Origin of the sequence: Corynebacterium sp. 74A, assembly GCF_008930665.1 — a bacterium.
In the GTDB taxonomy this organism is placed as follows: Bacteria; Actinomycetota; Actinomycetes; order Mycobacteriales; family Mycobacteriaceae; genus Corynebacterium; species Corynebacterium megadyptis.
Genome location: NZ_PQMG01000002.1, coordinates 286,417 through 459,144, shown reverse-complemented (window position 1 = coordinate 459,144; position 172,728 = coordinate 286,417). Strand labels below are relative to the sequence as shown.

Genomic DNA, 172,728 nt, shown 5'->3' with positions numbered 1-172,728 from the left:
CAGCGAAGCCCTTGAGCGCGGCGTTGATGGTCTCGGAAGAGGTGCAGTTGATGGCCGGGTAGGCGAAGCCGCCCTCCTTGGCCTTGGTCAGCATCTCGTTGTAGACCTCGGGGGTTGCAATTGGCATAAAACTCTCCTTATAAGACTGGAACGGGGTTAGAACTTATCCTCTTTTATTATGCCAAATTCTGGCATAATTTCCGTGGTGGCAATACTAAAATACACCACCGGATTGAAGATGATTTTCAAAAACCGCTGGCTAGGGGCATATCCTCACGGGAATAAAAAATTCGTGAAATTTGTCACGCCATTGGCTTTATTTATATAGCCGGCTAGCAGATGGTAGTTGTTACGGGTCCAAAGCGTCTGCTACCTGCATGGTTTCGCGCAGATCCAACAGTAAAACGGAGCGTCTCATTCGATTTTGGTCGAGGAAGCAAACCGTCGGTGGTTGTCGCGTGGTTGAATCGCAAAATAATCTGCAACGCTCTGGTGTGTATTACGCGCTTGAGGTCGGAGATTCTTTTTAGTTCGTATAGCATTTTCGATAGTGTGCTTGATCTGAAAATGTATCGACGGGCGGGACCGCGGTCCTCGCCATCATCTTCTAATTGATCAAGGTGCCACTCAAGTTTGCAGGACACCAAAGGGGTCAACAGCCTGAAGCCGTTGACCCCTAGTATCTTCTGGGCAAAGCATGCCCAGTTTAGTCACAGACAGATGGCCGTTTCGGAGTTCCCCCAGCTATTGAGCTCCTGGGTTGAGTCCAAGGATCACTTTGTCTTCTGGGGAGTGTCAGTTTGGCTGTGGAACCCCGCAGGCCTAGCTGTTAATTGAGGTAGAAGATGCGGTCGCGATTTTCTTCCATGTGCTTCGCGTTCCATTCGGCGCCGCCGTCGAGGTTAGCAGCTAGAAACACCGGTGCTTCGATACCGCGCTCGATGAGATGCTCAATAATGGCAGCGGAGAGTGAGTGAAGGATAGCCGTCGACGTCACGCCGGATGCGGGCGTAAACTTTTGTGGCACACCTTCGAGCGAGAGGACAGCGTCACCCGCATCCACCTGGTTGTCCAGCAAGATATCGGCGTGATCCTTCAACTTCGTACCGTCAGGCACACGAGAGGTAACTGCATCGGTGTATTTGGAAGAAGTTAAACCTACAACGTAAATGCCACGAGCTCGAGCCTCGCGGGCAATTTCGACAGGAACTGCGTTACGGCCAGATACAGAGACCACAATGAGGACGTCACCTTCGCGCAGCGGCGAATTGTTTAGGAGGACCTCACCGTAGCCGGGCATCTGCTCCATTTGCGACCCCAGCGTGGTCGGTCGCGTGGTGAGAGCTTCGATTCCGGGGCCGTACAGCGGGTTGATAAGCATCAGGCCGCCGGCGCGATAAACAATATCCTGTACTGGGAGGCTGGAGTGAGAAGCACCGAAGGCAAAGATGCGTCCACCGGAGGCTACCTTGTCAGCAATGACATGTGCTGCTTCATCAATGCTCTCGAGTTGGGTCGACCGAACTTTCTCAAGCAGGCTGGTTATCTGGTCGAAATAGTTGTTCGTCAGCTTAGACATAACGATGTAGTTTCCTTTCTAGAAACAATGTTCCGTGCTTAAGCGGCGCCGAAGAGCATGCCGATAAAGTGGATGATGATTGCGGGCACGATTGCGTCTGGCACGGTGAAGCCAAGGCCTTCCGCGCCGAGACCAGCGAGGTCTCCAAAGACCTGTGCCTGGTAGGCGAACGAGATGAGGATCCAGCCAAGGAAGCCCCACAGGAAGCCACCTAGCCATGCGGCAACTCGGCCACCGGTCGAGTTGGCGAAGATAGCTGCGGTACCGGAAGCGAAGAACGCCACGATCATTGACGGGATAGGCACGGGCCACCCCATTGCTCCACAGAGAGCCATACCGGCAATCTGGCCGATGAGGCCCGAAATCAGGCCGACGAGTAGGGCGTTAGGAGCGAAAGCGAAGAGAACGGGGGCGTCGAGCGCCGGAATAGCGTCAGGGATGACCTTCTTGGAAATACCCTCGAAAGCGGGCACAATCTCGCCGATCAGCATACGAACGCCGTAGAGCAGGACCAACATGCCAGCCGTGAAGGTCAGGGCCATCACGAGAGAGAAGACGATCCAGTTTTGGCCATCGGAGATGCCTCCATTGTCAGCCGGCGCCTCAAAAGCAGACACACCTGCAGTCGCAACGGCCAGGCTTGCGGAGACGAAAGATACGATCGTCATCACAATGGTCGTAGACACTGCGACGTCACGGAAGAACGATAGTTTTTCAGGTAGTTTCGTTTCTTCTGTGGACTTTTCCTTGTTGCCGATGACCATACCGAGGTAACCAGCGAGGACGTTGAGCAGGGTCTGTCCATGCGCGAAGCCAACGTCATTACCGCCAGTAACACGGCGGACGAAAGGTTGGGCTAGGGCAGGAGCCAAGGTGTAGTAGAAGCCGACCAAGATGGACGAGATCAGTACTGTTAGCCACGGGCTCCAGCCGAACTGGTAAATAGCTATGGTGAAGGCGCCCGCGTGAACCCAAATCATGTGCCCGGTGAGATACACATAGTGCCATGGGGTGATTCGGGCGAGTAGCAGGTGGAACATATAGCCAAACAGCATGGTCAGGCCGATTTCGGAGCCCAACGCCGTTACTGGCCCAGTTTGAACAGCTGACACCACCGCTTCGTCGAAGGTGACGAAGGTCTGGACATTCCCGGCTGGGAACGCCATCTCGAACATTGATTGGATGGGCGACAAACCGTTGACCAAGATGGTGGCTCCGCCACCAATGATCAGCAAGGACAATGCTGTCTTCACAGTTCCGGTGACGACCTCGCCAGCAGGCTTCCTCTGGACCAAGAGGCCGATCAAGGCGATTGATCCGACGATAATCGCTGGAATCTGGAACAGCTGCACCATGAAATCAACAAAGGTGCTCATGAGTACTCCTCATTTTCGAGAGCGGGAAGCTGCTTACTTATTCTGGAATTCCTCGACCGCAGCCATGACCTTGGTCTTGACCTCGTTCTTGTCGATGAGGTTGTCGATGAGGACGACGATTGCTTTCGTGCCTTCAACATTGCTGCGCATGCCCGTTGTCGTGACGACGATGTCAGAAGGTTGGGACTTGAAAGACCCTAGGTCGATGGCTTGTACCTTGGCATCGACGTTGGCCTCTTGGAGCATTGTTCGAACTTGGCCGGCGAGCATCATAGAAGTGCCGAGGCCCATGCCGCAGACGGTTGCGATGTTGATCATTGTGGATCTCCTTGTGGTTGTGGTGATTGAGCGTGAGGGTTACGTGTGGGTTTCCCTACTCGAATACTCGAGCTAATTCTTCGTCGGTCTCCGCTGCACGTGCTGCAGCGAGTAAGTCTTGATCCCCTAAGACAGCTGCCAAGGACTGGATCATTGCCATGTGCCCTTTCTTGTCCCCAGCCGCGAAGGAGATGAGCACGTCCACTGGATCGTTAGCTGGGCTGCCGAAATTAACCGGCTCAGCCAAGGTGACAACCGCAGTGCCTTTTTTGAGAACGCCACGGGCGCTCTTCGCATGAGGCATGGCTACCCCAGGCGTCAAAACCATGTATGGCCCAAACTCCTTGACGCCATCGATCATGGCTTGGGCATATTCTGCTGTAGCTATGCCGCTATCCTCGTAGAGTTTGCCGACCTCTCGGATGGCTTCCTCCCAGTCGGCGGCAGTCTTTCGTGCTGCCACTACGTCAGGAACGAATCCCATTGAGGCCCCTTTCCCAGCGCTGTATGCACTGTTGCTTGGATAACACTGAAATTATTGGAGTGAGCATAGCAACTCTCTCTCCGCTCAGCTTAGCCCCCAAAACGATCATGGTCAAGCATTTTCAATCATCTTGAATATGCTTTTCGATCATTTCCCTTGGGTGGGGGCACTGCTGGTGTGAATCCGCTGGTGATCGGGAAATTATGGCGCCTACAAGGGGGTATTGGCTTCTCGGGCGGCTGGGGTCCGGCGCATGATGTGGCTGCAGGGCGGGGGTTCGCCCTAGCGCTAAGCGGGGAATGAGCACGTCTGAGTGATTCGCGATGATTCTCTAGACAGGAAAACAATCATGTGCAATCATGAAGGTGTGTTTATTCGACACGCGGCCCGCCTCGCGTAGAGGCTGCGGTGCGGCGTGAACCCCGAAGGAAGGATCATGCAGTGAGTACTGTTCCCGGTTTCCACATGGAAGAGGAGCTGGTTAGCCAACCACAGTGTTGGCGTCGAGCCTTGGAGTTGGAGAACTCATTCCTGCCGAGCAATGGAGAACGCGCGGTCGTAATTGGCTGTGGCACCAGTTGGTTCATGGCCCAGGCCTATGCTGCTCTTCGCGAAAGCGCTGGTAAAGGGATTACCGACGCGTATACGGCTACGGAGGTGCGGACGAATCGTCCCTACGATGTGGCAATCGTTATTACCCGTTCGGGCACTACCAGCGAGGTCATTGAGTTCCTGAAGCACAATAAAGCTGCAGAGAACCCTATGCGAACGATCGCCTTGCTCGGCGCCCAAGATACTCCCGTAGCGGAGCTAGCTGACCACGTTGTCAACTTGTCCTTTGCTGATGAGCAGTCGGTTGTTCAAACCCGCTTCGCCACCACTGTGCTCGCTTTCCTGCGGGCCAGCATTCAGGGAAGCAGCGTTGTGAACAAGGCCGCCGATCAGGCGGAGAACTATCTCGCGACCGACCTGGAAGATGAGCTCGTAGATGCCGAGCAATACACATTCCTTGGAGCGGACTGGGCTTTGGGTGTGGCCACCGAGGCTGGTTTGAAAATGCGGGAATCCTGCCAAGCGTGGACTGAATCCTACAACTCGATGGAATACCGTCACGGACCTATTGCCATCGCTGGTCCAGGTCGCATCACGTGGCAGTTCGGTGAACGTCCCGAAGGCCTAGCGGACCAGGTTGCTGCGACTGGGGCAACGTACATCCACACCGGCAATGACCCTATGGCGGATTTGGTCCGTATTCACCAAATCGCGCTAGCAACGTCCCGCGTTCGTGGGCTCGATGCCGACCATCCGCGCAACCTCACTCGCTCCGTCATTCTCAAGTAGGACGGCTCGTTATGCATACCTCTCCCGCGGTGGTTGCCTTAACCCCGAATCCGGCCCTCGATGTAACTCTCACACTTCCTCGTTTGAAGAGCGGTTGCACTCATCGCGTAAGTCAGGGCAAGTATCAACTAGCGGGTAAAGGAGTCAATGTCGCAACGGTTGCGTCGGAGCAGGGGTATGACGCTGTAGCGCTGGGCCCATTATCCGACCGAGACCGTGATTATGCCGCCGCCCGGGGCTGGTTACAGCACTTAGACGCCGCAGGCGTTCAGCAACATTGGACAGATACGTCTGTTGCTATGCGGAGCACTTTTGCGGTGGTCGAAACAGAGGTAGGCGACGTTTCCATGGTGAATGAAGTAGGTGATTCCCATTCAGAGGAAACGTGGCACGGGCTGTGCGCCGCAGTCAAAGAGGAGCTTTCCGTGCGCCGCGGTAGCGTGCTTACGATCTCTGGATCGTGGCCGCCGTCAACGCCCGAGAGCCTTTTGCCTGCTCTGATCCGCATTGCCCATGAAGCCGATAGCACTGTGGTGGTGGATTGTGGTGGGCCCCAGCTTCTCAGTGCCGCTAAGGCGGGGGCGGACATTCTCAAACCCAACCTGGCCGAGTTGATCGAGGCCCTAGGTGGTGCTGCAGCCGACAACCCATTTGCGAGTGCCCAGCAATTACAAGAGCTGGGTGCAGGAGCGGTGGTGATATCGATGGGCGCAGAAGGTTTGGCCTACCGCGGGCGCGGCAGCTTCCGTGCTCGCACGGATCGTCCGCTTCGGGGAAACCCTACGGGGGCTGGCGATGCATTAGTGGCAGCACTCGCCACTGGCGTGCTCGATTCTTTGGATGTGAGAGAGCTGCTTGAGCGAGCAGTGCGCTATTCGGCTGCGGCGGTCCTCAATCCCGCTGCCGGGACAATCGGCGACCGCTGGAAGGAGATTGTCCCAATTATTACAGAACTGTAACAGCACTGCCGCATATCTATTCATTCTCACCCCCAACGCTCAGAGGAGTTATTCTCATGTCCCTAGTTTCTACTCTTGATTTGGTATCGCAAGCTGCGCAGCGCGGTACAGGAATTGGCGCTTTCAATGTGATTCATCTGGAAACAGCTGAAGGTCTTGTCAGTGCTGCTGAACGCGCTGACCTGCCAGTCATCCTCCAGTTTTCTCACAATTGCATCAAGTATCACAATGGAGATATCACGCCCCTTGGATCGGCGATGCTTGCTCTTGCTAAGGGATCCACGGCACAAGTTGCTGTCCATCTTGACCACTGTGAATCGGTCGATCTTGCTAAGCGAGCTGTAGATTTGGGCTTCACCTCAGTGATGTACGACGGCTCCACTCTTCCGATCGAGGAAAATATCGCATCGACCCAAGATGTCGTGTCATATGCGCATGCCCGAGGGGCAACTGTAGAGGCTGAGCTCGGCGAAATCGGAGGTAAGAAAGGCGCGCATACGCCAGGTGTGCGTACTGATCCTGCCGAGGCCAAGCAGTTTGTGTCAGACACAGGCGTTGATCTGCTCGCCGTTGCGGTGGGCAGTGAGCACGCTATGCAGGAGCGCACCGCGCGTCTTGATCACGACCTTATCGCTAAATTGAAAGATGCTGCGGGAGTCCCTCTTGTCCTGCACGGCTCGTCCGGGGTGGCGGATGAAGAGATCCAGAAGGGTATCCGCCATGGTATGACCAAGATCAACGTCTCAACTCACCTTAACGGGCACTTTACGCGTGCTATTCGCAGCTACCTGGATGCCTCGCCCGAAGTCACAGACTCGCGCAAGTACGTATCCGCTGGACGAGATGCTCTTTCCACCGAGGCCGCACGTCTGCTCGAGGTATTTCATTACGTTCATGACTCGCAACGTAGCTAACGCCTGCTGGTCTGCAAGAAGGTTCAGGCTTGTCCCTCCTGCTCATGACGAGATTGACGGAAGAAGCTCTATGTTTGATATCGGTACAGTCTTGTTCTTGAAGGCCTAATAGATCAGTACGCAATGGGTAGCGTAGCGCGTCAACTAGTTTTGTCTAAAACTAATTCCTGCTGATGGCAGGCACGGTTGGCGTGCTTCGCTGCTCCTTCCCCTTCTTGGTTGTTGTGGAGCGAGATAGCCACTTCGCTGGCTGAAGAGAGCTGGGAGCTACGTCAAATCTGAGTTGTGGCTTCTATGATGTGCCTCACTGCGTGACTGAGACGGGATGCCTTCAGGCCTACAGGCTGAGCCTCCTGTCGCTTCTTCGTTTTCTCGCATTGGGGGGTCCCTCGGCATGATGGTTCTGGCGCCGCTAATGAAGCGATCTCGCTCGTATTTCGACGTCGGTAGCCGAGGTTCTGTACAGCAACGTTGTAAGCGACGTGCAAGAATACCGCGGTTTCCGCATGAAACGCACAGCTAAGGTGGGGTGCCTCATCTCATGGGGCGCAATGTGGCCCACTTGGTAACCACACAACTAGAACATCTACGAAGCGATAGTTTTTACTTCTGAAAGAGAGATGAGATACGTGGCTTCAACTATTATTGTTAACGCTCAACTCTATACCGGCGTTATTGGGGGGCACCTTCGCGGCGGCGCAGTGCGGTTCGAGAATGACCGCATCACAAACGTCGCATTGGATCCTTCAGGTTGGGAGGCGGACAGAGTTATCGATGCGGACGGGGCGCCGGTGGTCCCTGGATATATTGATATCCACCACCATGGTGCCGGTGGCGCAGCATACGACAAGGGTTTAGATGCGGGACGTATTGCGGTAGCTGAGCACCGCAAGCATGGCACGACCCGTTGTGTGGCTTCTTTCGTCACGGCATCTTTGGACGATCTTACCGCCCGTATGGATGCTCTCATGCCCTTAGTGGAGGATTGCAGCGGTCACGTTCTCGGTTTCCACGCCGAGGGCCCATTCCTATCGCCCGCCCACAAGGGGGCCCATCCTGAAAATCGGCTTGTTGATCCTCTATCTGACAGGGTGCAGAAAGTAATCGACTCCGCTCATGGGCGTCTGTTACAGGTCACACTAGCCCCAGAGCGGGAGAATGGGATTAATGCTGTAAAGCAAATTGTCGCCTCTGGCGCGAGGGCGGCAGTTGGTCACACTGCGTGTGACTTCAATACAGCCCGTGCTGCTTTTGATGCCGGTGCTACGATCTTGACCCACACGTTCAACGGTATGGAAGGGATACATCACCGTAGTCCTGGTCCAGTTGTTGCTGCTCTCCGAGATGAACGTGTGTGGCTGGAGGTCATCAATGATGGCATTCACGTGGACCCAAATGTGGTGAAATCCTTGTTCTTGGAAGCGCCGAATCGCACCGTTTTAGTGACCGATGCTATGAGCGCTACATGCAATCCTGACGGCCACTATATGCTCGGTGAGCTTGAGGTAGTGGTCACTGATGGTGTGGCGCGGCTGGCCAATGGCGGATCCCTTGCGGGATCCACATTGACTATGGATCGCGCCGTAGCCAACGCGGTGCATAACGTGGATGTACCCCTTGACGTAGCAGTTGCTGCTGCTACGAGCCACGCTGCTCAGGCTATTGGTTTGGGGGACTGCTTTGGGCAGATTAGTCCTGGCTTCCCCGCAGATATTGTGTTGCTCGACCCAATGAGTTTGCTGCCTCAGAGGGTATTTGAAGGGGGCGTTGAACACTCTAGGGCGTAGCGTCTCCAAAGCTCCTGTATTTCCTATGCGTTGTGGGCTTGTGCAGTTGTGCTGGCGTTGAACCTCGCGCACAGCGGCGCTAGTACTAGGCCTGACAAAAGGAAAGCTGTATTCCCGATGGGCCGTTTTCCTCCCTTCGCGCCCCGCCTAGCGGCCCTATAAACGCAGGCTGCACTGCGTGAGCAGCTTCACCCTACGGAACCGTAGCCTATTGGGTGGGGAGGACTACACTGGGGCTCATGAGTAAGTATGGCAAGAAAAACGTTGGTGAAGAAGACCGCAAGGTTCGTTATGGGGTCGCTGGCGCCCTAGCTCTCGCCGGCCTCGCTGTGAAGGGAAAGGGGGCCAAGGCAGGCCTGCTCGGTGCCGCAGCTGGCATCGGCGCCACGGCCTATGTGGGTAGCTGCCCGCTCTACAGTTTCCTCGGCGTCAACTCCGCTGCCTAGCCCGCGGTAGTGTCGCCGCACACCCTGCGCGGCCCCACCTGCTCTGTACGGGGATCCCTACAGATCCATGAGAGAGCGAATCTCTTCGGGGAGTTCTTCCTGAGAGGTGATGGTGGGGCCGTCGTAGTTACGTAGAATCTCATACACCCGCCCCCGGGCGGCGCTATCGAGCAGCGGTAGCTCCTCGGCCATGAGGCGAGTCATGAACCCATCCAGCGGCAGCTGCGTATGCTCCGCCGCGATATAGGTTTCCTTCTTCGGATCGACGGGCTTCTTCTTTTTAAACAGATCAAATAGCGCCATGCCCCCATCGTAGAGGCTGGCGCCAAACGACCAGCACCGGACGTTAGTCGGCGTCTTCGTCGTTGTCCTTATCTGCTGCGCTTCGTTCCTGCGCGGCTTTGGCTGCCTGCAGCACCTTGGTGACGGCATCGGTGTCTATCTCGCCATCTTCCACTTTGATGAGCCCAATGAGTTCACGTGCCATGTCAGTGTCTCCTCGTCCCTGAACACGGGGAGGTCCCCATGTGGCTGCGTAGCTTATGTCCTGCCCTTCGCCCCGACAAGGGTTCATACCCGCGGGCGTGGGTGGCGACTAAGCTAAACGGCTATGACATCTCCCCAGCCCCACGACACCCCCGTGCTCACCTACACCCTCGACGACACCCTCGTGGGTCGACTCGCCCCCGCCGTAGCCACCGCCGTGTCCGTGGCCCTGCCCGAGTATGTGCCCTGTCGCCTCGCCCGCGGCGTGCTCACGACCGCGCTGTTCACCAGCGCTTTTGGGGTGAGTGTCTGGGCCACCACCCAGGACGATAACCCCGATAATGACCCCGAGGTAGCTCTCGCCAAGATCCGCGCTACCCTCGACGCCGACGATCAACGCCCCGTCGACAGCCCCCGCGGTTTTTGGACCAAGGCCGCGCTCGCTGGCGCCGGCCTCTGGGCGGGATTCAAGGCCCAGAGCGCGCTTATCGACGCCTCCTCCGCGGCCCTGCGCGCCGCTGGCGTCTCCAAACCCCGCACCTATATTGGCCTTGGCCTCGGCGCTGCTGTCTACGCCCTCGGCGAGGCCACGCAGCGCGCCGAGCTCGCCGCACGGGAAGGAAAGTAAGCGCCATGCTTGCAGTGACCGACCGCCCCGATGAGCAGCACCACGTGATCTGGCACGTGGACGATGACTTCGACACCGCCACCGGCGTGACCGCGGGCGCCTGGATTCTCGGCGGTGACTATCCCGTGGGCCGCGAGCGCGAGAAAGATCTGCTGCAGGTTGATGCTGTGCTGGATTCCCGCGAGGCGATTAGCGCCCTCGTCGAGCGCATGCGCACCGCCGCCGAGGAGCTCAAAGCCTCCACCAAGAACCTGCGTCTGCCGGCGATCACGGATCCCGACTGGCAATCCTATGAGGACGCCTTCAGCGGCGAACCCATCGCCCGCGAGTGTTGGGTGCGGGTGCGCGCCGTGGTGGATCTCATCGAGGTCTGGCACGGCATGGAGCGGGCGAGGTTGCGTCGTAAAGCATTAAAGGACGCCGACCCCAACTACCGCCCGCTGCCTGCGGGCTAGGCGCTCGCCCTGCGAGGCTGCCAGGCTTGGTTTAGATTGGCCCGTGTGAACCAGTCCCATCCCAGCTTCGAGGTCGACGATTACGACTACGCGCTGCTCTACCACGTGGAAGAACCCGCCTCTGGGGCGTGGCGGCGCATCCGTGTTCCCGCCGGCATCCCCATGGATCGCTTCGCCCGCATCATGCGCGTGGTACTGGACCAGCAAGAAGCCGGCGACTACTGCTTTTTCACCCCCACCGCCACCATCAAACCGGGCGCAAAAACCAGCACTGAGCTGGATCAGTGGGCGGCTGAGGCCATCACCTTGGGCTCCCTCGGCGAGGAGAGCTTCCGCTTCCGCTTCAATGATCACCTATCGGTGAATCTGCGGCTCATCACTACCCTCAGCGGCATCTGCGGCTCCGATACGCACTGCATTGACGGCGAAGGACGGCTGGACGAGCCGGAGTTTTCCGTGGACGTGATCAACCGTGAACTGGACTCCGAACGCTGGGTGGAGGCCACGCTCAGCCGCGCGAAAAGCTCGCTGAAGGATGTGATCAACCGCGCCGGGCTCTGGGAGGCCACCCAGCTGGTGGCGCTCGGCATGGACACGCGGCAGCGCGCCACCACAGCGGAGCGGCACAGCCTGCTCGAACCGCTGGTGCACTATATCCACGACCGTCACGACACCATCCCCGGCGATCCCTTGCTGCGGGCGCTGGGTCTAGCCGATGGCGAGGGCGGGCTCACCGCCGTGGGCCGGCACGCACTCAGCGACCCCGCGGCCCTGTGGGTGCAGCTGACCCGCACCTTGCCCGTCGAGCGGGAAGTGGTGAGCAACGACGCCGCCTGGCTGCTGCTGCTCAGCTATATTGCCGGAATGCCGCGCGGCACCACCGAGGCCTTCGTGATGCAAGGCATGGTGTGGGCCGGCCATCGCGGGACCGGCTCCACCGTGTTAGTCACCGATGACATCCGCTCCCTAGCCTCGCGCACGCTTTCGGTACTGGAGATGCTCGGGATCATCGCCAACGATCTGCTCGTGGTGGGTGGGCCGCTACACAATGCACGCATCGATCTACTGCGCGCAATCATCACCGACTAAAGCGCTCGTGGGGCAGAATGTAGGCCCAGGGGTGCTAGTATCCCCCACGTGGATGCGAACTCGACCAAGCCCGAATACACCGGACCGCTGCCCTCCGTGGAGGGCCTCGACGCCGGCGCGATGGCGTCCAAGGATAAGTCGCTGCACGTGCAGGCCTTCAAGTTCATCGTCTCCGGTGGCCTCTCGGCCGTGGTGGACCTCGGCCTGACCTATCTGCTGCACATCGTCTTTGGCGTGGATAAGAACCTCGGGCGTCTCGTGGGCTTCATCTTTGGCACGCTCACCGCCTACATGATCAACCGCCGCTGGACCTTCCAAGCTGAGCCCTCGGCCAAGCGCTTTAGCGCCGTGGCGATTCTCTACACCATCACCGCAGTGGTGAACCTCGGCTTCTTCGCCGTGGGCTACAACATCTTCTATGGCTGGGGTTGGGGCGAGCGGCTGTCTACTGTGGCGGCCTTCGTGATCGCCCAAGGCACTGCCACCGTGATCAACTTCATCGTGCAGCGCCTCTGGATCTTCAAAGTGCGCTAGGGGCTGGTTAGGGGCGCTCGAAGCGCTCCCGGCGGCCCTGCTGGTGCAGCTTGAACCACTCGAGGAAACCACGCGGATCCTTGCGCTGCACCAAAAAGAACCAGCCAAAGCGGGCATACTCCTGCGGTAGCAGCTTGCGCATGCCGGGCTGATTCATCAGATAGCCGCGATTGCGATAGGTGAAAAAGCGCTTGCCCTCATTATCCGGGTATTGGGTGTGCATGCGCCCGCCTAGGATCGGCTTAAACTCCTCCGAACCATCAGGGTGCAGATAGGCCGTCTGCAAACAGGTGCCGAAGCGCAGTCCCGAGCGCGCCAGACGGCGATGATATTCCACCTCGTCGCCGCGGATGAACAGCCGCAGATCCGGCACGCCGATGCGCTCGGTGGCGGTCCGCGAAATCAGCGCCCCATTAAACAGCGAGGCGATGCCCTCGAGGAGCTCCTCCTCGCCCAGCTCCGAGCGGTAGCGCCGCCACTCCACCCCGCGGCGAAGCGGGAAGGCGAGCTTATCGGGCTGCTGCAGGTTGCACACCACAGGGGAGACCTCGTCGAGCCCGTGGGCCTCGGCGCAGCGCACCAAGGTGGCGAGCACCTCGGTATCCTCCGGGCGGCCATCATCATCCGCGCACCAGATAGCATCCGCGCCGAGCGCCAGAGCCGTGAGGAAGCCATAGGCAAAACCACCCGCACCGCCTAGGTTGGTGCGGCTCGGCAGATAGACGCCACGCTCCCCGGCAACCTCCTCTACCAGCTGCCGCACCGCGTCTTCGGCGCCATTATCCACCACGATGATGTGCTCGACCGGGTGGGTCTGGGTGGCCACGATCTCGAGCGAGTGGCGCAGCAACTCGGCGCGGTGGTGGGTGACGATAACAGCGGCAATGGAATCCGTAGTGTGCAGCGGCATAGCTTTTATCTTCTCATACCGCAGCAAGGGCGGCGGCTGCGCTCAAGGCGAGCGCGGCTGCTAGTTCTGCTCCTCGGGTTCATCGATATGGGCAAGCAGGCGGCGCACATGATCGGCCGCGCCCTTGCCCTCATAGGCCTCCACCACATCCGGCACCGTGCCGGCCTGCTTGATCGTGCCATGATCAATCCACAGCGCCGTATCGCAGAGCTGGGCCAAAAAGTCATTCGAGTGAGAGGCAAACACCAGGATGCCGGAGCGCTGCACCAACTCCTGGAGGCGCTTGCGTGCCTTCGCCATAAACTCCGCGTCCACCGCGCCGATGCCCTCATCCAGCAGCAGGATTTCCGGCTCGATAGAGGTGACCACACCCAGCGCGAGGCGGATGCGCATACCGGTGGAGTAGGTGCGCAGCGGCATGGCCAAATAATCGCCAAGATCGGTGAAATCGGCGATCTCATCCATCTTCTTTTTCATCTGCTGGCGCGTCTGGCCCAAGAACAAGCCGCGAATGATGATGTTCTCGTAGCCGGAGATCTCCGGATCCATGCCCACACCCAAATCAAAGACGGGCGCCACCCGGCCACGCACATGCGCCGAGCCACGGGTGGGCTCATAGATCCCAGAGAGCAGCCGCAGCAGCGTGGACTTACCCGCGCCATTGTGGCCCACTAGGCCGACGCGGTCGCCCTCCTGCAGATGCAGGTTAATATCGCGCAGCGCCTCCACGACCACCACATTGGAGTCATTCTTGCCAATGATGCCGCCGGCAGCGCCCAGGGCCGCCTTCTTGAGCGAGCGGGTTTTGGCGTCGAAGATCGGGAAATCAACGCAAGCATTGTAGGTATCGATAGAGACCATGGGATCGTTGTGCACCTTTATGTGGAAGTGAAAGTGGAGGGAGGCGTCGATAAGCGAAAAAGCACTACACCCAATAGCTGACGCGATAGCGCCACGTGCGCATCGCCAGCAGCGCCAGAATCAAACCGGCAGCGGTGAAGCCCAGCACCACCCACCAGTGATAAACCGGCAGCGGCGCGCCGATCAAGGGAGCGCGAATAACCTCCATGTAGTGATACAGCGGATTCAACTCCGCCAGCCGGGCGCGGCCCTCAACCTGGCCGCCCTGATCCTTCAGAGTTTGGGTGGTCCACACAATCGGCGTCACATAAAACAGCAGCTGGGTCAAAGCTTCCAGCAGCGGGGAAATATCGCGGAAACGGGTGGAGACAATGCCGAAGAACATAGCCACCCACACGCCATTGAGCAGCAAAAGCACCATCGCGGGAATAGCCAGCAGCAGCTCCCAGCCCAAACTGCGCGGGAAAATCAGAATCAGAATCACCCAAATAACCAAGTTATGGGCCAAAAACAGAGTCTGCTTCCACACCAAGCGATACACATGCACCGATAGCGCCGAGGGCAGCTGCTTAATCAAACCCTCGTTGGCGATGAACACCTCCGAGCCCTCGCGGATGCAGCCCGAGATGAAGTTCCACATGATCAACCCCACCGTCACATGCGGCAAGAACTCCGCCAAAGGAATGCGGAAGAGAACCGAATAGAGCAGACCCAAAGCGAGGGCCATCACGCCCGTAGCGATCGTGATCCACAGCGGGCCCAGCACCGAGCGGCGATAGCGCTGCTTAATGTCCTGCCAGCCGAGCTGCAGCCACAGCTCGTTCTGCTGTGCGCCCCGCACTAAATCCGACCACGCCGCCGCGAATGTCTGTGAACGCGAAGGCGGCGCCGTGGTCTCATCCGTGCGGGTAATCCGCTCGATCGTGGCCTCTAAGTTGCGTGATTGGCTGTCTGACACAGTAAATAACCCTATAGGGTTAGCCGCTAAAAGTGGACTAGACCGGCGGTGGGATGGTGCGAATGTAGCGCGCTCGCTGGGGCGCGGCACGCCGGCGAGCACGGTGTCGCGCGGGGTTGCATTGGGGCATCCAAGGTGTGACGCACGTGGTCCCTGCGACGCAGGAGACAGGCGAGCGAAGCACTGCGGTGGGGTTAGAGTGAGCATTCTGTGAGCTAGATGCTTGCCTTGCAGGAAACCTTAGGGCGGTGGGTAAGCTGTGTACTACCGTTGGTAAGGCTGTACGCAGCGACACCAGCGGCCGGCGTGCCGTGCAATCCGGCGGGGTACCACGAGAAGTAAAGGAGCGTTCAACACACGATGGTCTTCGATGCCCCACGTGTACGTGGACTCTACGTCTCGCTGAGTGATGGTTGGATCTACCTCAACGCCCCGCAGACCCAAATACCGGAAAAGGTCTACGCCGGCCTCTCCAATGCTTTCCGCACCAGCCGCAGCATGATGCGCCCCGAGCCAACCACGGGGCACCATTCGCGTAGCTATAGCGTGGGGCGCACCGGGGCGCAGGATACCGAGGATGCGGCACGTCGAGCCGTTGCTGATCTTTTGGGTACCCGCGCCGACTGCGTGGTTCTAGGCCCCAACCGCCAAGACCTCCTCATCGCGCTGGCGCGCTCTATTTCCTCGCGGCTGCGTCGCTCCGATGTAGTGCTCAGCCCAGACCCGATCTTCGAGCCCTTTGCTCGCGAGGCCAATAACACCATCTACGCCCAATACGATCTCACGCTCGGCTCCATTCCCGCCGAACAGTTCAGTGAGCTCGTCACGGGAGCCACCCGCCTGGTGGCGCTGCCCGCGGCCGATGGCCTGCTGGGCGTGGTGCACGATATCACCAGCATCGCCGAGGCCACCCGCAGCCGTGCCCGCGCCTGGGTGCTGGCCGATCTCAGTGACGTGGTGCCCTATCGCTTGAGCTCTATGGATGAGCTCGGCATCGACATCGCGGTACTGGACATTTCCGGCATGGGTGGCCCCGATGTCTCCGCCCTCGTGTTCCGCTCCGCAAGCATGCTGGGCCGGTTGCAGCGGCCGCTGGAATTTCCCGCCGTCTCTCCGGGGCTGCTCGGCGGTGTGCCGCCGATCATCGACCACTACGCAGACCTCAACGAAAACGCCTCCGGTAACCGCCGGCGTCGCCTTGAGATGGCCTTCGAGGACATGTCCAGCCACCTGAGCAAGGTGTATCACCACCTGCTCGAATCACTCACCCTGCACGGGGTGCACATCGTGGGCGTCTCCGGTGATGCCACCGACCTCGGGGCCCTGGACTTAGATCGTATTCCGCGGATCTCCGTGGTGCTGCCGGATGTTCCCGCCGCCACCGTGCAAGAGCGGCTCGCCTCAAATGGCATTGCCACCGTGCTTCCGCCCGCCTCGCCGCTGCTGGACGAGATGGGCGTCACCGACGCCGGCGGTGCGGTGACCATCGGGTTGGCGCCCTATAACTCCGAATACGATATCGACCAGCTCGCTCGGGTGCTGGCCTCGCTGGCATAACCGCCGCTGTTGTCACCAGCCTCGCTGGCGTCATATAAAAAGCCTTCCGAGCAGAACTAACCGCCGCGCAGCCGAGTTTCTTTTCCTCGCTGTGCGGCGGTGCTGTGTATATACGGCGGCAGCCGTACCCGCCGCGGCGCGCTCAGGATAGGGCTTTGGCTGCGCCGGCGGGGGAGGGGCGCTTAGGAGATCTCGAGGATGATCTTGCCGGTCATCTCGCCCTTGGCCATGATCCGGTGCGCCTCCGCGGCCTCAGTAATCGGCAGCACGGTGGAGATCTGGTGGCTGATCTCGCCGGATTCCAGCAGCGGCCACACACCCTGCTGGGTCTGGCGCACGATCTCTGCCTTGTCCTCGATGGAACGATTACGCAGGGTGGTGGCGGCGAGAGTGCCGCGCTTCGAGAGCAGCCGGCCCACATTGAGCTCGCCCTTGGGGCCACCGATCAAACCAATGATGGTCACCGTGCCATCCATGGCCAGCGCCTTCACATTGGAATCCAGGTAGGAACCGCCGACCACATCGAGGATCACATTGCACTTATTGCGCATGACCTCGGCGAAATCCTGCTCCTTATAGTTAATAGCCACATCAGCGCCCAGTTGGGTCATCAGCTCTACCTTCTCGGCGGAACCGGCCGTGCCCGCCACCGTGCAGCCCAAGGCTTTGCCGAGCTGAATAGCGAAGGTGCCGATGCCGCCGCCACCGCCATGTACTAGCAGCGTCTGGCCCTTCTCTAGGTGGGCGGTCATCACAATATTGGACCACACCGTGGTGGCTACCTCCACGATGGACGCGGCCTCGGCGAAGCTCCAGCCCTCGGGGACGGGCAGCAGCTGGCCCGCCGGCACCGCGGCGTATTCGGCATAGCCGCCGCCCGCGAGCAGGGCGCACACCTTATCGCCCACTGCGTAGTCGCTATCGCCCGGATCTGCCACCACGCCCGCAATTTCTAGGCCGAGGATCTCGGAGGCACCCTCCGGCGGCGGATAGGCGCCAGCGCGCTGTGCCAGATCGGCACGATTAACGCCCGCGGCCTTGACCTCCACCAATACCTCGCCCGCGGCGAGGCTGGGACGCTCTACCTCATCCCACACCAGATCCGGGCGCTTGGGATTATCGGATTCAACGAGAGTGATAGCTTTCATTGTGTCGTTCTTTGTGTGTTCAGTCATAGCCTCCACAGTAGGTGAACGCGGGGCGAATCGGCTAGGATGACTGGAGTCTGTGGCCCACCCGCCCCTGCGAGTGCGGTCCACGCAGGCAGGGAGGCGTGGCAGAGCGGCCGAATGCACTCGCCTTGAAAGCGAGCGACCCGTGAAACGGTCCGGGGGTTCAAATCCCTCCGCCTCCGCATATACAGATGTAGCGCGACACTGGTTATTTTCAGTGCCGCGCTACATTTTTTTGCTGGTACAGGCTGCGCCATGGGGGCTGGCGCAGCAGCCTAAGCGGCCGAAGCAGCTAGAGCCCCAGCTCCTGCCACACGCTCAGCAGGCGATCCATTTCCGCGGCGGTGGTCACGGTCACGCGCAGCCCTTCTGGGAAGGCGCGCACCAGCACATCTTTGTCTGCCAGTGCCGACGCCACCTCGAGCGCATCATCGCGCGGAATCCACACAAAGTTCGCCTCGGAGGGCACAGCCTGCAGCTCTTCGCACACCCGCTGCCGCTGCTCCACCACCTCATCGGTGCACTGCAGCAGCTGCGCGGACTCAGCCAACGAGGCGCTGGCGGCGGCCTGGGCCACGGCATTCACGCCGAAGGGGATGGCCACCTTGTTCAGCGCCTCGATGATCTCGGGGGCGCCGAAGGCATAACCAATGCGCATGGCGGCCAAGCCATAGGCCTTCGAGAAGGTGCGCAGGGCGACGAGGTTCGGGTACTCGTGGATCGCCGTGTGCCCGATGGGGGTGTCTGTGGCGCGCATGTACTCGAAGTAGGCCTCATCGAGGGCCACGATCACATCGCGCGGCACAGCCTGCATGAAATCAGCAAACTCGGCGGCGGTGATGGTGGTGCCGGTGGGGTTATTCGGGTTGCACACGAATACGAGGCGGGTGGCGTCGGTGATTGCCGCAGCCATGGCGGGCAGGTCGAGGCGGTGATCCTCAGTCAGCGGCACTGGCACGCCGGCGGCGTTGGCCACCTGGGCGAAGATGGGATAGGCCTCGAAGGAGCGCCACGGGAACACCACCTCTTCGCCACGATCGCAGGCGATCTGCACCAGTTGCTGGCACAGCGCGGAGGAGCCGCAGCCCACGGCCACCTGATCTACCGTCAGGTCGAGGTGGGCGGCGAGCTGCTCTCGGATATCCAGTGCTGCCATGTCTGGATAGCGGTTCGCGTGGGAGGTTGCCTGCTCCATGGCGGTGAGCACGGCCGGCAGCGGTCCACTCGCCACTTCATTACTGGATAGCTTGAGGGCACGCGGGTTGCGCTTGCCCGGAACATAGGCCGGCAAAGAAGCAAGATCAGGGCGAATCATGGTGCCTAACACTAGCACTCGTCGCCTCTCACCCACGGTTTTTGCGCCCCCACAAATGATTGCTATTATGGCCTGAGCGCATTGCGTATGCGCGTGGAGACGTGCCAGAGCGGCCGAATGGGGCTCACTGCTAATGAGTTGCCCTCTTAACGGAGGGCCGGAGGTTCAAATCCTCTCGTCTCCGCTCTCACCTCTCTTCGGAGAGTGTGAGAATGCGCCCGTAGCTCAACGGATAGAGCATCTGACTACGGATCAGAAGGTTAGGGGTTCGAATCCCTTCGGGCGCACCACAGACAACCCCAGTTCATCGCCATGATGAGCTGGGGTTGTCGCATGTGTGGGCTCTGTCCCCACCGCCATGGATTCCGCGCCCCACAGCGGGCGATGTCCATGGAACACCTGCCCGTTATGCTCACCGCCGTCGAGGTTGAGTGCCTGGCTCCAGGCGTCGATAAGCTCCCCGAACTCGCCCCCACAACGGCCAGTTATGTAATACAGTTCACAATTATGAAGGATAAGCAGTGGCTTCGGGTCGCGCTTCCCGTGTTCGGGGTGGCGTGGGGAGGAAATGGCTTCACGCCGATGCTGGTGTACTACCGCGGGCAGGGTGCGCTGGCCGCCGTGGTCGTGGACCTCATGCTGGTGTATTACGCCATCGGCGTGGCGAGCGGGCTATTGGTCACCGGCCCACTCTCGGATCGCTATGGTCGGCGGGCGCTGATGCTGCCCGCCCCCATCGTGGCGCTGCTGGGGTCTGTGCTCATTGCCAGCGGTGAACACACCGCCTGGCTCATGGGCCTGGGACGTTTGTGCGCTGGTACTGCCGTGGGCATGGCCATGACCGCGGGCGGCAGCTGGATCAAGGAGCTTTCCGCCCCGCGCTTCGATCCCAGCGCCACGCCCTCCTCGGGAGCGATGCGCGTGGCGATGTCCCTTAGCGCCGGCTTCGGTCTGGGAGCGGGGGCCTCGGGGCTGATCGGGCAGTGGGCGCCGCTGCCGGGGCAGCTGCCCTTCGTCTTTCATATTCTGCTCACCCTCGCCTTCCAGCCGCTGCTCTTCGGGGTGCAGGAAACCCGCCAGTCCCCGCGTCGCGGCCCCAGCCATTATGGCTGCAGCGGGATATTTCCCCTGCGTGCCATGTTCAGCTTTCGCTTCATCTTCCTCGCCGCCTCCGTGGCGCCCTGGGTATTCGGCACCGCCTTTGTGGGCAACGCCATTTTGCCGCAGCGCTTCCAGCCCGAGATGGAGCATCCCATTGCGCTGACCGGCATGTTCATCACTATCGTGCTCATCACTGGCTTCGTGGTGCAGCGTGGCATGCCGCTGGTGCCGGCACACCTGCGCCCCGCGCTCAGCCTGGGCGCCGTGGTGCTAGCGATGAGCACCGCGGTGTACGTGGTGGAGCACCTGAGCCTGGTGCGGGTCGCCTGTGCCTGTGTGCTGCTGGGGATTTCCTATGGTTCCTGCATGTACACCGGGCTGTCTGAGACGATCGAGGTCGCCGCACCCAATGAGCTGGGAAGTCTCTCCGGCGTGTACTACTCGCTCACCTATACCGGCATGATTTTCCCCGCGGTGCTGACAGCGCTCTCGGGCCGTTTCGGGTATCCGCAGATGCTTGGCTTCGGTGCCTCGGTGGCGGTGGTGCTGCTCCTGTTCGCCGTGTGGGCCTCACGCCGGGTCTATGGCGCTGGGCGGGGGTAGCGAGCGTGGGTACGTAATCGTAAGTTAGCGCGCGGAGGGGAACATCTCCGCCTTAGAGTGGGCGGTGAGTGCGGGGTAGTGCTGCGCTTATCGACGCCTCCCTCCAGCCAGGTCCCGCCTGATCGTGAGTGAACAACCTCTAAGGAGATGAGATGACACTGCGCCAGAGTCTCTGCGTGCTTGCCGCCGGATCGCTGCTACTTGCTGGATGCTCCTCCGGCTCCTCGGGCCGCTCCGGCTCCGAATCCACCGCCGATACCACCCCTTCCGAGACCGCCACGGTGGATGCCGCCGGCCTCGATGTGCAGGCGCATCGCGGCGGTAGGGGAGAACACACCGAGGAATCCCTCACGGCGTTTTCCCACGCCCTTGATCTCGGGGTGGATACCCTCGAGCTGGACATCGTGATGAGCGCCGACGGGGTGCCTATGGTGTGGCACGATCCGCGCATCGAGGACACAAAGTGCGCCGATACCGAGCCCGCTACCGAGGGCGATGAGCAATACCCCTATGTGGGCGCGCTCGTCCACGAGCTCAGCTACGCCCAGCTCGAGACGCTACGCTGCGATAAGACGCTGGAGGATTTCCCGGACGCCACCCCGGCCACGGACAATAGGATCGCCCAGCTCTCCGAGGTATTCGCGCTAGCCAAGGAGAAGAACCCCGAGGTCAGCTACAATATCGAGACCAAGATCGAGGCCGAGAACCCCGCTGAGTCCGCTCCGCCGCGGGAGTTCGTGGACGCCATTCTCGCCGCCGCCGATGAGGCGGGGCTGCGAGAGAAGATCACCATTCAAAGTTTCGACTGGTCCAGCCTCGAGATCGTGCAGGACATCGCCCCTGAGGTGCCCACAGTGGCGCTCTACGATGAGACCACCTGGACCGAGAACTCCCCCTGGCTGGGATCGGTGAGCTACGAGGACACGGACGGCGATGTGCTGGCTGCGGTACAGCAGCTCGGCACCGATGTGGTGAGCCCGGGCTATGCGGTGCCCTATGGGGCCACGGCGGGGGATGAGGACTACCATCCCGTGGCCACCGCCGAGTATGTGAAGCGCGCCCATGACCTGGGCCTGAAGGTGATCCCGTGGACGGTCAACGATGAGCCCACGATGCGCGATCAAATCGAGGCTGGGGTAGATGGGATCATCACCGACTATCCCACGCTATTGGTGCAGGTGGCTCAAGATTATGGCTGGAAGCCGCAGCACAACTAAGGGCCCGCATCTTTTCCCACGCCCCTGTTGCCGCTGGTGCGCAGGGGTTTCCTTATCGCTACCCCCACATGTGCGGATGCCTCGTTGTGTCTTTGTCCACATTCCATACTCATCTGACGTTATAACCAGATACACTTTGGGATGTATCACAGCCCTCGGGTGTCACTGATTCGATCAGGCATCACCGCGCACTGGATACTCCCATAGTGACGATCACCGCCGACCAGCCACTGCTGCTGGATCGGTGAGGTTCACGACGTGGGAGTTGATCCCCTTGACACACCGGAGGTGAGCAGGCATGACAGAGCTTCGTATAGCTCGTGTGCTGAGCAATAACGCCGTGGTGGTGCGCGATTCCGAGGGCCCAGCCCCCCAGTCCAAAGTGATTGTGGGGAAAGGACTTGGCTTCGGCGCATCCATCGGAGACATCATGTCTCGCGCTGAGGTCACTGCCGCAGAAAATCGGCAAGAATATGTGGAGCTCACCGCGGAGCAGGAAGAAATCCTCACCAGCCTCGGCCGTATCAACGCCGCCCAGCTGGCCGTGATTAGTGCCGCCATAGACTTAGCCGTGGATGTGCTGGGGGAATTGCATCCCTCAATTTATGTGATTCTCACCGAGCATCTCTCGGCAGCAGTTGAGCGCGTCGATCGCGGCGAGCTCATCGAAAACACCCTCGTCAACGAGATCAAAGCGGTATTCCCCGAGGCCTTTTCCGCCGCGGAAGTGGTGGTGCACTACCTCAACGCCAACCTCGACACCCGCGATCTGCCGCTTGATGAGGCCGCGTTTATCACCCTCCACCTCACCGCCGCCCGCACTGGCGACACCGTGAAAAAACCCTTGGCCACGGCCAATGCCATTTCTCGGGCGGAGCAGCTCATTCACCGGCGGCTCCACATTGCCGAGGCGGGCGCGGGCGATGCGGTGAGCGTCGATAAGCGCGACGCAGCAGATGATTCCTTGCCTATTCGGCTCCGTTATCTCCTCACACGACTGCGGGAGCAGAACTATCGCAGCAATGCCCTCGCCAGCACTATTTCTCGGCAATTACCGGAGGAATGGGAACTGGCCGAGGACGTGATACGGGACCTAGCGGGCACGGACACCTTAGATAAAAAACTTCGCGGAGAGACCGCTTTTCTCGCGGTGTATCTGCACGGATACACACAATAAAACACAACTATTTCCATACAAGAAGGGGTGAGTGCAGGTCATGAATAAAGTAATGACTTCACTACAGCGTCTGGGCAAGGCCCTCATGGGCGCTGTGGCCGTCCTGCCAGTGGCGGCAATTCTCATGGGTATCGGTTATTGGATCGATCCCACCGGATGGGGCGCTGATAACGCCTTCGCCTCCATCCTCATCTCCTCCGGTAGTGCCATTCTGGACAACCTGGGCCTGATCTTCGCCATCGCTATTGCTTTTGGCTTGGCCAAGGACTCCAATGGTGCTGCGGCGCTCTCCGGCTTCATCGGCTTTGCTACGCTCACGAAGCTGCTGGGCGAGGACGCCGTGGCCGGCTACCGTGGCATCGGCGATCCCGAGGAACTCACCGGCCAGGCCGCCCGCGACTGGGCTGCTGAGGGCTGGGCTGCCGTGGGCAGCAAGAACGTGCTCTTCGGCATCGTCATCGGTGTGCTCGCCGCCTGGGTGTACAACCGATTCAGCGGGGTGAAGCTGCCCGACTTCCTGGCCTTCTTCTCTGGCCGTCGCCTGGTGCCGATTCTCACCTCCTTCTTCTCGATCATTCTCTCCGGCATCTTCTACTTCGTGTGGCCGGTGATCTACGGAGTGCTCTTCAACTTCGGTACCTGGATTCAGGGCCTCGGCGCCGGTGGCGCGGGCGTGTACGGCTTCTTCAACCGTCTGCTCATTCCCACCGGTCTGCACCACGCGCTGAACTCCATCTTCTGGTTCGATGTGATCGGCATTAATGACATCGGCAAGTTCCAGGGTGGCGCATCCACCATCGCGGACGCTTCTGCAGCCACCGACGCCGCCACCTGCCCCGGTATCTGGGACGGCAGCACCTGTGAGGTCGTGGGCGTGATCGGTCAATACCAGGCCGGCTTCTTCCCGATCATGATGTTCGGTCTGCCCGGTGCCGCACTGGCCATCTACCTGCGCGCCGAGGGCAAGCGCCGCAAGGTTGTCGGCTCGCTGATGCTGGCTGGCGCCCTGGCCGCCTTCTTCACCGGTGTGACCGAGCCCCTCGAGTTCTCCTTCATGTTCGTCGCCCCGGTGCTCTACGTGGTGCACGCCCTGCTCACCGGTATCTCCCTGGCGATTGCCGCTACCTTCCACTGGACCGCAGGCTTCGGCTTCTCCGCCGGTTTCGTGGACATGGTGCTCTCCGCACGCAACCCGCTGGCAAACCAGTGGTGGATGCTGCTGCTACTCGGCGTGGTCTACTTCGCCCTGTACTTCGTGATCTTCTACTTCTTGATCGGCGCCTTCAACATGTCCACCCCGGGCCGCGGTAAGGACGCCGAGGTAGACAGCGAGGAAGACGAGGACTCCGGCGATGATGACACCCGTGCCACCGCCGCGAAGATCATCACCGCTCTCGGTGGGGCTGAGAACATCGACTCCCTCGATTACTGCGCCACCCGCCTGCGCGTGGTGGTCAAAGATGGCAGCAAGTTCGACGAGCCCAAGCTGCCGCAGAACAAGGTGCTCGGTGTGATCAAGCCCTCCAAGAACTCGGTGCAGATCATCATCGGCCCCCAGGTGCAGTTCGTCTATGACGAAGTAGTGCGCCAAACCCCGAGCAGCGTCAGCGCTACCGGGGAAGCTGAGGAATAACCTGTCCATGCCACCTGCGCAGCAGGTCATGGGATGAGTGAGGCCGCGGTGTGTGCCGTGGCCTCACCACGGGATTAGACTCGCTCGTGACGTGCAGGGCCGCGTTCCCGCACAAGACGAGTAGAAGAATAAAAGGAGAAACAATGTTCGGATTCGGAAAGAAAACCAAGGTCCACGCTCCCTGCGAGGGTGAGGTATGCGCCATGTCCGAGGTGGATGACCCCGTATTCGCTGATGGCATGATGGGCCAAGGTTTCGCGCTCAAGCCCGTCGGCGGAGTACTCGAGGTAACCGCGCCTATCGACGGTACCCTCGTGACGGTCTTTCCCACCGGCCACGCCTTCGCTCTCAAGAGCGATAAGGGCCTCGAAGTGCTCGTGCACGTGGGCATTGACACCGTGAACATGAAGGGCCGCGGCTTCGAGCGCCTCGTAGAAAAGGGCCAGAGCGTGAGCCAAGGAACCCCGATCGTGCGGGTGGACTTTAGCGAGATCGAGAAGGAAGGCCTCTCCACGATCATCCCCGTGGTGTTCACTAACAAGAAGCAAGTCAAGGACGCAGAGGTACACACGGCACAGGCCGCCACCCCGGCCGATGTGGCCTGTGAGGTGTCCATGAACTAGGGCATGGTCCCCGCGCACCCGCGCCACCTCCAGTGGAGGACGGGGCCGGACGTCGTCTGCGCACTGCAGCAGCGGCGGCCGGCCCCTTTTCTTTAATGAACCGTCTGACATTAACGGCAGGTGACATACGGACAGTCCCCATCCATTTAGGGGTAATCTTCTCAGGTTCTGTGAGCATTTCGGGCGAAATGACTTATAACAACCCTCTTGAGAACTACTCTAAGTAGGGTAAGCATTTCCTTTCGCAGTAAGTGCTTCACGGAAGCTGCCTTGCGCCGCCCCCGACCCCATTGACGTGGGGAAATGCGGGATCGGACATCACCGCAGAGAGCCCATGAGGTGTTGGCGAGCGGCTTCACACCCGTTTTTCTTCACTCACACATGGAAAGCTGGTACCGCTGTGTCTACCCCAGTTACTCACGAGTCGAGCGCCCACGCACCGGCAGCCGACGCTGAGGCTCCCCCCGCCTCAGCATGGCGCCGCCAGGCCTTCGGCCTCATTTTGGGCGTCGTGCTTGCGCTGATCGTTTACTATCTCTTCCCGGAATCCGCGGCCGACACCGTGAACAAGGCCTATCCGGATACCGAGGAGCCCTATACCTATCAGGCGCTCCGCACCACCGCCGCTGGTGCCGTGCTCATGGGCGCATGGTGGATGACGGAAGCCATCCCGCTGGCCGCCACCGCCTTGGTGCCGCTCGCGCTGTTCCCCCTAGCGCAGCTGGTGGATTTCGGTGATGTCTCCGGCCAATACGGCAACCCCACCATCTTCCTGTTTATGGGTGGATTCATCCTGGCGCTCGGCATGCAGCGCTGGAATTTGCACCGGCGCCTCGCGCTCAGCGTGGTGCTGCTGGTGGGCACCAAGCCCAAGCAGCTCATCGCCGGCTTCATGATCGCCACCGGCTTCCTCTCCATGTGGGTGTCCAATACCGCCACCGCCGTGGTGATGTTGCCCATCGGTGTATCCGTACTGGCGCTTACCGCCGAACAGGTCGGCGGCCAAGACAAGCAGAAGAAGTTCGCGACGGCGCTGATGCTCGCCATCGCCTACTCGGCCTCGATTGGTTCCTTGGGCACTATCATCGGCACCCCGCCGAACGCCCTGCTGGTCGGCTACATGTCCGATAACCACGACGTGCACATCGGCTTCGGGCAGTGGATGATGGTCGGCGTGCCGCTGGCCGCCGTGTTCCTGGCCATCGCCTGGTTCGTGCTTATCAGCGTGTTCAAGCCGGAGATCAAGGAGATCCCCGGTGGACGTGAGCTGATCCGTAACGAGATCAAGGCCATGGGCCCGATGTGCCGCGGCGAAAAGTATGTGGGCCTGATTTTCCTGCTGACCGCCCTGTCTTGGATCTTCATTCCCATCATCATCCGCATCAGCGGCTCCGCACTGAACATTGCCGACGCCGCCATCGGCATGACCGCAGCGCTTCTGCTGTTCATTCTCCCTGCCAATGCAAAAACCGGCGTGCGCCTCATCGACTGGGAGACCGCCAAGGAACTCCCCTGGGATGTGCTGCTGCTCTTCGGCGGTGGCCTCGCACTGTCCAAGATGTTCTCCGTCTCCGGACTGTCGCTGTGGATTGGTGAGCTCGCCCGCGGCCTCGATGTGCTGCCCACCATCCTGTTCATCTTCGTCATTGCCGCCGTGGTGCTCATCCTCACCGAGTTCACCTCGAACACCGCTACGGCTGCGGCCTTCCTGCCCATCCTGGGCGGCGTGGCCGTGGGTATTGGCCTCACCAGCCTCGGCGGCGAAGAGAACGTCCTGCTGCTCACCATCCCGGTGGCACTGGCCGCCACCTGTGCCTTCATGCTGCCGGTCGCGACTCCGCCGAACGCCATCGCCTTCGGTTCCGGCTATGTCCGTATCGGCGAAATGGTCAAGGGTGGTATCGGGCTAAACATCATTGGTCTCTTCCTGATCACCGCCACCGTGTATCTCCTCGCGGTGCCCGTGTTCAACCTCGTGCTGCCCTAGCTAGGGGGATAGTCCACGGCTGCGGCTGCACGGCGTTTGATGCCCCGTGCAGCGTGCCCAGTAGCCAGAAAGAAACCGGCAAAAAGCCTCATGAGCAGGCAACTTGCCGGTTTCTTTGCTGGGGGTGTAATGTATTTTCTCGTTGCACAGCACCGAGAGAAATCTCAGTGACGTGGACTGCGCCCGTAGCTCAACGGATAGAGCATCTGACTACGGATCAGAAGGTTAGGGGTTCGAATCCCTTCGGGCGCACCAACGGAAACCCAGTTCATCCACTTGATGGACTGGGTTTTCTGGCGTTTCAGGGCGGTCTCGGGTGAGCGCATCGCGGGCCCCCAGCGTTCTGCGGGCCCGCGATATGACTACCGCGGCCGCTCATCCTCGCTCGGCAGCGGTGCGGGGGCCTCGAGCAGCTCGATGCGGGCACCGAGGTTTTCGGCATGAATGAGCTGCTGTACCCAGGCGGCGCTACCCGGCTGGATGCGCAGCACCGGGCGGGAACTAATCTGCGTGGAGTTATTCGGGGTGGAATTACTCCGCGCCTCAAAGCGGACGCGGGAGCGATAACCGAAATCCACCAGCTCGCCAATATTCGGCGCGGAGGTGGTGAGATGCGTGCGGGCGTCGTTAAGCAACTCCAGTGCCTCATCCAAGGCGGTGAGTACCGCCTCGTGGTTGGTCTCGCACATGGCGCGCACCAGCGAGGGCGCCGAGCTGGCCACACGGGTGCCATCGCGGAAGGAACCGGCGGCCAGCGATAGGGCGAGCGGGCCGCCATTATCGCCGACCACGGCGAGGGCCTCGGCGAGCAGGTGGGGCACATGCGAGATGCGCGCCACCGCGGAATCGTGGTGATCGCTGCGGGCCGGGATGACCTCCGCCCCCACCTTGCTGGCCATGCGCACGCAATCCACCCACAGCCGCAGCCAGTCCTCATCCACAGCCTCGGGGTGCTCTGCTGCATAGTCGAAGGTAATCACCCACGCGGCGCCCTTGAAGAGGTCATCGTGGGCGGCCGACCAGCCGGAATCGGCGGTTCCAGCCATGGGGTGCCCGCCCACATAGCGGCCTTCCATGCCGCGGGCGCGCACCTCGGCGAGCACCGCCGATTTCACACTCACCACATCGGTGATGCCGCAGGACGGGGCGTAGCTGGCGATGGCATCGAGCATGGTGCCGATCGCCGGCATCGGCACCGCCAACACAATCAAGGCGCCTTCCTGTTCAGCGCGCTCGAGGGTGGGCTCGAGCTGCGAGGAGACGTCATAGCCCTCATCTTGGGCCGTAGACACGGCGGAGGGGGAGCGGTTAAAGCCAAAGCAGGCGTGGCCGGCGTGGTGCAGATCGCGCAGCAAGGAGCCGCCGATCAGCCCGAGCCCGAGGATGCAGACGGGACGAGAAATGTTATGCGGGATCATCCGACAAGTGTGGCACAAAACGACTACGGTTACGTGGTATGAGTGCCGATCGCGTCGACTTTTCTGTGGTGGTTACCCTCAACAACGGCCAATGGCAGGTGCAGCGCTACAAAGATGACTTTGAAAGCCTAGACACCTCCATCGCCGCCGTGCGCAGCCTCCGCGCGGAAGGCCCAGCCTTCGCCCTGCTGTGCAGCGAGGATGATTATTTCATCATCGTCCGGCCCACTCCGTCGCGAGTGTTCGCCCTGCTGTCCGACGCCACTTACGCCCTCGACGATGACCTTGCCGAGGACGTGCTCAATGAGCTCGGCATCGACCTGCCTGATCTGGACGAGGACGAGCTCGATGACGTCGACCCATGGGCCGAAGGCGACTTCACCATTTTGGAGGACGTCGGCCTGTCCGAGCAGGTGATGGACGTGATCCTCGACGATGATGAGCTCTGGCCCTCCGAAGCGGTGATGAAGATCGCAGAAGAGCTCGGTTTCGAGGAACAACTCGCCGATGCCACCGGCCTCGAGCTCTCCTAAGGGCGTGCTGCCCGAGCCGCAGTACCTTAAGCAGGCCCGCGCGCTCATGCGCCGCGCCCTCGAAGTGGCAGCGGATACACCCGCCGGGGATGTTCCCGTGGGCGCGGTGATTGTGGACCCGTGGGGCCAAGAGGTGGCGCGGGCAACGAATCGTCGAGAAGCCGATGCCGATCCCACCGCCCACGCCGAGGTGCTCGCTATCCGCGCAGCCGTACAGCAGCTCGGCGATGGCTGGCGGCTCGAGGACTGCACTCTCGTCGTCACTCTCGAGCCCTGCGCCATGTGCGCCGGCGCGGCCATCGGCGCTAGGGTGGGGCGCATTATCTTCGGAGCGTACGAGCCCAAAACTGGGGCCTGCGGATCCGTCTATGACATCCCTTTAGATCCGCTCACGGTGCACCATCCTGAACTTATTGGGGGCATATTGCGAGAAGAATGCGAGCGGCTTATGCAGGGGTTTTTCCGTAACCTACGCAATGGTGGGTAACAATTGGGTCTCAAAAGCAACCCGACGTGGCGCGAGAGGGATTTCACACCTATTGTCGGTGATTGATAAACGTTCACCAACGGAAGGAGACTCTATGTCTGACTTTGAAAACGCAAAGGACGATCTCGTAGGCAAGGCCAAGGAAGGCTTCGGCGAGGCTACCGGCAACGACGACGTCAAGAACGAGGGCAAGGCCGATCAGGTTAAGTCCGAGGTCAAGGACAAGGTCGAGGAAGCCGGCGAAGCCATCAAGGACAAGGCCAACGAGGTTTTCGGTAAGTTCAAGAACTAAAAAGATCGCTCCGGCGCCACTGAATCATTAGCGCCAAGTTGATGAGCCTGATCCGCTGCGCGCGGCCACTGGACAACGGTGCTGCGCCAGCGGATTTGGTGTATCTACGCACCCGCCCGTAACCTATTACGCGGTGGCGTGTCCGAGCGGCCGAAGGTGCTCGCCTCGAAAGCGAGTGTAGGGTAATCCCCTACCGAGGGTTCAAATCCCTCCGCCACCGCGCGATAAAGCTCCCGAGAGATCCTGTGCAGGATAGCTCGGGAGCTTTTCTCTGTCTGCCGTGCATTCGCCCGAGATCAGGCTCTAGGGTTGGGCCTAGGGCGGGATTATGCCAGCTCACACGGGGTAGTGCTGCAGGGATAATGGGGTGACCGGTGGCAGCTGGGAGAGCGGGGTGGATCGCTGAACGCCCGTGTGTGGGTGATATTGGCCCCACTCGGCCCTAACTGGTTATAAACACTATCCCCACGGGCTATATCCAGGTAGGCTGGAAGGTGACATTAAGCCACGTGATTGGGAAGGCGATACACGATGAGCAAAGAGCAAATTATTGTTGCTGCCGTAGATGGCTCGGAGGCCTCCAAGACCGCCGTGCGCTGGGCCGCTAACACCGCTATGAAGCGCGGCGAGCCCCTTCGTCTGGCCGCAAGCTATGCCATGCCCCAGTTCCTCTATGCAGAGGGCATGGTGCCGCCGCAGGAGCTTTTCGACGACCTGCAAAAGGAAACTCTCGAGAAGATTGAAGAAGCCCGTGCGATCGCGCACGAGGTGGCGCCCGATATCAAGATCGGCCACACCATCGCTGAGGGCTCGCCCATTGACATGCTGCTGGAGATGTCCAAGGACGTCACCATGATCGTCATGGGCTCCCGCGGCTTGGGTGGGCTGTCCGGCATGGTGATGGGTTCGGTCTCTGCCGCAGTGGTCAGCCACTCCTATAACCCGGTCGTGGTGGTCCGCGAGGACAGCCAAGTGCTGGATTCCACCAAGTACGGCCCCGTGGTCGTCGGCGTGGATGGCTCGGGAGTCTCGGAAAAGGCCACCGCCTATGCTTTCGCTGAGGCGGATGCCCGCGGCGCTGAGTTGAACGCGGTGCACACTTGGATGGATATGCAGGTGCAAACCTCCCTCGCTGGCCTTGCCGCTGCCCAGCAGCAGTGGGCAAGCGTGGAGCGGGAGCAGGCAGAAATGCTGGACGAGCGTCTGGCTCCCTTCATCGAGCGCTACCCGAACGTGAAGGTGAACAAGATTGTCACCCGCGATCGCCCGGTGCGCGCCCTAGTGGATGCCGCCGAAGGTGCCCAGCTGCTCGTGGTGGGCTCCCATGGACGCGGCGGCTTCAAGGGCATGCTGCTGGGTTCCACCTCGCGGGCCCTGCTGCAGTCCGCCCCGTGCCCGATGATGGTGGTCCGCCCAGATTCCGATCCTGATTAAAGCCAAACCTAATATTAAGGTTTGGACACGATTTGAGTGCGGAATGTCCTGAGGGTAGCTTTTAGAGTTTCTGCTCTGTAAAACGGGTAGGAGCACCATACAGCACATGTATGACTAAAAGTTAGTGGTGCCCGCACTAGGCGGGCACCACAGAGAAAGGACAGAACATGCTCGGACTTGGATTCTTTGGATGGATCATTATCGGCGGCCTCGCAGGCTGGATTGCCTCTAAGATCATGGGCACCGATGCTCAGATGGGCATCGGCATGAACATCCTCGTCGGTGTTGCCGGCGGCCTCATCGGTGGCCTGATCCTCGGCCTTGCCCTGGACGTAGAGTCCGGTGGCTGGTGGTTCAGCTTCTTCACCTGCTTGCTGGGCGCTGTGCTCCTCCTGTGGGTTGTGGGCAAGATCAAGAAGAACTAGTTGATCCCTCGCACAGCCTCCTTTCAGAGGAGGTGACAGCGAGATCACGTTTTAAGCCGTCGGGATGAACCCGGCGGCTTTTCTCATGCGCTGAAGGTTGAAGATACGCGTCGTAGAGCGCGCCCAGCGCTGGGTAGATTCACACTGTCGCCGATTCGCTACCACGGCCCGCCACAAACACGATATGCTGCTAGGAGAGACATAAAACAGACCGGTGCGTCTATATCGCGCAGGGGGTGGCGCTCGACGCGCGCATAGCCCTCGTGTGGCACACAGTAAGGAAGGGTGAGCGGAGAAAGCGATGGCAGCAGCAAAGGGTGCAGGAACCAAGAAGCCTGGTCGGGCACGGCGCAAGAATCGCCCGAGCCCACGGGAGCGGCTCCTCGCCAGCGCCACCGCGCTGTTCACCACCGAGGGCATCCGCGTCATCGGCATTGATCGCGTGCTCCGCGAAGCCGATGTGGCCAAGGCAAGTCTTTATTCACTTTTCGGCTCTAAAGACGCCCTCGTGATCGCTTATCTCGAGGCCCTGGACCAGGACTGGCGGAATGATTGGGAAGAGCGCGTCGCCGATTACGAGGACCCCGAGAAGAAAATCCTCGCGTTTTTTACGAAGGTCATCGAGGACGAACCAGGCAAAGACTTCCGCGGTTCCCACTTTCAAAATGCCGCTAGCGAGTATCCCCGACCCGAAAACGAATCCGAGCAGGGCATCATCAACGCCGCTCTAACCCATCGGAAATGGTTGCAGGAGACCATGACTGCGCTATTGACCGAGAAAAACGGCTACCCCAGCGAGTCCCTAGCCAACCAATTGCTCATCTTCCTCGACGGCGGCCTCGCCGGGGCGAAGCTCACCCACGATATTGCGCCGCTGCTCACCGCCCGCGATCTGGCGAAGCAATTGCTCGGCGCACCACCCGCCGACTACGCCATTTAGCGCTTATCGACGCCTAACTCTGCCGCGGTTTCCGCGGCTTATTCACGTCAGCCATACGGTGCCGCCCGTGATGGGGCTTCAGGTGCCGCATCACGCGCTGCTTGGGGCCGGTGGCCGTATCCTTCCGCCGCAGCACATGCGAGGAGGGCTCTGTGCGCCGCGTGGGGCGCTGCGCGGGGGTGCTCGCGCTCCGCTTCTGCTGCGGCGACCGTGCTGGCTGTGTCGGCTGAGGTGCAGCGGACTGTGCGGGCGTATCCGCGGCGCGGGCGATCTCCGCCATGGCGGGTACTGTGCGCGGCGCCTGCCGGCGCGTGCTGGCAGTGGGGGCGCCCATCGTCTTCTCGTCGAGCCGCAGCGTGATCATCCGGGGCTTCGGCTTCTGGGTGGGTGCCGGCTTCTGCTCCTGCTGCTCGGGATCTGGGGCGGCGGGTGCTGGCTGGGGTAGCGGCTCGCCGCGCTTGAGGGCCCGTTTGTGTTCTTTTTTGGCGGTGCGCAGTGCCTTGGAGGCCTGCTTGGCTTGGGCCTTGGCTTTGGCTACCGCCTCGTCATAGGCTTTGCCCCGCTCTTCGATCATGGCGATCTCTTTGCGGAGCTGCTCCCGCTTGGATGCACCGGCGGTGATGCACTGCAGGCGTCGTCGTCGCACGCCCCATTTCCGCTGCCGGAAGAAGGCTTTCTTCTTGCGATAGTTCTCGCGTCCCTGGTCGCGGTGGGCGATGAACTCCTCGCTCAGCGGGTAGCGGTAGTGCATGATCGCCATGGTGGTCATGGACTGGGTGAGCGTCCACAGGTTATTGCCGAACCAGTAGATGGCGATGGCCACGGGGAAGGGGCCGAGCAGGCCGAAGTAGATGGGGAAGATGGCCGCCATAAACATGAAGGGCAGCATGAACTTCTGCATCTTCACCGCGCTCGGGGAGTTGAAGTCCAAGGTGAAGTAGTTGCGGATCGAGGCGGTGACCATGTTGATCGTGGTGAACACGGAGGCGCAGATCACCAGCGGCAGCACGAAGCGAAACACTTGGTCGTGGCTGGTGTTGAGCAGGGCAAACTGCTCATCAGACATGGCTACGTAGGAGGCAATGGGCACATCGCGGATGCGCACCTGCAAAAAACTCGCCATCTCCTCGGAGCTGAGCATGCCGATAGGCGGGTGGTGGGCGGATTCGATGCCATCGGAGGGCCGCGCCATGCGCAGCATGAGCCGGTAGAGACCAATGAATACGGGGATCTGGATGAGCGCCGGCACGCAACCGGCCGTGGCCGAGTACTGATTCTCCTTGTAGAGCTGCTTGCGTTTGCGCTTCTGCTCTTTGAGTATGACGGGATCGGTTACCAGCCCGTATTCCTTGCGCAGCGCCGCGAGCTGAGGGCGCAGCTTATAGGACATGCGGCTGTTCTTCTGTTGTTTCCAGAAGAAGGGGAAGATGGAGAGTCGGACGGTGATAATCAGGCCGAAGATGGTGAATAGCCAGGCGCGGGATTCGTTCAACCCGAGCCCATCATGAAGCAGGATATGCCAGAGCTTCATTACCCCAGACACGGGGAATACGAGAGCATCAACCATCGAATTCTCCTACTGATAATAAGTAAAAAATCTCCCCCATAACTCTATAGGTTTCCCAGCGCGTTCCCACCCCTGGGCTGCGGCCGAGGCCGATGAGTTGTCTGAAAACACATCCCATGTCTGCTGCTCAGTCGGCCTCTACCACTCAGAGGGCGCGGTATGAATAGTGCTCTCCTTGACACTCTGGCTTAAAATGTCCATCTATGAGCGCCCCTGTCCCTAAATCTGGAAGGCCGGTGCGGGCTTCCCGCCGACCCCGCCCTGGTTGTCACCGTGCCCCGAGCTCTCATGGCCCCGGTGTCGTGCAGATCCTCGGTGAGCTGCTACTGACCATCGGTGTCCTGATCCTGCTCTTTGCCTACTACGAGGCCTATTGGACGAATCTCGAGGCGGGCAAGAAGCAGGCCGCCGCTAATGAAGAGCTCGATCACCAGTGGTCGAATCCGCGTCAGAAGAAGGTCCCCGAGCTGGGCGATGCCTTCGCGCGCATGTATGTGCCGAGTTTCGGCTCGGACTATCATTTCGCCATTCTGGAAGGCACCGACGATCACACGCTGCTCTCGGGCCCAGGCCGCTATACCGAGACCGAAATGCCCGGTGAGGCCGGTAACTTCGCCATCGCGGGCCACCGCGTGGGCAAGGGCGCGCCCTTTAATGATCTCGGCAAGCTCAATACCTGTGATGCCGTGGTGGTGGAGACCCAGGACACCTGGGAGGTCTATCGGGTGCTGCCGATGGATGACGGCGATCAGCGCACCGACTGCTTCACCCCAGAGCAGCGTCAGCGCATCGCCTCGGGCGACTATCACTCGGTCTATGGCCGCACCATCACCACGCCGACGAACGTGTCCGTTCTGGAGACCATCCCCGGGGTGACGGATGATGACCCAGCTGCCCTCAACGCCGAGGCGCTCATGACCATGACCACCTGCCACCCGCAATTCTCTAATGCGGAGCGCATGATTATTCACGCCATGCAGGTGGCCCATTACGATAAACAGGGCGGATTCACCCCGCCGGAGCTGGAGGAACGCTAAATGTATGGATGGATCTGGCGCTTGCTGCCCGGCCCGTGGCCGGTGAAGCTCATTTTGCTCATCGCGCTTTTGGTCGGCGTGTTCTTCCTCTTGATGGACCTAGTGTTCCCGATGATCTCGCCGCTGCTGCCCTATAACGACGTATCCGTCTAGGCCCTAGAGCCCGAGATCGGAGATGACTTGCTCCGCAATCGACTCGGGCTTGATGGTTTGTTCCTGATCGCTGAACACCACCACGCTGGTGGTGCCCTTCGCTACCGCGTACACCGAGTAGCCCTCCAGCCCGGATGAGCCGAGGCTGCCGCGCCCGCCCTGAAAACCGGCGGGCCGCTCGGCTGGCTCGGTGGAGCCCACTGGCGCCGCCCAATCCACCACCTGGCGGGCGATGGCCTCATTTTCGTTATGGCGCACACTCACCAGCACCTGCGGATTATCCCCATAGGACCAAAAAACGCAGGCAGGGGGATCAAAACGGGTATCCAGGCCCTGATCGAGCACGCGCTGGCCATTGGTATTGGCCACAAATTGCGCATCCAGATACGGGCATAGCTCGCCAGTGCCACGGGGTGCCTCGGGGATGGTGTCCACTGCTAGGGCGGGCTGCACATCGCTTGTCGACGCCTCCTCGCTACTATCTTCCGCCGCGTCGGTTTCTGGGCTCGGGGTGGGGGAGGGGTCGGTGCATCCTGCCAGACCAAGGGCCACAACGGTGCCGAAAAGTAGCGGGAGCTGGCGGAGGCGGCGAATAGTCACGGGGTCCATCCTTCGACTAGAGAGTGCGAATAAAAAAACTCAGCCCTCCACATTACTGGGATCAGTACGGTGAGGGGGCTGAGTTGGGCTCAGAGAGGAAAATCCACCTTAAACTCTACTTGGCGTGGGCCTCATAGTAGGCGTCGTAGACCTCTTGGGGGATTTTTCCGCGCGCGGCGACCTTGTAACCATTGTCTTGCGCCCACTTGCGGATCTCGCGGGACTGGTTATTCCGCCCGGTCGCAGCAGCGGCCTTGCGGCGGCCTCGACCTGCGGTGCTCACGGCGCGGCCGGCAGTCATGTACGGCTGCATGTCCTGGCGGAACTTGGCGGCGTTTTCTGCCGACAAATCCAGCACGTACTCACGACCCTCGACGGCGAAGTGGACGATATGGACGGCGTCCTCTTCCAGCGGGGTCTGATCGAGATCATCAAAATACTGGGTGACTTCTCTACGGGCCATGATGTTTCTACCTCTCCTCAAACGATTCTTCGTTCGCTGTCTTTGTTGCAGCTGTGTGCGGTGCACTATGTATAGGGCATATCTGACACCGCGTGCTACCTAAAGACAATAATACAAGAAGAATTGCTTTTTGCAATTAATTTCGATGGGAAAACACTTTGCGTATATATTTTATATGAGAACGCTATCCATAATTACTGAGTAAAACCTAAAGACCCTGCAATTGTCCGAGCGAAAAAAATCGCCCACGCTGACACTCCTCGGTGTGAGGGAGGCAGAGTGGGCGGTCTACGGGGCGGTGAGGTGCCGCAAGACGGGCGGTTAAGACTTCAGCTTGGAATTGATCTCGTGCATGATCTGGTCGAGATCGCGATTAATGGAGGAGTGGGAGCGACGGCGCTGCTCGACGGTCATAAATTCCGCGTTATCCACGGCGGCGTCCAGCTCCTTCAGCCGATCCTCGACATCCATCACAAAACCACGGGGCAACGAGGACTTCTCCACGTTGGCGCTGATGCCCGCGATACGGGCCTTGACGGCTGCGCCGTGGCCGTTGAACTGTGCCAGCTGATCCGGCGCGACTCCGAGCTTGCGGGAGCGCCGCTGAATGCGCTGTTCCTTGACCCAGGTGATGCCGCGATAGACCAGCGGCAGCAGAAGCGGCGCCAAGGTGCGGGCGAAACCAGCATAACGCTTCGCGTTCTTTTTGTTGAACTTGCCGGCCTTGATCTTATCCAGCTCTTGCTGGGCGCGCTTACGCTCGTGCTTGCGCTTGTTCTTCATGCCCTTATGATCCGCCTTGAGCAGGTTTTTTTCCTGCTTAGCGAGGAGCTTATTGCGCTTGTACTCCAGCTTTGCGGCCTCCTTGGCTTCCTTCTTGGCGCGCGCCTTAGCGGCCTTGATTTCGGCCTTGGACTTTAAGCGTGCCTTTCGGATTGTGCGGAACAAACCCATGCTGCACTCCTTGTTGCATTGAGCCTCACAGGTGTGGGGCGTTGTCTTCTGCCGGTTGAGAATACCGTGTCTCTTTATTCTGCGCCCAAGTCTACAGTGTGGATTCTCAGATTCCTCGAACGGTGCGGGCGGCAGGTGGGCGCGGATGCGCCCCTGCTTAGCGATCGCTGACGATAATGCGCCCCTTGGCGCCGCGCTCTGCGTCGATGAACTGGTGATTCACAAATGTATAGGTTCCGGCCTCTGGGAAGCGGGCCTCCACAAATCCACCTTGGGCGGCCAAGAGCCCGAGCGCCTGGCCGCCGCCACTGTCCGCGGCCTCGCGCAGCTGGTAGGCGCCTTCCTTATACATCGTGTGAAACTGGGTGCCCACAATATGGAAGCTACTGGCGATATTTGGCCCCGCATTAACCACCCAGAAGCGCGCAGTCTGGCCGGGGCGCATGGTCAGGGGCGCGGCCATATATCCGAACTCGAGGCCATTAAACACCGTGGCGTCGGGCCGCAGGGCGCGGAGTGCGGCCTCGTCTACCGGATGCTCCGCGGTGGTGTCGAGGCCATAGACCTCGGACTGGACCAGAATGTATTCGTGATCCACGGGCGCTAGATCGGGTGGGTCGATGATGACGGCGCCGAACATGCCGGCCGCAAGATGCAGCGACATCGGCGCGGTACCGCAGTGATAGAGCCATGCCCCTGCGTGTTCGGCGCGGAAACGGTAGAGCAGCTGCTCTCCTGGGGCGATATCGCGCATCACCTCATTGGGGCTGACCATGCCGGCATGAAAATCCACAGAGTGGCTCATTGAGCCGTTGTTGATCAGGGTGATCTCAAAGATGTCGCCGACACGGCCGCGCAGAGTCGGCCCGCTCAGTCCGCCATTGAAAGTCCAGCGCCCGCGAGTGCGGTCATTAATGCGGAACTCTGTTTCGCTGACCTCGATGGTGTGGCGGTGCACCGTGGATGACGGCGCAGGGGCGAGTTCTGGGTCGGCGGCCATGGCGGGGTCGATCTTCTCCGGAGGGGTGACCGCCGCAGCCGACGGGGCAGCCTGGGGTGTGGGAGCGTCGTGGGGGAGCGCATCGCCATCGACGGTGATCTGCAGGGTCATGCCCTGCAACCTATGCCCAGCGATCGAGCACCAGCCCTCCACCGGCCCCGTGATCACCCCAGCGTCCAGCTGTACCGATTCGCCCGCCGGGATGCGGCCGGTGGCCTGCCCGGTGGCGAGCACCAGATCGTGGACCTGGGAGCTATCGGTGTTGTGCACCGTCAGGAGCAGGCGGTGCCCACGCGGTACCGCGAGTGTCGCTGGGCTAAAGCGCATATCGTGTGCCTCCACGGTGAGCTCAGTGGTGCCGCTCTGCTCGGTGGTGCCCATACCGGGCGCCGGTGCGGGCGTGGTGGCGGAGGAGAGTGCGAAGAGGCTGCACAGCAGCGCCAGCACGGCGATCCCCGCCGTGATCTGATGCGCCGGGGTGTGGGTGCGTGGGGCGGGGCCCTCGCGGGTGCCGGCCAGCACCGCCCGTTGGGCGCGCCGGGAACTCAGTAGCAGCGGCAAAAAGGCCGCGAGGGCACCGGTGGCCAGGATCGAGGCCGCCACCTTCAACCAGCTAGAGCCCAGCGGCAGCAGCCAGATCAGCAGGCCGCCATTGAGCATGGTCCACCGCAGCAGCCCCGCGGTCTGGAGGCGATACAGTCCAGCGCGGACCGCGGCCGGGCCGCCGCCCAGCATGCTGGGGAGCAGGAAGGAGAGGGTGCCGATCAGCAACTGGGCGGCGAAGCCCACGAGGAGCGCTAGGACGGGCAGGTCGGGAGACTGGCCGCGCAGCAGAGTGGCGCTGAGGATCCCAGTGGAGCCGATGAGCCAGAGGGGTGCGGTGGCCAGTGCCAGTGAGGAGAAGGTGATGCGATCGCGCGGGACGGCGAGGACTGCGCGCATCACGGGAATCCAGCTGAGCCAGCGCCCCAGCCAGCCGAGAGTGTAAAGGGCCAGGCCCACCCCGACGAGCGGCAGATGCTGCAGGCGCAGCCCGCAGAGGGCAACCACGATCCCGCCGCCGAGAACCCCGGCGATAGGCCCATCGAAACGAAAGGAGCCCTGGGCGCGCCAGATGGTGGGGAAAAGCAGCGCGGCCGCGCCGGCCGCAGTCAGGCCGACGAAGCCGAAGACATTGGTGATCACGTGCCCGAGGATCGCGGTGGAGCCGGTTTTGGCGCTGATCGTGCTGACCTGCGCCAGGGCGGTATCGAGCACGTCATAGACAAAGACGCCCTGGGCCAGAACAAATAGCCACAGGGAGGGGCCGAAGCGCTGTGGGCGGCGGGTGCTGCGGCGCAGCAGGATGAGGTGGAGGGCATTGGCCAGCACGCTGAGGGCGACGATCGTGGCGCCAAGACTTAAGACGGGGGCGTCCCAGTCCAGTGCCGGGGTGAGCAGCTGGCCGAGCAGCACGCCCACGATGCCGAGGTTTAACCCACCGATGATCCACGCTCGGGTGCGGAAGGTGGCCGGTGTGGGGCGCAGGTGCAGCAGCTGGTCGCTGAGCTGGCAGGACCAGATGAGAATGGAGTTGCTCAGAACGCCCAGAGTGAAGGTGTGGGTGAGCACCCACTGGTTATGGGGGATGAAGGGGTGCGCCACGGAGATTAAGACAAGCGCGATTAGCCACACCGTGGCGGGCAGCGCCCGCTGCCGGCCGCGGCGGCTTCGAGTATCGGCGCGGGTCGACGGAGTGGGCAGGGGGAGCACACCAGCATTCATAGCCACGAGTTTATCCGTGGAAAATGCGGCCTCCAATTAGGGGAGGGCGGAGGGCTCGGAGCGTCGTGAAGCGACAAAGAGCACTCCGCCAATGCCGAGGGTGAGTGTGCTCACCGCGGCCAAGCCAAGGATCAGCCCCGTCCAGCTGGTGGCGTCGAAAAGCAATCCAGACAGCCAGCCGAACACGGAAGAACCCAAGTAGTAGCAGGCCACGTACGTGCTGGAGGCCTCCGCGCGGTTCTCCACGGCGGTGTGGCCCACCCAAGCCGAGGCCGTGGAGTGGACGACGAAGAAGGCGGCAGTAAAGACCAAAATCGCCGCGAGAAGCACGCCCAATTGTGGGGCGAGGCACACCAGCAGCGCGATTAGGGACGTGCCGGCGCCGCACACCAGGGTGATGCCGGAGCCATATTTGCTGCTCCACACCCCGGCCCGGGCCGAGGACCAAGTGCCCGCCAAGTAGAGGAGGAAGACCACGCCGACCAGCGCCTCGCTGAGGCCGAAATCATTGATGAGGACGAAGCCCACATAGTTATAGAGCGAGACGAATACCCCCATGGCCAGCCCGGCGATGAGGAAGAGCCCCGCAAGCCGCGGGTTTTTCCAGTGTCCGGCCATGGCCTGCAGCTCGCCGCGGAAGCGGAGCCTTTTGGGCTGGAAGCGGCGCTGCGGGGGCAGGACGATGATCGCAATGATCGCGCAGATGCCGGCGAAGAGCAGATTGGCCCCGAGCGCCCAGCGCCACGTGGACAGTTCCAGGACGCCGGCGGGGATGAGGCGGCCGGAGAGTCCGCCGAGGGAGGTGCCGGCGATATAGACCCCAATGGCCTTCGCTAGCGCGGCGGGGGCGAGTTCCTCCGAGAGCAGCGCCATGGCCACTGCGGGCACGCCGGCGATCATCGCCCCTTGGAGGCCGCGGCCAATAATCAGCCAGGTGGCCGTCGGGGAGAAGGGGAGGAGCAGTCCGATGAGGATGCTGGCGATCAGCGAGATCGTCATGATCCGCCCCCGCCCAAAGCGCTCCGAGAGGATTGAGGCCGGTACGACGCACAGTGCCAGCGCGCCGGTGGTCGCGGAGACCGTGAGCGCGCTGATCGTTGGGGTGATCTCGAAGGCGGTGGTCAGCCGTGGCAGCATCGCCTGCGTGCAGTAGAGCGTGTTGAAGGCCGCGAGACCCGCCGCGAGGGTCGCTCCCAGGACGCGGCGATAGTCGGGGTCGGTGCGCTCGAGGCCAGGCGGCAGCGTGGCGGCGTCGGCGCTGCTGGTGCCGTCCGCAGATGCGGGGCGGCTCGGGGGTGTGACGGACATGCACACCATGGTGCGCTAACAGCGATGATTAGTAAAATGTAGAAAAAAGAGAAGTTCCATGCATTTTCGGTATATAGCCTCGGGGAGGGCATATGAGCTCTGTGAGTATCGAGGACCTGCGGGTATTTGTGGCCATCGCCCGCAATCAGCACATCACCGCCACCGCTGATGAACTCGGCATGGCCCAACCCACCGTGACGCGGGTGCTGCAGCGCGTCGAACGCGAGGTGGGAGCCGAACTCTTCGAGCGCCGCGGCCGCACCCTCGTGATTAATACCCGCGGCGAGACGCTGCGCCGCGCCGGGGAGAGCATCATCGCCCGCTTCGATGCCGCCCAGCTGGATATTTCGCGGCTGCTTGATCCCGAACATGGCACCATCCGCCTCGACTTCATGCATTCACTGGGCACGTGGATGGTGCCGGATCTCATCCGCGATTATCGCCGCGCCCACCCAGGGGTGCACTTCGCCCTGCACCAGGGCCCCGCCTCGGGGCTGATCGAGCGGGTGCACGCCGATGAGGCCGATCTGGCCCTGGTCGGGCCGCATCCCCGCGGGGTTGCCGCCGACGCCCTGCACTGGCGTCAGCTCTACCGGCAGCCCTTGGCGGTGGCCTGCCCCATCGGCCATCGCTTGGCCGCGGCTGGTTCGGCGCCGATCAGCATGGAGGAGGTGGACGGTCAGCCCTTTATCGCCACCAAGGTGGGCTATGGCACCCGGCAATTGCTCGATGATCTCGTGGCCGCCTCTGGGATCACCGCGCCGGTGGCCTTCGACTCCATGGAGCTGTCCACCGTCGCCGGGCTGGTGAGCGCGGGGCTGGGAGTGGCGCTGCTGCCGATGAACGATCCGTATCTGACCGGCGGGACAGCCCAGCAGGGATTCGTGCTACGCCCGCTGCGCCCGGCCTGCTACCGCGAGCTCGGCCTCGTGTGGCGCGCCACGGGGGAACTCACCCCCGCAGCGGAGCAGTTTCGACGCTGGGTGCTGGAGAAGATTCCGCCCGCTGGCCAGCCCGAGTAGGCCACCGCCGCGGCGGGATGTGAGATTTCACCCGAATAACGGGCCCTTCATTGGTCCTTAGCCAGGGCGCGCGTAGCATAAGTAGCCACTGTATGTCCTCTACCGTCTTCAGAAAGGGCGGCTGATTCCCCATGACGACTGTCGCAGTAGTTGGCGCCACCGGCCAGGTCGGTCGCGTGATGCGCACCCTGCTCGAAGAGCGCAACTTCCCGCTCGACGCTATCCGCTTCTTCGCCTCCAAGCGCTCCGCCGGCACTACCCTCACCTACGACGGTAAGGACGTGGAGGTCGAGGATCTCGCCGAGGCCACCGTGGACTCGCTGCAGGGCATCGACATCGCCTTGTTCTCTGCGGGCGGCTCCACCTCCAAGCAGTACGCCCCGCTCTTCGCCGAGGCCGGTGCCACCGTGGTGGATAACTCCTCCGCATGGCGCAAGGACGATGAGGTGCCGCTGATCGTCTCCGAGGTGAACCCGGAGGCCAAGAACGAGGTGCCCAAGGGCATCATCGCCAACCCGAACTGCACCACCATGGCCGCGATGCCGGTGCTCAAGCCGCTGCACGACAAGGCTGGGCTGAAGGTGCTGCACGTCTCCTCCTACCAGGCTGTGTCCGGCTCCGGCTTGGCTGGGGTGCAGGCACTGGCCGAGCAAAGCCGAGCAGTGGAGGCCTCCGCCGAGCAGCTCGCCCTCGACGGCTCCGTGCTCAACCCCACCGACCTCGGCCCCTATGTGGCCCCGATCGCCTTCAACGCCGTGCCGCTGGCCGGCAACATGGTCGACGATGGTTCCCTCGAAACCGATGAGGAGCAGAAGCTGCGCAACGAGTCCCGCAAGATCCTCGGCATCCCCGAGCTGCGCGTCTCCGGCACCTGCGTGCGCATCCCCGTCTTTACTGGCCACACCCTGACCATCCACGCCCAGTTTGAGAACTCTCTCAGTGTGGAGGAGGCCAAGCAGCTGCTGGCCGATGCCCCCGGTGTGGAGCTGGTAGACGTGCCCACCCCGCTGGCCGCCGCCGGCACCGACCCCTCGCTCGTGGGTCGTATCCGCCAGGACCAGACCGTGGACGATAACAAGGGCCTGATCCTCGTGGTCTCCGGCGATAACCTGCGCAAGGGCGCGGCGCTGAACACCATCCAGATCGCCGAACTGTTGGTCTAAACGCCCACACAGCCGCGCATAGCTCAGCCACCGATTCGCCACTAGGGCAGTCGGTGGCTGTGGTGTATCAGCGGGTAGGAAAGCCGGGCTAGCTCACCTTCACCGTCATGCCGATGGCGGCCCAATCCTCCGGCCCCACCGAATGCCCCGCCGAGTCTGGCCCCAGCAGCGCCGGCTCCACGCACACAAAGCGCTTCCAATCGCCCTGCTGCAGATCCCCGATGTTCTCATCGGCGGCCGCCCCCGGATTCCACACCACCACGTGATCGGTGCCCTGGGAGGTGATGGTCAGCGTGCGCGCACCATCGCTGATGGTGAAGGGAGAATACTGCTCGGTGGCGACGCGCTCGTCCGTGGCGGTGCCGTCGAAAAGCCAGCGGCGCTGCGCGCCTAGGACCTCCGTGCCGGTGACATCATCGACCAAAAAATAGGGGTGAAACGCCAGTTGGATGAGGCGGCGATACTCCGTGAGATTGTGCGCCCGCAGCATCAGCGCGAAACCCTGCTCGGTGTGCTGCGCGGAAAACCGCAGATCCCAGCCATCGTGGGTGCAGCGGGCGTCGATGCCGCCGGTGGTGTCCTGCACCTCCCACTGGATGCGCCGCGCCCAGCCGTGCTGCAGCTCATCGTGGCCCAGATCCTTCGAAAACCACGGCGCGATCACCGGAACCCCGCCCCGAATCGAACTATTCTCGCTGAAATCCGCCAGCTCTGACATGAACAGCAGTTCCCCGCTGGAGTGACGCGCGGACTCAAGATGGCCGCGCCCGGCCGGCATGGACAGACTCGTCTGAAGGCTCATAACCCCTCAGTTTAGCCCCCATCCCAGCATGGCGATGCGTGCCGACGCCCACTGCCGCCGCAGCGGCTGAGCTGCCCCGCGCCGGGTGCTCGGCGAGTAGCCACACAGCGGGGGAGAGAAGAAGGTGAACGGGTAGACTTCCGTACCGTGGCTCTCTATCGCAAGTACCGTCCCGCGTCCTTCGCAGAAGTTGTCGGCCAAGAGCACGTCACCCAACCGCTGTCGGTGGCGCTCGACTCTGGCCGCATTAACCATGCCTATTTGTTCTCGGGGCCGCGGGGCTGCGGTAAAACCTCCTCCGCGCGCATCATGGCGCGCTCCTTAAACTGCGTAAACGGCCCCACCTCCACTCCCTGCGGGGTGTGCCCTTCATGCGTGTCCCTGGCCCCGGGTGGGCCCGGCAACCTCGATGTCACCGAACTCGACGCCGCCAGCCACCGCGGCGTGGACGATATGCGTGAGCTGCGCGATCGCGCCTACTACGCACCGGCGGAGTCCCGCTATCGGGTGTTCATCATCGACGAGGCGCACATGATCACCACCGAGGGCTCCAATGCGCTGCTGAAAATCGTGGAGGAGCCGCCGGAGCACCTCATTTTCATCTTCGCCACCACCGAGCCGGAAAAGGTGATCAGCACCATCCGCTCGCGTACCCACCACTATCCTTTCCGCCTGCTCACCCCCATGGCGATGCGCGGGCTGCTGGAACGCACCGTGGCGGCCGAGAACGCCCAGGTAGATGATGCCGTGTACCCGCTGGTGATCCGCTCGGGCGGCGGCTCCCCGCGCGACTCGCTGTCCATTCTGGACCAGCTGCTCGCCGGCGCCGGGCCGGAGGGACTGAGCTATGAGCAGGCCGTGCTGCTGCTAGGAGTGACCAATGATTCGCTTCTCGACGCCGCCGTGGAGGCCTTAGCCAGCGAAGATTATTCCGCCATGTTTGCCACCGTCGACGACGTGATCGAGGGTGGCTTCGAGCCCCGCCAATTCGCCCTCGACCTGCTCAACCGCCTGCGTGATCTCATGGTGGTGCGCACCGTGCACGACGCCATGAACCACGGGCTGGTGGATGTGCCCACTGGGCGCGAAGAGGTGCTGGCCGAGCAGGCCGGACGCTTCAGCCCAGAACAGCTGGCTCGCATGGCCGCGCTGACCAACGAGGGGCTCAGCGATATGCGCGGCGCCACCTCCGCCCGGCTCCTGCTGGAGGTCATGTGCGCCAAGCTCATGCTGCCCGCCGCCACCGCAGGAAGCGCCGGCAGTGCCCTCGGCACCGCCGGCGGAGCCACAGCTGCGGCTGGGGCTGCTGCCGTGCCGCGCGGCAGCCGGGGCGAGAGCGAGGAGAAAAAGCCATCTCGGCGCTTTGAACGGAAATCTGTGCGCGAGCAGCGGGAACAACGGGAACGCGAGCAGCGGGAGCAGCAAGAGCAGCAGAAAGCAGAACAGAAGAAAGCCGCTCCCGCTGCAACCCCACGGGCTGCGGCCCCGCAGCAGCCCGAACCCACGCCTGTTGCACCGGAGCCCGCCGCTGAAGCCACCGCAGAGTCCACTGCCACGCCGGAGCGGGAAGAGCGCAGCGAGGAGGCGTCGACAAGCGCTGCGGGCACACAGCAGAGCATTGCCCAGCAGTGGCCGGAGATTCGCAGCGCGATCTTCAGCGCCAATGCGCGTACGGGCGTGATGATCGCCGAGGCCCAAGTACTGAAGGAGACCCCGGAGACGCTGCAGCTCGGCCACCACACGGGGGCGCTGGCGGCGCGGCTCTCCGCGCCCGAGCACGCCGCGGTGATTGCCCAGGCCGTCGAGCAGGTGACGGGCGCGACGGTGACAGTCAGCTGCGTGATCGGGACGCGCGCGCCGGCCCCTGCAGCCACGCCCACCGAGTCCGAGGACAGCGACGCAGACGAGGAGGAACCGGCCCGCCCCGCCCGACGTGCGCCCGGTGGCTGGGTGCCCCCGCAGCTACCTCCCGAGCCCGGCACCGCCGCGCCGGTGCGCGAACCGGAACCGGAAAAGAAGAAGGAGGCCCCGCCGCGGCGACGCTGGCAGGAAAGGGCAGCCCGCGGCAATCCCCATGCTCGGCCTGGGCAGCAACCTCCGCCGCCCGAGCCGGAGGCGCCGAGCGACTATAGCGACCGCGACCCCTACGCGGGCATGGCGGACTCAGTGCCGCTGCCTCCAGAGCCCGAGCCGGAGGATGCGGCCCCCGAACCGGCCGCTCCGCCGCGCCCGCCTGCACCCGCCCCGCCCCAGCCGGTAGAGGAAAGCCCGGAGGATGTGGAAGAGTCCTTCGCCCGCGAGGCCGCGGAGGGCGAGGGCAGCGCCGATAGGCGTGACCAGCGCACCGTGGCGATCGAGCTTTTGCAGGAGCAGCTGGGAGCGAAGCTGGTATAAAACGTCTACACTCGTTGGGGCGATAAAGATACCCCCTAAGAAAGGCAACAACCATGACTCAGCCCGATATGCAGCAGATTCTCGCTCAGGCCCAGCAGATGCAGGAGCAGCTGCAGCAGGCCCAGCAGGAAATTATGGCCACCGAGGTCGTTGGCGAGGCCGGCAATGGTTTGGTCAAGGCCACCATGAACGGTGCCGGCCACATCACCGGCGTCGAGATCGACCCGAAGGTTGTCGATCCGGAGGATGTTGACACCCTGCAGGATCTCGTGCTGGGCGCCCTCGAGGACGCCCACAAGCGCATCTCCGATGTAGCCGAGGAAAAGATGGGCCCGCTGCAAAATGCTGGCTTCGGTGGCGACCTGGACGGCATGCTCGGCTAAAACCTGACCGAGACGTCTGGTCACATTCAGCGCCCCGCCCCGTGCGGGGTGTTTGTGTGTACACTCCCAGCAGCGATAGCGGCCTGTGGCGTCCCCGCCACACCGATGAGCACCCCACCCCACGACCGAGGTTGACCCGCGCAATGGCGGGAATAGACCGGCACACGAAGGACACCCACCCCGCATGTTCGAAGGCCCGCTCCAAGATCTCATCGACGAGCTCTCTCGGCTCCCAGGAGTGGGGCCGAAGTCCGCACAGCGGATCGCCTTTCACCTGCTCAACACCGATTCCGAGGATGTCGAGCGGCTCCAAAATGCGCTCGGCGCGGTGCGCGGCGGGGTCACCTTCTGCCGTATTTGCTGCAATGTTTCCCGCGATGAGCTGTGCCGCATCTGCGCAGACTCCCAGCGCGACCCCAGCGTGATCTGCGTAGTGGAAGAACCCAAAGACATTCAGGTGATCGAACGCACCGGGGAGTATGAGGGCCGCTATCACGTGCTCGGCGGGGCACTGGATCCGCTGAATAATGTGGGCCCGAAGGACCTCACCGTCTCACAGCTGCTGCAGCGCATTGGTGGGGTTCTCGAGGACCGCGAGGGCGAGCCCGCCCCCGATATCAGCGAGGTGATCCTCGCTACCGACCCCAATACCGAGGGCGAAGCCACCGCCTCGTATCTGGCGCGGCTCCTGCGTGATTTTCCGGACCTGGTGATCTCGCGGCTTGCCTCCGGCATGCCGCTGGGCGGCGATCTGGAGTTCGTTGATGAACTCACGCTCTCCCGCGCACTCACCGGCCGCCACCGGCTTTAGGCGCGACCTAGGGGCGATCACTAGCGCGAGCGCCGCCCTTTCGCGCCATGCCCTCGGCCGCAGCCAGCTAGCTGTCGAGGCGCTCCTCGCGCAGCTGCGAGACCTCATCGAGCACCAGCGGCTCGAGATCAGTGAACTCCACCCCCATGGCGCGGGCCAAGAGAAGATCCGCGATATGCGGGTTACGGGCCAAGAAGGGCCCGTGCATATAGGTGGCGATCACGGTGCCCTGGATAGCGCCATCGCAGCCGGCCCCATGGCCGGAATCGGTGTTGCCGATCCCGCGAGTAATCGAGCAGAGCGGCTGGGCATCCGGTCCCAGCACGGTAGAACCCATGTGGTTTTCGAAGCCGCTCAGGCGCAGGCTCACGGTGCCGCTAATGCGCTGCGCATCGGAGATCTGCTCGGTGAGCACCGTGGAGGGCGTGGCCTCCACTTCACCGATGGCGCGGGTGCGTAGTTGCGCGGTGGTGGCGTCGATAAGCCCCAAGCCCTCGTGTACCCCGCCGGAGGCGTGGAAAGACTCGCCGAGTACCTGAAAACCGGCGCAGATGCTCAGGATCGGGGTCTTCTTCTCTGCGGCGCGGATAAGGCCGCCGTGGGCACGCAGATGCTCCGCCGCCAACACCTGGGCTGCGTCCTCGCCGCCGCCCATGCAGTAGAGATCGCAGGAATCCGGGATGGCGTCCTGCAAGGTGATCCGATGAATATCGGCATCAATGCCGCGCAGCCGGGCGCGCTGGCGCAGCACGAGGGCATTGCCATCGTCGCCATAGGTGCCGAGCACATCAGGCAGCAGCAGTCCGATAGTGAGAGTCATTTACTCGTTTCCTTCCTTAGCTGCCTGGAGCGAACGTTCGAGAGCCTTCTTCAGATCACGGAAAGCCGTGTAATTGGCCAGCACCTCCACCCGGCCGGGCGGGCAGGCACGAATGGCCTCCACGGGATCGTGGATGAGGTCATGATCAATCGAGGCATACTTCAACCTGACCGCAAGGTCAGTACCGCGTTCGCCGGCGGCGTGCACGTGGAGGTTCTCGAAGTTCTCAAACACCACATCCCACAGCCACGATAGGTCCTCGCCATCGGCCACCTGGCCGTTGACGGCGATCACATGGCCCTCGGCCTCGCGATCGAGCATGGACAGCGCCTCTTGCCAGCCCGCCGGGTTCTTGGCCAGCAGCATGTGCACCTCACGGCCCTCGAATTCGATAGTGGAGTAGCGGCCGGCCACATTATCCACCTCCTCCACCGCGTCACGGGCGCCATCGAGGCTGATATCGAAGCAGCTCACCGCCGCCGCAATGGCCTGGGCGGCGTTACCGCGATTGGCCTTGCCCGGCAGCTTCAAATCCAGTGGCGTATCACCCAGCGGGGAGCGCAGCGCCTCATCATCGATCACCCAGCTGGGCTCGGGGCGGCGGAACTCGCGGCCATCGGCCAGCGGCTTGGTGGCGTACCAATCATCGCCGTTGTGCACCACATGGGAGCCGGTGCGCGGGCAGGACACCGAATCGCCGATCCAGCCGGCGCCGGCAGAGACCCACACCACGTTCTCGGCGTCGAAGGCAACGGAGGTGACCAGCACGTCATCGCAATTGGCGATCACGGTCATCTCGGGATGGGCCTCGACACAGGCGCGCAGCGCGCGCTCGAGCTTATTGATCTCGCCGACCCGGTCCAGCTGGTCTCGGGTGAGGTTGAGCAGGATGAGCGCCGTGGGGTGAAGCCGGTCGGCCACCTTAGGCACGTGCAGCTCATCGCACTCCAGCACCACGTGGCTGGCATCCTTGCCGGCCATGAGCGCGGAGATAATGCCCGCGTCCATGTTGTCGCCGCCATCATTGGTGGCCACGGTGTAGCGGCTGCGCAGCGCGTTCGCGGTCATGCGGGTCGTGGTGGACTTGCCATTGGTGCCGGTGATCAGCACGGTGGGGCGGTTCTTCGCCACGGTGGTCATGATCGTGGGGTCGATCGCATTGGCCACCAGGCCGCCGATCATGCCGCCGGCACCGCGGCCGGTCGCACGCGAGGCCGCAGTGGCTGCTGAAGCTGCCGTCGTGGCAAGGGTGGCGCGCAGACGGCGGAGAGGCCGAGGAAGGTTGATGCTCATGGTTAAGAAATTGTAGCCTCAACCGCCGCTGGGAGGGGCACGCCTGCTCACAGGCGCGCCTTGGCGCCGCGGGGCTGAGCCGGCTGCCTAGTTGTCCGTTTCTTTGGCGGCCTGACGGGCCAGCTCGACGAAAGCGGTATCGGCCATGAGCGGAATATTCTTCCGCTGCGCGTGCATCGCCTTGCCCTTGAGATCCTGGGTGTGATTGCAGATCACCAGCGAGGAGCCACGGCCCAGCTTCTCGCTGTAGCTCAACCCAGCATCGAGCGCGGCCTGAATGATCTCGGTATCGGGCAGCTCGATCTGCGGGGTGAGCACCACCTCCATGCCGGGTTGCAGCGAGCCTCCCGGCTGATACGTTCCGGGGTTCTCCGCGGCGGCGTCGGCCTGGGCGGCATCCACGCGCAGCACCGTGCGCTGCAGGCCGCAGCGATCCGCCTTCAACTCCTCGGCCTGGTAGCTCACAGGATTCTCTATGGCCGCATAGAGATCCCAGGTGAGCTGGGTGGCCTCGAAGGAAAACTCCGCTTCAGGGACGCTGGCGCGTTCGCGGGTTGCCTGCGGGGAGCCGTCGAATAGCCCCCACTGGCGCGCCACGCCGCGCAGTCGCTCGTCCTCGATCGTGGTGCCGGTGCGGCGCACGGTGGTGAGCAGGTCGATGAGGGCCACCGGCTTGGGCACATGCCCGAAATTCGAGCGATTGCGCTTGCCGCCGCGCCGCCGCCGCTGCTTCGGGGCGTGGGCGCGCCGGTTATGGGCGATGGCCCGCTTCGATTCCGAGACGATGAAACCCCAGGTGAGGGCCATGTCGAAGGTGATGAGGGTACGGCCGTCGATCATACGGCAGATACTTTTCGCCACTCCGGCGAAGGTGGGGGCCGCCGCCACCTCCTCCTTGCTCAGCCCGTGCAGATGCGGCGGTCCCGGATCCGCCTTGGGATTGAGCACGTGGTGCACGTGCTCATCGAGCTCACCGCTCGGGGTGAACGTGGCCAAATCGATGGCAACCATCCGCGCCGACGCGGGGTGAATACCCGAGGTCTGGACCGTGGCAACCACAAAGGGGGCCCGCTCGAGCTCGGCTTGTCGACGCGCCCTGCGCTCTTCGCGGCTCAGATGATGGTTACCGTTGCTCATAGATTCCTATGCTAAACCACAACCGCGCCGATCCCGCGGACTAGGTGCAGGGCGCGGGGCGGTGGTCTTTAGAAGTAGCTCATGATCTGGTTCACGCAGATAGCCACGAAGGCCAGCGAGATGATGGCCATCATTGTGTTGGCGAACCAGCCGTTGCGCCATTGCTTCGGGGTGGCATCGGTATTGAGCAGGATGAGCAACGTAAAGCCCAAAAAAGGCATGAAGAACGCACCGAGCACACCGTAGAGCAGCACTAGGACCACCGGGCGGCCGAGGAAGAGCAGCAGCATGGGCGGGAAGGTCAGCCACAGGGTGTAGAGCTTGTAGTACTTGCCGCCGGTGGTGGTGGAGGGGTGGTTCTCTGGGAGCTTGCGCAGGTGGCCGATGTAGTCGGCGAACATCAGGGACACGCCATTCCACACGCCCAGCACCGAGGAGAAGCTGGCCGCCCAGAAGCCGATGAGAAAGATCGTGCCGATGGTCGGGTTGTAGCGATCCGCCAGCACATCGGAGAGCCCCAGCAAGGCCTTGTCGCCGTTTTCGACGGCGATATTGGCGGAGTAGAGCAGGTCGGCGCCGAGGATCAGCATGGCGATCACGAAGATGCCGGTGACCACATAGGCCACGGTGTTATCGATCCGCATCACTTTCATCCAGCCGGGAGTGCGCCAGCCTTTTTCACGGCACCAATAGCCATAGGCGGCCAGGGTGATGGTGCCGCCGACGCCACCGGCGAGGGAGAGCACGTAGACCCCCGAGCCCTCAGGGATGCGGGGTATGAGCCCGGTGAGGATCTCGGGCAGGTGTTGCAGGGAGAGCGTGGCAATACCGACCACGGTGAGGAACATGAGTCCCACCAGCACGGCGATGATTTTTTCGAAGAACTCGTAGCGGCCTATCCAGGTGAGGATGAATCCGAGAATGCCCGTGCCGATCGCCCACCAGGTGAGAGTGGTGCCGGGAAAGAGCGCGGCCAGCGGCAGCGCCGTGGAGCTCATGGCCGCAGCACCATAGACGAACCCCCACACCACGATGTAGGGGGCGAAATACCAGCTGGTCCAGCGGCCAATGCGCCGCCAGCCGGTATAGATCGTGTGGCCGGTGGATAGAGAATAACGGCCCACGCCTTCGACGAGCACAATCTTCATGATCGCGCCCACCACGGCTGCCCAGAGGAGGGTGTAGCCGAATTTTTGCCCAGCAATCATGGTGGCGACAAGATCGCCGGCACCGACACCGGTGGCGGCAGCCACGAGGCCAGGGCCGATCACACGCCACCTGGCGTCGGGGTTGGGGCCATCTGCGGATGGCTCGGTGGTGGGTGGGGAAGCGTCAGCGCGGGACATGTGATCCTCCTTTGCTCGATATCGAGAGTGGTTTAGATCACAATCCTAGCAAGGGGTAAGAAGTAGCGAGAGTGCGTCGCGGCAGGTGAGCTACCCCCAGTGCAGGTGGCACGGCGGAATCCGCTGGGGTGCAGAGAATGCAGCTGCCAGCAGGGTGGCGTCGATAAGCGCGCAGCACAAACTCCCGAGGCTCGCAGGGAGCGCTCGGGAGTCAGTGAGCGAGAGGCTAGGCCATGGCGCGGTTGATCGCGGAGGTCACGGCCTTCAGCGAGGCGTAGGTGATAGAGCCGGCCACGCCGACACCCCACACCTGCTGGCCATTGACGTCGGCGTAGACGAAGGCGGCGGCCTCGGCGTCATCGCCGGCGGTACGGGCGTGCTGGGAGTAATCCAGCACCTCGACGTTGATGTCCAGCTGCTCGAGAGCATTGGCATAGGCGGACACAGGGCCGTTGCCGTGGCCGGAGACGGTCTTTTCCTCGCCGTTGATCTCCAGCTTGGCGGTCACCTGCGAGAGCTCGCCATCGGACTGGGCGTTATCCACGCGCAGCGAGATCTGCTCCACCGGGCTCACCCGATCCAGGTACTCGCTCGCGAAAATATCCCACATGGACTTCGAGTTCACCTCGCCGCCCTCGGAATCGGTCACGGCCTGCACCACGGAGGAGAATTCCACCTGCATCGGCCGCGGCAGGTTGATGCCGTGGTCGGTCTTCATGATGTAGGCGACGCCGCCCTTGCCGGACTGTGAGTTCACGCGGATCACGGCCTCGTAGTTGCGGCCCACATCCTTCGGGTCGATCGGCAGATAGGGCACCTCCCACGTGATATCGCGCAGTTCCTCCCAGGCCACATCGGTGTGGGTCGCGCCGGGGCGGTGCTTGGCGGCCATGGCGTCCAGGCCCTTGTTCACGGCGTCCTGGTGGGAGCCGGAGAAGGCGGTGAACACCAGATCGCCGCCATAGGGGTGGCGCTCCGGCACGCGCAGCTGGTTGCAATACTCCACCGTGCGACGAATGTGGGCGATATCGGAGAAGTCGATCTGCGGGTCGACGCCCTGGGTCATCAGGTTCAGGCCCAGGGTCACCAGGCAGACATTGCCGGTGCGCTCGCCATTGCCGAAGAGGCAGCCCTCGATGCGGTCGGCGCCCGCCATGAAGCCCAGCTCGGCGGTGGCGACACCGGTGCCGCGGTCATTGTGCGGGTGCAGCGACAAGATGATGGAATCGCGACGGTTCAGGTTGCGGTCCATCCACTCGATGGAGTCGGCGTAGACATTGGGGGTGATCATCTCCACCGTGGAGGGCAGGTTAATGATCATGGGGTTCTCTGGGGTGGGCTGCATGACGTCGGTGACGGCGTCGATGACTTCCTTGGCATAGGCCACCTCGGTGCCGGTATAGGACTCCGGCGAGTACTCCCAGCGCCAGTTGGTGTCTGGGTAGTCCTTGGCGATGGTCTGGATCAGCTCAGCGGCGTCGGTGGCCAGCTTCTTGATCTGCTCCTTATCCTTCCGGAACACCACATCGCGCTGCAGGATGGACGTGGAGTTGTAGAAGTGCACGATCACGTTCTTCGCGCCCTCGCAGGCCTCGAAGGTGCGGCGGATCAGGTGCTCGCGGGCCTGCACCAGCACCTGGATGGTCACATCATCGGGGATCTTGTCTTCCTTGATGATCTCCTGCACAAAGTTGAAATCGGTTTGGGAGGCCGAGGGGAAGCCCACCTCGATCTCCTTGTAGCCCATGCGCACCAGCAGGTCGAACATGCGGCGCTTGCGTTCTGGGCTCATCGGATCGATCAGGGCCTGGTTGCCGTCGCGCAGGTCCACGGCACACCACTGCGGGGCCACCGTCATCTTCTTGTCCGGCCAGGTGCGGTCCGGCAGCGAGAAGTCTTCGACTTCCACGTGATAGGGCTGGTAGCGCTTACTCGGCATGGTGGAGTTGCGCTGCTTATTCCATGCCGGCTGCCCCTCGCGACGCGGGCCGTTCGGGGTGGTGATTTCAGTGGGGGCGGAGATGAAAGTGTCGTTCATCGACATAACTATGGGTGCTTTCTTGGCTCAGTGTTCGGGAATGTTGGCCGCGCCTGAAACTCCGCGACGGGGCGGCCAACGAACAATTAAGCGCTAACACCCGCCGCGGCGACTAAGGAGGAGGAATCCCTGACTACCGCGAATCATGTGAGGCACATTACCGCATCCGTCAGTATTTTCGGGCACCGACGTTCCATCCTTTGGGAAAAACCAGTTCAGTGTTCCCCCTATCGGGGGCCTATGCACGCTTATCGACGCCTACTCGCGTGTGCGCCGGCCCGCTGGCACGGGCGATGCGCACTAGTCGATTCCGAGCCGCGATAGCTGGAAGGTGGAGCCAATCATGGCCAGCAGAGCGAGGGCCATCCACGCCCATTGCCATCCGCTGGCTTGGAAGGATTCGCTTAACACTGCATAGCCCAAGATGAAGGCTACGATGGGCTCGGCGACCTTCATGGCCGGCAGGGAGTTTTTGAGTGCGCCGGCATTAAAGGAGACCTGCTGCACCAAGGTGCCGATGGTGGCGCAGGCGATCAGCGCATAGAGCTCCCAAGAGGTGAGGATGCCGAAGAACCCGCCTTTGTGGACGAAGATATCGGCGATGGCCTTAGATAGCACCGCCACATAGCCGAAAACAGCGCCGGTGACGATGCCGAGCAGCAGGGCCTTCTCGCGGCGGATCTGGCGTTGCGCCCAACGGTCGAGGCCGACGAGAACGACCACGCCGATGCCGAGGGCCAGCAGCCAGCGGTGCAGCGATGGATCAGGGGTGCCCGAGGCGGGGCGGCCCAGCAGCACCAGCACCGATACGGAGACGGTGAGCACGCCCGCCCACAGCATTTCGGCGAAGGTGAGCCGGTGCTTGTCGTAGTAGGCCGACAGCGGCAGGGTGAACATGAGGGAGAGCACCAGGATGGGCTGCACTACGAGCAGGGTGCCGAAGCCGAGGGCCACAACCTGCAGGCCATAGGCGCCGAGCGCAGAAAAAGAGCCCGCCCACCATAAGGGGCGGCGCATGGCCGTGGCGATGGACCGGCCCTCGGGTGCCTCGAGTGCGATATTGTGCCGCACGACCGTGCCCCATGCGATCGTCAGCGCAGAGGCAGTGGCAAAAAGAATGGCAAGCAGGGTATTAGGCACAGCACTTAGAGTATCGCTAGGGGTGGCGTGGAACCGTCGCGGCGCGCGGGGTGGCGGTGCTGGCGTGGTGCGATCCTCACCCTGGGGGTGAATGTGAACTCGATAGTGTCCTGCAATGGGCGCCATGTACGATGAGTGCGGAAAAACCAATACTTCGGCAGAAATTGCCTCGCAGACCCGCGGCAAAGACGGTGCGGGGCCTCATGCCAAGGAAAGGACGGCACCTGTGGCACTTATTGTGCAGAAATACGGTGGATCATCTCTGGAGAGTGCGGAGCGTATCCGCAGCGTTGCTGAACGTATTGTGGCCACCAAGAAGCAGGGCCACGATGTGGTGGTGGTGTGCTCCGCCATGGGTGATACCACCGATGAGTTCCTCGATTTGGCGGCGCAGGTCAATCCCGTTCCGCCGGCCCGCGAGATGGACATGCTACTCACCGCCGGGGAGCGTATCTCCAATGCGCTGGTGGCCATGGCGATTGAGAGCTTCGGTGCGAAGGCCCAGTCCTTCACCGGCTCCCAGGCGGGCGTGCTCACCACGGAGCGGCACGGCAATGCCCGCATCATCGAGGTCACCCCGGGGCGTGTGCAGGAGGCCCTCAGCCAGGGCAAGATCTGCCTGGTTGCCGGCTTCCAGGGTGTGAATAAGGAAACCCGCGATGTCACCACCTTGGGCCGTGGCGGTTCCGATACCACTGCGGTGGCGCTCGCCGCGGCGCTCGAGGCCGATGTGTGCGAAATCTACTCGGATGTGGACGGCGTCTACACCGCCGATCCGCGCATCGTGCCCAATGCCCGCAAACTAGACAAGATCTCCTTCGAGGAGATGCTCGAATTGGCTGCTGTGGGATCGAAGATCTTGGTGCTGCGCAGCGTCGAATACGCCCGCGCATTCAACGTGCCCTTGCGTGTGCGTTCGTCCTACAGTAATGACATTGGCACCCTCGTCGACGGATCAATGGAGGATATTCCCGTGGAAGAAGCAATACTCACTGGCGTGGCAACCGATAGCTCGGAAGCCAAGATCACTGTTTTGGGAATCTCGGATCTGCCGGGCGAGTCCGCCCGCATCTTCCGTGTCATCGCGGATGCAGAGATCAACATCGATATGGTGCTGCAGAATGTCTCCTCCCTCGAGGACGGCAAGACCGACATCACCTTCACCTGCCCTCGCGCCGATGGCCCTCGCGCCATGGAGCTGCTGAAGAAGATGCAGGCCGGTGCCGGCTACGAGAACGTGCTCTACGACGACCAAGTGGGCAAGGTCTCCCTAGTGGGCGCAGGCATGAAGTCTCACCCCGGAGTCACCGCCGACTTCTGTGAGGCGCTGCGCGATGTGGGAGTAAATATCGAGCTCATCTCCACCTCCGAGATCCGCATCTCGGTGCTCGTCCGCGAGGCCGACCTCCCCGAGGCTGCCCGCGCTCTGCACGAGCGCTTCGAGCTCGGCGGCGACGAAGAAGCCATCGTTTACGCAGGTACTGGCCGCTAAACAGGATCTGCGGCACGCTCGCTGTCCGACCGCCCCTGGCACCCGCTGCCAGGGGCGGTTTTTCTGTGAGCTGGGTTAAAAGTTTTTGGGGCTATCTGGTGCTCAGGTTATTCTCATGCAGAATGCACCTAACTAGGGTGAGCCGCATGAAAGGGAAAAATTACCGTGGGATTCACGACAGGTCTGAAGAAAGTTACCGCCGCTATGTTGGGAGTCGCCACCGCCGCGGTGGTGGGCGTGAGCGCTGCCCCAGTGGCTGCCGCCGCCCCGCAGGGCAATATCGCCTACTTTGGTGATTCCTACTCCGCGAACCCGGATCAGATCCTCAACGCCATGCGCGGGATGAACCCGCAGGTGTACAACGGCTATCCCGCCCGCGAGGGCTGCCTGCAGGCCCCGAATAATGCGCCGCGCCTGCTCGGCCAGATTGCCAAGGCACCGATCTCTGACTGGTCCTGTGTCGCCGAGACCTCGCGTGTGGCCACCCAGCGCGTCGCCCGCGCCATCCAGGCCGGCGATATTCACCCCGGCACGCGCGCCGTGGTGTTGGCCGCGGGCATGAATAACTACGGTGGCTTCGGTGTGCGCGATGGCGTGAATATCCTCGATAACCAGGCCGTGCACAACGCCTACCTGAAGGATATTCATGACGCCGTGAATCAGATCCGTCGCGTTTCTCCGCGCATCCAGATCATCATTCCGGGCATGCTGCAGGTCACCGAGCCCACCTCGGGCATGCTTTGCGCACTGAACGTGGTTCCCAACGTCCCGATGGGCGTGCCGGTGCCGCTGCTGCGCGATGTGGAGAACTGGAACCGCGATAACCAGATCGCGGCGGCCCGCCAGACCGGCGCCACCTTCGTGGACATCAAGGCCGGTTCCGCCGCTCACCACACCTGCGTGCCCGATGTGCAGCGCTGGGTCTCTGGCAGCATCGACACCACCACCCCGAACTACAACATGGGCCTGCACCCCAGCGAGGCAGGTTCCCGCTACGTGGCGCAGCGCATCGCCGCCGCCCTGCGCTAGGTTCTCGGCTTCATAGCCACAGCACTGCACGCCTCGACCGGGCGTGCAGTTTTTTATGCCCACACAACGCAGAACGTGGCCCCACCCACTGAGGGCGAGGCCACGAACTAGCAGGCGTGATGGGCCTTAGTTGGCTGCCTTGGCGTAACGCTCGGCAACGTCATCCCAGTTGAAGACGTTCCACACGGCCTCAACGTAGTCAGCCTTGACGTTCTTGTACTGGAGGTAGAAGGCGTGCTCCCACATGTCCAGCATGAGCAGCGGGGTCAGGTTAGCGGAGATGTTGCCCTGCTGATCGGTGATCTGCTCAACCACGAGGCGCTCACCGATGTGGTCATAGCCGAGAACTGCCCAGCCGGAGCCCTGCAGGCCCAGAGCGGCTGCGGAGAAGTGAGACTTGAAGTTCTCGAAGGAACCAAACTCGGCGTTGATGGCCTCTGCTAGTTCACCGGTGGGCTCGCCGCCGCCGTTGGGGGAGAGGTTCTTCCAGAAAATGGAGTGGTTGGTGTGGCCACCCAAGTTGAAAGCGAGGTCCTTGGACAGGGCGGTAACCACGGCAGAGATCTCGCCGTTCTCACGAGCAGTTGCCAGCTTCTCGAGGGCAGTATTAGCGCCCTTGACGTAGTTGGCGTGGTGCTTGGAGTGGTGCAGCTCCATAATCTCGGCGGCGATGTGCGGCTCGAGGGCGTCGTAAGAGTAATCCAGCTCGGGAAGGGTGTAAGTCATGATAAAAGCCTTTCGTGGTTTTTACGTTCACAGCCACGGCGCGGTGCCGTGGCATTGATACCCATGATAGGTGAGAATGTGAATATCGCAACAAAATGGTTGAGAAAACCGGCTCCGGCAGGGGTACCGCAGCAGGAACGCGGCGACGGGACTAGATTGGGTCGAGTGCCCACGTGGCCCTCGAGAGGACATCGCCCTTACCCCCTAGAGAAAGTGCTAGCACTATGGGATTTCTATTTTCACGCACCCCTGAGATGGTGAGCGAGGCCCAGGCGCTGCGCGGCGGTTCTACCCCCGTGCTGGAGTGCCCTCAGTCCCACGCGGTTCTCGGCACTCCGATCACCGGACCGTGGAAGCCGGAGCAGCGGCGCCTCATCATTGGCATGGGATGCTTCTGGGGCGCGGAGAAACTGCTGTGGCAGCTCGACGGGGTGGACTCCACCTCCGTGGGTTATGCCGGAGGGTTCACTCCCAATCCGACCTACCGCGAGGTATGCACGGGCCGGACGGGCCACACCGAGGTGGTGGAGGTGGTCTACGATCCCGCGCGGATCAGCGCTCGGGAGATTATTAGCGCCACCCTTGAGGCCCACGATCCCACCCAGGGTTATCGCCAGGGCAATGATGTGGGCACCCAGTATCGCTCCGCCTATTTTGTGGATTCCGCCGAGGATGAGCAGCTCGTGCGCGAGCTTCTCGCCGCCTATGGGCCGAAGCTGGCCGCGGCCGGGTTTGGTCCCGTCACCACCGAGGTGGCCCAGCTCAGCGATACCCCCGCGGGTGCCTACTATTTGGCCGAGGATTATCACCAGCAGTATCTGCACAAAAACCCCGAGGGCTATTGCCCCGTCCACTCCACGGGGGTGGCCTGCGGCTAGCGCGCCGGGTGGGTCGGAGCCAGCGGCAGGGGCAGCCCGCCGCGGCGACAGCTCAGTACCCCCACCAGCAGGATCGCCACACCGGCGATGGTCGCCCCGATGACCCATCCGGCGAGCACATCGGTGCTCCAATGGTGGGCGAGAAATACTCGGGAGATGCCCATGCACAGCGCATATCCCAGCGCGGCCAGCCAGACGAGGATGCGAACAACGCGCCCGCGCACCGCATGGCCGCCAAAATAGGCGAGCACGAGAGCAAGAACGGTTGCGTTGAGCGTGTGCCCCGAGGGGAAAGAATATGAGGACTCGAAGGGCGGCACTGCGAAGGCGTAATCGGGCCGGGTGCGCCCCACCAGTGTCTTGATGATGGTGGTGGTGCTCGTCGACAGTGCCGCTGCTAGGGCGAGGGTGAGCACGGGAGTCCAGCTGCGCAGCACCGCAGTGAGCAGAAACGCGAGTGCTGTGGCCACGGGCAGGCTCAGGGCGGTCGTGCCGACATTGCTAAAAGCGGTGACCGCCGCGTCGAGCGTCGGGGAGCGGTGATCCAGCCCCCACTGAAGATATGTTGTGTCGATTGAGCTAAGCACCCATAAAGGCTACTACGGGCGCGTTCCGCCGAGAACGTGGGTGCGCAACAGCTCCAGTAGGTCGGCGGGGTCGGCAACATGCACGGCGTCGAGGCCGGCGGCGCGGGCGGCACGCACATCGTTGTTGTAGTTATCGCCGATCATCACCGCGCGTTCTGCCGGTGTCCCAAGCAGCGCCAGCGCCTCCCGATAGGCCTGCGGATCGGGTTTGGCGCAGCTGAGTTCCGCGGTGGGGATGAGGCTTATCGACGCCGACTCGAGGCCGGTGACAGCGAGCTTGCCCGCCTGCATGTCGCGGGCGCCATTCGTAAAAATGGCCACCGTTGCTCCAGTGTTCGCGGCGAGGGCCAAGGCTGCAGCCGCATCGGGGAAAGCGCGCCAGCCTTCACGATAGAAGGAGGCGAATACCTCGAAACGCCGGCGCGACTCCTCTTCACTGAGCGGGGTAGCAAAGAAGCGGGCCATGCGGTTGAGGCGCTGCTGGGCATGGGTGATCTCGCCTCGTTCGAAGCGGGAGAACTCCTCGTTTTCGATCTGGAACCACCGCTCGATGAGGGCGTGTTCTGAGCCTTCCATGGCGTAGTGCTGGATCAGGCGGGTGGCGGCGTGGCGGGCGGCAGAGTCGTGATCGACGAGCGTGCCGTCGAGGTCAAAGAGGATGGCGTCATAGCGGGGCATAGTGTCTCAGTATAGAAGCTGTGGGGTTTCCCACTTTCAGCGGAAAAAGGCTGCCAAATACTGGCAAAAACAAAAACAAACGGGCACAATGGGCAGCTGAAAGCGAAAAACCAAACATCGCAAGGGATGAAACAATGAAGGATATTGTTGGCAACAAGGTTGTGCTCATCGGCGCCGGTGACGTGGGAGTGGCCTATGCCTACGCTCTGGTGAACCAGGGCACGGTGGACCACTTGGCCATCATCGACATCGATGAGAAGAAGCTTGCCGGCAACGTCATGGACCTTAACCACGGCGTCGTCTGGGCCAGCTCCCGCACTCGTGTCAGCAAGGGCACCTACGCCGACTGCGAAGACGCCGCCATGGTGGTCATCTGCGCCGGCGCCGCCCAGAAGCCCGGCGAGACCCGGTTGCAGCTGGTGGACAAGAACATGAAGATCATGAAGTCCATCGTGGACGAAGTGATGGCCAACAACTTCGACGGCATCATGGTGGTCGCCTCCAACCCGGTGGACGTGCTTTCCTATGCCGCATGGAAGTACTCCGGCCTGCCGTGGCAGCGCGTGATCGGCTCCGGCACCGTGCTGGATTCCGCCCGCTTCCGCTACATGCTCGGTGAACTCTACGACTGCTCGCCCACCTCCATCCACGCCTACATTGTGGGCGAGCACGGCGACAGCGAGCTGCCGGTGCTCTCCTCCGCCACCATCGCTGGTGTGTCCATGCGAATGAAGCTGGCCAAGGAGCCAGATCTGGAAGAGCGTCTGGAAAAGATTTTCGAAGACACCCGCGATGCCGCCTATCGCATCATCGACGCCAAGGGCTCCACCTCCTATGGCATCGGCATGGGACTGGCCCGCATCACCCGCGCGGTGCTGCAAAACCAGGATGTGGCCCTGCCTGTCTCCGCCCTGCTCCAAGGCGAGTACGGCCAAGAAGACATCTACATCGGCACCCCTGCGATCGTGAACCGCAACGGCATCAACCGTGTGGTCGAGCTCGAGCTCAACGAGCACGAGATGGAGCGCTTCACCAAGTCCGCTGATGCACTGCGCGAGGTACAGCAGAACTTCTTCTAAATAGAGAGCGCTTGCTCGCCTTATCACCACCGGCCTGTCCCGCACCTGAACTGGGTACACGGGGCACGGCCGGTGCTCTGCGTCTACGCCCCGTATCCTAAAACTGGCGACAAGATCCGCCACTCGGGCACTGGGCGATACTGATACAGGAGGCAGCGAGAAAATGTATGTGATCGCGCACCGAGGCGCATCCGCCGACTATCCGGAGCTCACCGCAACAGCCTTCACCGAGGCGTTTGTGCAGGGCGCGGACGGGGTGGAATGCGATATCCGTCTGGCCCGCTGCGGTGAGCTGGTATGTATCCACGATCCCATCGTGGATCGTGTCTCTGATGGCAGCGGCCGAGTATCCACCCAGACGGTAGAGCAGCTACGCCGGTACAACTTCGGCACTGCGGCGGCCCCCTCCGGGCCCTGTACCCTCAACGAACTGCTTGACATCATGGAGGATTACCCCGGAAAGCACCTCTTTATAGAGAGCAAACACCCCATGCGCTATGGCCGGATGCTGGAGGAAGAATTGGTGAAAACACTCCGCTACCGCCGCCTAGAAGCAGACCCCTATATCCACGTGATCTCCTTTTCCGGATCCGCGATCAACCGCATGCAGCAATTGGCACCGGAGCTTGACCGGATCTACCTGCGCAACGATCCCAACGCCTGGTATCACCGCATTCGCGAGCAGACGATTCACCCCACCTCGGTTGGTCTCGCTATGCGGAAAGCCCGCGAACACATCAACAATGGCACCCTGCCGCCGGCGAGCTATGTGTGGACCGTGGACAACCCCGAGGAGATGGCCGTGTGCCGCGACAATGGCGTGCAGTGGTTGGCCACCAATGTGCCCGCTCTGGCGCGCGAGGTCGTAAACCGCGGGCCGCGGGCCTAACACCCACTGGGGAGCAGACAACTGGCGCGCCGGGGCGAACGGGTATGTTTGTGCCATGGGCAAAAAGAAGAAGAATCGTGAGAATCTGCCTGAGGGCATGAGTCGCAAGCAGGCCAAACTCGCCGCACGTGCCGCTGAGCGCGCCGCGTTGATGGGCGAAACCCGCCCCTTCGAGGGGCTCGCTGCCGAGCCGCAGCTGGTGGCACTGCAGGAGTTCATCCCCTCCGCATACGCCAAGGTGGACGTCGCTGGAACTGACCGCGAGGTCTACATCTGTACCGTGCTGCCGGGAGCCGTCGCTGCTTTGGTGCGCGACGACGAGGCCGGCGGCGAGGCGTTTGTGGCTATGCAAACCCAGCACCGCACCAAGACCCAGGGCAAGGATTTGGCCTATGCCCTTAATTGGGTCATCAACGCCGCCCCCGGCGCTACCTTGGCGCCCGGCAACCAGGATGGTTCCCAGCCGGAGCTGAGCGCACTGCTGAGCGCAGATGCCGAGCTCCACGTGCAGGCCTTCGATACCTTCAACTGGTGGGTACCAGAGGGGCAGACCGGCGATGAACAGACCGCACGCATGCTGCAGATGGCCAATGACACCATCATTCCCTCCCAGGAAGTACACGCAGACGTACCCGGTGCTCTGTGGTGGGTGGATCCCGGCGAGAAGGCCCACATCCGTTGGGTGCGCCAGGATGATGAGGACAAGCTGCTCGCTGCCCTTGCCCGCATCGCGGCGGCCGGCAAACTGCACCTTGGCGAGGACACCAAGTTCGCTGGTGCTTTCCGCACGCACGGTCTCACCGTTCCGGTCTTCGATCTCGATCCCACGATCACTCCGGAGGAGTGCGTGCCGGCCGTGGAGGAGCTCAATTCCTTGATCTCGGCAGAGCTGAGCAATGATGCGCAGCTGAACGCCGAGGAGCGTAAGGCCCTCAACAACATCAAGTCGCGGCAGCTCACTATCCGCTAATTCGCGCGATATTCATGGCTGTACTGGCCAGCTGGGGATCACTCCCAGCTGGCCTTTTCTACTATTCGGGGGCCGGTGGTGAATGTGGCCAGGCTTGGCGGCGTGTTTTCGCGCCCGCCGATTGTGTCGCCGCCGTGGATGTATTGGGTACCGGGTTTACGGGGGCCTCGGCGGTTGCCGAGCCGACCACTCTGGTCTCGGGGTGGCGGGCAGCGTGCTCCTTTATGGGATGTTGCTTGGTGTCATCGTTGTCGCTGTGGTGCTCGGGGCAGCGCAGCGTGAGATTTGATATGTCGGTGGGGCCGCCATCATTCCACGAGGTGATGTGGTGGATATCGCAGCGACTCACCGGCTCCGAGCACCCTGGGTGAGAGCACACGAGCTCGGAGGCGAATAGCGCGAGGCGCTGGTAGATATTCGCCAACCTGGTGGTTCTTCGCAGATCCAGCACCTGGCCGGTGCGGGGATCGTGGACGCACACGAAGCCGTATTTGGCTTGGGCGAGCGAGAGCACGTCGCTGACAGTGAGCTCATTGCCGGTGTTGGTGGGAAAGAGCATCCCGGCGGCGGCGAGATCAGTGTCATCGAAGTCCTTGGCCGATACCGAGAACACCATGCTGGCCGCGCCGATGCCGCCGCGGTCGAGGGCGGCGTCGAGTGCATCCGCGTAGCGTTGCTGCACGGTGCGCGGGTCATCTTTGTCGACGGTGCGCTCGACGAAAGGCTCTAGCCATGCCCGCAGCTTGGCGGTGATGCGCTCGGGCAGATAACCGAAGACGCGGCTGCCGCCGTCGTTATCTGCCTCGGTGATGGTGAAAGCGCGGTTGCGTTCGGCGCGGGCTGGTTCGGGGCTGAGCTCGCTATTGGCGTGGGTAACCAGGTGCTTAACATAGGCCCTAGTGTCATCGCAGCTAGCGTTGTGGGCATAGTCCACGGCTTTCTGGCGCAGTGTTTCGCGTAGTAGCGCGCTGCCGGTGCGCAGCCCGAGCAGGGCTTTATCTATCGCGGTGCGGGTATCGCCGGAGATCCGGTAGTCGCACAGCTGCCTGCGGGTGCGGCCGCGCAGCATCTCCGCGGCGCCGCGGTTGATATCGTTCTGCTCCTCAGTCAGCGTCTCATCCGGCTCATCCTTGAGCTTTCCGTAGAGGCAGCGGGCCTGTCCGATGGTGGAGTTGGCGCGAGAATTAGACCAGCCGAGACGTTCCTTGAGAATACGGCGTGGCTTGGAGGTGCCCGCCACGTCCATGAGGTCTTCCGTGCTGGCGCGGTGTGCGATAAGCACATCGAGGTGCGCCTTGAGCGACATATGCTCCTCGAGTTGTGCCAGCTGTGGGAGAGTAGCCCCCAGAGAGGTGAACCCGCCGGTATCGACGTCGTAGAGTACCACGAGCTGGGCGAGATCCTCGCCGATGCGGTCAACAATCTGCTGCACCTGGTCGCTAGCGATCATGGGGGCCTCCTTCCTGAATGAGCGTGTGCGGCACACACTAAAACAGGACAGACCATGCCCGCTGCGCGGGCTGTGCATAACTCGCGACCGATGAAGGGTTATGCACAGCAGAGCTAGCGAAGGGAACTAAAGAGTTGCTCCGCCTGGGTTTCATCCCACAGCACAACCGAGCCGACATCCACATAGTCGATGCCGCCCACGGGGGCGACCTCGGTGTTGAAACCGCCGGCCATGTGCAGCGCCGCCCACAAAAGATCCCAGGTGTGGTCGCTCGAGTCCACTGTGAGCGAACCCGCTACCCCGTTGACCAGCGGGATAGACCGGAAGGGGTTGAGGAAGGTGGTGGGGGAGGCTACCTTCTTGGCGAGGGCACCGAGGAACTGCCGCTGGCGGGCCGCGCGGTCAATATCTCCCTGTGCAGTGGATCGGGTGCGCACAAAGCTCAACGCCTGGGCACCATCGAATTTCTGGCAGCCGGGTTCCATGTGGAAGTTGATCACGTCATCGTGGATGGGCTCATCCACGCAGAGCTCCACCCCGCCCACGGCGTCGACAGCGTGGGCGAAGCCGCCAAAGCCGACTTCGGCGTAGTGATCGATCTTCAGCCCCGTGCTCTGCTCGACGGTCTCGATGAGCAGCGGCGGACCACCGAAGGAAAAGGCAGCATTGATCTTGTTCATGCCATAGCCCGGAATCTCCACATAGCTATCGCGCGGGAGCGACAGCAGCGTGGGCTTGCCGAAGAGGGGCACGTGCAAGATCATGATCGTGTCGGTGCGGTTGCCTCCCACATCCCCGCCGGTCATCAGCTCGTGGTTCTGCTCTGGAGTGAGCCCCTCGCGGGAATCGGAGCCCACCAGCAGCCAGTTCGAGCCGCTGGTATTACTGATCTGCTGGGCAGGCATGGCCTCGACCCGCTCGAATTTGGTGTCGGCCCACAACATGCCCACCACCGCGATGGTGACGATGATCGCCAGCGCCCAGCGGAACATGGAGAAACAGCCCATGCGGGGCCGGCGCATGCCCCGCCACGGGGCGCGGCGCCGGGGCGCAGCGGCAGGCTGCGGTTGCAGCGGCTGCTGCGGTGCAGGGCGCACCGGCTCCGGCACTGGGGCGTAGTACTGGCGGGGACGCTGCTGTACCGAGCGTGCCGCCTCGGGGTGCTCGCGATAGTAGGCCTGGCGCTGCTCCTCATAGCTGGGCTGGCGGTGCCGTCCCAAGGATTCTTCGCTGCGCCGGTGGCGCTGCGGCCGGTAGTCCGATGCCCGATGCTCGGGCTGGGGCCGGTTGATTGAGCGATCACGGCGCGGTTCGCGCCGCGGCTCTCGGCGGGGCTCCCGCCGAGGCTCACGCCGCGACTGCGGCTCGCGAGAAGACTGAGGATTGCGTCGAGAAACGGGCGAGTCCCCCGCACGGGGCGATTGAGGGCGCCGCCTGACGGGACGACCGTAGTGATCGCGCAGAATACGGCCGTCTTTGTCTCTCGCGAAATCGTCCATGTCTGGATACTCTAATGCCTAAGACAATCCAAGCCTCGATACATCAAGGAATTGGTAGCCCAAAAAAGCCACGGTGTCGATGAAAAAGTGGGCGAACACCAGTGGCCACACCCGCCGGAACTTCCAGTAGAAAGCGGCGAAGACCACGCCCATCACAATATTGCCCGCCCCGGCGCTGAGCCCCTGATACAGGTGATAGGAGCCGCGCAGCACCGCAGAGGCGCTAATGATGGCCACCGGCGCCCAGCGCAGCTGCGCCAGCCGGGTACTCAGCCACCACACCACCACGGTCTCCTCGGCGAAGGCGTTAGCGAAGCCCCATAGCAGCAGGATCAGTCCTGCCCACAGCCCTGAGTCATAGGCGGATACCACCACTTCTTTGGTCCAGCCGGCGTGCAAGGCCAGCACGTACAGCCCGAGCCCCGGAATACCAATCAGTGCGGCCAAGACGGCCCCGCTCAGTCCATCGCGCGGGCGCGGACGCTGCAGAAAGATACGGTCGCGAGCGAGCAGGTACACCACCAGTAAGCCCCAGCCGCAGAGCACGGCGGCCGATATCAGCTGCAGCCCCAGATCCAGCCACGGCACCGAGGACTGTGGGGCGTTGAGCGTGGTGCTTTGTTTATTGAGCGCCTCGGGCGCGAGCAACGCATCGGTCAGTCGCAGGGCGGAGCGTAGCCCCGAGGCACCGAAGGTGATGAGAAGAACCACCAGGATTTCCGCCAGAATCATGCCTCTTTTCCTTTCGGCGCGCCCGCAGCTTCGAGCTGTTCGGCCACCCCGAGCAGCTCGGCGGCACCGGCGTGGATGCAGCCCAGGTGGAGTCCCACTGGCGGGCGCCCGGGCAGGGCCCAGGGCACAGAGATGGCGGCGCGGCCGGTGATATTGAAGAGACTGCCCCACGGGGTCCAGCGTGTCTGTTCGTCGAAATCGTCTTGGGGCTCTAGGGAGCTGAAGGTGCCGATCGGCGGGGGATCATAGGCCAAGGTGGGGGTGAGCAGCAGCTCGCAGGGCCAGGCGTAGCGCACATGTCGGTCGAGAGCAGCGAGGGTACGCAGTGCCTCTTCGAGCGCTCCTGGGGCGAGGCCGCGGCCGCGTTCGCGCATGTACTCCACGATCGGGGAGGCGGGGCCAGGAATGCGGCTCGACTTGTGCCACATCAGGGTTTGGAAGGCGGCGAAGGGCTCCGGGCCGTAGGCGGGGTCCACGGGGATGATCTCGTGCCCATGGGCGCGGAGCGTGGTGGTGGCGTCGGCAAGCGCAGACAGCATGATCGGATCGACCTCCCCGTCGCCGTGCAGCGGGGCGCGGAGCACAGCAATGCGCAGGCGGCGAGAGTGTGGGCGAAAGCCGTGGAGAGCAGCGGCGCGGCGCACACTGGTGGTGAGGAAGCCTTGGGCGGTGAGCCGGCCCTCGCCGGGAGTGTGCGGTGGTTTGAAGCCCACCAGCCCGCACGCCGCGGCGGGCACTCGGATGGAGCCGCCCCCATCGGAGGCGTGGGCGACCTCGACGATGCCGCGCGCCACCAGTGCTGCCGCGCCGCCGGAGGAACCACCGGGAGTGCGCCCAGGCCACAGCGGGTTGCGGATGGGGTCCTGGCCGACGGGCTCGGTATAGGCGGTCATCCCCATCTCCGAGGTAGCGCTCTTGCCGGCGATGGTGGCGCCCTGATTCAGCAGCCACTCATTGACATGATCATGGCTGCGCGGAATATGGCGGCGATGTATCGAACCATAACTCGTGGGCATGCCCGCCACATCGGAGAGATCTTTGACGAAGAGCACCATGCCGTCGAGGCGGCCATGCCCGGTAGGGGCCACGGGCTGGGTGGTGGCATCGTGCACCACCCCGTGCTCGGCGGGGGTGAGCGCCGCCAGCTTGCGGTGAATGCAGGCGAGCTGGGTGTCGATTGACGGGGCGGGATGCGGCATGAATGTTGATGGTAGACCGCTACTGGCGGCGGGGGAAAGGGAGCCCGTGTTTGTGTGCCAGCGAGCCGCTACACTCAAAGATCATGAGTACTACGGTGGCTTTTCTCGGTCCGCGCGGCACGTTCACGGAGATGGCGATGCAGGCATTCGCCGCGCGCGGCTGCTTTGACGCAGACGATGTGACGGGGCTGCCGGTGTCCTCGCCGGCGGAGGCTCTCGATGCGGTCGTCCAGGGCTCGGCTGACTATGCCTGCGTGGCCATCGAAAACTCGGTGGATGGGGCCGTGACTCCCACCTTCGATGCCCTGGCCGCCGCCGAGGGAGTACAGATTTATCACGAGTTCGCTCTCGATATCTCCTTCGCATTCATGCGGGGCGACGCCGCGCCTACGTCCACCCCGCCGCGGTTGAGCACCCACCCCGTGGCGTGGCAGCAGGTGAAACTCTCGGCGCAGCGCCTGCTGGGCGAGGTTGAATTCATTCCCGCCTCCTCCAATGCCGCCGCAGCGGAAGCCGTGGCCCGCGGCGAGGCCGACTACGCAGCCGCCCCGGAAGCCGCCGCCGATCTGTGGGGCTTGCAGGTGATAGCCAGCGATGTGGCCGATGTGCCGGGCGCGCGCACCCAGTTCGTGGTGGTGGGCCCGGCAGGCGTACCGACTCCGCGGACGGGAAATGATCGCACCTCCGTGGTGTTCACCTTGCCAAATGTGCCCGGCAGCCTGGTGGGGGCGCTGACGGAGTTCTCGCTTCGCGGCGTGGACCTCACCCGCATCGAGTCCCGTCCCACCCGCACTGGGCTGGGCACCTACCGCTTCCACGCCGATCTGGTGGGGCATATCGACGACGCCATCGTGGCTGAAGCGCTGCGGGCGTTGCACATGCGCTGCGAGTCCTTGCACTATCTCGGCTCGTGGCCACATAATTCCGCCCCGTCGGAGCAGCCCAGCAACACCCCTGAACGTGACGCCGCCACCGCGTGGGTGGCCCGAATGAAAGAAGGTCAGCGATGAGTGCCACCTCCCGCCAGGGTCGTATTATTTTGGCTCGCCACGGCGAGACCTACGCCAATAAAAACCGTGTGCTCGATACCTTCCCGCCGGGAGCCGAGCTCACCGAGCAAGGCCAGCAGCAGGCCTATGCGCTGGGGGATAAGCTCGTCGAGTTCAGCGGCGAGCACCTCGGGCAGATCTATTGCGGGCTGGCGATCCGCGCCCAGCAAACCGCGATGCGCGCCGCGGAACGCTTCCGCGATAGCAGCGGCCGCGAGCTGGGCCGAGTTGTGGTGCGCGAAGGAGTCCACGAGATCAGTGCCGGCGACCTCGAGGGCAGCACGGATCCCGAGGATGCCGCGCGGTACCTCGATTATTTCTACCGTCGCCTCTGCGGCGAGCAGGCGGCGCTGCTAGGAGGAGAGTCGCTGCGCGCTATCCTCAGCCGCTATCTGCCGGTGCTGGTCGAGATGCTCAACGAGCACGTGGACGCTGGCCGCGATGCGGTGCTGGTCAATCACGGCGCCATCAGCCGCACGGTTGCCAGCCATGCCTGTGGGCTGGAGCCGGAGTTCGCGCGGGATCACCGCCTCGAGAATTGCGGACTGATTGTGCTGGAACCGCGCGGGCAGCTTTTCGGTAGCTGGACCCTGACCCACTGGTCAGATACTCCGGTGGGGGAGCTCGGCGGGGCCTAAAACACCGGCCCCTAGCAGCCCAGGTGGGCTTTAGCCCCAGCCGAGCTCGTGCAGCCGAGCGTCGTCAATGCCGAAATAGTGCGCGATCTCGTGTATCACGGTGATCCGCACCTGTTCGACGAGTTCACTTTCGCTCGCGCAATAATCCTTGAGGGATTCGCGGTAGATGGTGATGGTGTCCGGCAAAAAGCCGCTGAATTCATTGGTGCGCTCGGTCAGGGCCACACCCTCGTAGAGTCCGAGGATGCCTGGGGATCGGGGATTGCGGTCCTCGATCTGGATCACCACGTTGGTGAGATGGTTCAAGAGCTTCTCGGGGACGAGGTCAAGGCCCTCGTCCACGAGTTCTTCGAAGCGTTCATCGCTGATGGCAACCATGGTGCGCGTCCTTAGCGGGGGAGGTCCTCGCGCAGCGGATTGCGCTCCGGCTGCGGCGGCGGGGCCGCGCCATCGATGGTGAAGGGGCCGGTGGCGGTGCCCTTCAGGGTGGAGAAGCCGCCATCCTCGCGGGCCTTGATCAGCGAGCAATTCACAGACTTCGAACCGCCCTGCCAGGCATCAGCGGACAGCGTGGTCCAGAAAGGCTGCAGCGTGGACTGGTAGAGATTCTCCTCGCTGCCCAAGAAATCCTCCGCAGCCTGGGTGCAGACGCGGTTGAGTTCTTGATTTTGCTGGTCCTCGGTGGGCACGGAGTCCGGGAAGAACTCGGTGAGGTTCACAACGCGAGTGACCTCGAGAACGTGGTCGGTATCGCAGCTGACGGTGTGGGGCACATTGGCGGCGTCGATACTCACGCAGGTACCGGCCTCATAGACGCGGGCCTGGTCCTGATCGGCGACCTTGCCGGTGGTCTCCAGCGGCACGCCATTGGGGTCGGTGGATTGCAGGCCGCACAGCATGGTGCGATCCCCGGCCTCCCAAGCGCTGGGCGGGGGGAGCACCGGCGCGATGGAATAACGGCCGCGCGGATCATAGGTGCCGTTGAGATAGCTGATGGTGGGCTGCTGGCAGAGCTCCTCGCGCAGCTGCGCCTGCCGGGTGAGGTCCGGGGCGGGGGCGTCGGGGCCGAACTCGGAGGAGGGATAGGCGGCCAGGTCCTCGCGGGCGGTGACCTCGAAGCGGTGCGGGCTAGCGCAGTCGGTTTGTTCGAAGTCAGCGACCTCACCTGCGGAGGTGAAGGACCATGTCACGCAGGAGCCGGCGTCGGCGGTGGTAAACGGCGCCACCTCTTTGACTGTGGAGGTCGTGGGGGAGGCGTCTGGGGTTTCCTCAGGTGTTTGGGATTCTCTGACCATATCGAAGCTGCCAATCGCCACACCGCCGGCGAGGGCGGCAATTGCGCAGACCCGCAGTGCGGTGGCGCTGCGCCAGGTGGGTGTAGTCGTCGAATTCACGTCCCCCATGCTAGCGACTTAGCTGTGCTGCGGCTGTAAGTGGCGTGCCCTAAAGTCCCGTGCACAGCGGCAGCCGCAGCGTGAGGCGCTGCCGTTGGGGCCTGGGTGCAGCGAAGAGCTAGGCCCGCTGTACGTGTGTTTTCAGGCTAAAACGATCCGGGTGGTACAGCGAGCGGCACCACTCCACGGGCTTATCGTTCGAGCTGGAGACCCGCGTGACGGCGAGGAGCGCGTCGAGGGGGCGAAGCCCCAGCAGCTCGGCGTCATCGGGGCTGGCATTGATGGCGGTGGCCGTCTGCTCCGCATCGGTGATGGCCACCCCGTAGTCGCGATCTAGAATGGCGTAGACCGACTTATACACGTCGGTTTCTAACAGAGTGGGGGCGTAGCGGGAGTTATACCAGCCATCGTCGATGGCATAAGGCTCGCCATTGCCCAGCCGCAGCCGCACCAAGTGGGTGTGCGGGGTGTTGGGATCGGTGCCGAAGAACTTTGCCACCTCCGGCGGGGCGGGCGCCCAAGCAGAGGACAGGATTTTAGAACTGGCGGTGAGCTGCTGGGCTTCCATCTCGGAGGAGAAGGACGCCAAATGCAGGCGATTGATCAGCGGGTTGGGGGCGACGAAGGTGCCTTTGCCCCGAGCTCGTTTAAGCTTGCCACTAGCCACGAGGTCACCAATCGCGCGGCGCACGGTGATGCGAGAAACTCCGAAGGTATCTTCAAGGATGCGCTCGCCAGGCAGCATATCTCCGGGCTTGAGCTCGTGGGTGCAGATGTCCTCGAGGACTTCCCGCAGCTGGGCATGCTTGGGCTTGCCGGTGTCGGCGAGCGGGCGCGCGGGAAAAGACGGGGACATACCTCCATACTAGCGAACTGGTGATAACCGGAGCGGACCAATGGATGTATCCTCTGCCACGCGCTGGGGTGGAGACAGTCCCATTTTTGGCCCGCTGCGCGGTAGGCTGATGAATGTGATTGATCTAAAGTTCTTGCGTGAAAACCCAGATGTCGTTCGCCAGTCCCAGCTGAACCGCGGGGACGATCCTGCGCTTGTCGACGCCCTCCTCGCCGCCGATGAACGCCGCCGTTCCGCCATTGTCGACGCGGATGCTCTGCGCAGCGAGCAGAAGGCCTTTGCTAAAAAGATTGGCCAGGCCGCCCCCGAGGACCGCCCGGCCCTGCTCGAGGGATCTAATGAGCTCAAGGCCAAGGTTAAGGCAGCCGATGCGGAGCAAAAGGCCGCCGAATCTGAGGTGCACGAACTACAAATGAAGCTCTCCAATGTGGTGGAGGGCGCCCCCGCCGGCGGTGAAGAGGACTTCGTCGAGGTGGACTATGTAGGTACCCCGCCCGAGCTGGATTTCGAGCCCAAGGATCACGCCGAACTCGGCGAGAGCCTCGGCCTGCTCGATATGGAGCGCGGCGTGAAGGTCTCGGGCGCCCGCTTCTATTACCTCACCGGCTACGGTGCCCTGCTGGAGCTCGGCCTGATGAACCTCGCCGCCAAGAAGGCGATGGAGCATGGCTTTAAGCTCATGGTGCCGCCGGTGCTGGTGCGCCCCGATGTGATGGCCGGTACTGGCTTCCTCGGCGAGCACTCCGATGAAATCTACTATCTCCCCGCCGATGACCTTTATCTCGTGGGCACCTCGGAGGTGGCATTGGCTGGCTACCACAAGGATGAGATCATCGACCTCAGCGATGGGCCCAAGAAATACGCGGGCTGGTCCAGCTGTTTCCGTCGTGAAGCCGGCTCCTATGGCAAGGACACCCGCGGCATCATCCGCGTACACCAGTTCAACAAGCTGGAGATGTTCGTCTACGCCAAGCCCGAGGACGCGGAGCAGGAGCACCAGAACCTGCTGAATATGGAGCGCGATATGCTCTCCGCCATCGAGGTGCCCTATCGCGTGATCGACATCGCCGGCGGCGATTTGGGTCAGTCCGCGGCCCGCAAGTTCGACACCGAGGCTTGGATTCCCACCCAAAATACCTATCGCGAGCTCACCTCCACCTCCAACTGCACCACCTTCCAAGCCCGTCGCCTGCAGACCCGCTACCGTGATGAGCAGGGCCGCGCCCAGGTGTGCGCCACCCTCAATGGCACCCTTGCTACCACCCGCTGGCTGGCGGCCCTGCTGGAGAATCACCAGCGCAAGGACGGCTCCGTGGTGGTGCCGGAGCAGCTGCGCCCCTACGTGGGCGTGGATGTGCTGGAGCCCCAAAGCTAGCCCCGACCGCCAACGCTCGCCCTAGGCCGATCAGGACCCCATCAGAGGACACCGTCAATGTGGAGAAAAAACAACCAGCGTTTCCGGAAGACCTCCGGATTCCTCGTGCCCACCTCCGAGCCGGTCATCAGCGCAGCACAGCACGCTGAGCTGAAGGAACCGGTGTATCGCATCGGCATCGCCGTGGCACGGCTGGTGATGAAATTCCAAGGGGTCCGCGCCGTGGTGGAGGGCACCGAGAATATTCCCGCCGATGGCGCGGCGGTGATCGCGGTGAATCACACCGGCTACATGGACTTCATCTTTGCCGGCGTCCCCGCCTATCTGCGGGGCCGGCGACTGGTGCGGTTTATGACCAAAAAGGAGATTTTCTCCGCCCCCTTCCCCGTGGGCTGGGTGATGCGAGCGATGAAGCACGTGCCCGTGGACCGCGAGGCCGGCCACGATGCCTTCGAGGCCGCAGTTCAGCACTGCAGCGACGGCCATCTGGTGGGCATTTTCCCGGAGGGCACGATCTCGAGGTCCTTTGATCTCAAGGAATTCAAAACGGGGGCGGCCCGCATCGCGCAGCGCTCCGAGGTGTCCCTCATTCCGCTGGTCGTGTGGGGCTCCCAGCGCTTCTGGACCAAGGATTTGCCCAAAAATCTCGGCCGCAATCACCTGCCGCTGTGGGTGCGCGTCGGCGAGCCGATCTCCACCGAGGGCAGCCCCGAGGAGGTCACCACTCGGCTGCGTGATCGCATGACCGAGATGCTGGCCGAGGTGCGCCGCGACTATGCCGAGGAGTTCGGCCCCTTCGCCGGCGACGAGCCGTGGCTGCCCGCGAGCATCGGCGGCTCTGCACCCACCCAAGAGCGGGCTGACCTATTGGATCAGGCGGAGAAAGAGCGTCGACAAGCGAAACAAGCTCGCAAGGCCGAGCAGGCACAGGCGAAAGCCGCTAAGAAAATGAAAGAGAAAAAACGATGACCTCGTCACCTTCGCCCACGGACGGCGCTTGTGCGCGACCGCTGCTTATTGCCACCGACGTGGACGGTACCCTCATCGACGACGCCGAGCGCATCCCACCCCGCGTGGTGAGTGTGCTGCACCAGGCCGTGCATGAAGGAACGAAGGTGGTGCTCGCCACCGGCCGGCCGCCGCGCTGGATCTTTCCGATCCTCGAGCAGCTGGGGATCAATCCGCTGTGCGTGTGCGCCAATGGCGCCATCGTCTATGACTCTGCCCAAGACAGGATCATTCATAGCGCCACGCTGAAACCGCAGACCCAGCGCACTGTCGCGCGCATCGCCACCGAGGTGCTGGAACCGCTGGGCGGGGTACATTTCGCCGTCGAGCGCGCCGGGCGTTCCGCCTTCGACCCCACCCATGAGCTCTTTGCGGTGGCGCCGGACTATTCCCACGCCTGGGAGTCGCAGGAGTACGGGGTAGAGGAGCACAAGCAGCTCTTCGGCAGCTCCGCGGTGAAGTTACTGGTACGTAGCGAGCACCTCAGCTCCGAGAAAATCGCCGAGCTGCTGCGCGACCGCATCCCCGCCGAGATGGCGCACGTGACCTTTTCCATGTCCGGCGGCCTGGTGGAAGTATGTGCTCCGAACGTGAACAAGGCGGTCGGTTTGGCGAAGGTGGCCAACTACTATGGCGTCGACGCCGCCGACGTGATGAGCTTTGGCGACATGCCTAATGACTGTGAGATGCTCCGCTGGTCGGGCCGCTCCTATGCCATGGGCAACGCCGCCCAGGCTGTGCGTGACGCCGCCGATGAGACGATTGGCGATAACAACGACGGCGCGATCGCCGACGTGCTGGAGCTGCTCTTCCCCGAATCCTAACGCCACCGCGCAGCCCCCACCGCCAGTGCCGGTAGGTGGGGGCTGTGCTGTGTCTGGGGTGCTGTTCTAGGGCTACAGCGCAGAAACCGCCCCGTCCGACGGTGCGGAAAGGGCGGTCAGAGTGCTGGCCAAAGCCAGCGGTTCGCGTTGAGCTGGGCGCCTAGCGGGCGATGATCTCGAGGCTGCCATCCGTGGGGTTGTAGCTGATGTGGCCGCCGATGAAGTCCACTCGGTAGCCGTCATCGGTGGCGTATTGATCGCTGGTCGGCAGGCCCAGGATGCCGGCGTCGAGCCCGGTCGAGGCCCATGCATCCGCGATCTCGCCCCACAGCGCGTGCGTGCCACCATCGGGGGAGGAGATGATCACACCATCGGTGAAGGGCACATAGCGCAGCTCGCCCACGGCGTCCGAGGGCGATGCGTAGTGCACGCCACCGCGCGGGCTGCCCAATACGGGACCGAAGCGGTTGTCGATATCGTTGTATTTCTGCGACTCGACGCTGTCGCCGGTGGTGGTGATCTTCTTCGGCACAAACACCGGCAGATCGGCGATGCTCAGATCATCGATCATCGGGATATTGCCCACCTCATCCAGCGCACCATTCTGCATGCTCGGAGCATTCTCGGAATTGAGCACGAGGGCCAAGATGGAGCCTACGATGTCGAGGATCTCGGAGACATCGACACTGCGGCCTTGGACATGATCGATGATGGCACCGAGGGCGCGAGAGAAGAGCGCGGACGCTTCTTGATCGGCCTGGCCAGTGAGATCCACCTCAGACTCCGGAGTGGGCTCCTTCTCCGCAGGCGTGGTGGTCGAGGTAGCCGGGGTGGGCTCCTTGTCGCTGGTGGTCTCGGAGGTGGTCTCCGCAGTGCTCGGTGACGTGCTAGCAGAAGACGTGCTCGTCGTTGCGGCAGGCGTGGTGCTCGAGGTGGCCGAGGTGGGCTCCTTCTCGCTCGTGGTCTCCGCAGTGGTTTCCGTGGTGCTGGTCTCCGCAGTGCTGCTCTCGCTGATGGTCTCCGAGGTGGATTCCGTGGTGGTCTCCGCAGCTGCCGTCGACGTGCTGCTTTCCGCAGTGGAGGTCTCGGTGTCGCTGCTTGTACCCACCGCGCCAGCGTTGATGGCGTCGTAGGTCTTCTTGGCGATGGTGCGGATCTTCAGCATCTGCGAGTAGCCGGCATCGCCGGGGCAGGTGGTGTTGCCCACGTCGCGGTGCGCGAAAATATTCGGCAGCTTCACCGCGGTACCGGCAGGGTACTTGGTGTAGTGACTGCCTTCGGAGTAGTGGATGCTGGAGCCGGTGGGGTCGAGGCCCTCGACGGCGGTGCGCCAGCCTATGGTTTTGCCCATGGACTCGATGGTGGCGGTGGTGGGGCTCTGGGTGGAGTAGTTGCCGATCATGGAGATGCCCCAGGTGTTCTGGTTGAAGCCACCGGCGTGCGCACCCTGTACGGCCTTGTTGAGGCCTCCAGCGCGGCCTTCGTAGATATTGCCGAACTTGTCTACCAGTGCGTTGTATCCGATGTCGCACCAGCCGAGGGTGGCGGCGTGGTAGTGATAAATGCCGCGCACCTGGGCGGCCGCCTGGGCGGCGGTGTAGTTATTGCTGCCCGCGGTGTGGTGCACGGTGATCCCGGAAACGTGGTCATCGTAGGTGGGGCTCATGCAGCGCTTGGACTCGTCCGCGCCCCAGCCTGCGCGGGAGATCATGCTGGGCATGCCATCGGAATCGGCGGCCAGGTCGATGCCGGCATGCGGGTCGGTGGAGGCGTTGCCGTCGATGAATACCGCATCGAGGTTGGTGGGCCCACCGGAGACCAAGTCCACGTTGGTCACTGAGACCTGCACGGAGTGGGTGGGGGCGAGATAGATCAGCTCGGTGCCGTCTTTCTCGCCGCCGCTGGTCTCGTAGAGGGGCTCTGCTTCATACCAGGGGCCCCAGTTGCCGGCGTCGTCCTTGGCACGGAAGTGGGCGACAAAGTCCTTGGTGCCGTCCCAAGTGAGCGCGAACATGGAGAATTCTTCGTCGCGGGTGAATTGTTTGACGGTGCGTTCACCCCCGTCCTCGCCTTGGCTGTCTACCGCGGGGTCAGCGACTACCACGTTGTCGCCGCTGTCGAAGGAGATGGAGGATTCGCTGACGCTAATCGGGTCGGCTGCGACTGAGTCGGTGGGCCGGATGGTTTCGGAGTTCATGGCTACTACGGAGCCGAGGATCACGCTTGCCGCCGCCACGATGGCAGTGAGCGGCCGCCCCGTTCGGCCGAGGAACCGTCGTCGTTGCTGCACTATGGATTGCCCCCTGAGGGTTGTTGCTGGAGAAACTTAAATGAATCCTTGTAAATCTTAGTATAAAGCTGGGAAAATTGATACGAATGTGGCTCGCGTGCAGGATGCGAGGCCAATCTGGAAGCTGACATGTCCACATATGCTGGGCATTGTGCCTTCCGGTTCTTCCGCGTCGCGGCCCCGCCATCACCCTTTGCTGGGGGCACTTGGTTAAGCTTCGGAGATATGACTGACTATGACCTCATCGTTGTGGGCTCAGGCCTCTTTGGGCTCACGGTTGCGGAGCGTGCTGCTTCGCAACTGGGTAAGCGGGTGCTGATCGTCGAAAAGCGTGGGCATCTCGGTGGCAACGCCTATTCCGAGAAGGAGCCGGAGACTGGCATTGAGGTGCACCGCTATGGCGCGCACCTCTTCCACACCTCCAATAAACGGGTCTGGGAATACGTGAATCAGTTCACCTCCTTCACGGGCTATCAGCACCGTGTTTTTGCGATGCATGATGGCCAGGCCTATCAGTTCCCGATGGGACTGGGGCTGATCGCGCAGTTCTTTGGCAAGTACTACAGCCCCGAGGAGGCCAAGGCTCTCATCGAGGAGCAGGCCGCCGAGGTGGACACCGATGACGCCCAGAATCTCGAGGAAAAGGCCATTTCGCTGGTCGGACGCCCCCTCTATGAGGCGTTTATTCGGGATTACACCGCCAAGCAATGGCAGACCGACCCGAAGGAGCTGCCGGCATCGAATATCACCCGCCTGCCGGTGCGCTACACCTTTGATAACCGCTACTTCAATGACACCTACGAGGGGCTGCCGGTGGACGGTTATGCTGCGTGGCTGGAGAAGATGGCCGAGCATGAGCTCATCGAGGTGCAGCTGAATACCGACTGGTTCGAGGTGCGCGAGCGCTATAGCGGCGTGCCCGTGGTCTATACCGGCCCCATGGATCGCTATTTCGACTACTCCGAGGGCCGCCTTGGCTGGCGCACCCTTGATTTCGAGCTTGAGGTGCTGCCGGTAGGCGACTTCCAGGGCACCTCGGTGATGAACTACAACGATGCGGACGTGCCCTATACCCGCATCCACGAGTTCCGCCACTTCCACCCGGAGCGCGATAGCTATCCGAATGACAAAACCGTGATCATGAAGGAGTACTCCCGCTTCGCCGAGGGCGATGATGAGGTGTACTACCCGATCAACACCCCGGAAGATCGCGATATTCTCGGCCGTTACCGTGCCCTCGCCAAGGAAGAGGAGGAGCGCAATCAGGTGTTCTTCGGTGGCCGCCTGGGCACCTATCAGTACCTAGATATGCACATGGCTATCGCTTCCGCGCTGAGCATGTTCGATAACAAGCTGCGCGATATCCTTTAGCCTTCTTTCGCTTATCGACGCCATCTCGCGCAGGCGTCACCCCCCCCCCCATACACAGGGCCGAGGCCGGTTGCGCCGCCTCGGCCCTGTTTTCTTTATGTCTAAAGAGGTATCGCTAGTGCCCTAACTACCCCTGCACGGGTGGGTTGATGGGGTGATGGCACAGATCCAAGCGGAGACAATCGTCACAACCCGAGGGGTGTCATGGGGGAAGGGGGTGGGGTTAAGCTGCGGAAATCCCGCCACTTAAATAACTCTTACGTAGGCGAAGTAAATGGTGCTCAGAGCGTTCTTCTTAGCCGGCGTTAATCTGAGAAATGGTGTTGCTTGCGCGCCGCGCCCGAAGGGGGGAAGTGGATCCCGCAGAACACTGGTCCTATTCAGATTGTTAAGAGAAAAGGAGCTCGGAAGAGATCATGAGTATGTCATGGCTCGCTGCCCCGCCGGCAGCCCCCCGCAAGAGTTCTGAAGAAATTCACCGCCTCTACCCGCGCCTGCGCCTGCAGGTGTTCATGGGTATCTTCATCGGCTACGCCGGTTTCTATTTGGTGCGCAACAACATCTCGGCGGTGGCGCCGCTGCTGGTGAAAGACAGCGAAATCGATGTAGTCGGCGTTGGCGTGATCGCCAATGCTGTGCTTTTCGCCTATGGGCTGTCCAAGTTCTTCTCGGCCATGGTCTCAGACCGTTCCAATGCCCGCTACTTCATGCCGCTGGGCCTTGCGCTTTCGGCGATCGTGAATCTCTTCATCGCCTTCGTGCCGTGGGTTTCCGCCTCGGTCACGGTGTTCGCCACCGTCATGTTCATCAACGGCTGGGTGCAGGGCATGGGCTGGCCGCCCTGCGGTCGCGTCCTCGTCTACTGGTTCTCCACGAATGAGCGCGGCTTTAAAACCTCGCTGTGGAATACCGCCCACAATGTGGGCGGCGCGGCCCTGCCCGCCCTCATCGCTTTCGGACTGTGGATGTTCCCCGATACCTGGGAGGTCGCCTTCTGGGTGCCGGCCGTGGTTGCCCTCGTAGTGGCCGCCATCGGTTTCCTCTTGGTCCGCGACCGGCCCGAGGCCGAAGGCTTGCCGCCCATCGAGGAATACCGCCACGACCCCGCCAAGGTGGATGCCGTCGAAGACGATGGCACCAGCACGCTGCAGCGAGTGTTGAAGCACGTGCTCACCAACCGCACCATCGTGATGCTGGCCATCGCCAACGTCTTCGTCTACGCCCTGCGCTATGGCGTGCTCAACTGGATCACTGTGTTCTTGCACGATAAGCACCACGCAGAGATCGGCAGTGGCCTGGTGGGCTTCGCCACCTTCGAGCTCGCGGGCATTGTCGGTACCATCCTTTGCGGTGTGATCTCTGACAAGGTGTTCCGCGGCTGGCGTTCCGGCGCCGGCATGCTCTTCAGCGTCGGTGTGGTGGTGTGCATTCTCTTCTACTGGCTGCTTCCGGTGGGCACCCCGATGTGGCTGCTAATTCTGCTCGTGGGCATGATCGGTGGTCTCATCTACGGCCCCGTGATGCTCATTGGGCTGCAGGCCATTGACCTCTCCCCGCACAATGTGGCCGGCACCGCTGCAGGCTTTACTGGCCTATTCGGCTACCTGCTGGGCGCGACGCTCGCCTCTACCGGCGTCGGCGTCGTGGTGAAGAACTACGGCTGGGATATAGCCTTTACTATCTTCATTGTCTTCGGCGTGATCACCGTGCTGCTATTCGCACTGGTCGGCCGCGATGAGCGGCGGCTCATGCAGGCCCACGCGGAAAAGGTGAAGAACTCCTAGTTCTCCTCCATCTCCACCACGGTGGTCGGGCCAATCGCGACGCCCTGCGCCGCGAGGGCCTTGATCACCGCCACGATCGCCGCGTCCATGGACGTGACGGTCTCCATCTGCCGGGATCCGGACCAGAAGCGGATCTCCATGGTGGCCAGTCCTCCCACCACATCGCGGAGCACGGCCACCGGCTCCGGCTCATTGAGCACAGCGGGCTCGGCGTTGAGTGCTTCTATGGCGATCACACGGGCCCGCTCATAGTCTTTGGGATTGCGGATCTCCACGTCGAAGGCGGTCCGCACCCACTCGTTATGGGTCTGCACCGTCATCATCGAGGTGTGCACCGTGCCATTGGGGATGAGCACTTGGCGGCCATTAAAGGTGCGCACCGTGGTGGTGGAGAGGTTAATGTCCGTCACGGTGCCGGAAATATCCTCGATGGCGATCTGATCGCCCACCACCGGTTTTTCCCGCATGAGAATCACCAGCCCGGCAAACATGTTGCCCAGCACGGTTTGGAAGGCAATACCGGCGGCGATGGACACCACGCCCAAGCCGCCAATGATATTGACCGGCTTAATTGAGGGGAAGGTGTAGGTAATGGCCACGCCAAAGGCGATAATGGTGACCGCCCACGCTGCGATCTGCGCGAAGGCCCGCGCCGAGACCGGGGCGCGCCCCACGGTGACGAGCAGCGGCTTCGTCAGCTTGAGCACCACCCAGGCGAGCATGCAGCCGACGAGGAAAATCAGGGCGCCAATGCCCACCTTTTCCCACGTGAGCATGCGCACCGCTTGTTGAACTTGATCGGCGGTGACTCCGCCCTCGTCGGCACTGGACTGCTGCGCCAGAATAGTCGCCAGCATGTTTTATGTCTTTCTCTCGTCGGCAGAAGAATCAGGGTGGTGAGCTGCCCCCGCCGGGCAGGTGCGGATGTCCATTCCGGCTGCCCGGAGGCGGCGCAGCGCGGCCGCACCGCCGCCGGTGGCCGGGGTGAGCACGCCGGCGGTGGCAGGGGAGTCCGCGTCGAGAAGCGACAGCGCAATCTCGCTGATCATCAGCGCGGTGCTGTCATATCCGGGGTCGCGGTCGTGGTGGATCCGCACGCTGTTGCCGCTGGCCAGTTCAGTGGTGGTCACCGTGAAACGCCCTGTGGCCCGCTGCTGCTCGCTGGGGCCTTGTCCCGGAGCGGGGAATAGCCGCTGCAGCACCCGCTGCCCCCAGTCCCGTTGCGCGAGGTAGCTGATCCCGCCCAGCACAGCGGTGAAGGCGAGCGCCCGCGGCCGTGAGCCGAGATCGTGCACCTCGCTATATCGGAAGGACTCGCCATAGTCGAGCAACCAGGCCGAACGGCGCACCAGGCGCACGTTATAGCCGGCCATAAAGAACGGCGCGAGACTCTCCCCGCGTCCTAAACGGGGGCGTGACGACGCCTCCTCGCTGGGCGCCGGACCATAGAGCTCATTATTTAATGCATAGGGGTGGCGGGCCGCGGGGCGCCCGGTGCGCAGCGAGTTGAGCATGGAGGCGATGGTCCCGCCGGAGACCCCGCCGACCAGATCGGAGACCACCATCTGCACCGTGCCGAGTTGCCCGCCACAGTGCTCGGCGAGCAGCCAGCAGGCCAGATCGGAGGGCACAGAGTCGAAACCACAGGAGTGAATGATTTTCGCGCCGCGTGCTGCGGCTAGATCGTCGAGCTCGCGGACACTATCTTGGACGAATTCGGCCTCGCCGGAGAGATCCACATAGTGGGTGCCGGCCTCGGCGCAGGCGCGCACCAGCGCCCAGCCATAGCGGGCATAGGGGCCGACGGTGGTGATAATCACCCGGGCGCTGCGGGCGAGCTCGGCCATAGCCGCCGCGTCGCTGGCATCGGCAACGCGCAGGGGCACCTGTGTCTCGCCATAGAGTTCAGTGAGTGTGTGCTCCGAGCGGCCGGCGAAGCATAGTCGGCGCTCGCCGCCGTGCTCCAGCAGATAGCGGGCGATTATTCGGCCCACAAAGCTCGTGGCGCCAAAGAGCACAATGTCGTAGTCACGGGATGGGTTAGCGCTGCTCATAGTGTCCATAGACTAACAGTCTCCACCTCCTCTAAGGCGCTGGAGCATCCGGGCGCTGCTAAACTGTGCTGTCATGAGCCGACACCGGCGCCGCCATACCCGCCGCACCCCGCTGGCGCTGTCTACTGCAGCGTCCGCCCTGCTTGTTGCCGTTTTCGCCTTCGTGGGCGGCTGGATGCGCCGCTGGATGAGTGATGATGGCCTCATCGTCTTGCGCACGGTGCGCAATCTTCAGGCCGGCCACGGCCCAGTGTTCAACATCGGCGAGCGCGTGGAGGCCAATACCTCCACGCTGTGGCAATACCTTATTTATGTGGGCGGAGTACTCACCCATGCTCGCCTCGAAATGGTGGCCTTGGCACTGGCGTTGCTCTTCACCACGGGCGCTGGGGTAATCGGGGTGCTAGCCTCGGCGCGTTTTTATCGCGGGGCCACAGTGATCCTGCTGCCTGTGGGCATGCTGGTGTATTTCGCCCTGCCCCCCGCACGCGATTTCGCCACCTCTGGGCTGGAGTGGGGGCTGTCTATTTTTTATCTCGCCGTGCTGTGGTGGGTGCTGCTGCGCTGGGGCTTCGATGATATCGCCGCCCCGCTCGTCGGTTTTGTCGCCGGAATGAGCTGGCTGGTGCGCCCTGAGCTGGCGCTCTACGGCGGGGTCGTGATCATCGTGCTGGTGGTGGGGGCGCAGAGCTGGCGCTCGCGCGGCCTCGTGCTCGCGGCGGCGCTGCCTGTACCCCTGGCCTATGAGATCTTCCGCATGGGCTACTACGGGGTGCTGGTGCCGCAGACAGCAGTGGCGAAATCCGCCAGCGGGGCGGAATGGGCCTCGGGCCTGAACTATCTCCGCGACTTCAGCCACCCCTATGTGCTGCCGGTGGCCCTGGCCGTCATCTCGCTCATGGCCGGTACGGCCGCCTTGGGCAGTTCCGCCCAGCGCCGGCCGGTGCTCGTCACCGGGGTGTTCGTGGCCTGCGCCTTGGTGCATGTGCTCTATGTGCTGCGGGTCGGCGGTGACTTCATGCATGGCCGCATGCTCTTGCTGCCGCTATTCGCCCTCCTGCTGCCCGCGGCGGTGCTGCCGCTGCGGCTGGAACGCAGCCCCATCGCCCTGGCGCTGGCGGTACAGGCGGTGTTGATCGCCGGCTGGTCGGGCACGGTCGCCTATCGCGGCCATCCATGGGAGATCCCAGAGAAGGACTCGGATCTGAGCATCGTGGATGAGCGCGGCTTCTACTATGAAACCACCGGCCGCGACCCACAGACCCAGCCGCTGCTTCTGGCCGAGAACTTCCTCACCTTCCCCAATATGCAGGGCTTCCCCGAGGCATTGCAGTTGGCCGAGAATGGGGAGGCGGCCGTCCTCGGTTTGGCCATTAACCCCGAGACCGATGAGCGGCACTGGGTGGCGTATCCCCGCACCATGGGGCAGGGGGATTTTGATCGTTTCGCGCCCACGATTAACTACATCAATCTCGGCATGACCAGCATGAACTCCCCGCTGGAGGTGCGCGTATTGGAACCGGTGGGACTCGCCACCCCCTTGGCGGCCCGATCTCCCCGCTTGGAAAGTGAACGTATCGGCCACGACAAGCTACTCTCTTTGCCCTGGGTGCTGGCCGAATCCTCCACAGACATCAACCGCCTGCCACCAGGAGTGGATCGCAAGGCCGTCGAGGCCGCTCGCCACGCCCTGTCCACCCCTGAGTTTCAGGAGCTGGCCGCCAGCTATCGCGAGCCGATGAGCATGCACCGTTTCCTAGCCAATATCCGCTATGCGTTGAGCGGCAAGGGCATCTTCACGGTGGAGTTCGACCCCCATACCTACAGCGATGTGGCGTCGAGCGGGAAGCCCATCACTTGGAATTAGGGCTCGCCTGTCGCGCCGCGGTGGCGGCGGGATGGCGTCGATAAGCGCAGGAGAGAGGGTTGATGCCCCTCACATTTTTCTCCCCGCCACGAGTGTGTGGCGGCGTATAGGCGGGGCGGCGACTATCGTTGATGCAGATAAAACGTGCCCGAAGAATCGGAAGGCCTAAAAACTTTTTATGAGTGCTGAAACCAAGTTCCTCGCAGTGGAACAGCTGCAGCGTGTGCTGCTGCCGAAGCGCGGCGAGCCGCGTGATGTGCGGATGCTCTATCTGATCGAGTCGGAGCAAAACCCTGCCCGCGCCCGGTGGGATAGCCGCACCGCAGTGACGATTCCCGAGGGTTGTGAGGTCTCCTTCCAGACCTATTTCAATGCCTTCCCCGCCAGCTACTGGCGCCGCTGGTCCCAGCTGGACTCCGTGGTGCTGCGCCTCGAGATGGACGGTGACGCACGCATCGACGTCTACCGATCCAAGATTGATGGCGCCCGGATCGCCGTCGATGGCGGTCTCAGCGAGGGCGGCGTGATCGAGTTCGAATGCTCCCTCGCCCCCTTCGAGGACGGCGGCTGGCTCTGGTTCGATGTCACCAGCGATAGCGAGGTGACCATCACCAAGGCCGGCTGGTACGCCCCCTGCGCCCCGCAACCGCAGGTGATGCCCGATGGCAGCACCGTCGGCCCCTTCGAGCCGCGCGTCACCGTGGGTATTCCCACCTTCAACCGCCCCGCCGATGCCGTGGCCGCCCTCGAGGCCTTGGCCTCTGATCCGGATGTGGATGCGGTGATTGATACCGTCATCATGCCCGATCAGGGGAATAAGCATCCCGCCGATGAGCCCGGCTATGCCGATGCCGTGGCCGCCTTTGGCGATCGTTTCTTCGAGTTCCGCCAAGGCAATCTCGGCGGCTCCGGCGGCTATTCCCGCATCATGTACGAGGCCCTCGGTGGGGCCGATGGCACGGGCGCGGCCGGCGAGAAGCAGTCGCCCTACATCCTCTACATGGATGATGACATCGCCATCGAACCCGACTCGGTGCTGCGCGCTCTGCAGGTGGCCCGCTATGCCACCTCCCCGATCCTCGTCGGCGGGCAGATGCTCAACCTGCAGGAACGCTCCCACCTGCACTCCATGGGCGAGGTGATCGACCGCTCCATCTTCATGTGGACCTCCGCTCCCTTTGTGCACTATGACCACGATTTCGCCAAGAACCCGCTGAGCGATCGCGGAGACTTCGGCGATAAGCCCGGCACACCCCACTCCCGCGACCTGCACCGCCGCATCGATGTGGATTACAACGGCTGGTGGATGTGCATGATTCCGCGCGTGGTGGCCGAGGAGATCGGGCAGCCGCTGCCGCTGTTCATTAAGTGGGACGACGCCGAGTTCGGCCTGCGCGCCGGGGCTCATGGCTATCCCACCGCCACCTGGCCGGGCGTGGCCATCTGGCATATGGCCTGGTCCGATAAGGACGATGCCATTGACTGGCAGGCCTATTTCCACCTGCGCAATCGCCTGATCGTGGCCGCGTTGAATCATGAGGGGCCGGTGGACGGCATCATCAAGTCCATGCGCAAGGCCACTCTCAAGCACCTCATGTGCTTGGAGTATTCCACCGTGGCCATCCAGAACGAGGCCATGAAGGACTTCTTGGCAGGCCCAGAGCGGCTCTTCGATGTCCTCGAGTCCTCGCTGCCGCGCATCCAGCAGATCCGCAAGGACTATCCCGATGCCGTGGTGCTGCCCAGCGCCGCAGAGCTGCCCAAGGCCACCGGCATTCCGGGCGTGCCCACCCACGATATTGGCGGTCGTCTCGCACCGTTGAAGAAGGCCGTGTGGCTCGCCAAGGGCATTAAGCACTCGCTGTCCAAGGAAAACGACACCCATCACGAGGTGCCGCAGGCCAATCTCTCGCCGCTCGAGGCCCGCTGGTTCTCGCTGTCCCGCGTGGACGGCGCCACCGTGACCACCGCCGATGGCAGGGGAGTGGTATACCGCAAGCGCGATCGCGCCAAGGCGAAGGCGCTATGGGAGGAATCCCGCAGTCTGCAGAAGGAAGTGGCCGAGCGCTTCGAGGAACTGCGTACCCTCTACCGGGCGCACCACGAGGTTTTGACCTCGCGCGAGGCCTGGGGGAAGATTTTTGATGAGTAAGGCTGAAGCCGACATCTTGGTGGCCATTCAACAGCGGCTTTTCGACGCCCCCTTGGTGCTTCCTTTCGCCCGCGGCATGTCTTTCTTCGGTGAGCATGCCGCTGGCTGGATGGGCTCGGGGCTGGTGCTCGCCGCCGTTGATCGGCCCCGCCGCGGTCAATGGCTCGGGCTGAGCGCCGCCGCGTTCAGTTCCCATGCCGCGAGCGTCATTATTAAGCGCATCGTTCGGCGGCGACGGCCGCATGATGAGCGAATCCTAATTGGCGTGGGTACGCCCTCGCGCTTAAGCTTCCCTTCGTCGCATTCGACCTCCACCACCGCCGCGCTGGCCTATGCCGCCCATGTCACGGGCTCGCCCGCGCCGCTGGTCGGGGTGCCGCTCATGATGGCCTCGCGACTCGTTCTGGGGGTGCACTATCCCACGGATGTGGCCGCTGGTGCCGCTCTGGGCTGGCTCAGTGCAGAGCTGGTGGACACGCTGCTAGAGGACAAGCTGAAGGAGATAGTATGACGAGCACTGAGGCCCACGATGCTGGTCCCGCGGACCAGGACACCGGCCTGATTGGCTCAGAACCGCACACCCGCGGCTTGGACGTGGGCTCCCAGCATCAGCCGCCCCGGAACCTGCTGGATGGCATGTTCAAGGCCTTGCGCCCGAAGCAGTGGGTGAAAAACGTGCTCGTGGTGGCCGCCCCCTTGGCTGCCGGTGTGGAGGCGTTCACCGTCACCACCTTCCGCGATATCGTGATCGCCTTCGCCGTGTTCTGCATGGCGGCCTCGTCGATCTATCTGGTCAATGACGCCCGCGATGTGGAGGCCGACCGCGAGCATCCCGTCAAGCGTTTCCGGCCCATCGCCGCCGGGGTACTGCCCGTGGGCGTGGCCTATGGCATGGCGCTCGTGCTTATTGCGGGCGCTGTCGGCGTCTCGCTGCTGGCGACCTCGGGGACGAACCTCGCCGTGGTGGTGTCTGTGTACATCGTGCTGCAGCTTGGCTACTGCTTTGGCTGGAAGCACCAACCGGTGATCGATATTGCCTTGGTCTCCTCCGGATTCATGCTGCGCGCCATGGCGGGTGGCGTGGCCGCCAGCATCGCGCTCTCCCAGTGGTTCCTGCTGGTGGCTGCCTTCGGTTCGCTCTTCATGGCCGGCGGCAAGCGCTATGCCGAGTATCTGCTGGCGCAGGAGACCGGCGCAAAGATCCGCAAGTCCCTCCAGGGCTATACCCCCACCTATCTGCGTTTCGTCTGGCAGATGGCGGCCACTGCCGTGATCATCTTCTACGCCCTCTGGGGCTTCCAGATGGCGCAGGCCGCCGATGGCGATGGGGCGGTGTGGTACCAGATCTCTATGGTGCCCTTCACCGTGGCGATCATGCGCTATGCCTCGGATATTGACCGCGGCGAGGGCGGCGCCCCCGATGAGGTGGCCCTGCGGGATCGGCCGCTGCAAACCCTGGCCGTGCTGTGGATCCTGTGCATTGTTTTGGCTGTCTACTTAGCCCCGGGAACCCTCTAATAGGTGAGGTGCGAGACGGGGCCTTAATCCTTAGCGTGAGTTAGGGAAAATATCAGTTAGGCGCAGTATATTCCCGATATCTGCGCCCGTGCGCGCGAGTGTCGCCCACCTAAGGCGGCACTTTTTTCTTGGGTGTTCCCCTTTTTCATGGTGTAGCGTTTAGCTGTGTAACAAATGAGTCACGGTGATCGATTCACACTGTGGACGCGCTACCCCTATGCCCCGAGCAGGGGCAGGGACGTAGAGCGCCTGGCCGTCACGGGATGCGCTGGGTGTACGAATGACAGAGAGTTAAGACTTTTCTAGGAGAACCATGAATTATGCAGCCTCGCTGCGACGCAGTGGACGCACCATCGCCGCTGTGTTGCTGGCCCTCTGCACCGCGCTCGGCGTCATGGTGGCGACCAGCTCGAACGCCCAGGCCGGCAACCGCGACTGGCTGCGGCCGGACAGCACGGGACAGTGCGAGTGGGATAGGAGCATGCACTGGATTCAACGGTGTGATGTCTACTCCCCAGCTATGGGCCGCAACGTTACGGTCCAGATTCAGCCTGCTGGCCGCGGCGGCAATGCAGGCCTATACATGCTCGATGGCATGCGCGCTCTCGACACCGCCAATGCGTGGACCTTTGAGACTGCCGCGCCGAGCCTGTTCCTCAATGACAACATCACCCTCGTGATGCCGGTAGGCGGCGCTGGTTCCTTCTACACCGACTGGCACGGCGATGCCACCGTTGATCCCCGAAACTACGTGAACTACAAGTGGGACACCTTCCTCTCGAAGGAGCTGCCGGACTACCTGGCTACTCATTTCGGTGTGGCGCGCAATAACAACGCTGTGATCGGCCTGTCCATGGGCGGCACCGCTGCCATGAACCTGGCCGCCAATCACCCGGATCGCTTCCGCCAGGTCGCGTCCTTCTCCGGCTACCTCACCCAGACTCTGCCGGGCATGGAGATTCTCCTTGGCCTCGCCCTGCTTGATGTGGGCGGTTACAACATCATGAACATGTATTCCTCCATGGCGGATCCGCGCCGGGTGGCGGAAGACCCCTTCATGAATATGGATAGGCTGCGCGCCAATGGCACGAATGTCTACATCTCTGCTGCCTCCGGTATCCCGGATATCACCCGCAACTTGCCGCCGAACGTGATCGCTGCGGGCGGCTTGTTGGAGGCCAGCGCCCTTGCCTCCACCCGCATGTGGGAGGCTAAGGCCCGCACGGCCGGCCTGAACTTCACCACGAACTTCCCGCTCATCGGTATTCACGATTGGGCACAGTGGAACTTCCAGCTGCACCAGTCCGAGGGCTGGATCTTGGATGGCATGCGCGCCCGCTAAGCCCGCATAGCCACTGCGACAGCACCCGCCTCCCCGCACGAGTCACGCTCGGCAGGGAGGCGGTTTTTATATTCCCGGCGTGCGGTTTTTCGCTGCTGGTGGCGTGTCGCTGAACCTAAAGTCTAAAGTTATACTTAAACTTACATTCCAATGCGCACTCCGCGCGCGCCGGAGGAGGGGAACTTCCGGCTCCGCAGTGTGATGAATCCGAGCAGTTCGGCTCTCCGTTGGCTCCTCGCAGTCACGTGTGCCGCATTGCATGCTCGCGCTGTCGTTCGCGAGCTATCCACTCACTAGCACTAGGTTCCACCACGCCGCTTAAAGGAAAGCACATGTTCAACTCGACTTCTGCTCCTCGCACAGGTTCGTCGCGACGTTCCCTCAAGATTGCGCTCGCAGCCATCCCGACGTCGATCGCTCTTGCCGTCACCGTGCTGCCTCTGCCGCAAGCCCAGGCGCAGACGCCTGGCTCGAGCCTGAGCTCCTCTGGCTTCACTGACTCGCTGCGTCCAGAGGGCACCCCGTCGCGCACCCCGATGCGCACCGAATTTCCCGAAATCAACGGGCTGCCCGAGGGTGTGAGCGTGGCGAAGGTGGAATACCTCAGCGATCGCCACATCAAGATCTATATCAACTCCGCGGCGATGCCGGGCGAGCCGATTCCGGTGCAGGTGCTGCTGGCCCGCGACTGGTACGCCAATCCCGACGCCACCTTCCCCTCGCTCTGGGCGCTCGATGGCATGCGCGCCCGCGATGACGAGTCCGGCTGGACGATCGAAACCGATATCGAGCAGTTCTATGCCGACAAGAACATCAACGTAGTGATGCCGGTAGGCGGCGAGTCCTCCTTCTACTCCGACTGGCTCGAGCCGGACAAGGGCAAGCACTACATGTGGGAGACCTTCCTCACCCAGGAGATGGCTGCGGTGCTCAAGGAGGGCTTCCGGACCAATGATCAGCGCGCCGTGGTGGGCCTGTCGATGGGCGGCACCGGTGCCTTCAACCTGGCACAGCACCGCCCGGATCTCTTCCGCTTCGCCGGATCCTTCTCCGGATACCTGGACACCACCACGACCGGCATGCCGGAGGCTATTACCGCCGCCATGACGGATGCCGGCGGCTATAACGCCGCCAAGATGTGGGGCCCCTTCTATAGCCAGGCGTGGATCGACCACGATCCCAAGCTGGGGATCGAGGCCATGAAGGACATGAAGGTCTATGTCTCCGCCGGGTCGGGACGCGCCAGCAACCCCGCCGACCAGCAGAACTACGCCGGTCAGGGGCTTGAGGTGCTCTCGCGCTTGAGCTCCCAGACCTTCGTGAACAAGGCCAAGCAGGCCGATGTGGGCGTGATCGTCCGCTTCCGTGACTCCGGGGTGCACGCATGGCCCTACTGGCAGTTCGAGATGAAAAACGCCTGGCCGCACATCGCCGAGGCACTCGGCATGGACAAGGAGGATCGCGGCATCGAGTGCATCACCCAGGGCGCCATTGGCGAAGTGACCAAGTCCGGCCGCTGGGGCGACTGCGTCACCAACGAATACCCGGTGGCCGGCGGCGTCGCCCAGGACTTCCGTGATGGCCGCGCCTACTGGTCCGAAAAGACCGGCGCCTGGGTACTCAACGGCCGCATTAGCGCCCGCTACTCCGAGATCGGTGGTCCCAGCTCCTGGCTGGGCTTCCCGAAGACGCACGAGCGCACCACCCCGGACAAGGTGGGCCGCTATAACCACTTCGAGAATGGCTCGATCTACTGGACCCCAGACACCGGGGCGGTGGCCGTGCCCGCCGATATTGTGCGCGAATGGGGCGAGAGCGACTACGAGAGGGGTCGCCTCGGCTACCCGACCGCAGCGCCGGTGGCCGTGGGCGAGGGCCTGATGCAGCAATTCCAGGGCGGCGTTATCGCCCGCACCCCGGATAACCGCACCGTCACCGTGATCGGCGCGATCGCACAGAAGCTCAAGGATTCCGGACTGGGCGATGCCGGCATCGGCACCCCGATCGCCGCTGAGCGCCTCATCCCCGGCGGCGCCCTGCAGGAGTTCGAGGGCGGCGTGATCTACTGGAGCCCCAAGACCGGCGCCAAGATCATCAAGAATGGCCCGATCCGCGACTACTGGACCCAGCAGAAGTGGGAGACCGGCCCGCTCGGCTGGCCTACCAGCGACACCGAGGACATCCCAGCCGGTGGGCAGCGCCAGCAATTCGAGGGTGGCACCCTTGAGGCTGTCAACGGCACCGTTGTGAAGAAATAAGCGATGAAGGAAGGGCGGACCCCCATGCTGAAGCGTGCGGTTCTATGCGTGGCGGCTCTCTGTGTGCTCTCCGGCTGTGGCTCCTCAACCTCGGAGGCACCCGAGGAGCCCAAGGTGGAGTCTCTGCACCGCGAGCAGTCCACACAGGACAAGGATAAGAAGTCCAGTGAGCCGAGCTCGCCCACCGAGGAGGCCCCGGCGGATCAGAGTGCTCGGGAGATCGAGTCGATTCCGGGCGCCGAGCCGGGAGACCCCAAGGAGGTCGAGTTCTTCGAGGAACTCAAGGGCGTCGATGTCAACGGGGTGGAGGACCAACTGGTGGCCACTGCCCAAGAGGTGTGCGAAGAGGGGCGCGATTCCGTGCTGCTCAACGCCGTCGCGGGCCAGCTAGATCAGCAGGGTCGCAGCGAGCTCAACGCTGAGCAGCTGGCGGACCGCATTGCGGATGCCGCCGAGAAGGCGTACTGCTAGAGCTCATGAAAAAGCTCCTCACAATCCTTGCCGTCGTGGTCATGCTCGGCGTCATTCTGGTGGGCGTGGGCGATTGGCTCACGAGTAATCCACACAACTCCGGGCAGCAGGCATCGTCTGATGGTGAGGCCGCGGATCCTGACGGTTGCCCCCGTGTGGAGTTCATCTCTGCCCCGGGCACATGGGAGTCGAGCGCGGATGATGACCCCGCGAATCCCACCGCCAATGACCGGTCCTTCATGCTTGGCATCTCGCGGCCTCTCTCCGAGGCCTATAGCGAGCAGGATGTGAAGGTCTGGACGCTGCCTTATACGGCCCAGTTCCGCAATATCAATGCGCTCACTGAGATGAGCTATGACGATTCCCGTACCGAGGGCATTGACCGGCTCAACGCCGAACTAGTGGCCACTCATCAGCAGTGCCCAAACACCGAGTTCATCCTCGCCGGATTTTCCCAGGGTGCCGTGATCGTGGGCGATATCGTCTCCGATATCGGCAATGGCCGCGGCGTGATCCCTGCCGACCGTATCAAGGGCGCGGCGCTCATCGCCGATGGTCGTCGCGAGCCGGGGGTGGGTGTGGTGCCCGGTACTCAGGTCGGCGGAGTGGGCGCGGAGATCGCCCTGCATCCGCTCAACGCTGTGGTGCAGCCTATTGTGCCGGGGGCTACCATGCGGGGCAGCCGCGCTGGGGGCTTCGGCGAGCTCAACGATCGAGTCATGGATGTCTGTGCCCCCGATGATCCGGTCTGCGACGCGCCACGCGATGTGCGGAATGCTCTCGAGCGGGCACGCGCCATGCTGGAGGTCAATGGGGTGCACGCATGGTATGCCCAGAACGAATATGTGGTGCCCGGAACCACCGCTGATAAGTGGACGGTGCAGTGGGCCAAGGATCTTATCGGCTAGTACAAGCGCGGTGGCTCGCGCAGCGGCGATAGGGACGGTACGACCGCCCCTGTCGCCGCTTTTTGAATTTTTGCGCCACAAAGTAATAGTCTGGTAGCCGTACTTGACAATAGTCACATAAGCACCACGCGGACACAGCGCGTGCATCATCGACAGGGGTAATGCCAATGGATCTCAACGCAGTGTTGGGCAAGTTTTTTGATAGCGAAGGCAATATCGTTCTGCCTCCCATGCTGAGCCTGGCGGGGTTGGCCGAGATGTCCTATCAAGCTGGGGCTGCCCAGGGTGATGGCGACCGCGTGTGCCTGAGCTATTGGGACTATAGCGCCAGCCGCGAGGGCGAGCTGGTCACTTACACGCGTTCTCAGATCAACACCCGCATCAAAGCCGTGGCCGCGCGGCTGCAGCAGGTGAGCGAGCGCGGCGATCGGGTGGCCATCATGGCCAATAACAGCCCCGAGTACATCTTTGGTTTCCTCGGAGCGCTCTACGCGGGCACGGTGCCCGTGCCGCTCTACGATCCCAATGAGCCGGGCCACTCCGAGCACCTGCAGGCCGTCTTCGCTGATTGCGAGCCGCGCATCGTGCTGAGCAATAAGCGCACCGCAGCGGCCGTGCGTGGCTTCTTTGCCGAGCTGCCCGGCAGTGAGCGCCCGCGCGTGCTCACTGTGGACGCGCTGCCAGATTCCACGGCCGCGAAATACGTCAACCCCATGTCCGATCCGCAGGCCATGGCCGCCCGCGCGATGCTGCCGCTGGATATGCCGGCTTTTCTGCAGTACACCTCCGGCTCCACCCGCACTCCGGCGGGTGTGGTGCTGAGCAACCGCTCCATCATCACGAATGTGCTGCAAATCTTCCGCGCCGTGGACATTAAATTCCCGCTGCGCCTGTCCACCTGGCTGCCTCTGCACCACGACATGGGCATCATTTTGGCTATCTTCGTGACCATTCTGGGCCTGCCCCAGGAGCTGATGTCTCCCCGCGATTTCGTGCAGCGCCCCTCCCGCTGGCTCAACCAGCTCAACCGCCGCGAGGGCGATCAGCACGTCTACACGGTAGCCCCCAACTTCGCCTTGGAGCTGGCTGCCCGCTACCCCGAAGGGGCAGAGGATCTGGACCTCTCCGCTGTTGAGGGACTGATCTGTGGCTCCGAGCCGGTCACTGAGGCCGCCGTGGAGGCCTTCCTTGGCGCCTTCGAGGCGCAGGGCTTCCGCCGTTCGGCGCTGCGCCCCTCCTATGGTTTGGCCGAGGCATCACTCATGGTCACCACACCGCAGAGCGGGAATTGCCCAGTGATCAGCCACTTCGATCGTCAAGCCCTGTCTGAGGGGCGCGCAGAGATCCGCGAGAAGTCGGAGACCACCGTGGCATTTGCCTCCAATGGCGAGGCCGTGCCCACTCAGCTCTGCACCATCGTGGACCCCGAGACCCGCACCGAGCTGCCTGATGGTCAGATCGGCGAGATCTGGGCGCACGGTGACAACATGGCCCAAGGCTATTTGGATCGCCCCGATGAGACTGTTGCCACCTTCCGCAATAAGCTGGCCGCGAAACTCGACGATTCCCGCGTGCCCACCGCTCCAGAGGACGGCTACTGGATGGCCACCGGCGACTTGGGCGTGATGTTCGAGGGCGAGCTTTATATCACCGGCCGACTCAAGGACCTCATCGTGATTGCGGGCCGTAACCACTACCCGCAGGACATTGAATACACGGTGGCGTCGGCAAGCGAGCATGTGCGACCCAACTGCGTGGCTGCCTTCGCCATCGAGGGAGATGACGTGGAGAAGCTCGTGATTCTCGCGGAGCGCGATCTCTCGGCCGGGGAAGACGGCGATGAGCAGGCTATCCAGGATATCCGCGCTGCCGTGGTGCAGGGCCATGGCGTGCAGCCGCACGAGGTACGCATCCTGCCGCCGGAGGGCATCGCCCGTTCTTCGAGCGGAAAGATTGCGCGCAAGGTGAGCCAGCGCCAGTATCTAGCAACTATTTAGTAACATAACGGTAACGGCCGCATTCTGGCGGCTTCTCTCCGCGGGTATCGCGGCGAACGCTGTTACTGTGGCCCTCCACCGGGATTCAGTGTGTTCCACCGGATCATGGGTGTGAGGGCCGTTTTCTGTCGTAGTTAGGTGAGTTGTGAACGAGAACCAGGGTCAAGGTCCTACCTCCGTGAACGAGCTGTCGGCGTGGCTGACACGCTGGGTAGCCGAGAACACTGAGCTATCCGTGGACGACGTGGACGTGGATACGCCCATGCAATCGTTCGGGCTCTCCTCCCGCGATGTGGTGATTCTCTCCGGCGAGCTGGAGAATCTCACCGGGGTGCAGCTCGACGCCACGGTCGCGTACCAGCACCCCACTATTCGGGCGCTGGCGGAGTTCGTCTCCGGCGGTGGGGCACACGCCCCGGCCCCGAGCTCCGCCTCGGCCGCGTCGCGCCTGCAGGGTGGCATGCTCACCCCGGGCACGCATGATATCGCCATCGTCGGTGTGGCCGCTCGTATGCCGGGCGCGTCCTCCGCGGCGGAAATGTGGGAGCGGGTAGTCGACGGCGAGGTCATGACCGGCGATCTGCCGCTGGGCCGCTGGTCCGAATACGCCGCCGATGAGGTCACCCAGGCCCGCTTGAGCAAGGTGCCCACCACGGGCGGCTACCTCGATGACATTCAGAGTTTCGACGCCGAGTTCTTTGGTCTGTCTCCCGTGGAGGCCGCCAACATGGACCCGCAGCAGCGCCTGACCCTCGAACTCACGTGGGAGGCGCTGGAGCATGCCGGCATTCCCGCGAACACGCTGCGCGGCACCCGCACCGGCGTGTACATGGGCTCGTCCAATAATGACTACGGCATGCTGGTCTCCGCCGACCCCAATGAGATGCACCCCTATGCACTCACCGGCACGGCCAGCTCCATCGTTCCGAACCGCGTCTCCTATGCCTTCGACTTCCACGGCCCCTCGGTGAGCGTGGACACTGCGTGTTCCTCCTCGTTGGTCGCTGTGCACCAAGCGGTGCGCGATTTGCGCGCCGGGGAGGCCGACACCGCCATCGCGGGCGGCGTGAACGTGCTGGCTGCGCCCTTTGTCTCTATCGCCTTCGGCGAGCTGGGTGTGATCTCGGAAGAGGGGATCAAGGCCTTCTCCGATGATGCCAAGGGCATCGTGCGCTCCGATGGGGCGGGGGTGCTGGTGCTCAAGCGTGTCGACGACGCGCTCGCGGCAGGCGATTCCATCTTGGCCGTGATTAAGGGCTCGGCGGTGAACTCTGATGGCCGCTCGAATGGGCTGACCGCCCCGAACCCGGAAGCCCAGGTGGATGTGCTGCGTCGCGCCTATGCCGATGCCCAGGTGGATCCGGCCGCAGTGGATTATGTGGAGGCCCACGGCACCGGCACGATCCTCGGTGATCCCATCGAGGCCCAGGCACTCGGCGCGGTATTGGGCGCGCAGCGCGGCAACGCCGAACCGCTGCTGCTGGGCTCCGCCAAGACCAACTTTGGCCATACCGAGTCTGCGGCGGGTGCTGCGGGCATGATCAAAGTAGTGCTGAGCATGATGCACGATACGGTGCCGCCGCTGGCGGGCTTTAGCTCGCCCAACCGCTATATCAACTTTGACGCCGATCATCTCGAAGCCGTGGAGGATCCGCGGGAGTGGCCCGAGTACTCCGGCCACAAACTAGCCGGTGTGTCCGGTTTCGGCTTCGGCGGCACCAATGCCCATGTGGTGGTCTCTGAGTTCCTCGCCTCGGATTATGAGCAGCCGCGCCCCGTGCAGGAGCCGCAGCTCGGCGGCGAGGGCGCGCTGGTAACCGTCTCCGGGCTGGTGCCCTCGCGCCGCAAGGCGGCCGCCGCTGCCCTAGTGGAGTGGATGGAGGCCCACCCCGAGGCCACGCCGGTGGAGATCTCTCGCGCCACCGCCAAGCGCAATCACGGCCGCTCCCGGGCCGCCGTGGTGGCGCAGGATCGCGAGGAATTGCAGAAGCGACTGAGCCTGGTCGCGGAAGGCAAGAAAGCGCACGGTATCGCTGTGGCGGATGCCCCCGCCCAGAACGGCCCGGTCTTCGTTTACTCCGGTTTTGGTTCGCAGCATCGCAAGATGGCCAAGGATCTTTTCACCTCCTCCTCGCTATTTGCTGCGCGTATCCGCGAGCTGGATGAGATCATTCGTTTCGAGTCCGGGTGGTCGCTGGAGGAGCTCATCCTCAACGACGAGCTGAACTATGACACCGAGACCGCGCAGGTGGGCATCACCGCCATCCAGATCGCGCTCACCGACTACATGGCTGAGCTGGGGGTGAAACCGGCAGCCGTGATGGGCATGTCCATGGGCGAGATCGCCGCCGCCTATGCGGCCGGTGGCCTCAGCGCCGCCGATGCCATGCTGATCGCCTGCCACCGCTCCCGCCTCATGGGCGAGGGCGAGCGCTCCTTGCCCGAGGACGAGCTCGGCGCCATGGCCCTGGTGGAGACCGCCTCCAATGACCTCCCCGAGGGAATCGAGCCGGCCGTCTATGCCGGCCCCGGCATGACCACCGTCGGTGGGCCGCGCGAGGCCGTCACCGCCTTCGTGGAGCAGCTGGAGTCCGAGGGCAAATTCGCCCGCCTGCTCAACGTCAAGGGGGCGGGTCACACCAGTGCGCTGGACCCGATCTTGGGCGAGCTCTATGCAGAGATCGCCCCCATCGAGCCGCAGCCGATATCCATTCCACTGTTCAGCTCGGTGGAGCGCGGCCGCGTCTACACCCCGGGCGAAGTGGTGCACGGTGCTGACTACTGGGTCACCTGCACCCGCCACTCGGTGTGGTTCCAGGACGCCACCGAGCAGGCTTTTGCGCATGGCTATGAGACCCTCGTGGAGATCTCTCCGAACCCAGTCGCACTCATGCCGATGATGAATACTGCCTTCTCGGTCGCTAAACCGGATGCGCAGCTATTGTTCCTGCTCAAGCGCAAGGTTCCGGCGGAGGATTCGCTGCGCGAGACCCTCGCCAAGCTCTATGTCCAAGGCCAGCCGGTGAACGCTTCTGTGCTCTTCGGCGATGGCCCCTGCGCGGAGCTTCCCACCATGCGCTGGAAGAAGCAGCGCTATTGGACGGCCGCCCGCCCGGCCGGCGGTTCTCCGCAGCTGCCCGGCTCCAAGGTGGTTCTTCCCGACGGGACGGTCGCTTTTTCCACTCAGGCGGATCTCGTCCCCAGCTCCCATGCGCTTATCGACGCCGCCGCCCAGGCCCTTCTGCCCGGTGCCCAGGTCGTGCTCGTTGAGGATCGCAATCCGCTGGCGCCCACCGGCGAGATCACCACCACGGCCTCCGCCTCCCTTGGCGGCGTGGATGTGCGTGTTTACGCCATCTCCGGCAGGGAGAGCACGCTGGTGGCGGAGGGCTTCGCCGCTTCCCCGAGCATCGCCGAGGCCACCACCGCCGGGCCCGCCCCAGCGGCTGCGGCTGCCGGCGCGGCTACAGCCACCCCGCCCCCTGGGGTGGAGGATGCGGAATTCGATGTGCAGGTCTGGGACCCCACCTCCGGGGAAACCGTGGAGGAGCGACTGCGCATGATCGTCTCGGAGTCGATGGGCTATGACCTAGAAGATCTGCCCGCCGAGCTGCCCCTGATCGATCTCGGCCTCGATTCCCTCATGGGTATGCGCATCAAGAATCGCATCGAGCACGATTTCCAGATCCCGCCGCTGCAGGTGCAGGCGCTGCGCGATGCCTCCGTGGCCGATGTGGTGCAGATCGTCACCGAGAAGGTGCACAGCCGCGACACCGCAGCAGAGTCTGCGGCGGCTACGGCAGCACCCGCGGCCGAGCCGGAGACCTCCCAGCCGGAGGCTGCCGCGCCAGAGGGCGACGTCGATAAGCGACCCGGCGAGGAGGGCAACGGCGTGGGCGTGGCCCCGCGTGATGCCTCGGAGCGTCTCGTCTTTGCTACCTGGGCCGCCATCACGGGCCGGGCGGCGCGGGGTGTGACGAGCGCGCTGCCGGAGATCAGCGAGGAGCAGGCGGAACAGATGGCGGCTCGACTCACTGAGCGGTGCGGCGTGGACGTGTCTGCGGATGCGGTGCGCGCGGCCGAGAGCCTCGAAACGCTGGCCAACCTGGTGCGCGAGGGGCTCGAAACCGAGGTGGAGGGCACTATTCGGGTGCTGCGGGAACGCCCCGAGGGCTCCACATCCCCGGCGCTGTTCATGTTCCACCCGGCCGGTGGTTCCTCGGTGGTGTACCAGCCGCTGATGCGGCGCCTGCCGGAGGAGGTTCCGGTCTATGGCGTGGAGCGGCTCGAGGGAAGTTTCGCGGAGCGCGCCGCGGCATACGTGGACGATATCGTTGCCCGGGCGGATGGCCACCCGATTGTGCTGGGCGGCTGGAGCTTCGGCGGGGCACTGGCCATGGAGGTCGCCCGCCAGCTGCAGGGCACGGCGAATGAGCCCAAGCTGGTGGCGCTATTGGACACGGTGCAGCCCTCGGAGAAGGTGCCGGACACCCTGGAGGAGACCAAGGCGCGCTGGGGTCGCTATGCGGCCTTTGCCAAGAAAACCTATGGCATCGACTTCCCCGTGCCCTATGACTTGCTGGAGTCCGCCGGCGAGGAGGCGCTGCTGGGAATGCTCACGGAATTCCTTGCCACCACCGATGCCAGCGAGCATGGTTTGAGCGCCGGGGTGCTGGAGCATCAGCGGGCCAGCTTTGTGGATAACCGCATCCTCGATCAGGTGGATTTCCACACCTGGGCGGAGGTGCAGTGCCCGGTGGTGCTCTTCCGCGCGGAACGGATGCACGATGGCGCAATCGAGTTAGAGCCACGATACGCGTCGATTGACGAAGACGGCGGCTGGTCGAGTATCGTGGATGAGTTAGAAATTGTGCACCTCAAGGGCGATCACCTCGCAGTGGTGGATGAGCCCGAGATTGCAAAGGTGGGCTCGTATCTGAGCCGCCGCATAGTTGAACTCGAGTAGCAAGAGGATAAACGATAGTGAATCCGATGACCACGGCTGAGAAGCTCGCTGATCTGCGCCAACGCTTGGAAAAAGCGCAGGATCCCGGCAGTGAGCGTTCTCGCCGTAAGCGCGACGAGGCAGGTTTGACCACGCCGCGCCAGCGCATCGCTCGGTTGCTGGATGCCGGCTCCTTCGTGGAGGTCGGCGCCTTGGGCCGCACCCCAGACGAGGCGGATGCTCCCTACTCGGACGGCGTGGTCACCGGCTATGGCCGCATTGATGGCCGCACCGTGGCGATCTACGCCCACGATAAGACCGTCTATGGCGGTTCGGTGGGCGTGACCTTCGGGCGCAAGGTGTGCGAGATCATGGACATGGCCATCAAGATTGGCTGCCCAGTGATTGGCATTCAGGATTCCGGCGGCGCCCGCATTCAGGATGCCGTGACCTCGCTGGCCATGTACTCCGAGATTGCCCGCCGTCAAATGCCGCTCTCGGGCCGTTCCCCGCAGATCTCCATCATGATGGGCAAGTGCGCCGGCGGCGCCGTCTATGCCCCCGTCACCACCGACTTCGTGGTGGCGGTGGAGGATCGTGCCGAAATGTATGTCACCGGCCCCGCAGTGATCAAGGAGGTCACCGGCGAGGAGATCACCTCCGCCGAGCTGGGTGGTGCCCGCGAGCAGGAGCTCAACGGCAATGTCTCCTATGTTGCGTCCTCGGAAGACGAGGCCTTCGCCTATGTGCAGGATCTCATGGCGCATCTACCCATGACCTGCTTCGATGAGGCGCCGGAGTTCTGGGCGCCCGCCGATGAGGATGTGGCCCAGGCCAGCGAGCTCGATCTGTTTATGCCGGATGATACGAACGCCGGCTACAACATGCAGGATTTGCTGCCGAAGCTGCTCGATAGCGATGATGTGCTGGAGATTCAGGAGAATTTCGCGCCCAATATCATCACCGCCTTCGGCCGTATCGATGGCAAGTCGGTGGGCATTGTGGCCAATAATCCGCTGCACTATGCGGGCTGTATTGATGCCGATGCCTCCGATAAGGCCACCCGCTTCATCCGCATTTGCGATGCCTACAATGTTCCGCTGCTCTTCGTGGTGGATACCCCCGGCTACCTGCCCGGGGTGCAGCAGGAGAAGGTGGGCTTGATCCACCGTGGCGCCAAGCTGCCTTTCGCATTGGTGGAGGCCAGCGTGCCCAAGGTCTCGCTGATCGTGCGCAAGGCCTATGGCGGCGCCTATGCGGCGATGGGGTCGAAGAACCTTTCCGGCGATATCAACCTTGCCTGGCCCACCGCCCAGATCGCGGTGATGGGTGCGGCCGCCGCGGCCGTGATGATTCAGGGCAAGAAGCTGGCGCAGATGCCGGAGGAGCAGCGCGCCTATATGAAGAAGCTGTTCATGGACTTCTACGACGAGAACATGACCAGCCCCTATGTGGCGGCTGAGCGTGGCTATGTGGATGCCATGATTGAACCTAATACCACCCGCGTGGCGCTGCGCCAGGCTTTCCGCCAGCTCGCTACAAAGCAGGTGGAGGATCTGCCCAAGAAGCACACCATTATTCCGATGTAGCAGGGCGCTTATCGACGCCCACTCGCACCCCATCTCCCGCGAAGTCAGGGAGGTGGGGTGCCTGCGTTACGGTGTCGCTGGGTGCTAGATGGCGGCGTTGCCTTTCTGCATGCGGGCTGCCACTAGGCGCCAGCCGAGCAGCAGCACCAGCGACATCAGCGAGGCGACGATGATGAAAGACCAGTGCGGTAGCGCGCCGTGGCGCAGCCCCCAGATCCCCAGCCCGGCGATGACGCTGCACAGCCACACGCTGATGCCGGCGGGGGCGATGCGCCATGGCTCCAGCGCGGCGAGATAGATGACGCCCCATGCCAGGAGGGTGCCGATGAGGAAGGGCCAGGCGGTATCAGCTACCCCGGCGGCACTGAGCGGCATCGTGTCGCTCTGGTGAGCGATACGGGCAAGGAGAGCAAAGAGAACGATGGCGAGGACATCGCCGAGAAAATATCGAGCCATAGGCTCTAATCTACTGACCCACCCGCAGGATCGGCATTTTGCTCGCGGGCCACGGGGTCCTGGTGTTCTTTCACCTCGGGACGCGGGTGGAGCCCACGGCTGGAGAAGCCGAAGAAGTAGATGATCCAACCAAGGATGGTGATGAGCCCGAGACTGATGAGTCGGTAAATAAACACCGCGGAGAAGGCCTGGGCGGCGGTCATACCGGTGGCCACGAGCGTGCCCATCATGGCCGCTTCCACCGGCCCGAGGCCGCCGGGGGTGACCTGCACGGTGCCGGCGATCTTGGCGGTCACGAAAGCGAGCGCGATGCCGGCAATGGTGGTTTTGTTTTCACCGCCATAGATATCGGGCAGCTGATAGGTGACCGCCCATACCGCCCCGACGAGGGTGACAATATCGAAGATCCAGTTGAGGAAGGACATGCTGGCCGCGTAGAGGAAGGTGCCGAAACCCATGTGGGCGGCCTTGAGCTGATCGATGTGATGGTTAATTGCTAGCGATGTCCGGGAGCTCAGCGGCCGGAGGAGACGCTTGAGCGTATCGGGGTTGGAGGAGGCCCAATAGGTGAGTGCGGACAGCGCCAGCAGCACCGCCAGCGTGAGCAGCAAAGACCCAAGCGACAGCGAGGCGCCGAGGAAGATAATGGCGATCACGCCGAGCGCCACCAGCCACAGCGTGGACAGGGTGGAGGAGAGCACCAAGAACCAGGTGCTGATGGCGGGGCCCGCGCCCCAGCTATTCATGATTTGATACTGCAGCACCGTGGCAAAAGCCGGCCCACCGGGAAAGGAGGTGGACCAGGCATTGGAGCCGAAGGTGAGGGCATTGGCTTGGAGCCGGGACGCTTGTACTTTCCCGGCCCGCATAAACACATACATCACTTCGGCCATGGCCACGAGGGCCAGAATGGAGCTGATAATGGCCAGGGCCATGCCGCGGCCGGCCATATCGTCGAGCTCCATGAAGCCTTCCGCGATAAAGGGCAGCTTATCGCGGAAGATAATGAGCACGATCCCGAGCACCACCAGCGGGAACAGCCAACGAACCCAAGGGTTGCGCAGGATCTGCAGCATTAGTCTCCCTTCGTCGCGGACCCGCGACCATGCTTGCCCTGTTGTTCTCTCTCGAGGCGGGCCATGAGGTCATGGAAGGGGATGAGTTGATTATTGTCCTCGGCGGGGGTGCCACTACGCACTGTGAGATCCTCGGGATAGACCTCGACGCTGCTGGGCTCCTCCGCCTCAGCGTAGTCGCTCTGCTGCGCAGTGGTGGGTGCCACGGCGGCGAGCGGCTCAGTGCCGTGGCCGACGAATTCGGAGGCCCGCTTCACCCAGCGCGGCGCCCACCAGCAGTCCTCGCGCAGCAGGTGCATGACAGCGGGCACGAGGAACATGCGCACGATGGTGGCGTCGAGAAGCAATGCAGCGATCATGCCGAAGGCGATGTACTTCATCATCACAATGTCCGAGAAGCCGAAGGCGCCGCAGACCACGATCATGATGAGCGCCGCGGCCGTAATGATGGAGCCGGTGTGGGCGGTGCCATAGCGGATCGCCTGGTCGGTGGTGGCGCCGCGTTTGCGGGATTCCACCATGCGGGAGACCAAGAAGACCTCATAGTCGGTGGACAGGCCGTAGACGATGGCGGAGATGAGCACCAGGATCGGGCTCATCAGCGGGCCCGGGGTGAAGTTGAAGAAATCGGCGCCGAGGCCATCGACGAACATCCAAGTGAGCACACCCAAGGTGGTGCCGAGGGTGAGGATGGTCATGATCACGGCCTTGGCGGGCAGGATGACCGAACCGAAGACGATGCTCATGAGAATGAAGGTGGCGGCGATGATATACACCGCCATCCACGGCAGTCGATCAAAGAGCGCCTCGATGGATTCGATCTCGAGGGCCGGGGTGCCGCCGATGTAGAGATCCACGCCTTCGGGGGGATCAATATCGCGGAGTTGATCCACCACGGCTTTGTTCTGTGAACGGTTCTCAATACCGGCCGAGAGGACAGTAGTGCCGTTCTCGGTGGGGGAGGAGGGCGTAAAGCGCCCCGTGAGTCCCTCCACCTGGTTGGCCTGCTGGTAGATATTCACCAGCGCGGCATTATCGGCGCCGGTCACCACCAGTTTGATGGGTTCGGTGCGGTACTGCGGGAAGTTCTGGTCAAAGCTGGCCTGGGTCTGGCGCACATCGTTGGTTGGCGGCAGATAGGTTTCGTTGATGCCGCCGAAGCTTACCCCGCCCAAGGGGATAGTGAGGGCGATGAGCAGTGCGGTGATGCCGAAGGTCACCATCTTGGCGCGCTTCATGGACCAGCCGGCTATGCGCGCCCACACCGAGGTTTCGATGTCCTCTTTCTTCTTGGACACCGAGCGCACCCGCAACTTGTTGATGTTGGGGCCGAGCATGCCGAAGATCGAGGGCAGCACCGTGATGGAGAGCACCGCCGCCAGCCCCACAGCGGAGATAGCACCATAGGCGATGGACTTGAGGAAGGCCTGGGGAAAGACCAGCAGACCCGACAGAGCCACCGCCACCATGGCCGCGGAGAACACCACGGTCTGCCCAGCAGTGGCGGTGGTGATGGCCACCGCGGAGCGGACATCGCGGCCGGCATCCAATTCCTCGCGGAAGCGGGAGACCATGAACAGCCCATAGTCGATGGCTAGCCCCAACCCGAGCAGGGTCACCACGGACATGGCAAACACGTTCACCTGTGTAAATTCGGCAAGCACGCTGAGCACGCCCAGCGAGCCGAAGATGGAGAGAATACCCACGATCAGCGGCATGACCGCGGCGATGAGAGAACCGAAGACGATGAGCAGCAACAAGCCCACTAGGGGCAGTGCCACCAGCTCGGCGCGTTTGATATCGCCGGCCATGCCCTTATCGAGGGCATCGGCGATGGCCGTGGCGCCGGCCACCTCTACGCGGACATCGTCGTTGAGCATGTGCGCCGGCGGGGTGAAGTCCTCGCCCACGGCGCGGAAATCCTTTAGGGTTTGTTCCCCATCGCCCTGCAAACCGATGGCCGCGAAGGCCAGGCGCTTATCGGCCGTGGCCAGCTGGCCATTGCGGTTATCGAAGTAGCTGGTGATATGCGAAATCTGCCCGGAATGCTGCTCCTGCAGGCGGGCGAGGAAATCGCGGGCCTGCTCCACCGTGGCGGGATCGTCTAGGGGGCGATCGCGTGTGGATTCGAAGAGCAGGATCACATCGCCGTTATTGTCGCGGCCGAAGGTGTCCAGCTCGATCTGGGCAGCCTGGGTTGAGCTGGAGCCGGGATCATCCCAGCCCTCCTGGCTCATCCGGTCCTCCAGCTTGGTGCCGGCCAGCGCGTAGAGCGCAAGGATCACCAGCACGATCACCGCTGGGACGATGCGCCGGAAACGATAGGACAGCAGTCCCCACTTGTAGAACATGGTGTAGCTCCTCGTCTATCCCCGCGGCCTAGTGCGGCTTGGAATTCAGCAGCGCACGCAGCGGACGGAAGGGCAGCAGCCACGCGCCGTCCTCGGGCAGGTTGTCCAAGGTGATGCGCGGCAAGGGCTCGAGGAAGACGCCGTCAATGTCCTCGAGATCAACGAAACGCAGTGACTCCGAGGCGGTCGCCCACGAGCAGTGCTCGTGGAAGCCCAGCACGGTCACCGGCACCCCGGTGGCGGCGATCCGCTCGAGAGTGTCGTGGAAGTTGCGGCCATCGGCGCTCGCCACCACCAGGCCCTTGAGCACGCCCTCTGCTTCTCGACGCTCAATATGGCGGATCATATCGGGATCCACATCGGAATCCTCCGCCGTTTTGGGCTTCGCGAATACCGCGAAACCCATATTGCGCATCGCATCCACCCACGGACGCACGGCCTCGGCGGCGTCGGGGGAGACATTGGTGAAGACGGTGGCCTCAGGATCGATGGCCGGGTCGATGGCGGCGGCCTCGTTGATCAGCCAGCGGCCCACCGCGTCGAAGCGGGGGCGCTGGGCCCCGGAAGGACGGCCGCCGAGCAGGGCGCCGAGCCCCATATCGAGGTTCGGGCCGTCCCACACCAGCAACATATTGGCCGGGCCGATGCGCCCCGAATCGTCATAGCGGTGGTGCAGTTCCACGAAATCACTCATGGGCTAGATCTCCTTTGGGGTAGCGTCGTCACGCTTACGCCACAGATATTCACGAATCACGTGGCTCTTATCGAGGCCCTTGCCCTCGAACTTAGTAATAACTTGCCGGTCAGTGAGCTGAGGGCATTCAGCCCATGGCCACCCCATGTACTCTAGTGCGGGCTCGACCTCGACCAGCTCATCGATCCACTCGGCGTAGTCGGCGTGGTCGGTGGCTACGTGCAAGACTCCGCCCGGCTTGAGGCGGGAGGCGATGAGGTGCAGCGGCCCAGATTGGATGATGCGGCGCTTGTGGTGCCGCGCCTTGGGCCACGGATCTGGAAAGTAGATGCGCACCCCGTCGAGGGAGGCGGGCGCGATCATGCGGTTGAGTACCTCGATGCCGTCGCCGCGCACCATGCGGATGTTCTCGATGCCCTCGCGGACGACGCTGCCGAGCAGCTTCGCCAGCCCAGGCTTATACAGCTCCACGGCGATGATATTGGTGTCCGCCTCGAGCGGGGCCATCGCTGCGGTGGAGGTGCCGGTGCCGGAGCCGATCTCCACGATGGTGCGGGCCTCGCGGCCGAACCAGGCGGCGGGATCGATGCGTTCATCAGAGAGCACGGTGCCCAAGCGGGGCCAGTGCTCCTCCATGAGGGCCTGTTGATTATCGGTGAGAGTGCCGCGGCGGAAGCTCACTGAGCCGAGCCGCGGATAGTCCAAGCCATCGTTGAAATCAGACTGGAGAGGGCGCCCGCCCGGCAGGTCGCCGACAGCCCGGTCGCGGCCAGCATCGTGCTGCGGTGCGGGGGAAGACGGAGTCGCTGCGGAGGTGGTGTGACCACCTACAGCGAGAGAATCAGAATTATCACTAGTAGACACTTGAGACATTCTTCCAAGTGGATGGGTAAAAGTTCAATAATAGCTAGTGCCCGTACGGTCATGGTCTGGGGTAGTCGTGGCGAGTAAATACCCCCAAAGTGGGGCGAGGCGCCTCCGCATAAGGTGTGACTTATGCCCAAAACGTCACTAAGCAGGTGTTCGGTCCAGCGAATATTCGTACCTTTTCTCAAAAGCGATCCAAAACACGGGTTCAGCGTGCAGGCACTTCATTAATCTTGGTAGTGAAAGTCTGTCGAGTGATGCACATGTCTGGAGAAGCGATGACCGCTATCAAAGGCCTTGAAGGCCCTGCCCCCACCAAGAATGAAGAACTGCTCACCTGGATCGCCGAGGCTGTCGATCTCTTCCAGCCCGAACGAGTGGTGTTCGCCGATGGTTCTCAGGAGGAGTGGGATCGACTCGCCGCCGAGCTCGTGGAAGCGGGCACCCTGATCAAGCTGAACGAGGAGAAGCGCCCCAACAGCTACCTCGCTCGCTCGAACCCCGATGACGTTGCTCGCGTGGAATCCCGTACCTTCATCTGCTCGCACAGCGAGGAGGGCGCTGGTCCCACCAACAACTGGGCCGACCCGGTGAAGATGCGCGAGGAAATGCTGGAGCAGTACAAGGGCTCCATGAAGGGCCGCACCATGTACGTGGTGCCGTTCTGCATGGGTCCGATCGATGACCCCAGCCCGAAGCTGGGTGTGCAGCTGACTGACTCCGCCTATGTGGTCATGTCCATGCGCATCATGACCCGCATGGGTCAGGAAGCCCTGGACAAGATCGGCGAGAATGGCGCTTTCGTCCACTGCTTCCACTCCGTGGGTGCGCCGTTGGAGGAGGGCCAGGAGGACGTGCCGTGGCCCTGCAACGACACCAAGTACATCACCCAGTTCCCGGAGACCAAGGAGATTTGGTCCTATGGCTCCGGCTATGGCGGCAACGCCATCTTGGCCAAGAAGTGCTACGCCCTGCGTATCGCCTCGGTGATGGCCCAGGAAGAGGGCTGGATGGCCGAGCACATGCTCATCCTCAAGCTCAACTCCCCGGAGGGTAAGTCCTACTACGTGGCTGCCGCCTTCCCCTCCGCCTGCGGTAAGACCAACCTGGCCATGATCGAGCCCACCCTGGAGGGCTGGAGCGCCGAGGTGGTCGGCGATGACATCGCGTGGCTGCACTTCGGTGAGGATGGCCGCCTCTACGCCGTGAACCCGGAGAATGGTTTCTTCGGCGTGGCTCCGGGCACCAACTACTCCTCCAACCCCAACGCCATGCGCACCATGGAGCCGGGCAACACCCTGTTCACCAACGTTGCGCTCACCGACGACGGCGATGTGTGGTGGGAAGGCTTGGAGAACAAGCCCGATCACGCCATCGACTGGCTGGGTAATGAGTGGACCCCGGATTCCGAGCAGCCCTCCTCCCACCCGAACTCCCGCTACTGCGTGCCGATCTCGCAGTGCCCGGTGGCTGCCAAGGAGTTCAACGACTGGCAGGGTGTGCCGATCGACGCCATCCTCTTCGGTGGCCGTCGCCCCGACACCGTGCCGCTGGTCACCCAGGCACACAACTGGGATCACGCCACCATGATTGGTGCGCTCCTGTCCTCCGGTCAGACCGCCGCCTCCGCCGAGGCAAAGGTGGGCTCCCTGCGCCACGACCCGATGGCCATGCTGCCCTTCATCGGCTACAACGCCGGTGACTACCTGCAGCACTGGATCGACATGGGCGTCAAGGGCGGCGACAAGATGCCGTCCGTGTTCTTGGTCAACTGGTTCCGTCGCGGCGACGATGGCCGCTTCCTCTGGCCCGGCTTCGGCGAGAACTCTCGCGTGCTCAAGTGGATCATCGATCGCATCGAGGGCCGCGTGGGCGCCACCGAGACCGTGGTGGGCCACACCGCCAAGGTGGAGGACATCGACCTCACCGGCTTGGACACCCCGGTCGCCGATGTGGAAGAGGCACTGAGCGCCCCCGCCGAGCAGTGGGAGGGCGATCTGGCCGATAACGAGGCATGGCTGGAGAAGCTCGGCCCCAAGGTTCCGGCCGAGGTGCATGAGCAGTTCGCCGCTCTGAAGAAGCGTATTGCCGACGCCAAGTAGTCTCCTCGCCTGAGACAGACCTGTTCTGCCCGGTCCCAATCGAGCACCGCCGTTGCCCCTCGCGTATGAGGGGGAGGCGGGGCTGCGGGGCCGGGCAGTCGGCGTATCTGCGTCCGCCTGCCGCGAGGTGTATTCCTTCGCTAAACTATCCGAGAGAATATAACTTCGCCTGGATAAAACGGAATGGACGTGCAACGTATATGCCAAGCGCTCAGGGACGGGACACCCCACGACAGGGTCGGCAACTAGCGTCCTCCCGCGGAGCGCGCGGCACAGCTGGTGCACGCGACGCAGCTAGTGCACGTGGCGCAGGCGGCAGCGCCGGCAATACGACGGGCGAGTGGGAGCGGGCCCTCAAAGGCGCACCGCTCGGTCGGCATTCCAGCGCTCAGCGCTCCGACGGGCTGTTCCCGCTGCGAGTATGGGTGGTGGCTGCGGTATTCGCGGTGCTGACCCTGTGGCTCTTCCGCCGCTCCGGCTATCCGGATGATCTGGCCTCGTGGTGGATTGCAGCCTCGCTCGTGGCAGAAGGACAGGCCCACGCGATCTACGCGGTCGATACCACTGACTTTGCCTCATACACCGGCGATGCGTGGGCGCAGCAGGCGGAACTCATCCGCGATGTCTCGCCCTATCCGCACCCCTATGTGCATATTCCTTTAGTGGCCTATGCGCTCTCGCCGCTCACCCACATCATGTCCTTTTCCACCTTCGCCACCATCGGCTCGGCAATCAACGGAGTCTGCATTGTGGTGATCGTGGCGGCCAGCATCGGCCTTTTTACTCGTTCGGCGCCGTCGACCTCCGCCCTCTGGCTGGGCAGCGTGGCGCTGTGGCTGTGCACGGCAAGCCAGATGAGCATCACGCTCGGGCAGTCCTCTCCTTTTATTTATGCCATCATCGCGGTGGCGCTGGCGCTCTCGGAGCGTCGTCCCGTGATCGCGGGAGTGCTCATTGGCATTGCGGCGCTGATCAAGATCACCCCGGTCGCGTTGATTGTGGTGCTGGTGGGCTTCGGATCGCGGCGCCGCGCTGGGCTGGTGGGCCTGGCCGTGGTGTCTGCGGGCGCAGTACTGACCCTGCTGTTGGTGGACAATGCAGTGATCACGGCGTGGCGGGACACGATCGCGTGGATGAACTCCCACACCCTGGCGGTCCCCATCAACGCCTCCCTCGATTCGCTCTTTGCCGAGCGCACTACCTTAGAGGTGCAGGTGGAGGCCGTCCCCGGTACCCCAGCTGCGGCGACCGTGCTCAATGGTCTCTATGTGCTGCTCGTGGGCCTTGGCCTTGTGCTGCTTATGGGCACCCAGTCGCGCCATAAGTTTGAAATCTCGGCAGTGGCGATTCTGTTGGTGGCCACCTCGGTATCTGGTGTCGTGTGGTTGCACTATGGTCTGGTGGCGTTTGTGCCGATTGCCGGAGTGCTCATTCTGCACCGCCGCTACTGGGTGCTCGGCGTCCTGCTGCTGGCCTATCAGCCCCTCGGCGGGCATTTCGTGGATATGGACACCACACCGGGGGCGCTGCAGTGGGCGCCGTTGGCGCTGATGGTGATTCCCACGGTGCTGCTGGTGGTGGGCGAGATCATGCGTAGCGAGGGGCTGTCCTTCCGCTCGGTGTGGCGCGGGATTCTCACCGAGATCAGCGGCCGCCCGGCACCCGCACCGGCCTTCGCTCCTGCACCTGCACCTGCGCCCGCACCGGCCTCCGAACCCGCACCTGCACCGACGGCCACCCTCGCGCCGGCGCCGCGCCCCACAGCGGCGGGCCCGAGTGCTACCGGGCTGCGCTATCGGCGTGCTGGCCGGCCTGCGGACTCGCCCCCGCGCCGCGCTCGGCGCTAAACTTCGCGTTTATGGTTTCTTCTGCAGCCCGCGCGCATCATGCCTCGTCTGAGCCGACGCGGGGGATGTTCCCTACCTCGGTGTGGCTGGTGGCTGCGGCCTTCGCTGCTCTGACGCTATATGCGCAGCTGCGCCTAGCCACGCCAGACGATGCTGCCAGCTGGTGGATCGCTGGTCGCTTGGTGGCCACCGGGCATGCAGATGCGCTCTATGCCATCGACCCCAATGATTATGGGCTCTTCACCGGCGCGGAGTGGACCCACGAGGCTGAGCTCATCGCCGAGCACACCCTGGTGCCACACCCCTATGTGCACCTGCCCGCGGTGGCCTATATTCTCGCCCCGCTGACCATGATCATGAGCTTCTCGGTGTTTATCGCCCTGGGAGCGGTGATCACCGGTGTGTCCCTCACCCTGCTGGCTGCTGCGGCGATCGCGATGTGGACCGATCGTGCCCCGCGCCCAGGGGTGCTGGTGGCCGTCACCACGCTGGTGTGGCTGAGCTCGGCAGCGCAGGCCAGTATCACGCTGGGCCAAACCTCGCCCTTTATCTACGCGCTCATCACGCTGAGTGTGGCGCTGAGCCGACGCCGCCCCTGGCTGGCCGGGGCGTGCATCGCGGTAGCCGCCTTCATCAAGATCACCCCGGTGGCGGTGGTGGTGGCTATGCTGCTTTTCGCTTCACGACGCCGCGCCGGGCTCATCGCCACCGGCCTGCTCGCTATTGCCGGCGTGGTGTCCTATCTTCTCGTCCCCAGCTCCGTGTTCAGCGCGTGGCGGGAGACGGTGGGGTGGATCGGCGCCCATACCCTGGCCCCGCACAATGTGGCTATCGATGCACTGCTCATCATGCCGGTGCGAACGGAGGCCATCGTGGGTGTTTTCGATGAGTCCTCCCCCTGGGCGCTGCCGATCAAGCTGCTCATTCTTGTTGTTCTCGCGGTGGGGGCGCTGGCGCTGATGGGCAGTGAGAGCACCAAGAAATTTGAGATCATTGCGGTGGTGATGATGCTGGGTGCCACCAGCGTCTCGAGTGTGCTGTGGGTGCACTATACCCTGATGGGGGCGGTGGGCATCATCGGCGTGGTGGCGCTCTATCGCTGGTGGTGGGCGGTGGCATTTCTGCTGCTGCTCCTGCCGCCCTTCGCCGCAGGCGATGGGGAGCTGTCGTGGGATCTCGCCCCGCTCGTGGTGCTGCTGGGCACATCGCTGGTGCTGTTCTGCGGCGCGGTGGCAAAGCATCGCCCCAGCGTGGCAGAGATCGGCCGCGGCCTGCGGCAGGAGTGCGTGGGCCGCTAGGGTCTAGTTTTTGCGGAGCACGACCACCAGATTCGAGACGGCGAATTCGCGGAAGAGCGGGACGCGCACGGCCCACCATGCCCACCACGGGTGATAGCGGGGGAAGGCCAGCACCATCTGCCCCGTGCTCTCTGCCCAGCGCAGGCCCTCGGCGCAGGAAACGTCGAATAGCGATGTGCCAAAGATGTTCTTGGGCTCGTGGCCGTGCTTTTTCTTATAGCGTTGGCGGGCAAACTCCCCGCCCACATAGTGCTGCCACAGCCCGGTTTCGTGGCCGCCGAAAGGGCCCAGCCAGATGGTGTAGGACAACACCACCAGCCCGCCGGGGGCGGTCACCCGCAGCATCTCATCGGCCATGGTCCAAGGCTCGGGCACATGCTCGGCCACATTGGAGGAATAGGTGATCTCGCAGCTGTTATCGAGGAAAGGCAGTTGCATGCCAGAGCCGCGCACATCGGTGGCGAGCTCCCCAGGCTCGCAGGAGATATAGCGGGCCCCGCGGGCGGCAAACTCGGAGGTGAAATAGCCGGGGCCACCGCCCACATCCAGCACCCGGGAGCCGTGGAGGGACACACCATAATCCGTGCAGAGGGCGTCGATAAGCTCGGCGGTGTCGCGGGCCAGGCCCGTATAAAAGACGTCGGGGTCAGCCTGTTCGAGAGGGAAGGAGCGCAGTAGTGACCACGTGCGCCCGAAGGTGGCTCGCGAGATGGTTTGCGGTGCGGGCTGCCCATTCAGGCGGTTGAGAGCCGAGCGGAATATGGTGCGCATGGGGCTCCATTATAGGCTTGGGTGTGATGAAGATTCTCCTGCTCTGCTGGCGCGATTCCACCCACCCTCAAGGCGGTGGTAGTGAACGCTACCTTGAGCGCGTCGCGGAGCACCTCGTGGAGCGTGGCCATGAGGTGATTTTCCGCACCGCGGCCAATGAAAACGCCCCTGCCACCACGAGCCGCGCGGGGGTGCGTTTTCGGCGGGCGGGTGGCAGGCTCACGGTCTATCCGCGGGCGTGGCTGGCCATGTTGGCCGGACGCGTAGGCATCGGGGAGCTGCGCGGGGTCGATGCGGTGGTGGATACCCAAAACGGCATTCCTTTCTTCGCTCGGCTTTTCCTGAATGCCCCGACCGTGGTGCTCACCCATCACTGCCACCGCGAGCAATGGCCGGTGGCTGGGCCCGGATTGGCGCAGCTGGGCTGGTTTTTGGAGTCCACAGTCGCGCCGCGGGTCTATCGCCACGCCCGCTGGGTCACCGTCTCCGAGGCCTCGGCGAGTGAGCTGCGCGAGCTGGGAGTGCGCTATATCAGCGTGATCCACAATGGTGTCGATCCCGTACCGCATTTCGACGCCCTCCCCCCGGCCTCTGGCCCACGGCTGGTGACGCTGTCTCGCCTCGTGCCACACAAGCAGATCGAGCACGCCATCGAGGTAGCGGATGCCCTCGGAGTGGACTTGGACGTGATCGGCTCCGGCTGGTGGGAGGAGAACCTCCGCGAGATCGCGGGGGAGAATATCCATTTCCATGGGCATGTGTCCGAGGAGGCCAAACACGCCTTGCTGGAGCGAGCGGATATCCATCTGATGCCCTCCCGCAAGGAAGGCTGGGGCCTAGCGGTGGTGGAGGCCGCCCAGCACGGGGTGCCCACGATTGGCTATCGCAGCTCGCGGGGACTGTGCGATTCCGTGCTCGATGGTGAAACCGGCGTGCTGGTGGATACCCCCGAGCAGCTGCTGGCCGCAACGGCGGAGCTGATTGCGGATCCCGCGCGTCGCACCAGTCTCGGCGAGGCTGCCCGGCAGCGCGCCCATCAGTATTCCTGGGCTACGACGGGCGCTGCCTTTGCCGAACTCGTAGAGCGCGAAGCCCGATAAATAGCGGCACCAGCAGCCACCACACCAGCAGTCCTAGTCCATAGCCGTGCGGCCGAGGTTCCACCCCGGTAATCCGGTGGGTGTGTCCACCATCGACCACCAGCCCCACCTGGAGGCGCGCCAAGGCGGCATCATCACGACGCTCCCAGGCGTCCATGGCCTGCTGCCAGCGCGGGTTCGGCGGGTCCACGATCGTCCCGTCCACCACCAAACCTCCAGGCTGGACGGCCGCCACTGCCTTGGTGCGCGGATCCACCGCCACTCGCCCCTCATAGGTGGTGATCGCGGTGGCGGGACCCACCAGCAGCACATCCACCCCTTCGGCCTCGTCGTGCAGGCGCTGCCAAGAGGAGTCGGCGGGAACGGGACGCAGCTCAGCGAGCTGCTGCGGGGCCTGTGGCACGCTGAGCGCCAGCAGTACCAGCCCTACGCCCTGGAGCCATACCCAGCGGATACCGGCGGCCATAGCCGCGTAGGCCGGCAGGGCGAAAAGAACAAATTTATGCGTGTCGCGAAATAGCGCCCCGCCCGGAATTCCCTGCACATCGAGGCTGCAGGCGGCGGCCAGGATACCCGCGGCGCCGAGCAGCACCAGCCGGCGCGGCGCGGCGCGCAGACCGGTGAGCAGAAGGAGAAAAAGTAGCGCCCCCGCGATCACGCCGCCGGTGCGGGCCACCTCGGCGTTCCAGATTCCCCCCAAGCCCACAACGGTGGCGGCGATATTCAGCACCTCCGGGCCGAAATCGACCTCGGGGCGGGTGGCGAAGGCAGCTCCCGCCGCGCTGCTGGGTGGGTTGAGCAGCGCGGGCACGAGCCAAGGCAAGGACACCGCGGCCGCGCCCGCAACCGAGCTGAGTGCGGGGCGGGTGAGAATCGCCACCACCCCGGCCACCACCGCACCGGTGGGGGTGAGGCTGGCAAGCCACACGAGGCCGAGCTGCCGGAGCGGATGCTGGGCGCTGGCGGCGATCCCCGGCAAGAGCCAGGCGGCGATCACCAGCGACCACTGGCCTTGGGCCAGGCGCTCGATAATGAAGGGATTGCAGAGCGTGAGCCCCACCCCGAGCGGCCCATAGCCCCAGGCGGCCCAGGCGGCTATACCGGCCGAGCCGAGGATGAGGGCACGGGCGAACCAGGAGGCCGGCAGGATCTGGCCCAGCAGCGCCAAGAGCCCGTCTTGGGGCACATTGCGGGCGGGGAGATCACCCACCCCGAGTGCATCCGCGCTGAGGGCTGGGGTGTCGATAAGCACCATGTCGCGGGTGATGAGCACGCCACTACGCAGCAGCGTTAGGGCGAGCATGCCAAGGCAGAGCGCCACGATGGCCCACGACAGCGTCGTCCCGCGCAGTGCGGGGAGGAAGGCGCGGCCGCGCATACTAGCTCCGCGCACGCAGGTAGGTGACAGCGGCGGCGATGAGCAGCAGGAAGGACAGCGTGCGGCTGAGATACTGGGTTAAGCGCATGGCGTGGAAGGCGCTGAGTTTCCGCTCGGCTTCGGCCCACTGCTGGGATGTGGTGCTCTCATCCCAGTCGAAGCGGGCGCTGAAAACGGTGCCTTCCACCGAGGAGGCGCCGGCGAAAAACTCGGCGGTGCGCTGTTCGGCGGTGGGGGTATCGGGTGCGGTGAACCAGAGGGGACGCTCTTTCAGGTCCACGATCATTCCGGTGAAAGGCTCCACCGTGATATCGCGTTCGACCGCGTAATAGCCGCCGATCACCCGCACGGGGCCGATCTCTTGGTGATAGGTGAAGACCTCCTCGCCGTGATAATCCACGGCATCCACGAAGTCCACCGGCACCGAGGCCTGCAGCACCGTATCAAAATAGGGATAGGAGGATTTCCCGGTCGTCGGCGGGAAACGATAGTTCAGGCCGACGCGCACAAAAGAAGAATGGGTGAGAGTGGAGCCGACGATCAGCCCTGGGGCGCCGCCCATATAGCGTGACGACGCCGTCTCCACCGGATAGCCGGTGCCGCGGCTGAGAGTAACCGAGTCCTCCTCGCGGTAGAGCACCTGCTCCTGGGAGCGCACCGTAGTGCGTGCCTCGGCCGTCACATTCTCTCGGTCCGCGGGTTCGCCTAGCACGATACTGCTTTCTTTGGACACCGTCTGGCCTCCTGCCAGTGACCCCACGGCGATGCTGGGCACGGTGGTGACATGCGTGGCGTAGTTGCGTGGCAGTGAGCCCTCGCTGAACTTCCACGTGGTGTAGATGATGAAGGACAAGGCCACAAAAAAGACGGCGGCACCGAGGAATACTCGGGCGATGAGCAGCGAGACGATGCTGCCGGTTCTGCTACCGCGGGCCACGTCGACTCTCCTTCTAGGCGGGCGTTCGTGGCGGTGGAGCCACCGCGCTGCGAACAGTGAAGTATCAATTGTGGGTATGAAACAATAAGTGTCGTGTCTCCTCAATCCTACGCAACGCCGCGCGGTTACAATCCAAGCCTCGAGGGTTTGCGCGCCGTTGCCGCCTGCGGAGTGCTGCTCACCCACACCTCTTTTCAGTCTGGCATGGATCCCAGCTCGCTGGTGGGTGGATTTTTAGGGCGTTTCGACTTCTTTGTTGCGCTCTTTTTTGCGCTCTCCGCCTATCTGCTGGCGCGCGGCGACTATCGCACCCGCCGCTCCTTTTATGCCAAGCGCTTCTTCCGCGTGGTGCCCGCCTATGTAGTGTGTGTGGCCACCGCGTTGATTATCCTGCCAGCCAATTTCGACGCCGACCCAGCGGCGGTGATCGCCACTTTCTTCTTCGCCCAGATCTATCTGCCCCACGGGCTGCTCCCAGGTATCACCCACTTGTGGTCAATGTGCGTGGAAGTGGCCTTCTATCTGGTATTTCCCTTTATCTCCCAGAAGCGGTGGATCATTCTTGGGTTGGCGCTGCTCAGTCTCGGCTGGGCCTTTATTCCCTTCCCCACCGGCGGCCCCAACTGGCAGATCTTCCCGCCCGCCTATACCTGCTGGTTCGCCGTGGGGCTGCTGGCGGCCCGCATTCAGCCCACGCCCACCGCAGAGAGATGGCTGCGTCGTCGCTGGATCTGGTGGATCTGCGCCGCCGCCATCCTTTTTGTGGCCGGCCAGGAGTTCTTCGGGCCGCTCGGTCTCGAGCACCCCTCCCCGCTGGAGTTTCTGCGCCGCGTGATTGCTGGCGCCGCCTTCGCCGCCGTGGTGCTGGTGCCCTATGCGCTCGCGCCGGGCTCGCGGCTGCTCGACTCGCGCCTATTCAGTCAGCTCGGCACCATTTCTTATTCCATCTTCCTCTGGCATGTGGTGGTGCTAGAAATGGTGTTTCCGCTTCTGGGCATGCGCCCGTTCACCGGCAATTTCCTGCTGATCACTGCGGTGACTCTGGGGCTGACCCTGCCGGTGGCGTATCTGTCTTACCACCTGGTAGAGCGACCAGCGCGAGGGCTGTGGCGATGGCTGCCTGCGTCAGCACGTGCCCGCCAGCCTCGACGCCGCGCTGTAGCCACAGACCAGTAACCAGCACGCTCAGCCCGGCGATGCGTAGCGTGGTCCACCGCTCCACAATCCATGCCACCACAATGCCGATAAGCCCCGGCAGGCCGAAGACCAGTGGGGCCAGCACGGCATAGCGCGGAGTCGGGCGAAATACCCCTGGGATCCGCGGCGTGGTGGGCAGATAGAGCGCCCAGGCCGCGGCGAGCAGAGAAATGATCACGCCGACCAGCAGATAGCTCCGCGGGAAACGCAGCGGGGCGAGGGCATCGGCCTCAAAAGCCTGCATACCGGCATTGATGGTGGTGGGCGGAGCATCGCCCATGCTCAAACCTGGGTTGAAGGAATAGGAGGTATCCACCAGCTGCTTTCGCGGCGCTGGGGGTGCTTGGGGGTTGGTGAGCATCAGCCACTCGGCGTTAGTGGAGAGGCGATGTTCCCCCGCGTCCAGCTCGACGGGGCCGCAGCCGTGGGGTGTGCCGTCGATAAGCGTATTCGTCCACGCCCCGCAGGAGGAGGTGCGTAACTCAAGGCGCGCCGGTTCGGGGAGCACTAAGGTGCGGGCGAGCACACCGGTGTACACCTGCCGCTGGCTGAATAGGTAGTGCTGGGCGCTGGGCGAGCCCTGCACCACGATCTCGCGGCGGATACCCATATCGGCCTCGGCGATCCCTTGTCCCGGGCCCGGGATAATGCGCACCGGCAACTCGTCTACCCGTAACTCGGCGGTCTCGCCTTCCCGCATAAATACGCGGGTGCCATTGACCAGAAGATCGCCGGAGCGGCCCCGAATCTGCAGCTTCAGGGTGCGCACATCATCATTCTCCGGATCGAGGCTCAACCAATCGCCGTAGAAGGCGGTGCCGGCGAAGCCATCGACCGCAGCGGTGGGGGAGTGATTCGTGCGCGGGCCGTAAATACTGCCGGCATCCGCGGCATTCGGGCCGGCGGTAACAGTACCGCCGGTTTCCCGCAGCCACAGCTTCGGCGCCTGGGAGGGGTAGTCGATCACCGGATTCTTAATATCGGGCGCTTCCTCGCGGCGGGCCAAAAGACCCGAATGCTGCCCGGTGCCATAGTTGCGCGCAATGGCTAGGGGAGTGTCGGTGATGATCTGCGCCTGCTCGGGTGCGCTGGTGAGCTGGCGTGGCTCATAGCCCAGCACCTCATTGATCAAGGCCAGCGACTCTCCACCGCCGAGCACTTGGTCGATGGGCTGATCCACCACTGAGGCGCCGCGCTCGGGATCGATTTCGATCACATCTATCTTGCCGAAGGAGTGCACCGTCAAGCCCTGTTCCTCGGCGGCGTCTACCAGCTCCGTGCCGGCGCGCTGGCCCACATCGTGGCGTACCGCAATCAGGCCCACGCCGAGTTGGGGCAGCGCCGCGAAGGAACCATCCTGGAGCGAGTCCATCACCCCATCGAGGCCGCGGATTGCTTCGGGATTGACTAGGGGGACCGCGTCGCGGGCAATCCACGGCACCTCCAGCAGCGGCTGCAGCGGCTCATCGCGGGTCCAGCCCCAATCCTGGCGGGCGAAACGCACCGGCGGATAGATCAGCGTGCGGGTATTCTCCCCGTGCGTGTTCAGCCAATCCGCGGTCTCGTAGACATAGGAGGGCACCTCCTGGAATGTGCCCCGAGGTGCCAGCCGCAGCGACCACGCTGGCGAGCTGGCCATCACCACCGCCAGCGCCGTGGCGATGTAGAGCAACTTATGCCAGTGCACGCTGAGGCAGGCGATACCGATACACAGCGGCAGCCGCACCAAGGGGTCGAACTTGTGCACATTGCGCAGCAGCGCGCCGGGACCATCGAGGAAGCCCGTGACATAGTGCGAGCCGCAGAGAATAATCACGCCGATGAGCAGCAGAGTGATCCACATTCCTTGGCCGCGCATCCGCTTTAGCCCAGCAATACCGGCGGCCGCCACCGCGACGGTGGCCAACACCAGAATCGGGTTGAGTGCGAGGACATGTCCCGCGAGTCGTTCGCTATCGACGAAAGGGGTCCAGCTGGTGGCGCCGCGCAGCACCTGCACCCCGTTGAGGTTCCCGGTGGTGATGTGCGCGTTTTCGATGTAGTCGGTAAAAGGCGGGGAGAGTCGGCCCATGGTGGCCAGCGGCACCAGCCACCACATGCTCACCAAGATGGAGCCGATGAGGAAGTGGCCGAAGTCCACCCAGCGGTGGCGGAAGAGCAGCACGAAACCGCCGGGAATACATGCGGCGATGGTGGCGGTGGCATTGACCGCGCCGAGACACGCCACCGCGATGATGGCACGGCCGAGCGCCGGTTTGGCGCGGACGAGCGGCTCTACGATCCACGGCACGAGGGCCACAGGCCAGGCTTCAGAGGAGATCGCACCGAGTGTGGTGAGAATCCGCGGGGATAAAGCATAGGCGGCCGCGCCGAGAATAGGGCTCGGTAGCCGCAGTGTGCCGGCCAGGCGATAAAACCCAGAAAAGGAAAGACCCAGTATGAGGGTCCACCAGAGCCGCTGGGCTACCCAGTCGGGCAGTGGCTCGGTGAGGAGAAAGAAGAGGCCTTGGGGAAAGAGATAGCCATAGGCTTGGTTCTGCAGCTGGCCGAGTGGGAACACATCGGTCCACGGCCGCACCGCCCGGGCGAGAAAGCCGGCGGGATTGAGAGCCAGATCAAGTTTGGTGTCGGCGGCGGTGCGCCCCCAGGCAGATCCGAAGGAGCACAGCGCCGCGAATAACCATGCCAGCAGGTGGACGCGGGCATGGGGTGAGACCCGCAGGGTGGTGGCCATGCGGGAGAAAGGGAGGCGAGAGGGTCCCAGCGAGGGCAGGCTAGCGGGTGCCGTATTCGACGCCGCCGAGGAGGGCGTCGTCGCTATTGACCGCGTGCGACTGAGGGACGGTGTCTTGCGAGGAGAAGATGGAGAGGCCAAGGATTGCAACCATCCCTAGAAGGAGGCCGACGACAGCAGAGGCAAACGCGGGGCCAATCGTGCGGCGAGTGACGCTATCTGATTCAAGAGCCATGGTTTAATCCTCATTGTCTTCCGGGGGAACCACGAACACGGGAATGTTGGTGTTGTGGACGATACTTTCTGTCGTCGAAGAACTGAAGAAAGATCGTATTCCGGTTTCGGCGCGAGTGCCAATTACGATCACATCGGGGCGGAGGTCCTCGGAGGCATCGATGATGGCCGACCAGATAGACGTAGCCGATTCCACGAGGTGTGCCTTCACGTAGAAGCCCAGCTCCTCGGCGCGTTGGACGCCCTCGCGGCAGGTGGCTAGCGCCTGCTGATAGGCGGGATCCTCGGTTTCATCATCGGTCGACTGCATATCCGAGAGCTTCATTCCCGACTGCCCGGCGGCGCGGGCAGCCTGGCGGTAGAGCGGTTCCCACGCGGTGATGATCTCCACGTGCTTCGGCGCCAGCAGCGCGGCGGCGTAGTCGAGTGCTCGTTGCGATTCCGGCGAACCGTCATAGGCAACCAGCATCGTCTGGGTGGATTCAAACACCGGTGACAGTGCCCCTTCCTTCGTTCTCGTATATCTCGCGCCCAGCGTCCTCGGTGGAGGAGCGGGCGCGGCGTCGTCTCGTTTGTGGATGTATGCCACAGCCACGCCACCGGCACCGCGCAGGTACTGGGGCGTGATCTATCTATGACAAAACCCCTTCCAGTGTAGGTGATGGAGAGCGGTTGTTCATACCCTAGAGAGCGAAAGCCCATGCGCCACAACAGTCACAATAATCACTTTTCTGTCGCGCTGAAGGTGAACAATGCGCTGTTGAACTGGCTAGATGCATATTCTCAGGCAGGCTTAAGACGAGATAGGAAATCGCCAAGAATACGCGCGATTAGTAAGGTTGAGAAACGTGAATGTGCGCAAAATTTCTCTCCTCGTCGTCGTGGGGCTGCTCGCGGTGGCGTGTGTAGCGCTGCTGGCGAACTATCTGCTGGGCAAAGACAAGCTTCAGCGCAATAGCGAAATCAACGGCGTGGCCGTGGGCGGGCTCGGCGAGGCCGAGGCCCGCGAGTTGCTTGCCAGTCGCCTCGCAGGGGTGGAGGACAAGCCCATAACCGTGCGCGCTGGCGAGATGGACACCCACGTGGTGCCCGCCGAGATTGGCCTGTCCGCCGACTGGGAGCGCACCGTGGCCCAGGCCCCGCACACCTCCCTCAATCCCGTGCGCGAGATCGCTGCGCTGTTCCGCAGTCAGGAATCTGATGTGGTGAGCGCCGTGGATGAGGCCGCCTTCGCCGCCGGGGTGGATCGCGTGAGCGAGGAGCTCTCCCGGCCGCCGCGCGACGCCGCGGTCCGGATCGATAATGGCGAGGTGATCGTCGACGAGCCGCTCAATGGCCAGCATCCTTCCCGCGAGGGACTGGAGGCCTCCCTGCCGGAGCGGTGGCTCGACACCAAGGGAGTCGAAGTATCGGCAGTTTCTGAAGAGCCTGCCGTGCGTGATAGCTCCGCGGCCCAGAAGGATGCCGCCACGGCGCTGTCCGGACCGGTGGTCGTGCGCGGCCGCGAGGATGTGACCGGCCAGATTCCGCTGGAGCGCATGGGCGAGGTCATCACTTTCGTACCCGAGGGGGACCACCTCCGCAGCGAATACAATGAGGACGCCGCTCGCGCCATCCTCGGCGAGGCGCTCTCCGAGACCGAGGTGGAGATGAAAAACGCCAGCTTCACCCGCGGCGGTGGGGAAGTAATTCCGAGCGTCGACGGTGTGCAGATCCAGTGGGACTCCGTGATGGACGGCCTCGAGCAGCGTATCCTCGGCGATGAACCCCGCGAGTTCGACGCCGCCTATGAGGATGAGCCGGCCACCTACACCACCGAGCAGGCCCAACAGGCGAACTTCTCTGAAACGGTCTCGACCTTCACCACCGGCGACTTTTCTGGGCCCTCTGGCACTAATATCGCGCTCACCGCCCAGCTCGTCGATGGGGCTGTGGTGGTTCCCGGACAAACCTTCTCGCTCAATGGCTATACCGGACCGAGGGGTGCCGCCCAAGGCTTCGTGGAATCCGGCATTATTCTCAACGGCCGTGCCGATAAAGCCGTGGGCGGCGGAATTTCTCAATTTGCTACCACCCTCTACAATGCCGCCTACTTCGCCGGCATGGAGGATGTGGCGCATACCCCGCACTCCTATTACATCTCCCGCTACCCAGCCGGTCGTGAAGCCACCGTGTTTGAGGGATTGATCGACCTCCAGTTCAAGAACACCTCAAAGAATCCGGTCCTCATTTCCTCGTGGGTGCACGGCAACGAAATCACTGTGGAGTTCAAGGGAGTCAAGGAAGTGGAGGTGGAATCGGTCTCCGGCGGCCGCTGGGCCCCCACCCAGCCGCACCGCATTAGCCTCTCCGGCGATGACTGCTCGCCATCCTCCGGCGCTCCCGGCTTCACCACCTCTGATACCCGCATCATCCGCAACCTCTCTGGGGCAGAGATCGCGCGGGAAACCCAACAAACGGTCTACGATCCGCAGCCGATCGTGCGCTGCAGCTAGACCCGCGAACAGCACGGAGTAGTCCCGAACCTCACGCCCCATCACCGCAGCCAGCGGTGGTGGGGTTGTGGGTATCGGCGGAAGGCGCAGCCGCGTCGGGCGGCGAATACGGTGCTATGAGGCGTCCCCTGACGCCGTGAGATCAGCTCGGGGCATCGGCTCTAGCACCCAGTGTTGCTTGGGATGGTGGCGGCATCCTCACCTGCCCGGTTCTCGCCGGCGTAGCTCTCGCCCCGAGCCCCTAGAGGGGTGCGCAGCAACGGAAGAGAACGCGGCAGCGCCCCGCACGGCCTTCCTCGTGAAGGTGTGCGGGGCGCTGCGGTTACTCGCGGCCTCTTTCGGGCCGAGACGTGGCTGTTTCGCGGGCGGCTTTTAGTTCGTGCTCCACGCGCGATCGAAGACGGGCCAGGAGTCACGCAGATCCATCTGCCAGTAGCTCCACTGGTGGGTACCGGTATCGCGGATGTTGAATTTGGCGGGAATCTCGAGCTTGTCCATCTTGGCCTTGAGCAGGTGGGTGCACCAGTTGGTGGCAGCCTCGATGCCGCCACCCACGACCTGGACATTGGCTACGGTCAGGGGGTTGTTCTCAAAGCGAGGGTTGCTGATCATATCCGGCTTACCGGAGGTGCCGGCGGAATTGGAGATGTAGATCTCTCGGCCGCGCAGCGACTCTGCCTGGGCGACAGCGTCGTTGTATTCGCGCGTCTCCGAACCGACCGGGCCCCACATGTCATCCGGGCTGACATTGGCGCGGTTGAGCGTCACGCGCAGCATGGCGTCAGAGATCGGATCGTTGGTAGAGGCGCAGCCAGAGAAGGAACCAACAGCCTGGTACAGCTCCGGGTTGTGCTGGGCCAGCAGCAGCGAGCTGGTAGCGGACATCGACATGCCCGCAATACCGCGCTCACCAGAGGCGCCAAGTTCGGACTCCAGCGGGGTCGGAAGCTCCTGGGTGAGGAAGGTCTCCCACAGCTGGGTGCCGCCGAGCTTCGGCTGCTCGGGGTTGACCCAGTCGGTGTAGTAGGAGAAGCGGCCCTCCATGGGGATGACCACATTCACGTTCTTATCGGCATAGAACTGGGCCACGTCCGTCTGCATGACCCAGTTCGCACGGCCCTCGCCGCCATCGCCACCATTGAGCAGGTACAGGGTGGGGCGGGGAGTGGAGGTATCCTCCGGGGTGATGACCACGAGGGGCACATTGCGGTTCATCGCCGGGGAGAAGGCCCACATTTCCTTCATGTTGGGGGTGGAGTTCACCTTGTCCCGCCACGCCGGTGCTGTCTCCAACCCTGGGGTGGGGCCCTCGTGTACCTGTGCGGCCTCAGCGGCCGTCGCCACTGTGGCGGTGGGCACGGCCACGGTCGGTGCGATCAATCCAGCTGCTGCGATGGTGGCCGCCACGAGCGGCGCCACGAAACGAAACGTCATACAAACCCCATGTCGGTTCTTAATCAGATTTTAGGCAACGATAAGACTACGCTGTTCCCGCCGTATTGGAAAGAGTTACGAGTGTGGTTCCCCCATATCCGGACTGTCACACCAGTCACAGAATTGCCCCTAGGAACATGGCGCCGAGTGGTCTATTCTTCTGTACAGGCCGCTCGTCTGGCGCCCGATAGTGTTTTAGCGGTGCCACGGCGAGCAGATAGTCACCGCCGCCTAGCCTGCACCGCGAAAGAATATATATAGGACATAAGGACGTTTTATGAACGAAGAGATTCTCGTAGCTATTAACACCGCGCTCGGCCAGTTCCTCAACGCTGGCTCCTCCCAGCTCGCCGACATCGCTGTGGACCTTGATCTGTTCTAAGCGCTAAGAGTCGAGAACGCGCGGCGCACAAGGCGCGGCGGGGCCTCGACTATGCAGCCCACTACCCGCCACCGAAGCCGTCCCACTGCCCCCAAGCGGTGGGGGTGTGGCCTTGGGTGGTGGGTAGCTTTGTCTCAAACGTCGACGGTGGCGGACTAAACCACGTATCCTTATGAACGTGTCTGATCATTATGATGTTGTAGTACTTGGCGCTGGCCCCGGAGGCTATGTCGCCGCCATTCGAGCAGCCCAGCTTGGCAAGAAGGTTGCGGTCGTTGAGAAGCAGTATTGGGGCGGTGTCTGCCTCAATGTTGGCTGTATTCCCTCCAAGGCCCTGCTGAAGAACGCAGAGCTGGCCCACACCTTTAACCACGAGGCGAAGACCTTCGGTATCGAAGGCGATGTCAGCTTCAGCTTTGAGGCTGCGCACAAGCGCTCCCGCAAAGTATCCGCGGGCATCGTCAAGGGTGTGCATTACCTGATGAAGAAGAACAAGATCACCGAAATTAATGGTCTTGGTTCCTTCACTGATGCCCACACCATTGAGATCACCGAGGGCGAGGACGAGGGTACGACTCTCACCTTCGACGACTGCATTATCGCCACCGGTTCTGTGGTGCGTTCCCTGCCTGGTGTGGAGCTGGGCGGAAATATCTGCTCCTACAAGGAACAGATCCTCGACAGCGAGCTCCCTGATTCCATGGTGATCGTGGGTGCAGGCGCTATCGGTATGGAGTTTGCTTATGTGCTCGCGAACTACGGCGTGGATGTCACCATCGTCGAGTTCATGGACAGCGTCCTGCCCAATGAGGATAAGGACGTATCCAAGGAGATGGCCAAGCAGTACAAGAAGCTTGGCGTGAAGATCCTCACCGGCTACAAGACCACCGAGGTGCGCGACAACGGCGACAGCGTCGAGGTGGATGTTGAGTCCAAGGACGGCAAGAAGAACGACACCCTCATCGTCGATCGTGTGATGGTGTCCATCGGCTTCGCTCCCCGCGTCGAGGGCTTCGGCCTGGAGAACACCGGTGTGGAGCTCACCGATCGTGGTGCTATCGCCATCGACGAGCGCATGCGCACCAATGTGGATCACATCTACGCCATTGGCGATGTCACCGCGAAGCTGCAGCTGGCTCACGTCGCTGAGGCCCAGGGTGTGGTGGCCGCCGAGACCATCGCTGATGCCGAGACCCAAGAGCTGGGCGATTACATGATGATGCCGCGCGCTACCTTCTGTAATCCCCAGGTTGCCTCCTTCGGCTACACCGAGGATGCCGCGAAGGAGAAGTTCTCCGACCGCGATATTAAGGTGGCTACCTTCCCGCTGTCCGCCAACGGCAAGGCCCAAGGTCTGGGCGAGCCCGCGGGCTTCGTCAAGGTGATTGCCGATGGCGAATACGGCGAACTGCTGGGCGCACACATGGTGGGCGCGAATGTCTCCGAGCTGCTGCCGCAGCTCACCCTGGCGCAGCGCTTCGATCTCACCGCTGAAGAGATCGGCCGCAACGTGCACACCCACCCGACCCTCTCCGAGGCCATGAAGGAAGCCTGTGAGGGAACGATGGGGCACATGATTAACCTTTAACCCCCCCTGAAGCACAGCCCGCCAACCTCCGTGTTGGCGGGCTTCGTGCGTTCTAGCTCTGTGCGTTCAGCGCAGCGGGTGCCGAGCTCAAAAGCGCTGGAGCCCGCACGCGCCGCAGGCCCCGTCGGCTGGCGCCTTTAGTAGTAGTAGGGGAAAGAGGACCAGTCGGGGGCGCGTTTTTCGAGGAAGGAATTCTTGCCTTCCACGGCCTCGTCGGTCATATACGCCAAGCGGGTGGCTTCGCCGGCGAAGACCTGCTGGCCCATGAGGCCATCATCGGTGAGGTTGAAGGCGAATTTCAGCATGCGCTGTGCGGTGGGGGATTTCCCATTGATCTCCACGGCCATCTGGATGGCCTCATTTTCAATCTCGGCGTGCTCGGCCACGAGGTTCACCGCGCCCATCTGGAACATGTCCTCGGCGGTGTAGGTGCGGCCGAGGAAGAAGATTTCGCGGGCGCGTTTTTGGCCCACCATCTTCGCCAGATAGGCGGAGCCATAGCCGGCGTCAAAGGAGCCGACGTCGGCGTCGGTCTGCTTGAAGCGGGCGTGCTGCTTGGAGGCGATCGTCATATCGCACACCACATGCAGGGAGTGTCCGCCGCCGGCAGCCCAGCCACCCACCACGGCGATTACCACCTTGGGCATGGTGCGGATGAGTCGCTGTACCTCGAGAATGTGCAGCCGTCCGCCCTCGGCTTTGGTGCGCATCTCATCGACGGTGTCCTCGGTGTCGCCGGAGGCATAGCGATAGCCGGAGCGTCCGCGAATGCGCTGGTCGCCGCCGGAACAGAAGGCCCAGCCGCCGTCTTTGTCGCTGGGGCCGTTGCCGCAGAGCAGCACGCAGCCCACATCGGGGGTGCGGCGGGCATGGTCGAGAGCGCGGTAGAGCTCATCGACGGTGTGGGGGCGAAAAGCGTTGCGCACCTCGGGGCGGTCGAAGGCGATGCGCACGATGCCGTGGGATCGGTCAGTGCCCACATGCCGGTGGTAGGTGATATCGGTGAGATCGTCGAAGCCCTCGACGGCTCGCCACAGTTCAGGGTTGAATGGTTGCTCGCTCATACCTCATTATCCTAGAAGCTATGTGTTCGCTCGATGAGGTTCTGGAGCGCACCCACGTGGTGGCGCTGCCGATGCGCGTGAAATTCCGGGGTGTGACCGTGCGCGAAGCCGCGCTGTTTGCGGGGCCGCAGGGCTGGGGCGAGTTCTCCGCGTTCACGGAATACGCGCCGCCGGAGGCCGCTCGCTGGCTACTCTCCGGGTTGGAGGCCGCCTATACAGGCTTATCGACGCCACCCTGCAGCCACATTCCCGTCAATGGCACCATCCCCGCCGTGGGGCCCGAGCAGCTGCCGGAGGTGCTGGACCGTTTCCGGGAGTGCTCGGTGCTCAAGGTCAAGGTGGCGGAGCCGAGCCAGAGCCTGGCTGAGGATATCGAGCGCATCGCCACCATTCGGCAGCTGCGCCCCGATGCCACGCTGCGGGTCGATGCCAACCGCGGCTGGTCGGTGAATGAAGCGATCGCCGCCGCACGGCATCTCGGGCCGCTGGAATATATGGAGCAGCCGGTGGCCACCGTGGGGGAGATGGAGGAGCTGCGCCGCTGGGTGGATGTGCCCATCGCCGCCGATGAGTCCATCCGCAAGGCGGAGGATCCATATGAGATTGCCCGCCGTCGGGCCGCAGATTATGCGGTGATTAAGGTGGCGCCGATCGGCGGGGTGGCCCAGGTGGAGCGGGTGGCCGAGTTCATGGCCCAGCACGGCATGGGGATCAGGATCGCCTCCGCCCTCGACACTGCGGTGGGGATGAATTCTGGGGTGGTGGCCGCCGCCACGGTGGCACCCGAGTACGCGGCGGGGCTGGCCACCAGCCAGCTGTTTATCGAGGATGTTGCCGCGCCGCGAGAGATCGTGGGCGGGATGATCTCCACCGCGCCGCTCAGCCCGGACCCCGCGCGATTGGAGGAGCTGGCCGCCCCGCCAGAGCGTCGGGATTGGTGGCTCAAGCGCATTGCGGCGTGCTGGTTAGAATTAGGGCTATGACATCTTGGGATACCGCGCGCGCCATCGTTGAAGAACTTGCTCTGAGCTGCACTGATGTGGTGGTGTGTCCGGGTTCTCGGAATGCTCCTTTATCCCTTGCGCTCGCGGCGGCGCAGGGGCTGCGGCTGCATGTGCGCCTCGATGAGCGGGATGCGGCGTTTGCCGCACTCGGGATGGCGCGGGTGACTGGCCGGGTGGTGCCGGTGGTGATGACCTCGGGCACGGCCGTGGCCAATTGTCTGCCGGCGATGATCGAGGCGCATCACGCCGATATTCCCTTGGCTATTATCTCCGCCGATCGCCCCTCCCGGCTCGTCGGTACCGGCGCCAGCCAAACCATTGTGCAGCACGGGCTGTTTTCCACCGTCACGCCCACGGTAGCTATTAGCGAGTCCACCCGCCCGGCCACAGCCCAGGCCATGCTGCGGCGCGCGCTCGCGGAGCGCCGGCAGGCCCATATCAACATCGCCTTCGATACGCCTCTGGTGCCGGAGGCCACCCCAGAGCCGGTGGTTGCGGGGACGAGGGCGGCGTCGATAAGCCCGAAGCCGCGCGATTGGGGCGTGGTGGACGTGGATCTGAGCGCGCAGGTGCTGGTGATCGCCGGTGATGGCGCGTGGGCGGTGGAGGGGCTAGAGGATGCGCCCACGATCGCCGAGCCCAGCGCCCCCGCCCCTTTCCATCCGGTGCATCCTTTGGCGGCGAATGTGCTGCTCAGCGGGGTGGAGATCGCCCGCCCCGAGCACGTCATTATTGTCGGCCATCCGACGCTACACCGGGATGTGCTGGCGCTGATGCGGCTGGGGGTGCGCACCACGGTGCTCACCCGCGGCGAGAGCTATACCGATCCGTGGGGTGGTGCCACCGAGGTGGCGAGCAGCGTGCGCGTCAGCGGCGAGATCAGCCAGGGCTGGCTGGAGCTTGTCGACGCCGCCTCGAGCCGCGCCGCCGAGGCCGTGCGCGATACCCTCGCCGAGGAGGATCTGGGATTTAGCGGGCTGCATGCCGCTGCCGCTGTGGCCGATACTCTCGCGGTGGGCGATGGCTTTTTCCTCGGGGCCTCCAATCCCGTGCGCGATGCCAGCATGGTGGGGCTGCCCTTTGATGGGGTGGATACCTATTCTCCCCGCGGCGCCGCCGGGATCGATGGCTCGACCGCCCAGGCAGTGGGCGTAGCCCTGGCTCGGCAGCACCGCGAGAATGACTACGTGCGGGCCCCGCGGACGGTGGCGCTGCTGGGGGACGTGACCTTCCTGCACGATATCGGCGGGCTACTTATTCCTGCTGACTCGCCGCGCCCAGAGAACCTCACCATCGTGGTGGCCAACGATAATGGCGGCGGGATTTTCGAAACCCTCGAGCAGGGTGCAGAAGCGCACCGCGAGGTCTTTGACACCGCCTTCGGCACCCCGCACGATGTGGATCTGCAGGCGCTGTGCGCGGGCTATGGGGTGCAGCACCGCCGAGTGGAGAGCGTGCAGGAGCTTATCGATGCCCTCGCCGACACCGCAGAGCGCGGCGCCGATGGGATCGAGGTGATCGAGGCTCGCACGACCCGCGTCACCCGCCGCGAACTGCAGCGGCGCTTGCAGGACAAGGTGGAGTGGGAGAAATGATCGCCCGCCGCCTCCGCCAGCTCGTGATCGTGCTCTATGGGGCCGTGGTGTTGATGAGTATCGGCATGGTGGGCGCCGCCATGATGAACGATCACGCTATTTCCTCTAACCCCGGCCGGGCGCTGGCGCGGGTAACCAATGAGGATTGGTTGCGCACCACCGTGGAGTTCCAGGACGAGGGCGGCATCTTTCACGTTCCGCCATCCGGACTGCTGTATCCCTCGGATCTGGGAGTGGGGCAGCGGGTGTGGGTGAACTACTCCACCGCTAACCCCGACTTGGTGAAGGTAGAAGGACGGAACTGGACCCTTGCGGTGATCCCAGCGCTGTCGGTATTCACCGTTGCGAGCGCTATCGGCGCGGGCCTGTGGTGGTTTATTGGGCATTCATCAAAAATTCGGGCACTCGATACCCTGAGCCAACCCGTACGGAAGACGGGCAAGGCACACTAACCGGCATGCGCATCGGAATAGTCGCGGAATCCTTCCTGCCCAATGTCAACGGAGTCACCAATTCCATCCTTCGCATCCTGGAGCATATCGAGGGCGAGCATGAAGCCATCGTGATCGCGCCGGGGGCGCGCGAGTTTCAAGAGGAGATCCCCTCCTATGCAGGTGCGCAAATCGTGCGGGTCCCCACCGTGCGTATGCCGCTGATCAACTCGCTGCCCATCGGTGTGCCGGTGCCGGCCGTCACCCACGCGCTGCGCTCCTTCGCCCCCGACGTGATCCACTTGGCCTCACCCTTCGTCCTCGGCGGCTATGCCTCTTTCTCGGCGCGACAGCTGGGCATTCCCGCAGTGGCCGTCTACCAAACCGATGTCGCCGGCTTCGCCACCACCTACCGACTCACACCCCTGGCCGTGGCCGCATGGGACTGGACGCGCATCATCCACAACCAGGCGGCACGCACCCTCGCTCCTTCCTCGGCCGCCATCGCTGAGCTTGAGGAGCACGGGGTGCAGCGCATTCACCGGTGGGGCCGCGGTGTGGACGCCGAGCTCTTCCATCCCCGCCGTCGTGACCACTCTCTACGAGCCCACTGGCTGCAACAGCGACCGGGCACACGCTATGTGGTGGGGTTTGTGGGGCGGCTCGCCGCGGAAAAGGGGGTGCAGCGCTTGCGCGCCCTTGCTCACCGCTCCGATGTACAGCTGGTGGTCGTCGGCGATGGGCCAGAGCGGGCCAGTTTGTCCGCGCAGCTCCCCGAGGCGATCTTCACCGGCGCGCTCTCCGGCACCGAACTCGCCCGCGCCTACGCCAGCATGGACGTCTTTGTGCACCCCGGCGAGTTCGAAACCTTCTGCCAGACCATCCAAGAAGCCCAAGCCAGCGGGGTGCCCACCATTGCCCCGCGCGCCGGCGGGCCCATCGATCTCGTCACCGATGGCTATAACGGCTATCTGCTCGACGTCGAGAGCTTTGAACAGCAACTCGAGCTGGCCACCGACCGCTGCCTCATGCACCTGCCCACCTTGCGAGAAGACGCCCGCCGCTCCGTGGAGCCGCGCACGTGGGCGGCGCTGGTCGACCAGCTCCTCGAGCACTACGAGCAGGCCGTGCACGCCCCAGCGCGCAAATAGCGGGGGCGCCGCTAGACCGGCGGTGTCACTGCCGCGGCCGCCCCGCCAGCGCAGAGAGCGGCTCGGGTAAGCTCTGCAGGCGTGGTTAAGGCAAATCTGGACAAGCAGCCCAAAGACGTCGCGCGCATGTTTGACGACGTCGGCAAAAACTACGACATCACCAATACCGTGCTCTCCTTCGGCCAAGACCGGCACTGGCGCACCCGCACCCGCGAGCGCCTCAACCTCCAGCCCGGAGAAAAAGTATTGGATCTCGCCGCGGGAACGGCGGTGTCCACCGTCGAGCTGAGCAAGTCCGGAGCCTGGGTGGTGGCCTGCGACTTCTCCCAGGGCATGCTCAAGGCGGGAAGCCATCGCGCCGTGCCGAAGGTCGTCGGCGACGGCATGCACCTGCCCTTCCGCGATAACACCTTCGACGCCGTGACCATCAGTTTCGGGCTGCGCAACATCCAGGATTTTCGCGCCGGGCTACAAGAAATGGCGCGCGTGACCAAACCGGGCGGCCGACTCACCGTGGCCGAGTTCTCCACCCCCACCGTGCCGGTGTTTGCCACCGTGTACAAGGAATATCTCATGCGGGCGCTGCCCGCGGTGGCGCGCGCGGTCTCCTCTAACCCCGAGGCCTATGAGTATCTGGCGGAATCCATCCGCGCCTGGCCCAACCAGGAAGAGCTTGCCGCCGCCATCAATCGCTCCGGATGGAGCGAATGCGGCTGGCGCAACCTCACTTTCGGCATCACCGCCCTGCACTCCGCTATCAAACCGAAGTAGCGGCGTCCGCTAACTCCAGAGCGGGGTATCGTCCACCCAACCCAAGCAATGCTGGGCGCCGTGCCACACCCGCGCTACGAGGTCGCGGTCGGACTCGGTGATGAGATTGCCCATCAAACGAGCCGCCGCCGGCATGAGTACCCGGCCGCCGAGCCCGCGCATCGCCAGTGGGCCCGCCACCGGCAGAAACTGCGGATAGGTGAGCACGCGCGCGAGCCGTCGCGCCAGCCGGAAACTCTCGCCATAGTGCTCGCGCAGCAGCCGCGGCCACTCCTCGCGGACAGTGCTGCTGTGCTGCATTAACTCCACCGCCAGCCGCGCTGATTCCATGCCATAGTCAATGCCCTCGCCATTGAGGGGATTGACGAGCGCGGCGGCGTCGCCAAGCAACATCCAGTTCTTGCCCGCCACGGAGCTGATCGCGCCACCCATGGGAAGCAGCGCCGAGGCGATCTCCCGTGGGGCGTCGAGCTGCCACTGCTGGCGCTGCTGCTCGGCATAAGAGGCCAGCAGCTTTTTGGTGTTGATCTGGGCTGGTCGACTAGCCGTGGATAGCGCCCCGCAGCCGATATTCACCTCATCGCCGCCGAGCGGGAAAATCCAGCCATAGCCAGGCTGTACCGTGCCCTGCTCATCGCAGAGTTCCACGTGCGAGTGCATCCACGGATCGTCGCCGCGAGGCGTGGTGCAATAGGCGCGTGCCGCAATGCCAAAAACCTGGTCGCGGTGCCACTGGCGGCCCAGCTGCCGGCCAAAGGAGGAGCGCACCCCATCTGCCACCAGCACCATGCGCGGAGTAATCACGCGGAGGTCGTCCTGATAGCGCACCTCGACGCGCTCAATGCGGCCGCCGTAGATATGGGCGCGCTGCGCCTCGGCGTTTTCCCACGTGCTCACCCCATCCTGCTGCTGGGCATGCCGGAAGAGCAGGGTGTCGAAATCACGGCGCTTCATGGCCGAGCCGATACGCCCGAAGCCGCTGTCCGGCCACGGGGCCTGCACATCGCCGCCATAGCCGTGCAGGAACAAGCCCTGATTGCGGTAGTGGGCGGTGACCTCCTCGGCCAGCTGCAGCGCGTGCAGCTCCTTGATGGCGCGCGGGGTCAGGCCATCGCCGCAGGTTTTATCGCGGGGGAAGGAGGCGGCGTCGATAAGCAACACGGAGCGCCCCGCATGGGCGGCATGATAGGCGGCCGCGGAGCCAGTGGGGCCCGCGCCCACGATCAGAACGTCTACTGCAACATCAGGATGGGCCACGCACCTATTGTGGCATTGAAGTGGGCGTCGACTGTAGATAGCCCCCGAACGTAGACTACGGTTATCATCTGTAGATTAAAAGCGCCTGAGAAGTGTGGACGTCCTACTCTCAGAAACAGCCCCCCAGCAGCCAACGAAGGTCGAGGACAACCAAGTATGAGTAACGGTACAGCCGTGGGCTCGCAAGACAACGAGCAATGGGTGCAGGTCACCGCATCTCAAGGCTCGATTCCCCGTCTTGACTTGGGAGATCCAGAGCTGAGTGCCTGGGTGACAGAGAAGATGGAGGACGTCGAAGAGCTTTTGCGTAACGACGTCGCCAGCGGCGCCGACTTTGTTGCCGATAAGGTGGCGCATCTCTTCGAAGCAGGGGGTAAGCGATTCCGCCCCATGTTCGCCCTGCTCGCCTCGCAATATGGGCCCGAGCCCGGCAGTCTCAACGTGCAGCGCGCCGGCGCCATCGTGGAAATGACCCACCTGGCCACCCTCTATCACGACGATGTGATGGACGAAGCCGAGAAGCGGCGTGGAGTCGAATCCGCCAACCACCGCTGGAATAACTCGGTGGCGATCCTCGCCGGCGATATCCTTTTGGCCTACACCTCCCGCATGATGGGCCAGCTCGGCGTCGAGACCGTGCAGCACTTCGCCACCACCTTTGAGCAGCTTGTCACCGGACAGATGCGCGAAACAGTGGGCCCGCGCGGCGGTGATCCGGTGGAGCACTATCTCAACGTGATCCGCGAAAAGACCGGTGTGCTCATCGCCGCCGCGGGCTATCTCGGTGCCCTGCACTCAGGCGCGGACAAGCAGCACATCAAGGCTGTCGAGCGCTATGGCGAGGCCGTGGGCATGGTCTTCCAGATCGTCGATGACATCATCGATATCTTCTCCGATTCCAGCCAGTCCGGAAAGACCCCCGGCACCGATCTGCGCGAGGGAGTATTCACCCTGCCGGTGCTCTACGCCTTGCGTGAGGAGGGCGAGGTCGGCGATGAGCTCCGCGCCCGCGTCACCGGGCCGGTGGCCGATGAGGATGTTCCCGAGATCATTGCCCTGCTGGAGCGCTCCGGCGGTCGGGCTCGCGCCAAGCAGGACATTGAGCACTACCTCGCCGAGGCGGAAAACGCCCTGTCTGAACTGCCGCAGAATAAGGTCACCGAAGCGCTACGCACCCTAGCGCAGCTCACCGCCGGACGCGTGGGATAGCGGCCGCTAGGCAGCGGCGTGTGTGGCATAAACGCCCAGCGCAGGGCGGCGATTTGCTTAAACATATGGGGCGCATAGTAGAGTAAGTGACCGCACCAAGCGTGCACGCCAGGTTGCCCGAGCGGCCAAAGGGAGCGGACTGTAAATCCGCCGGCATTGCCTTCAATGGTTCGAATCCATTACCTGGCACTCTTTATTACCCGAGGTTCTCCCCGATGGGAGGCCTCGGGTTTTTCTTTGTGCGGCTGCGGGAGTGTGGGGCGGTGGGGCGGCGTCGATAAGCCGAGCGGGCGTTGCGCGCGGGGTGGATGCACGCTCAAGGGGTGCTAATAATCCCCATAATGGGCCCAGAAAGAGGCGATGAGGTGCAGATTTGTGTTCTTTCATGGCTTCGGGTTAATCTTCTTAAGGCTTCAACGGAAGGCGCACTGCACAACACAGTGTGATTCCTATAAGGGAAGCTAAGCCCCCTTAGCTCAGTCGGCAGAGCGTTTCCATGGTAAGGAAAAGGTCGACAGTTCGATTCTGTCAGGGGGCTCTGTTCATTTATATAGCCGCTCGCAGCGAGTGGTTGTATATGAATGGGGCGGTTTAGCTCAGTTGGTGAGAGCGCACGACTCATAATCGTGAGGTCCCGAGTTCGAGTCTCGGAACCGCTACTGCACACCGCATGATAAGGCCTAGCCGATATCTTCGGTTGGGTCTTATTTCGTGTGTGTAGCCGGTAGGTGTCTTTACTTCCTGCAGGGAAGTCATTACAGTTATCGGCAGTGTTGCGCACGAGCCGCCGCGAGCGGCGACTGCGACAGCGCGCCAAGGGGCGTGGCTCAATTGGCAGAGCAGCGGTCTCCAAAACCGCAGGTTGCAGGTTCAAGTCCTGTCGCCCCTGCAAATACTTTTTGGAAAGTCGTATCGAGGAGAAACGTGGCAGACGATCGCAAACCGAGCGCGCGGCCCACGGGCAAGCGACAGCTCACCGGCGTAAGCACGACCTCGAGCGAGTCTTATTCCTCCAAGCGGGCCGTAGCCACCAAGGATGAAGACGAGAAGCCCGGTGGCGGCCCCATGCACTTCGTTCCCGAAGTGGTGGAGGAGATGAAGAAGGTCATTTGGCCGACCTCCAAGCAGATGGTGAACTACACCCTCATCGTCTTCGGCTTCCTCATCGTGATGACCCTCCTCGTATGGGGCATCGACATTTTGGCCTCCCGAGGAGTTGACCTAGTTCTCAACCCTTAACTAGGATGATTCCCATAGCTTTTACCCGCCTTAGCCACTAGCGCCAAGGCGGGACTTTTATTGCCTCAGTGCCCGCGCCGCACGGCTGCGCGGCTGTGCGGAGCCCGCAGGACGGGCGCGAACGCACCGCAGGCGGCAATGAGAGCACAAAGCCGCACATTCCGATACCCGATATCCGCGAAAGACAGAGCAAGGACACTATGAGCGAGAACACTGAGAACACCACCGGTGCCGCCGCAGAGGCAGAAGACACCTCCGTCGAGAACGTGGGCACCGCCGCTGAGGGTGCCGCCACCTCCTTCGAGACCGCCGCCCAGGCCGCGACTGCTGCCCAGGCCGCCGATGAGCGACTCGAGAACCAGGGCGAGGAGAGCGCAGAAGAGCGCGCCGCCGCCGAAAAGGAGGGCGTGGAGGACGCGCTCAATGCGGATGTTGCCGTGGCCGATCAGGCCGCTGCCGAAAGCGATGATTCTCTCGCCGAGTACAAGGCCCGCCTGCGTAAGTTCATTCGTGAGCTGAAGAAGAAGCCGGGCCAGTGGTACATCATTCAGTGCTACTCCGGCTATGAGAACAAGGTGAAGACCAACCTGGACATGCGTGCCCAGACCCTGGAGGTGGAGGACTTCATCTACGAGGTCGTCGTGCCCATCGAGGAGGTCGTGGAAATCCGCGACGGTCAGCGCAAGCGCGTGAAGCGCAAGCTGCTGCCGGGCTATGTGCTGGTGCGCATGGACATCGACGATCGCTCCTGGTCCGTGGTGCGTGAGACCCCAGGCGTGACCAGCTTCGTGGGCAACGAGGGGCACGCCACCCCGGTGAAGCACCGCGACGTGGCCAAGTTCCTGCTGCCGCAGGAGACCACCCCGGTGGAGGGCGAGCAGGGCGAGCAGCCGGCCGCCTCCAAGGATGGCGAGCAGGTTGTGGCACAGCCCAGCAAGAAGCAGGCCCCCGTGGAAGTGGATTACCAGGTCGGCGAGGCCGTCACCATTCTTACCGGCGCGCTGGCCACCGTGTCCGCCACCATCTCCGAGATCGATGCCGAAAACGGCAAGCTGCAGGCGCTGGTGTCCATCTTCGGTCGTGAGACCCCAGTGGAGCTCACCTTCGACCAGGTGGAAAAGGTCAACTAGACCGCCGTGGGGCGTGGCTCGGCTGTGCTACAGCGGGGCAATGGCCTCTATTTGGTCTGACCTGCGCGAAGGTGTAAACTTTTCCTTCGCGTGTCTGCGCAGGCCTTCGTGGTGTGCGCAGTGCAGGCGCGGCGGCGTTGGCCGTTGGCGCACACACGCAGAACATACTGTCAATAAATCCCCGGTGGCTGAGTAAAGCTCGGCATCCGGACGCATCGGCCACATACGGGCGGGTTGAAACTAGCCAGTACCCGCTGTCGGCGGTGCGGTACCACGGAAGAGGTAAAGAAACATGGCTAAGAAGAAGAAAAAGGTCTCTGGCCTTATCAAGCTGCAGATCGAGGCTGGCGCCGCTAACCCGGCTCCCCCGGTCGGCCCGGCCCTGGGTGCCCATGGTGTCAACATCATGGAGTTCTGCAAGGCCTACAACGCTGCTACCGAGGCTCAGCGCGGCAATATCGTGCCGGTGGAGATCACCGTCTACGAGGACCGCTCCTTCGACTTCGTGCTGAAGACCCCGCCGGCAGCCAAGCTGCTGCTGAAGGCCGCTGGCCTGAAGAAGGGCTCCGGCGTTCCCCACACTGAGAAGGTCGGCTCTGTGACCTGGGATCAGTGCAAGGAGATCGCCACCACCAAGAAGCCGGACCTCAACGCCAACGACATCGAGGCTGCAGCCAAGATCATCGCCGGTACCGCCCGGTCCATGGGCATCGAGGTTAAGTAATACCTCCCCAGCCACCCTCGCGGTGGCCCAACGCCTTCCCGCAAAGGGGAAGGCGAGTGGTAGGGCCCGCTCACGGCCCATCAACACCACAACATTCCATCGCACGTTTCAAAAACTTTAAGGATTGTGAAACATGAGCAAGAAGCACTCCCGCCGTTACCAGGAGCTCCAGTCCAAGGTGGACAAGGGCCGGATCTACTCTCCGCTCGAGGCCGCTCAGCTGGCCAAGGACACCTCCTCTGACAAGTACGACGCATCCGTGGACGTTGCCGTCCGCCTCGGCGTTGACCCCCGCAAGGCTGATCAGCTCGTGCGCGGCACCGTCTCGCTGCCGAACGGCACCGGTAAGTCCGTGCGCGTGGTTGTCTTCGCTGCTGGCCCGAACGCCACCGCAGCTGAGGAAGCCGGCGCTGACGTCGTGGGCTCCGAGGATCTGATCGAGAAGATCCAGGGCGGCTGGACCGACTTCGACGCCGCTATCGCCACCCCGGACCAGATGGCCAAGGTTGGTCGTGTGGCCCGCGTCCTCGGCCCCCGTGGCCTGATGCCGAACCCCAAGACCGGCACCGTCACCACCGATGTGGCCAAGGCTGTCAAGGAGATCAAGGGCGGTAAGATCGCCTTCCGCGTGGACAAGGCTGCGAACCTGCACGCCCTGATCGGCAAGGCCTCCTTCACCCCAGAGCAGCTGGCTGAGAACTACGGCGCGCTCATCGACGAGCTGCTGCGCCTCAAGCCCGCCTCCTCCAAGGGCATCTACCTGAAGAAGGTCACCCTTTCCGCCACCCAGGGCCCCGGCATCCCCGTGGACACCTCCGTGGTGAAGAACTACGCCGCCAAGGCTTAAAGTCTCCTTCTTCGTTCCGTCCCGCCCGCGTGCGGTGCGGAGCGGAATAGTCTGAGACATCACACCCCTGCCACTTCCCGCCAGCGCGGGAGGGTGACAGGGGTGTTGTGCGTCTGCGCCGAGCTTCGTTGCGGGCGCGGCTTAGCGGGCACTGGGGCCGCGGTGCGGGCAGTGGAGGGCCACCCACTGCAGTGCGGGCATAGTCCTCGCGCCTCTTAGTCTTTGACTCCCGCAGCGCGCAGCACGCGCTGCCTATCGAGGGGCTCGTCGATGGCCCGCGCGGCGGCCCGGATGATCGCCTCGATTTCTTTGCGCACGACCACCCGTACTGCTGGGTCGCGGGATTCTTCGCCCACAATGTGCAGCATGTCCAGCAATTCCACCAACACGCCCGGTTCCTGTGCGCCATAGCGGCGCATTTCTGAGACCCACTCTGCGAGCAGCTCCGCCTGGGTGCGTTCCGCGGCCCAGAGGACACAGCGCCCCTCCTCGTCCTCGTGCACCACCGGCTGCGGCGGGTGTGTGACGAGTGTGCGCAGCACGCTGGTGGCTTGTCCGATCGTATGCCGGGCAGTGGTGGGATCGTTGACTCCAGGCGAAAGCGCCCGCACCCCGATATCGAGCAGTTGGCGCAAGCCCAGTGCGAAATCGTTTCCGGAGACCCGCTCGAGGGAGAGGAAGATCGGATCCGGCATGTCTAGTGCGTGGGTGGCGTGCTGGGTAGCGCACCACCACATCGCCACTGGCTGCCCGGCGATGATCCTATCGCCCGGTTGGACATCGATCACCACTGTCGCCTCGTGTTCTTTCGCCCAGTCGGCCGCCGATTGGTGATCGACGCGCTGCACATAGCCGAAGCTCTCCGCGCACAGCACCGCCGCATGGCTGGGCGGTTCGGGGCGCTCAAAATACACGGCCGGGGTGTCGGTGGGCGGGGCGGTATCTGCGTGGGCGAGGGTGCGCTCCGCAGATTGCCTGATGATGGTGTCTACCCGCACCATGTCCACCACCCGAGAGACGTACCAGATGAAGGTGCCTAAGGCGATGAGCACGCCAAGCACGGCGACGGTGACAGCCAGTTGTGGCGGGGATTCCGCGTCCTTGTCCAAAGAACGCAGCACCAGCACGGCGTAGACAAAGTTGCCCACATAGACCGCGATGATGCCGCGCACCGCCGGCGATTCGATATAGTCGCGCAGCAATTGATGCGAGAAGTTGCCCGAGGCGACTTGCAGCACGATCAGTGTCATGGAGATCGTGGTGGTCAGCACCGTCATGGTGGAGGAGGCCACGAAGCTCAGCATGTCGGCGGCACCGTCGGTGTCGCCCGGCCACAAATACTGGGCGAGCAGGTACTCACCGGGCACATCCACCTCGGTGAGCACGATGGCAAGGACGGCCGCCACGACGCCGGTGACCGCCGCACCGGACCATAGTTTCGCGCTGAGGAGGGTTTTCAGCGCATAGAAGAAACGTTTCACCTGCTCCATGCTACGGTCTGCGCAGGATGCTTATCGACGCCACCTCCTAGCGCCCCACCCAGGCGACTAACGGCTGGGCGGGCAGGGCTGTGCCGCCGAAATATGCAACAATCGAGGGTTATGAGTATTTCTACACGTCAGCGTCCCGTCCGCGCGAGCCTAGCGATTGCCGCCTCTGCGGTGCTGCTCGGCGCCGCCGGCTGCTCCTCTAATGAGGACGATGCTGTGACTGCAGCGAGCACCGAGGCCTCGAGCTCCGTATCGTCTGCGGATAGCTCCGCAGAAACCAGCACTGAGGTTACGGAGAGCGACACGGAGAGCAACGATGAGTGCGCCGTGGACCCGAACGCAGATGCGGTGCACCGCGCGGTGGCCCAGATCAACCAAGAAGAAGGCAGTTGGTCCTTCAAGGGGGATTCCAACTGGAATGCCTGCACCGATCTCACCTATGCCCGCGTGGATGAGGCCGATAAGCCCCTAGAGAACGCCGAGTCCGTACTGCTGCTCTTCCACGCCGGCGAGTACGTGGGCCGCGATGAGGGCAGCCCGCACATGATTGAAGAACTCAAGGCCGATCCGGAAGGCTACAGCATCGACGTCACCTACCGCGATGGCGAGGGCGGTGATAAAGTGCTGCTCTACTGGAATGAGCAGGACAATGCCGTGGGCTATCAACGCTCTGTCCACAATTAGGGACACACCTATAATCAAATTGGTTAAGAATTAAGGGGTGCCGCTGATGAGAAGGGCCGGCGCTGTCTTGGCGCAGCTCGCCCTGTGGAGCATGCTCGGGGCCTGTGGTCTCGTCATCCTCTTTCCCCACTGGGCGCCCGCGCGATGGCTGAGTACTCGCCTCGGCGGCGCCCAGCTGATCGCCTTTCCCTATCTCATGGCTGCAGGCGGGCTCGTGTGCGGCCTCGTTCTGCTGCTCCAGGCGCTGTTGCGGCGCCGCACCGCCTTCCGGATTCTCGAGGGGATAGCGGGCGCGATAGCGGTGGCGTTGGCGACCGTGTTGGCCGTGGTTCCAGTGCCTGCGCCTGCTCGTGGCAGCCTGCCTGCACCGTCGCCGGATGCGGCCCCTGAGTTGACTGTGGTCACCTTAAACAGCCAAAACACGCTGTCTGCTGCCGGCTTTCAGGCTCTCGTGGCTGCAGCGGACCCCGATATCGTTGTCCTGCCGGAAGCAGAGCGCTCCCGCGTGGACGCCGCGGTGCAGGGCAGCGAATTTGAGCAGGCCTTGATCGATCCCGCCCCTGGGCACTCTGCACGAGGGCCGGCGGCCACCCAGGTACTTGTGCATCCGCGCCTCGGCTCGGTCGCCCCAGCCGATATTCCTTCCTTTGACCTAGAGTCGAAGGCGGCGATTATCACCCCGCATACGGGGCAGAGCTTCCATGTAGCCGGCGTGCACCCCGTGCCACCAGTGTCGTTTCTCATGGAGCAGTGGCGTCAGCAGACGCAGGCCTTCATACGCTATGGGGAGAAACTTCCCGGCCCCGTGCTCCTCGCCGGTGATTTCAATGCCACCCTCCGCCACGGCCCGCTGACCCAGCGAGAGCGGCTCATAGCCGCAAGCGAAGTATGCGGACGGAATGCGGTGGGGACGTGGCCTGCCCAGGTTTCCTTTGGCTCCACATGGCAGAGCCACCCCCTACGCACCTCCATTGATCACATCTTCGTCTCTCCCGAGTTTCATGTTCGGGGCTGTTCCACCATGCCCGTGGGGAACGCAGATCATCTCGCGTTCATCGTCCGCTTATCGCGAAGCTAGGGCACGTATAGGGCTCTGTAGAGCTGATTCAGGCCGTCCAGCAGGTAAGTATGGGGTAAAACACAGTGTGCGCAATACTGTGTAACATCCCACTCATCGGACCTCTATGTCTGGGGCCACCTTCATGTGTGCTGGTGGGTGATAAAAAGGCCATACGCTGGACACATGACAGGATGTCGGCATATGTAAGGCATGTCCATGGTTGGGTTGGTTACCCATGTGACGAACACTTCCGATAGTTACCAAACCGTGATCTATTTGGCCTTTCCGGTCGGACATATGAACTGCAAAAATAGGGCCCCATCTGGGATTTACCACATTTGCAGTGCCCGATCGGGCATTCTGTCAGGGGTGCGGCCAAAAAGTGGACATTTCAACAAGAATAAATGTTGTAAACACTGCGGGCTTGCCGCAGCCTGAAAAAGGTATTAGATTTCCACTTCATCGCCATAGACATCCCACGTGTGAGCGGGGTGTATGTGTTATGGCTCAAAAAACAATCCCGGTGTCCACGGGCGGTACACCTATCGCTCGGATCGCTGCCGGATCGAATATTGAAAAGCAGGAGAACATTGAACGCTTTAAGAACAAGCTGGGCGGCCGTACTGGTTGCCATCACCTTGCTCGTGGGAGTAATTGCGGTGAGCCTACCGGCCTCCGCTCACGCCACTGAGGAGCAGGACTACCGCGGCTTCAGTGCTGAGGCCCCATTCAGCCACTACCGCGTCACCGAATGGACCGGACAGAATGTTGCCGAGACTGACGGCGAGGTGGCATTCTGCTTCAATCAGCGCCTGCAGCCCCCGACCTCTGCGGAGTCGAACTATCCGGTACGCATGACCTCGTCCTATGATCTGCTCAAGGCCTCCAACAAGCCCGGTTCCGGGACGAGTTCGGCCTTCGATAACAGCGACGAGTTCAACGATGCCATTCTGCGCACCATCTACAATGGCTACGGCTTCAACGCAGCCGGTATCAAGGAGCGCTTCGGCCTCGATGACGGCGACTTCTACCACGCCACCCAGCTCGCTGTATGGCGCTACACCGACAACATGTTTACCGCCGGTGGCACCAAGGATCCCAGCGCTGAGACTTTCGCCGCCGTCGATAACATCGCCAATCAGAACTTCAATGTGGCTCGCGCCGCTGCAGCCCTTGTTGGTCAAGATCCTGAGGTACAGCTGGAGCAGCACCCGGACGACGCCGTTATCCGCGTCTATGTGACTGACCAGGACCCGCGACGTGCCAGCTCTGCAGCCGCCGAAGCCTACCAGAACCTGCTTACCGTCGAGATGACCCACGGCAAGGATGGCGAGCGCGTGGTCGTGGACGATAACAAGAAGGAGACCCAGAAGGAGGAGGAGCGCACCCCCTCCGCTATGCGCACCACCGTCTCTGTTGAGGGTGAAAAGGCCTCCGCAGACGCAGCCGTGGAACTCTCCGCCGCCGAGGTGGACGAGGCAGTGCACGTGGTCGACACCATTGACTACGAAGGCTTTGAGGAGGGCAAGGAGTACACCTTCACCGGTGAACTCATGGACCTAGGCGATGATCGTGTTGTTGCTAAAGCCACCAAGGTGGAGACCGTGAGCGAGGCGAAGGGCAGCGTCAAGGTTGATTTCGACAAGGTCACCCTGGAGCCCGGCCACTCCTACGTTGTCTTTGAGAAGGCGGTACGCACCGAAGCCGGCGAGATTGTCGAAGGCGGACACGAGGTTGTGCACCACGACCGCGAGGATCGCGCACAAACTATCGTCGTCAAGTCTGCCCCCGTTGAGGTGCCTGAGCAGACCACCTCTGAAGAGCCGATGCCGTCCCAGGCTCCGGAAAATCCCACCCAAGCTCCGGTAAAGCCCTCCTGTCCGAAGAGCCCCGATTGTGCTAAGCCTGACGAGCCCAAGAAGGACGAGCCCAAGAAGGACGAGCCCAAGAAGGACGAGCCCAAGAAGGACGAGCCGGCTAAGGAGACTGAGCGCGAGGAGGAGAAGTCCGAGACCACCGAGTCTGAGACCTCCACCCCGGAGGAGACCACCTCTGTGAACTCCGAGACCTCCGAATCCACCACCCCGTCTTCCACGACTCGGTCGGTGGCCGCTCCCGGTACCTCTACTGCAGAGAAGCCGATCCGTACTCAGGGTTCCGCACCTCACACCACGGTGCCTCACACCACTGCGGCTCCCTCGAAGTCGGCAGCTAAGGAAGAAAAGCGCCAAGGCTTGGCTAATACCGGTGCCTCGGTGATCACCATGAGTATCATCGCTCTCGTGATGATCTTCCTCGGCGGCACGCTCGTCCTGGTCCGACTGCGTACTCGCGACTAGGAGGGTGCGTCGACAAGCGTCACGTGATTAATAAAAGCATAAGGGGCACAGCCTTCCACTGCGGGGGCTGTGCCCTTTGGCGTTCCAAGAAGTAGCCACAAAGCTGTGGCGTGGATCTCATGGTCGCGGTACGATAGGGTCCCATACCGTACACTTTGTGTTTCTCCACTGGGAGGCCCTATGACAATCGCCGCGGATACAGACATCGTCATCGTCGGCGCTACGCGCACCCCTACCGGCCGTATGCTTGGCGCACTATCGCAACTCAGCGCCCCAGAGCTGGCGTCAATCGCCATGCGCCATGCCCTCGAGAGCGCGACTATTCCCGCCGCCGCGGTCGATGCAGTGATTCTCGGGCATGTGCTCAGTGCGGGCGTGGGGCAAAACCCCGCCAAACAGGCGGCATTAGCTGCCGGCATCTCTCCGCGGGCACACACCGCGAGCGTGAATAAAGTATGTCTTTCCGGTTTGAGCGCGATTATCGACGCCATCCGCATGCTGCGGCTCGGGGATGCCGAGGTGGTGGTGGCTGGTGGGATGGAGTCCATGTCCCAGGCCCCGCATCTACTCATGGGCAGCAGGCGGGGCACCACCTTCGGACCGCTGCGCACCCTCGATCACATGAGTCACGACGGGTTGAGCGCGGCCGATCTGCACATCTCCATGGGGGAGCTCGCGGAATCGCACGCGCAGCGCTATCCCGCGAGCCGCGAGGAGCAAGACGAGATGGCGGCCCGCTCGCATCAGCGCGCCGCCCGCGCCACGGCCGAGGGGTGCTTCGATGCCGAGATCGTTCCCGTTCTCACCTCCTCCCGCGAGGGGGAGGTCCTGCTCAGCGAGGATGAGGGAATCCGCCCCGAGTGCACGGCCGATACCCTCGCGCGGTTGCGCCCCGCCTTTGCCGCCGAGGGCACGCTCACGGCGGGCAACTCCTCTCAGATTTCCGATGGCGCGGCGGCGGTAGTGCTTACCCAGCGGCGTATCGCCGAGCAGCAGGGCTGGACTGTCCTTGCGGTCGTGAAAGCACACGGGCAGGTCGCAGGGCCAGATAACTCCCTTCAGGAACAGCCGGCGCAGGCTTTACTGACCGCGTTGTCAGCCCAAGGCTGGCGGGCGAGCGATCTCGACTGGGTGGAGATCAACGAGGCCTTCGCCGCGGTGGCCGTGCACTCGGCGCGAGTGCTGGGAATCGAGCCTGCGATACTCAATCCCGATGGTGGGGCGATTGCCCTCGGCCATCCGATCGGCGCCTCGGGGGCGCGGCTGGTGGTGCACGCCGCCCATGCGCTCCACGCCGGGCGAGGCCAGCGGGCGGGAGTGAGCCTCTGTGGCGGTGGCGGCCAAGGCGAGGCCCTGCTGCTTGAGCGCGCCACATAGGGGGCGATCGCTCATGGAAGATTCCGCGCTCTATAAACGCCGCCCACACACGATGAGCAGGGGAAGCGCCCTCGACCACCGGTTGTGCGTATCGTGGCAGATACACCGCCGTGGCGCGTTTCCCGAGGGGCGTTGTTCCGCGAGCGAGCCAATAAATTACCTATCACTCTGAACTCGAAGGAGAGCCATGACCGAGACTATTGTGTGCGAGACCCGAGGCCGTGTTGGCCTGATTGCCCTCAATCGCCCCAAGGCGCTCAACGCCCTCAACGATGCCACCATGCGCGAGGTCGTTGCCGCGGCCCAAGCCTATGACGCGGATGATGCCATCGGCTGCATCGTGATCACCGGATCAGAGAAGGCCTTTGCGGCGGGGGCGGACATCAAGGAGATGGCCGAGCAATCCGCCACCGACATGTACCGCAGCAACTGGTTTGCCGAGTGGGACGGGCTTACCGCCGTGCGTACCCCCGTGATCGCCGCGGTGAGCGGCTATGCCCTTGGCGGCGGCTGTGAGCTGGCCATGATGTGCGACTTCATCATCGCCGCCGAGTCCGCCCGCTTCGGGCAGCCGGAGATCAAGCTGGGCGTGCTGCCCGGCATGGGCGGTTCCCAGCGGCTCACCCGCGCGGTGGGTAAGTCCAAGGCCATGGATATGTGCTTGACCGGGCGGATGATGGATGCGGAGGAAGCTGAGCGCGCCGGCTTGGTCTCCCGCGTGGTGCCCACGGAGTCCCTACTGGAGGAAACGCTAGCGGTAGCCGAGGAGATCGCTGCGAAGTCTCTCGTTGCCGCCACGATGGTAAAAGAGGCGGTCAACGCCGCCTTCGACACCACCCTGCAGCAAGGCGTGCTCTTCGAGCGCCGCATCTTCCACTCGGCTTTCGCCTCTCAGGATCAAAAGGAAGGCATGGACGCCTTTGTGAACAAGCGCGATGCCGAGTTCACTCATCGCTAAAACCCGCCGCGATAGGATCGCGCGACACCCCAGTGCGCTCCCGTGGCATAGTACGCGCCCGCCCCGAGCATTCGGGTGGGCGCGTACTGCTGTGTTGAGGTAAGTGAGGAGCGGGGCTGCTGTTAGCCCTTGAGTGAGGGGAAGTCGCTATCGGCCCACTCTGTTGCCACTGTGGAGGCCCCCGCATCGGCTTGGTGGATGTCCATCTCTCGGCGTCGCAGATCCACGCGCCGGATCTTGCCGGAGACGGTCTTCGGAAGATCGTGGAACTCGAGGCGGCGAATCCGCTTATAGGGGGCGAGTGTGGCGCGGCAATGCCGCAGAATGCTCTCGGCAGTCTCGGCGGTGGGCTCATAGCCGGCCGCGAGAATCACATAGGCCTTGGGCACCGCGAGGCGAATGGGGTCGGGAGAGGGCACCACCGCCACCTCGGCCACGGCTGGATGCTCGATCACCGCGGACTCAAGTTCAAAAGGGGAGAGGCGATAATCCGAGGCCTTGAACACATCATCAGCGCGGCCAATATAGGTGATGTAGCCGTCCTTGTCCCGCTCGGCGATATCGCCGGTGTGGTAAAAGCCCTCGCGGAAGGTCTCGGTATTTTTAGCGGGATCGCCATAATAGCCTGGGGTGAGCCCCACGGGGCGGGGGTCGAGGGAGATACAGATTTCTCCGTGGTCGCCACACTCATCGGTGGCGGGGTCTTTCAATACGATCTCGAAGCCGGGCATAGGCCGCCCCATGGAGCCAGCCTTCACAGGATTGCCAGGCGAGTTTGCGATCTGTAGCGAGGACTCGGTTTGACCGAAACCATCGCGGATGGTCACACCCCACTTCTTTTCCACATGGCTGATCAACTCTGGGTTGAGCGGCTCGCCGGCGGCCACCACCTTCCGTGGCGGGGTAGCGAGGAGATCCAGATCGGCCTGGGCCAGCATGCGCCACACGGTCGGTGGGGCGCAGAAGCTGGTCACCTTCTCCTCGTCCATCTTCTGCATCAGCGCGGCGGCGTCGAAGCGCGCATAGTTATAGAGGAAAATGGTGGCCCCGGCGATGAAGGGGCCGAAGAAGTTCGACCACGCATGCTTCGCCCAGCCGGGGGCTGCCACATTGAGGTGCACATCCCCCGGTTCGAGCCCAATCCAGTACATGGTGCTCAAATGGCCCACCGGATAGGAGGTGTGGGTATGCTCCACCAGCTTCGCCTTGGAGGTAGTGCCGGAGGTGAAGTAGAGCAGCAGGGTATCGTCCGCGCCGGTGGCTTCGCTGAGCTCGAACTCCGTCGGCGCATGGAAGGACTCGGAATACTGCACGGTGGGGTGGGAATGTTGCGCCGGTGGTTCATCGCTGCCGCCGGGACCGGTTTGGATCACGGTGAACTCGCCGTGTACGTCGTTGAACTTCTCGGCGTCCTCGGGGTTAGCTACCACCCAGGACACCTCGGCGCGGTCGCTGCGGTCCTGCAGATCCGCCGCCCCGAGCATCGCGGTGGCCGGGTTGAGCACGAAGCCGCCGCGAATGCAGGCGAGCATCGTCTCCCACAGCTCCACTTGGTTATTGAGCATGAGCATCACGCGGTCGCCGCGGCGCATGCCGATCTGTTGAAACCACGCGGCGAGCTGGGTGCTGCGCTGCGCCAGCTCAGCATAGGTGCGGCGGGTATCGGAGCCATCAACCTCGGTGATCACGAGTGCTTCTCGCGTCGCGGAGTCGGGGTGGGTGGCGAGATAGTCGAACCAGTCGCTGGCAAAGTTGAAGGTCTCGAAGCGGGGCCAGTGGAAACCGGCGCGCGCTGCGTCGTAGTCCTGCTGATGTGCCACGAGGAAGTCGCGGGCCGCGAGAAAAGCGCGGGTGTTGTCGTTGGGGATGGTCGCCTGAGCCATGGGTACTCCTTCGCTGGGCGGGTGTAGCGTGGGTCAATATGCATGAGCCGATGTGATGTGAGTCTCAAGCCTAAACGAAGATGTCGCAAAATGATACGGTTTCGCTAAAAAATGTACTGATGTGTGCGTGGGCTGCTGGGAAGGGAGTCGGCAGGGCAGTGGAGTTGGTACTCTCCGAGGCATGATGCCGCATCGTCTCGCCCTTGGCCCTCTGCCCACCGATCTCGCCGCGTCCCTCCGTTGCCTCACCGTGCCCGCGCGGGAGGGCGCCGGCGAGCGGGAGCGTATCCCGGTGGAGGCCCCTTTCACTGGCCAGACGATTGCGTGGGTCTATGCCGGCACCGAGGAGGATGTGCTGGAGGCCTTCGCTCGGGCGCGCGCCGCCCAGGCCGCCTGGCGCACGGTCTCCCCAGCGCAGCGCCGCGTTATTTTTGAGCGCTTTCATGACGCCGTTCTCCGCCACCGCGACCTGCTCTGCGATATCGTGCAGCTAGAGACGGGAAAGAACCGCGCCTCGGCCTTCGATGAGGTCATGGACGTGGCCACCAATGCGCGCTATTACGCCCGCCACGCGGAGAAATTCCTTGCCCCGCGGCGGCGTCGTGGCGCCATGCCTGTGCTCTCGCGCTCGCGGGAGTATCACCATCCCCATGGGGTAGTGGGGCAGATCAGTCCGTGGAACTATCCGCTCTCCTTGAGTATCTGCGATGCAATTCCTGCCCTCTTGGCCGGTAATGCCGTGGTGCTCAAACCGGATAGTGCCACCCCGTTTACTGCATTGATCGCTTACCAGCTGCTTTTCGACGCTGGTCTGCCCCGCGATCTCGCGCAGATCGTGACCGGCTCCGGCGCGGTGGTTGGTGGCGCGGTGGCGCAGCAGTGCGATTATTTGATGTTTACCGGCTCGAGCGCCACCGGCGCACTCTTAGGGGAGACGGCGGGGCGCCGCCTGATCGGCTACTCGGCGGAGCTAGGTGGGAAAAACCCGATGATCGTGTGTGCCGATGCTGACCTCGACGCCGCGGTGCGCTGCGCCATCGATGGCTGTTTCAGCAATTCTGGCCAGCTGTGCGTGTCGATCGAGCGCATCTATGTGGAAAAGCCAGTGTATGCGGCCTTCCGTGATGCCTTTGTGCAGCGGGTTCAGCAGCTCTCCCACGTGCACGGTTTCGCATGGGATGCGGATATGGGCTCGCTGGCCTCGGCCACCCAGCTGGAGACCGTGCACTCCTTTGTGGAGGGCGCCTGCGCCCACGGGGCACAGGTGCTCACCGGCGGCCGGGCGCGCCCCGATCTGGGGCCCTATTTCTATGAGGCCACCGTGCTCTGCGATGTGCCGGAGCAGGCGCGGCTACACACCGAAGAAGTCTTTGGGCCGGTGGTGTATCTCCAGCCGGTGGAGGATATGCAGGAGGCGATCGCCGCGGCCAATGACACGCGCTATGGGCTCAATGCCAGCGTGTGTGCCGCTCCCGCTACCGCCTGGGAGCTGGCGCCGCAGCTGACTTCAGGGTCGGTGGCGATCAACGATGGCTACACGGCCGCGTGGGCGGCGATCGATAACCCCATGGGTGGCAGGAAGGATTCTGGGCTGGCGCACCGGCATGGCCGCGAAGGCATGATGAAATACACGGCCGCCCAAAACATCACCGAGCAGCGCTTTCTGTCCATTCGTGGCCCGCAGCGGCTCTCCCGTCGCGCCTATGCGCGGATCATGACGGCGGCGCTGCGCCTAGGCAAGGCGCTGCGGGTGTTGCCCTAGGCTGACTCAGCTCGCGTCGATACCGTGCAGGATGATCCCGCCCAAGACCTGGTAGGTGTCTTGAATGGGCAGGGTGTGGGCATATTCCCCCGCTTGGATGTGGGTCATGGTGGCGTCGATAAGCGCCGCTAAAAAGGAGGCGGGGACCTTGCGAAACTCCCCTGCCTGCATGCCGTCGGTGATGATGCGCTGGATTTGGGCGGTGGCCGCGCGGGTATTGGTCACGTAGACCTCGGTGGCCACCGGCAGCGTGCACATATCGTGCATGAATTCTTGAGACGCGGGCTGCAGGGCCTCGGACATGGCATTGAAATAGCGTTCTAGTGCTTGTCGACGGCTACCCGCATCCATGATCGCCGCAGTCGTGTGCTGGGCCACGTCCCGAAAGAAACTCACCAGAACTCGGCGGATGATCTCATCGCGCGTTCGGCCCACCGCATAGATGGTGGACTTCGAGCAATGCAGGGTGCGCACCGCTTGATCGATGGTGAAATCAGCGAAACCGTGGGCGAGAAAATCCTTGCGCAAGGTGGCAAAAAGCTCCTGCTGGCGTGGGGTCAGCGGGGCGGCGACGGGGGTGCTACTGGTCATGAAGTGAGGGGGCTTTCTAGCGCAAGATATCGGCAAAGGGCTGTACATTCCACGCAGCAACTGTACAATTTCTGAGTAAACCGTACTTTGTGGTCTAGGACACACACATGCTGTTGTGGCTTTGTCCTTGTTTCATCTTAGGAGCACCCCATGTCCCACTCGCACGCCGGACTCCCTACTGATCCCGCCCTGCTCGCGAAAGCGCACATCCCCGAGGCCGATATCCTCGCCGTGGCACACATGCTGGACGAGCAGGAGCGCACCCGCCTCACCGCCCTCCACGATGTTCTGCAAACACAGGTTCGCCCCGTGGTGGGCGAGTACTGGGACCGCGAAGAGTTCCCCTTCGATCTACTGCCCCTGCTCGCCGAGCATGGATTAGGCGAGCTCGAGTGTTCCGGCGCCTCGCGACTGTTCAAGGGGCTCGCCTATGCCGAGGTTACCCGCGCCGATGTGTCCCTCTCCGCGCTGGTCGGTATTCACAATGAGCTGGTCGTGGACCTCATCAGCCAGCTCGGCTCCGACGAGCAGAAGAACGCGTGGCTGCCGGGGCTGCGGAGCTTCGACTCCCTCGGCTGTTTCGCCCTCACTGAACCGGAGCATGGTTCCGACGTGGCAGGGGGCCTTGCTTTAAGTGCCGAACGCACCGCATCCGGCTGGGTACTCAATGGCGCCAAGCGCTGGATCGGTGGCGGCACCTTCGCCGACTTTGCCATCCTCTTCGCCCGCGATGTTGCCGATAGGCAGGTCAAGGGCTTCATCGTGGAGTTGGACGTGCCCGGTATCACGCGAAGCAAAATCTCGCGCAAGATGGGCCTGCGCATCATGCAGAACGCGGACCTCGTCTTCGACCAGGTGGAGGTTCCGGACTCCGCGCTCATCCCTGGGGCGGCATCCTTCGCTGCCACCAATGAGATGCTGCGCAACTCCCGCGCTTGGGTGGGCTGGCAGGCCGCCGGCATTCAGCTCGCCATGTTTGATCGCGCCCGCCACATCGCGCTGACGCGGGAGCAGTTTGGCACCCCCATCGCCGCCTTCCAGCTGGTGCAAGAACAGCTCACACGAATCCTCGGCAATGCCACTGCCACCGTGTCCATGATGGCCTCCATCGCGCGGCTGCAAGAAGAGGGCGCCTTCGATATGGCCCACGCCGCGCTGGTCAAAGCCACCGGCACCCGCCTCGCCCGGGAATCGGCGCAGCTTGCCCGTGCTATCGGTGGCGGCAACGGCATCCTCACCGACTATGAGGTATCCAAACTGCTCAACGATGCCGAGATTCTCTACACCTACGAGGGCACCTATGAGATCAACTCGCTCATTGTTGGTCGCGCCGTCACGGGCATATCCGCCTTCGTCTAATAAGCCCAGTACAGACTTAAGGAGCAGCCATGCAGATTGAATCAGGAACCGTCGCCATCGTCACCGGAGCAGCCTCCGGGCTGGGGGCGGCGACCGCCCACCACCTGCAGCAGCGAGGCATGATTATCGCGGCTTGTGATCTCCCCGATGCTATCGATGCCTGTGAACAGCCGCTCGAAGGGGCGCACTACATTCCGGTGGATGTCAGCGACCCCGAGCAGGTGAGTGCTGCGGTGGACGCCGCCGCCCGCCTCGGCGAGATCCGAGTGGTGGTGACCTGTGCTGGGATCGCGCCCTCGATGCGCATCGTCGGCCGGGCAGGCGCCCACGATCCCGAACTCTTCGCGAAGGTGATCAACATTAACCTCTGCGGCACCTTCTCGGTGGTGGCAGCGGCCGCGGCCGCGATGGCTCAGCAGGGACCAGTGAACGAGGACGGCATTCGCGGCGTCATCCTCATGACCGCCTCGGTGGCGGCATTCGAGGGGCAGGTGGGCCAGGCAGCCTATGCGGCCTCCAAAGGCGGCGTCCATGCCCTTACCCTCACCGCCGCCCGCGACCTTGCCCGCAGCGGTATCAGGGTGAACGCCATCGCGCCAGGCGTGGTGGCTACCCCAATGATGGCCGCGATGCCAGATAGTGTGCGCGAAGAACTCGAAGCGCGCGTCCCCCTACCGGGACGCATGGCACACCCGAGAGAATATGCCGCTCTCGTGGAGAGCATCGTGGAGAACGACTACCTCAATGGAGAAACAATTCGCCTCGACGGCTCTTTAAGGATGCCACCGCAGTAGTCAATAACTCATGCCTAGGCCTGGCGCCGCCGGAAGGGAATATACGTAACCGCGCGGACAGGAATGTGGGGAAAGAAACGGCGAGAAAAGACAATCGCCACCCCTTGTGCCTGGAGTACTGGGCGCTAAGAAACAGCGCCCCAGACCAGCGGTGGCGTCCGAGAGAATCACGAGATTCTCCCCGTTTAGGGCGCATAGTCCGCTCCGTAGCCCACCCTCCTGTGGCCGGAGAGACAGGCGCGTGATTCGAAGATGCGCTCGCGGCTCGGGGTGTCCGAGCTCAAGCGAGGGCGCGGACCTGCGCGGATGCTGGAACTAATCGGTGTTCAGCATCTTCACCTGCTCCTGCTCGGGAGCGGGTTCCATCTTGCCGGCGGCGGTGGCCTTGCGGTAACCGGCGATCTCGCGGCGTAGCGGCCCGGCCAGCAGGTAGATACCGAGAATATTGGGGATGGCCACGAAGAAGAAGGCGGCGTCGGAGAAGCGGACGACGGTGTCCAGCGACACAGCTGCGCCCACCACGATCATGATGAGATAGCCGATCTTATAGGCCATCTCGGCCTTCTTGCTGTTATTAAACACATAGCCGGCGGCCTTCTGGCCGTAGTAGGCATAAGACAGCAGAGTGGAGAAAGCGAAAATCACAATGCACAGCGAGAGCACATAGGTAAAGCCCTGGTTCACGGTGGCAAAGGCACCGGTGGCCATCATCACGCCCTCATCGCTGGGGTTCTGGTACACACCAGTGGTGATGATCGCCAGGGAGGTGAGAGTACAGACCACAACGGAGTCGACGAAGGGCTCCCATGCGGCGGTCAGGCCCTCCTCGGTGGCGTTCTGGTTCTTGGTGGCGGAGTGCGCGAAGCCGGCAGTACCGACACCGGCAACGTTCGAGAACAGAGCTCGCTGGATACCGATCACCATCACGCCGATCACACCGCCGGTCACACCCTCAGGGGTGAAGGCGCCGGAGATGATGAGGGAAAAGGCGCTTCCCAGCTGGCCAAAGTTCACTGCGAGCACGGTGAGAACACCCACCACGTAGAGCACGGCCATCAGCGGAACCATGCGGGAGGTCCAATTGGAGATGGACTGGATGCCACCGATGATGACCACGGCAGCGGGGATGGCGAGGATGACGCCAATCAGCCACGCATTGCCGCTGAAGAAGCTCTCCGAACCACCGGTAATTTCGATAACGTGCAGGGCCACCTGGTTTGCCTGGAAGATATTGCCGGCACCGAAGGCGGCAATGGCGAAGCCGATGGCGTAGGTCATGCCCAACACCTTGCCCAGCTTGGCCTTACCCACGGAGGCGAGGCCATCGCTGAGGTAATACATGGGGCCACCAGAGATGGTGCCATCGCTATTCACGCGACGGAACATCTGGGAGAGGGTGGCCTCGGCCATCTTCACGGCCATGCCGATCACACCGGCGAGCACGATCCAGAAGGAAGCACCGGGGCCGCCGGCACCAATGGCCACGGCCACACCGGCGATATTGCCGAGTCCCACCGTTCCGGCGAGCTCGGTAGCAAAGGCTTGGAAGCTCGTCACCTCGCCCGGATCAGATTTCTTGGCCAGCCGGCCGCGAATAACGTGCATGGTTTGCGCCGCATCCCGGATGGGGCGGACGCGGAGAAAGAATGTGCAGAATAGCCCCGCGAGGAGTAGCCATACGACCACGAGCGGGAGCTGGGCGCCGCCCACGGGGATGGAGAAGAACACGACCTTCTCCATGATGTCCACGATTGGTCCGAACACGGACTGAATGACGCTGTCGACTGATTTCGCTTGCGACAAGGTGACGTAATCCATCACCATGAATCTCCTTTCACATGAGCACGCACGGCGCCGGAGCGACGCCGTGGTGCAGTCTTCTTTGCCTAGTTTGTGCCTCACTGCATAGGCACACGGCCCTGAGACGTGGAGCTCAGTTTATGTTATATATAACCGAAAGGCACAAGTTATGGGTCCTCATACGTCAGATATGAGGCTATAGAGGAGGCGTGTATGTCCGCAGTGGAGGGCCTTGGTGGCGAGGAGGAGCAGTCGTGGGGCACCTATAAGGCGTGGGTGGAGACACATATTCGGCTCTTGCTGTTGCAAGGAGATATGGAGGTGGGGCAGATCTATTCGGCGAATGCCATGGCTAAGGAGCTGCAGGTGTCCAACTCGCCGGTGCGAGAGGCCATGATGAGCTTGGCGGAGCGTGGCTTGCTGGAGCTGGTGCGTAATCGTGGTTTCCGCGTGGTGCGGCTCGGCAGTACGGATGTGTGGGAGATCTACCAGCTACGTCGGCTTTTGGAGGTAGAGGCCGTGCGCACGGTGGCGGCAGCGCGGCTCACATCAGAGCAGGTCGCGAACGTAGAGGAGTATGCGGCCCATGTCGATGAACTGTCGGCGGGGGCGAGTGCTGGAGGCATGTTCGACTATCTCGAAGCGGATCATCACTTTCACCTCTACCTGGTATCGCTGACGGGAAATCAGCGTTGGGTGGAATTGCTGGGGCGGCTGCGCGATCAGTGCTGGGTAAATGGGTTGCATATGCATGCGCCGCACTATGGCTCGACGGCGACCGCGCCGGCACGCCATATCGACATCGCGGATGCGGTCATCACCCGTGATGTGCGGCGGGCGGTGCAGGCGGTGGAGGCACATCTGGACTATCTGAGAATGGCGGCAGCGGACAATATCTAGCGCGCTATCGCAACGCCACCGATTGTGGCGATCCCCGCCCGCGCGGACTATGGTCTAGCGCACTTCTAGGCGTCTAGTTATCGATAACTGGCCCATATTTCTGTGAGGGTGATAAATGCACCGCGCTTCCTGGGGTGCCATGGGGGCATAGTTCTCTCAGCTTTGCCCCATGTTGGGGCCGTCACCGCTACTAGGTGTGGGCCTACTTAACTCGGATAGGCGGCGATACCCCAATAGGGAAATACCGCCTTGGAGGTCGCCACCATGGCCTGGCAGCGCTGCCCGCCGATGACTTCGGTGGGCTCCACCCCCGCCAGATCGGCCCACGAATCGCCCAGCGTGGTCGAGGTAGGCACCACCCCGTGGCGATGCACCCTGCTCTCCCATCCGGCGGGCATGGGCGTGGCCATGTCGAGCTCCACCCCAGCGACTACGGCCACGAGCGCCGCCCAGCTGCGAGCCAGCGAGTCCCGGTGATAGCCGCCACCGCCCAAGGCCACCCAGCGGCCCTGGGCATAGCGATCCGCCCACCGCCGCACCGAGCGCGCGGTCATCTCCATGGCGTTGACCGACAGCCCCATGTGAGTCAGCGGGTCGGCGCGATGCGGGTCGGCACCATGCTGGGAAATGATGATCTCTGGGGCGAAGCGCTGAAGCAGCGGCGGGATGATGCCGTGTACTGCGCGCAGCCATTCCCGATCCGTGATGTCTTTTTCCACGGCCACATTGACCGCGGTGCCTAGGGCCTGAGGTCCACCGATATCCCCGGCGAATCCGGTGCCGGGGAAAAGATACAGCCCCGATTCGTGGACTGAGATCGTGAGCACCCGTGGATCATCCCAAAACATCTGCTCCACCCCATCGCCGTGGTGGGCATCGACGTCCACATAGGCCACCCGCTGGGCGCCATGGCGCAGCAGCCACTCAATGGCCGCGGCGGCGTCGTTAAGCATGCAAAAACCAGAAATTCCCCGTCGCTGCGCGTGGTGGAGCCCGCCGGCAATATTGACCGCCCGCGTGCAGTGGCCCTCCCACACCAGCTGCGCGGCGGTGGTGGATGCGGCCACGATATCGAGCGCTACCTCGTGGATCCCGGCGGCGAGGGGATTGTCCTCGGTGCCCCAGCCATAGCTGGGATTGGGAGTGAGCTGGCCGAGAGCCGCCAGATAGTCGGGGTCGTGGATCCGGCGCGCCTGTTCGCGGTGCTGGGGCAGCGGAACGGCGGTATCAAAGAGCGGCAGCACGCCAAGATAGTCCGCCAGCTCCACGGCCAGCCGTACCCGGTCTGGGCCCATGGGGTGCTGGCGCCCAAAGCTATAGTTGAATAACGTTTCCGAGTGCAGCAACACAGGTCGGGACATGGCGCATCACATCGCTCGAATCAGGGGATCGCGGGAGCGGGACTGTGGCTGCACCACCGCGCGGGCCCCCACCACCTGGGCGCCGTGGGGGCTGGCGATCACTGGCGTGAGTTCGATCTCCGCGACGCTAGCCAGATCGTCCTTCAACTGGGCGAGCTGCACAATAATGCGCTGCAGCGCGCTGATGTCGGTGGCCTCTGTGCCGCGATAGCCGGTGAGCAGTGGGGCAGTGGCAAGGTGGGTGATCATGGCGCGGGCCTCCGTCTCGCTCAGGGGAGGGGTGCACCAGCGACGATCCTCATTCAACACCGCCGCGGCCGAGGTCAGCCCCAGCGAGATCATCGGGCCCAGCACGGGGTTTTCGATACCGCGCACATTCACCGCAGTGCCGGTGGACACCGTCGGCTGCACCACCGGGTGCAGGACCTGGACGGCCTCCTCGGCGGTGGCGGCCAGCCCCAGCTCCACGCCCAGCTGGCCGAGCGCATCCCAGGCGCGGCGCAAGGAGGCAAGATCGTTGATCGCGCGATGAATGGTGTGTAGCTCCGGGCGGCCGCGCACCTGGGCGGCGGTGGCTTTCAGCACCACATTCCAGCCGAAGCCCTCAGCGGCGGAGTGGGCCTCATCCACTGTGCGGGCCGGCTCCCAGTGCACCAGCTCAATGCCATAGCAGGACAACAGCTCCGCACAGTCCTCATCGCTGAGTGCCCCGCCCTCCGGCGCGGCCGCGAGCGCGCGCTCGATCACGGCGGTGGCACGTCCGCGGTCGAACCCGGCGCTATCCGGCTGCTCATAACGCTGCTTCGCCTTGATCTCGGCGGTATCCACGATCACCCCGAGCGCCTCGAGGGCATCGGCATAGTTCCGAAAGAGCGGCACCCCAGAGCACCCAGTGTCCGCAGAGAGGTAGGCAAGACGCTCATCGAAGCCCACCACGGCGGCAAGGAGCGGAATAGCGGCATCGGCGGCGAGGGCGTGCAGCTGCGGCAGCACGGGGGCGATGATCGGCTCGCTGATCTCTACCGCGGCACACAGCACCGCATCGCAGCCGCCACGTAGGGCCTCCGCGGTGGCGGCGACCAGTCCCGCCACTGGTTCCCCGCGGACGGTGACCGCCTCGGCCACCAGCCCGAAACGGCTCGCGGCCTGGGCCATCTGCTCGCTCAAGCCCGCCGAGTTGGAGATCACCTTTACCTGGCGACCGCGCGGCGCCGGTTGGGAGGAGAGGATGCGCGCGATATCGAACATGGTGTCGCGCCGGGAGACCACCATCGCCCCGGTGCGGCGGATGACTTCATCGAAGGCGGCGGCAGGGGCGTGCACCTCTAGGCTGTGCCTCTCGGCATCGTGAACCTCGGCACTGGGCAGTGCCGAGCGCAACGCGCGGGAGGGGCTAAACACCACCACATGCTTATCCACGGCGAGGCGGCGGAGCAACCGGAAGAACTTGCGCGGGTTGCCGATGGCGTCGAGGCTCAGCAGCGCGATGGAGGTGGCCTCATCTGCGCTCCAATACTGGATCACGTCATTGCCGGTGACATCCGCGAAAGCGCCGGAGGCGAGAAAAGAACTAATACCGATGTTGAGCTCCACCGCGCGGGCGAGAGCTAGGGTGGCCACCCCGGCAGACTGGGTGAACAGTCCCACCGGCCCACGCTGCGGGAGGGGTGCCGGGGTGGCGTTGAGGCTCACCTCGGGGTCAGTATTGATCAGGCCGAGCGAAGCCGGGCCGAGGGCGCGTATGCCGCGGGCGCGGGCCGCACTCAGCACGTGGTGGGCGTCCTCGCTACTCAAGGAGGGATTCTCGCCTCGCGCCAACACCACGATGCCCGTCGCCTCTTTCGCCGCGGCGGTGGCCAAGAGTGCGTCAAAGCTCTCTTGCTCATAGTGGGCCACCACCAAGTCGATGGGGCCAGGAATGGCGGCGAGCAGATCGGGGGCTGCGGGGGCCGCCGGTGCCGAATCCTCCGCCGCCGGTGCGGGCGCGTGCCCCGGCCCCGTGCTCACATGCACCTGCCCCCGGAAATGTGAGGAGAAGATGCGGCTAATGAAGGCCTGCATTCTGTCGCTATCGCCCACCACCGCTACGGAGCGCGGGCGCAGCAGTCGCGAAATCGCGGCGGCCTCGGATTTCTGCTCGCGTTGCAGCATCACCTCGCGGGAGCGGTCGGTGGGATCGATGTGAAAATCGACGGTGATAAAACCGTCCTCCAGTTCAGGACGAACCTCATAGCCGGCGCGGCGAAAGACGTGCACCATCGCACGGTTCTGGGTGAGCATCTCCGCGAAGAAGCGCTCGACCTTATTATCGCGGCCCGCCTGTGCCAGATGTTCGAGCAAAATATTGGCCGCGCCTTTGCCTTGGGCATCGTCCTGGACCAAGAAGGACACATCGGCCACGCGCTGCGGTAGGAGCTTGTCCACCACCTCGTAGTGGGCGGTGGCGATAATCTGCTCGCGCATGGTGAGCACCAGCGTGACCGTATCGCGGTGATCCACCTGCACCCAAGAGTCCAAATCGCTCTCGCTGAGGGTGGGGTGGGCGCTAAAGAACCGCAAGTATTTCGAGGCATCGGAGACGCGCGTATAAAACTCCACCAGCAGCGGGCGGTCGCTGTCGCGTACTGCGCGGACGGTGGCCACGCTGCCGTCATAGAGGATCACATCCGCGTCCCAGGCGGCGGTGTTATCCGCGCCACGGGAGGGCTGTGCTGCGGGAGTGTGCTGGGGGCTCATAGTTTCACTCTAGCGAAGTAAAAGTATTCTGAGTCACACTTTGTCCGGGTGGCTGCTCAGCGGCGGTACTCCGCACTTATGTCGCTGAGGTGCGCCGGTGGCGGCGGGGATAGCGGGGCGCGGCCATCGCGCGGAGCGCGGGGTTGAGCGCATGGTGAAAGGCAAAGACCTCGGTGGGTGGCGCTAGCTCTAGCCGTTGCATGCAGGCGGCGAGCAGTTCGGCGGTGGCGCGCGCATCAGCGAGCGCGGTGTGTGCGGCGGCATTGTCAATGCCGGCCATCTCTAAGAGGGTGCGCAGGCTGCGAGAAGGGGAACTGGGATAAGCCGCGCGTCCGAGCGCGCAGGTATCGAGGTAGTGGCAGCGAAGCGGCGCGAATTCCACCTCCACCGCCGCAAACTCGCGGCGCAAAAAGCGCAGATCAAAGGGTGCATTATGGGCGACGAGGACGCGCTGATCGAGCAGCTCGGCCAGCTCGGCGGCCACCTCGGCGAAGCGCGGGGCATCGCGTACATCGGCGGCGCTAATACCATGGATCGCCGTGGTGGGAATGGCGCAGCCCGGCTGCACGAGGCTTTCCCATTCCCGCAGGATCGTCCCTCGCGCATCGCTGATGACCACCCCGATTTCCACCACCCTGTCACGAACGCCCAGCCCGGTGGTCTCTAGATCGACCACAGCGAATTCCACATCCGCATAGGGCCTATGGGCCGGGGTGGCGGGCATGGCAGATCTCCTGAAGGCAGTTGGTAGCGGGTGGACATCTGTGAGTGTAGGCCCCAGGGTGGACGGCGGGCGCTGCTGGGCGCACGGGTGTGCGAGGGCCGGTGGGGTGTGGGGCTGCAAGCGTCGATAAGCGAAGGAACGCTGAGCATATTTGACTTCTGCAGCGACAAGGGGATAGGTTAAGCAGTCGAAGTTTGAGCGGCTCGCCTCATCGGCGGGTCGCGACAAGTTTCACCGAAGACCGTCGGTCATCCGCCCAGCCGGGGCGGGTCGAAGGTGCTGAAGTGCTTCAGCCGGCCCACGCAGGAGACACTTGGAATCATGCCTTTCAGTAGTGAAAGGGATATGCCCTGTGCTCTTGCACGGGGCTTTCTGCATCTGTGGGAAGCCTCGGCGGAAACGACACAAGACATATTGAGGAAGGAGGCGAAGTAATGGCTAACCCGAAGAACGCATCGGATCTTGCGGAGCTCAAGGCTCGCTTTGAGAACGCAGACTCCATTTTCGTCAGTGAGTACCGCGGCCTGTCCGTGGCTCAGATGACTGAACTGCGTCGTTCGCTCGGCGAAGATGTCCAGTACTCCGTCGCCAAGAACACCCTGATGAAGCTGGCTCTCAAGGATGCCGGCGTCGAGGGCCTCGACGATGTTTTCACCGGACCCACCGCAGTCGCCTTCGTTAAGGGCGAGGCAGTTGACGCTGCCAAGGCGATGAAGAAGTTCGGCGAAGACAACAAGGCTTTCGTCATCAAGGGTGGCTTCATGGACGGTGACGCGCTCAATGCTGAGCAGGTCTCCGCTATCGCTGACCTGGACAACCGCGAGGTCACCCTCGCGAAGCTGGCCGGCGCCATGAAGGGCAGCTTGGCAAAGGCCGCTGGCCTGTTCAACGCTCCCGCTTCTCAGGTGGCTCGACTCGCTGTCGCGCTGCAGGAGAAGAAGGAAGACTAACCCTGAACTTTTGCAGCTTGTCGACGTCATCCCGGCGGCGACATACCGCGAAAGTACACACTCATTACACCTAGATTCACCTCGGCGGCCGCGCACTAGCGCCACCGCTGGGGAGGAACACTACCGAAAGGATTGCCATCATGGCTAAGCTCACCAAGGACGAGCTCATTGAAGCTTTCAAGGAAATGACCCTCATCGAGCTCTCCGAGTTCGTTAAGGAATTCGAAGAGGTCTTCGACGTCACCGCCGCTGCTCCGGTTGCCGCTGTTGCTGCTGCTCCGGGCGCTGAGGGTGCCGCTGCTGCTGAGGAGAAGGACGAGTTCGACGTCGTTCTCGAGGACGCTGGCTCCAAGAAGATCGGCGTTATTAAGGCTGTCCGTGAGATCGTCTCCGGCCTGGGTCTGAAGGAAGCCAAGGAGCTCGTTGAGTCCGCTCCGAAGGCTATCATCGAGGGCGCTAACAAGGACGACGCTGAGGCTGCCAAGACCAAGCTCGAGGATGCCGGCGCTAAGGTCTCCCTCAAGTAAGGTCATTTCCTTTTCTCCGCTGCCGCCGCGCGTGGCAGCGTGAGAAGGTACATGCCTAAAAACCTCCCCGCACTGTAGGTGCTGGGGAGGTTTTTGCTGTGCCCGAGGGCGTGCGGCTAGCGCTCTACGGCGTGCAGCGTGGCGGTGTCGCTGATGAGCGGGGCCGCCAGATTCTGCACCGGGGAGTTGATGATCTCCATGGTGTTCGGGGTGACCTTCAGATACACCTGATGGAACTGCTCATCGCCCAGATAGTCCCGCAGGAAGCGCGTCAGGGCGGGATCGCTGGCCGCGGCGCTGCGGGTGGCCTCGGGCACCTCAAAGGCGGCCATATAGTTGCGCGGCACAGCCTGCACCAGCCCCGCCGGGCGTGGCCCAAACTCACCCTCGATGGGCAAGGTGCGCATACTCAGCGCCGAGCCGAGACGGCCATCGATAGTGTGCAGCACGAGGGGATAGCGGCGCCCGTTGATCTGCAGGTCCACCTCGCGGGAGGGCGAGGCATAAGCAAACTCATCTACCTCCAGGCGGGCGGCGTCGCTGAGCGATCCCGCATAGGAGAAGGGCGAGGCAGGGGCGAGAGTCTCGTGGGAGCGATCATAGGAGGAGTTCTCCAGCAGCGTGCCCTGCAAGGGCACGTCGGTGGAGGTGAACTCCCACTCGCTGGCGCGCAGCTGCTTATGCCAGTAGCCGGTGCGGCCTGCGTGGCGGCCCTCGACCCGCAATTCCCGCTGCGCCGAACCAGCGGCGGTGGAGTGGATAGAGATGCGGTCGGTGATCTCGCCGGGAATATGCGGCTGCTGGGCCCAGTCCTCGGCTGGCAGCCCAATCGGGGCGGTGCGAGGATCCAGCCGGTGGCGCAGCGCATCGGGCGCGGCGGGGCGAGCATCCTCGCCCCACGTGTAGCGGAACTGGGCCGGATCGGAGCCGTTGATATCAAAATCCGAAAGGCGAGTGTACATATCGCCGTACTTATTGGTGACAAAGATGACCGAGCCGCCAGCACTGATGCTGTGCACGCGGAAACGCGAGTTCAGTGGGGTGCCCACCTCATAGGAGTAGTCGCGGGCCAGCCACGGATCGAGGGTGTAGATCCGCGAGCCATCCTCGCTCAGCGCCACCACCTGGGTGACCTTCGCCAAAGAAATCGGCTGCTGCTTGCCATCGGGGGTGTCATACCAGCGGTCGGTGTGGGTGCCGATCACGCTCAGCGCCCAGCGGCCAGGCTCCGTGGTGGGAGAGCGATGCCCCTTACCTAGCCAGACCGGCCCACCCCAGGCCCGGATCCAGCCCCAGCGGCTGGGGCTGGATAAGAGATTAGACAGGGTGTACATCCAGCCCGCGTCATCGAGGGCGACCAGCGCATCTTCGTTGAGCGAGATGCCCACGATCTCCCCGCGCAGGCATTCGGGAGTGGGCAGCTGCCGCCAGACCGGATCTCCCACATGGCGCACGGCAAGCTCGCCGTGGCGCAGCGCCACCTCCACCTTGTCATTAAAGCCCTGGGTATTATCGCGCAGCACCACCTCCTCGGGAAGTCCCGCGGGATCGACCACCGGCAAGTCCTCATAGCCCACATCGCCGAAATCCGGCGGCACCAGCCCCAAGGGGAACTGCCCATAGCCCTGGGCCGGATTACCCAGATGCGGCACACAGGCGCGGGGGCCAGGGGAGTCGGGAAGAACCGGCTGCGGGCTGTCGCTCACGGCCTGGGCGGTGGCGGTGGGCACGAGCGCGAGCGTGGCGCAGAGGGTGAGCAGGCGGCGGCGCAGTGCTGAGGTCATGGGGAGAACTCCTTGGTTGCAGGCGGCGCGGATGGTGGGCGCAGGGGTGGCCGGGGTGCAGGGCTAGCCGATATTCTCCCGCTGCACATCGTGCAGCTCGGAGTCAGACGCCAAGCCCTCGCCGGTGTAGATGGCCTGGGTGCGCTCGGAGTTGCTCAGCACATACTCGCTGAAGGAGAGCACCAGACCGCCGTACACGTTGTGTTCTGGGGCATCCACGAAGGTGCCGTGGAAGGCATTGTTCACGGTGGCGCGCCACTTGGGGCCGCGGGCGTTGGTGTAGAGCAGCTCGGAGAGCGGGTGGGCCACCAGGGTCTCGTGCTCGGCGAAGAGCACCAGCGCGGGCTTGGTGGTGGGCTCGGAGGCTAGACCGAAATCCGCAGGGCCGGGGTTGACTGCGGTCACGCCACGGACGGTGAAGTTCTCATCGCCTGCGGCGTGCATCGCCGGTCCGAGGCTTTCGGCCACGCGCATCACAGAGCCGCCGCCGGCGGAGTGGCCGACGAGCACGGTGCGGGAGGTGTCAATCTTGCCCTGCAGCGGGCCCGGGCTGGTGGCGGCGTCGATCGCGGCGGTGGCGGCCAGCTCCACTTGGTAGCCGAACCAGTTGACCCAAGTGTATCCGATGGCCACCACATAGCCGTGGCTGGCGTAGAGCTCGGCTTGGCGAGAAACCATGCCCGGCTCGGCGCCGATGCCGGGGGAGAGCACGATCAACGGTGCGGGATCAGACTCGGCGATGTCTGCCGGGTAGACCAGCTGGGAGCCGATGGGGGATTCCGGTCCGGAGGGCCAGGTGCCATAGCAGGGCGCCTGCGAGTTCGCTCCGTTCTGGTAGCGCAGTATCGAGTTATAGAACACGTAGAAAGCGTCGGTGCACTGCCGTGCCATCGTGGTGGCGGCCACCTCGTGGGGGCCGCGCTGGCCATAGGTGCTGCGGATCGCGCCGGGGGCCTCGTCATAGGGGGCCGTGAGCCGCAGTCCGGTGAGGCCGGCATCGCGCAGCGGCTGCGGCACGAAGGGAGGCGCGATGTCCTGCGGCAGATCCGGCCAGTCCGCGGTGGAGGAGCTCACTTCTGGGGCCGGAGGAAGCAGCGGGGCGGCGACGGCGTGCTGGGGCATCAGCAGGGCAGTGGCGGATAGAAATGTGACCGCGGCAGCACGGCGGCGAGAGGCAGAGGACATGAGGCCCAGCTTTCTAGGTCGATGAAAATAAGATGAACTCTATATCTGCGAATCCTAAGTGAGATAAGAAACACATAAAAGAGTTCTGACGGAACCGTAGGTAGTTTTCACCAAGAAGGGGGTATGGCGCGGTGCGCGGTGCGCGCCCCAGATACCGCAACACCGGCCGTCCCAGTATTCGGGGTGGCCGGTGTTGAGGGCAGTGCGGGGAGCAGCCTAAAACTCCTCATAGCCCGCGGGGTCTTGGGCTTTACGACGCCCATCTGCCCGGCCCAGCGCCGTGATGGACTCTACCTCGGCCGCATCCAAGGTGATCTCTAGCGCGGCCAGGTTCTCCTGCTGCCGTTGGAGGGAGCTGGCCTTCGGAATGGCGAGTGCGTCGATGGCGCGATGCCAGGCGAGAACGATCTGCGCTGGGGTCGCATCATGGGCGCGGGCGATCTCTGCCAGCACCGGTTCCCCGAGCACCTCGCCGCGGTTGAGCGGGCTCCAAGACTGGGTGATGATGCCGCGCTCGCGGTGATAGGCGCGGGCCTCGACCTGGGGGAAGTAGGGGTGCAATTCGATCTGGTTCACTGCGGGAAGCTCGCCGGTGGCGGCTTCTACCTGCTCTAGGTGCTCCGGCAGGAAATTGCACACGCCGATGTGGCGAATGAGTCCCTTATCCCGAGCGGCCATGAGCCCGCGGTAGGCATCGATAAACAGCCCCTGCGAGGGATTGGGCCAGTGGATCAAATACAGATCAATAAAGTTCCGCCCCAAGCGGTAGAGGGACTCCTCCACGCAGGTAACGGCGTTGTTGTGATAGCGCCCCGGCAGCTTTGAGGTAATGAGCAGCTCCGAACGGGTGGCGCTGCCATCCGCCCGTAGCGCGGTACGCACCGCCCTGCCCACGGTGCCCTCATTCTCGTAGTTATAGGCGCTGTCCACGAGCCGGTACCCCGCGGAGATAGCGGAGCGAATGGACTCCACTCCCGCCGCGCCTTTGAGCTTATAGGTGCCGAAGCCCTGCACAGGCAGCTGTAGTCCAGAATGCGATCTCAAGGTATCCATGGCGCCAGCCTACCGACAGCTAGATGGGGCGGCGCTTGGAGCGGCGAGCCGAGATCACAGCAAAGACCACCAAAGCGAGCGTGATCCACAGGGCGTAGCGATTGATCTGATCCACCACCCCGATCACCTGCTCGCCATAGCGGATACCGATATAGGCAAAGATGCTGTTGCGCACCAGCACGCCGGCGGCGTTGACCGCCAGAATCATGCGGAAGGACACCCCGCGGATGGTGGCCAAAAGATTCGCGATGAGGCGAATCGGCATGAAGGGGATATAGGAGATAAAGATCGCGCCCAGCAGCAGGGGAGGGCTCAGCCGCCCCAGACGGTCCAACCAGGTGCGCATCCGTGGCGACTGTTCCACCACCATGGCGAGGTATTCGCGGCCCCACCAGCGGCCAATCATCCACCACAGGGGGATGGAGCGCAGCCCGCCCACCAGAGCGCACACCACGATCACCCACGCGGCGGTGCCACCGACGGTGGACTGGGCGCCGCCGATAATCGCGGAGGTATAGCCGCCCACGAGCAACGCATAAGGGAGCGGATTATTCAACAGCCACACCCGAAGCGGGATCATCGCCAGGCTCAGCAGCATATCCACGAAGAGATACACAAAGAGCCACTTATCGCGCGTGGTCGGCGACGCAATAAACGCCGGGGTGGGTGGGGTTGAGCTCTCGTCATCCGCAGCGCCGGGCTCGGTCGCGCCGAGTTCGGCGGCGCTGCTGGGCTGCTGGGCGGCGTGATCAGCGCGCGCCTGCTCCTCAGGGTGCTGAGGCTGGTGCTGAGGATGGGGATCAGACACGGCGCAGAAAACGTCCTTCCATACAACGAGGTCAGTGGCAACAGCGGGAGGAAAACGAGCGCCTCGGGGCAGCGGCGCTCAGATACTAGGGCAAGCCTACAAGATGGCCCGGACACCGCCTGGTTCAGACACCGGCGCCGCGCGCATGGCTGCGGCGCTCTCCTCGCCTCTGGGGTAGGAGGGAGGGGGTCGCGTGCCTGAGATAGCTGAGGTGGTGCGCTGCGCGTGCGCCTCGGTCCCAAAGCGTTCGCGGCGGCGGCTACACTCTTTAGGCATGCTGCCAAAGTCTCGCATCGCCGCCTCCCTTGTTCTCGGGTTGGCCGCCGCCCTCATCGCGGCGGGGCTCTTTTTGCCGCGCGCACTGCACACCGATTCCCGCATCGCCCTCGACACGGGCCCGGTGACGTGGACGCTTCGCGATGACACGGCGCAGTCACGGTTGCTCAGCTCGCCCGAGGGGCGGGTGCTGGATGCGCCGGTGACCAAGCAGGTGCATTTTGAGTTCGTGGATCCCGCCGATGCGGAGACCGTTACCGTCAAAGCAGGCTCTACGCTCATGCGCGAGTCCCGCCAAGCGGACCAGGACCGCCTGATCACCGCCGATATCACCAGCTATCGCATGAACCGGCTCACGGGGCTCGCGAGCTCCCCTGCCACCGTGGCGGATCAAATGGCCAGCCCCACCCGCAGCTTTGATATCGGCGGCCAGTGGCTCAAGTTCGAGCCCACTCCCGCCAATCACGGCCTGGAATTCTATGACTCCACCCTGCGCCGCTCTTTTCCGCTCGAGTTTGTGGAAAAGTCCGAGATCGCCGGCCGCGAGGTGAAGGTCTATCACCAGTACATCGAGCCGCAGAACGTGGCGCAGTCCTACCCTGGGATCTTTAATACCGCGCGGCTGCAGGATGGCTCGGCCGGCTATCTCTACCACGAGGTCGATCGCCGGATCTTCGTGGACGTCGATAGCGGCTTGGTGCTCAACATCGAGGAAAATATTAACGACTTCTATGCCGACACCAAGCGGGAAAAGCCCGAGTTGGTGCTGGTGGGAGAGTTCCGCATGAGCGAGGAGAACCAGCAGGCACTCGCCGCCGCCGCAGAGCACACGCGCGGTGGACAGGGTATTCGAATCGCGGGCTGGGTGCTGCTAGGATGCGGTGAAGCTCTGGCGCTACTAGCGCTCATCGGAGTATTTATCGGCGGACGCCGGGCGCGCCGGGAACGGGCGGGCCGTGAGGAGGTCAGCACCGGCGCGTGAGAATTCCACGCTGCCACCACGATCCACTCCGATGCTCATACAGGCCGCCTGCGGCGTGAATGCCAGTCTCAGCACCGCTGTCCCATTCGCCTCATCGCCCACGGCCTTTACAAGCGTGCAGCTGTGGTATAAGCTGATTCTTTGCGCTGGAATCCGTCGACCCCAGATTTTCACGAGACCTTGTTTAAATGGTTTGGAAAAACCGAATTGACAAGGTCGTTTAGTGCTATCGCGGCCGGTTAGGCGAGGTTCCTATAGCAGACCGAAATGCTCAAAGTTAGCGGCGGCTCGGGGCTAGGCCTTGGTGTGTGTCCCACTTTTAACACACTGAAGCACATCCCTGTAGTTGTCGCGTGAGGTGCTGGAAGGACGCATCTTGGCAGTCTCCCGCCAGACCAAGTCAGTGGCCGAAATCCCCGGAGCTCCGAAGCGATATTCATTCGCGAAAATTCAGGAGCCCATCGCGCTGCCGGGTCTACTCGACCTACAGCTCGAATCCTTTGCTTGGCTTATTGGCACGCCCGAGTGGCGCGCCCGTCAACAGGCCGAGGCACCCGAGGGTGCCCGTATTACCAGTGGTCTTGAGGACATCCTGGAAGAGTTGTCCCCGATTCAGGACTACTCCGGCAACATGTCTTTGTCGCTCTCGGAGCCACGCTTCGAGGACGTGAAGAACACCGTTGATGAGTCCAAGGATAAGGACATCAACTACTCCGCTCCGCTGTATGTGACAGCCGAGTTCATTAACAATGAAACGCAGGAGATCAAGTCCCAGACGGTCTTCATCGGCGACTTCCCGATGATGACCGACCGTGGCACGTTCATCGTCAACGGCACCGAGCGTGTCGTGGTGTCGCAGCTCGTGCGTTCTCCCGGTGTGTACTTCGATCGCACCATCGATAAATCCACCGAACGTCCGCTGCACTCGGTGAAGGTTATTCCTTCCCGTGGCGCATGGCTCGAGTTCGACGTGGATAAGCGCGATAGCGTCGGCGTGCGTATCGACCGTAAGCGTCGTCAGCCCGTCACCGTGCTGCTCAAGGCGCTTGGTTGGACCACCGAGCAGATCACGGAGCGCTTCGGTTTCTCCGAGCTGATTATGTCCACCTTGGAGAACGACACCGTCTCCAACACCGATGAGGCACTGCTGGAGATTTACCGCAAGCAGCGCCCGGGCGAGCAGCCGACCCGCGATCTCGCGCAGTCCCTGCTGGACAATAGCTTCTTCAAGCCCAAGCGTTATGACTTGGCCAAGGTGGGCCGCTACAAGGTCAACCGCAAGCTCGGTCTCACCGGTGCTGATGAGCGCACGATGACCCTCACCGAAGAGGACATCGCCACCACCATCGAGTACTTGGTGCGCCTGCACGCGGGAGAAACCTCCATGGTGTCCCCGGACGGTGTGGAGATCCCGATCGATACCGACGATATCGACCACTTCGGTAACCGTCGTCTGCGTACCGTTGGCGAGCTCATCCAGAACCAGGTCCGCGTGGGCCTGTCCCGCATGGAGCGCGTGGTCCGCGAGCGCATGACCACCCAGGACGCGGAGTCCATCACTCCGACCTCCCTGATCAACGTGCGCCCCGTGTCGGCTGCCATCCGCGAGTTCTTCGGCACCTCCCAGCTCTCGCAGTTCATGGACCAGAACAACTCTCTGTCTGGTCTGACCCACAAGCGTCGTCTCTCCGCGCTCGGCCCGGGTGGTCTGTCCCGTGAACGCGCCGGCATTGAGGTGCGCGACGTGCACCCGTCTCACTATGGCCGCATGTGCCCGATTGAGACCCCTGAGGGCCCGAACATCGGTCTGATCGGTTCGCTCTCTTGCTATGCCCGCGTGAACCACTTCGGCTTCATCGAAACCCCCTACCGCAAGGTGGAGGACGGCAAGCTCACCGACGAGATCGTCTATCTCACCGCCGATGAAGAGGATCGCGCCGCCGTGGCGCAGGCCTCTCTCCGCGTGGATGAGGATGGCACGATTCTCGACTCCCGCATCGAGGTGCGCGTGAAGGACGGCGACATTGAGGTCGTGGGTCCTGAGGGCGTGGACTACATGGATATCTCCCCGCGCCAGATGGTGTCGGTGGCGACCGCCATGATTCCCTTCCTCGAGCACGACGACGCCAACCGTGCCCTCATGGGTGCGAACATGCAGCGTCAGGCTGTGCCGCTGGTACGTTCCGAGTCCGCCTATGTGGGCACCGGTATGGAGCTGCGCGCCGCCTATGACGCCGGCGACTTGGTGATCAACAACAAGGCCGGCGTGGTCGAGAACGTCTGCGCCGACTTCATCACCGTGATGGCTGATGACGGCACCCGCGAGACCTACATGCTGCGCAAGTTCGAGCGCACCAACCAGGGCACCTGCTACAACCAGCGCCCCTTGGTGAACCTCGGGCAGCGTGTGGAAGAGGGGGAAGTTCTGGCTGATGGCCCTGGTACCCACGAGGGCGAAATGGCCCTGGGTCGCAACCTGCTGGTTGCGTTCATGCCGTGGGAAGGCCACAACTACGAGGACGCCATCATCCTCAACCAGCGCCTGGTGGAAGAGGACGTTTTGACCTCGATCCACATCGAGGAGCACGAGATCGATGCCCGCGACACCAAGCTCGGTGCCGAGGAGATCACTCGCGAGATCCCGAACGTCTCTGAGGATGTGCTCAAGGACCTCGACGAGCGCGGTATTGTGCGTATCGGCGCCGATGTCCGCGACGGCGACATCCTGGTGGGCAAGGTCACCCCGAAGGGTGAAACCGAGCTGACTCCGGAGGAGCGCCTGCTGCGCGCCATCTTCGGTGAGAAGGCCCGCGAGGTGCGCGACACCTCTATGAAGGTGCCGCACGGTGA

General features: G+C 63.1%; 146 protein-coding genes, 9 tRNA genes and 1 pseudogene (1 of these 156 only partly in view). 92 read left to right on the top strand and 64 right to left on the bottom strand.

Features of this window, described 5'->3' with window-relative positions:
* The 5 genes from GBB11_RS05085 to GBB11_RS05065 all read right to left on the bottom strand — a co-directional run.
* Positions 1-127, bottom strand: a 127-nt coding sequence (locus GBB11_RS05085) for a class II fructose-bisphosphate aldolase (RefSeq protein ID WP_192795986.1), incomplete at its 3' end; no start/stop codon positions are given.
* 702 nt (positions 128-829) lie between these two features.
* Positions 830-1,579 (bottom strand): sugar isomerase domain-containing protein, encoded by a 750-nt coding sequence (locus tag GBB11_RS05080; protein WP_151550339.1) that lies wholly within the window; start codon positions 1,577-1,579, stop codon positions 830-832.
* A 38-nt stretch (positions 1,580-1,617) separates the two neighbouring features.
* Entirely contained in the window at positions 1,618-2,955 is a 1,338-nt protein-coding gene (locus GBB11_RS05075) for a PTS ascorbate transporter subunit IIC (protein ID WP_151550338.1), read from the bottom strand.
* A 33-nt stretch (positions 2,956-2,988) separates the two neighbouring features.
* Positions 2,989-3,273 (bottom strand): PTS sugar transporter subunit IIB, encoded by a 285-nt coding sequence (locus GBB11_RS05070; protein WP_151530375.1) that lies wholly within the window; start codon positions 3,271-3,273, stop codon positions 2,989-2,991.
* A 55-nt stretch (positions 3,274-3,328) separates the two neighbouring features.
* Positions 3,329-3,757 carry a PTS sugar transporter subunit IIA gene (locus tag GBB11_RS05065; protein WP_151550337.1) on the bottom strand — a complete coding sequence of 143 codons (429 nt, stop codon included), beginning with the start codon at positions 3,755-3,757 and terminating at the stop codon, positions 3,329-3,331.
* Positions 3,758-4,222: 465 nt separating this feature from the next.
* On the opposite strand from GBB11_RS05065, the gene GBB11_RS05060 reads away from it, so the two are divergent.
* The 5 genes from GBB11_RS05060 to GBB11_RS05040 all read left to right on the top strand — a co-directional run bounded on the left by GBB11_RS05060 (position 4,223) and on the right by GBB11_RS05040 (position 9,204).
* Positions 4,223-5,098 (top strand): SIS domain-containing protein, encoded by an 876-nt coding sequence (locus tag GBB11_RS05060; RefSeq protein ID WP_151550342.1) that lies wholly within the window; start codon positions 4,223-4,225, stop codon positions 5,096-5,098.
* Positions 5,099-5,109: 11 nt separating this feature from the next.
* On the top strand, positions 5,110-6,057 hold the full coding sequence (locus tag GBB11_RS05055) for a 1-phosphofructokinase family hexose kinase (protein WP_151550336.1): 948 nt from the start codon (positions 5,110-5,112) through the stop codon (positions 6,055-6,057).
* A 56-nt stretch (positions 6,058-6,113) separates the two neighbouring features.
* Positions 6,114-6,971: a class II fructose-bisphosphate aldolase gene (locus GBB11_RS05050; protein ID WP_151550335.1), complete on the top strand. Its 858-nt coding sequence runs from the start codon at positions 6,114-6,116 to the stop codon at positions 6,969-6,971.
* Positions 6,972-7,600: 629 nt separating this feature from the next.
* A complete protein-coding gene (gene nagA / locus GBB11_RS05045) occupies positions 7,601-8,758 on the top strand; it encodes an N-acetylglucosamine-6-phosphate deacetylase (RefSeq protein ID WP_192796302.1) in 1,158 nt (385 codons plus the stop codon).
* Positions 8,759-8,997: 239 nt separating this feature from the next.
* Entirely contained in the window at positions 8,998-9,204 is a 207-nt protein-coding gene (locus GBB11_RS05040; RefSeq protein WP_151550333.1) for a YgaP-like transmembrane domain, read from the top strand.
* Positions 9,205-9,261: 57 nt separating this feature from the next.
* On the opposite strand, the gene GBB11_RS05035 is transcribed toward GBB11_RS05040, so the two are convergent.
* Positions 9,262-9,507, bottom strand: a complete 246-nt coding sequence (locus GBB11_RS05035) for a hypothetical protein (RefSeq protein ID WP_151530381.1) — start codon at positions 9,505-9,507, stop codon at positions 9,262-9,264.
* Positions 9,508-9,550: 43 nt separating this feature from the next.
* Entirely contained in the window at positions 9,551-9,691 is a 141-nt protein-coding gene (locus GBB11_RS10825) for a hypothetical protein (protein ID WP_192796303.1), read from the bottom strand.
* A 123-nt stretch (positions 9,692-9,814) separates the two neighbouring features.
* On the opposite strand from GBB11_RS10825, the gene GBB11_RS05030 reads away from it, so the two are divergent.
* From GBB11_RS05030 to GBB11_RS05015, 4 genes are all read left to right on the top strand, one after another.
* Positions 9,815-10,318: a hypothetical protein gene (locus GBB11_RS05030; protein WP_151550332.1), complete on the top strand. Its 504-nt coding sequence runs from the start codon at positions 9,815-9,817 to the stop codon at positions 10,316-10,318.
* Between the two features lie 5 nt (positions 10,319-10,323).
* A complete protein-coding gene (locus GBB11_RS05025) occupies positions 10,324-10,773 on the top strand; it encodes a hypothetical protein (RefSeq protein ID WP_151550331.1) in 450 nt (149 codons plus the stop codon).
* Between the two features lie 45 nt (positions 10,774-10,818).
* Positions 10,819-11,862 (top strand): hypothetical protein, encoded by a 1,044-nt coding sequence (locus tag GBB11_RS05020; RefSeq protein WP_151550330.1) that lies wholly within the window; start codon positions 10,819-10,821, stop codon positions 11,860-11,862.
* Between the two features lie 120 nt (positions 11,863-11,982).
* A complete protein-coding gene (locus tag GBB11_RS05015) occupies positions 11,983-12,396 on the top strand; it encodes a GtrA family protein (RefSeq protein ID WP_151550341.1) in 414 nt (137 codons plus the stop codon).
* A gap of 7 nt (positions 12,397-12,403) precedes the next feature.
* Here GBB11_RS05015 and GBB11_RS05010 read toward each other — a convergent pair whose 3' ends face one another.
* From GBB11_RS05010 to GBB11_RS05000, 3 genes are all read right to left on the bottom strand, one after another.
* Complete coding sequence (locus tag GBB11_RS05010; RefSeq protein WP_151550329.1) at positions 12,404-13,306, bottom strand: glycosyltransferase; 903 nt, start codon at positions 13,304-13,306, stop codon at positions 12,404-12,406.
* 60 nt (positions 13,307-13,366) lie between these two features.
* The gene (locus GBB11_RS05005) at positions 13,367-14,167 is read right to left on the bottom strand and encodes an ABC transporter ATP-binding protein (protein ID WP_151550328.1); all 801 of its coding nucleotides are present in this window, start codon (positions 14,165-14,167) and stop codon (positions 13,367-13,369) included.
* 64 nt (positions 14,168-14,231) lie between these two features.
* A complete protein-coding gene (locus tag GBB11_RS05000) occupies positions 14,232-15,125 on the bottom strand; it encodes an ABC transporter permease (protein ID WP_151550327.1) in 894 nt (297 codons plus the stop codon).
* A 360-nt stretch (positions 15,126-15,485) separates the two neighbouring features.
* Here GBB11_RS05000 and GBB11_RS04995 point away from each other — a divergent pair, with 360 nt between their 5' ends.
* Positions 15,486-16,682, top strand: coding sequence for an aminotransferase class V-fold PLP-dependent enzyme (locus GBB11_RS04995; protein ID WP_151550326.1), 1,197 nt, complete (start codon positions 15,486-15,488; stop codon positions 16,680-16,682).
* Positions 16,683-16,864: 182 nt separating this feature from the next.
* Here the strand turns inward: GBB11_RS04995 and GBB11_RS04990 are convergent, their stop codons facing one another.
* Positions 16,865-17,830 carry an NAD(P)H-quinone oxidoreductase gene (locus GBB11_RS04990; RefSeq protein ID WP_151550340.1) on the bottom strand — a complete coding sequence of 322 codons (966 nt, stop codon included), beginning with the start codon at positions 17,828-17,830 and terminating at the stop codon, positions 16,865-16,867.
* Positions 17,831-17,949: 119 nt separating this feature from the next.
* Here GBB11_RS04990 and GBB11_RS04985 point away from each other — a divergent pair.
* Positions 17,950-18,036: transfer RNA gene (locus tag GBB11_RS04985), tRNA-Ser, on the top strand.
* 110 nt (positions 18,037-18,146) lie between these two features.
* On the opposite strand, the gene hisC is transcribed toward GBB11_RS04985, so the two are convergent.
* Positions 18,147-19,169, bottom strand: a complete 1,023-nt coding sequence (hisC, locus tag GBB11_RS04980; RefSeq protein ID WP_151550325.1) for a histidinol-phosphate transaminase — start codon at positions 19,167-19,169, stop codon at positions 18,147-18,149.
* Positions 19,170-19,264: 95 nt separating this feature from the next.
* On the opposite strand from hisC, the gene GBB11_RS04975 reads away from it, so the two are divergent.
* The 9 genes from GBB11_RS04975 to GBB11_RS04935 all read left to right on the top strand — a co-directional run bounded on the left by GBB11_RS04975 (position 19,265) and on the right by GBB11_RS04935 (position 27,765).
* Positions 19,265-19,353, top strand: a tRNA-Ser gene (locus GBB11_RS04975).
* A gap of 30 nt (positions 19,354-19,383) precedes the next feature.
* Positions 19,384-19,459, top strand: a tRNA-Arg gene (locus GBB11_RS04970).
* A gap of 217 nt (positions 19,460-19,676) precedes the next feature.
* Positions 19,677-20,873 carry an MFS transporter gene (locus GBB11_RS04965; RefSeq protein ID WP_151550324.1) on the top strand — a complete coding sequence of 399 codons (1,197 nt, stop codon included), beginning with the start codon at positions 19,677-19,679 and terminating at the stop codon, positions 20,871-20,873.
* 152 nt (positions 20,874-21,025) lie between these two features.
* Complete coding sequence (locus GBB11_RS04960) at positions 21,026-22,090, top strand: glycerophosphodiester phosphodiesterase family protein (RefSeq protein ID WP_151550323.1); 1,065 nt, start codon at positions 21,026-21,028, stop codon at positions 22,088-22,090.
* Between the two features lie 298 nt (positions 22,091-22,388).
* Positions 22,389-23,267, top strand: coding sequence for a PRD domain-containing protein (locus GBB11_RS04955; protein ID WP_151550322.1), 879 nt, complete (start codon positions 22,389-22,391; stop codon positions 23,265-23,267).
* A gap of 40 nt (positions 23,268-23,307) precedes the next feature.
* Complete coding sequence (gene nagE, locus GBB11_RS04950; protein WP_151550321.1) at positions 23,308-24,900, top strand: N-acetylglucosamine-specific PTS transporter subunit IIBC; 1,593 nt, start codon at positions 23,308-23,310, stop codon at positions 24,898-24,900.
* 143 nt (positions 24,901-25,043) lie between these two features.
* Positions 25,044-25,523: a PTS glucose transporter subunit IIA gene (locus tag GBB11_RS04945; RefSeq protein ID WP_151530393.1), complete on the top strand. Its 480-nt coding sequence runs from the start codon at positions 25,044-25,046 to the stop codon at positions 25,521-25,523.
* A gap of 400 nt (positions 25,524-25,923) precedes the next feature.
* Positions 25,924-27,510: a DASS family sodium-coupled anion symporter gene (locus GBB11_RS04940; RefSeq protein ID WP_151550320.1), complete on the top strand. Its 1,587-nt coding sequence runs from the start codon at positions 25,924-25,926 to the stop codon at positions 27,508-27,510.
* A 179-nt stretch (positions 27,511-27,689) separates the two neighbouring features.
* Positions 27,690-27,765: transfer RNA gene (locus GBB11_RS04935), tRNA-Arg, on the top strand.
* Positions 27,766-27,872: 107 nt separating this feature from the next.
* Here GBB11_RS04935 and GBB11_RS04930 read toward each other — a convergent pair.
* A complete protein-coding gene (locus GBB11_RS04930) occupies positions 27,873-28,928 on the bottom strand; it encodes a prephenate dehydrogenase (RefSeq protein WP_151550319.1) in 1,056 nt (351 codons plus the stop codon).
* A gap of 38 nt (positions 28,929-28,966) precedes the next feature.
* Between GBB11_RS04930 and GBB11_RS04925 the strand changes: the two genes are divergently transcribed.
* The 7 genes from GBB11_RS04925 to GBB11_RS04895 all read left to right on the top strand — a co-directional run bounded on the left by GBB11_RS04925 (position 28,967) and on the right by GBB11_RS04895 (position 33,039).
* Complete coding sequence (locus GBB11_RS04925; protein ID WP_151530396.1) at positions 28,967-29,461, top strand: tRNA adenosine deaminase-associated protein; 495 nt, start codon at positions 28,967-28,969, stop codon at positions 29,459-29,461.
* A complete protein-coding gene (locus GBB11_RS04920) occupies positions 29,436-29,948 on the top strand; it encodes a nucleoside deaminase (protein WP_151550318.1) in 513 nt (170 codons plus the stop codon). Before GBB11_RS04925 ends, GBB11_RS04920 begins: the two co-directional genes overlap by 26 nt.
* Before the next feature lie 94 nt (positions 29,949-30,042).
* On the top strand, positions 30,043-30,240 hold the full coding sequence (locus GBB11_RS04915; RefSeq protein WP_151530398.1) for a CsbD family protein: 198 nt from the start codon (positions 30,043-30,045) through the stop codon (positions 30,238-30,240).
* A 132-nt stretch (positions 30,241-30,372) separates the two neighbouring features.
* Positions 30,373-30,460, top strand: a tRNA-Ser gene (locus GBB11_RS04910).
* 311 nt (positions 30,461-30,771) lie between these two features.
* On the top strand, positions 30,772-31,674 hold the full coding sequence (locus GBB11_RS04905) for a universal stress protein (RefSeq protein WP_151550317.1): 903 nt from the start codon (positions 30,772-30,774) through the stop codon (positions 31,672-31,674).
* A gap of 167 nt (positions 31,675-31,841) precedes the next feature.
* Positions 31,842-32,099: a GlsB/YeaQ/YmgE family stress response membrane protein gene (locus tag GBB11_RS04900; RefSeq protein ID WP_151550316.1), complete on the top strand. Its 258-nt coding sequence runs from the start codon at positions 31,842-31,844 to the stop codon at positions 32,097-32,099.
* A 301-nt stretch (positions 32,100-32,400) separates the two neighbouring features.
* A complete protein-coding gene (locus GBB11_RS04895) occupies positions 32,401-33,039 on the top strand; it encodes a TetR/AcrR family transcriptional regulator (protein ID WP_151550315.1) in 639 nt (212 codons plus the stop codon).
* 13 nt (positions 33,040-33,052) lie between these two features.
* On the opposite strand, the gene yidC is transcribed toward GBB11_RS04895, so the two are convergent.
* Positions 33,053-34,606 carry a membrane protein insertase YidC gene (gene yidC / locus GBB11_RS04890; protein WP_151550314.1) on the bottom strand — a complete coding sequence of 518 codons (1,554 nt, stop codon included), beginning with the start codon at positions 34,604-34,606 and terminating at the stop codon, positions 33,053-33,055.
* A 203-nt stretch (positions 34,607-34,809) separates the two neighbouring features.
* Here yidC and GBB11_RS04885 point away from each other — a divergent pair, with 203 nt between their 5' ends.
* Together GBB11_RS04885 and GBB11_RS10820 are read left to right on the top strand one after the other, a co-directional pair.
* Entirely contained in the window at positions 34,810-35,643 is an 834-nt protein-coding gene (locus tag GBB11_RS04885; protein WP_151550313.1) for a class E sortase, read from the top strand.
* Complete coding sequence (locus GBB11_RS10820; RefSeq protein WP_192796170.1) at positions 35,644-35,796, top strand: hypothetical protein; 153 nt, start codon at positions 35,644-35,646, stop codon at positions 35,794-35,796.
* A 3-nt stretch (positions 35,797-35,799) separates the two neighbouring features.
* On the opposite strand, the gene GBB11_RS04880 is transcribed toward GBB11_RS10820, so the two are convergent.
* The 5 genes from GBB11_RS04880 to GBB11_RS04860 all read right to left on the bottom strand — a co-directional run bounded on the left by GBB11_RS04880 (position 35,800) and on the right by GBB11_RS04860 (position 41,885).
* Complete coding sequence (locus tag GBB11_RS04880) at positions 35,800-36,396, bottom strand: DUF2020 domain-containing protein (RefSeq protein ID WP_225979310.1); 597 nt, start codon at positions 36,394-36,396, stop codon at positions 35,800-35,802.
* A 115-nt stretch (positions 36,397-36,511) separates the two neighbouring features.
* Positions 36,512-36,859, bottom strand: coding sequence for an Lsr2 family protein (locus tag GBB11_RS04875; RefSeq protein WP_151530406.1), 348 nt, complete (start codon positions 36,857-36,859; stop codon positions 36,512-36,514).
* A 321-nt stretch (positions 36,860-37,180) separates the two neighbouring features.
* Entirely contained in the window at positions 37,181-37,813 is a 633-nt protein-coding gene (locus tag GBB11_RS04870) for a DUF6474 family protein (protein ID WP_151550311.1), read from the bottom strand.
* Positions 37,814-37,970: 157 nt separating this feature from the next.
* Positions 37,971-40,577: a multicopper oxidase domain-containing protein gene (locus GBB11_RS04865; protein WP_151550310.1), complete on the bottom strand. Its 2,607-nt coding sequence runs from the start codon at positions 40,575-40,577 to the stop codon at positions 37,971-37,973.
* A gap of 36 nt (positions 40,578-40,613) precedes the next feature.
* Positions 40,614-41,885 (bottom strand): MFS transporter, encoded by a 1,272-nt coding sequence (locus GBB11_RS04860; protein ID WP_151550309.1) that lies wholly within the window; start codon positions 41,883-41,885, stop codon positions 40,614-40,616.
* A gap of 92 nt (positions 41,886-41,977) precedes the next feature.
* On the opposite strand from GBB11_RS04860, the gene GBB11_RS04855 reads away from it, so the two are divergent.
* Together GBB11_RS04855 and GBB11_RS04850 are read left to right on the top strand one after the other, a co-directional pair.
* Positions 41,978-42,907: a LysR family transcriptional regulator gene (locus tag GBB11_RS04855; protein WP_151550308.1), complete on the top strand. Its 930-nt coding sequence runs from the start codon at positions 41,978-41,980 to the stop codon at positions 42,905-42,907.
* 131 nt (positions 42,908-43,038) lie between these two features.
* Positions 43,039-44,070, top strand: coding sequence for an aspartate-semialdehyde dehydrogenase (locus GBB11_RS04850; RefSeq protein WP_151550307.1), 1,032 nt, complete (start codon positions 43,039-43,041; stop codon positions 44,068-44,070).
* An 88-nt stretch (positions 44,071-44,158) separates the two neighbouring features.
* Here GBB11_RS04850 and GBB11_RS04845 read toward each other — a convergent pair whose 3' ends face one another.
* Positions 44,159-44,872, bottom strand: coding sequence for an aldose epimerase (locus GBB11_RS04845; RefSeq protein ID WP_151550306.1), 714 nt, complete (start codon positions 44,870-44,872; stop codon positions 44,159-44,161).
* A gap of 147 nt (positions 44,873-45,019) precedes the next feature.
* Here GBB11_RS04845 and GBB11_RS04840 point away from each other — a divergent pair, with 147 nt between their 5' ends.
* From GBB11_RS04840 to recR, 3 genes are all read left to right on the top strand, one after another.
* Positions 45,020-47,266: a DNA polymerase III subunit gamma and tau gene (locus tag GBB11_RS04840; protein ID WP_151550468.1), complete on the top strand. Its 2,247-nt coding sequence runs from the start codon at positions 45,020-45,022 to the stop codon at positions 47,264-47,266.
* Positions 47,267-47,319: 53 nt separating this feature from the next.
* The gene (locus tag GBB11_RS04835; RefSeq protein WP_151529071.1) at positions 47,320-47,649 is read left to right on the top strand and encodes a YbaB/EbfC family nucleoid-associated protein; all 330 of its coding nucleotides are present in this window, start codon (positions 47,320-47,322) and stop codon (positions 47,647-47,649) included.
* A gap of 184 nt (positions 47,650-47,833) precedes the next feature.
* Positions 47,834-48,460, top strand: a complete 627-nt coding sequence (gene recR / locus GBB11_RS04830; RefSeq protein ID WP_151549372.1) for a recombination mediator RecR — start codon at positions 47,834-47,836, stop codon at positions 48,458-48,460.
* Between the two features lie 67 nt (positions 48,461-48,527).
* Here recR and GBB11_RS04825 read toward each other — a convergent pair whose 3' ends face one another.
* The 6 genes from GBB11_RS04825 to GBB11_RS04800 form a co-directional block, all read right to left on the bottom strand.
* On the bottom strand, positions 48,528-49,280 hold the full coding sequence (locus GBB11_RS04825; protein WP_151549373.1) for a type 1 glutamine amidotransferase: 753 nt from the start codon (positions 49,278-49,280) through the stop codon (positions 48,528-48,530).
* Positions 49,281-50,573 (bottom strand): MurT ligase domain-containing protein, encoded by a 1,293-nt coding sequence (locus GBB11_RS04820; RefSeq protein WP_151549374.1) that lies wholly within the window; start codon positions 50,571-50,573, stop codon positions 49,281-49,283. It abuts the gene before it with no gap.
* A gap of 87 nt (positions 50,574-50,660) precedes the next feature.
* Positions 50,661-51,710, bottom strand: coding sequence for a DNA polymerase III subunit epsilon (locus GBB11_RS04815; protein WP_151549375.1), 1,050 nt, complete (start codon positions 51,708-51,710; stop codon positions 50,661-50,663).
* A 68-nt stretch (positions 51,711-51,778) separates the two neighbouring features.
* Positions 51,779-53,056 carry an Nramp family divalent metal transporter gene (locus tag GBB11_RS04810; protein ID WP_151549376.1) on the bottom strand — a complete coding sequence of 426 codons (1,278 nt, stop codon included), beginning with the start codon at positions 53,054-53,056 and terminating at the stop codon, positions 51,779-51,781.
* Between the two features lie 226 nt (positions 53,057-53,282).
* Positions 53,283-55,100: a 2-isopropylmalate synthase gene (gene leuA, locus GBB11_RS04805; protein ID WP_151549377.1), complete on the bottom strand. Its 1,818-nt coding sequence runs from the start codon at positions 55,098-55,100 to the stop codon at positions 53,283-53,285.
* A 294-nt stretch (positions 55,101-55,394) separates the two neighbouring features.
* Positions 55,395-56,234: a DMT family transporter gene (locus GBB11_RS04800; protein WP_151549378.1), complete on the bottom strand. Its 840-nt coding sequence runs from the start codon at positions 56,232-56,234 to the stop codon at positions 55,395-55,397.
* 226 nt (positions 56,235-56,460) lie between these two features.
* Between GBB11_RS04800 and GBB11_RS04795 the strand changes: the two genes are divergently transcribed.
* Together GBB11_RS04795 and GBB11_RS04790 are read left to right on the top strand one after the other, a co-directional pair.
* Positions 56,461-57,726, top strand: a complete 1,266-nt coding sequence (locus tag GBB11_RS04795; protein WP_151549537.1) for an aspartate kinase — start codon at positions 56,461-56,463, stop codon at positions 57,724-57,726.
* Between the two features lie 165 nt (positions 57,727-57,891).
* Complete coding sequence (locus tag GBB11_RS04790) at positions 57,892-58,755, top strand: GDSL-type esterase/lipase family protein (RefSeq protein ID WP_151549379.1); 864 nt, start codon at positions 57,892-57,894, stop codon at positions 58,753-58,755.
* Between the two features lie 126 nt (positions 58,756-58,881).
* Here the strand turns inward: GBB11_RS04790 and GBB11_RS04785 are convergent, their stop codons facing one another.
* The gene (locus GBB11_RS04785) at positions 58,882-59,481 is read right to left on the bottom strand and encodes a superoxide dismutase (protein WP_192795911.1); all 600 of its coding nucleotides are present in this window, start codon (positions 59,479-59,481) and stop codon (positions 58,882-58,884) included.
* Between the two features lie 224 nt (positions 59,482-59,705).
* Between GBB11_RS04785 and msrA the strand changes: the two genes are divergently transcribed.
* Positions 59,706-60,359, top strand: coding sequence for a peptide-methionine (S)-S-oxide reductase MsrA (msrA, locus tag GBB11_RS04780; protein WP_151549381.1), 654 nt, complete (start codon positions 59,706-59,708; stop codon positions 60,357-60,359).
* Here msrA and GBB11_RS04775 read toward each other — a convergent pair.
* Together GBB11_RS04775 and GBB11_RS04770 are read right to left on the bottom strand one after the other, a co-directional pair.
* The gene (locus tag GBB11_RS04775; RefSeq protein WP_151549382.1) at positions 60,356-60,946 is read right to left on the bottom strand and encodes a phosphatase PAP2 family protein; all 591 of its coding nucleotides are present in this window, start codon (positions 60,944-60,946) and stop codon (positions 60,356-60,358) included. The genes msrA and GBB11_RS04775 overlap by 4 nt on opposite strands.
* 12 nt (positions 60,947-60,958) lie before the next feature.
* Positions 60,959-61,624 carry an HAD family hydrolase gene (locus GBB11_RS04770; protein ID WP_151549383.1) on the bottom strand — a complete coding sequence of 222 codons (666 nt, stop codon included), beginning with the start codon at positions 61,622-61,624 and terminating at the stop codon, positions 60,959-60,961.
* A gap of 134 nt (positions 61,625-61,758) precedes the next feature.
* Between GBB11_RS04770 and GBB11_RS04765 the strand changes: the two genes are divergently transcribed.
* The 3 genes from GBB11_RS04765 (at position 61,759) to GBB11_RS04755 (ending at position 64,562) form a co-directional block, all read left to right on the top strand.
* Complete coding sequence (locus GBB11_RS04765; RefSeq protein WP_151529057.1) at positions 61,759-62,703, top strand: L-lactate dehydrogenase; 945 nt, start codon at positions 61,759-61,761, stop codon at positions 62,701-62,703.
* Between the two features lie 163 nt (positions 62,704-62,866).
* Positions 62,867-63,592, top strand: a complete 726-nt coding sequence (locus tag GBB11_RS04760; protein ID WP_151549384.1) for a glycerophosphodiester phosphodiesterase family protein — start codon at positions 62,867-62,869, stop codon at positions 63,590-63,592.
* Between the two features lie 55 nt (positions 63,593-63,647).
* Positions 63,648-64,562, top strand: coding sequence for a DUF5926 family protein (locus GBB11_RS04755; protein WP_151549385.1), 915 nt, complete (start codon positions 63,648-63,650; stop codon positions 64,560-64,562).
* A gap of 61 nt (positions 64,563-64,623) precedes the next feature.
* On the opposite strand, the gene GBB11_RS04750 is transcribed toward GBB11_RS04755, so the two are convergent.
* The 4 genes from GBB11_RS04750 to GBB11_RS04735 all read right to left on the bottom strand — a co-directional run bounded on the left by GBB11_RS04750 (position 64,624) and on the right by GBB11_RS04735 (position 69,442).
* Positions 64,624-66,012 (bottom strand): HNH endonuclease signature motif containing protein, encoded by a 1,389-nt coding sequence (locus GBB11_RS04750; protein WP_192796304.1) that lies wholly within the window; start codon positions 66,010-66,012, stop codon positions 64,624-64,626.
* Between the two features lie 113 nt (positions 66,013-66,125).
* A complete protein-coding gene (locus GBB11_RS04745; protein WP_151549387.1) occupies positions 66,126-67,511 on the bottom strand; it encodes an LCP family protein in 1,386 nt (461 codons plus the stop codon).
* An 18-nt stretch (positions 67,512-67,529) separates the two neighbouring features.
* Positions 67,530-68,243, bottom strand: coding sequence for a CPBP family intramembrane glutamic endopeptidase (locus tag GBB11_RS04740; RefSeq protein WP_151549388.1), 714 nt, complete (start codon positions 68,241-68,243; stop codon positions 67,530-67,532).
* Complete coding sequence (locus GBB11_RS04735) at positions 68,240-69,442, bottom strand: amidase (protein WP_151549389.1); 1,203 nt, start codon at positions 69,440-69,442, stop codon at positions 68,240-68,242. The genes GBB11_RS04740 and GBB11_RS04735 overlap by 4 nt, the downstream gene beginning before the upstream one ends.
* 83 nt (positions 69,443-69,525) lie before the next feature.
* Between GBB11_RS04735 and pheA the strand changes: the two genes are divergently transcribed.
* Entirely contained in the window at positions 69,526-70,452 is a 927-nt protein-coding gene (pheA, locus tag GBB11_RS04730) for a prephenate dehydratase (RefSeq protein WP_151549390.1), read from the top strand.
* Positions 70,449-71,129 (top strand): histidine phosphatase family protein, encoded by a 681-nt coding sequence (locus GBB11_RS04725; protein ID WP_151549391.1) that lies wholly within the window; start codon positions 70,449-70,451, stop codon positions 71,127-71,129. The genes pheA and GBB11_RS04725 overlap by 4 nt, the downstream gene beginning before the upstream one ends.
* A 30-nt stretch (positions 71,130-71,159) precedes the next feature.
* On the opposite strand, the gene GBB11_RS04720 is transcribed toward GBB11_RS04725, so the two are convergent.
* The 3 genes from GBB11_RS04720 to GBB11_RS04710 form a co-directional block, all read right to left on the bottom strand.
* Positions 71,160-71,507: a metallopeptidase family protein gene (locus tag GBB11_RS04720; protein WP_151549392.1), complete on the bottom strand. Its 348-nt coding sequence runs from the start codon at positions 71,505-71,507 to the stop codon at positions 71,160-71,162.
* An 11-nt stretch (positions 71,508-71,518) separates the two neighbouring features.
* On the bottom strand, positions 71,519-72,532 hold the full coding sequence (locus tag GBB11_RS04715; protein WP_151549393.1) for a septum formation family protein: 1,014 nt from the start codon (positions 72,530-72,532) through the stop codon (positions 71,519-71,521).
* Between the two features lie 109 nt (positions 72,533-72,641).
* Entirely contained in the window at positions 72,642-73,379 is a 738-nt protein-coding gene (locus GBB11_RS04710) for a GntR family transcriptional regulator (protein ID WP_151549394.1), read from the bottom strand.
* 115 nt (positions 73,380-73,494) lie between these two features.
* Here GBB11_RS04710 and serS point away from each other — a divergent pair, with 115 nt between their 5' ends.
* Genes serS through GBB11_RS04695 form a run of 3 tightly spaced genes read left to right on the top strand, consistent with a single transcriptional unit; the run spans position 73,495 to position 76,586 of the window.
* Complete coding sequence (serS, locus tag GBB11_RS04705) at positions 73,495-74,754, top strand: serine--tRNA ligase (RefSeq protein ID WP_151549395.1); 1,260 nt, start codon at positions 73,495-73,497, stop codon at positions 74,752-74,754.
* A 57-nt stretch (positions 74,755-74,811) separates the two neighbouring features.
* Positions 74,812-75,723, top strand: coding sequence for a 1-acyl-sn-glycerol-3-phosphate acyltransferase (locus tag GBB11_RS04700; protein ID WP_151549396.1), 912 nt, complete (start codon positions 74,812-74,814; stop codon positions 75,721-75,723).
* Positions 75,720-76,586 (top strand): HAD family hydrolase, encoded by an 867-nt coding sequence (locus GBB11_RS04695; RefSeq protein ID WP_151549397.1) that lies wholly within the window; start codon positions 75,720-75,722, stop codon positions 76,584-76,586. The genes GBB11_RS04700 and GBB11_RS04695 overlap by 4 nt, the downstream gene beginning before the upstream one ends.
* 160 nt (positions 76,587-76,746) lie before the next feature.
* On the opposite strand, the gene GBB11_RS04690 is transcribed toward GBB11_RS04695, so the two are convergent.
* Positions 76,747-78,876 carry an N-acetylmuramoyl-L-alanine amidase gene (locus GBB11_RS04690; protein WP_151549398.1) on the bottom strand — a complete coding sequence of 710 codons (2,130 nt, stop codon included), beginning with the start codon at positions 78,874-78,876 and terminating at the stop codon, positions 76,747-76,749.
* 225 nt (positions 78,877-79,101) lie between these two features.
* On the opposite strand from GBB11_RS04690, the gene glf reads away from it, so the two are divergent.
* Positions 79,102-80,247: a UDP-galactopyranose mutase gene (glf, locus tag GBB11_RS04685; RefSeq protein WP_151549399.1), complete on the top strand. Its 1,146-nt coding sequence runs from the start codon at positions 79,102-79,104 to the stop codon at positions 80,245-80,247.
* 416 nt (positions 80,248-80,663) lie between these two features.
* On the top strand, positions 80,664-82,031 hold the full coding sequence (locus tag GBB11_RS04680) for an MFS transporter (RefSeq protein WP_151549400.1): 1,368 nt from the start codon (positions 80,664-80,666) through the stop codon (positions 82,029-82,031).
* On the opposite strand, the gene GBB11_RS04675 is transcribed toward GBB11_RS04680, so the two are convergent.
* Together GBB11_RS04675 and GBB11_RS04670 are read right to left on the bottom strand one after the other, a co-directional pair.
* On the bottom strand, positions 82,028-82,888 hold the full coding sequence (locus GBB11_RS04675; RefSeq protein ID WP_151549401.1) for a mechanosensitive ion channel family protein: 861 nt from the start codon (positions 82,886-82,888) through the stop codon (positions 82,028-82,030). The two genes, GBB11_RS04680 and GBB11_RS04675, sit on opposite strands and share 4 nt — an antisense overlap.
* Before the next feature lie 3 nt (positions 82,889-82,891).
* Positions 82,892-84,085, bottom strand: coding sequence for a trans-acting enoyl reductase family protein (locus GBB11_RS04670; RefSeq protein ID WP_151549402.1), 1,194 nt, complete (start codon positions 84,083-84,085; stop codon positions 82,892-82,894).
* A gap of 73 nt (positions 84,086-84,158) precedes the next feature.
* On the opposite strand from GBB11_RS04670, the gene zomB reads away from it, so the two are divergent.
* The 11 genes from zomB (at position 84,159) to GBB11_RS04615 (ending at position 103,132) form a co-directional block, all read left to right on the top strand.
* Positions 84,159-85,952 (top strand): flagellar motor control protein ZomB, encoded by a 1,794-nt coding sequence (zomB, locus tag GBB11_RS04665; RefSeq protein WP_192796305.1) that lies wholly within the window; start codon positions 84,159-84,161, stop codon positions 85,950-85,952.
* A gap of 178 nt (positions 85,953-86,130) precedes the next feature.
* Positions 86,131-88,104 (top strand): glycosyltransferase, encoded by a 1,974-nt coding sequence (locus GBB11_RS04660; protein WP_151549403.1) that lies wholly within the window; start codon positions 86,131-86,133, stop codon positions 88,102-88,104.
* A complete protein-coding gene (locus tag GBB11_RS04655) occupies positions 88,097-88,615 on the top strand; it encodes a phosphatase PAP2 family protein (protein ID WP_151529037.1) in 519 nt (172 codons plus the stop codon). Before GBB11_RS04660 ends, GBB11_RS04655 begins: the two co-directional genes overlap by 8 nt.
* Complete coding sequence (locus GBB11_RS04650; RefSeq protein ID WP_151549404.1) at positions 88,612-89,622, top strand: decaprenyl-phosphate phosphoribosyltransferase; 1,011 nt, start codon at positions 88,612-88,614, stop codon at positions 89,620-89,622. Before GBB11_RS04655 ends, GBB11_RS04650 begins: the two co-directional genes overlap by 4 nt.
* A gap of 313 nt (positions 89,623-89,935) precedes the next feature.
* Positions 89,936-90,964 (top strand): alpha/beta hydrolase family protein, encoded by a 1,029-nt coding sequence (locus GBB11_RS04645; protein ID WP_151549405.1) that lies wholly within the window; start codon positions 89,936-89,938, stop codon positions 90,962-90,964.
* Between the two features lie 332 nt (positions 90,965-91,296).
* Entirely contained in the window at positions 91,297-93,222 is a 1,926-nt protein-coding gene (locus tag GBB11_RS04640; RefSeq protein WP_192796306.1) for an alpha/beta hydrolase-fold protein, read from the top strand.
* A 24-nt stretch (positions 93,223-93,246) separates the two neighbouring features.
* On the top strand, positions 93,247-93,693 hold the full coding sequence (locus GBB11_RS04635) for a DUF732 domain-containing protein (RefSeq protein WP_192796307.1): 447 nt from the start codon (positions 93,247-93,249) through the stop codon (positions 93,691-93,693).
* Between the two features lie 5 nt (positions 93,694-93,698).
* The gene (locus GBB11_RS04630) at positions 93,699-94,601 is read left to right on the top strand and encodes a cutinase family protein (protein WP_151549407.1); all 903 of its coding nucleotides are present in this window, start codon (positions 93,699-93,701) and stop codon (positions 94,599-94,601) included.
* 167 nt (positions 94,602-94,768) lie between these two features.
* Positions 94,769-96,598 carry a FadD32-like long-chain-fatty-acid--AMP ligase gene (locus GBB11_RS04625; RefSeq protein WP_151549408.1) on the top strand — a complete coding sequence of 610 codons (1,830 nt, stop codon included), beginning with the start codon at positions 94,769-94,771 and terminating at the stop codon, positions 96,596-96,598.
* 145 nt (positions 96,599-96,743) lie between these two features.
* Positions 96,744-101,564: a polyketide synthase Pks13 gene (pks13, locus tag GBB11_RS04620; protein WP_151549409.1), complete on the top strand. Its 4,821-nt coding sequence runs from the start codon at positions 96,744-96,746 to the stop codon at positions 101,562-101,564.
* A 26-nt stretch (positions 101,565-101,590) separates the two neighbouring features.
* The gene (locus GBB11_RS04615; RefSeq protein ID WP_151529030.1) at positions 101,591-103,132 is read left to right on the top strand and encodes an acyl-CoA carboxylase subunit beta; all 1,542 of its coding nucleotides are present in this window, start codon (positions 101,591-101,593) and stop codon (positions 103,130-103,132) included.
* An 84-nt stretch (positions 103,133-103,216) separates the two neighbouring features.
* On the opposite strand, the gene GBB11_RS04610 is transcribed toward GBB11_RS04615, so the two are convergent.
* Genes GBB11_RS04610 through trmB form a run of 5 tightly spaced genes read right to left on the bottom strand, consistent with a single transcriptional unit; the run spans position 103,217 to position 108,582 of the window.
* A complete protein-coding gene (locus tag GBB11_RS04610; protein ID WP_151549410.1) occupies positions 103,217-103,588 on the bottom strand; it encodes a DUF3054 domain-containing protein in 372 nt (123 codons plus the stop codon).
* Positions 103,589-103,593: 5 nt separating this feature from the next.
* Positions 103,594-104,664 (bottom strand): YbhN family protein, encoded by a 1,071-nt coding sequence (locus GBB11_RS04605; RefSeq protein WP_151549411.1) that lies wholly within the window; start codon positions 104,662-104,664, stop codon positions 103,594-103,596.
* Positions 104,664-107,015 carry an MMPL family transporter gene (locus tag GBB11_RS04600; RefSeq protein WP_151549412.1) on the bottom strand — a complete coding sequence of 784 codons (2,352 nt, stop codon included), beginning with the start codon at positions 107,013-107,015 and terminating at the stop codon, positions 104,664-104,666. Before GBB11_RS04600 ends, GBB11_RS04605 begins: the two co-directional genes overlap by 1 nt.
* A gap of 28 nt (positions 107,016-107,043) precedes the next feature.
* Positions 107,044-107,709: an NYN domain-containing protein gene (locus GBB11_RS04595; RefSeq protein ID WP_151549413.1), complete on the bottom strand. Its 666-nt coding sequence runs from the start codon at positions 107,707-107,709 to the stop codon at positions 107,044-107,046.
* A gap of 3 nt (positions 107,710-107,712) precedes the next feature.
* Positions 107,713-108,582, bottom strand: a complete 870-nt coding sequence (gene trmB, locus GBB11_RS04590; RefSeq protein WP_370513513.1) for a tRNA (guanosine(46)-N7)-methyltransferase TrmB — start codon at positions 108,580-108,582, stop codon at positions 107,713-107,715.
* Between the two features lie 272 nt (positions 108,583-108,854).
* On the opposite strand from trmB, the gene GBB11_RS04585 reads away from it, so the two are divergent.
* The 3 genes from GBB11_RS04585 (at position 108,855) to GBB11_RS04575 (ending at position 113,823) form a co-directional block, all read left to right on the top strand.
* Positions 108,855-110,678, top strand: coding sequence for a phosphoenolpyruvate carboxykinase (GTP) (locus GBB11_RS04585; RefSeq protein WP_192796415.1), 1,824 nt, complete (start codon positions 108,855-108,857; stop codon positions 110,676-110,678).
* Positions 110,679-111,106: 428 nt separating this feature from the next.
* Positions 111,107-112,525 (top strand): glycosyltransferase family 87 protein, encoded by a 1,419-nt coding sequence (locus tag GBB11_RS04580; protein WP_192796308.1) that lies wholly within the window; start codon positions 111,107-111,109, stop codon positions 112,523-112,525.
* An 11-nt stretch (positions 112,526-112,536) separates the two neighbouring features.
* Positions 112,537-113,823, top strand: coding sequence for a glycosyltransferase family 87 protein (locus tag GBB11_RS04575; protein WP_151549416.1), 1,287 nt, complete (start codon positions 112,537-112,539; stop codon positions 113,821-113,823).
* A 3-nt stretch (positions 113,824-113,826) separates the two neighbouring features.
* On the opposite strand, the gene GBB11_RS04570 is transcribed toward GBB11_RS04575, so the two are convergent.
* Complete coding sequence (locus GBB11_RS04570; protein WP_151549417.1) at positions 113,827-114,594, bottom strand: methyltransferase domain-containing protein; 768 nt, start codon at positions 114,592-114,594, stop codon at positions 113,827-113,829.
* Between the two features lie 26 nt (positions 114,595-114,620).
* On the opposite strand from GBB11_RS04570, the gene GBB11_RS04565 reads away from it, so the two are divergent.
* On the top strand, positions 114,621-115,694 hold the full coding sequence (locus GBB11_RS04565) for a glycosyltransferase family 4 protein (protein WP_151549418.1): 1,074 nt from the start codon (positions 114,621-114,623) through the stop codon (positions 115,692-115,694).
* Here the strand turns inward: GBB11_RS04565 and GBB11_RS04560 are convergent.
* Positions 115,645-117,072: a hypothetical protein gene (locus GBB11_RS04560; protein WP_151549419.1), complete on the bottom strand. Its 1,428-nt coding sequence runs from the start codon at positions 117,070-117,072 to the stop codon at positions 115,645-115,647. The two genes, GBB11_RS04565 and GBB11_RS04560, sit on opposite strands and share 50 nt — an antisense overlap.
* A 1-nt stretch (position 117,073) precedes the next feature.
* Entirely contained in the window at positions 117,074-118,009 is a 936-nt protein-coding gene (locus GBB11_RS04555) for a porin PorA family protein (RefSeq protein ID WP_192795905.1), read from the bottom strand.
* A gap of 93 nt (positions 118,010-118,102) precedes the next feature.
* Here GBB11_RS04555 and GBB11_RS04550 point away from each other — a divergent pair, with 93 nt between their 5' ends.
* On the top strand, positions 118,103-119,185 hold the full coding sequence (locus GBB11_RS04550; protein ID WP_151549421.1) for an acyltransferase: 1,083 nt from the start codon (positions 118,103-118,105) through the stop codon (positions 119,183-119,185).
* A 1,024-nt stretch (positions 119,186-120,209) separates the two neighbouring features.
* Here GBB11_RS04550 and GBB11_RS10910 read toward each other — a convergent pair.
* The 3 genes and pseudogenes from GBB11_RS10910 to GBB11_RS04535 all read right to left on the bottom strand — a co-directional run.
* Positions 120,210-121,940, bottom strand: a pseudogene (locus tag GBB11_RS10910) (alpha-(1->3)-arabinofuranosyltransferase family protein); the annotation flags it as partial.
* 40 nt (positions 121,941-121,980) lie between these two features.
* Positions 121,981-122,175, bottom strand: a complete 195-nt coding sequence (locus tag GBB11_RS04540; RefSeq protein ID WP_151529016.1) for a DUF2613 domain-containing protein — start codon at positions 122,173-122,175, stop codon at positions 121,981-121,983.
* Between the two features lie 3 nt (positions 122,176-122,178).
* Positions 122,179-122,643 (bottom strand): universal stress protein, encoded by a 465-nt coding sequence (locus tag GBB11_RS04535; protein WP_151549540.1) that lies wholly within the window; start codon positions 122,641-122,643, stop codon positions 122,179-122,181.
* A 379-nt stretch (positions 122,644-123,022) separates the two neighbouring features.
* On the opposite strand from GBB11_RS04535, the gene GBB11_RS04530 reads away from it, so the two are divergent.
* Positions 123,023-124,669: a VanW family protein gene (locus GBB11_RS04530; protein WP_225979177.1), complete on the top strand. Its 1,647-nt coding sequence runs from the start codon at positions 123,023-123,025 to the stop codon at positions 124,667-124,669.
* A gap of 372 nt (positions 124,670-125,041) precedes the next feature.
* Here GBB11_RS04530 and GBB11_RS04525 read toward each other — a convergent pair whose 3' ends face one another.
* Entirely contained in the window at positions 125,042-126,103 is a 1,062-nt protein-coding gene (locus GBB11_RS04525) for an alpha/beta hydrolase family protein (RefSeq protein WP_151549424.1), read from the bottom strand.
* Positions 126,104-126,663: 560 nt separating this feature from the next.
* Between GBB11_RS04525 and lpdA the strand changes: the two genes are divergently transcribed.
* The gene (lpdA, locus tag GBB11_RS04520; protein WP_192795904.1) at positions 126,664-128,073 is read left to right on the top strand and encodes a dihydrolipoyl dehydrogenase; all 1,410 of its coding nucleotides are present in this window, start codon (positions 126,664-126,666) and stop codon (positions 128,071-128,073) included.
* 137 nt (positions 128,074-128,210) lie between these two features.
* Here lpdA and GBB11_RS04515 read toward each other — a convergent pair whose 3' ends face one another.
* The gene (locus GBB11_RS04515; RefSeq protein ID WP_151549426.1) at positions 128,211-129,137 is read right to left on the bottom strand and encodes a 1,4-dihydroxy-2-naphthoyl-CoA synthase; all 927 of its coding nucleotides are present in this window, start codon (positions 129,135-129,137) and stop codon (positions 128,211-128,213) included.
* 20 nt (positions 129,138-129,157) lie between these two features.
* Here GBB11_RS04515 and GBB11_RS04510 point away from each other — a divergent pair, with 20 nt between their 5' ends.
* From GBB11_RS04510 to GBB11_RS04490, 5 genes are all read left to right on the top strand, one after another.
* Positions 129,158-130,120 carry an o-succinylbenzoate synthase gene (locus tag GBB11_RS04510; RefSeq protein WP_151549427.1) on the top strand — a complete coding sequence of 321 codons (963 nt, stop codon included), beginning with the start codon at positions 129,158-129,160 and terminating at the stop codon, positions 130,118-130,120.
* The gene (gene menD / locus GBB11_RS04505; protein ID WP_192796318.1) at positions 130,108-131,736 is read left to right on the top strand and encodes a 2-succinyl-5-enolpyruvyl-6-hydroxy-3-cyclohexene-1-carboxylic-acid synthase; all 1,629 of its coding nucleotides are present in this window, start codon (positions 130,108-130,110) and stop codon (positions 131,734-131,736) included. The genes GBB11_RS04510 and menD overlap by 13 nt, the downstream gene beginning before the upstream one ends.
* The gene (locus tag GBB11_RS04500) at positions 131,733-132,188 is read left to right on the top strand and encodes a DUF3592 domain-containing protein (protein ID WP_151549429.1); all 456 of its coding nucleotides are present in this window, start codon (positions 131,733-131,735) and stop codon (positions 132,186-132,188) included. The genes menD and GBB11_RS04500 overlap by 4 nt, the downstream gene beginning before the upstream one ends.
* A 5-nt stretch (positions 132,189-132,193) precedes the next feature.
* A complete protein-coding gene (locus tag GBB11_RS04495) occupies positions 132,194-133,318 on the top strand; it encodes a glycosyltransferase family 1 protein (RefSeq protein WP_151549430.1) in 1,125 nt (374 codons plus the stop codon).
* A gap of 81 nt (positions 133,319-133,399) precedes the next feature.
* Positions 133,400-134,089, top strand: a complete 690-nt coding sequence (locus GBB11_RS04490) for a demethylmenaquinone methyltransferase (RefSeq protein ID WP_151549431.1) — start codon at positions 133,400-133,402, stop codon at positions 134,087-134,089.
* Positions 134,090-134,098: 9 nt separating this feature from the next.
* Here GBB11_RS04490 and GBB11_RS04485 read toward each other — a convergent pair whose 3' ends face one another.
* Positions 134,099-135,346, bottom strand: coding sequence for a geranylgeranyl reductase family protein (locus GBB11_RS04485; protein ID WP_151549432.1), 1,248 nt, complete (start codon positions 135,344-135,346; stop codon positions 134,099-134,101).
* Between the two features lie 156 nt (positions 135,347-135,502).
* Here GBB11_RS04485 and GBB11_RS04480 point away from each other — a divergent pair, with 156 nt between their 5' ends.
* The 9 genes from GBB11_RS04480 to rplA all read left to right on the top strand — a co-directional run bounded on the left by GBB11_RS04480 (position 135,503) and on the right by rplA (position 140,495).
* On the top strand, positions 135,503-136,555 hold the full coding sequence (locus GBB11_RS04480; RefSeq protein ID WP_151549433.1) for a polyprenyl synthetase family protein: 1,053 nt from the start codon (positions 135,503-135,505) through the stop codon (positions 136,553-136,555).
* 107 nt (positions 136,556-136,662) lie between these two features.
* Positions 136,663-136,744, top strand: a tRNA-Tyr gene (locus GBB11_RS04475).
* A gap of 276 nt (positions 136,745-137,020) precedes the next feature.
* Positions 137,021-137,093: transfer RNA gene (locus tag GBB11_RS04470), tRNA-Thr, on the top strand.
* A gap of 47 nt (positions 137,094-137,140) precedes the next feature.
* Positions 137,141-137,214 (top strand) — tRNA-Met (locus tag GBB11_RS04465).
* A 157-nt stretch (positions 137,215-137,371) separates the two neighbouring features.
* Positions 137,372-137,444: transfer RNA gene (locus tag GBB11_RS04460), tRNA-Trp, on the top strand.
* A gap of 35 nt (positions 137,445-137,479) precedes the next feature.
* Positions 137,480-137,794, top strand: coding sequence for a preprotein translocase subunit SecE (secE, locus tag GBB11_RS04455; protein WP_151529004.1), 315 nt, complete (start codon positions 137,480-137,482; stop codon positions 137,792-137,794).
* 200 nt (positions 137,795-137,994) lie between these two features.
* The gene (gene nusG / locus GBB11_RS04450; protein WP_151549434.1) at positions 137,995-138,924 is read left to right on the top strand and encodes a transcription termination/antitermination protein NusG; all 930 of its coding nucleotides are present in this window, start codon (positions 137,995-137,997) and stop codon (positions 138,922-138,924) included.
* A gap of 292 nt (positions 138,925-139,216) precedes the next feature.
* Entirely contained in the window at positions 139,217-139,648 is a 432-nt protein-coding gene (rplK, locus tag GBB11_RS04445; RefSeq protein ID WP_151529002.1) for a 50S ribosomal protein L11, read from the top strand.
* 133 nt (positions 139,649-139,781) lie between these two features.
* On the top strand, positions 139,782-140,495 hold the full coding sequence (rplA, locus tag GBB11_RS04440) for a 50S ribosomal protein L1 (protein ID WP_151529001.1): 714 nt from the start codon (positions 139,782-139,784) through the stop codon (positions 140,493-140,495).
* A gap of 215 nt (positions 140,496-140,710) precedes the next feature.
* On the opposite strand, the gene GBB11_RS04435 is transcribed toward rplA, so the two are convergent.
* Positions 140,711-141,976, bottom strand: coding sequence for a DUF2254 domain-containing protein (locus GBB11_RS04435; RefSeq protein ID WP_192796309.1), 1,266 nt, complete (start codon positions 141,974-141,976; stop codon positions 140,711-140,713).
* Positions 141,977-142,096: 120 nt separating this feature from the next.
* Between GBB11_RS04435 and GBB11_RS04430 the strand changes: the two genes are divergently transcribed.
* The 5 genes from GBB11_RS04430 (at position 142,097) to GBB11_RS04410 (ending at position 148,403) form a co-directional block, all read left to right on the top strand.
* A complete protein-coding gene (locus tag GBB11_RS04430; RefSeq protein ID WP_151549436.1) occupies positions 142,097-142,669 on the top strand; it encodes a hypothetical protein in 573 nt (190 codons plus the stop codon).
* Positions 142,670-142,715: 46 nt separating this feature from the next.
* Positions 142,716-143,747, top strand: coding sequence for an endonuclease/exonuclease/phosphatase family protein (locus tag GBB11_RS04425; protein ID WP_151549437.1), 1,032 nt, complete (start codon positions 142,716-142,718; stop codon positions 143,745-143,747).
* A 572-nt stretch (positions 143,748-144,319) separates the two neighbouring features.
* The gene (locus GBB11_RS04420; RefSeq protein WP_151549438.1) at positions 144,320-146,068 is read left to right on the top strand and encodes a thioester-forming surface-anchored protein; all 1,749 of its coding nucleotides are present in this window, start codon (positions 144,320-144,322) and stop codon (positions 146,066-146,068) included.
* A 180-nt stretch (positions 146,069-146,248) separates the two neighbouring features.
* Positions 146,249-147,445: an acetyl-CoA C-acyltransferase gene (locus GBB11_RS04415; RefSeq protein WP_151549439.1), complete on the top strand. Its 1,197-nt coding sequence runs from the start codon at positions 146,249-146,251 to the stop codon at positions 147,443-147,445.
* Between the two features lie 187 nt (positions 147,446-147,632).
* Positions 147,633-148,403, top strand: coding sequence for an enoyl-CoA hydratase (locus GBB11_RS04410; RefSeq protein ID WP_151549440.1), 771 nt, complete (start codon positions 147,633-147,635; stop codon positions 148,401-148,403).
* Positions 148,404-148,525: 122 nt separating this feature from the next.
* On the opposite strand, the gene GBB11_RS04405 is transcribed toward GBB11_RS04410, so the two are convergent.
* Positions 148,526-150,286: an AMP-binding protein gene (locus tag GBB11_RS04405; RefSeq protein WP_151549441.1), complete on the bottom strand. Its 1,761-nt coding sequence runs from the start codon at positions 150,284-150,286 to the stop codon at positions 148,526-148,528.
* Positions 150,287-150,467: 181 nt separating this feature from the next.
* On the opposite strand from GBB11_RS04405, the gene GBB11_RS04400 reads away from it, so the two are divergent.
* On the top strand, positions 150,468-152,048 hold the full coding sequence (locus GBB11_RS04400) for a succinic semialdehyde dehydrogenase (RefSeq protein WP_151549442.1): 1,581 nt from the start codon (positions 150,468-150,470) through the stop codon (positions 152,046-152,048).
* A 6-nt stretch (positions 152,049-152,054) separates the two neighbouring features.
* Here GBB11_RS04400 and GBB11_RS04395 read toward each other — a convergent pair whose 3' ends face one another.
* Positions 152,055-152,639 carry a TetR/AcrR family transcriptional regulator gene (locus GBB11_RS04395; protein ID WP_151549443.1) on the bottom strand — a complete coding sequence of 195 codons (585 nt, stop codon included), beginning with the start codon at positions 152,637-152,639 and terminating at the stop codon, positions 152,055-152,057.
* Positions 152,640-152,789: 150 nt separating this feature from the next.
* Between GBB11_RS04395 and GBB11_RS04390 the strand changes: the two genes are divergently transcribed.
* On the top strand, positions 152,790-153,998 hold the full coding sequence (locus GBB11_RS04390; protein WP_151549444.1) for an acyl-CoA dehydrogenase family protein: 1,209 nt from the start codon (positions 152,790-152,792) through the stop codon (positions 153,996-153,998).
* A gap of 29 nt (positions 153,999-154,027) precedes the next feature.
* On the top strand, positions 154,028-154,792 hold the full coding sequence (locus GBB11_RS04385) for an SDR family NAD(P)-dependent oxidoreductase (RefSeq protein ID WP_151549445.1): 765 nt from the start codon (positions 154,028-154,030) through the stop codon (positions 154,790-154,792).
* 315 nt (positions 154,793-155,107) lie between these two features.
* Here the strand turns inward: GBB11_RS04385 and GBB11_RS04380 are convergent, their stop codons facing one another.
* Positions 155,108-156,610, bottom strand: a complete 1,503-nt coding sequence (locus GBB11_RS04380) for a sodium:alanine symporter family protein (protein WP_225979179.1) — start codon at positions 156,608-156,610, stop codon at positions 155,108-155,110.
* A gap of 195 nt (positions 156,611-156,805) precedes the next feature.
* Here GBB11_RS04380 and GBB11_RS04375 point away from each other — a divergent pair, with 195 nt between their 5' ends.
* A complete protein-coding gene (locus GBB11_RS04375) occupies positions 156,806-157,492 on the top strand; it encodes a GntR family transcriptional regulator (protein WP_151549447.1) in 687 nt (228 codons plus the stop codon).
* A 206-nt stretch (positions 157,493-157,698) separates the two neighbouring features.
* On the opposite strand, the gene GBB11_RS04370 is transcribed toward GBB11_RS04375, so the two are convergent.
* The 3 genes from GBB11_RS04370 to GBB11_RS04360 all read right to left on the bottom strand — a co-directional run bounded on the left by GBB11_RS04370 (position 157,699) and on the right by GBB11_RS04360 (position 162,313).
* Positions 157,699-158,853, bottom strand: coding sequence for an acetoin utilization protein AcuC (locus tag GBB11_RS04370; protein ID WP_151549448.1), 1,155 nt, complete (start codon positions 158,851-158,853; stop codon positions 157,699-157,701).
* Between the two features lie 6 nt (positions 158,854-158,859).
* A complete protein-coding gene (locus GBB11_RS04365; RefSeq protein ID WP_151549449.1) occupies positions 158,860-161,589 on the bottom strand; it encodes a GNAT family N-acetyltransferase in 2,730 nt (909 codons plus the stop codon).
* A 76-nt stretch (positions 161,590-161,665) separates the two neighbouring features.
* Positions 161,666-162,313, bottom strand: a complete 648-nt coding sequence (locus GBB11_RS04360) for a PolC-type DNA polymerase III (RefSeq protein WP_151549450.1) — start codon at positions 162,311-162,313, stop codon at positions 161,666-161,668.
* 434 nt (positions 162,314-162,747) lie between these two features.
* Here GBB11_RS04360 and rplJ point away from each other — a divergent pair, with 434 nt between their 5' ends.
* Positions 162,748-163,263, top strand: coding sequence for a 50S ribosomal protein L10 (rplJ, locus tag GBB11_RS04355; protein WP_151528984.1), 516 nt, complete (start codon positions 162,748-162,750; stop codon positions 163,261-163,263).
* Between the two features lie 140 nt (positions 163,264-163,403).
* On the top strand, positions 163,404-163,790 hold the full coding sequence (gene rplL / locus GBB11_RS04350) for a 50S ribosomal protein L7/L12 (RefSeq protein WP_151528983.1): 387 nt from the start codon (positions 163,404-163,406) through the stop codon (positions 163,788-163,790).
* Positions 163,791-163,906: 116 nt separating this feature from the next.
* On the opposite strand, the gene GBB11_RS04345 is transcribed toward rplL, so the two are convergent.
* The 4 genes from GBB11_RS04345 to GBB11_RS04330 all read right to left on the bottom strand — a co-directional run bounded on the left by GBB11_RS04345 (position 163,907) and on the right by GBB11_RS04330 (position 168,620).
* A complete protein-coding gene (locus GBB11_RS04345; protein ID WP_151549451.1) occupies positions 163,907-165,574 on the bottom strand; it encodes a hypothetical protein in 1,668 nt (555 codons plus the stop codon).
* 63 nt (positions 165,575-165,637) lie between these two features.
* The gene (locus GBB11_RS04340; RefSeq protein ID WP_151549452.1) at positions 165,638-166,759 is read right to left on the bottom strand and encodes an alpha/beta hydrolase; all 1,122 of its coding nucleotides are present in this window, start codon (positions 166,757-166,759) and stop codon (positions 165,638-165,640) included.
* Between the two features lie 216 nt (positions 166,760-166,975).
* Positions 166,976-167,812: an aldo/keto reductase gene (locus GBB11_RS04335; protein WP_151549453.1), complete on the bottom strand. Its 837-nt coding sequence runs from the start codon at positions 167,810-167,812 to the stop codon at positions 166,976-166,978.
* 19 nt (positions 167,813-167,831) lie between these two features.
* Positions 167,832-168,620: a DedA family protein gene (locus GBB11_RS04330; RefSeq protein WP_151549454.1), complete on the bottom strand. Its 789-nt coding sequence runs from the start codon at positions 168,618-168,620 to the stop codon at positions 167,832-167,834.
* A 274-nt stretch (positions 168,621-168,894) separates the two neighbouring features.
* Here GBB11_RS04330 and GBB11_RS04325 point away from each other — a divergent pair, with 274 nt between their 5' ends.
* Both GBB11_RS04325 and GBB11_RS04320 read left to right on the top strand, forming a co-directional pair.
* The gene (locus tag GBB11_RS04325) at positions 168,895-169,878 is read left to right on the top strand and encodes a DUF3068 domain-containing protein (RefSeq protein WP_151549455.1); all 984 of its coding nucleotides are present in this window, start codon (positions 168,895-168,897) and stop codon (positions 169,876-169,878) included.
* Positions 169,879-170,236: 358 nt separating this feature from the next.
* Positions 170,237-172,728, top strand: partial view of a DNA-directed RNA polymerase subunit beta gene (locus GBB11_RS04320; RefSeq protein WP_192795902.1) — the 5' portion only. It continues 1,006 nt past the right edge of the window; 2,492 of the gene's 3,498 nt are visible here — the first part of the coding sequence; the start codon lies at positions 170,237-170,239; the stop codon falls past the right edge of the window.

Coding starts and splice junctions, on each gene's coding strand:
- GBB11_RS05080 (WP_151550339.1), bottom strand. CDS start 1,579: ATGTCTAAGCTGACGAACAACTATTTCGACCAGATAACCAGCCTGCTT.
- GBB11_RS05075 (WP_151550338.1), bottom strand. CDS start 2,955: ATGAGCACCTTTGTTGATTTCATGGTGCAGCTGTTCCAGATTCCAGCG.
- GBB11_RS05070 (WP_151530375.1), bottom strand. CDS start 3,273: ATGATCAACATCGCAACCGTCTGCGGCATGGGCCTCGGCACTTCTATG.
- GBB11_RS05065 (WP_151550337.1), bottom strand. CDS start 3,757: ATGGGATTCGTTCCTGACGTAGTGGCAGCACGAAAGACTGCCGCCGAC.
- GBB11_RS05060 (WP_151550342.1), top strand. CDS start 4,223: ATGGAAGAGGAGCTGGTTAGCCAACCACAGTGTTGGCGTCGAGCCTTG.
- GBB11_RS05055 (WP_151550336.1), top strand. CDS start 5,110: ATGCATACCTCTCCCGCGGTGGTTGCCTTAACCCCGAATCCGGCCCTC.
- GBB11_RS05050 (WP_151550335.1), top strand. CDS start 6,114: ATGTCCCTAGTTTCTACTCTTGATTTGGTATCGCAAGCTGCGCAGCGC.
- GBB11_RS05040 (WP_151550333.1), top strand. CDS start 8,998: ATGAGTAAGTATGGCAAGAAAAACGTTGGTGAAGAAGACCGCAAGGTT.
- GBB11_RS05035 (WP_151530381.1), bottom strand. CDS start 9,507: ATGGCGCTATTTGATCTGTTTAAAAAGAAGAAGCCCGTCGATCCGAAG.
- GBB11_RS10825 (WP_192796303.1), bottom strand. CDS start 9,691: ATGGCACGTGAACTCATTGGGCTCATCAAAGTGGAAGATGGCGAGATA.
- GBB11_RS05030 (WP_151550332.1), top strand. CDS start 9,815: ATGACATCTCCCCAGCCCCACGACACCCCCGTGCTCACCTACACCCTC.
- GBB11_RS05025 (WP_151550331.1), top strand. CDS start 10,324: ATGCTTGCAGTGACCGACCGCCCCGATGAGCAGCACCACGTGATCTGG.
- GBB11_RS05015 (WP_151550341.1), top strand. CDS start 11,983: ATGGCGTCCAAGGATAAGTCGCTGCACGTGCAGGCCTTCAAGTTCATC.
- GBB11_RS05010 (WP_151550329.1), bottom strand. CDS start 13,306: ATGCCGCTGCACACTACGGATTCCATTGCCGCTGTTATCGTCACCCAC.
- GBB11_RS05005 (WP_151550328.1), bottom strand. CDS start 14,167: ATGGTCTCTATCGATACCTACAATGCTTGCGTTGATTTCCCGATCTTC.
- GBB11_RS04995 (WP_151550326.1), top strand. CDS start 15,486: ATGGTCTTCGATGCCCCACGTGTACGTGGACTCTACGTCTCGCTGAGT.
- GBB11_RS04990 (WP_151550340.1), bottom strand. CDS start 17,830: ATGAAAGCTATCACTCTCGTTGAATCCGATAATCCCAAGCGCCCGGAT.
- hisC (WP_151550325.1), bottom strand. CDS start 19,169: ATGATTCGCCCTGATCTTGCTTCTTTGCCGGCCTATGTTCCGGGCAAG.
- GBB11_RS04965 (WP_151550324.1), top strand. CDS start 19,677: ATGAAGGATAAGCAGTGGCTTCGGGTCGCGCTTCCCGTGTTCGGGGTG.
- GBB11_RS04960 (WP_151550323.1), top strand. CDS start 21,026: ATGACACTGCGCCAGAGTCTCTGCGTGCTTGCCGCCGGATCGCTGCTA.
- GBB11_RS04955 (WP_151550322.1), top strand. CDS start 22,389: ATGACAGAGCTTCGTATAGCTCGTGTGCTGAGCAATAACGCCGTGGTG.
- nagE (WP_151550321.1), top strand. CDS start 23,308: ATGAATAAAGTAATGACTTCACTACAGCGTCTGGGCAAGGCCCTCATG.
- GBB11_RS04945 (WP_151530393.1), top strand. CDS start 25,044: ATGTTCGGATTCGGAAAGAAAACCAAGGTCCACGCTCCCTGCGAGGGT.
- GBB11_RS04930 (WP_151550319.1), bottom strand. CDS start 28,928: ATGATCCCGCATAACATTTCTCGTCCCGTCTGCATCCTCGGGCTCGGG.
- GBB11_RS04925 (WP_151530396.1), top strand. CDS start 28,967: ATGAGTGCCGATCGCGTCGACTTTTCTGTGGTGGTTACCCTCAACAAC.
- GBB11_RS04920 (WP_151550318.1), top strand. CDS start 29,436: ATGCCACCGGCCTCGAGCTCTCCTAAGGGCGTGCTGCCCGAGCCGCAG.
- GBB11_RS04915 (WP_151530398.1), top strand. CDS start 30,043: ATGTCTGACTTTGAAAACGCAAAGGACGATCTCGTAGGCAAGGCCAAG.
- GBB11_RS04905 (WP_151550317.1), top strand. CDS start 30,772: ATGAGCAAAGAGCAAATTATTGTTGCTGCCGTAGATGGCTCGGAGGCC.
- GBB11_RS04900 (WP_151550316.1), top strand. CDS start 31,842: ATGCTCGGACTTGGATTCTTTGGATGGATCATTATCGGCGGCCTCGCA.
- GBB11_RS04895 (WP_151550315.1), top strand. CDS start 32,401: ATGGCAGCAGCAAAGGGTGCAGGAACCAAGAAGCCTGGTCGGGCACGG.
- yidC (WP_151550314.1), bottom strand. CDS start 34,606: ATGGTTGATGCTCTCGTATTCCCCGTGTCTGGGGTAATGAAGCTCTGG.
- GBB11_RS04885 (WP_151550313.1), top strand. CDS start 34,810: ATGAGCGCCCCTGTCCCTAAATCTGGAAGGCCGGTGCGGGCTTCCCGC.
- GBB11_RS10820 (WP_192796170.1), top strand. CDS start 35,644: ATGTATGGATGGATCTGGCGCTTGCTGCCCGGCCCGTGGCCGGTGAAG.
- GBB11_RS04875 (WP_151530406.1), bottom strand. CDS start 36,859: ATGGCCCGTAGAGAAGTCACCCAGTATTTTGATGATCTCGATCAGACC.
- GBB11_RS04870 (WP_151550311.1), bottom strand. CDS start 37,813: ATGGGTTTGTTCCGCACAATCCGAAAGGCACGCTTAAAGTCCAAGGCC.
- GBB11_RS04865 (WP_151550310.1), bottom strand. CDS start 40,577: ATGAATGCTGGTGTGCTCCCCCTGCCCACTCCGTCGACCCGCGCCGAT.
- GBB11_RS04860 (WP_151550309.1), bottom strand. CDS start 41,885: ATGTCCGTCACACCCCCGAGCCGCCCCGCATCTGCGGACGGCACCAGC.
- GBB11_RS04855 (WP_151550308.1), top strand. CDS start 41,978: ATGAGCTCTGTGAGTATCGAGGACCTGCGGGTATTTGTGGCCATCGCC.
- GBB11_RS04850 (WP_151550307.1), top strand. CDS start 43,039: ATGACGACTGTCGCAGTAGTTGGCGCCACCGGCCAGGTCGGTCGCGTG.
- GBB11_RS04845 (WP_151550306.1), bottom strand. CDS start 44,872: ATGAGCCTTCAGACGAGTCTGTCCATGCCGGCCGGGCGCGGCCATCTT.
- GBB11_RS04835 (WP_151529071.1), top strand. CDS start 47,320: ATGACTCAGCCCGATATGCAGCAGATTCTCGCTCAGGCCCAGCAGATG.
- recR (WP_151549372.1), top strand. CDS start 47,834: ATGTTCGAAGGCCCGCTCCAAGATCTCATCGACGAGCTCTCTCGGCTC.
- GBB11_RS04825 (WP_151549373.1), bottom strand. CDS start 49,280: ATGACTCTCACTATCGGACTGCTGCTGCCTGATGTGCTCGGCACCTAT.
- GBB11_RS04820 (WP_151549374.1), bottom strand. CDS start 50,573: ATGAGCATCAACCTTCCTCGGCCTCTCCGCCGTCTGCGCGCCACCCTT.
- GBB11_RS04815 (WP_151549375.1), bottom strand. CDS start 51,710: ATGAGCAACGGTAACCATCATCTGAGCCGCGAAGAGCGCAGGGCGCGT.
- GBB11_RS04810 (WP_151549376.1), bottom strand. CDS start 53,056: ATGTCCCGCGCTGACGCTTCCCCACCCACCACCGAGCCATCCGCAGAT.
- leuA (WP_151549377.1), bottom strand. CDS start 55,100: ATGTCGATGAACGACACTTTCATCTCCGCCCCCACTGAAATCACCACC.
- GBB11_RS04785 (WP_192795911.1), bottom strand. CDS start 59,481: ATGACTTACACCCTTCCCGAGCTGGATTACTCTTACGACGCCCTCGAG.
- msrA (WP_151549381.1), top strand. CDS start 59,706: ATGGGATTTCTATTTTCACGCACCCCTGAGATGGTGAGCGAGGCCCAG.
- GBB11_RS04770 (WP_151549383.1), bottom strand. CDS start 61,624: ATGCCCCGCTATGACGCCATCCTCTTTGACCTCGACGGCACGCTCGTC.
- GBB11_RS04765 (WP_151529057.1), top strand. CDS start 61,759: ATGAAGGATATTGTTGGCAACAAGGTTGTGCTCATCGGCGCCGGTGAC.
- GBB11_RS04760 (WP_151549384.1), top strand. CDS start 62,867: ATGTATGTGATCGCGCACCGAGGCGCATCCGCCGACTATCCGGAGCTC.
- GBB11_RS04755 (WP_151549385.1), top strand. CDS start 63,648: ATGGGCAAAAAGAAGAAGAATCGTGAGAATCTGCCTGAGGGCATGAGT.
- GBB11_RS04750 (WP_192796304.1), bottom strand. CDS start 66,012: ATGATCGCTAGCGACCAGGTGCAGCAGATTGTTGACCGCATCGGCGAG.
- GBB11_RS04745 (WP_151549387.1), bottom strand. CDS start 67,511: ATGGACGATTTCGCGAGAGACAAAGACGGCCGTATTCTGCGCGATCAC.
- GBB11_RS04740 (WP_151549388.1), bottom strand. CDS start 68,243: ATGATTCTGGCGGAAATCCTGGTGGTTCTTCTCATCACCTTCGGTGCC.
- GBB11_RS04735 (WP_151549389.1), bottom strand. CDS start 69,442: ATGCCGCATCCCGCCCCGTCAATCGACACCCAGCTCGCCTGCATTCAC.
- pheA (WP_151549390.1), top strand. CDS start 69,526: ATGAGTACTACGGTGGCTTTTCTCGGTCCGCGCGGCACGTTCACGGAG.
- GBB11_RS04725 (WP_151549391.1), top strand. CDS start 70,449: ATGAGTGCCACCTCCCGCCAGGGTCGTATTATTTTGGCTCGCCACGGC.
- GBB11_RS04720 (WP_151549392.1), bottom strand. CDS start 71,507: ATGGTTGCCATCAGCGATGAACGCTTCGAAGAACTCGTGGACGAGGGC.
- GBB11_RS04715 (WP_151549393.1), bottom strand. CDS start 72,532: ATGGGGGACGTGAATTCGACGACTACACCCACCTGGCGCAGCGCCACC.
- GBB11_RS04710 (WP_151549394.1), bottom strand. CDS start 73,379: ATGTCCCCGTCTTTTCCCGCGCGCCCGCTCGCCGACACCGGCAAGCCC.
- GBB11_RS04700 (WP_151549396.1), top strand. CDS start 74,812: ATGTGGAGAAAAAACAACCAGCGTTTCCGGAAGACCTCCGGATTCCTC.
- GBB11_RS04695 (WP_151549397.1), top strand. CDS start 75,720: ATGACCTCGTCACCTTCGCCCACGGACGGCGCTTGTGCGCGACCGCTG.
- glf (WP_151549399.1), top strand. CDS start 79,102: ATGACTGACTATGACCTCATCGTTGTGGGCTCAGGCCTCTTTGGGCTC.
- GBB11_RS04680 (WP_151549400.1), top strand. CDS start 80,664: ATGAGTATGTCATGGCTCGCTGCCCCGCCGGCAGCCCCCCGCAAGAGT.
- GBB11_RS04675 (WP_151549401.1), bottom strand. CDS start 82,888: ATGCTGGCGACTATTCTGGCGCAGCAGTCCAGTGCCGACGAGGGCGGA.
- GBB11_RS04670 (WP_151549402.1), bottom strand. CDS start 84,085: ATGAGCAGCGCTAACCCATCCCGTGACTACGACATTGTGCTCTTTGGC.
- zomB (WP_192796305.1), top strand. CDS start 84,159: ATGAGCCGACACCGGCGCCGCCATACCCGCCGCACCCCGCTGGCGCTG.
- GBB11_RS04660 (WP_151549403.1), top strand. CDS start 86,131: ATGAGTGCTGAAACCAAGTTCCTCGCAGTGGAACAGCTGCAGCGTGTG.
- GBB11_RS04655 (WP_151529037.1), top strand. CDS start 88,097: ATGAGTAAGGCTGAAGCCGACATCTTGGTGGCCATTCAACAGCGGCTT.
- GBB11_RS04650 (WP_151549404.1), top strand. CDS start 88,612: ATGACGAGCACTGAGGCCCACGATGCTGGTCCCGCGGACCAGGACACC.
- GBB11_RS04645 (WP_151549405.1), top strand. CDS start 89,936: ATGAATTATGCAGCCTCGCTGCGACGCAGTGGACGCACCATCGCCGCT.
- GBB11_RS04640 (WP_192796306.1), top strand. CDS start 91,297: ATGTTCAACTCGACTTCTGCTCCTCGCACAGGTTCGTCGCGACGTTCC.
- GBB11_RS04635 (WP_192796307.1), top strand. CDS start 93,247: ATGCTGAAGCGTGCGGTTCTATGCGTGGCGGCTCTCTGTGTGCTCTCC.
- GBB11_RS04630 (WP_151549407.1), top strand. CDS start 93,699: ATGAAAAAGCTCCTCACAATCCTTGCCGTCGTGGTCATGCTCGGCGTC.
- GBB11_RS04625 (WP_151549408.1), top strand. CDS start 94,769: ATGGATCTCAACGCAGTGTTGGGCAAGTTTTTTGATAGCGAAGGCAAT.
- GBB11_RS04615 (WP_151529030.1), top strand. CDS start 101,591: ATGACCACGGCTGAGAAGCTCGCTGATCTGCGCCAACGCTTGGAAAAA.
- GBB11_RS04610 (WP_151549410.1), bottom strand. CDS start 103,588: ATGGCTCGATATTTTCTCGGCGATGTCCTCGCCATCGTTCTCTTTGCT.
- GBB11_RS04605 (WP_151549411.1), bottom strand. CDS start 104,664: ATGCTGCAGATCCTGCGCAACCCTTGGGTTCGTTGGCTGTTCCCGCTG.
- GBB11_RS04600 (WP_151549412.1), bottom strand. CDS start 107,015: ATGTTCTACAAGTGGGGACTGCTGTCCTATCGTTTCCGGCGCATCGTC.
- GBB11_RS04595 (WP_151549413.1), bottom strand. CDS start 107,709: ATGAGTGATTTCGTGGAACTGCACCACCGCTATGACGATTCGGGGCGC.
- trmB (WP_370513513.1), bottom strand. CDS start 108,582: ATGTCTCAAGTGTCTACTAGTGATAATTCTGATTCTCTCGCTGTAGGT.
- GBB11_RS04585 (WP_192796415.1), top strand. CDS start 108,855: ATGACCGCTATCAAAGGCCTTGAAGGCCCTGCCCCCACCAAGAATGAA.
- GBB11_RS04575 (WP_151549416.1), top strand. CDS start 112,537: ATGGTTTCTTCTGCAGCCCGCGCGCATCATGCCTCGTCTGAGCCGACG.
- GBB11_RS04570 (WP_151549417.1), bottom strand. CDS start 114,594: ATGCGCACCATATTCCGCTCGGCTCTCAACCGCCTGAATGGGCAGCCC.
- GBB11_RS04565 (WP_151549418.1), top strand. CDS start 114,621: ATGAAGATTCTCCTGCTCTGCTGGCGCGATTCCACCCACCCTCAAGGC.
- GBB11_RS04560 (WP_151549419.1), bottom strand. CDS start 117,072: ATGCGCGGCCGCGCCTTCCTCCCCGCACTGCGCGGGACGACGCTGTCG.
- GBB11_RS04540 (WP_151529016.1), bottom strand. CDS start 122,175: ATGGCTCTTGAATCAGATAGCGTCACTCGCCGCACGATTGGCCCCGCG.
- GBB11_RS04535 (WP_151549540.1), bottom strand. CDS start 122,643: ATGCTGGTTGCCTATGACGGTTCGCCGGAATCGCAACGAGCACTCGAC.
- GBB11_RS04525 (WP_151549424.1), bottom strand. CDS start 126,103: ATGACGTTTCGTTTCGTGGCGCCGCTCGTGGCGGCCACCATCGCAGCA.
- GBB11_RS04515 (WP_151549426.1), bottom strand. CDS start 129,137: ATGAGCGAGCAACCATTCAACCCTGAACTGTGGCGAGCCGTCGAGGGC.
- GBB11_RS04510 (WP_151549427.1), top strand. CDS start 129,158: ATGTGTTCGCTCGATGAGGTTCTGGAGCGCACCCACGTGGTGGCGCTG.
- GBB11_RS04500 (WP_151549429.1), top strand. CDS start 131,733: ATGATCGCCCGCCGCCTCCGCCAGCTCGTGATCGTGCTCTATGGGGCC.
- GBB11_RS04495 (WP_151549430.1), top strand. CDS start 132,194: ATGCGCATCGGAATAGTCGCGGAATCCTTCCTGCCCAATGTCAACGGA.
- GBB11_RS04480 (WP_151549433.1), top strand. CDS start 135,503: ATGAGTAACGGTACAGCCGTGGGCTCGCAAGACAACGAGCAATGGGTG.
- nusG (WP_151549434.1), top strand. CDS start 137,995: ATGAGCGAGAACACTGAGAACACCACCGGTGCCGCCGCAGAGGCAGAA.
- rplK (WP_151529002.1), top strand. CDS start 139,217: ATGGCTAAGAAGAAGAAAAAGGTCTCTGGCCTTATCAAGCTGCAGATC.
- rplA (WP_151529001.1), top strand. CDS start 139,782: ATGAGCAAGAAGCACTCCCGCCGTTACCAGGAGCTCCAGTCCAAGGTG.
- GBB11_RS04430 (WP_151549436.1), top strand. CDS start 142,097: ATGAGTATTTCTACACGTCAGCGTCCCGTCCGCGCGAGCCTAGCGATT.
- GBB11_RS04425 (WP_151549437.1), top strand. CDS start 142,716: ATGAGAAGGGCCGGCGCTGTCTTGGCGCAGCTCGCCCTGTGGAGCATG.
- GBB11_RS04415 (WP_151549439.1), top strand. CDS start 146,249: ATGACAATCGCCGCGGATACAGACATCGTCATCGTCGGCGCTACGCGC.
- GBB11_RS04410 (WP_151549440.1), top strand. CDS start 147,633: ATGACCGAGACTATTGTGTGCGAGACCCGAGGCCGTGTTGGCCTGATT.
- GBB11_RS04405 (WP_151549441.1), bottom strand. CDS start 150,286: ATGGCTCAGGCGACCATCCCCAACGACAACACCCGCGCTTTTCTCGCG.
- GBB11_RS04400 (WP_151549442.1), top strand. CDS start 150,468: ATGATGCCGCATCGTCTCGCCCTTGGCCCTCTGCCCACCGATCTCGCC.
- GBB11_RS04395 (WP_151549443.1), bottom strand. CDS start 152,639: ATGACCAGTAGCACCCCCGTCGCCGCCCCGCTGACCCCACGCCAGCAG.
- GBB11_RS04390 (WP_151549444.1), top strand. CDS start 152,790: ATGTCCCACTCGCACGCCGGACTCCCTACTGATCCCGCCCTGCTCGCG.
- GBB11_RS04385 (WP_151549445.1), top strand. CDS start 154,028: ATGCAGATTGAATCAGGAACCGTCGCCATCGTCACCGGAGCAGCCTCC.
- GBB11_RS04380 (WP_225979179.1), bottom strand. CDS start 156,610: ATGGATTACGTCACCTTGTCGCAAGCGAAATCAGTCGACAGCGTCATT.
- GBB11_RS04375 (WP_151549447.1), top strand. CDS start 156,806: ATGTCCGCAGTGGAGGGCCTTGGTGGCGAGGAGGAGCAGTCGTGGGGC.
- GBB11_RS04370 (WP_151549448.1), bottom strand. CDS start 158,853: ATGTCCCGACCTGTGTTGCTGCACTCGGAAACGTTATTCAACTATAGC.
- GBB11_RS04365 (WP_151549449.1), bottom strand. CDS start 161,589: ATGAGCCCCCAGCACACTCCCGCAGCACAGCCCTCCCGTGGCGCGGAT.
- GBB11_RS04360 (WP_151549450.1), bottom strand. CDS start 162,313: ATGCCCGCCACCCCGGCCCATAGGCCCTATGCGGATGTGGAATTCGCT.
- rplJ (WP_151528984.1), top strand. CDS start 162,748: ATGGCTAACCCGAAGAACGCATCGGATCTTGCGGAGCTCAAGGCTCGC.
- rplL (WP_151528983.1), top strand. CDS start 163,404: ATGGCTAAGCTCACCAAGGACGAGCTCATTGAAGCTTTCAAGGAAATG.
- GBB11_RS04345 (WP_151549451.1), bottom strand. CDS start 165,574: ATGACCTCAGCACTGCGCCGCCGCCTGCTCACCCTCTGCGCCACGCTC.
- GBB11_RS04340 (WP_151549452.1), bottom strand. CDS start 166,759: ATGTCCTCTGCCTCTCGCCGCCGTGCTGCCGCGGTCACATTTCTATCC.
- GBB11_RS04335 (WP_151549453.1), bottom strand. CDS start 167,812: ATGGATACCTTGAGATCGCATTCTGGACTACAGCTGCCTGTGCAGGGC.
- GBB11_RS04325 (WP_151549455.1), top strand. CDS start 168,895: ATGCTGCCAAAGTCTCGCATCGCCGCCTCCCTTGTTCTCGGGTTGGCC.